We start from the raw sequence: 230,341 nt of genomic DNA, 5'->3' as shown, positions 1-230,341 counted from the left end.
TTTTTTAGCCATAAAAAATCCCCTCCGGTCAACAAGGATAAGTCCATCTTATCGATGTCCTTTTTCTCTTGTCTACCATGAGGGGATAATACCACTATCCCTAGTCGGCTTTTTTCGCGTGCTGCGCTTCGATCTTCCGCAGCCGGTAACAGTTCATCGCCACGACGCCGAGCTCCTCGAGCAGCCCGTAGTTCGCCCACGCGCCCACGGCCGCACCGATGACCGGCACGAGCTGCAGCATCTTGCGGAAGTCGATCGCATCACGGTATTCGCGCTGAAACTGCTCCCAGTCCACATTTTTCAGATACTTCTGCTCCGGCGGAAACCCGGCGGCGACCTGCTCCCAGTTCTTGATCTTGGCCAGCAGTGCGCCGCGCTGGTCAGGGGCGGAAAAGGCGAGCTGGAAAACGTGGAGCAGGAACAGGCGCTCGCGGAAATCTTTCGTGTCATAGCCGTAGACATGCGCCAGTTCGAAGAGGAATTTCATCTTGATCGCGATCAGTGCCGGGAAGTCGGCGAGGCCGAGCATGATGCCGCCTGCGCCCGTTCCCGCTCCTTCGACGGCAGCGATCTTCTGGTAGGTGTTCATCAGCGCTTTTGCTTTCACGTCGCGTTCTTCCAGCGGCAGCCCGGTATGCAGGGGCTGGTTCTTGGGCACGAAGTCAAGGCCAACCAGCACCGATGTTACGATCCCGCGCACCGCGCTCGTGATCGCCGTGTGCACTTTTTCCGGAATCACGTTGTTGATCTTCATCTGCACGCGCTTGGACATGTTTTGGATCAAGCCACTTGGCTTGAGCAGGCTGTGCTCCCAGATGTGTAATTCTCGTTGCAATCTATGTTCATACGTTCCCATGATCTGCGGTCACCTCGTATAGGAATACGGCAGTCAGCAAGATTGGTTGCAGCTGCAGTGGCACATAATGGAAAGGAAAACTGGAAATGCTATCCTGTACCAACCGTAGACGGCTGCAAGTATGGCTCGTGACCCGAGGAGGATGCCCTTTGCCTGTAATCCGTTCTGTCGGCACCGCCGTGCCGGAGCACATCATCACGCAGGAACAGACGCGGGACTTTGCCCGCAACCTGTTTGCCGAGAGCTTTCGCGACATCGACCGGCTGCTGGCCGTGTTCGAGTCGGCCCAAGTCGAGCAGCGCCATTTTTGCACGCCGCTGGAGTGGTTTGCGACGGCGCCCTCTTGGGAGGAGAAGAACCGCCTGTATCTCCAACATGCCGTCCGCCTGAGCTGTGATGCGGCGGCGGCGTGTTTGGAAAAAGCGGGTTTGGCGCCGCACGATGTCGATGCGGTGGTGTTCGTGTCCTCGACGGGCGTGGCGACACCGAGTATCGACGCCTATCTGTTTCACGAGCTGGGGCTGCGCAGCGATATCAAGCGCCTGCCGGTCTGGGGACTGGGCTGCGCAGGCGGTGCTTCAGGGTTGGCCCGCGGCTTCGATCTGGCGAAAGCACACCCGGAGAGCCACGTGCTGGTGATCGCTGCAGAGCTGTGCGGGCTTACCTTTTTAAACGGCGACCGGTCGAAAAGCAACCTGATCGCCACATCGCTGTTTGCAGACGGTGCGGCCGCAGTGCTGATCTCCGGCGATGAGGCAGCCGCACGGTCGGAAGCACAAGGGCCGGAGGTGCTGGCCACGCGTTCGACGATCTGGCCGGATACGCTCGATGTGATGGGCTGGGATGTGCGAACGGACGGTCTGAAAGTGATCTTCTCAAAAGACATCCCGACGATCGTAGAAACGAAGATTCGCCCGGTCACCGCAGCCTTCCTGGAAAACGAGGGTCTCGCGCTCCAAGACGTCCGGCACTATATCGCTCACCCTGGCGGCATGAAAGTGCTGAAAGCGTACGACGAAGCGCTCGATTTGCCCCCTGACGCGCTCCGCCACGCCCGCGACGTCCTGCGTACGCACGGCAACATGTCGTCCTGCACCGTGCTGTTCGTCCTCGCACGCGAACTGCAAGACCCTCACCATGCCGGCGAGCACGGCCTGCTCTTCGCTCTCGGACCGGGCTTCTCGTCGGAGCAGGTGCTGTTGCGCTGGTAGCGCGGACTGTGTCAGGCGCTGCGGGCTACGTTTTGTCTGTATGGGCAGGATCGGGAATTGCGTCTGACGCTTTGCGCTACATGCTGATCTGTATGGACAGCTTCAGTGCGGAACTGGATCGCTATGTGAGGAGAGCCGCTATGCATGTGAGGAGGTGTCTGCCTGATGGTGACTTGGTTTTCTATCGTGTTTGCTTTTGTGATCATGCAGCGCCTGTTCGAGCTCCTCATCGCCAAACGCAATGGGCGGCACATGGTGAAGCTCGGCGGCTTTGAAGTGGGCGGTGCGCATTACAAGTACATCGTGCTCCTGCACGCCGCTTTTTTTGCTGCGCTGTTCCTCGAGGTGTTCGTACGGGGCCATGAGTCGATGACTCCTTACGGTGCGCCGTTCGCCTTGTTTTGTGTAGCGCAGGGCTTGCGCGTGTGGGTGCTCTTGTCGCTCGGGAAGTTTTGGAACACGCGGATCTATGTGCTGCCTGGCAGCGCACCGGTCACCGGCGGGCCGTACCGCTTTATGCGCCATCCGAATTATGTGGTGGTGGCGCTGGAGCTGTTCACGTTGCCGCTGGCGTTTGGCGCCTGGCTGACGGCGCTCTTGTTCACCGCCTTGAACGCGCTGGTGCTGCGCGTGCGCATCCGCGCCGAAGAGCAGGCGCTGATCGAAGTCACCGCCTATGCCGAAGCGATGGGCGGCCGTGAGCGCTTCCTGCCGACATTGAAAAAATGAGCATGCAACATGACGACAGCAAAAGCCGTTCGGCACGCGGCCCGAACGGCTTTTTCTTTGGGTGATGCTTACTGGAATTCGGTTTCCCCTTCGGCCGGCGCCGCGTCCACCGCGATCTGGTACGCGTCGAGCAGGGACTGCGCTTCCTCCGGGTCATCGATGCCGACCAATTCCTGCGCGTCCCCTTCGCCCACGACCTGCATGAGGATCGTGTCCTCTTCGTTGGTCAGGAGCACGTAGTTCCGGTCGTCCATCTCAAACATCCCTTCGATGCCAAACTCCAGCTGTGCGCCTTGATCATCTTCCACGATGATGCGGTCTCTGATCATTTGATCACCCCCATGCATTAGCGTTTCCAATTTGGCGCACGTTAGCCAGAGAGGAAGGAGCGTGCTTTCATGCGCAAATGGCTGCAAGTGATCATCCTGCTGCTCTTTTTTATCGTTCCGTATTTCGATCTCTTCCGCATCGACATTCCAGGCGGCCATTACTATTGGTTCACCCGCCGGCTGCCTTTTTCGCAGGCGATGCCGCTACTTTTGACGGTGCTCTGGCTGGTCTTTCTCGTGCTCGGGCTGTCGTTTTTCAAGCCGCGCCTGTTCTGCTCACACCTGTGCCCGCACAACACGATGTCCAAGTTCCTGCGCGCCTTGCAGCGCTACAAGCTCGACCTGCCGCTGGCGATTCTGCTCACGCCGTTGGTCGCCTTTACCCTGATCGCCTACTTCGTCGATCCGCGCCAGGTCTGGTCGGCGATCACACAGGGCACGTCGGGGATGATCCTGATCTTTTTCCTCTTCTTGTGCCTGTTCATCGGTGCGCTCTTGCTGCGCTTGCGGCACAAGTTCTGCAGCAACGTCTGCCCGTACGGTCATCTCCAACACCTGATCCGCCCCGAGCGCACGACGACGCTCGGCAAAATCGTCACCGCCGCCCTGCTGCTGCTGCTCGGCAGCGCGACCGTGCTGTCCGTCTTTTTCACTTCGGGGCTGGAGATCAACCTCGGCACGATCGCCCGGGTCAACGCCGGGCACAAGATGATCTACACCTATGAGCTGCGCCTCGTCAACAACCGCAAGCAGCCGGAGACGGTCAGCGTCACCTTTCACAAGTTGCAGCCGATCCGCAGTCCCTTTGCTGAGCCGATCCTCGTTCAGCCAGGAGAGGCGATGCAGATTCCGTTCAGCTTCGAAGTGCAGCAGACCGAAGAGGTGGAGTTTGACGTTTGCCCGCAGGAGCAGGCGGACTGCAAGCAGTTCCATTTTTCTCTGTCCGGCACATAACAAGCGGACGTCCTCTCAGGAGGACGTCCGCTTTTTGGTCAGCCAGGCCATGCCGGTCGCCGCCATCGTCACGCCGTAAAACGCGCCGTTGGGGATGGCGAGCGGTGTGAGGTACAGCGCGACCGCCTTCTCCTCCAGAATCATCGCCGCCCCCGTCCAAGACAGCACCGCGATGCCGAGGAACAAGAGAATCGGGTACTTGTGCAGCAGGTGCGAGATCAGGCGGCTGCCCCACAAGATGCAGGGAATCGAGACGAGAATCCCCAGCGCGACCAGCCACCAGTTCCCGTCGGCGATCGCGACGACGGCGAGCACGTTGTCGATCGACACCATCAGGTCGGCGATGACGATCATCTGCACCGCTTTCCAGATGCCGCGCGAACTGCGCATATCCCCTGCTTCCAAGTGCTCCTCCCCGAGCATTTTATACGCGATGTACAAGAGGAACAGACCGCCAACCAGCTTGATGTACGGCAGGTTGATCAGATAGAGCGCCAGCGCCGACAGCACGAGGCGCAGCGCCACCGCGCCAAATGTCCCCCAATAGATCGCCCGCTGACGAATCCCGTTTGGCAGAGTGCGCGTCGCCAAACCGATCACCAAAGCGTTGTCCACCGACAGTATGGCGGAGATCAACAAGATTTCCAAAGCGAGCAGCAGCTCTTGCACGGCACAGACCTCCCCGATAATCCACAACTCTCAAGAAAAGCCTATGACAAAATCCCGCCTAACTTGTCTCCTTCTCCGCCAATCGTCGAAAAACCCCGATCGCAAACTCGCACTTATGAGCCCATCGACTTCTAACTGGGCGACTGACAAGATCGTTTAACTATACAAAACCTATACACAATCTTATTGCTTCATCATGAAGGCGATGATATGATGAAACCGTCTTATGTGAGAATGTACATATTAAATTGTTACGGAGAGGAAGAGTTGGAATGAACTTCTTGACGCGGGTCTCATTGAAAAACCCAGTCGCCATCTTCATTCTTGCGTTCCTGCTGATCTTTGGCGGGACGTATGCGTTTCAGACATTAAAAGTCGACCTGCTGCCGAACATTGAGTTTCCCCAGCTGTCGATTCAAGCGTTTTATCCGGGGGCGTCTCCGGATGACGTGAATGCCCAAGTGACGTCAAAACTGGAGGAACAGTTTAAGAAACTGGACTCCCTCGACAAGATGACCTCGCAGTCGTTCGAAAGCGCATCTCTGATCCAGCTGACGTTCCCGGTCGGCACGAACATGGATGATGTCGAGCAAAAGGTGCAGGACCTGCTGCGCGAAGCCCCCTTGCCCGCGAATGTGGAACCGAGCGTGCAGCGCTTCTCCTTCGGCACCTTCCCGATCCTCAGCGCGGTCGCCTTCGCCAAAGACGGCCAGGATGTGCAAGGTCTGCTCGTCGACGAAGTGAAGCCGGCCCTCGAAAAGATCCCCGGCGTCTCCTCCGTCGCCGTCGGCGGCACGTCCGAGGAGCTCGTCGAGATCGAAGTCAACCAGGCGGAGGCCGCCAAGCACGGCTTAAGCCTGCAGTCGATCCAAGAGCAGATCAAAGGCAAATTCGTCTCGATGCCGGCCGGATCGGTGACCGACGATTCCGTCCTGATCCCGATCCGCATCACCGAAGAGCTCGCCACTGTCAACGACCTGAAAAGTCTCCAACTGAACGTCCCAAGCACATCCGGCGCGAACCAAGGCACCACAGGTTCCCCCGCCCAAGGCGGCTCCGCATCTGATGCTCCGGGCAACGGCCCGGGCGCTGCACCGCAACCGCTCAAGCTGTCCGACATCGCGAAGATCCGCACAATCACGGCCCAGCCGGAGATCACCCGCTTCAATGACCAAGAGAGCATCGCGCTCACCGTCACCAAGAAGCAGGACGCCAACACCGTCGAAATCGCCGAACAAGCGCGCGAAGTCCTCAGCAGCTACAGCGACAAGGTCGCCTACGACATCATCTTCGACCAGTCTGAAGGCATCGAACAGTCGGTCAACTCCCTGATCAAAGAAGGCTTGCTCGGCGCCCTCTTCGCTTCCCTTGCCGTGCTGCTCTTCCTGCGCAACCTGCGTGCGACGATCATCGCCGTGCTGTCGATCCCGCTGTCGCTCGTCGTCTCGACGATCTTCCTCGCCCAGTCGAACATCACGCTGAACATCATGACCCTCGGCGGCATGGCGGTCGCCGTCGGACGCGTCGTCGACGACTCGATCGTCGTCATCGAAAACATCTTCCGCCGCATGAAAAATAACAAAGACAGCCTCGACAAAACGGAACTGACCATCTCCGCCACCAAAGAGATGCTCAAAGCGATCACCTCTTCTACCTTGACCACGGTGGTCGTCTTCCTGCCGCTCGGCTTTGTCGGCGGCGCCACCGGTGAATTTTTCCTGCCTTTTGCCCTGACCATCGTCTACGCGCTGCTCGCCTCGCTCGTCGTCTCGATCACCTTGACGCCGCTCCTGGCCCGCTTCTCGTTCTCGAAGGTCACCCATGAGGAAAAAGATGGCCGCCTGCAGCGCTTCTACGAGCGTGTGCTGCGCTTCTCCCTCCGTAAAAAGTGGGTCGTCTTTGCCATCTGCATCCCGCTCTTGCTCGGATCGCTTGGCCTGACCAGCCAGCTCGGCTTCGTCTTCCTGCCAAACGAAAAAGTCAAGATCGTCTCCGCCACCGTCACCCTCCCGGCTTCGACCGTGCTGGAGAAAACGAACGAAGCATCGCTGAAGATCGAAGAGATGCTGAAAACCCGCCCGGCCGTCCAAGACGTCTTCGTCGGCATCGGCTCCCGCGACTACATGACCGGCCTGAAAAAAGAAAACGCCGCGTCCTATATGATCATGCTCGACGAAACGGCCAACACCGCCGATGAAGTCAAACAGATCGAAGCCAGCATCAGCGACATCGCCAAAGCCATCTCCGACAAGACGGTCGTCTCCGTCCAAGAGATGTCCACCGGCGGTCCGCCGACCAACAACAACCTCGACATCGATCTCTACTCCACCGACCTCGACGCCTTGATGACCGCTTCGAAACAGGTGGAAGATCTGCTGAAACAACGCACCGATCTCAAATACATCAGCAACAACATGAAAGAAAAACAGCGCCAATGGGTCGTCAAGATCAAGCCGGACAAGGCGAGCGAGTACGGCGTGTCCGCCTATACTGTGCTCGGCATCACCGCCGACCGCACCCGTCCCGTCTCCGTCGGCACCTTGGAGCTGGATGGCGAAGAGCGCAGCGTGCAACTGACCTACGACAAGCCGCTCGCTTCGAAAAGCGAACTGGAAGACCTGACCGTCTTCGGCACCAAAGGCCCGGTGCAGCTAAAAACGATCGCCGACATCCAGGAAGTCGAAAGCGTCACCTCGATCCAAAAGCTGGACGGCAAAGTGTTCGCCCGCGTCTCCGGGATCGTCAACGCATCCAACGTCCAGCAGACCGCCTCGGAAGTCAAAACGGAAGTCGGCCAGCTCGACCTGCCAAACGGCGTCTCACTGGAAGCGGGCGGCGGCACCGATGATACGGTCAAAACGTTCCAAGAGCTCGGCATTGCGATGGGCATCGCCGTCGGCCTCGTCTACCTCGTCATGCTGTTTACGTTCGGCCAGGCGCGGATTCCGTTCATCATCCTGTCCTCGCTCCTGTTCGTGCCGACCGGCGCGTTCATCGGTCTGTACCTGCTGAACGAGCCGTTGTCCGTCTCCGCGATGATCGGGATCCTGATGCTGATCGGGATCGTCGTCACCAATGCGATCGTCCTCGTCGACCGTGTGGTGCAGAACCGCGACCGCGGCCTGACGATCCGCGACTCCTTGATCGAAGGCGGCAAGACCCGCCTGCGTCCGATCCTGATGACCGCCTTTGCCACGATCTGCGCCCTGCTGCCGCTGGCCTTCACCACCGCAGAAGGCAGCCTGATCTCCAAAGGCCTTGCCGTCGTCGTCATCGGCGGCCTCACGACCTCGACCTTGCTCACCCTGATCATCGTCCCGGTCCTGTACGAACTGTTCTTCCTGCGCACACACCGTAAAGAACAGAAACAGCTCCTGCACTAAACCCAAAAAGAGCCGTCTCCACCGGAGACGGCTCTTTGATTCGATCAACAACAAAAAACCAGCGTCCCGGATGGAACGCTGGTTTGTATTTAGCATTGACGCAAGCTTACGCCTTGGAAACGTTAGCTGCTTGCGGACCGCGGTTGCCTTCTACGATTTCGAAAGTAACGCGTTGACCTTCTTCGAGGGTCTTGAAGCCATCTTCTTGGATTGCGGAGAAGTGTACGAACACATCGTCGCCGCCTTCAACAGTGATGAAGCCGTAACCCTTTTCTGCGTTGAACCACTTAACAGTACCTTGTTGCATGTGAAAAACCTCCTGATACGTCCGTAAAAGACGAAATATTAGCTACCATTTCGCCCGATTCAAAATGCACCGACTCACCATTGAGCAACGCAAATTCCGGAATCAATAATGGTGCTTTTTGAGACAATACCAGTGTACCACTCTTTGTCAAGAGTGTCAAACCTTTCAGGAATTAAATCCCGTAAATATCCTTGAATTTTTCTTCAAGATAAGCGACCAAATATTCGGAGTTGATCTCCTCTCCGGTCGCTTGCGTCATGATCTGGCCCGGGGTCAGCAGCTTGCCGTGCTTGTATACTTTTTCATTCAGCCACGCCAGCACCTGCGTCACGTCGCCGGCTGCCACCTGCTCGCGGTAGTTCGGAATCTCTTGGCGCAGCGTGTTCTCCAGCTGTGCCGCATAGATGTTGCCGAGCGAATAGGACGAGAAGTAGCCAAAGGCGCCGCCCGACCAGTGGATGTCCTGCAGCACGCCGGTCGCATGGTCTTGCGGACGCACGCCGACATACTCTTCGATCTTATCGGCCCAGATCTCCGGCAGGTCTTTTACTTCAATCTTGCCGTTGATCAGGTCTTTTTCGATCTCATAGCGGAGCATGATGTGCAGGTTGTAAGTCAGCTCATCCGCGTCGACGCGGATCAGGGACGGCTCGGCGTAGTTGATCGCTTTGTAGAAGTCGTCCGCGCTGACGCCGGAGAACTGATGCGGGAAATGGTCCACGATGCCTTGGAAATGATGCTGCCAGAACTCGCGGCTTCTGCCGATCATGTTTTCCCAGAAGCGCGACTGCGATTCATGGATGCCCATCGACGTCCCGGTCGCGAGGAACGTGCCGACCAGATCGTGCGAGACGCTTTGTTCGTAGATCGCATGGCCGAACTCATGGATCGTGCCGAACAGCGACTGGGTGATGTCGTGGTCGAAATAGAAAGTGGTGATGCGCACATCGTTCGGGTTGAGCCCGATCGCGAACGGGTGCGGGCTTTCGTCGAAACGCCCTTTGCTAAAATCAAAGCCGAGCTGCTCCAGCATGTAGCGGGAGTATTTCACCTGCTCCGCTTTCGGGAAATACTGGTGCAGGAAGGAGCGGTTGACCTGTTCTTTCTCGGTTACGCGTTTCAGCAGCTCGATCGTCTTCTCGCGCAAGCCGCCGAAGATGACGTCGAGCTTGGCAACCGTCAGTCCCGGCTCGTATTTGCCGAGCAGCGCGTCGTATTTATTTTCCTCGTAGCCCCAGATCTCGATAAACTGGCGGATGATGCCGACGATCTTCTCCAGATAGGGACGGAACAATTCAAAGTCGTTGTTTTGCTTCGCTTCCGCCCAAGCGCTTTCCGCCGTCTGGGTCAGCACCACATATTCACGGAACAATGCGGGCGGGATGCTCTTCTCGCGCTCGTATTCCACTTTGCGCTCCAACACGGAGGCACGCGTGATCGGATCGAGCAGTTCCAAGGCATCAGGTGCCGCCAGCACGCGGAGATATTCGCCCATCTGATCGGACGTCTGCATCGCGAACAGGTCACCCGACAACATGCCGACCACTTCGGCGCGCTGGGCGACGCCTTGTTTCGGGATCAGGGCGCTCATGTCCCATTGGATGAGCTGGATCGCTTCGTGCAGCTGCTTCATCCGACGCACGTAGTCTTTAAATTCACTCGCTGTCTGTTGAATCAAGTCTGTTGACATCCGTTAACCTCCGTTTCGCGTTTACAACACGTGTTTACAGTTTTAATTTACAGAAAATTTACCCCATTGTCCAGTGCCAAAGCATGAAAAGGCCACGCCGAGGCGTGGCCTTTTCTGCGATGTTGCTTACTTCAGATCGTGGGAAAGCAGGTACTCGATGTTCGAGTTCAGGGTCTCAGCGCCGGAAGCGGAGATGTTGCCCGCTTTCACATACGTGTTGAGAGTTTGCTGCAGCTGTTGCAGATGCTTGATCGCCTGATCGCTGTTGCCAGCTTTCGCTGCGCGCTCAGCCGTATCCAGCTTCGCAAGCAGGGATTGCTTGATGCCGCTGTTTTTCACTTCGCCGTTCTCAGCCAGTTGGTTGACCAGCTTGTCGATCGAAGCGAAGTTGGTTTCCACGAGGAACAGGAAGTTGCCTTCGTAGAGGTTGTCCGCATTGTCGCGAACGCGAACGCGCAGGGTATGAGCGCCGAGGCCGAGGCTTTTCGCGCTCAGTTCTGCGTTCTGGTTGATCAGGTGGTCGTCAAGGTACAGTTCCACCGCTGCCACGCCAGAAGCTGCGTCCGTTGCTTGAACGGAGAAGGAAACGGTCTCATCGAAGTTCACGTTGCGCAGGTCGCCGCCCGATTGGATCACATCGACGGTCGGCATGGTTTTGTCGAGCTTGACGGTAAGGGATTTCTCCGCTTCCACGTTGCCGTTGACGTCAACAGCGCGGTACGCCACGTTGTGGTCGCCGTCGGTGTTGATCGCAAACGGTGCGGTGTATGCGTTCCAGTCGCCGTTGCCGATCTGGTATTCGATGCGAGCTACGCCCGACTTGTCGTCGGTCGCGGTCAAGGTGACCGTCACATCTTGGTTGTACCAGCCGTTAGCGTTCGCCTGGCCGCTGACAGCAGCGGTGGTCACCGGTGCTTGAGTATCAGCCGCAAAGTCGCTCAGCGCGGTCGGCTTCAGTTGGAACGTGCCTTTGAAGATGGAGGAAACGCCAGATACAGTGACGGTTTGGCCGTCTTTGTACGAGAACTTGTCGAGCGTCAGACCGGTGCGGCCGTCAACGCGGATAACGGTCGTGCCGTTGTCGTTAGTTGCGTTAAATTCGAACGAGCCAGCCGGCGTTACGCCGTGCAGGTTGCTGATCTTCACGTTTTCAAGGGTGACGCGCTGACCTTGGTTGGTCGCATCGACTGCGTTTACAACTTTTGCAGCCGGCAGTTCGGCAGTGCCGATCTTTTTGATCGCCATCACTTCGGTCAGTTCGAACTCGGTGTTGTACACTTCGGTTGCTGCGGTGATCTCGACGCGGTCGCCCACGTTAAAGCCGGCTTGAGACTGGAACACGTACACGCCGCCGGTTTCGTCTTGCAGGTAGAAGCCTTGGCCGCCAAAAGCGCCCGGCTGGGTAGTGATCACGCCTTGAACGGTGACGAGTTGGCCAACAGCCTTGTCACGCGCTTCACCGATCGTGATCGTCGTCGGCACCGGCGGTTTGTCTTCCGGCAATTGTTCAGCCGGAACGTTCGCGATGGTGACCGTCTTGGTCGCCAGCGCCGTCGATGCTTGACGGATGCGCAGGCTCGCATCGCCCAGCGCCGTGCCCGGCTTGAGACGGACATTCACAGTCTTCGTCGCGTGGCCGAATGCGTCTGCCGTCATGGAGAACTGCGCCGAGTAGCCATAGCTGGTCGGCCAGGTGCCATCCGGGTTCTGGACTTGAGCCACTTGCGTGCCGCCCGCCAGGTAGATGCCGAGGTTGAAGCCCGACACCGTGGAGTTCGGCAGGAAGTTGTCTCCCACCATGCGGATCTGGAACACTTCGTTCGCCGGCAGCTGTGCCTGATGAACGGTGGAGTAGACCGGAGGGACCGGTGCCGCTTGGACCGAGCCATAGGAGCCCGGCTTGAAGGTGGACGAATCGTACCACAGGTAGCCCGGGTCCGGAGCAGCCCACGGTTCCGGCTGCGGTTCGGTCGTGTTCTGCGGCGTTTCAAACGCAAGCAGCGGAGTGACCGGGTCGAGAGCGATGCCTTTGTTTGCGAAAGAGGTGTAGTTCTCTTTCTTCGCCAGCCAGTTCACCATGTTGACGAGCAGGGTTGCGTCGTCCTGCTCTTTGAAGCCGTCATAGGTGGTCTTTTTCTTGCCGGTGTCTTCACGCAGATATTTCGGGGTCGCGTCTTCAACCGGAGAGGAGTCGCCGATGAAAGCAGCTTTGCCGCCGCCGACCTTAGCGATCGCTGCGTACGGGCCTTCTTCGATGCCGCCGCCGTTGTAGACGCCTTGGTCTACAGCGTTTGCCCAGCGCTCGTTGGTCTTCGGCATGTAGACGAGACCTTTTGCTTTGTTCGGGTCAAGAATTGCCAGCGTTGCACCTGCGTGCATCGCGACAGTTTTCACGCCTTGGGTGATGCCAAACGTGTCGGCCGGCGCAGCGACGTTCGTTGCGGTGATATCTGCCAGCGCGTTGAAGCGGAAGCGGATGCCGAAGTTCTGGCCGAGCCAGTCGGAGGATTGCACGCCTTGCATTTGCGCAGACGCAGCTTCCTGCGCGCTCATGCCTTTTGCCGGGTTTTCCCACGCACCGCGGCGGTAACCGTTGAACACTTCGTTCGCGTCCCAGCGGTTTTTGTTGCGGTCGGCGTTATAGTGGTCGCCGATAAAGAAGATCGAGCCGCCGTTTTGCACAAATTGCAGCATGGCATCCTGCTCGGACTTCTTGTAGGGATTGTTCGCTTCCCCGATGATAAACACGTCGTAGTCTTGAAGATCAGAAAGGGTAATAGGGCTGGTCTTGCGCAGTTCTTTCACATAGTAGCCATTTTCCGCCAGCGCGTTCCCGAAGTCGGAGAATCCGCCGTCGATGACCCAGTCAGCAGCACCTGCCGTCTGGCCGTGTGTGTTGTCAAACAGGACTTTTTTGCCTGCATTCTCGTTGACGACTTTCGCCGGAATCACCGGCGCCGGATCGGTCGGGCCCTCAGCTTGTGCCACGTTGCCATAGGTCAGCGTAGCAGCGGCCGGGAGCGGGAACGCCAGCGTCATCGCGAGAAGCACCTTCATCGCTTTGCTTTTAAAGGTAAACATCCCTGCACCTCCACAATAAGAAGTTGTGCTCATATAGTATCCTAAGCACCCACAGTTATTATTCTAGCACCTCCCTCGCCAGTTTTGGTTAGTTTTTTGTAAATTAGAACATTTCGTTGTGCAGTTTTATTAAAAGTAAATAGCATAAAAGGAAAACGAACCCAACTACAGTCAGGTTCATCAAAATATTACCTTTTTTTGATAACTTGCAGTTCCATACCAGAAATCTTGAACAAAAAAGCCTTCCCTTCGCGAGGAAGGAAAGGCTTTTGTTAAACATTTACACTTACGGCAGCGGTTCAACCGCCACGTTGCCGAGGGTGACCGCTTCGGTATATTTGTTGGTGCTGCCATCACGCAGGCGCAAGCTCGCTGCACCGGTGGTGCCGGCTTTGATGCGCATGTTGAGGATCTTCTCCGCATGGCCGGTGCTGTCGGAGGTCATCGAGAAGTTGGCGCTGTAGCCATAGGTGGTCGGCCAGGTGCCGTTGCTGTTTTGAGTGATCGCAACTTGCGTGCCGCTGGACGTGTACACCCCGATGTTGTAGGTGCTGACCGTCGTGTTCGCCGCCAGACCATCCGCCACGACTTTCACTTGGAAAGTCGAGCCCGAGTTCGGGAGGATCGACTGGTGCACGAAGGAGAAGCCGGTAGCCGGCGGCGTCGTGGAGCCTGCGCCATAGGAACCAGCCTTAAAGGTGGTCGGATCCCACCACTTGTAGCCGGTCGCCGGTGCAGCCCACGGTTCCGGCTGCGGTTCGGTCGAAGTGGACGGCGTTTCCATCGCCAACAGCGCGGTCGGCGTGTCGAGGGTCAGGCCGGACACTTGGTTCAGTGCGGTGTAGCTTTCCTTTTTCGAGAGCCAGTTGATGATGTTGACCATCAGGGTCGCATCGTTTTGCTCCGACCAGCCGGCATAGGTGGTCTTCGACGTGCCGGTTTCTTCGCGCAGGTAGCGCGGAGTCGCGTCTTCTACCGGCGAGGAGTCGCCGATGAACGCTGCTTTGCCGAGGCCGACTTTGGAAACGGCCGCATACGGGCCTTCTGCGACGCCGCCGCCGTTGTAGTTGCCTTGGTCAACGGCGCTTGCCCATTTCGAGGTGGTCGTCGGCAGGTAGACGATGCCTTTCGCCTTGTTCGGGTCGAGGACCGCCAGGGTGGCGCCTGCGTGCATCGCGACGGTGGAGACGCCTGCGGTGATGCCAAACGCCTGCGCGGACGGCACGATGTTGTTCGCCGTGATGTCGCCGAGCGCGTTGTAGCGGAAGCGGATGCCGAAGTTTTGGCCGAGCCAGTCGGAAGAGGTAACGCCTTGCATCGCGGTAGATGCTGCTTCTTCAGCCGACATGCCTTTCGCCGGGTTGGTCCATGCGCCGCGACGGTAGCCGTTGAACACTTCGTTGGCGTCCCAGCGGTTTTTGTTGCGGTCGGCGTTGTAGTGGTCGCCGATAAAGAAGATCGCGCCGCCGTTTTGCACGTATTGCAGCATTGCGGACTGTTCCGTAGCTTTATAAGGGATGTTCGCTTCCCCGATCACAAATACATCATAACCGGAGAGATCGGTCAGTGTAATCGGTGTCGATTTGCGAAGTTCTTTTACATAGAAACCGTCATTCGCCAGCGCATTGCCAAAATCGGAAAAGGCGCCGTTGATGACCCAGTCTGCCGCACCTGCCGTTTGACCGTGCGTGTTGTCGAACAGCACTTTTTTGCCATAGTTGCCGTTCGCCACTTTTGCCGTGATTTCCGGAGCCGGATCGTTCGGACCTTCTGCCTGCACTGCTTGTCCGCCGCCAAACGGCAGCGACAAAGGCAGAGCCAGCGTCATCGCCAGCAAGACTTTGAACGCTTTGCCTTTGAGTTTCAAAATAAGTACACCTCCATAGGGGTTAGGTAAAGATAAGATACGCTCTTATTTTAACACCAAACTGAAGAAATTGGGTGATATTTTCGTAAATAAATGATATTGAATACCGCCTAAAATTTAAGAATTATTTCCCTGTATTGTAAAAAATAAACGCCGCGGTCCATGAAAGGAACGAGGCGTTTAGGGTCTGGGAACTTACATCAAGAAAATCGGCTCACTTCTATACTTTTCGGTACCTGCGCAAGGCGAGGATGTTCAGGGTGAGGAACAGCAGGCAGTAGCCGGCCAGCACCCACAGGGCGACTTGGATGTCGCTGAGACCCTCGCCGCGGATCATCACGCCGCGCAGCGCTTCGGCGGCGTGGGTCAGCGGAAGGGCCTGGGAGAGCGTCATCAGCCAGTCTGGCATGTTGCGCAGATCGAACAGGCCGCTCATGAAGATCTGCGGCACGACGACGAGGGGGATGAACTGCACCATCTGAAACTCGTTGCGCGCATAGGCGGACAAAAGCGTCCCGAGCGACAAGGCGACGGTGGCCAGCAGGATGTTGATCACAAGCACACTGCCGAACGATCCGACCGACTGCACACCGAGCACGTTCAGGGCAAACCATTGCACCAGCGCCGTCTGCAGCACGGCAAACACGCCAAAGCCGAAAAAGTAGCCCAACACGATCTCATACCGCTTGATCGGCGTCGCCAGCACCCGCTCCAGCGTCCCCCCTGTTCGCTCACGCAGGAACGACACCCCGGAGATCAGGAACACGAAAAAGAAAATAAAGAATCCGATCAGCACCGGGGCCAAATAATCCAGCTTCGTCAGACTCTTGCCCCCATGCAGAAACTCCACCTCCATCCCCATCGGAACACCCGCTCCCGATGTAGACGGTGTCCCTGGCACGTTCGTCACTCCCGACGCACCGGCTCCCGTGCTCTTGCCATCGGCAAGTCCTTTCATCGCCTCTTGGACGGCTTGCTGCACCGCACCATTCACCGCAGGATCAGACCCTTCCAGCACAACGCGGACATGGCCCTCCTCCAAAGTCAGGTAGCCGTCCGACTCGCCGTTTTGCAAACGCATTTCAGCGTCCGCCAGCGACACTTCCGTTACGCTCGCATCGGTCTGCTTCAACTGCTCAACCAATACACCGGGCAGATCTACCGCATCGAGATCGGACTGGGTCGTCGACGTGGTCAGCACGATCGACAACAGCCACAAGACGAACAGCGGCGCCAGAAACAGCATCGCCACCGAACGCCGATCCCGGATCACCTGCTTCATCAGCCGCTTGGTCAGCGCCCAGATTCTCATGCCTGCACACCTCCATAGCGCAGAAACGCCGCTTCGATCGTCGCCGTCCCTGTCACTTCTTTCAACCGAGCCGGCGTCCCCTGCGCGATCAGCTTCCCTTCGCGGATCAGCCCCAGGCGGTCGCACTGCTCCGCTTCATCCATCACGTGCGTCGTGATCAGAATCGACACGCCCTGCTCTTTCAAGCGCAGGAACTCCCGCCAGAAGTCTTGGCGCAGCACCGGATCGATCCCCACTGTCGGCTCATCCAGAATCAAGATCTCCGGCTCATGCAGCAGCGCCACCGCCAGCGACAGCCGCCGCTTCATGCCGCCCGAATAGGTCTGCACCGGCCGCTTCGCATGTTCGCTCAACTGCACCAGCTCAAGCATCGCTTCGATCCGCGCTTTCCGCTTCGCCCCGCGCACGCCAAACAGCTCAGCGAAAAACACCAGATTGTCATACCCGGTCAGGTCGTGATACAGCGCATCCGCCTGCGCCATATAGCCGATCCGGGCAATCGTGCCGTAATCGGGCATCTTCCGTCCCAGCACCCGCACTTCACCGCCCGAATACTCGCCGACCGCCGCGATCGTCTTGACCAGCGTTGTTTTGCCCGACCCCGACGGCCCGAGCAGCCCGAGAATCTCTCCCCGCCCGATCGCAAACGACACATCATCGAGCACGACGCGCTTGCCAAACGTTTGCACCAGTCGGCGCACTTCCACCACCGGGTCCTGCGCTCCACCCTGTTTCCGCTCTTGCTCCAACTTGCTCGCCATCTTCTTCGCCTGCCTTTCCCTACTCGCGTTTGTTCAGCACCCCGTGCAGATAGAGATCGAGCAATTTCCGCAGCTCCGTCTCTTCATCCTCGATCTGCAGCGCCTCCGGGGCGATGTTTTTCATCAGCACATACCCGCCCAACAGGCTCATCAGTCCGCGCAGCGCCAGCACCGGGTCGATGTCGCGAAACGTCCCCTTCTCCACTTCTTCCTGAAAAAACTTCGATGCCACTTCGACCAGCTTCGGGGCCAGTTCCTCCCGTACAGGGCGCAGCAGCTCCGGATGAAATGCCGCTTCTGCCGCCACCGTCTTGATCAGCGGCAAGTTCTTCTCCACCAACTGCACACGGTCCCGCATCACGTCGAGCAGCACATCTTCCACCGGCCGCTCCTTGCGCGTTTTGAAAATCTTCTCCACCGACAGCAGGATCAACGGCCGGAAAAAACGGACGACCAGCGGGATCACCATCGAAGTCAGCAAGTCCTTCTTGGTCTTGAAATAATTAAAAATCGTCCCTTCCGACACCCCGGCTTCCTTCGCCACTTCTGACGTCCGCGCCGCACTGAACCCTTTTTCGGAAAAAACTTTCATCGCCGCTTCGAGAATCTGCCAGTGCTTCTCCGTCAGCTCCTCTTCGATCTTGTCAAAATTCAACTTCTCTTCGCTCATGCCAACCTCCATGATTGAGTGCTTACTCAATGAGTGAGTCATTACTCAAAATATACGCCCCGCCTGTCGATTTTGCAACCCAAAAAGACGACAGCACTCTGCTGTCGTCTTTTCCGTGACTCGATCAAGCAACAAACTTAAACCAACTCCGCGATCAACTTCGGCAGCCAGTCGTGCAACTTCGTAAATTCATACCCGGCCGCTTCCGCTTTTTGCAGGCTCATGAAGTAGGAACCGGGTGGTCCAAACGGCGAACGCTCCTCTTTTTCGAACTCCGCGACGATCTTTGCCTGTTGGCCGGTCGCCTGCTCGATCATGCCGATCATCTCGCGCAAGGTGACCGTGCCGCTGGCCGCCGCATTCACTTCGCCTGTGATGTCTGCCGTCGCCGCCCAGCGCAAGAACTGCCCCGCTTCTGCCGAGTGAATAAATCCTTGGCGCGACTCGGGATTCGGCATGCCGATCGGCAAGCCCGCTTTGACGCGGTCGACATGCCAATGCAACCGTTTGGTGTAATCGTCAGTCCCCATCACCACCGGGAATCGTACCGCCACCACCGGGAACGGGGCTTGCTGGAAAAAGACCGCTTCCGCCTGCTGCTTGCCTTCCTGGTAGGTGAACACATCTTTATAGCCCCACTTGATCTCCAGCTCCCGGGCATTAAAATCAGCTTCGTCATGCGCCGTTTCCGACAGATCATACACCGACAATGTCGAGGTGAACACATAGCGCCCGACCTTGCCGGCAAACACTTCCACCGCCGCTTGCGCATCGTTCGACGAATAGCAGATATTATCGAAGACGACATCATAGCTGCGATCGCCGACCGCATCCAGGATCGACTGTTTGTTCTCGCGGTCTACGATCAGGCGCTGCACCCGGTCGCCGTACTCATCGGGCGTCTGACCGCGCGTGGCGATCGTCACGTCCACCCCGTCTGCAAGCAGCCCTTTCACCAAATGCTTGCCGAAAAACTTCGTGCCGCCAAAGACCAATGCCGTTTTCAAGACATCCCCTCATTTCGCATTCTTTTCACAATCTTTTCTCAATTGTACTACAGTTTATTATGTAAGCAAAACAAAACCGTCTCCCGGAAAAGAGACGGTTTTGCTGTTCACGCCGTTGCCGCGTGCATCAAAGTCGGTTGCTTATTGCCACCAAGGCGCTTTGTTGACCACCCAGCCGCTGCCGGTCGTGGTGAAAATGATCGTGCCTTGCTGGTCGGTGCGGAAGATTTTGATGCCTTTTGCTTTCAACTTGTTGATCGTCTCAGCGTGCGGGTGGCCGTACGAGTTGCCGGCGCCGCAGGAGATGACCGCCACAGACGGGTTCACTTTGTTCAGGTACGCATCGGTGGTGGAAGTGCGGGAACCGTGATGCCCGACTTTCAGGATGTTGGCAGACAGGGTCTGGCCGGATGCGACCATATCTGCTTCCGAATTATGTTCCGCGTCACCGGAGAACATGAAGTTGGTGGTACCGTAGGTCAGACGGATGACGCCCGAGTAGTCATTGGTCAGCGAGTAGGAAGTGGCGACCGGCGCGACAAAGTTCGCTTTCAGGGTCAAGGAATTAGCCGTCGTGCTGAGGATCGTCGTATTCGATTTCGCCTGGGTGATCGCGAGGCCTTTCGCTTTCGCCGCGTTGATCACGTCGGTGTAGGTGATGGTGGTCTTCGTGATGTTCGGCATGTACAGCTTGCCGATGGTGAAGTTTTTGATCACGTCATCGAGACCGCCGATGTGGTCTTCGTCCGGATGAGTCCCGATGAGGTAGTCGACGCGGGTGACGCCTTTGCCTTTCAAGTAGTTGACGACGGCGGTGCCGTCCGCGTTGTTGCCGGCGTCGATGACCATGTTCTGGCCGTTCGGCAGCTGCACGAGGAACGAGTCGGCCTGACCGACATCGATGAAATGCACTTGCAGGTTGGTCGCGGCAGACGCTTGGTCGCCAAGCGGTACGTTAACGCCGGCGTAGGCCACCAAAATCAGCGCCACTGCGATCAGAAGGGAGCGTTGCAGCTTACGGAAAAATGTCATTTTCAGTAAAACCTCCGATGAATAAAATAATTACTCATAACAAAACAGCAACGGTTAACGCAATTCTAACACAATGTTCGGAACCTGTTGATCTGGCTAAAGTTAAAAAACGAACATATTTAGTGGATTTTATGTAAAGGGTTCGACTTTCTCACTCAGAGCATGTTATGCTCAATTTCACGGAGGTGTCCGATCATGGACCAGGAACGCAAAGGCCTCTGCATCATCGACCGCTTCGAAGAAGAGTATGCGGTGATCGAATTCGAAGGGCGCATCACGTTCGACCTGCCCCGCTCGCTGCTCCCGGACGGCGCGGCAGAAGGCGACGTGTTGCGTTTTGGCATCACCGTCGACAAAGCGGAGACGGAGCGCCGCAAAGAGCTGGTCGAAGCGATGCTGCGCGAGATGATGGAGACGGAAGACTAGAACAACCCTGCCGGTCTCGGCAGGGTTTTCCATTAGGAGACGGTGGGGCGTACGTTCGTCTTCTTCGTATAGATCAGATACACGATCGCCGTCAGCGCGAGCATCACGCCGGAGAAGGCGAACACCGCCCCGATGCCGAGCGCGCGGCCAAACGCGACGCCGATCATCGGAGCGGCCAGCAGCATCACGCCCTGCATCGCATTGGACACGGAAAACACCCGTCCCATCAGCTCCGGCGGCGTCTCCGACTGCAGCAGGTAGCCAAACGGCACCGATGTGCCGGCGCCAAGCGCGCCGACGACCAGACACACGGCACACCAGAAGACGATGCCGCCGTGCACGATGTTCATGCCGCCAAGCCCGATCACCACCACCATCGCCCCGGCGACCAAGAGCGACCAGCACATCATGACCAGCGGATTGCGCTTCCAGCTTGTCCACTGCCCGGCGAGCAGCGACCCGGCGACCGCCCCGATGCCAAAGGAGCTGACGACCAGCCCGTAGCCGATCTGCCCCAGATTGAGCGCGATCGTCAGCGGCGCGTAGAACGCATCATAGAGGAAGACAAAAAAGAGGTTCAGCGCCGCCAGCGAGATCGCGACGATCAAGATCCGCTTTTTCGAGATGTGCGCGATGCCTTCCTTCAGTTCGCGCCAGAAATTCTTTTCGACCTGCGCTTCTTCGGCAAGCGGCGTCACCTTCGGCAGGCGCAGCAGGAACAGCAGCGCGATGCTGTACAGCACCGCTTCGATCAGAAAGACATACATCGGCGCCGCCACCGCCATCAGCAGGCCGCCGATGGCCGGCCCCAAGATCTTGGTCGCGTTGGCGCAGGTCTGGCTGAGCGCGGTCGCTTCGGCCAGCTCTCCCTCCGGCACGACCTGGCGGAACAAGCCTTGGCGCGCCGGATCGAACATCACGGCAAACACCGTCTTGGCAAACACGAGCGAGAGCAGCACCGGCAAGTTCGGCGCGAAGATAAAGCCGATGACCACGAAGATCCTCATCAGCGTACAGATCAGCATCACCGTTTTGCGCGGCAGGCGGTCGGCCCACACGCCCAAGAGCGGTCCTAAAAACACCCAGGGCACCGCCACCGCCAAGTCGATCGCCGCATTGGCGATGATATCCATCCCCCAGTGGTAGGAGACGAGCAGGTTCAACGCGATGATGTCAAACCAGTTCCCCGTGTCGGAAAACACCTGTGCGGTGAACAGCGTCCGAAACGGCTTTCTGCGCAGCGGGGTGAAAATTGTTTGTTTTTGCATGCCCGGACAATCCTTTCCTCGATTCATCTCTCCATTGTAAGGGAATTTGCTTTATTATTATAGAAGGAATTCAATCAGCAAGCTCTATCGACCGGAAGGGGGATCTTTACATGAAATTCAGCGACATGATCCGCGCGAAAGCAGACGCATCCTGGCAGGCCAGCTTCGACCATCCGTTTGTCACGGGGATCGCAGACGGCACCCTGCCTTTGGAATCTTTCAAATACTACATCTTGAATGACTCGTACTACCTGTCCGTCTTCGCGAAAGTGCAGGCGCTCGGCGCGGCGAAGGCGGCCGACCTCTACACCTCCTCGCGCATGGCGGCGCACGCACAAGGCACTTACGAAGCGGAATTGTCCCTGCACGAGAACTTCTCCAAGCGACTTGGCATCTCGCCGGAAGACCATGCCACGTTCGAACCGTCGCCGACAGCATATGCCTACACCACCCACCTGTTGGCGGTCGGCCACACCGGCACGCTCGGCGAGATCATCGCCGCCCTCCTGCCCTGCTACTGGCTGTACGCAGAGATCGGCCATCGCCTGCAAGGCAGCAAGCCTGCACAGGAGATCTACCAAGAGTGGATCAGCGCATACGGCGGCGATTGGTTCGACACGCTGGTCAGAGAGCAGATCGACCGCCTCGACCGCTTGGCAGAGCAGGCCTCACCGGAAGAACGGCTGCGCATGGAGCGCCACTTCCTGATCTCTTCGCAATACGAGCTGTCCTTCTGGGGCATGGCGTATGCGCTGGAAAAATGGCAGGCGCCGGTGATGGAAGTGCAGTAAGCGAGACGAGACCCGCTAACCGAAGCGGGTTTTTTCATGCTACACTAGAGGGTGTACCGCGAAAAAAGCTCACAAGAAAAGGTTGATATACATGAATCTCGTATCTGTCATCGGACTCACCAAAACGTACGGCGAAAAAGTCTTGTTCCAAGACCTCACCTTCGGCATCGACCACAGCGACCGCATCGGGCTGATCGGCGTCAACGGCACCGGCAAATCGACGCTGCTCAAGGCGATCGCCGGCGTCGAACAGGCCGACTCCGGCCAGATCGTCAGCACGAACGGCGCGACGATCGAGTACCTCCCGCAGAATCCGGCTTTCGACGACAAGCTCACCGTCCTGCAGTCGGTCTTCCAAGGCAGTTCCCCGCTGCTGCGGCTGCTCGGCGATTATGAGCAGTTGCTCGCCGACCTCGCCCAGCGCCCGGAAGACGAAGCGCTGCAAGCCCGCCTCGTCAAACTGTCCCAAGAGATGGACGCCGGCAACGCCTGGGAGCTGGAAGCGAACGCCAAGACGATCCTCAACCGCCTCGGCATCACCGACTACAGCGCCATCGTCGGCAACCTGTCCGGAGGCCAGCGCAAGCGCGTCGCCATGGCCCGCGCCCTGATCCGCCCGTCCGACCTGCTGATCCTCGACGAGCCGACCAACCACATCGACAACGAGACGGTCGAATGGCTGGAGAGCTATCTGGCGAAGAGCAAATCGGCGCTGCTGCTGATCACGCACGACCGCTACTTCCTCGACCGCGTGACCAATCGCATTCTGGAGCTCGACAAAGGCAAGCTCTACTCCTACCAAGGCAATTACCAGACGTTTCTCGAGCACAAAGCGGCGCGCGAAGAGCAGACGCTGGCCAGCGAAGACAAGCGCCAGAACCTGCTCCGCCGCGAGCTGGCCTGGCTCCAGCGCGGCGCGAAAGCCCGCACGACCAAACAAAAGGCCCGCGTCGAGTTCGCCGAGAATCTCCGCGATCAAAAAGTGGAGAAAGCGGCGGCGAAGATGGACATCGCCATCGGCTCGCAGCGCCTCGGCAACAAAGTGTTTGAGCTGGAGCACATCACCAAGTCATACGGCGACCGCACCTTGATCCGCGACTTCTCCTATCTGATCGGCCCGCGCGACCGGATCGGCATCATCGGCAAGAACGGCAGCGGCAAATCGACCTTGATGGACATCATCGCCGGGAACATTGCGCCGGACAGCGGCACGGTCGACACCGGCACTACCGTCAAGCTGGCCTACTACACGCAGGAGAGCATCGAGATGAACGAAGAGCTGCGCGTGATCGAATACATCCGCGAAGCCGCCCCGTACATCCGCACGATCGATGGCGAGACGATCTCCGCCGGACAGATGCTGGAGCGCTTCCTGTTCCCGCCGAGCACGCAGTGGACGCCGATCGCCAAGCTGTCCGGCGGGGAGAAGCGCCGCCTGTACCTCTTGCGCACCTTGATGAGCGAGCCGAACGTGCTCCTGCTCGACGAGCCGACCAACGACCTCGACATCCAGACTTTGACCATCCTCGAAGACTATCTCGATCACTTCGACGGCACGGTGGTCACCGTCTCCCATGACCGCTACTTCCTCGACCGCGTCGTCGACAGGCTGATCTGCTTCGAAGGAAACGCGAACATCAGCACCTACCTCGGCATGTACTCCGAGTACCAGGCGGAGCGCGAACTGCTCGCCCCGGAGCAAGACAAGCCGGCCAAAGCCAAAGAAGCGCCGAAAGCAGCCGCCGCAGAAGCGCCTGCCAAAAAGCTCAAGTTCACCTACAAAGAGCAAAAAGAATTCGAGTCGATCGAACAGCGCATCGCCGAACTCGAAGACGGCATCGCCGCCGTGCAAGCGGAACTCGCCAAAGGCGGCACCGATTACACCCATCTGCAGAAGCTGACCGATCAGGAGCAGCAGCTGCAAAACGAACTCGAATCGGCCGTCGAACGCTGGGCGGAACTGAACGAGCTCGCCGAAGAGATCGCACGACAAAAAGGAGCAGGCCGCTAACGGCCTGCTCTTGCTGTTTTGCCAACGACTGAAACGGCAAAATCGACCGTGCCGCCGCGCAGCAGCGGATGGCGCGCGCAGACACCCGCCCGGCCGTCCCGCGACCACGTGCCGACCAGCGGCACCATGTTCGGTTCTGCCGCCCACGGCCGCAGCACCGCTTCTTCCGGCACGAACCGGCCGCCAGTGCTGCGCGCGATCTGCCAGTCCCCCTGCTCCGGGTTGACGACGAGCAGATCGTCCTTCCCATCCCCGTCAAAGTCCCCGAGCAGAAATTGCCAGCCAGCCCCGACTGCCCATTGTTCCAGCCAAGGTCTGGGCCCGAGCTGCAAGCGCGTGCCGACGTACGCCCCGACGTTCCAGCTTCCTGTCGCCGGATGCCACAGCACCAGCTCCTCCCGCCCGTCGCCGTCCACGTCGCCGAAACCGGCCTTCCAGTCGGTTGCGGTGCGCGCGATCACTCCGTCTGCAGCCAGTGTAAATTTTGCCCCGTCGCCCACCGCCAGATACCAGTCTCCCGTCCGCTTGTTCCAGAGGGCGATGTCCTTGCGCCCATCCCCGTTCCAGTCGGTCAGAAACGCTTCCCAAGCGTCGCCCTGCGCCGCCCCGGTCAGCCAGACGGCAGGCGGCTGCCACGACACACCGTCGCTAAGCGCCACCGACCAAGTGCCCGTCGCCGCGTTCCACAGCACGAGATCATCCCGGCCGTCCCCGTTCACATCGCCGACGAGCGCACGGCCCGGCCCCATCTTCGCACCGATCACCCGCGAGGCAAACGGTGCGCTCTGCCGGCAGGGGAACGTCTCCAGCGAGCCGGACGCCGCCAGCCAGCTGTCCGTGTCCGGCTCGCGCACCAACAGCTCGGAGATCCCGTCGCCGTTCACATCCCCGGTCAGCACCTCCGCCCCCGGAAAAAAGCCGGTCTGGCGCATCGAAGGGACGAGGCTGACCAGCGACAGGAGCGGTACAAACGTGTACTGCTGCTGTTGAAAGCACTTCACCAGCCGCTGCAGGTACGACCCTTCCTCATACACCACCCGCTCTCCCACTTTGCGGATAAACGGGAACTCCAGATAGGGATGATAGAAGAACCCGGCGATCTCCTCTTCCTTGAATCTTTTGATCGCCTTGCACATGCGCTTTATCTCTTTTTCCGGCTTCGACGCGTCCAGATAAAACAAGGGCGTCGGCACATACACCGCCCCGCGATAGAGCGGCGTGTCGGTGTCGTGCACCGTCACATGATGCATCTCGCCGCTGTGCGGATCGTTTTCAAAAAACAGCCCCGTCCAGCCTTCCAGCACGTTTCGCTGATTCGGCGAGGCAGTATAATGCGGCGCTTCAAACCAATCGACCTGCAGCCCGGACGCAAACACGGCCAGAAAGCCCTGCCGCATCCGCTCCGACGCATAGGCGCGCTCGAAAGCGCCCCGCTCTTGCGAAGCGGCCGGATCATCATCGGGCGGACAGTCGGCGGTGCAGTCCGAATAAGCAAATTCAAACCCGTCCCCCGTCACCGCCTGCCCGTATTGATGGCGGTACCCGTGCATGCCCAGCGACCCGCCGCGGTGCTGCAGATGGCGCATCGTGGCGAGGAAGTTCTGCACATACGGGTCGCGACGGTCGCCGATCGAGCGGTCATAGCCGGTCTTGGGGTTCACATACCTCGGGATCATCGCCACATGAAACGGTACGCCGGACGCAGACAAAAAGTCGGCGATCACCCGCAGTTTCCACAGGCTCTCCTCCGACTCATAAAAGCCGCCCGGTCCGACATCTTCCAGGCGCAACAGCGCTTTTCTCATCGAGATCACCTCTTGTGCGTTCACCCCATCAGCCTATGCAGGCAAGGCGGCGGATGCGAGATGTCTACTCGATTTCCAGCGCGGTTTTGATCCATTTTTCTAACGGAGAGGTCATCTGGAGCGGGGTCACGATGTCCGAACGGTGCAAGTAGACATCGCCGTCCGCCTGCACCGTGACGTACATCTCTTGGCACAGTCCCGGCAGCTCGGATGACAGCACGCGCAGCAGGAAGCTTTTGCTTCGCTCGTCCTGGGTCGCGCCGGACTTGGCCGCGCCTGATTGCGCCGTTTTGATCGCTTCAAGAGCCAGCGACGGATCGTCACTCGAAGCGATTTTTTTCTGCAGACCCTGACTGTCCTGCAAAAGCAGCCCGTCCCACTTCACCTGCGCCAAGTCAACCTCCGGCACCTCTTCCGCCCGGTACAGGGTATGCGGGAACATGAAGCCGCTGACGACCACCCAGTCCCGCTGTTCCTGCCCTTCCACTTCCCAGATCCAAAAGCCGTCCTCCGCATGTCCGATCCGCTCTCCGACTTCGACAGGCTGCAGTGCAAGATTGCTCTCGGCCACATACGTCCGGCCCTCGCCAGTCAGCGTCTGCTGGCCGAGCACATATGCGACGCGCAGGTCTGTCCACAGCTCATAGCCCCACCAGCCGCCGAACAGCACAGGCAGCAGGAGCGCGGTCAGCACCCAGTACCGCTTGTTCATTCGTCGTATCTGGCGTCATCTTCGCGCGTGATGCCTTCGACGATCAGCTCCAGTTCCGTCTCAAAGTTCAGCATCAGCGGCCCCGGCAGTTCCTCGTACAGCTCGGCGACCTCCGGCAAGGCGAGCGCTTCATCTGTCGTGCGCGGCTTCTGTTCGCGTGCCTCCAGCCATTCCTTCATCTCATCGACGAACGTGTAAAACGAGGTCTGAAAACGGTCCGCGTCATCGCCTGCGCTGTCCAGATCGCTCGACTGCATCAAGTTCCAATTGGTGATCATCTCGTCATACGCCGCTTTGACTTTGTCCCACATGCGCACTACTCCTTTGCCATCTCTTTAGCGCGGAGGTTGGTCGCCGCCACCGCCTGTTTAAGCAGCGCCGGGAACTCGCGCTCGTCCATCACGCGCAGACCTGCCGCCGTCGCCCCGCCCGGCGTCGTCACCTGATCGCGGAGCACGGCGGGCGCCGGACCTTCTTTTAACATCAGCGCCGAGCCGTAGACCATGCCGACGATCATCCGGTGCGCCTGCTCCGCCGACACGCCGAACTCCTGCGCCGCCTCTTCCAGCACTTCCGCAAAGCGGTACAAAAACGCCGGTGCCGAGCCGGTCACAGCCGTCAGTTGGTGAATCTGCTCCTCCGTGCATTCCTCGTACATGCCGATGCCGTCGAGGATCATCTCCAGCACGGCCCTTTGTTCAGCCTGTACGCTCTTGCCGTATGTATAAAGCGAAACGGACGCGCCAACTTTCGCCGCCGTGTTCGGCATCACCCAAGCGACGGGCGTTCCTGCCGGCAACTGCTCCTCCAGCAGGGCGATGCCGATGCCCGCTGCCACCGTAAACACAAACTGCCCGTCGACGAGCGGTCCCAGCTCGACCAGCGCGTCGCGCACCTGGCCCGGCTTCATGGCGAGCACGATCGTATCTGCGTTCGCCACCTGCGCTTGCCAGTCATGCGTGGCGGTGACGCCGTATGTGCCGCAGAGCTCCTGCAGGCGCTCCGCGTTGGAGCGGTTGGTGACGATGATCTCCTCAATCTGGTCTCGCTTACGTGCCATCAGCCCGGAAAGGATCGCTTCCGCCATCCGTCCCGCGCCTAAAAATAAGATTCGTTGTCTCTTCATCCGTGCACGCCTCCTTTTGCACTATTTTCTTACAAAGCAGGAATGAAAGGCAAGCCTGTACAATACTAGTTCGTAAAGAAACGAGGTGAGATAATTTGTTGGAATTTTTCGACATACATGGCTTGCCAGAGTCGTTTAGGCTGTTTTCCTTTGGGCATCTTCTGTCGTTATTTCTTATTTTCTCGGCAATTCTCTTGCTGTTTTGGTATCGCGAGCGTCTGAAAGAGGCGCGTTTGAACCGTGTGACGCGCTACGGGCTGGCCGGGTTACTTTTGGTTTCCGATCTCGTGCTGAATATCTGGTATCTGCAGGCCGGATCGTGGACGCTCGACTACAATCTGCCGCTGCAGCTGTGTACGATCTCCCTGTATTTGTCGGCGTTTATGCTGATCACGCGCAGTGTGCTGCTCTTCGAGTTCGCCTTTCTGATCGGCATGGGCGGTGCCTTGCAGGCGCTGATCACGCCTGACCTCGGGCATTACGCGTATCCGCACTTTCGCACCTACCAGTTCTTCATCGCCCATGGGGCGATCCTGCTGGCCGGGTTCTACATGGTGTTTGTGGAAGGATTCCGGCCGACCTTGCATTCGATCTGGCGGGCGATCCTGACGCTGAACATCATCGCTGCGCTGGCCGGCCTCGCCAACTGGCTGACCGGAGGCAACTACATGTTCCTCGCCCACAAGCCCGGCGCCGCCTCACTGCTGGACCTGCTCGGGCCGTGGCCGTACTATATCATCTGGCTGGAAGCGGTCGCGCTCGTGTCCGTGCTGATCTTCTACCTGCCATTTGCCCTGCAAGACTATTGGCAGAAGCGGAGCGGGAGAGGGAGCTGATCCCTCGCTTCGTTCGAATCCCGGATGCCTAGATTACCACGACTTGGAAGTTAGCTCAAGGGGTGATATAGTAGATTCGACGGAGGGATGACAGAAGATGACACGACAACATCACACCATCCTCATCACCGCAGGCGGCACCTTGGAAAAATGGGACGAGGTGCGCGGCCACACCAACCTGGCGCGCGGCACGATGGGATGTTATCTGGCAGAACAGGCTTTGGCCGGCGGTGCTCAGGTCGTGTATCTGCACGGATATTTTGCGCAGTTGCCCGCCTCGCATCCCAAGCTGCGGCTCGTGCCGTTCATGGGAATTGCAGACCTCGGCGAGAAGCTGCAGGCTGTGTTGACCACCGAGGAGATTCACGCGGTGATCATGACGGCAGCGGTGTCCGACTGGGTGGTGGACAAGATGTTCGACCAGCAAGGCAACCCCATCACCGACACCGGCAAGATCTCCAGCGACAACCCGCCGGTCGTCCATTTCAAAAAAGCGCCCAAGGTCATTTCCAAGATCAAAGACTGGCGCCCCGACACGTTCCTCGTCGGCTTCAAGCTCGAACACAACGCCGACCCCGACTACCTGCTGCAGCGCTCCCGCCAGCGCATGGAGACATGGCGCGCCGACCTCGTCGTCGCCAATGCGTCCCGTTCGCTCTATTCCGAAGCGACCCCGCACTATCTGGTCCCGCGCTCCGGCGAAGTCGTGGTCTGCCCCGATAAAAAGACAACTGCAGAGCGACTGCTGCAAGCATTGAAAAAGGGAGAGGCCTAGCGCCGCTCCCTTCTTTCTCGTTTCGATCGCAGCAGAAAAGATCGGCCATCCGCGATTCTCCTTGACATTCCCTCCCTAAATGTGGAAGTCTATGAGATACCAAGATTTTCGGGAGGCGATGAGAGAGATGATGTATCACTTTAGCGAAGATCCTTCGATTCGGCATTTTGAACCGCGCCTGCATCCGTCACACCCGGACAAACCGGCGATGGTATGGGCGATCGATGAAGCGCGCGCGCCCATGTATTTCTTCCCGCGCGACTGCCCGCGCGTCGCTTTTTGGGCCAAGCCGGACACGACCGCAGACGATCAAGAGCGCTTTCTGGCTCACACGGCGGCCCGCATGGTGATCGCCGTCGAGAGCCGTTGGTGGCAAGCGTTGCAGAACACCGACCTCTACGTCTATCACCTGCCCGACGAGACGTTCACCTGCATCGACGAAGGGGCGGGCTATTTCACCTCGCTCGAAGCGGTCACGCCGCTTTCTGTAGAGCCGGTCGGCGATCTGCTGGCCCGGCTTGGCGCGGCCAACGTCGAACTGCGCCTGACCCCGTCCCTGTATCCGCTGCACGATGCGCTGAAGGAGACCAGCCTGCATTTCTCGATGATCCGCATGCGCAACGCCATTCGCGAAGAGGAGGAACTCCGCCGATGTTCGACAAAGGCTTGATCCGCGACGATGTCGCCTACAACCTGATCTATGACGAAACGACCGATACCGTATTGATGGTGCACAACGAGACCTACTGGGGACTGCCCGGCGGCAAGCGCGAAGACGGCGAAACGCTGATCGAAGCGGCCAAGCGCGAGGCGAAAGAGGAGACCGGCTACGACGTGGAAGTCGGCGCTCTCCTGCACATCGCCGAACGCCAGATCCGCGATGTGCACGTCCTGTTCATCACCTTCGCGTCCCGCATCACCGGCGGGACGGTCTGCTTCGACGGCGAGGAGATCCTGGCGGTCGAGTGGAAACCGGTCTCGGAAGCGGAAGCCCTCATGCCCTGGCTGGGTGACATCCGCTCGCTCTTGCATCACTCCGCCCGCTACATGATCGAAGACCCGCATCCGGAAGCGGCTGCAACCGGGCTCGAATTTCACCACTCCTACAGCGACGACCCGGCAAAACGAGAAGCCCTGATCGCACTGTTCGAGTCGGCATTCGGCATCCCGCCCGACTTTTTCCATGACCTGCTCGCCAAAGGGTTCTGGGACCCGACCTATCGCCCGCTCTCCTATTTCGCAGGCGAGCAAGCGGTCGCCAATGTCAGCTTGTTCGACTTCCCGCTCACCCTGCAGGGAAAATCGGTCCGTGCTGCCGGCGTGCAATCGGTCATGTCGCATCCCGATTATCGCGGCAAAGGACTGATCCGTCAGCTGATTGCCGAACTGCTGAACCGCTATGAGCAGGAGTACGAGTTGATGTTCCTCTACGCCCGCGAGCATGCGATCTACGAAAAGTTCGGCTTCCGTCTCGTGGCACAAAGTCACTTCGTTTGTGAAAACGTGCCGCGTTCCGCCCGTGCATCCTCCGCCCCGCGCGGTCTCAATGTGAACGTGGAATGGGACAGCCGCCTGCTGAAAGACCTGTTCGCCAACCGCCGCCCCGTCTCCAACGTCATGGGGCCGGAAACGCACATGTCATCCTTCTTCTTCGCGACGCTCGCTGCGCCGGAGATCAAGATCGCCTACCTGCCCGATCACCACGCAGCCGTCGCCTACACCGTTCGGGACGGAACACTCCATCTCTACGATGTGATCGGCGCGCAGATTCCCAGCCTTGCCAACCTGCTCGCCGGCTTGGCGCTCGAGGTGCAGCGGGTCGAAATCTACTTCACCCCCGACCTTCTGGACATCGAATACACGGCACTGGAGCCCACGACCGATGCTAAACTGATGGTGCGGGGCGAGTTGCCGGAGCAGTTGCTGTTTCAACTGCCGCCAACAGCAGAATTTTAAACAAAACCGCTCTCAGCGATCCACGCCGAGAGCGGTTTTCTTCTGCCTATTTGTAATTCTCGTTGATGATCGCCAGCACCTGATGATCTTCCCACTTGCCGTTGATCAGCACGTTTTGCCGTGCGATGCCTTCCTTGACAAACCCAGCCTTCTCCAACACCCGGATCGAGCCGATGTTATGCGGCATCACCCCGGCTTCGATCCGGTGCAGATTGAGCTCTTGGAAGCCGAACTCCGTCGCCATGCGCACCGCTTCGCTCATATAGCCTTTGCCGTTTTGCTGCTCATCGAGGTAGTAGCCGATGAAGCAGCTCTGCAGCGCCCCGCGCAGAATCTCCGCGAGCGTCACGTTCCCGATCAGTTCCCCCGAGTCCTGCAGGAAGATCCCAAACGAGTAGCGCTGCTCCGCTTCCCGTGCGCTCCGCTCGTTTTGGAGGCTGGTCAATTGCCCTTCCAGCGTGTAATACTCCTCCGGCCGCACCGGGATAAACTTTTTGAAAAACGCCCGGTTTCTCACATGCAGGTCCAGCATGCCCTGTGTATCTTCTTCCGTCAGCAGTCTGATCGTAATCATTTTTGTCACCCTCCCTGAAAGTAAAAAACACCACAGGCACCTGCCTGTGGCGTAGATCTCTCCGAAAAGAAAGCAAACCACAGGCTGCAACCTGTGGTGTCATGCTCCACGTCAGTTGCAGTCATATCCGTTTTTGGACAGACTTCCCCCGTGATTGGCAGCACCAAAGAAAACAGCAGTCGAGTACCCGAACCCTTTTGCCAAAGACTTTAGCGATCTTTTCTTCATGTCGAGCACTCTCCTTTCCTGTGTTTTCTGCATCTAGCGTACCACAGTTGGCCGCGATTTCACAACCGCATCGCCACCCCAGAAGATCGCCAGCGCCAAAACGGGATACAAGATCTTGTTGGGAACTTGTGAAGTTCCGATGCGAATCCATTGAAATCCCCCACAATCCGCCGGAGACAGGGTACACTGTGAGGGAGGTGAAGCTACGATGGCCCCGACATTGCTATTAGTGGATGACGAAGAAAAAGTACTGGACTTCATGGCTCCTTTTTTGCGCCAGGAAGGCTTTCAGATCTTGACCGCCCAGACGGGCCAAGCAGCGCTGCGCATCGCAAACGAACAGCAGCCCGCGCTCGTCGTGCTCGACTGGATGCTCCCGGAGATGAGCGGCATCGAAGTCTGCCGGGAACTGCGTAAACATAGCCGCATCGGCATCATCATGGTCACCGCCAAGACGGAAGAGACCGACAAGATCATCGGTCTCGAAGTCGGAGCGGACGATTACATCACCAAACCGTTTTCCCTGCGCGAGCTCGCCGCCCGCATCCGCTCCGTTCTGCGCCGCATGCAAGGCGCGGAAGGACAGGACGCACAGGATGACACCCTCAAGCGCGGCGACCTGACCATCTCCGAAGCCCAGTGCCGCGTCTGGAAGCGCGGCGAGGAGATCGCGCTCACCCCGACTCAGTTCAAACTCCTGCTCAACCTCGCCGCCAGACCTGGCATTGTATACAGCCGCCTGCAACTGCTGCAGGGTGCGCTCGAAGATGATTTTCTCAACGACGAGCGCACGGTGGATGCACACATCAGCCAACTGCGCAAAAAGATCGAAGACGAGCCGTCCAGTCCGGCTTACATCCAGACGGTTTACGGCTTCGGCTACCGCTTCGGAGACCGCAAATGAGCGTGCGGCGCAAACTGTTTCTCACCATCGCCCTGTTTATCGTCGGCATGGGGCTGGTGTTTGCCTTTGCCACCCAAGTGGTGATCCGGGGCATCCTCGACGTGATGATCGAGGCGCCGAAGCGCACGGAGATCGCCGAGATCCTCGCCCACTATGACGCGCCGGAGAGGATCGAACTTCCGGCGGAGACGAGCATCCTTTTCCTGAGCCGTGACAAAAGGGTGCTCTACAAGAGCGGTGCCGCCACCGAGCAAGCGCTCAAAATGTTTGGCATCAAGAGCCCGATCAAGCAAAACGGGCAGACGGTCGCCTTCCTCTACTACCACGATCCCGACGTCGACTACATGTCGAAGCTCAGGATGGGCGTGCTGAATTCGACCCGCTTTTTGCTGTTGGTCGGCACGGTGATTTTTGTGCTGATCTCGCTCGTCGTCGCCTATCTGATGTCCAAACGCCTGACCCGACCGCTCCGGGCGCTGCTGCCGGTGATCGACCGGCTCGGCCAAGGCGAGTTCGGCGTTCAGGCGCCGGTGCTGAGCCGCGACGAGCACGGCAAAGTCGCCGCCGCGTTCAACAAGATGTCCAGCCGGCTGCAGCAGGACGAAGAGGTGCGCCGCAACCTCGTGGCCGATGTGGCCCATGAGCTGCGCACGCCGCTGACGATCATCCGCGGCAAGCTCGACCTCTTTCAGCAGCACGGCGAGCCGATCGAGCCGCAGGAACTGCTGCCCCTGCAAGATGATCTGATCCGCCTGACCCGGCTCGTCGAGGACCTGCACCAGCTCTCCCTCGCCGAAGCCAAACAGCTCCCCCTCGACAAAAAGCCGACCGATCTCTCCGCCCTCCTGCACCGCATCGTCGAGCGCGTCGCGTTCGATGCAGAGAGTAAAGAGATCAAGTTGTCCTACGTGTCCCATGCGCATGACGCGATCACTCAAGTTGACTCGAACCGCATCACCCAAGTCTTCCTCAACCTCTTGATCAATGCGATCCGCTATACACCAGAAGGCGGCCAAGTCTCGGTGGTCCTGGAGGAGCAGCACGGCGCCCTGCGCACCACCATCACCGACACCGGCTTCGGCATCGCCCCCGAGCACCTGCCCTTCCTCTTCAACCGCTTCTACCGCACCGACAGCGCCCGCGACCGCAACAGTGGCGGCATGGGGCTTGGTTTGGCGATCGTCAAAGAGTTCGTGCTGGCACACGACGGCACGATCACGGTGCAGAGCGAACCGGGCCAAGGCACCACTTTCACAGTTGTCCTGCCCTTCATATGATATAATAGAGTGCAGAAACAGGAGTGCATAGCGAGGTGATTCTGATGTCCGACTCGGAGCTCTGTCCGAAATTTGAAAAAGGCATGCAACTGCTCAGCAAACGCTGGAACGGATTTATCATCTATCAGCTGCTGTGCGGCCCGCAGCGTTTTGGCGAGATTCAAAGCGCGCTGCCGATCAGCGGACGCTTGTTGTCCGAACGGCTGAAAGATTTAGAAGAAGAAGGCATCGTCACCCGCGAGGTCTTCCCGGAAGTGCCCGTGCGGGTCGAATACGCCTTGACCGAAAAAGGACGTGCTCTGGAATCGATCATTCGCGGCCTCGAAACATGGTCCGAGGCGTGGGTCGGTCTTGAGCAAAACCAATAAATCGCAGTTCCCCAAACCAATTCCTCCGCGGAATTGGTTTTTTTCTTTCCGCTTGACATATTCCGTTACCCATCGTAATATACTTACATAAAGTAACTAACAAACAAAAAATAATCGTAAAGAGAGGTATTTTCTCATGAACCTTGGACTTTTGATCATCCGTCTTGTCATCGGCCTGCTCTTCATCGGGCATGGCGCACAAAAACTGTTTGGCTGGTTTGGCGGCTACGGCCTGAAAGGCACCGGCGGCTGGCTGGAATCGATCGGTGTCAAACCGGGCGTGCTGGCGGCACTGCTCGCAGGTCTGGCCGAACTGATCGGCGGCGCCCTGTTCGCAGCCGGCGTCTTCACCCCGATCGGCGCTGCGTTGATCGTCATCACCATGCTGGTCGCCATCGTCACCGTTCACGGCAAAAACGGCCTGTGGTCGACTTCGAACGGGATGGAGTACAACCTGGTGCTGATCGCAGCAGCAGTTGGCGTCGCGCTGACCGGACCGGGTGCGTACGTATTGTTCAACTAAAATTGGTGATTCTGTTGAAGAGAAGGAGTGAACTACCATGATCGACATTCGCCCGGCCACATCCAGATATACGGCAGACCACGGCTGGCTGCAGAGCAATTTCAGCTTCTCCTTTGCCGAGTACTACGACCCTGACAACCGCCTGTTTGGCCCGTTGCGCGTCTTCAACGACGATGTGGTGCAGCCCGGAAACGGGTTCGGCGAGCACCCGCATCAGGAGATGGAGATCGTCTCTATCGTCCTGCGCGGCCAGCTGCAGCACCGCGACAGCATGGGCAACACCGAAGTCCTCCGCCCCGGCGAAATCCAGCGCATGACCGCCGGGACCGGCATCGTGCATTCGGAGTTCAACCCGTCCGAGACAGAAGACCTCAGCTTCTTGCAACTCTGGTTTCTCCCGAGCATCCGCGGACTGGAGCCATCTTACGAGCAGCTCGCCTACGATCAGGAAGCGCTGATCAACCAGCTCCTGCCGGTCGTGTCCAGCCAACCGTCCTCCGAACGGGTGGCGCGCATCCATCAGGATCTGACGCTGTACCTGTCCAAGCTGGAAACAGGCAAGTCGCTCAGCTTTGAACAGGAGTCTGGCCGCTACCTCTACGTCTTCGTGATCGAAGGCAGCCTGACCCTGAACGGCGAGACGCTCCACACCCGCGATGCCGCGCGGATCACCGATGTGACCCAATTGGAAATCGCGAGTGACAGCGGCGCACACTTCATGCTGATCGACCTGCCCGCACAGGCGTAAGGACTGAAACAACATGGAAAAAGCCCGTCCGACAAGTGATGAACTTGTCAGACGGGCTTCTTACGTCCTCGGCACCAATGTTTAGAGCGACTAGTCTGCCACGGCAGTCTTTTTGCGCAGCTTACTCCCCGCCCTGCATGGCACCCTCCCGATCATCGATCGGGAAGATCCCTGGGGACGCATCCGGAAGCACAACATGACTCGCGACAATCTTTCCATCTTGCTCAAACAGTACGGCAGTCAGAGGACGGCCTGCACGTTCTTCTTTTAATTCATATCGGAAATCGTGTAGTTCCTGACCGGTATAAGGTGTAAGGTCAACTCCTGCTGCCTTGTAATTTTCCAACACTTCTTTTGAAATGCTGTTTTTCGGGTGTATCGGTAAACTTGTTGCCAAACTTGTATACCTGTTGCCAGCATGGAACTCATGATCAACGACTCTGCTTTTTCAAAACTATCAAAAAATCGATAGGTAATTACATATCTAATTATACAATAATATCCATATGCAGATCATCACGCAAAGTCTTTCACAAACAAAACACCACAGGACATTGGCGCCTGTGGTGTTTTGTTTCCTCATCGATTACGCCTTGCTCTTCTCCGAAACGGCGAAGTAATTCTCCTCACCGTCCGCAAAGTTAAAGACCCGGCTCGGCCCCATCGAGACGATCTCGCCGACTTTGACGTTTTTATTTGTCAGGTCGCGGTGCAAGCCTTCGAGGTCATCCGTGAAAAACATCAGCGACGGCGTGCCGAGGTTCAGCCCCGGCGACATTTTCGCCACGAAATCCTTGTCGTGCAGAACGATGCTCGTTTCCGCGTCCTTGGTGGGCGCGATTTCGATAAATCGCATGTGCCCGTTGTTTACCTCCGAGATGACTTGGAACCCGACTTTTTCTGTCCAAAACTCCACCGCTGCATCCTGATTGTTCACGTACAGCATAATCTGACCGACTTTGTTGATCATTGTCCTGTTCGAAACTCCTCTCGTGGATACCTATGTAACTTACTCTCTCTATCATATCAGATCGAACATCGTCTGATACTCGAAATGAATCCCCATGTTCAACATCAGCTCAACGCCTCGACCCAGCCCTGCACCGCCTCCTCCAACTTCCCAAACACCACAAACCGCGCCTGCCGATGCACCTCTCTGCCTTCCGCAAACAGCAGGATCGTCGGAGCCGTAAATACCAGAAACTCCCCTGCTACAGCAGGCGACTCATCCGCCGATACGACCACGGCGCTCACCTGCGGATACTTCGTCAGCAGTTCTTCCGTTTTCACATACACATCATCGCACACACCGCAGTCTGCCGTTTTGATAAACAACAGGCATAGCGGCTGAAGGCTGATATGCTCTTGTACCTCTACTAAATCGGCCAATTTCTCCACTGCCATCACCCTCATCGAAATATTATTGCCCTTCGCATCGCCTTTCGGTCCGCTCTTCCGTTTACCCTTCCCATTTTTGAGGGCTTCTTCTTATTTTTTGGGATCGCTTTTGGCATCGATATGAACCCTTTACCAACCAGCCACGAAAATGACCATGATCCGCAAGATCATGGTCATTTCTTGTTTATCCGTGCAGCAAAAGTTCTTTCAACTGCTTGATTTGTTTTCTTTCCCCGGCCATGACAAGCGTCATATTGGCTCTCAGCTGATCATCTGGGCCCGGATTAATTTTCTGCTGCCCTTTTTCCACGATGGCGAGGATCGTGGCTCCCGTGCGTTGACGGACTTCCAGTTCCGCGATCGTTTTGTTGATACACTTGAAGGAAGGTTCCACTTTACACCACTCAATGACCAGCTCTTCAAGAGACACCTGGATCGAGTCCAGCGCTTTTGGCTTGTAGGTCATCCCGCCGATGATCGAAGCGATCTGTCTGGCTTCATCGTCCTCCAGCGTCACATGGGAGATCGTTTCGTCTGGATCATCCTTCTCAAAATGGTAGATCTCTCTTCTGCCGTCGTCGTGAATGACAATCACGATTTTATCGCCAGCATCCGTTTCAACCTGATATTTTTTACCGATGCCCGGAAGCTCGGATTCACGAATGGTTCCCATGTTTTCAACCTCCGTTTAGGATTCTGATTGCGCTTTTTCCTTCGGTTTGCTCCATTTAAATATCTTATTCAAGCCGCTGTAGATCAGCTTTGACTCCTTCGCTAACAAAGGCCCAAGGATCGCCAAGATCAAGACGTACAGGGCGGAAAAAGGTTTCAGCATCGGCATCAAACCGGCTGCAATACCCAAATTCGCCACGATGATCGTAAACTCCCCCCGCGCCATCACGGTAAGACCGATGTTTGTCGAAGCCTTATGTGACAAATCTGCGTTGCGCCCGGCGATCATGCCTGCGATCATGTTGGCCAAGATCGTCAGCAAGACGGCTCCAATCGCAATCCAGGCCGCATCGCCAAGCGTTAACGGATCGATGCTCAAGCCAAAGCTGAAGAAAAACACGGCGCCGAAGAAATCTCGAAATGGAACGACGAGATGTTCAATCCGCTTGCTATGCACCGTTTCAGACAAGGCAAGACCGAACAACAGGGCACCGATCGCTTCGGCCACATGCAGTTTTTCGGAGAAGCCTGCGATAAAGAACAACAGTGAAAACACAACGATGATCAAGATCTCATTCGATTTGATGTTAAACAGTTTGTTGAGCAAGGGGGTCGCTGTTCTGGCGATGACGAAGAACAGCAGCATGTATCCCATTGAGATCCCTACCGACAGCAAAATGCCGCCGACCGATGTCGCCCCGCCAAGAAGCAGGCCTGACATGACCGATAGAAACACGGCGAGGAAGAGATCATCAAACAAAATCATACCCAGAATCAGCTCGGTCTCCGAGTTACCTGTACGCCGGAGATCCACCAGCACTTTCGCTACGATGGCGGTGGAAGACACGGACAGCATCCCGGCGATGATCAACGTTTCATACAACGGAAACTTGACCAAAAAACCGTAAGCCAACCCGATGACGAAATTCAACACAACGTACGTGGTGCCTCCAAATACGATGTTCCGTCCTGATTTGACCAACTTGGAAACTGAGAACTCCAAACCGATATAGAACAAGAGAAAGAGAACGCCTATTCTCCCAAGAAATGATATCACTTCTTGACTTTCTATAAAGGTGAAGTCAAAAATGCCGATAATTGGAGCGTGGGGGCCGACCAGCATACCAAGAACCATCAGAAATGGTATGATGGAGAACTTAAGCTTTGCAGCAATCAATGATGCGATCGCAACCAACAATAAAGCAGTTCCGACCTCAAAGATTATGTGATCCATTCAACGATCCTCTCCCCTCCCTTATTTTACACCTTCTATTATATTATTCAATTCCGCTCGGAATTATTGACTCAACCACCTTACTGTGACCATTTTTCAAACTATTTAGATTGATTTACTAAATATTTCTATAAAAATCCGATTTACGAAGCCTCTGATGAGCGAACTTGCCTTTTGTGGCAAACACGGATTACGAAACACATCCGCCTCAACACCGGGGTCTCAATCCCCACACCCAAGTTCTACAGCTTCGAAGATCTCCCCAGTTCACCACGCAGGATCGTTTCATCTGAAGCAGGACGATAAGAAAAAAATGCCTTGGCAGCAAGCCGAGGCATTTTTGTTTCGTAACAACACAACAGATTGTTATTTCATTTCCTTGACTTTCTTGACGAGCTCTTGTTTGCTCTTCCCGGCAAATTGACTTTGCAAAATAAACTTCGCAGGATGTTCCTTGAATTCTTTTGGATCAACGGTGGCAACCAGTTGCTCGCCTTCAGAGATTTTAATTTTCCCTTGAACAACCCCCACAACGTTATATCCGTTTTCAGGGTTGCCACTTTTTCTTAGAAACACAAAATATTGTTGATTCGACTTCATTACAGTCGACCCATCAAGTGCAATCTCGACCAAACCCTTTATCTCAGTTGGCGGATGATTCGGATCGATGCGGGTTTCATTGCCTTTTACTTGTGATGGGTCAAAGATACCACCGTCTTCTGAAATAACAATGGAGGTACCTCTCGCTGACCCCTCTCCTTTGTAAATCTCCTTCAATACCGCATTCGAACGAGTCCCTACCGATGTTTCGCCTAACTTTATGGTTGTCTGATCATTGACTTGGACCACTGCCACCAGATCGGCTTTCTCATACATGGTCTTCAAATCAGGATATGTCATCATATTCCCATGATTGTTAACAATCGGGTACGTATTCTCAGGCTCATAAACGATTGACCTCTGTTCAACATTGCGACTGCTTTCGGCTCCTAGGGTATGTTCAGACGAGGTTTGACATCCCGTAAGTACCATTGCCAAAAGCGCTGTTGCTACGACTTGGATCGTGTTCATTTTATAGTTCATATTTCCATCCTCCAAGTTTTAGTAGAGTTTCCCGTAGATCTTCTGTACGCCTTCGACCTCATCTGAAGTTGGAGCTTTAATTCCATATTTATAAAAGTTGAACGGATTGGGATACATCAAATGATCCAAGTACCCTTTCAAACAGGTCAGGACATACACCCAACCTTCTTTGTTGTCCAACAACTTGCTGATCAGTTCAGGATCGTCTTTGGTGAAACCTTCTTCTTTCACTTCAATGATGGTGGTCGCTGGATCTTGTTCCTCCAACGTAATGGTCACCACCGACCCGCCCCAAGAAAATACAATTTTTCGGTGAGCCTCCACTTCCTGAACGTTGATTTCCACTTCTGCATTGTACTCCTCGTATCGCCAGGTGATCGTCTCGCCTTGAATCAGCCTGCCCGAGCCGGAAAACCAGTAGTTCGACATCTTCTCAGGATCGACAATCGCTTCAAACACGTTCTCAACCGGTGATGCGATCTTCATCTTCGTTAGATTGTACAAGTCGCTCAACTCGTTTCCTCCTCGTGTGCTACCGTCATTTCCTAACATGTAGTGTATCTTTTTCAACAGTCGCTGGGCAAGTCTGGAAATCGCAGAGCCGATGCAGCCGAGAAACGTCTGTGCGAGACGCAAGCCCCAATTTCTATAAAAATAAAAAGCCATCACTCGTTTGGAACAAGTGATGGCTGGGTTATCCTTACATTACGTCGTTGATGCAGTCGCTGACGAGGATCGAGTGGAAGCACCCGCCTGACCAAGCCAAAGGACTTACCTCATCCGACGGAGCGGTCGTTTGTACTTGCACATCGAGATCGAACAATTTTTCCATGGAAAACTACCCCCTAGTGTATTGGTTTGCTCTAGAATGTATGTCTTAGTTCGTAATTTGATTATAACATTCTGACTATTGTAATACCAGATATGTTTAAATAAAAGTTATACCCGAAGAAATACAGTCGTAGTACTTCTATCATTTATCATGTTTTATCACATACTGAACACGCAGAATGTCCTCCAACACTTTTGCCATCATCAAGCGCTCATACTCCATTTTCAAAAAAAGAAAGCCATCACCCGTTTGAAACAAGTGATGGCAGGGTTATTAATACGCCTCTTCTGCGACGCATTCTTTGATGAAGATCGATTTAAAGCACTCGCTCGACCAATCTTCAGGACTTACCCCAGCCGACGGAGCGACCGAGTTCACTTGCACATCGAGATCAAAGAATTTTTCCATGATAAACTACCTCCTATAATATTGGATTGTCCTTGAATGTATGTCCTAGTTGATGATTTGATTATAACATTCTGACGATTTTATTTCTAGATGTTTTTAAGTAAAGATTATATCGATCAATATACAGAGGAAATACCTTTATAATTTATCACGTATTTATCCGGCACTGAATATGCAGAGAAGTACTCATGTACATTCATTAGCAAAAAATCGACCGACCATGATGATCTGGTCGGTCGACTCTTTGTAGCAGCAATGAATAATCACCTTCTCCGCTTCTTCGACCATTTGGCATGGTCCGCATGGTAGCAAAACAAGGACTCCGGATCACGTGTCTCTATTTGAAGATACAAAAGTCCTATTGACTATGAGTAAATAAAATATATACAATTTAAAATAAGTTGTAGTGGTTATACAATAAAACAAACCAACGCAGATGTTTTATTACAAACCTCTACAACAATACGAACTAAGGAGGGTAAAGTAAAGAATGAAAATCAAACATTTGGCAATGACTTCAGTATCAGCTGTATTGTTGTTTTCGTTTTCACTGACAGCTCCAACGTTTGCCCAAGCTAGTGAAAAAGAATCTTACACCATCGGTAGTGAGGCCCTTGCTTTCTTGCAAAATCACAAGGTTGATCTAACTCCGTTTAAGAAGTCCAGTGCATTCAACGATAAGGTCTCCAGTCAGCAAAACCCGTCGGTTAGTCTTTCAAAATCGAGTTTGTATAATGAAGATATCTTGTCACTCAAGCAACAAGCTGCAGCCTACAACTTCACCGATGAGCAGATCCAACAATACGTGCACGGGTTAGTAAACACTACGCCCAACATTATCAACGGCCCCAGCACCAGTGTGAATACTTACAGCGTTACTGCTATGCCCTTGTCCACTCGTACGGATTCCGGTGGTGTTGGCTATGAAGTAAAATCCTCTTCCGGTTGGAATCAAGCGACAGCCTTTGCAACAATCCCCACTGCTTATCGAGCAACCGCTACATCTGGATACATGTTTTATACGGTATCCTCACCCACATCAAATTGGGCGATTGATGTCGGTTTGTGGTATGGATCCGGATACGATGGTACTGGCTGGCGAGGCGTTTACAACAGCAATGATCCTGCCCCCACAGGCGGCCAGCATGCTACAACCGGCGTGCTTAGTGCATTGACGCCAGGAAAAGTAGTATACCTCCAGTCGAAAGTAAGGTCTGATGGGTACCTGGAGACAAAGGTTCTTGACGGCAAAAATTTTAGCATTGTGTATGACAACCAGCTTTACTATGTCGGCAGCCACAACATCTATACCTCGAACGCTATTTTCAACCGACAAATTACGTTGTGCACAGACAATGGTCTCTTTACCAACGGTTCCTATATGCGCAATGCTAAATTTGACAGCGCATACCTGTATTCGGATACCGGCTATGCTCCGGTATCGTCTGCAAACACCGTTTCCAGCCGTCGAGGAGCGTTTGGATCAAACAGTTCGACTGTGAATAAGGTGACTGTGAACAGCTATACTCAGTGGGATTCTGAAGACATTACCATTCAATTCTAATCCTTACTCCGAAGGCCCCTTTCATTTTGAAAGGGGCCTTTCGTGTTCATCTCCACCTCTATGACGTATTGCTGCCTATAATGCAATCCCCCGCTCCTGCAACTTGCCTACCATCGTCACATGAAACCCGCTTAACATCCGCAGCGCCTCCTGATACTCCCCCTTCTGCTCCAACACACCGGCCAACTTCAACGCGACCTCTTCCATCTCAGCAAGTAGATCATGCGTTTGAAAGATGGTCATCGCCTGCTGCAGATACTTCCTGCCCTTCTCCAACTCACCTCGGCCAAACTGTACCATCCCCATCACCCGATACACCTTCCCCACCGCCGGATGATCATGCGGAAGCATCAACCTCGCTTTTTCCGCATAGCTTCCAGTCGCTTCGTCCTGCTCAGACTCAAAACACAGAGCGGCCAGATCCGCGTACCTCTCCCCCGCTTTTACCAGATCATTTCTCTTCTCATACCACTTTGCCATCTCCAACAACTGCTGAACAGAATCGTCCTGGCTGTCCCTCCGCAAAAGGATCAACTGACGCTTCCACTCCATCGCCTGTTCCTGCTCCTTCACTTCCCCCAACAGAACCGAAGCCTTCGTCGCATACTCCTCTGCCAACTCATACCTCTTCTGCCGGTGAGCAGTCAGGGCTGCATGCAGATACAGTTTCCCCTTCTTCTCCAAGTCCTCCCCATCGTCACAAAGCGCCGCCGCTTCCAAATAGTATCGAACCGCCTCCTCCGCCTTCCCCATCTTCTGATAAATTGCAGCCATTTGCGTCACCAGCGAAAGCCGTACAGATCGCATCCCCTCTCCCATTTCCCCAGACGCCTCCAGCGCCCTGCTCGTATGAAACAAAGCAAGCGTACACTCCTTCTCCCGCATCGCTGCGTCCCCTAAAAGCATCAGCACACGGATCAACCGCTCCTGATCCTTCCCAAGCAGCGCTGCTTCTTGCACCTCCTGAAAAATCTCAGTCGCCTGTTTCCCCTGCCCGGTCTCCAAGTAACAGACACCCAGTTCCATCATCAGATCCATCCAAGAAACCTGCCCATTCGCCTGCTCCCGCACCTCCTCCAGCAAAGGAATCGCCGACAAATACTGCCCCGCACACACCATCCCCATGGCCATCTTGTACTTGCTCGTCACTTCCATTTCCAAATGCAAATCCTTCAACAAATACTCCATCGCCACATCCAACCGCTCCGCAATCGCCGCCAACACCCGATACGACGGCCGCGCCCGATCCGCCTCAATCTGCGAGATCATACTAGGTGTGCAAATGCCATTCGACAGTTCAACCTGGGTCATCCCCTTCTTCATCCGAAACTCACGAATTCGCGCGCCGATTGTTGTTGTCACCACTAGTTATTCCTCCCTCTGATTACAAATGCTTCTATTACCATTGTATAGAAGGAGTTAAACTAAGGAAGGTGTTTTTAATAACTCGTATCACATGTTTGATGCAGATTGTTTAGACTGATATTTCTGTGTATTTATAAATGGATTTTCGAATTATGTATAGAAAATCATTTAGGTTTGTATATACATCAGGGTGTTATTTGTTTATCATATAACTACTAGTTTTTACTTTCGACGACCGTTAATAACCTCATCTGAATAAGGAGGGCAGCATGAAGACTTTCGAACCAGATACCCAGAGCTTCGTCATCCCACCCCAACTCGGCCAGCGCATCATGGAGATCATGGAGGAGAAAGGCAAAGCCTTCACCCAACAGGCCCTCGCCAATCGCATTGGGATGAACCGGGTGACGCTTTCCAAAAAGCTGCATGGGGAGCGGGATCTTTACCTGTTTGAATTGAGAAGAATTGCTGATGCCCTACACCTACCCATAGAACGATTGCTTTTAGAGGATACAAAAGAGGATCAAGTTGAATTAGAAGGACTTCTTGAAAAACTTGAAAATTTGCCAAGAGCATTAGAATTAGCTACCAAAATTTCTAGTATCGCCGTAGGTATAACAGAGAGAACAAAATCCCTAAACGATCTTGGCCGCGCATACTACATTCTAGAAAAATATGATGAAGCATTTGAAACATGGCTACTTGCATTCGAGTATGCACAAAAAATAGCAAACAAGAACAATGACACATCAATGCTGTTTAATATCATCGCAAACCTAATGCTGACATATTCTATCCGTAAGGAGTACTCCCACCTTTCCGAAATCATTTCAACTGTCGAACCACACTTTGCAAGTGACCCATTTCGAGCCGGAGTTATTTGTTACTCGTTAGCCAAAATTGCAGAGAACCAAAACAATTATGAAGCAGCTCGAAGACACTATCATAGATCGCTAGATTATTATATAAGCACCCAGCATCAATTGAGCATTGCTCGTGCCACTCACAACACAGCGGCTTTCGAATTCCGCCAGGGCAATTACCAAGTATCTAAAAAGCTCTTTGAGGATGCACTTCCGTATCTGAATGACCATATGTCTAAACTCGTGAGTCTGAAAGAGCTGGTCAAAACTTTACTGATGATGCAAGAGACTGAGCTTGCCAGTACTCATATCAATACAGCTTTCGAGTTGATTAATGGAGTTGTTAGTAGCGGAACCCATTACGCTGTTTTTGAGGCAAAGTTCCACCTCTTAAAATCAATGGTTAGTAACAATCCACACTTTGCAATGAAAGTCTTAGATATGAAGGTTGATGATCGGACAAAGTCTTTTGCAGCAAGGTATTTACTTGATTTCTATGAAGATAATGATGACTCAGCACAAGCAATCAAATATTATAGAATCGTAAGGAATCTTTCAAATAACGTACTCCCTATTCTGGGCGAGGAGGATTTTTAACTTGAGGAAATTAACACTTGTCAGCTTGATATTTTCCTTTTCACTACTGTTGCCCTTATCATCGATTCCCATTGCCGAGGAACTTCCACCGCAAACCTTTGTTCCCACTATGGTTGCGCAAGATCTGCCGCCGTTACCACTTGCTATTATTAAGTACGCACAAGACATTCCGCCTGCTCCACATACGGCTCCTGCTTCGGGTTCGGTTTATGTAGCGCAAGCCCATACTGAACAACTCCTACCTCCAGTACCCACCTTCAACTCCTACCTGGCTGAGAATCAACCGCCTAACCCATTTGGACCGGCTTTGATCTAAGAAACGAAAGTGCGTAGAAAAGGCTCCGTTCAAAAGAACGAAGCCTTTTCTATACCAACTTTCGCATTCACGCCACATCTCTTATGTTTTCTTCCTCACTAAAACCGTCACACTTTCCACATGCGCCGTCTGCGGAAACATATCCACAGGGGTCACTTTCTTGATCTCATACTTCTTCCCCAATTGCCCACAATCTTTCCCCAATGTGGATGGATTGCACGACACATAGACGATCCGCTTCGGGGCAGTTTTCAACAGGGCGTCGATCAGATCCTGATGCAGCCCCGTCCGCGGCGGGTCAACGACCACAACATCGGGACGCAACCCCTGCTTCATCCAGTCCACCAAAATCTTCTCGGCTGCACCCACGACAAAACGGGCGTTATCCACACCTGACAGTTTGGCGTTGCGCTTCGCGTCTGCGATCGCTTCCGGCGTAATATCCATCCCGTGGACTTCTTTCGCCTTCGGAGCCAGCCACAGTCCAATTGTCCCCACGCCGCAGTATGCATCCACAACGACTTCTGTGCCTGTCAGTTCCGCCGCATCTGCCACGAGATTATAAAGCTTCGGCGTCTGCTCCGGGTTCAACTGGAAGAAGGCTCTTGGGGATAACGAGAACTGCACGTCACCCAAGCGCTCCTGGATATCCCCAGTTCCCCACAGGGGGAGCGTTTCATCCCCAAAGATCAGGGACGTCTTCGCCGGGTTCACGTTTTGCATGATCGAGGTGATCTCCGGGATGCGCTCGAGGATCTTTTTCACGAGCTCTTTCTTCTGCGACAACTCCCTTGTTCTTGTCACCAAGGTCAGCTGACATTGCCCTGTTTCAAAACCGACGCGAGCCACCACGGTGCGCAACTCGCCTTTATGTACTTTCTCTTGATACAGCGAGATTCCCAGCTCTTTCGCGATGTCGCGAACTTCCTGCACGATACGGTTGGTCATGGGGTGCTGCACGGCGCAACCGCTGACATCGACGATCTGGTGCGAACCCGCTTGAAACAGCCCCACGACCACTTCGCCTTTGTGTTCCACAATGGGCAGTTGCGCTTTGTTCCGGTACCCCCACGGGTCGGCCATGCCTACGGTGGGCTCTACGGGCGGCTTCTTCAAGCCGGCGTAGCGGGAAAGGGATTCGCGCACCAGTTCGCGCTTCATCTCCAGTTGAGCCGGATAGCTCATGTGCTGGAGCGTGCAGCCGCCGCACTGGTCGTACACGGCGCAGGGCGGCTCGACGCGGTCTTTGCTCTTCTGCTTCACGCGGATCAACTTACCCACAGCATGGCGCGGCTCGACCTTCACAACCTCCGCGACCACCTGCTCACCGGGCAAAGCGCCGGGGACGAAGATCACTTGGCGCTCGGCATAGCCGATGCCTTCGCCGTTGATCCCCATGCGTTTCACTTCAAGATCCACAACCTGCCCGACATTCAGTTTGATCCCCGGCGGCTTGTAATTCTCGTCCCGCGCCTGCACGCGGCCGCCCGGCTTCGCCCCGCCGGCCGCACGAGCCCCGCCTCCTGCGCCAAAGCCTTTTTTCCCGTATCCGCCTTGCTTGTTCCGCTCTTTGCTGCCCTGGTTATTCACAACCTGACCTCCATCCACAAACTATTCCACAAAACGCACAACGTCGACTGGGAACCGTACCTCATTTTTCTCCTGTTTCGATTGAACCGCCTCGGCAAGATCGATACCCAGCGCGCGGCAGAAGCTCAGCATGTAAATCATCACATCGGCCACTTCCATGCGGATCTCGTCGATCTTTTCCGGGCCGAGCAACTCCGGCGTAAAATCTTCGCGGTCGCCCCATTGGAAATGCTCCATGATCTCCGCCGCTTCAATCGCGATCGACATCGCGAGGTTCTTCGGCGAATGCGAACGAGTCCAGTTACGAGCCACCACGAAGTCTTCCACATACTTCTTCAGTTCGCCCACAGTCGTCACCTGATCGGAAAACTTGTTATCCACAGCCATTGTTTAAAACCCCTCTCCCCAATTTGCCAGCATCTGGCGGGCCTGTCTTATATTGTACTCTTTCTCCTCGCGTCGCAAAAGGGCTGCCACCGCCGGTACACAACGGCGGTCGCCGATCTTCTCCAGCGCTTTTAACGCATACTGCCGCACCTGCGGATTGCTGTCCTGCAGCATCGGCAGCAGATACGGGGCAGCTTGCGGCGCACCGATCTTGCCGATGGCGGAACATGCCATCCGCCTTGTCGTCACCGACGGGGATTGGAGCAGTTCGTACAGTCGCGGCAGTTCGTCTAAGTTCTTCTGTTGGCCGACGCGGTACGCTTCTTCGCCCTCCGTCATGGACAGCGACACATTGGTAGCCACTCGCGGGTCGAGCACAGCTTCTGGCAACAGGTCATCCAGAATCTGCTGCCAATCCAGTGCGCCAAGGGTGGCATCGATCAGCGACGGGTTGAGCTTCAGCTCGGCGTTGCACACATCGCAGCAGATCTCGGGACGCACGCGCAGATGCTCGCCAAAGTAGCTCAAGATCCCTTCGCGATGACACACGGGAGCGCGCAGCAGCTCGACCATGCGGTTCAGCTTGCCGAAGCGGCGCAGTTTCAGCCGCTCAATCGCATGCATCACGTCGAGACTGCGGCTGCGAATCCGCTCCAGATCGACGCGGGCGACCACGTTGTCGCCGGTGAAGTCGATCATCTCCAAGCCGCCGCTGTTCTCCCAGTGGTGGACGAGCAGGGACAGCTTGTCATCGTCCAGCCCCGGCCAGCGCAGCATCTCCCGCCATGAGCCGCGGAACAGACCGTCTTCGCCGATGCCTGCGTGGAACATGTGGCAGGCGGTGTCGAATTCCTTCTCGGTCGGAAACTCCCGCTTCATAAAGAAATGGTGAATCGCCCGGTCCTGCTCGTTGTAGATCGTCATGCACAGAGACGGCTTGCCATCGCGCCCGGCACGCCCTGCCTCCTGATAGTAGCCTTCGACGGACGACGGCACGTGCAGATGCAGCACGAAGCGGATGTCCGGCTTGTCGATGCCCATGCCAAATGCGTTGGTCGCCACGACGATGCGAATCCGCCCCTGCATGAACTCGTCCTGCACCTGCTTGCGTTCCTCCGGATACAGGCCGGCGTGGTAAAAGGCGATCGAGTCGTCCGGCAATGCCCGTTGCAGGAAGCGCGCCACCTCTTCGCACTCATTGCGCGAGGAGCTGTAGATGATCCCTGCACCCCGCTGTTTCCGCAAAAACGCCAAAGCTTCGCGGTACTTGTCCTCGCGTGTCGCCTCGCACTGAAAGACAAAGGAGATATTCGGGCGGTCGAATCCGGTCACGAATTGCTGGCAGTTCTGCATCCTCAGGTGGATCAGGATGTCTTCCTGCACCTCCCGCGTCGCCGTCGCGGTCAGCGCGAGCACCGGCACGTTGCCGAGCTTTTCTCTGACCACGCCGATCTGCAGGTAGTCGGTACGGAAGTCATGTCCCCATTCGGAGATGCAGTGCGCTTCGTCGACGACCAAGAGCGAGATCGGAATGTCGAGCAGCAAGTGCAAAAACTCCTGACTGCGCAGGCGTTCGGGGGCGACATAGACGATTTTGTAGCCGCCGACGCGCATGCCCTCCATGCGGTTGCGCACCTCGGACGGGGGCAGTGAGGAGTTGATGAAGGTCGCTTCGAGCATCCCCCGGCGGTGCATCTGGTCGACCTGGTCCTGCATCAGCGCGATCAAAGGCGAGATGACGAGCGTCACGCCGGGCAGAATCATCGCAGGCAACTGATAACAGAGCGATTTGCCCGCCCCGGTCGTCATGATGCCCAGCACGTCTTCCCCGTCCATCAGCGCCTCGATGATCTCCCGCTGCGCCCCGCGAAAATCCTCAAAGCCGAACAGCTGCTGCAGCGTTTCCCGCAAATCAACCATCTGCCGTCTCCTCCTCTCCGTTCATCTCAAGCGTCATCCGTGCGCCGATCAGCGCCACGGCTGCCCGCTCTTCTTCTGAAAAAAGCGACTCGACCTGCTCCTGCTCACTCCGGCCGAAACGATGAAACGCCTGTCGAATGCGCAGCTCCAAACCGGCGCTCACAAACGTGCGCAGGTCAAAATCGGCCTCGGCCCGGGCAGACTTCAGCAATCCTGCAACGGCTTCAGCAGACAGTGCGCTCGGGGAAACTTCCGCTTGGCGCACAGTAGCAAGCGTCACGTCCGACACAAATCGGCCAGCTTCATGCGACCCGCAACCATCCTGACTCACCATAGAATTTTGCAATCCCTCGGCATGATGGCTAGTATCCTGTGTGCTAACTTCTAATGAATCGGTCTGCGCCCCATAGCTCGCTTCCCCGCCTTCGCCAACCCGCGCTTGCAAAAACGCCAACAGCGGCGTCCGCTCTGTCGCGAGCTCGCCAAGCCGGGCATACGCCTGCGCTTCCCACGCGGCGATCTGCACCGCCTCCACGCCGAGACTCCCGGCCAACCGCTGCGCCGAATACCCGCGCCGTGCCGCACCGGGCAATCCGCACAGCAAGGCGGTCGCCAACTGCGGCTCCATGCCGCTGAGCAGGTCCATCAGCTCGGAGCGCAGCTGCAAGCCCAGCTCTTTGCGCCGCTCCCATAGCGGGGCACCTGCATACTGCTCCAGCCACGCCGACACTTGTCCTGCCAAAAATGACTCCGCCTGCCGCTCACCGGCCCCGCGCCGGGTCGCATCCTGCTCAACTGCATCTGCCAGCACCTGCAGCGCTTCAACGGCCACTCGGCCAAACTCCAGTTCCCTGCTCATCCGTTCATCACCTCTGTCTTCCACCTTACCATTACTCGCACTCAATAGAAAAGACCACCAAGCAACTTCCTTGATGGTCTTTTTGCAAAATGTTTTCCAGATCTCTACCCGACCTGTATCAGACGCTCCAGATTCGCAACAAAGCGGTTCAGATCCAGCTCTTTCAGCTTCTCCTTCGCCGACTCCATCTTGAACGACAGCTTGCAGTCTTCCACGCCGTGCACCATCGGCACGTCGGTGACGATCGTCGCCAAACGCTTGCTGAGCATGGCGATCTCCTGATGCTCTTCGATCTTCTCCTTCATCTTGCCTTTCAGCAGATGGCGGTTCTCGATCAGGTTCTCCACCGTGCCGTATTCCAGCAACAGCTTCTTCGCCGTCTTCTCGCCGATGCCCGGCACGCCCGGGATGTTGTCGCTCGTATCGCCCATCAGGCCTTTCAAGTCGATGATCTGCGACGCGGTCAAGCCCCACGTCTCAAACAGGGAGGCCGGCGTATACATCTCCATCTCCGTGATGCCCTTTTTCATGATCGCCACCGTCACGCCGCTTCGGACCAGTTGCAGCGCATCGCGGTCGCCGGTCAGCACCAGCACTTTGTGCCCGGCGTCGGACGCCTGATAGGCCAGGGTGCCGATGATGTCGTCCGCTTCGTACTTCTCATCAAAATGCTGCGGCACGCCGATCGCCGCCAGCACTTCTTTCATCGTTTCAAACTGCGGGTGCAGCTCGTCCGGCAATTCTCCGCGCGTGCCTTTGTACTGCGGGAACAGCTCGCGGCGGAACGTATCGCGCGACACGTCCCAGGCCACGAACAGATGCGTCGGCTGCATCTTCTCCACCGCGCTGAGCATCATGTTCAGAAACCCAAAGACGCCGTTCGTATACACCCCGCTGGACGAACGCATGATGCGCCCGGAAAACGCCGAAGCAAAATACGCCCGCACCAGCATCGAACTGCCATCCACGATCAAAAAGTTCGAGTTTTTCAAAGTGACTCCCTCCGCTCTCCATTATCTTGTCTATTATACCACAGGGCAGCTCCATTCTACTTTTTGACAAAAATTGATCGGGCATGTAACGGCTCCCTGCTCTCCTGCGTCAGATGGTATGCTACGATCAAAGATGACGCATTTGAAGGAAAGGGGGCCCGCCCCGTGGATGAAATTGTAAAACGAGCGCTCTACGACGCCGACGCGATGTCCGACCTGCTCGATGAGCTGGAACCGTTCGTGTTCAAAGTCTCTTTTTCGCTTACCCGCCATCAACAGGACGCCGAAGACCTGGCCCAAGACGTCCTTTATAAAATTTGTACGAAATTATCCAAGTTCCGCGGCGACTCTTCGCTGCAAACGTGGGTCTACAGCTTGATTATGAACGCCTATCGCGATGCGTTGCGCAAGAAGAAGATCCGCCAGACCGAACCGCTGCCCGACCAGACGCCTGTCTCCTCGTTCGAAAAGGCGGCCGATGCCCGGCTGATGCTGGAAGCAGCCTTAAAAGGTCTGCCGGAGACAGACCGCAACATCCTGATCCTCCGCTTTCAAAACGATCTCTCCGTTCGCGAAGTCGCGGAGATCATGAACTTATCCGAATCGAACGTCAAAACGCGGGTCTTCCGCATCAAAGACCGGCTGCGAAGCTTATTCCTTCAAGGAGGTGAAGTGCTGTGAAATGCGAAGACGTGCAAAAAGCGATCTGGTCCTCCCTGCTCACCCCTGATGACAGCGCCCACATTGAAGCTTGCAAGGCCTGCCAAGGAGAACATGCCCTGATGGAAAAAATCGTTCATGACCTGTCCAACATCGACACGCCGCAGCCCTCCAAGTCGCTCAAGCCGAGCCGCGAAGAGATTGAAAAAGCCATCCGCAGCAACAAGCGCCTGCCTTTCGTCCGCTGGACGTCCATCGCAGCCAGCGTGGCAGTCGTGATCACCGCCGGCACCTTGATCGCACAGCAGCTCAGCGCTTCCCCGGCTCAGCTGACCCCGGCGACTCCGCCGCAGCCCGCGCCGGAGCAGCCGGTGACGCCGCCGAAAACAGATCCGGTGGACAAAGCCACATCGACGCAAGACGACAAGGTGGAGATCCAAGTTCAGTTCCAACCGACCGCCGAGAACACCGAGCTGGTCGAAGCGCTGAAAGAGTACATCCAGGCCGAAGCCGACCCGGAGCGCGCCAACCGCTTTGTGATCGTCAACATTGAGCTCACGTCCAAGCCGGGCATCGACAACCGCATCGTCGCCTACGTCAACCTCGAGACACGCCACAGCAGCGGCAAATCGAGCAGCGCCATGCCATTTCCGACCGGGTCGTTTCTCGAAGTCGTTCAGTTCGCCCGCCAAAAAGACGGCAAACTGGTCGTCGACACGTTTGCCGATCACTTCCGCAGCACGAAGATCGAGCAGACGCTCACCTACTTTGCGCAGAGCTTGCATGACCGCAATGCGGTACTGCAGTGGGCGCTGTTAACGCCGGGGCGGCAGAGCGAAGTGCTGCTTGACTACGAGGCGGCGAACTGGACGCTCGCCGAGCAGAATGAGCGTGGCCAATCGGTCAAGAGCTGGGAGATCCTGAACAAGGACCCGAAGATGCCGGATGCCATGCCCGAATACGACGTGCAGCTCTGGTACAACGACGCCAAGACGGAGGGCGAGATCGCCCGCGTGCAGCTGATGCAGGACAGCGGCTATTGGCGCGTGTACAGCTTTCAGACCAGCTTCCCGTCCCCGAATGACAGATCTCCGGCGTCGGGACGCCGCGAAGATGGCATCGTCTTTGAGTCCTCCACCGCTAAGGTCGGGGACAAGATCGGCACGATGACGCTGAAAGGTTTGCAGGTGACCGACCAGGACCAGCTCTACTCTGTGCTGGCTTCGTTTTCCGGCCGCGTGACGATCACCGGCCAGTTCCAGCGTATGCAGCCGGGTCTGGAAGCAGCAGGCGGCCGCCTGTATTTTATCCCCGACCGTGCATCGGCCAAACAGTTCCCGCTGCTCGCCCGCGACGTTCGCGGCGGTCTCAAGCTGCAGTTCCGCAACGAGGACGAAGCCAATCGCTACCTCGGTGACCGCGGTGCCGTCGGCTTTGCGACGATTGAAGTGGAAGACTACACCATTCAGTACATGCCCAAAGATGTGTGGGATCAGGTGACTCTGGTCAAAGTGATCTCCGTCAAATAGCAGCGTTTGAGCCAGGCGGTGTGACATCGTCTGGTTTTCTTTTTGGAACTTTCCATATATACACCTATACAAAGTATGTGTTATAATTTGGATAAAACTTCCCAAGTCAAGGAGTGAGCGCTATGTATCAGGCAGTGCGGTATGACGAGCAGTTGGAGCAATTTTTGGCGAAAATCGAAGCGGGCAGCGGAGAAGACGCGGGGCGAGTGATCGCAGAGTTGCAGGCGGACGGGTTGACCGACAAGCAGATCTACTTGCTGTTTGCGCTGGTCTCGGCGCGCTGGATCGACCATCACGGGCCGTGGATCGGGCACGGTACGCTGAACATGGGACCGATGATCCATGCGTCCGCCTTGATGGATGAGCGGCACAAGCGGCTGGCGATGATTCAAGCGGCGCTGTATGTGTTCGACCTGTTCCATGCGCCCAACTACGGCCCGTACATCCAGCCGCACGTGCAAGGCGTGCAGCGCGCGACGCCGGAGGAGACGCAAGAGGATCTGCTGAAGAACTTTGCGGACGGCACGTATCAGCATCTGACGGAGAACTTGTTTGTCGGCCTCTATCGCCAGACGGGAGGCGATGTGCGCCATGTGTTGCTGCGCATGGGGCTTCAGGAATACGGCGGCAATGAGCACAAACTGCTGATCGCGCTGCGCACGCTCGACCTGCTGGCGGTGGATGATTTCGCAAAGTACGGCGAGCCGTTGCTGCGTCCGGCTGTGCAGTATCTGGCTTCGCTGCCGAAGAAACCTGTCTATTGGGAGCGCGTGCAGGCGGCGATCGCCAAGCATGTCCTGGCCGACCATCCGATGCGCTGGGAAGGCGAAGTCGATGCGGAGCTGGTGGACGCGTTTGCCGCGCAGCTGATCGAGGCGGAGCATGGCACCGAGCCCGATCTGTTTGGCGCCCAACTGGCGGCCGGCGTCAATCTGCCGACGCTGTATGAGACGCTGGCCATCGCTTCCTCGCAGATCTTCTTGCGGAGCGGCTCCTACGATGAACACATCGTGACCGGCATCCACTGCCTGCTGAACATCCTGCGCGACGAGACGGTGCCAGCCGAGCTGAAGCGTCCCGCGCTGCTGACCGCCTTGGAAAGTGCCCGCACGCGGACGTTTAAAGGCGACCGTGCCGCTTGGCTCACGCTGCCGGATGTTGCTGAAGTGCAAGCGCCGAGCGAAGCGGACCTGCTCGCCGCGATCCTTGCCAGCATCTCCCGCGATGCGACAGGTCTCGAAGCGGCATCCCTGACCGGAGCGTACTTGCAGCAAGGGTACGACCTCGACGCCTTGACCCAAGCGCTGATGCACGAAAGCCTGAAAGTCGGCGGCCCGTTCCGCGCCCTGCACATCACCAAAATGATCTGGGGCCTCTGGCTGGAAACCAAATACTCTTCCCACCCCGCCCGCTGGCACCACCTCGCCGCCGCATCAGCCGCCATCGCCCGCGCCTACAACCAGCGCGAACATGCTGAACGCGCGTTGCAACAGTGGTAGCAATCGGAAAAGACTTCCTGTCTTCGACAGGAAGTCTTTTAAAGCAACGCTATTAAATATGAAACTTGGCGCCAGTCTTAGTCAAACAGGTACCTTGAGACGCTATCTCCCTTTGAAAACACCTTGCCGCTTCTCAAACATCGCCTGCATCGCTTCCCGATAATCTTCCGTCTCGGTCGCGATCGCCATATGCGACGACACGAGATCCAGCGCAGTGCGCAGATCGGCATTCACGCTCTGATACGCCGCTCGCTTGATCAGTTGCACCGCAACCGGCGGTTGGGCGGCGATCTTGCGTGCCAGCTTGTAGGTCTCTTCCATCAGCTGCTCCGCCGGCACGACGCGGTTGACCAATCCGATGCGCAGCGCTTCCCCGGCATCGATCAGGTCGCCGGTCAGCAACAGTTCCAGCGCCTTGGGCATCCCGACCAGCCGCGGCAGGAAATACGCTCCGCCGTCGCCCGGCACGATGCCAAGCTTCACGTACGCCTCGGCAAAGCGCGCCGTATCGGCCGCCACGCGCATGTCGCACATTAAGGCCATGTCGCAGCCCGCCCCGATCGCATCGCCGTTCACCGCCGCGATCACCGGCTTGTCGACTTGCTCCAGCGTCAGCGGCACGCGCTGGATCAGCTTCCAGAGCGAATTTTTCCGCGCCAAGCCCGTGCTGTGCGTATCAAGCTCCGACTCGCCCGGCTCCAAAAAGCCCCGCCCTTCGCGCATCGCCTTCACGTCGCCGCCCGCGCAAAACGCCTTTCCGTTCGCCGTCAGCACGACGACGCGGATGTCCTCGCGGTCGCGGCACTCCTCCAGCGCCTTCACCCATGCTTCGATCATCGGAATGGAGAACGCATTCCGCGCCTCCGGTCGATTCAACACGATTGTCGCGATGCCCTCGTTTACTTCAAACAGCAGATGCTCCATGCCGCTCACCTCACTCCAGCTCGTTCTGCACATTCTCTGGCACATAATAGACGGCGATCGGATTGCCCGGCTCCTCCCCGGGAATCCAGTGCCCTTCGATCCCCAGCGCCCGCGTCGCCGCTTTCAGATGCAGCATCGCGATCCCGCAGCAGAGGCGGCTCGAATTCGGCGCGCCCCGATAGACCGGCTTCTTGTCCTTATACTCCTCGATGCTGGAGACTGAGATGCGCCCGTCCTTGTGATAAAACACATGCCACGGCTGCTTGTTGTACGACGACGGCGCCACCTGCACCGCTTCCAGTCCGCGGTCAAACCAGCGCGGCGGCACCACGTCTTCCAGATACGAGATCTGCTCCAGCGGCTTGCGCGCCCCGCGCTTCGTGCCGAACTTGAACAAGCCTTCATACAGCGAGCTCATCCCGTCCTTCTTCGCATAGCCGACCGGCGACACGGCCAGCACCCGCTCGCCTTTGGCCAGACCGATCAATTCGCCCGCCACTTCCGGCCGGAAGAACCCGCCGATCCAGCAGGTGTCAAAACCGAGCCGGGTCGCGTACAGCACACATTGCTCGCCCATGTAGCCGGTCGCTTCATAAAAATACGGGTCTTCCACATTTGCGATCATGCAGATCATCGCCGGAGCGCCCTTCACCGCGCCGTAACTGCCGAGAAAGCCTTTGAAAATCTTCGCTGTCGTCTCCGTGCCTTCGAGCAGCACCGCCCGCGTCCGGGCACCCGGGTACGGCTCCCAGCCGTTTTGCAAAAACTGCAGCAGGTGCTCCCGCTCCGCTTGTGGCAGCGGTTCACCTGTGTACGATCGCAGCGAATGCCGGTGCTCGATCGCTTCATATAATTGAATCGCGGTCTCCCGCGTCATCTGTCCTGTTGTCGTTGTGCCTGCCATTGCCTGCTGAGCTCCTCTCGTGACTTACCCCCTCTCCTTAGCATATCACAAAAAATCCCTAGCCTAAATATTTCGTCGCTTCTGCCGGCGGCAGTTTGAACGCTTGCCAGGCCGGGAGCATCGTCCCGAGCAACGCGATGAGCAGCGTCCCGCCGACATACAGCCCGATCTTGGCATACGGGAACAGCAGCGTGATCGGTTCGTCTTCAGCAAACAGCTCGATCATCACCGCGCCGACGTAGCTTCCGCAAAGCGAACCGATCAAGATGCCCAGCATGCCGATCAGCGCACCTTCGACCATGATGCTCCAATAGATCAGCCCCGGCCGCACGCCGATCGCCCGCAGCATCCCGATCCCCTGACGGCGTTCGCGGATCACCCGCATCATGATGATCGCAAGGCCTCCGATCCCGATCAACGCCGCCAGCAGGCAGAAGCCTTCAAACGTCGTGAACAGCATCCGCACAAACGAGCTGTTCAGATGCAACTCCGCCTGCACATTGCGCATGGGATAGATGCCTTGCTGTGTCAACGCTTTTTCAATCCCTTTCACCGTCTGTGCAGCGGCCTGTTCGTTCTGCAGGCGAATCAACAGTTCGGTGGCGATCCGCTGCGGATCGGTCGCCAGGCGTTCGACTTCGCTTTGTTTGACAAACACGCCCGATGAGGCCAGAAACGAGATGCTCTCCACCTCATACGCCGCCACCCCGATGATGCGCTTCTTAGGCAGTTCAGCCCACTGCATGTCCTGTTCGGAGACGATCATCACGCCAGGATCATTCGCCACCGCCAGCCACGCCTCCCGGTCAGAAGCATACGCCGGGTCGCGCTCGCGCAGCTGCAGCGTGGTCTGCCCGGCAAACGCGGCATCGATCCCGTTGAGATTCGGGTACTCCGTCCGCTCAAAACCGGGATCGTCTTCGCCAAACAAAGCGGTCTGCCACACCGCCGCCACGGCCGCGACACTGCTCGTTTCCACATGCGGCGAATCTTGCAGCTGCTGTTTCAACTGCTCCGTTGTTATTCGTTTTCCTTCCGCCGTCGCCACCAGATCATAGCCGCCGGTGAGCAAACGAACATCCCGCTCGCCAAACTGTGCCGCCATCGTCTCACTGAACACCCCGGACAGCGAGGTCAGAAAAAACACCAGCGCAAACATCAGCACCAAAAGCGTCGTCCGTGTCTTCTCCAACATCGGGTAACGCAGCGCCATCCGCAGCACCGCCACCAGGCGCCCAAAGGGAGCGAGCGTCTTGTCGATCACTCCTGACAACGGCCCAAAAGCGGCGGTCACAAGCATGGCGCAGGACAGCGTCAACGCAAACCCGATCGCAAACAACCACAAAGGAAACGTACCTGAAAACGTCTCCCTGAGCCCCGTCCGAAACGCGTCGGTCAGCGTCAGTAAAAACAGCACGGCCGTCAGCACCGCCGTGACCAGCCGCACCGCGGTGCGCGAGAGGGACAGCTTGCCTTTGCCGATCCGCTCGCGGCGCGTGTCCCCGGCTGCATACAGCGCTTCGACGATCGTGAGGTCGGACGCCCGCTTCGACACCCGCCGCGAGCACAGCAGGATCAAGAGCACCCCGATCGAAAAGCCTTGAAGCAGTGGCTCCGCACCCACCAGCAACTGGTAGTCCACCTGCAGCCCTTCCTCCTGCGCCACAGCACTGGCAAACAAGCCGCCCATCGACAGCATGATCTCATATGCGAGACCCAGCCCGGCCAAGAGTCCAACACCCCCGGAGAGCAGCGCATAAAACTCCCCTTCCAGCCGCAGCAGTGCGCCAAGGTCGACGCGCGTCATGCCCAGCGCTCGCAGTACGCCGAGCTCCTGCCTGCGCTCTTCGGCGATCATGTGGAAGATGTTCAGGATCAGCATCACGCCGATCAGGATCGCCGTCCACGAAGCGATCGTGAAGATCGGCAGCAACTTCCTCGATTTGTCGAGTCTCCACTCCGCTTCGCCGCGCACCGCCCTGTCTTGCAGGCCGAGACCGGTGCCGGATAAAACGGGAATGGTACTGTCCAATCGCCCCGATCCAAACAGATAGGTCGGATACGAGAGCAAAACGTTGGTGTACGCCCCCTCCGGCACCCCGGCCAGCTTGCGCGCAGTGTCCAGACTGACCAGTGCGGTGCCCGCCGCATGCCCGCTGCCGCGATACCCGGTCAGCCCCTGCTCCGGCACCACCGCTTTCACGAGAAACACAGCACTTCCGCTCGCGACCCGGCTGCCCGCCGTCACTTCCAGTTGCTCTGCCACCGGCTCGGACAGCACGATCTCGTCCACCCCGATCTCCGGCACGCCTGCCATCGCCGCTTGATCAAACTGCCGCGCCTGCTCGTGGTCGAATCCGTGCAGATAGACCCCCGGCCGCATCAACAGCGTTGCGCCCGTTGCATCGGTCGTGTGCAGCTCCGACACCAGCGCCGCCGTCGGCAGCACCCCCGTCACGTCGCTCAACTGCCCCTGCTCAACCTGCTCGCGCAGGTCGGCCACCACGCGCTCCGGCACTACGCCGGACCCGGCCTGCGCATCGTACCCGATGCGGCCAAACTGCCGTTCCAGCGCGTGCTCGCCGCTCTGCACCATCGAGTGCTGGAATAGCAGGGCGGAGGTGATCAGCGCTGTTCCGATCATCGCGCCCAAGACGGTCAGCGCAGCCGTGCTCTTGTGCAGCACCAGATTGCGCCACGCCATCCGCCGCAGATGCGGAGCCCGCCTTGCTGTCCGATACAGCTGCCACAACATCCAGAGCAGCGGCAGGCCGAGCAAGAGTGTCACGATCATCGCGGTTCCCTCCTCTCGCGCTTCGTCACCCGCTCTTGCACGATCTGACCGCTGTCCATGTAGATCACCCGGTGCGCCCGTTCCGCCACTTCTGGGTTGTGCGTGACGATGACGAACGAGATGCCGTCCACCCGGTTCAGATGGTCAAACAGATCGAGCACCAGCTCGGTCGTCACCCGATCCAGCGCGCCGGTCGGTTCATCCGCCCAGATCACGTGCGGCCGGTTGACGATCGCCCTCGCCAGCGCCACCCGCTGGTGTTGGCCGCCCGACAGTTCGCTTGGCCGATGGTGCGCCCGCTCCTGCAAGCCGACGCGGGTCAGCGCTTCTTCAGCCCGCTTGCGTGCTATCTTCACCGGCATGCCTTGGGTCAGCAGCGGCAGTTCCACATTTTCCACCGCCGACAGGACAGGAATCAGGTTGTAGGTCTGAAACACGAACCCCATCTGCTCCGCTCGCCAGCGGTCGCGCTGCACCTCGTGCATCATCTGCACATCCTGCCCATCGAACCGCACCGTGCCCGACGTCACCGTATCGATCCCCGACATGCAGTTGAGCAAGGTCGTCTTGCCGCATCCCGACGGGCCCATCACCGCGATCATCTCGCCTGGCGCCACGGTCAGCGACACCTCGCGCAGCGCTTCGACCGCCGTATCGCCTTTTCCGTACACTTTCCAGAGCTTTTGCACTTCGATCATCTGCCTCTACCTCCTTTCCCTACACAGTAGCAAAGCGGTGTGCACAACCTGTCAGGAAGATATCAAGAAGTTGTCAAGACGTCGGAAACAACGGCAGGGTCAGCGTAAACGTCGTCCCTTCGCCCGGCTCGCTTTGCACCCCGAGCGACCCGCCGTGCGCGACGGCGAACTCCTTCGCGATGGCGAGCCCGAGACCCATGCCGCCCGACTGCCGGCTGCGCGATCCTTCCACGCGGTAAAAGCGCTCGAACAGATACGGCAGATTCTCCGGCGGAATCCCCGGTCCGTTGTCGCGGACGGCGACATGGAGTTTCCCTTGGCCGCGGCGCACCTGCACCTCGACCCGGCCGCCATCCGGCGTATAGCGGATCGCATTGCCGATCAGGTTGATCAGCACCTGCTTGATCCGCACCCGGTCGCAGTACACCTCTTCCTCCACATAGCCGCTGACCAGAAGCTCCGTGCCTTTCAGCTCCGCCTCCAGCTCCAGCACGCCGGTGATCTCCTGCAGCAGCTCCGCAAACGGCACCCACGTCCGCAGCAAGGGCAAGGCGCCTGCCTTCGCCAACGACAGCTGCTGCAGGTCCTGTACCAGCCGGGTCAAGCGCGTCGTCTCATCGAGCATCGGCAACAGCTGCTCCGGCACCAGCTCTGCTCTGCCTTCCAGCATCGACTCCAGTTGCCCGCGCAGGATGGCGAGCGGCGTGCGCAGCTCATGCGCCACATCGGCGACCAGTTGGTCCCGCGAGTGCGAGCCCCGCGAGAGTTCCAGCTCCATGTGGTTCAACTTGCCGGTCAGCAGTTCCAGCTCGGCCAGCCCCTGCACCTGCCACGGACCGCGGATTTCCCGCTGCTTTTCCGCCTGCTCTGCCAGCGCTTCCAGCGGGCGGGAGATCCACAGCGCCACCAGATACACAAGGGAGATACCAAGCATCCACAGCACCAAGAGCACAACCGGCAGATCCTGCCCGCCGCCAGTCCTCTCTCCGGCCGCATAGCCGAGCCACACCGCCGCCAAAACACCGGCCGTAAACAAGGCACCGTACGCCCGCATCAACCGTTTGCGCAGTGTCATGTCGGCTCACCGAACTTATAGCCGACGCCAAAGACGGTCACGATCAGCTCCGGCTGCCCCGGGTCGCGCTCCAGCTTTTTGCGCAAGTTGGAGATGTGCGTGTCGATCGACCGCTCGTATCCGGCGTACTCTTCACCCAGGGCGATCTCGAGCAGTTGCAAGCGGCTGTACACCCGCCCCGGCGACGCGGCCAGCGTGACGAGCAGCTTGAACTCGGTCGGCGTCAGCGTCACCGGCACGCCGTCTAAAAGCGCCGCATGCCGGGCCAGATCGACCGTCAGCCGCCCGCGCACCAACTGCTCGTTCTTCTCCGGCAAAGGCACCGCTTCGCCTTGCGCCCTCTGCAGGCGTCTCAGTACCACGCGAATCCGCGCGGCCAGCTCGCGCATCGAAAACGGCTTGGTGATATAGTCATCCGCGCCGAGTTCCAGCCCGAGCAGTTTGTCCAGCTCCTCCGTCTTCGCCGTCAAAAAGATCACCGGCACTTCCGAAAACTCGCGCAGCTTGCGGCAGACCTCGAGCCCGCTCATCCCCGGCATCATCCAGTCGAGCAGCACCAGATCGACCGCCGAGCGGCGCAAGACGGCGAGCGCTCCTGCTCCGTCGTTCGCCTCCAGTACAGCGTACCCTTCCTGCTCCAAGTAATTGCGCACGATCCCGCGCAAGGTCTCTTCATCATCGACTACCAAAATCGTTCCGAGCATCTGCGATCCCTCCTCAGATCAAACTCACGCCGAGATATACCGCGCTGACCAGCATGATCACCGCCGAGACGCGGCTCATCACCGGCAGCAGGCGCGGATTGATCTTGCCGACCACGCGCCCGGCCAGTGCAAGCCCGGCGAACCACAGGCAGGATACCAGCATGCAGGACAGGGTAAACCACACTTTTTCCGCACCGGCGTACTGCAGCGAGCTCGTCCCGATCACCCCGATCGTGTCGAGAATCGCATGCGGGTTGAGCAGCGACACCGATGCGGCAAACACCACCTGCTTCCGCCAGGTCATCGCTGCCCGGTTCGTTCCGTCTTCGGCGAGCGCCGCCTTGTCCGCCCCGCGCCACGTCATCCACGCCATGTAGAGCAGGAACAAGATCCCGGCGACGAGCAAGACATAGCGCACCAGATCGACCTGCAACACCAGCATCGAAACGCCGAGCACCGCCAGCAGGATCAACAGCGCGTCGCACAGCGCGGCCATCACCACCGCCGGCAGCGCCCGCAGGTAACTCCTCTGCACCGCCCCCTGCGTAAAAAGAAACACATTCTGCACCCCAAGCGGCAAAATCAGCCCAAGCGCCAGCAGAAATCCATGCCAAAACGCCATTTAGAAATCCACCCTTTCCCAGCAAAAAGCGACGATTCCTGCATACGATCCCAGAAATTCATCCCAGCAATCCATTCCGGCAAACCTTTACCTTCTCAGCAAAAAAGCCACCGTTTCGGTGGCCTTTCCCAACAGCTTCCATCGTATTCCATACGTAGGCGATTATTCCTGCATTACCTTTTTAATAAACACGGTCGTCTCCTGCGCCAAATCGACTTCTTCGACGTTGTGGGATTCCCATTCGCCGTCCTCTTTCGTGAACACGCGGACGACCGGGCGCGTCGGCAGCCCTTTGTGCTGGGCGACGATGACGCCGACCTGTCCGGTGTCGAGGCGCACCGAGATCCCGGTCGGGAAGACGGCGACGGCGCGCAGGAACTGGATCACCACTTCGCGGTCGAATCTCTTTCCGGCGAGGCTCATCAACAGCTCCGTCGCTTCGTGCGGCAACATCGGCATGCGATCATCATCGCCGGAGATCAGGTTGTCATACTCGTTGGCGACGGCGACGATCTTCGCAAACGGATGAATCTCATCGTCCTTCAGCCCCCGCGGGTAGCCGGTGCCTTCCAGATTCTCGTGGTGCTGCAGCGCGCAGTGCGCCGCCACGATCGAGATGTCATTCTTCTTGCGCAGACGCTTGTAGCCCCGCCACGTGTGCTTCTCGTCGTTCGACAAGCCGGAGGGCAGATCCGCATCCTCCGATTTCTTCACCGACTCCGGCGCTTCGACCTTGCCGATGTCGTGAAACAAGGCACCGATCGCCAAGTCGGCCAGTTGGCTGCGGTTGAACCGCATGCTGATGCCGACGACCAGCGACAGGATGCAGACGTTGAGCGAGTGGACGAACAGACGGTTGTCCAACGTGCGAATGTCGCTCAAGTTAACGAGGACATTCCTGTTCTTGATCAGCTCGTCGATGATCCCGCTGGTCGTCTGCGACATCACTTTGGTATCGAATTCTTTGCCGCCCTGAATGCATTGCACAGCAACGGCCAGATTGCCGAGCGCCTCACGCCTCGTCTCTTCCGACACGACCTCTTCGACCACGACGTCCTGGAAACGCTTGTCCTGTATGTACATCATCGTCACGCCGAGGCGGCGCAAGGTGCTGAGCATTCCCACCGTCAGCTGCACGTCTTTGTTCAAGAGCGGACGTCCGTCAGCTGTATAGATCGATCTTGCGAGCACGTTGCCGGGCTGCACCATATCGATCGGCACATGGCGCATGGAAGTCTCCCCTTTTTTACGTTCCTAAATCATCTTCATAAAACGACATAATTCTACTATCATTAATTTACCACAAACCTTAGCGGCGTGCTACCTTCCCTGCGCCCGCCTGATCGGTCGGTTTGACGATGATCGCGTCGATGTTCACATGCTGCGGACGGGTCGCCGCAAACACCACGCAGTCAGCGATATCTTCCGCCACCAGCGGGGTCATCCCGGCATAGACCGCATCCGCCTTCTCCTGATCGCCGAGGCGCACCATCGAGAAGCCGGTGTTGACGAGGCCCGGATCGACGGTCGTCACGCGGATCGGCTGCCCGAGCAGCTCCTGACGCAGGGCATCGGTGATCGCGCGCACAGCGAATTTCGTCGCGCAGTACACCGCGCCGCCCGCATACGCTTCGCGCCCGGCGATCGAGCCGAGGTTGATCACGTGGCCGTTGCCGCCTTTGATCATATGCGGTACGGTCTCACGGGTCATCAGCAGCAGACCTTTGACGTTGGTGTCGATCATCTGATCCCAATTCTCGGAGTCTGCTTCCTCAATCACCGGGGTCACGCCTTTGGCCAGCCCGGCGTTGTTCAGCAACACGTCGATGCGGCCGTATTGCTCCGCCACCGCCGCGACAAACGCTTTCACGCTGTCCGCTTTGCGCACATCCAGTTCCATCACAAACGGCTGCACACCGGTCTCCGCTTCGATCGCCTGCGCCACAGCTGCCAATTTTTCCGTGCTGCGCGCCCCCAGCGCCACCTGGAACCCTTCCCGTGCCAGCGCAACCGCGCTCGCCGCTCCAATGCCGTTCGACGCTCCGGTGATCACCGCTACCTGTTCTTTGAATCTGCTCATGTCCACGATCTCTCCTTTGCTGCTACCCTCTCTGTTTCCCTCTCTATGATGACCAATTCGCGTCAAAAACTGTGAATCCTTTTTGGCGGCCGCAGCAGTTCTTCGCGCAACAAAAAGAACCTCCGCGCGAAGCGGAGGTTCTTTTCGATGCTTACAGATCTTTCGCCAGCCACTTCACGGTGTTTACCGCGAGCTTGGCATGGCTGTATTGCGGCCAAGAGTTATAGTTTGCCACCGAGGTCAGGCCGGTGCCGTCGTTGTACGGCGAGGAGTCGCCGATCGCCGAGACGCGGCCGCCGGACGGCAGCTGCGAAGCGACCACGTACGGGCCTGCCGCCGTGTCGGTCAGGTAGACAAGGCCTTGCGCGTACGCGGAGTTGGTGATCGTAAACGTCGCGCCGTTCCACGCTGCCACGCTCGTCACGCCGCTGGTGATCGCGTGCTGGCGCACGTCGGTCATCGGCTCTTGCGTGATGTCATTTTCGTTGACGCGGAAACCGAACGATTTGCCGATCCACTCGTTGGTCGCGTTGTACTGGCCTTGCAGGTAGCCGTTGAAGATCTCTACCGAATCCCACCCGTCGTTGTTGCGGTCAGACACGATGTGGTCGGCGATGATATAGACGCCTTTGCCTTTGTTCAGCACAAAGTCGTTGATCGCCGTCTTCTCGGTCGCCGTGAAGTTGGTGTTCGGCTCCGGCAGCACCAGCACGTCCACACCGGTCAGCACGGTCGAAGTGATCGCCGCCGTGTTTTCGCGCACGGTGTAGCCCGCATTGCGCAGCGCCGTGGCAAAATCGGAGTACGCGCCGTTGATCACCCAGTCTGCGTTGCCGCAGGTGTTGCAGTGCGCGTTGTCAAACAGGACGACTTTGCCGGTCGGATCCGGCGGAGGTGTCGTGCCGCCGCCGTCACCGCCGCCCGGAGCGCCATCGGTGCTGATCGAGTTTTTCGCATTCGGCGTGCCGCCGAGCGCGGTCGACTGGCCCCAGGTCGCCTGAGCGGTGGACGTGCCGTCCGCCGATTTGCGCTCCAGCGAATAGCCGTTGCCGTTGCCGCCCCAGGCCGAGGTGAACTCGAAACCGTCGATCTTGTCGGCAGCGGTCCACATGCCGTCGCGGTTGCTGTCGCGCACGAGATGTACGCCGTCGCCGGAGTTAGACAGCGCAGGTCCCGTCGACGTCCACTTCAGCGTGGCCGAAGAGGTGGAAGCGCCGACCGTCAGATACCCGCCGGCCGGAATCGTGGTGCCGGCCGGGAACCAGTATTCGCCTTCTGCGGTGTCGGTGCCTTCGTTGTCGGACAGCAGGAGCCCGGAGATGTCGATCGCCGCAGAGGTCGGGTTGTACAGTTCGACCCATTCGCCGCCGCTGGTCTGGTTCCACATCACTTCATTGATCACGATGTTGCTGGCAGCTTTTGCCGGCGTGCCGCCGATCGGCAGCGCGGCCGTCGTGACCAGCGCGGTGGCCAGCATGGTGATGCCAAATACTTTGTTCATTTTCATGTCAGGGTGCCTCCCGGTGTGTTGGTGTGTTGGTGTGTGGGCTTACAGGTCTTTTGCCAGCCACTTCACGGTGTTCACCGCGAGCTTGGAAATGCTGTAAAGCGGCCAAGAATTATAGTTCGCCACCGAAGTCAAGCCGGTGCCGTCGTTGTACGGCGAAGAGTCGCCGATCGCCGAGACGCGGCCGCCGGATGGCAGCTGCGAAGCGACCACGTACGGAGAAGTATTGTTGGTCAGGTACGCGACGCCTTTCGCGTAGCTGGAGTTCGTGATCGTGAACGTGGCGCCGTTCCAAGCTGCGACCGAAGTGACGCCGGTGGTGATCGCATGCGCGCGGATGTCGGTGATCGGCTCTTGCGTCACATCGACTTCGTTGACGCGGAAACCGAATTTCGCGCCGACCCATTCGTTGGTCGACGAGTACTGGCCCAGCAAATAGCCGTTGAAGATCTCAACCGAGTCCCAACCGTCGTTGTTGCGGTCGGAGTTGGCATGGTCTGCAATCACGTAGAGACCTTTGCCGCTCGTCAAAACAAAATTGTTGATCGCCGTCTTCTCCGTCGCAGTGAAGTTCGTGTTCGGCTCCGGCAGAATCAGCACGTCCACGCCGGTCAGGACGGTGGACGTGATCGGATTTTTGTTCTCCACGACGTTGTAGCCTGCATTGCGCAGCGCTTGCGCAAAGTCGGAGTACGCGCCGTTGATCACCCAGTCTGCGTTGCCGCAGGTGTTGCAATGCGAGTTGTCAAACATGACAGTCTTGCCGGCAGCCTGCACCATGTCCGGTTGCGCCGTTTCAACGCCAGCGAACAACGTCAGCGCCAGAGCGGCAGAAGTTGCGGTGATCAGGAAAGAACGATTCAGTTTCATCTTGGAACAGCCTCCATCTAGTAAAAAGGTATTCGAACCAAGATTTATTATATAGGATGCATGATGAAATATCATTAAGAAATTATTGACGTAATTTATATAAACGGAAGGCCGAACATCTGACGCATATATTAAAAAAGAACTCGCCTAGCGCGAGTTCCCTGCGTCTTCGATCGTTTCCAAGGTGGAGATCATATGCTCCAAGAGCGGCACCACATCCTCGATGTTGTCCTCATCGATCTTGCCTTTAAAATAGAGCGTGATGCGGTAGATGCCCTCTTGCGTCTCTTCCCGGCTCTGCTTTTCCGGATTGGGTTCGAACGGGGCGAGACGCTCATGCACGACATCGGCGACTTCCGCCCAGACCGTTTGAAAATGTTCATCCAGCGCCGCGCTGTTCACGATCATCCGCTCCGGCAGTTCAAAAGTCAAGGTCAGCATCGAGCCCGGCACTTCCTCGGCCAGCCGCATGCGCCGCAGCTCCGAAGCAAAATCGACCAAGGTCGAGGACAGTTCAAGTTTCGCTGCACAGGTGGCGTTTTCCGGCCTTTCCACTTGCATCACAAAGGAGCGCGACATCGTGGCGAGATTGACCAGATCGTCCCGGCCCGTGACCAGGATGCGCCCGGCGCGGTCGAGATCGTACAAGGCCCCTTCAAAGACCACTTTCAGATTATCGTAGATCGTGGGATCGAACACCTTTTGTCCCCTCCTTTTTTCCTGAAAATCCCCTGAGAAATCATGGTACAATAGGGTATCACTTCTACAGAATCTAATTATATCGAGGGGGATATACGTTGAACACTGAAATGCAAAATTTTCTTGATCGCGTGATTCCGAAATACCGTCAGCTGACGATCGACTCGAACCTGGCCTACTGGGCCGCGACCACGACCGGCGATCCGGAAGCGGATGCGCGCTACAGCTCGATCAAAGCGGAGTACATGAAGCTGCTCGCCAACCGCGAAGACTTCGCGGAACTGAAGCGGCTGAAAGAGAGCGGTGCCGTGACCGACCCGCTGCTCGCCCGCCAGCTGCTCATCTTGTACAACCAATACGAGCAGCAGCAGATGGACGATGCCGACATCGAGAAACTGGTCGCGATGGAGACCGAGGTCGAAGGGATCTTCAACACCTTCCGCGCGACGATCGACGGCGAGAAAAAGTCGGACAACGAGATCAGCGACATGATGCGTCTGGAGACCGACAACGCGAAGCGCAAAGCGGTGTGGGAAGGCTCCAAGCAGATCGGCGCCGAGGTGTCCGGCAAGGTGCTGGATGTCATCCGCTTCCGCAACGGCTTGGCGAAGAAGCTCGGCTATGACAACTTCTACACGATGAACCTGACCTTGCAGGAGCTGGATGAGACCGAACTGTTCAACCTGCTCGGCGAGCTGGAGCGCCAGACGCTGGCCCCGTTTGCCGAGATGAAGCAGGAGCTGGATGCGGAACTGTCGCAGCGCTATGGCATCGATCCGTCGCAGATGCGTCCGTGGCATTACTCCGACCCGTTCTTCCAAGAGGTGCCGGTGACCAATGACGTCGATCTGGACAAATATTTCGAAGGTCAGGATGTGGTCGCGCTGACCAAGACGTATTTTGACAGCGTGGGTCTGACCGACATGCAGAAGATCATCGACAACTCCGACCTGTATGAGCGCGAAGGCAAATACCAGCACGCCTACTGCACGAACATCGACCGCGAAGGCGATACGCGCATGCTGTGCAACGTGCGCAACAACGACTACTGGATGTCCACGATGCTGCACGAAGCGGGCCATGCGGTCTATGACTACTACAACGACCCGAGCCTGCCCTACGTGCTGCGCGATGCGGCGCACACGCTGACCACCGAAGCGATCGCGATGCTGTTCGGCCGCCTGACCAAAAATGCGGACTTCCTGATTCAGATCGCCGGCGTGCCGGCAGCAGAAGCGCAAGGGCTGCAAGCAGCGTTTGCCAAGCAGTTGACCCGCACGATGCTGATCTTCGTGCGCTGGAATCTCGTGATGACGCACTTCGAGCGCGACATGTACAAGAACCCGGATCAGGATCTGAACACACTGTGGTGGGACTATGTGGAGCGCTTCCAGCTCGTCAACCGTCCGGAAGACCGCCACCAGCCGGATTGGGCGGCGAAGATCCATCTCGCGGTCGTGCCGGTCTACTACCAGAACTACATGCTGGGCGAGTTGACCGCGTCGCAGCTGCAAGCGTCGATCGAACGCGACCTTGGCGTCGCCTCCATCGTTGGCGACACTCGCATCGGCGAGTGGCTGACCACCAAGTTCTTCAAGCCTGGCGCCCGCTGGTCTTGGAACGAGAAGATCGAAAAGGCAACCGGCGAGAAGCTCACGCCGAACTACTTCGTCAGCCAATTCGTACAGTCATAAGTAAAAGGCTTGGGATCGCTCCCAAGCCTTTTTTGCGGTCTTTTTTACTTCGGCAGCCGGATCGTGATCGTCGTCCCCACGCCTTTTTCCGATTGGACGTCCAGTTGACCGCGGTGCTCTTTGATGATCTTGGAGGAGACGGTCAGTCCGAGGCCGGTGCCTTCCGTTTTCGTGGAATAGAAGGGGCTGCCGAGGTTTTGGATCTCCTCGTCCGTCATGCCGATGCCGGTGTCGATCACCTGCAGCTTCACATATTTGTCTTCTTCTTCCGTGCGCACGGTCAGCGTCCCGCCGACGTTCATCGCCTCGAGCGCGTTCTGCATCAGGTTGAGCACCACTTGCTGGATCGCTTCCTTGTGCATCAGCACCGGAGGCAGTTCGCACAGGTCGGTGTGGACGTGAATGTTGCGCAGGATCGCCTGGTTCTGCACCAGCACCAGCACCCGCTCGATCACCGTGTTCAGCGAGATCGTCTCGCGGATCACATCGCTCGGCTTGGTCATCAGCAGGAAGTCGCGGATGATCTTCTCCATCCGGTCGACCTCTTCGACCATGATCCGCGTGTACTCTTTGATCTCGCCTTCCTGCTCCATCGTCTTTAATCGATGCAGCAGCTGCAGGAAGCCTTTGATCGAGGTCAGCGGATTGCGAATCTCGTGCGCCATCGCAGCCGCCAGTTGGCCGACCACGGCGAGCTTCTCCGACTGGATGATCTCGCGCTGAAACTTCTTCTCCTCCGTCACATCGCGGAAGCACAGCACGCCGCCGACTCTTCCGCCCTGTTCATCAAACAGCTCCGTCCATTCAAAATCGCTCAAGATGCGCTCGCCGACTTTCAGTTCGATCGCAGCCTTATGCATGATCTTGTCCAGCAGATCCTGCGGCAGATCCGGCTGCAGGCGCGTGATCACCTCCAGCATCGTCTTGCCGTACAGCTCCGTCTGTGTCCCTTTCAGCCAGTCGCGTCCCATTTGGTTGATCTCGACCAGCGTCAGGTCAGGCTGGAACAACAGGATCGCCCGCGGGTCCGCTTCAATCACATAATGGTAGCGGGCTTGGAGCAACGCCCCGCCTTGCTCCGCATCGCCCTGTTTTTCCAGTTTCCGTGCTCTATTGTAAAAATACGCCGCTGCTGCCAGACAAACAGCCACTATCGCCCATTGCACACCGGGTACCAAGAAGTTCATCGAATCCCTCCCAGAAGCGGGGCATGCACTCACAAGCAAGAACCACCCCGCATTAAAAGACATTCGTCATATTTTACACGAACTCCTTCGTATTTCTAATTTTTGTATACAATGGATGAACTGTGGGCTCCATTTTTTAAAACATTACATCTCAGCCGGTGCTTCCAGACCTAACAGGCGCAGGCCTTCCTTGAGCACGGTCGCCGTCGCCGCGACCAGTTGCAGGCGCGCCTGCTGCACCGCTTCCTCTTCGGCCAGCACGCGGACGTTTGCGTAAAACTTGTTAAACGCCTGCGCGAGATCGATGACGTATTTGCCCAGCGCCGACGGATCGAACTCAGCTCCGGCGCGCAGCACGACATTCGGGAAGTTCAGGAGCAGCGTGACGACCGCCCAAGCTTCCGGAGCGTCCAGCGCCCCTTCCGGCAGGTTGACGTTCGCGTTTTCCTGATAGCCCGCCTTGCGCAGGATCGAGTTGGCGCGCGCATGCGTGTACTGCACGTAAGGGCCGGTCTCGCCTTCGAAGGTCAGCATCTCTTCCAGCGAGAAGTTGATGTCGTTCAGGCGGAAGTTCTTCAAGTCGTGGAAAATGATCGCGCCCACGCCGACCTGTTCGGCCACCTTGTCCGCATTCTCCAGCGTCGGGTTCTTTTCGGCGATGACTTTTTTCACGTCATCGATCGCGTTTTGCAGCACTTCGTCGAGCAGGATGACTTTGCCTTTTCTGGTCGACATCTTCTTGCCGTCTTTGAGCATCATGCCAAACGGGATGTGGTGCATTTCTTTGGCGAACTCGTAGCCCATCTTCTCCAGCACTTTAAACACCTGGCGGAAGTGCAGACGCTGTTCGCCGCCGACCACGTAGAGTGCTTTGGCGAACTGGTAGGTGTCCTGGCGGTAAAGCGCCGCCGCCAGGTCGCGCGTGGCGTACAAGGTCGCGCCGTCCGACTTTTTGATCAGGCACGGCGGCATGTCATATTCGTCGAGCTTGACGACCATCGCCCCTTCGTCCTCCACGAGCAGCCCTTTTTCCTCCAGCTCGCGGATGACGCGGTCCATCTTGTCGTTGTAGAACGCTTCGCCGTGCAGCGAGTCGAACTTGATGCCCATCAGCTCATACGTCTTGTTAAATTCTTTCAACGACTCGTCGCGGAACCACTGCCAGAGCTGAGCTGCTTCCGCATCGCCGTCCTCCAGCTTTTTGAACCATTCGCGGCCTTGATCTTCCAGCTCCGGATGCTCTTTCGCTTCGTCATGGAACTTGACGTAGAGGCGGAGCAGTTCCGGGATCGGATTCTGGCGGACCGCTTCTTCGCTGCCCCATGTTTTGTAGGCGACGATCAGCTTGCCGAACTGGGTGCCCCAGTCGCCCAAATGGTTGATCCGAATCGGCTGATAGCCCAGCTTTTCCAATAGATTCGCCAGCGCGTTCCCGATGACTGTCGAGCGCAAATGGCCCATCGAGAACGGCTTTGCGATGTTAGGCGACGACAGGTCGATCGTCACGTTCGCGCCACCGCCCAGGTCGTGCTGGCCATACTTGGCTTGCTGCGTCAAGATCGCAGCGATCACATCGGCCGCCACCGCCTGCTGGTCGAGGAAGAAGTTGATGTACGCGCCAACCACCTGCACGTTCGCGACCGGCACACCGGCCGCTTGCAGCGCCGGAGTCAGTTGCTCCGCCACTTCTGCGGCGATCACCGGCGGCGCTTTGCGCAAGGTCTTCGCCAGTTGGAAGCACGGAAACGCGAGGTCGCCCATCTTGGGGTCTTTCGGGGTTTCCAGCATTTTTGTTACAGTTTCCAGATCGAGTTGGACGATCGTTGCCAATTGCTCGGCAATCTTGTGTTTGTACGGCATTGAATTCACTCACCTTATTTATCAGAATAGTCCAAGCAAATAAAAAAGCTCTCGTCTCTTCTTGGAAAAGAGACGAGAGCGTTGCTCCCGCGGTGCCACTCTTGTTGCCCGTCGCTGATACGGGCCAACTTATGCGTCTGCTGTAACGGGCAGACCCGGCACGCCCTACCACTTGCATGTTCAGGCGGCGTCTCCGAGGTGCGCTTCTCCGTCTGCTTCCCCGCCAGGCTTCCACCGTCCCTGGCTCGCTTTGTGTTCGGCAAGCGGATACTCTCCTCATCACAGACCTAATATTGCCTTTTATTATAACGTCAAGAGATGCTTCCTGCAACTCGGACCTGTCAGCCGACGATGCGGTTGCGTTTGACGTAGCGGTTGTACGTTTTGTAAAAGAGCGTTGCCGTGCCGATCAGGCAGGCAAAATCGTCGGTGTAGCCTACGATGAACAGAAAGTCAGGGATCAGGTCGATCGGCGAAATCATGTAGAGCACCCCGCCTGCGAGCAGCAGCTTGTCGCGCGTCGGCGTGTGCTTGTCCTGAAACATGCCTCTTACGTTTTGGAAAAAATTAGGTTTGTTCATCTTCGCACGCCCTCCTTTTTCTGCTACCATTATAACCAAGAGGGGGGAGTGTATGAAAGACCCTGCAGCTTTTTGGAAATTTTTATTCATGATCGGTGTGTTGGTGGTCGGGTTTTTCACCTTCTTCCCGGCCGATGCGGGACATCATGCCGAAGTGGCCGCCCGCTCGCAAAATATCACGCAAATCTCGCTGCAAGACGAGCTGTTCGCCATCAAGCAGCAGTTGCCTCCGGGGCGCTACTATGTGCAGGAGCTTCGCATGGCGTATCGGCCGGACGGAACGATGCGCCATCTCGCGCTGGAACTGATCTCTCAGCCCAACGCAGAAGGCAGACGTGTGAGCGCCCGCATCACTCGACAGACAGATGCATCCTACTATGACGTCAGCTACAGCGAAATCAAAAACGGTAACCAGAACGGCGACCTTGATCTGGAAGACCTGCACAACGTGCTGACACCGTATGTTTTATCCGTCATGATCCCGCAGGAGCCCTGTGCTTATGTATACGTGGAAGGTACACCTGTCCTGACCAAGATCGACTACAAGACGGAGGGGGACTACTACACCGTCCTCGACGTCCCTCATCACACGCGGGGCATGTATCCGATCAAAGCCGGCACCGGCTATCCGTTCACCGTTACGCCGATGCAGCAAGTCAGCGAAGGTCACGAATCAGGGCAACCGTTGCACCGCTTCCTGCTCACTCGCCAACAATAACGAAAAACCTTCTCCCCTGCGCGGGGAGAAGGTTTTTCTATGCTTAAAATACTTTCTCTGCAAAATCGGAGAGCTTGTTCAGGGAAAGGTTGTCGATGTCTGCATGCAGGGAGTTGCCGTGCGAGTCCATGGTGACGATCGCCGCGAAGCCTTCGACTTCGAGGTGCCACATCGCTTCCGGCACGCCGAATTCCATCAGGTCGACGCCTTTGACTTTTTTCACGCAGCGGGCGTAGTACTGCGCCGCGCCGCCGATCGCGTTCAGGTAGACCGCGCCGTGCTCCTGCAGGCCTTTCAGCGTCTTCGGACCCATGCCGCCTTTGCCGATGACGGCGCGCAGGCCGAATTTCTTGATGATGTCAGCCTGGTACGGCTCCTCGCGGGAAGACGTGGTCGGGCCGGCCGCTTTAACATGCCATTCGCCTTTTTGATCTTTCATCATGACCGGGCCGCAGTGGTAGATCACGCCGCCGTTCAGATCGACCGGGGAGGTGTGCTCCGGCTCCATCATGTATTTGTGGAACGCGTCGCGGCCGGTGTGCATCTCGCCGTTGATGATGACAACGTCGCCGACTTTCAGATCGCGCACCTGCGCTTCGGTGATCGGCGCCTGCAGCACGACGGTGCGGGTGCCGTCTTCATCTTCTGCCGGCTCTTGCTTCGAGACGACGATCGGGTCGACCGCTTCTTTGAACTGCCATTCTTTGATCGAGCCGGACGCCGCGTCGAGCACGACGCCGAGGCGACGGAACGCCCAGCAGTTGTACGCCACCGAGACGTAGAAGGAAGCCGGGAGACGGTTCATCACGCCGATCTTGCAACCGAGCAGGGACACTTTGCCGCCAAAGCCCATCGTGCCGACGCCGAGGTGGTTCGCCGTCTCCATGATGTAGTCTTCGAGCTTGGCGAGATCCGGGTTCGGGTTGACATCGTCGGTGCGGCGGAACAGCTGATCTTTGGCCAGCGTGTAGCCGGACGTGCGGTCGCCGCCGATGCTGACGCCGATGAAACCGGCGGAGCAGCCTTGGCCTTGGGCCTGGTAGACTGCGTGCAAGATGCACTTGCGGATGCCGTCGAGGTCACGGCCGGCCTTGCCGAGGCCATCGAGTTCGGTCGGCAGCGAGTATTGGATGTTTTTGTTTTCACAGCCGCCGCCTTTGAGGATCAGCTGCACTTCGACATCATCGCGCTCCCATTGTTCGAAGTGGATCACCGGCGTGCCCGGGCCGAGGTTGTCGCCGGAGTTTTCGCCGGTCAGCGAATCGACCGAGTTCGGGCGGAGTTTGCCAAGCTTGGTCGCTTCGGCGATCGCTTCTTTGATCTGCTGCTTCATGATGATCTGGTTCGCGCCGACCGGCACGTGCAGATGGAACGTCGGCATGCCGGTATCTTGGCAGATCGGCTGCTCTTCTTCCTGCGCCATGACGATGTTTTCGGCGATCGTGTCGAGCGCGAGCGACGAGCGGTTGCCCAGCTCCTCCTCCAGACGCGCCTTCATGACCGCTTTGCGGACGTCAGACGGCAGGTTGGTCGATGTTTCGATGATCAGTTTCAGCATGCTTTCCTTGAACTGTTGCATATATCGAGATCCCCTTTATCAGCGGTTATATAATCGGACATCAATTTCATTATAGAAAAGTTCCTCCAATCTTGCATCCCCTTCCCTGCAATTTCCTAGAAAAAACACCCTTCGCTGCGTCCGAAGGGTGTTGTCTGCGCTAGTTTTGCTGGTTGACGGGCACCTCTTTGACTTCATCCGTCTTGCGGTTGACCAGCAGGCGCCAGTTGTCGCTGCTCCCCGCCTTCAGCTCGATCCAGTCCGCTTGCTGATGCGGTGCGATTCCCGTGGTCGTCAGTTCGAACAGGTGCCGGTCGATGTGCGCCACGTCCGCTTTCGACCACAGCTTGTGCGGAGCTTCCCCGTCCCGCCCGGCTCTCCACAGCTCCAGCGTGCCGTAGCGCATCTTCGAGGAGGTCAGCGGTTCATACGGCTCGTTCTCCTTGTAAACGGAGATCAGATAGGCATAGTCGCTGCTGCCATAGCGGATGATCTGCGGTTCGCCGCCCGTCTGCAAGATCGGGATGGTCTGCCGCTCCCGAATGCTGTAGCGGTAGAACGCACTTTTGTCGAAATAATGAACGAAGTCGCCGTCGATGTCGTACGTTTGCAGCGAACCGTCCTGCGAACGGGCGATCTCGCGCCATTCGCGCCCGGTGTCGCCTTCGACGAGCAGTTCAATCCCATAGCCGTTGTCGATCACAACCGACTGGTAGTAATTGCGCGCGCGGTTGTAATAGCGCTCGCCGGTTTCGAGCAGCACTTCCACCTGACCGGTCTTCCATTCCGCCGCCACGATCTGCTGTTTTTTGCTGTGCGGATCGCGCTGTGCATACAGCAGTTTCGCCGGCAGCACGTTCCATGCCTGCGCCCACATCACCTCGCCGGTCGTGTCGATCTTCTGCGTCGCAAGCGTTTGGGTATTCAAGAGATACAGATCATCCCGATCCTCTCCCTTGGCAGACTTAGCGGACGTGGAGTACAGCGCGATGTACGCTCCGTGCGCGTCCAGATAAGCGACGCGGTCATCGCGGTCGATCTCGAACAGCTTCGTCCGCCTGCCATCCTCAAACGCATATACCGTGCGGTCATCGTAAACGAGGTCAAGGCCGCTCTCCAGATTCACATGCACCACCTCGAAGCCCAGCGAGCGGTAGTGATCGACTTTTTGCTGATAGGCATCCTGCGAGTAGCGGGGAGGCACGGCTCCCGGCTGCCCCTCCGTCTGCCAGTGGCTGACTTGCACCGGGATCAGCACCGCCAGTGCGGCCACCGCCACCCCGGCCAGCCCGGCGATGAACAGCTTCCATCGGTCCAGCCACTGCCCGCGCCGCCCTTTCTGCTGCACCGTCGCCCAGGCAGCGGCCCGCTTGCTGGCCAGCTCGAAGTCGCCCGGTTCGCTTTTCACATGCTCAAACGCCCTTTCTAAGCTTTCAGGCAGTCCGGCTCGATCTTGCATTTCCGTTCTCCTCCCCGCTCCCAGATTTCCCGCAGCTTGATGATCGCGCGATGGGTCAGCACGCGCACCCGCGTGTCGTTGGTGTTCATGATGATCGCCGTGTCGGCGACCGAAAAGTCATGCAGGTAACGCAGCACCATCACTTCCCGATAAGCGTCAGACAGCTGCTCCAGCGCCGCATAGAGCTCGGCGGTCAGCAGACGCTGCTCCCACTCCTCCTCCATCGTGTACGTTTGCGCTGTTAGATCCTGCTCATACTGCTCGGCGATCTGCTTGCGCCGGAAGAACTTGCGCCACATCGAATTGAGCTGGTTGTGGGCGATGGCAAACAGCCAGGTTTTATAGCCGCATTCCCCGCGAAATTTTTCAAAATTGCGATAGGCTTGGATAAAAATATCTTGAACGAGATCTTCGACCTCTTCCTTGCGCTTCACCGATTGCATGACGAAGCGGTACACATCTCCGTAATGCTCGTTGTACAGATCACGGAAGATCCGTTCCGTCTCACCTCTCACGCCCTCGCCCCCTCTCTGTCTATTGGTGGTCGCGACTCCAGCATCCGTTTCACTTGCAGCAAAAAAAAAGAAACCGGAGCGGCCGCCCCGGTTTCATCATCGATAATTGCGTTATGCATGTACGGAAATCAATTGTTCGCCGATCCCGCGAATGTCGCCGGCGCCCATCGTCAGCACAAGGCCGGCCTGGCTGGCGCGCTGTTTGAGAATCCATTCGGTGCCTTCTTCCAGCGTGTTGACCAGATGCACCGTCTTGCCGCGCTCAGCGATCTTCTCGGCGAGCAGGTTGGTCAGCTCTTCCGCCCGGTCGCCCGTTTCGCGCGCCGACTGGTAGACCTTGACCAGCATCACTTCATCCGACAGCATCAAGGCGTCGGCAAATTCATCGAGGAACGCCATCGTCCGCGAAATGGTGTGCGGCTGGAACACGGTGAGCAGGTGATCGTGCGGGAACGAGCGTTTCACCGCTTTCAGCGTCGCTTCGATCTCGCTCGGATGGTGGGCGTAGTCATCGTACACTTCCAGCCCGCCGATGCGGCCGAGGTAGTCGAAGCGGCGGTAGACCCCGCCAAACTCGGCGAACGACTCCTGCACCGCCGCAAACGGAATCTCCAGAATCCGCGACAAGGTGATCGCCGCCAGCACGTTCAAGACGTTGTGCTCGCCGATCGCGCGGACCTTGACTGCGCCGAGCAGCTGCCCGCGCTCCCACGCGAGGAAGCTCAGCGTGCCGCGCTCTTCATTGACGTCCGTCGCATAGATGTCATTCGTATGATTCAAACCGAAATAGTGAACCTTACCTTTGGAGACCAGCTGTCTGCACAGCGCCTGGTCGCCCCACGTGATCAAGGCGCCGTCTGCCGGCACTTTGTCCACGAAAGTCTGGAAGGCTTCGAACACATCGTCGATGCCGGAAAAATAGTCCGGGTGATCGAAGTCGATGTTGTTGATGATCGCAATCTTCGGCGCATAGTTGTGGAAGCTGCGGCGATACTCGCAAGCCTCCGCCACCATGTGGCCGAAGCCGTAGCGGCCATTGGAACCGATGTTGTAGTTCTTGCTGCCGATGATGGCCAGCGGATCGAGCTTGGAAAAAAGCAGCATGTTCGCGATCATCGAAGTGGTGGTCGTCTTTCCGTGCGTTCCGGAGACGGTGATCGCCGATTCTGCGCGCCCATCCATCAGACGGCCGAGCAGCTGCGGATAGGTCAGCACTTCGATGCCGAGTTCCTTTGCTTTTTTGATCTCGATATGATCATCTCCGTAAGCCGGAGAGTGGCAGACGATATCTGCATCTTGCACGTTTTGCTCAGACGGGCCGGTGACCTGCGTGATGCCAGCCTGGCGCAGCAGTTCATCCGTGAAAAAGACCGCGTCTGTGTCCGAACCGGTCACCTCGCAGCCCATGCGTGCGTACACTTGTGCGAGCGCACTGATCCCTGAGCCTTTGATTCCCACGAAGTGAATTTTCTGCACTGGACGTACCTCCCATGATCCTCTCCCAAACGCCGCGACGGGCAAATTGGGGACAACAGTCTTAGTATGGGCAAAACGGGCTGAAATTGCAATTGTAGATTTATTACAATCATGTGACCGGAGGTTTCTGCAGCGGGAATAGGAAGCGGAACCGCACCCCTGCGCCTTGTTTGCCAGTTACCTCCACCTGCGCATAATGATCATGCATCGTGTTGAAGACCATGGTCAGCCCAAGTCCCACACCGCCGTCTTTCCGCGAGAAAAACGGCGTGCCAAGCAGATGCAAAAGCTCCTCCGGAATGCCTTCCCCATTGTCCTCCACTTCGACGACCAGCGTGTCTGCCTCGCGTTTATGGCGCAGGATGATCGTCGGTTCCTCCGCATCCTTCACCGCTTCGACGGCGTTTTTGATCACGTTGAAAAAGGCCTGCTTCAGCGTCTCTGCGCTGCCTTCGATCAGCACGTCCTCATCTGCCACTTCCAGCACGAACTTCTTGTCATACAGGCTGTCGGCAAACAGCTCCGCCACCGAGGTCAGCACATAATGCAACGAGACGGGCCGCTTCGGCGCCTGGGGTTTGTTCGGCTTGGCGACATCGAGCATCGTGTTGATCGTCATGATCCCGCGGTCGAGCTCCTGCATCGCCAAAGTCAAAAAGTGGTGCGGCTGCGTCTCCATCAACAGCTGCAGGAAGCCGCGCGTCGAGGTCAGCGGGTTGCGCACCTCATGGGCGACACCGGCCGCCATCTGGCCGATCGAGGCCAGCCGTTCCGTGTCGAGGCGGCGCTTCTGCTCGCTGAAGTAGCGCTCTTTGATCGCCATGTAATGGGTCATGTAGTTTTGCAGCGCCAGTTCGCATTGATTGTTGAACGCTTCCGCCAGTTCGAGGCTCTCGCGGCTGGGCAGATGCTCCCGCTCCGCATAGTCGATGAAGTAGGTGAGCAATGTATGCCGGAACATCCGAAACCGTTCCACCGCTTCATCGACCGGCACCCCTTGCATCGCCCGTTTTAAGGAGCAGGCTTTGGCCCATTCGATCATGTTCGCCGTGTTGTTTCCGGAAAACGACTGAAAGACGATGTTCAGAAGCTCCTCCGCTTCTTGTCGCAACACCGTCTCGTAAAACTTGTCATCCATATGATAAAAGAAATTCTGATTCTCCTCGTGGCGGTCGTTCCACCAGCGGTAGGTAAATTCTTGGCTATGCAGCATCATATATGCACGGAACTTCTCAATCGTTACCATGGCAAGCTACCCCTTGTAGTTACATTTCGTCATCCGATATGATTCATTACTTTATAGTATAAACGATTTCGACAAATAGATGCTTGATTCGACAAAATTTGTGGTTGGCGAAAAAAAGAGGACACCCCTAAGGGTGCCCTTTGCCGGCCGATTTAGCCACCGGTTCCACATGAATGTGCACATATTCGATCTGTTCTTTATCAAATAAGAGCTGCTCGATCTGCTCGGTGATATCGTGAGACTCGCCTACGGTAAGCTCAGCATCGACACCGATCACAGCGTCGACATATACGTTGCTGCCGTACGTGCGCGCTTTGATGTCGATGATCGAATGCACCTGCGGCACGTCTAAAATCATGTCTTCCAGCACTTTCAGATGCGCTTCATCGTACCCGTCGGTCAGCGCGTGCGCCGCTTCCCGGAAAATCTCATAAGCAGTTTTCAAAATGATCACCGCGACGAACAGAGCTGCGATCGGGTCGAGCCAGTGCAGCCCGAACTGTGCGCCCAAGATGCCGACGAACGCCCCGATCGACACGAACGCGTCGGAGCGGTTATCCGCTGCGGCCGCCAGCACGGCAGACGATTTGATGCGCTTGCCCAGCCGCAGATTGTATTGCGCGACGATCAGCATCACGCCGGCTGAGAACAGCGCCACCCACATCGAAATGGGATTCGGCACTTCAAAATTGCGGTTCACCATGCTCTGGATCGCATCCCACAGCACGTTGATGCCAACGCCCGCCATGATCAGCGCGGCGATGAATGTCGCCACCGTCTCCGCGCGGTAATGGCCGTACTTATGATCTTCATCGGGCGGCTTGCGGGCGATGCGCAGTCCGACCAGCACAGCGACAGACGCCACGATGTCGGTCGAGTTGTTCAGACCGTCGGCAAACAGCGCCTTCGAGTCGGAAACGTATCCGACGAACAATTTGAGTGCAGACAGTACCAGATACGCTACGATGCTGATCCAGGCGCCGCGTTCGCCCTGCTTCATCATCGCTTGTTTGTCATCCATCATCTCCGCTCCCATCTCATTTGACTCTGCATGTAAGATGGTACCCTCTGCACCCCGTTTTAGTCTACGGAAACGTTGTTGGACACGGGCAACAATGTCCTCCTCCCCCCGTCCCTGCACGCTCAATGAATGTCACCGCCCGTCAGCTCCGGCCCTCCGTCATGTTTGCCGACGCCGTCCCGCTCCATCTTGTCGCGCAGCTGTTCGACCATATAGCGGCCGAGCATCTCGTACAATTCCTGGCGGCTCATCTCGCCAATGATCTCCATCAGGTGGTCTTTTTCCAGCTCTTCTAAGATGCCGGAGACGATGATCACCACATCTTCCTCATCGCCGACCAGTTGCTCCCGGTAGTGGTTGTAGAGATCGTTTACGAACTTCATCGTCATCCGCCCCACGCTCCTTTTGCGAAAAGCTGTGCTTGACGTAGTGTCCCCGTTTTTCCTGAAAAAATTTCTTACATATCTTTCTGTAGGTTTTTATAAAGATGACGTAGTTTTCAGTCTAGTATGAATAGTGCCAGGGGGTGTCCTCATGATTCAATTCCATCAGATCAACAAACATTACGGTTCTTTCCATGTGCTCAAAGACATCGACCTGCACGTCAAAGCGGGCGAAGTGGTCGTGATCATCGGCCCGTCCGGCTCCGGCAAAAGCACGCTGCTGCGCTGCATCAACCGTCTGGAGACGGTGACCAGCGGCGAACTGCTCGTAAGCGGCATGAAGGTGAACGAGAAGTCCACCAACATCAACAAGTTGCGTCAGGACATCGGGATGGTCTTTCAGCACTTCAATCTCTATCCGCACATGAGCGTCTTGAAAAACATCACGCTCGCCCCGATCAAAGTGCTGGGCGTCTCCGAAAAAGAGGCGCTGGACACGGCGATGCACTATTTGCAGAAAGTCGGCATCCCCGAGAAAGCCAACGCTTTCCCGTCTCAGCTGTCCGGCGGCCAGCAGCAGCGTGTAGCGATCGCCCGCGGCTTGGCGATGAAGCCGAAGATCATGCTGTTTGACGAGCCGACCTCGGCGCTCGACCCGGAGATGGTCGGCGAAGTGCTCGACGTGATGAAAAGCCTGGCCCGTGAAGGCATGACGATGGCGGTGGTCACGCACGAGATGGGTTTTGCCCGCGAAGTGGCCGACCGCGTCGTGTTTATGGACCAGGGGCAGATCGTCGAAGAGGCGGCGCCCGATGAATTTTTCGCCAATCCGCGCGAAGAGCGGGCGCGCCAGTTTTTAAGCCGTTTGATGAACCACTAAAGGAGGTAACTCAGTATGACCAAATGGAAAAAGATCTTCTCCACCGTGTTCGTCTCGTCGCTCACCGCCGCCTTGCTGGTCGGCTGCGGCTCCGATTCGTCCGCTCCGAAAGACAATGGCGGTGACACGCCGTCCGCATCTGCCACGCTTACAGCGATCAAAGACCGCGACAAGCTGGTCGCCGGCGTCAAATACGACACCAACCTGTTTGGCCTAAAAGACCCGGCGAGCGGCAAGGTCGCAGGCTTCGACATCGACATCGCCAAAGCGCTGGCCAAGGAACTGACGGGCGACGAAAACAAGATCGAATTCAAGGAAGTCACCTCTTCGACCCGCATCCCGATGCTGAACAAAGGCGACATCGACATCATCATCGCCACAATGACGATCACCGAAAAGCGCAGAGAAGAAGTCAACTTCTCCGATGTCTACTTCCAGGCCGGGCAATCGCTGCTCGTGAAAAAAGGCTCTGACATCACCGGCGTCGACAAGCTGGACGGCAAGACGGTGCTCGCCGTCAAAGGTGCCACCTCCGGCAAAAACGTCAAAGAAAAAGCGCCGGGCGTGAAAGTGCTGGAGTTCGCCAACTACGCCGAAGCGTTCACCGCGTTGAAATCGGGCAAAGGCGACGCGCTGACCACCGACAACTCGATTCTGCTCGGCATGGCTGCCCAAGACCCCAACTACGTGCTGGCTGGCGACCCGTTCTCCGATGAGCCGTACGGCATCGCCTCCAAGAAAGGCGACGACGAGTTCACCAAGACTTTGAACGATTTCCTCAAGGGGCTGAAAGACTCCGGCGAATACAACAAGATCTACAAGAAATGGTTCAAAGAAGACCCGAAGTAAGAAATGGAGCTTGGAAGCAAGCAATCTTGAAAGCAAGGAGCTTCGGCTCCTTCTTTTTGTAAAAGCGAGGTGACCGCTATGGAGTTTTTTGATCCTGCGATCTTGACTGAGTACTTTTCGGATTACTTTTTGATCGGCTATAAAAATACGCTCTTGGCGTCGTTTTACGCCTTGATCGGCTCTTTTCTCCTCGGCGTCATCATCGCCGTGTTCCGCATCGCGCCGGTCAGGCTGCTGAACTGGCTTGGCGCGGCCTATGTGGAAGTGATCCGCAACATTCCGATCCTGATTCTCGTCTATGTCTTTTACTCCGGCCTGCCCGCCTTGAACATCGACCTCGACGGCTTTGCGGCCGGGACGATCGGTCTCGCCATCTACACCTCGGCGTTTATCGCCGAAGCGGTGCGCGCCGGCATCCAGGCGGTCCCGCGAGGCCAGAGCGAAGCGGCGCGCTCCTCGGGGCTGTCCTACCTGCAGACGATGCGTTACATCGTGCTCCCCCAGGCGATCAAGATCGTCATCCCGCCGCTGGGCAACCAGTTTCTCAACCTGGTCAAAAACTCTTCGGTGCTCGGCATCGTGGCCGGGCTCGACCTGATGTACAACGCTGACCTCGTGATCAGCGACTCGTTCGACACCTTCTCGCCGTACATCATCGTCGCCCTGCTCTACCTGACCATGACCATTCCGCTTTCCATCTTCGTCAACTACCTCGAACGCCGCATGGCGCGGTCGAACTAGAAGGAGGGATTGAACGATGGACTTTGCCGGAACGTACCAATCTGAATTTGTCAGCTTTATGCTCAAAGGCTTCCTGCTCACGCTGGAAGTGGCTGCGATCTCGATCGTGCTGTCTTTCGCGGTTGCCATCCTGATCGCCATACTGCGCTACATGAAGATCCCCGTGCTTTCACAAGCGCTGTTCCTGTGGGTGGAAGCGATCCGCAATCTGCCGCTCTTGTTGATCATCGTCTTCATGTACTTCGGCCTCGAGCCGTTCCAGATCTCCCTGACGCCGAAAGTCGCCGTGATCTGGGCCTTGGTCATCTTCGAATCGGCGATGATCTCGGAGATCGTGCGCAGCGGACTCAACTCGATCGACAAAGGTCAGACCGAAGCGGCGCGCTCCTCCGGCCTGACCTACGTGCAGACCATGCGCTACATCCTGCTCCCGCAGGCGTTGCGCCGGATGATCCCGCCGACGGTGTCGCAGTTCATCTCGCTGCTCAAAGACACGTCGCTCGCCACCGTGATCGCCTTGCCGGAGCTGTTGCACAGCACGTCGATCGTCTACGCCCAGCACGTCTCCTACGTGTTTCCGGCGATACTCTTTGCCGCCTTCCTCTATTTTGCGGTCAACTACCCGCTTTCGCTGGTGGCGCGCCGTCTGGAAAAACGGCTCAGCACCTGAACGCAACGCCATTCCCATGATAAACTGATGGGAATCGGCGTTTTTTTCTGAACATACATTCTGATGAGACGCGCTGTACCAGAAAGGGGTGTCCCGATGACGATCATGAATCGTCTGCTCCTGCTCGTCCTGATCATGGCGGCGACCGCCTTTTTTGGCGAGCTGAAGATGAACCCGTTCGGTTCGCAGTTCCGCTTTTCGCTGGGCACCTGCGTCTATTTCTTCGGCTTGATCTGGTTTCGCCAGCTCCGGCCGTTTCAGACCGGGGTGGCCGTCGGGCTGTTTTTGCTCCTCTTCCGCTCGCTGCTCGACGTCACCCAGCATGGCGGCACGTTCTGGAGCTACCTGCCCGACCATCTGCCCTCCACCGTCTACTACCTGCTGTTCGCTTCGTTTCTCGCCGTGACCAACCTGCGCAAACGGCTGGACAACCCTTTGCTCGTCGGCATCACCGGGACGCTGGGCGACCTGCTCGGGAACATCGGCGAGCTGTTGACCCGCAATGCGCTGGGCGCCGACCATTCGCTCGGTCCGCACATCTTGCTCGTACTCCTGCTGTTCGGCGCGCTCCGCTCCTTTTTTGTCGTCGGCTTGTACAACATGCTGATGATCCGCCAAGTGCGGGCGCTCGGCCAGCAGCAGCAACAGCAGATCGACCGCCTGCTGCTGATCAATTCCTCCTTATATGAAGAAGGCTTCTATCTGCAAAAATCGATGCTGCACATCGAGGAGATCACGCGCAGCTCCTATGGGCTGTACAAACAGCTGATGGAACTGGAGAAAAAAGGGCAGCTCGCCCCCGCCTTCTCCCACCGCGCGCTGTTCATCGCCGAAGAGGTGCATGAGCTGAAAAAAGACTCCCAGCGCATCCTCGCCGGGCTCGACAAGCTGATCAAGCAGGAGTCGCTGCGCGACCGCATGCCGCTCATGCAGTTGAACGAGCTGGTGATCGGCGCCAACGCCAAATACGCCGAAATGCTCGGCAAAGAGATCGAGTTCAGCACGCACACCGACATCAACCTCGGCACGACGCGCATCTACCCCCTGCTCTCGATCCTGAACAACCTCACCGCCAACGCCGTAGAAGCGATCCCGCACAAGGGGCGGGTGGGGCTGGAGGTACTGCTGCACGATTGCAGCATCGAATGGCACGTGTGGGACGACGGACCCGGAATATCGGCAGAAGACTCCGAATATATATATCAGCCTGGCTACACCACCAAGTATGATTCCTTGGGCAACCCCTCGACCGGCATCGGGCTGTCGCACTGCCAGGACTTGGCGGCGATGCTCGGCGGGTCGCTGACCCTCGTGCAAGAAGACGGTCTGACACGCTTCATCATGCGCATGCCGACCTATGCACTGCTGATCAAAGAGAAAGGAAGGTAACTCGCGATGCGCTATTTTCTGATCGAAGATGATGCGGCGACAAGGCGCATGCTGGAGAGGATCGTCACCAGTGAAGAGCTGGGCGTGATCATCGGAGTCGCCGCCTGCGGCTCCCAAGTCACGATCGGCGATGTGGCAGAGGCGGACATCGTGTTGATCGACCTGCTGATGCCCGGCCGCGACGGGATTGAAACGATCCGCGCCCTGCGTGAACAGGGCTATGCCGGACGGTTTGTGATGATCTCGCAGGTCGAAAACAAAGAAATGGTCGCCGAAGCCTACCTGAGCGGCGTCGACACGTTTATCCACAAGCCGGTCAACCGCTTTGAAGTCTTGTCCGTCCTGCGCCGTGTCGCCGAACACCGCCAGTTGGAACAGTCCCTGACCTCGATTCGCCGCTCGCTGTCCGCCCTCGACGCCGCACAGCCGGCCGTCGCCATGCAGACCACCGTCCGCACGTTCGACGCCTGCGCCAGCGACCTGCTCTCCCGGCTCGGCATCTCCGGCGAAGCGGGCGCGTCCGACCTCGCGCGCATCTTACACTATCTGCGCCGCCAGGAGTCGCTCGGACATCAACTCGCCCACGACCTGCCGACACTCAAAGAGCTGTACCAGTCGGTCCTGCAAAGCGACAGCCCAACGACGTGCGCCGAACAGCTGCAGCGCGAGATCAAAGCGATGGAGCAACGGCTGCGGCGAACGATCTTGCAAGCGCTCGGGCATATCGCGTCGATCGGGCTGACCGATTACGCCAACCCGACGTTTGAACACTATGCGCCGCGCCTGTTCGAGTTTCAGGAAGTCAGGCTGCGGATGACGGAGCTCGAAGAAGGCGAGCGGACGACGAAATGCCGCCTGAACATCAAAAAATTTATCTCCGCGCTGTATGCGGAGACGAAAGCACAGCTCGAAGCCTGACAGACAAAAAGGCGACAGGGATCCTACTCGTCAACGAGTTGCGGACATTCCCTGTCGCCTCTTCAGCTGGCATTCAATTGTCGGCTCCATCACTTCGGCTGTTTACCTCCAGAGATTTTTTGTGGAAATACTTCGTACATGATCAGTTCGCGCCGCAGTTCTTCGAGACGTGCTTTCACGCGGCCGATCTCCTCGTGATTCTGCGCGCTCATCGCGTCTTGCAGCGAGACCAGCTCGTAGTCCAGCTCCAGCCGCAACACCGGAATCCGCTCGGCGATCGCCCGGCTTTTGAACGCTTGCATCACATCTTCGCTCGTCACATGAATCGGCTTCTCGTACACAACTTTTTTGCGTGGTCCGTTGAGTTCCATAATCGATTGCGCCTCCCCGTTTTTAATTTTGGAAATCAGGATCGGGCCTTCGGTGAAATGTTTGATCACCGCACACCCTTTGGCTCGGATCAAGGTGAATTGAAACGCGTGGATCAGCCCGGCGTCCTGCAGGTGATACGTGCCGGTCAAGATGAAGGTGCCGGCCTTTTGCGCGAAGCAGAACTCCTGCCGCTGCACCGGGGTGGCAACGGTGAGGATCACTCCGTCCCGTCCGTCCCGCCAATGCATCGAGGCGCCGCTCTGCGCCAGCTTCCCCATGAACTGCTCGAGGTCTGCCCGCTTCAATTCCAAGTTGACATCGCAGTATTCGGCTTCCCGGATCTTCTCCGTCAACAGCATCCCCCTCCTTTGCTTTTATTATACTCAATTTTCTGAATTTTTGCTATCATGCATTGCTGCGTATTATCGGATTCGCAGGAAGAAATGGCCTTTTGGCGGTCAGGTGCAAAAAGAGGCGGCCGCCCATGACGACCGCCGCAGTTGCTAGCGTGTGCTGATGCTCAGATCTCCGCTCGACGTTGCGATGCGCACTTCCGGCCCGCTGTCGCCGATCTCCGCCACCAGTTGGTGATCGTCGCGCGCTTTGACCGTCATCGGAAAATCGACTGCCGCCGAGCCGGACGACGTGTTGAAGCGCAGTTTGAAATAGGCGCTGTCCGGCAAAGCGAGCCGCACATCGCCCGAATCTGTCCGCAGGTCGAGCCCTTCTTGCAGCGCGGTCATCGCGAGGCGGATATCGCCCGACGAAGCATGAGCGCGCACTGGGCCCGACATGTCAAGCAAGCTCAGGTTGCCGGAGCTCGCCTTCGCAACCGCTTGGCTGCCCGACCAGGTGCGCAGACCAATATCGCCCGACGCGCTCTCCAGCACCAGCTCCCCGGACAGATTTTGCAGCACCTGGTCGCCAGAGGAACTGATGAATTGCATCTTCTGCCCTTTCAAGTCTTTCGCTTGAATGTCGCCAGAGGAGCTTTGCACCGTCATTTGTTCCGCGCGCAGACCGGCGAGCTGCAAATCGGCCGAAGCTGCGGTGACCGCCAGCTGTGCATAGAGTTTTTCCGGCAGGCGGACCTCGAAACGCACGTTGCGCGCGTCATAGATGCCGATCTGGAACTTGCCTTCCCGCCGCAGTTCCACCTTCAGCACATCACCTTCCAAGCCGGCAACCAATTGGTAATCATGGTCGCCGAAGCCGCCTTGGATCACTTTGCCTGTAAAGTCGATATGTACGCTGTCATCATTTGAGGGCAGCAGATGCAGGTCAGCGCTGTCGGTCTGCACCTGCACCGAGCCGACCTTCTCTCCCGCGAACGTTTTATGCTCATCATACTGGCGCGTTTCACGGTTGATCCAGGTGTAGGCGCTGATTGAAGCCGATAGGATCAGCAGACCGAGGATCACCGCCGCCGTGATTTTCAATGCTTTCATGGTCACTCCCCCTCCCCCTAATTAGACGCAGATGTTGGCAAAATTACTTCATTCTTGATTAAACAAAAAGCACCTCTTCGCCCATGCGGGGAAGAGGTGCCAGTATCTGACTTGCAGATCGCTTACAGGGTGACCGCTTTGTATGCGTTGACGCGGCCGTTGATCCAGTAGGAACCGGTGCCGGTGATCTTGTCAGCCGTGCTGTTGATCTTGTTGACGATGGTCGCCGGGGAAGCGGAAGTGCCGTAGCGTGCCCAGACCAGACCTGCCACGCCTGCCACGACCGGAGTCGCCATCGAAGTACCGGACATGGTGGTCATGCCGCCGCCACGAGCGGTGGAGTAGATGGCGTTGCCCGGTGCTGCGATGTCTACCCAAGTGCCGTACGTGGAGAAGGAAGCTTTTGCGTCGGTGCTGGTGGTCGCAGCGACAGACAGCACGTTCGAGTAGTTCGCCGGGTATTGAACGGCGGTGTTGCCGTTGTTGCCGGCAGCAGCTACGATCACAGCGCCTTTGCTCCATGCGTAGTTGATGGCCGTTTGGAAGGTGGAGGAGAAAGCGCCGCCGCCAAGAGACATCGAGATGACGTTCGCGCCGTGGTCAGCTGCCCAGTAGACGCCGTCGATGATGTCAGAGGTATAGCCAGAACCGGCGGAGTTCAGAACCTTCACCGGCATGATGCGAGCGTTCCAGTCCACGCCAGCACCGTTTTTGCTGTTGTTGGTGGAAGCGGTCGCGATCCCTGCGCAGTGCGTGCCGTGACCTTGGTCATCGTTCGCGTTGGTGTTGCCGCTGACGAAGTTGTAACCCGCAATGATTTTGCCGGACAGGTCCGGATGCGTGAGGTCAACACCGGTGTCTACGATCGCGATTTTTACCGCGGTGGAACCTTTTTGGTAGTCCCAAGCTTGCGGAGCTTGGATCTTCGGCAGGTGGTATTGGGAAGCGTAGGACGGATCATTCGGCGTTACGTTGATCGACATGACATGGTCGATCTCAGCGTATTCCACGTTCGGGTCAGCTTGCAGTTTTGCCAGCGCTTCCGAAGCTTTGCCGTTTTTCACTTTCAGGACTTTGTCGCCGTTCTTCAGGGATTTCTTCACGTTTGCGCCAGCGTTCGATGCAACCGCTGCCGATACGTCCGATTTGCCCGCTTTGAACTTGACGATGATCTGGTCGGAGAGACCTGCCACCGCTTGCGGTTGTACTTCCGGTTTTGCTTCCGGTTGTGCAGCCGATACACCAGCTGCCGGCAGCAGAGCTGCGCCCATTGCAATCGCCAGGATTGCGCCGGATACTTTGTTCAGTTTCGCCATTTTTATGGCCCCCTTTATTTGTTTTCGCGGAATTCGTGTTCCGCTTACAAGTTGAGTATAGAGTGAAAGTGACAGTGAAAACAAATCACCAGAAGTCCGATATAAGAAAGTAATCACACTTTTCCGCCCGTTTTTACCAAAAATCTAATTTTTTCATATATTTTTTTAAAATTATCGAATTCGTTTATAAAAAGAAGAGGCCCCCTGAAATTCAGGGAGCCTCTTGCTGTAATAGTATCGGAGATTACATCGTAACCGCTTTGTAAGCGTTGACGCGGCCGTAGATCCAGTAGGAACCGGTGCCCGCGATCGCATCAGCAGTCGATGTGATCTTGTTGACGATGGTCGCCGGGGAAGCGGAAGTGCCGAAACGATTCCAGACCAGACCTGCAACACCTGCTACAACCGGAGTCGCCATCGAGGTGCCGGACATGGTGGTCATGCCGCCGCCTTTAGCGGTGGAGTAGATAGCGTTGCCCGGTGCCGCGATGTCTACCCAAGTGCCGTAGGTGGAGAAGGAAGCTTTCGCGTCAGTGCTGGTGGTAGCAGCAACGGACAGTACGTCGTTGTAGTTCGCCGGGTATTGAACGGTGGTGTTGCCGTTGTTACCAGCAGCAGCTACGATGACAGCGCCTTTGCCCCATGCGTAGGTGATTGCCGATTGGAAGGTGGAGGAGTAAGCGCCGCCGCCCAGGGACATGGAGATAACTTTCGCGCCGTTATCAGCAGCCCAGCGCACGCCAGCTTCGATGTCGGAAGTGTAGCCGGAACCAGCGGAGTTCAGAACCTTCACCGGCATGATGCGAGCGTTCCAGTCAACGCCAGCGCCGTTGGTGCTGTTGTTGGTGGAAGCGGTCGCGATCCCTGCACAGTGCGTGCCGTGACCGTGGTCGTCGTTCGCGTTGGTGGTGCCGCTTACGAAGTTGTAACCAGCAACGATTTTGCTGGACAGGTCCGGATGCGAGAGGTCAACACCGGTGTCTACGATTGCGATTTTAACCGCGGTAGAACCTTGGTTGTAGTCCCAAGCTTGCGGAGCTTGGATCTTCGGCAGGTGGTATTGGGAACCGTAGGACGGGTCGTTCGGCGTATAGTCGATGGTGTAGATGTGGTCGAGTTCTGCGAACTCAACGCTTGCGTCAGCTTGCAGCTGAGCCAGCACGTCTTCCGCTTTTTTGCCTTTTACTTTCAGAACTTTTGCGCCGGTGGAGAGGGTCTTCTTCACGTCAGCGCCGTGTGCTGCAGCAACTGCTTGAGCAACGTCAGATTTGCCAGCGGCAAACTTAACGATGATCTGGTCAGTGCCGGTCACGTTTTCGATCTTTTTCGCCGGTTTTACGTCCGCTTGTGCAGCGGATACGCTTGCTGCCGGCAGCAGGGATACGGTCAGAGCTACTGCTACGAACGCACCAGAAAGCTTGTTGAACTTCGCCATTTTTAATGGCCCCCTTTATTTATATTGTGTGAAGGTTTTGTCACCTTCTGGTTTCATTGTATTCGTTGTTATTTACTAATACAAATGCCGAGTTATTCAAATACCTATGCCATTGAAGCCGTTTTCTTCGCAAATCGCTTGTTTTCAACGTTTTTCGTTCTTATCTAAGAATTTTATTATTTATTTATCTATAAAACGACAATTTTTGTTAGTAGATTCTTCCGAATCCCATAATTTTATGTTTAATTTTTAAAATACTAAAAAACACAATAAAAAAACACCCCTGGAACAAGGGGTGTTTGTCAGATCTTGCGATTTATCGCACCCGACGCAGCGGTTAGATCAGGTTGAGACGCCCGTATTCCCAATAGGTGCCGGTGTACGGGATCGGGATGGCCAGTTCGATCAGCTTGTTACGCACTTGCAGGTTGCTCATGTTGCCTTGCCAGAGCAGCGAGGCCGCGCCTGCCGTCACCGCTGCGGCCTGTTCCGTTCCAGTTTTGTGCTCCATGCCACCGCCAAGCCTTGTCGAGTAGATGTACGTGCCGGGCGCTGCGAGGTCCACCCACAGCCCGCGGTTGCTGCGGTACCAGATCTTGTCGTCCGGGTCGGTCGCAGCCACGGAGAAGACGTTGGCATAGGCGGCCGGATAGCGCGGCGTCGAGCTGCTGTTGTTGCCGGCGTTGGCGACGAGGAAGCTGCCCTTTTGCCAGGCGTAGTTGACGGCCGACTCCATGGAGGACGTGCGCCCGGTCGTCGTGCCCGGCGTGATGCTGATCACATGCGCCCCGTGATTTGCCGCCCAATAGATCGCCTCGGTGATCGTCGACGTATAGGTGGACCCGTCCTTGTCCAACACTTTCAGCGGCATGATGTAGGCGCTGGCATCGACCCCTTTGCCGCCGGTAAAGTTGTGCGCGGCGGCTGCGATCCCCGCGACGTGCGTGCCGCTGCCCAACTCGTCGTCGGCGATCGTGTCGCGGTTGACAAAGTCGTACCCCGGTATGATTCTGCTCCTCAGGTCGGCGTGGCTGTAGTCCACCCCGCTGTCGATAAAGGCGATCGTGCGATACGTATGGTCGTATTTCCAGAGCTTGTCGGCGCCGATAAACTCCTGGTGCCATTGATATTTATATTCCGGGTCGGGATACAACAATTTCGGGAAGATCTTGATGTCGCGCTCGATCAGCTTGATGTACTTGGCGTCGCGAAGCTTGTCCAGCCAGTAATCAACTTCCCCCGGCTTTACATAGAAGATGTGCCAGTTCTCCACGCCTTCCCCGAGCGGCTGCACCGTTTCGATGCCGTACTCGGCCGCCACCTCTTTTGGATTGATACCATCTTCGATCTGTACGATCAAGCGGTCATCCGCATAGATGACTTTCTCCTCTTCCTCCGCCTGCACCGGAGCCGTCGTAAAGACGGCTGCTGACGACAACACCGCCAGCGCAAGCAACGTTTGGGTCATTTTGTTTTTCAACATCTTCGCTCTCCTCCTGGTTCAGTTTAGAATCCGTATACCGTTTTGAATGCGTTGACACGGCCAAACGCAGCGCCTGCGATCGGGTCGACCTGGGTCAGGACGCGGTTTTGCACGGTCGTGTTGCTGTAGGAGAGGTTGCACGACCAGCCGAGCGTCATCACGCCGGAGACGATCGCGGCCGAGTAGGAAGCGCCAGAATAGGTCGCGATCCCGCCGCCCATCTTGGTCGTGGTGATGTTGATGCCCGGCGCGCCGATGTCGATGTAGCTGGCGTTGATCGACGGAACGTCTGTGGACGAGGTCGCCGTCACGCCAACCACGTTGGCATACCCGGCCGGATACGACGGGTTGGCATAGTCGTCCGCCGCCGCGACAATGATCGCGCCTGCGTTATAGGCATAGTTGATTGCCGCTTGCATCGCCGACGAATAGCTGCCGCCGGCCAGCGACAGGTTGATCACGTTCGCTCCCTGATCGGCCGCGTAGTAGATGCCGTTGATGATGTTCGACGTGGTGCCGGAGCCGGATGCGTTCAGCACTTTGACCGGCAAGATCTTCGCGTTCCAGTCCACGCCGGCCGTACCGATACTGTTGTTGCCGTACGCAGCCGCCACACCGGCCACCGCCGTGCCATGCCCTTGGTCGTCATCCGCATTGGTGTCGCCGTTGACAAAGTCATAGCCGGTCAGGACCTTCCCGATCAGATCGGGATGATCCACGTCCACTCCGGTGTCGAGGATCGCGATCTTGCGCATCGACGAGCCCTGCGTGAAGTCCCACGCCTGCGGGGCTTGAATTTTATTGAGATACCACTGGCTGCTAAAATTCGGGTCGTTCGGCGTCGTCGTCAGGATGCTCACTTCCTGATCGGCTTCCACCAGTTCCACATCTCCGTTTTGCTTCAGCTTGTCCAGCCAGAACGAGAGCTTGCCCGCCGGTACTTGAAAGACGTGCCAGTCGCTCTTGCCGAGCCGCTTGCCTTTTTGCACGCCCGCTTTGGCTGCGATCTGGTCCGCATTTTTGCCATGCTTCACTTTGACCAGAATGCTGTCTTTGCCTTGCTCGACATAGGTGACAGACGCAGCCTGCACCGGTGCCGCTGCAGACAGCGCCAATCCGAGCGCAAGCGTTGCACCCAGCGCTCCGTACCATTGTTTTTTCATTTGACTTCCTCCCTTTTTGTTTAATTTGTTACAATTCAATTATACATAAAATGAATGAAAAAGCACCCTGCTTCATCAGCAAGGCGCTTTTTCTTCGGACGATCACCAGTTTTGCATGTTAGGGCTTCCCATCTCTCTCTGTTTATGTAGTCGCTGTGACGACTTACAGGATTCAATATATGGCCGATTTAAGGATATATGCTATTCCTGCATCAATAAAAAGGCTGCAGGGAGTTGTATGCATTCACACGTCCGTACCAAAAACTTGAACCAGCCCCTGCGACCTGCTCCGCTCCGGAGAACAAGCGGTCGCGCAGCTCTTCATTGGACGCGTCCGGATAGGCCGCCCGGATCAGTGTCGCCAGCCCGGCCACCTCGGCAGCAGCCATCGACGTGCCGGACATGGTGGTCATCCCGCCGCCCCGCCGGGTCGAATAGATCGACGCGCCGGGCGCCGCCAGATCGACCCACGTGCCGCGGTTGGAAAAATAGGAGAGGGCATCGCTGCCGTCCGTCGAGGCGACCGAGATCACATTGCTGTACGCGGCAGGATAGGCGTACTGATAGGAGCTCCGATTGCCAGCCGCCGCCACCACCAGCCGATCGCTGCTCCACGCGTAGTTGACCGCATCTTGAAACGCCAGCTGGTAGCCGCCGCCGTCAAACGCCAGGTTTAAGACGTCCGCCCCTGCATCGACAGCAAAATACATCCCGTCGAGGATGTCTGACGTATAGCCCTGCCCGTGCGCATCCAGCACTTTCACCGGCATGATCTTCGCTTGCGGGTTCACCCCGGTGCCCAGCACCCCGTTGTTGCCGATCGCCGCCGCGATTCCGGCGCAGTGTGTGCCGTGCCCTTGGTCATCGTCAGCCTGCCAGTCGTCGTTGACCGCATCATACCCGCTGACGATCTGCGCCGCCAAGTCGGGATGCAGCAGGTCGACGCCGGTGTCGAGGATCGCCACCGTCTGCGCGGTCACGTCTTGACCTGCACTTTTACGTAACCCCCATGCCCGCTCCAACTGCAGGCTTTGCAAATGGTACTGGCTATCGTACGACGGGTCGTTCGGTGCCTCGCTCATCCGCATCACATAGTCCGGTTCGGCCGCCAGCACGTCTCTGTCCTTCGTCAGCTTCGCCGCGTAGACGAGCGCCTCCCCGTCCGGCACAGCGACCAGCTTCCAGTCGGAGCGCCCGATTTTCTTTTTCAAGGTCAGCCCGTACTTCGCCAGCACCTTGTGCGTTTTGTCGGCGCGCACTTTGAGCAAGAACCGGTCAGGATGAACTTCCTGCTCCACCGGCTCCTCCCCATCGTGGATCAAAAACTGGCTTTGCAACTCTGCAGCCGAATGCGCCGGAAGCAGCACTCCCGCCAGCACCAGCACGGCGAAAAGCTTTGCAGTTCGCTTCGCATCGGCCATCTGGAACAAGCCCCCTTTTCTTTTACCATATTATTATCTATTTTAAAACATTTTCCCGAAATAAAAAATACCCCTCTAGTTGGAGGGGTATTCCGGGCGTTTCGGATAAGGTCTCGCTTCCAAGCGGTAGATCGGCATGCCCTGCGAGGAGAACTTCTCTTCGTACTCCGTCATCACGTTGCCTTCCATCCACGGGCTGTTGTGCAGGTCGAGCGTGATCGCCGACAGCTTCCAGTCGTCTTCGGCGAACTCGTTCAAGGAGAACTCGTACAGATCGCGGTTGTCCGTCTTAAAATGCACCGCACCGTCTGCGCGCAGCACCGTGCGGTACGACTGCAGGAAGTCGCGGTAGGTCAAGCGGCGCTTGGCGTGGCGCGACTTCGGCCACGGGTCGGAGAAGTTGAGGTAGATGCGGTTCACTTCCCCCGGTTCGAAAAATTCGACCAGGCGCGCCGCATCGGCCGGGGTCAGGAGCAGGTTCTTGCCGACCTCCAGCTCTTCCGCCTTTTTGCCGACTTTGCCGAGCAGTTCATGCTCCAGCTCGATGCCGACATAGTTGATGTCCGGATTCTGCGCCGCCAGCGTCGAGATGAAGCGGCCCCGTCCGGTGCCGATCTCAATATACAGCGGATTGTCGTTGCCAAACAGCTCCCGCCATTTGCCTTTATGGTTGCTCGCCATCTCGACAATCCGTCCTGCTTCTTTATGCATTTGGTATTGCTGGATGAGCTTGTCACGTCCCCGAATGCGCATGTTCTCGATCTCACCTTTGTCTCTTTTTCTGGTTTCTTCTGAATTATAGTGTGTAGGTCTAGTCTTCGCAAGGAAGAGTCTTCTATTCAGAAGAACTTTTGGCAATCCTAGGGCAGTGGAGGTGTGTTGCTGAGATGATGACAGGTTGGATCGGCTGGCCGCTGGAGCGGATTGTGATGCTGCTCTTGGGCCTGATGTTTTTCATGATCTTCATACAGGTGACGTTGTTCCACTATCGGCAAAATTTCCGGCACTGGTCGATGTGGATTCCGGTGCTCGCCACGCCGGTCGACGGACTGGCTTTGGTGACGCTGGCCTTTTACAATGCCGACTGGCTGCGCGTGGCGCTTGCGGTGCTGATGGGCGCCTCGCTCGTCGCCGGCGCATTCGGCTCCTACATGCACGTGCGCGGCGTCGGCGAGCGCGTCGGCGGCTATGAAGTGCGCAACTTTCTTGTCGGCCCGCCGGCCGCTTTGCCCGGGCTGATCACGATTGCCAGTCTGCTCGGACTGATTTTGCTCTATTGGTCGTAAGCGGAAGACATCAGGAGGCGGACAGATGGAACGCAGAACGCATTATCCGAACTATAACGTACTGAACGAACAGGAGCACTGGGACGACCATACGCGGGAGATCGTGCAAAAACGGCTGGAGGTCCCAGGGAATTTTCAAAAGCTGACCGGGGAGCAGGCCGAGATGATCCGCGCGATGGCCGCCCTGTTTGTCGATGACAGCCGCCGCGAACTGCTCGATGCGGTCGTCAAACACTTCGACAGTAAGCTGGGCAGCGACATCGGCGAGGCGCAGCGCAAAGCGGGCGTGCCTCCGTTTGCGCAGCTGGTCAAACAGGGCCTCGCCGCGCTGGACAAGCTGGCGCAGGCGGAACATGGCTGTGCGTTTGCCAAGCTGCGACCGGAGCAGCAGACGGCGCTGTTGGTCGGGCTGGAACATGCCACCTTGAGCTTGCCGGAAACGGACGGGATGCAGGTGCCGGGCCAGCCGTTTTTTCAAAAGATGCTGTCGGAGTCGGTCAGCGCTTATTACTCGCACCCGACCGTCTGGTCGGAGATCGGCTATGGCGGCCCGGCCTATCCGCGCGGGTATGTGCGCAGCGAGCTGGGGTTGACCGACCCGTGGGAGGCGAGAAAAGATGCGTAGCCACGACCCCATCCATCATAACGTCTGCCATTATGAAGGGCATCGCTTCGATGACCTCGACCACCGCAAATATCCGGACGAAGCGGATGTGGTCATCGTCGGCGCGGGCGCGGCCGGCGGTGTGCTGGCCTATGAGCTGAGCCGGGCCGGACTGCGCGTCGTGGTGATTGAAGCCGGGCCGTTCTGGAACCCGCAGTCCGACTTCGCCTCCGACGAACTGGCGATGGGGCATCTCGGCTGGCAGGACACGCGCATCGTCGACGGGCAGAACCCGCTTCGCATGGGGCACAACAACTCCGGGCGCGGGGTCGGCGGTGGCACGACGCATTTTACGGGCGTGTTTTTGCGGTTTCATGAAAGCGACTTTGAGACGATGACGCGGGATGGGGTCGGCGCGGACTGGCCGATCTCGTATCGCGATCTGGCGCCCTATTACGACTACATCGAGCGTTCGATCGGCGTGTCCGGGCCGAAGAAGTTTCCGTGGGGGCCGTTCAACGGGCCGTACCCGATGCCGGAGCGGGAGCCGTTGTCGGCCAATGCGGAGATGTTTCGGATCGGCTGTGCAGAGCTGGGGATGAAAAGCGTGGTCGCGCCGCTGGCGATCAACTCCGCGCCGTTCGACGGGCGTCCGCCCTGCATCAATCGGGGCTTCTGCAACCAAGGCTGCATGCCGAACGCCAAATACTCCGGCCTCGTGCATCACATCCCGAAAGCGATCGCCGCCGGGGCGGAGATCTTGACCGACTGCATGGTGACGCAGGTCGAGCTCGATGAGACGGGCAAAGCGCAGAGCATCATCTTCCAGCATGACGGCGTGGACTACCGCCAGCGCGGGAAAGTGATCATCCTCGCCTCCTTTGTGGTCGAGACACCCCGCCTGTTGCTCGCTTCGGCGACCAAAGGCCACCCGGACGGGCTGGCCAACTCCAGCGGCACGGTCGGACGCTTCATCATGCCGCACTCCTCGCACGACGTGTACGGGCGATTCGAGCAGGAGATCCGGCTGTACAAAGGCACGCCGGTGCTGGCGACGACGCAGGAACTGTACGAGACGCGGCTCGACCGGGGCTTTCGGCGCGGCTATACCTTGCATGCGCACGGTTCGCGCCCGGTGGCGATGAGCAAAGGGCTGGCGACGCAGGCGGGCATCTGGGGCAAACGGCTGCGCGAAACGATGATCGACTACAACCACTACGGCCGGGTGACGCTGGTCGGCGAGGTGTTGCCCCATCCTGACAATCGGGTCACCTTGACCGATGAGAAAGACGAGTACGGGCTGCCGCTGCCCAAGGTGACATTTTCCTACGGCGAGAATGACCGCAAGCTGATCGACCATGCGGTCTACATGATGCAAGAGATCATCAAAGCGGCCAACGGGACGCCGGAGTTCGTCGTCGAGGACACCGCCCACCTGATGGGCGGCTGCCGCATGGGGCGCGATCCGCAGACGTCTGTCACCAACGAGTGGTGCCAGACGCATGACATCCCCAACCTCTACATCTGCTCCGCCGCTTCCTTCGTCACCTCCGGCGGCGCCAACCCGACCAACACCGTCATGGCCCTCGCCGCCCGAACGGCCGCCTACATCCAAGAGCAGTTCCGCACGCGCGAGCATTAATTCTTGGCATTCAGGCCGCGATGCAGACAGGAAAAAGGCAGAGCTCCGCATGCGGAGCTCTGCCTTTTCTTTACCGGTTCAGCAAAATCGTTTCGCCAGCTTACTCAATCTTCGCCCACAGCTCCGGCGGATTCAGCGTGTACACCCCGTTCTCACGGTACATGTAATGGTTCATCACAAACTCCCGGCGAATCGTGCAATGATCCTCATGGAAACGATTGATGTACTCGTCAATTTCTTTTTCGGTGTAAGGATGCCCGATTTCCAGCCCTTGCAGCAGATGCTCAAACACAAACAATTTTTTCTTCCGCTGTGACGGGATGTTCTTCAGCTTCCCGTCCGCATCAAAGAAGTTTTGCACCACTTTCTCCCGTTCGCTGCTGCTCGTTCGCTTCACTTGTTCCACCCTCCTCATGATCGACTGCAACTTGGTCTGCAGTTCTTTCTCCAACAGTTCAAAATAGATCGTGTTCTTCTCCCGCACCCCTTTGACGACCATCGCGTTGCGCAACAGGTTCATATGATGCGTCACCGTCGCCGGGGTCAGCCCCAGCTTCTCGGCGATCTCCTGCCCGCTCAGCGATCCCGCCGCCAGCAGCATGACGATCTTCAGCCGGTTGGCATCGGCCAGCGCCTTGTGAAACTCCAGCATTTTGTCCAGCTGCATCTTCACACAACTCCTTCGATATACTTCTAATTAGATCATATTCAAATTGCGTAGCTCTTGTCAACAAAAAAAGCCCGGCTCCATCAGGAGCCGGACGGTTGCAATTCCGGGTTGTTGTTGTTTTCCGGACCCGCAGGTTCCGGATCTTTGTTCGAAGTGCGCAGCGGGATCTCCTTCAGGAAGAAGGTGATCAGCAGCGCCGCAAGCGAGATGACAAACCCGACGAGGAACACTTCGTCGAGGCCGGCGACCAGCGCCGTTTTCAGCGCGGTGATCAGCTGATCGAAGATCGGCTGGGCCTGTTCCGGCAGCGCGTGGCGGATCTGTGCCAACTGCGCCGGAGCGACCAGCAGCTGCGGGTTGGTCAAGTCTTTCGCATGCTCAGCCATCTGCGGAGCGGCAAGGAATTGCTTGACCTGATCCGGCAGAATTTTGCTGAGCTCATCTTGAATCCGGTGGTTCATCAAGGTGCCCATGATCGCGACGCCGACCGTACCGCCGATCTGACGGAACAGCTGCACCGCAGAAGACGTGACACCGATCAGGCTCTGTGACGTTGCGTTCTGCACCGCCAGCATCAGGATCGGCATCGAGAAGCCGAGGCCTGCGCCGACGACGATCATGTCGATCGAAGCCACCAGGTTGGTCGTTTCGGTGGACATGCGCGTGAGCAGGAACATCCCCAGTGCCAGCACCACGGAACCGATCAGCGCCATGAACTTGTATTTGCCCGTTCTGGACGTGATCTGCCCGGACAGCGCCGAACAAGCCACCATCGAGACCATCATCGGCATCGTGACGAGCCCGGAAGCGGTCGCCGACGTGCCGACTACGCCTTGCACAAACAACGGAATGTACATGATCGAGCCGAACATCGCCACACCGCTCAGGAAGCCGATCAGGTTGACGACGTTGAAGATGCCGTTCTTAAAGAGCGCGAGCGGCAACACCGGCTGCTCGGCGCGGCTTTCCGCCCAGATGAACAGCAGCAGGGAGACGAACGCGCCGAAAAACAGCCCGATGATCATCCCGGAGCCCCATTCGTACTTCGAGCCGCCCCACGAGAACGCCAGCAGCAGCGGCACGAGGAAGCCGGTGGCAAAAATAGCGCCGGCATAGTCGACGCGACCTTCCACCTTGCCCGCCTTCTTCGGGAACAGGCGCAGGATCAGCAGGAAGGCGATCACGCCGATCGGCAGGTTGACCCAGAACACCCATTTCCAGTCGGTGTTGTCGACAATCCAGCCGCCGAGGAACGGCCCGATGACAGCCGACATGCCGAACACGGCCCCCATCAGCCCTTGCCATTTCCCGCGTTCACGCGGCGGGAACAAGTCGCCGACCGCCGAGAATGCGGTCGACATGATAAAGCCGCCGCCAAAGCCCTGCAAACCGCGGTATAAGATCATTTGAATGATATCTTGAGAGGTGCCCGTCAAAAACGCGCCGAGCATAAACAGCCCGAGACCGACCAGGATGAACGGCTTGCGTCCGTACATGTCGGACAGCTTGCCGACCAGCAGGCCGGTAACGCTCGACGTCAGCATGTAGATCGTAAAGACCCACGAATAATATTCCATCCCGCCGAGCTCGGCGATGATGCGCGGCAACGCGGTGCCGACGATCGTCTGGTTGAGCGATGCGAACAGCATGCTCGCCATGATCGCGATCATGATCATGATCTTTGTCCTTCTATCGAGTTCCTCCATGATTCCCCTCCTCAAACTGCTCTGTGATTTTGGTCAACACCCGAATGAGATCAGCAGTGTCCTCTTCCGATAGGATGCCAAAATACTTCGTAAACAACCGCTTTCGAATCACTTTAGCCTGATCCAGCAGCTCGCGTCCCGGTTCGGTAATCGCCAGCATCACCACACGGCGGTCCTTTTCCGAACGCTCCCGAGTCAGATAGCCGCCTTTGTTCAGGCGGTCGGCCAACAGCGTGATCGCGCCGACCGTCACATAGAGCCGCTCTGCGAGATCGGATACTTTCAGCGGTCCGTTCCGATCGAGCGCTTCCAAGACCTGCACTTGCGGGCCGGACAGATCGCGGTTGAGTTCATGGCGATATTCGGCGCTCAGTTTGCGAAACAACCTGAGTAATTGTTCTTCGACAGTATTGCGCACGCAGTATCGCCTCCCCTTGGATTATGATATAGCCCGTAAATGTTTTAGTCAATCAAATATTTGAGTCCAGAAACAATGCAACCGCTTACATATCAACCATCCCTCACATCATCCCCCGCCCGCTGTGTTAAAATGTAGAGGAAGCTGTTTTCGAAAGGAGCTTTCTATGTTGGACAATCCGCAAAAGACCATCTATGAAATGATCGGCGGAGGCGAGACGATCCGTCGTCTGGTCGATGCTTTCTACAAACGGGTCGGCGAGCACCCCGGCCTGAAAGACATGTTCCCGGCCGACCTGACCGAGACGGCCGACAAGCAGTACCTGTTCCTGACCCAATTCTTCGGCGGCCCGCAGCTGTATTCCGACAAGTACGGCCACCCGATGCTCCGTGCCCGCCACATGCCGTTTGCCGTCACGCCCGAGCGGGCAAAATTCTGGCTCGGCTGCATGCGCGAAGCGATGGATGAGATCGGCCTTGAAGGCCCGGTCGCCGACTATATCTACGACCGCTTCATCCAGACCGCCCACCACATGGTGAACACTGCCGAATAACAAAAGGGAACTGATCATGACGATCAGTTCCCTTCTTCTTTTAAGCGGCCCGCTTTCTTGACCGCTTCCCGCAACAGGTATTCCACATGGCTGTTCACACTGCGAAACTCGTCGTTCGCCCAGCGTTCCAGCGCCTCATAGAGCTTGGGGTCGAGGCGCAGCGGGAACTGCTTTTTTTTGGTCATCGCGCCGGACCTAGTAGATAGACCCCGCGTTGACGATCGGCTGGGACGGTTTCTCGGAGACGATCGCCACCATCAGGTTGTTGATCATCGCCGCTTTGCGCTCTTCATCAAGATCGATGACCCCGTCCGCCTTCAGCTTGTCGATTGCCATCTGCACCATGCCGACCGCGCCTTCCACGATCTTCTCGCGCGCCGCGACGATCGCCGCCGCCTGTTGCCGCTGCAGCATCGCCCCGGCGATCTCCGGCGAATAGGCGAGATGGGTCAAACGCGCTTCCATCACTTCCACGCCGGCCACCGCCAGGCGTGCCTGCAGGTCGTTCTGCAGTTCCACCGCGATCTCATCGGTGTTGCCGCGAAGCGTCGTGCCGCCCGAGTCATAGTTGTCGTACGGATGCAGGGACGCGATGTGGCGCAACGCCGTCTCGCTCTGAATCTCCACGAACTCCATATAGTTATCCACTTCAAACAGCGCCTTGGCCGAATCGGTCACTTTAAACACGATGACCGCTGCGATCTCGATCGGGTTGCCGACCACATCGTTGACTTTCAGCTGCTTCGAGTTGAAGTTGCGCACTTTCAGCGACACGTTAGGCTTCGAGGTAAACGGGATCGTCCAGAAAAAGCCCGGTTCGCGCACCGACCCTTTGTAGTTCCCGAAAAACACCATCGCACGCGCCTGATTCGGCTGCACGATGAACAGACCGGTCCACACCACCAGCGCCGCAATCGCCGCCAGCACGCACACGATAAAACCGCCCGGCGTCGCGCTGATCAGCCCGATGCCGCTCACGACGAACAGCAGCACCATGATCAACAGCCCCAAAAAGCCGTTCCATGCCATCGTCTTCTTCTCTTGCATGAAGAGGTACCCCCTTTGAATTGTCTAAACTTTATATACATATGATATCACTTTGATGCCAACCCTGTCTAGCCATCCCAACAAAAAACACACCTCCGTCGCCGGAAGTGTGCTTTCGATGTAGGTTATTTATTCTTGTTCTTGCGCTTTTTCACCAGGTTGATGCCCAACTCAATCAGGCAGGCCACTGGGAACATCCACAAGAGCCAAATGTACAGGATGCCGTAAATTTCGCCAAACGTATCCGGCTTTTCAGCGGCAGCCAGGTAGCTGACCAAAAAGAAGACAACAGCCAAGCCCAGCCAACTGGCAATAAAACGTTTTACCACAAGGACAACCCCTTCCTCTATGCTTGCGTCAAACCTGCGAGCTGTTCGCGCACCCCGCTCAATTGTACCACATCGACCTGCGCCGAAAGCGCTTCAAACAGACCGGCAAAATATTCTTCCACCTGTGCCCCGATCTCCGCCTGCAGCTTGCCGACCAAAGCGTTCAGCTCCTTGCCGTACTCCGTTTTGAAACGGTCGCCTGCGCCGTCCAGATAAGCTTGCACCGGCGCCTGCATCGCTTTTTCCAAAGCGTCCTGCATCGCCTGGCGCCCGTTCTTTTCAAAGAAGTCCTTGGCGCTCTTGAACAACCCCAGCTCCTTGCCATAATCGGCCGGGTTGTACTGCGACAAGGTATCGCCAAATTCCAGCGTGTCGAACGCGCGCGCCTCGTACGCTTCGAACAGCGTCTTCGCGCCCGCCTCGACCACACCGGCGCGCAGTCGTTCATGGATGCGCTTGCCGTTTTGGTTGAGGAACTTTTCGACGCGCAGCGCTGTCGCCCGCATCTCCTGCCCAAGATCGAAGCCGATGAAGCGCGCCAGTTCGTCGAGCGAGCTGCGCAGCGCCGCTTTCAGATCGCGCCCGTCGTCTTGCAGCACAGCCGGGTTGAACGACTCTTTGAACAGGTTGCCGAAGCGGAAGAACAGCCGCTGGCGGACATAATAGACCAGCTCGTCGACTTCCTTCAGCAGCGCCGTCTGCTCAGAAGACGCATCGAGCGCCTGGATCGCCGCCTGCGCTTGCGCCTTCGCCGTCTCGGCGGCCTGCAGCTTCTCGCTTCGCACCGACTCGTCTTCGGTCGCCGAAGCGATCAGCTCTTCCAGCGCGCTGAGCGCGCGCTTGATCTCCGCTTCCGCCGAGCCGACGGCGATCTGCGTGAGCTCGGAGATCGTGAAGGACAGGAAGTCTTTTTCAAACGCGGTGATCCCGGACAGCTGCAGCGCCGCTGCGGCCGCCATCAGCTCGCCGTCGCCGGACGCGGTGCGCTGGCGATACACTTTTTCCGCCGAGCCTTTCAGCTCGCCTTTTTCGTGCAGGCGGGCCAAGAGGGCGGTCTGCGAGGAGACCGGATAGATGCGCGGCATGGAGATCCCGCAGGAGACGAGGTTCTTGCGAACGTGCTGCACGACGCCGTGCAGCTCTTCCTCGTCTTTCGCCAAGTCGGAGGCGTTGACGACGAAAAACATCTTGTCCATCTCAAAGGTGTCTTTCACGCGGCCGAGTTGGATCAGGAACTCGCGGTCCGCGTTGGAGAACGCATGGTTGTAATAGGTGACGAACAGCACCGCATCGGCATTCTTGATGTAGTTAAACGCCACGCCGGTATGGCGCGCGTTGATCGAGTCCGCTCCCGGCGTGTCGACCAGCGTGATGCCTTGACGGGTCAGCGGGCAGTCGTAGTAGAGCTCGATCCACTCGACGAAGCACGCTTTCTCCTCCTTGGCGACAAACGACTTGAACTCCTTGAGATCGACGATCACTTCGTTGCCGAGATGCTCTTCGATCGGCGCGAGGCCTTTCGCCACCGCCTTCAGGAACGAAAAATGCGGCTTGGCGTTCGGCTGCACCTGCGTCGGATCGAGCGAAGCGATCACGTCGAGCGAGCCGTGCAGATCGGGTGCGGACAGCCCAAACACAGCCAGCGACTGCTGCACGTCGGCGGTGATGTCTGCTGCCGACTTGATCTTCACGCGCACTGCGCCGTGCGGATAGCTCTCGGTCGGCGGCAGGATCTTGTTGATCGCTGCCGTCGTCGGATTCGGTGACACGGGCAAGACCATCTCGCCCATCAAGGCGTTGGCAAACGAGGATTTGCCCGCCGAAAACGCGCCGAACAGCGCGACGGTAAACAGGTTTTTCTCCAGGCGCTCCGCCCGCTGATTCATCCCGGCGGCGATGCCTTTAAAGCCGGTGATCTGCTGTACAGCATCTGCGGCGCTGCGCAGTCGGATCGCCGTAGCGCCCAATTTTGATCTGAAGTCTTCCATTTCCTTACGCTTCCTTCCCTGACAAAATGCCGATCAAGGCCTGCATGTCGCCTTGCTCCGCCTGTTCCAGCTCGTCGATTTCTTTTTGCGCCGCCAAGATCTGCTGCCCTTTGGCGATCACGTCGCGATGCACCGCGCCGTCCGCTTCCAAGCGGGAGTTGGCGAGCGCGACGCCCATCTCGATGAAGCGCTGCGCTTCGAGGCGGTACAGCGTCTTGATCTCCGCCGCGATGTCTTTCGCGTACTGGTACATGTATTCTTCGGAGGACAAGCCGCCTTCTTTGACTGCGTTCGCGAGCAGCTCCGGTTGGAATGCAACCTGAAACTCGTTGGTCACCGCATTGTTGTACGCTTCGTCGTGCAGGTTGTACTGCTCGACTTCCTTGATCAAGATCCCGCGAATGTGCCAGTCGATGTTCGTCTGCACCTGCTCTTTGAGATCGGCGTACAGCGCCTGCAGACGTTGCTCGATCTCGTCCTGCGTCTTCTTGGCCGTGCCGAAGAGGAAGCCGACTTTGAAGCCCGGACGGCGGGAGGCGATGTACGCGCCCGCTTTCTCGGTGGTCTGGAACGGCGTGATCTTGGCGTTGTCGAGCAAGGTGCCGATCGCCTTTTTCATGTCGTCTTCGAGGTTGGCCGGCGCGGTGCGCCATGCTTCGTACTCCAATTCCAGCACCGACGCCTCAGCGATGATCTGCTCATAGTCGCCGAAGCTCTCCAAGAACTCGCGCAGTTCACCCTTGCGTTCGGCGTGATTGGCAGCCTGCACTTTGGCGTGTTCTTCGATCAGGTAAAGGCCGGATGCGACCACGCTGTTCGTGAGCAGGTCGCCTTTATCCGCAAACAGCTCGCGGAGCTTGTCCTGCAGCTGATCGAACATGTTCTCGTCATGGTCTTCTTCCATCAGCGAGGTGAAGAACAGCCCGTCCGGCTCGATGCCCCAGGTGGCAAAGCCTTCGATGACGCTGTCCCGGTACTCATCAAAATCAAGCTCGAAGTCCATGTGCTTGTCGATCTGGTTGACGACGAGATAGACCGGCTTGCCGCGGTCTTTCAGCGTCTTGGTGAACGAAAAGTTCAGTTCGGACTGGACGTGGTTGTAGTCCATGACATAAAAAATCACATCGGCCAGATGCAGCGCCGACTCGGTAGATACTTTATGCGCATCGTCGGTCGAGTCGATCCCCGGCGTGTCCATCACCGAGACGTGCTCGCCGAGCAGTTCGCTCGGGTGGGTGATCTCGATCTTCACCACTTTGTTGCCGTCGGCCGCGTAGTTCTTGATCTGCTCCAGCTCTGTGTCGAGGTCGAATTCGATCGCGTCGCCATCGGTGAGGTAGGCGAGCGCTTTCTTTTCCGCCCCGCCTTTGATCTCGACGATGTTCGCCGAGGTCGGAATCGGCGAGGACGGCAAGATGTCCGCGCCGAGCAGTTTATTGATCATGCTCGATTTCCCGGCGGAAAAGTGCCCGCAGAAGGCGATCGCAAACGCGCCCTGCTCCCATTTCTCCGACAGCTCGGCCATTTTCGCCGCGTTTTTCGCATCGCCTGTCGCCGCCATCCGCTCGCGGAGGACCGCCAAAGCGCGCGGCATCTCTTCCTGCTGCGCTTGTGCCTGTACTTGTTCTATTTGATCGATCGTCAATGTCGTCATTCACTATCTCCCGTTCTCTATCAGGAATCAACGCTATAAATTCTATCATTCCTGATACAAGAAAAAAAGCGACCCTTTTTGGAAAAGGCCGCTTTTCGTTAAGCTGAACTTAAAAAACTAGCAAACTTGGATTTCCGGAGCGATACCTTCGTCTTTAGCCGGAGCCAGGGAACACTTGATGGTCGCGCCGATGGTGCCGATGGTGTCCGGTTCAATTGCGCCGCCGATGCTGGTTACAGTCAGGTCGAGTTCGAACAGATCTTTTTTCATTGATAGTCCCTCCGTTTACTTTCTAGTAATTTAACTTCTTGTCTTTATAGTATCACTTTTCTGATATTAAACAAGTCCCAATCATCATATAGGCATTGTTACCTATACCGATTTTGCATTTATAATTACCTAGCGAATCAAAAACGCAGTGTCCCAATCGGTGCTCGTTTCCCCGAGCGTGCCGAGCAGCACCAGCGCAATGCCGGCCGCGCCGTTCAAGAGTCCTGCTTCCTCGCCGTAGCCAAACACAGAGTCCGGAGCGTACTTGTCCAGCACCCACTCCCGCAACCGGTCGGCCTGTGCCGCCAGATCCCCGGCGCCGCTGTCGGCAGCCATCGCGGCGGTCAAATGCAGCAGCCCGGCCCGCCCGTGGCAAAAATTCGGCTTGGGCGCATCCCACAGCGCTTCCGGACGGCGGAACGTCTCGCGATACGACTCCACCGCCAGTTCCTGCCACGCGCTTCTCCCCACCGCCCGACCGGCCAGCCACAGCGTGCGCGCCACGCCGGGAGCGCCGTAGCACCAGCCTTCGCGGTAATGCGGTTTCAGCACGCGTCCGGCGTGGAGATCTTCCCATGTGACATGCGTCGGCCAAAAGCTGCCCGTCTCATCGGTCTGCCGCCATGCGATCAGCCAGTCGGCGATGCGGTCGATCGCCTCGCGCTGGCCGGGCACTTCGATCCCCGCCTCCAGCGCCAGCGCCAGCAAGCCGAGCACGCCGGGGATGCCGTGCGACAGGCCGAGATTCAAGTGCCCTTGCGGCGACAGATGCCGTTCTGCCGGCGTCGCCAATTGATCAAAGCGAATGTACCAGCCCGGCACTTCGACTCCCTCGACCTCGACCGGCTTCGTCAGTGCGACCAGATAGTCCAGCACGCCCAGTAGCGCCGCTTTCATCTCCGGCCGCTCCGCCGACAAGAGCAGATAGCGGCCGACGCCGCTCATCCCGAGCACCAGTTCAAAATCGGCCGCCTGCACGCTGTGCCCAAGGCGCCCGCGCTGCTCCTGAAGTTGTGCATCCAGCGAGCGCAGCAACAAGCCATGCAGCTGATCCGTAAACTGCACATACCGCGTTCCGCCGCGCGACAAGCTCCTCACGGCCATCGCCACCCCGGCCGCGCCTAGCCACAGCGACAGCGATGGCAGTTGGCGCTCTGCCATCTCTTTTTGCATCGCCTGCAGCAGCTCATGCCCCAACTCATCCCATCCTGCCTCCGGTTCCAAGCGATCCAGCTCGCCGAGCAGCGGACAGATGCCCGCCCAGCCGTTGGCGAAGTCATAGCCGATCCAGAACGGCCGCGACCGGATCGCTTCGAACCGCTGCAGGTCAGAGGCGCGACGTCCGATGTCGCGCACGATGTTCAGTATCTTCTCCCGCATCATCCAGCCTCCTTAGGAAACAGAAAGGCACCAGCGGCCGCAGCCTATGGTGCCTCATCGGTTAGCAAACTTGTGCTTCCGGACCTACTTCGTCTTTCGCCGGAGCCCAGGAGCAGTTGACAGATGCCGGCCACGGGTACGCGGTGGTGTTGGTGCCCTCCGGTGCTACGATGCTGTCTACCGTCAGATCCAGATCAAACAAATCCTTCTTCGCCATTAATAGTAACCTCCTTAATTTTCGAATAATTCAACTACCTCACCTTTATATTATCTGAATTCTATAATTTTACAAGACCTATTTTTTGAACCGTCTTTCATTCCTAGGGTCTCTCCGTTATGTTATGATGGAACATGTACTCTGAAAACGGGAGTGAGACAGGCATGGCTGATGTTGAGATGAAAGACTTGGAACTGAAAGACTTGAGCGTAGAAGAAGAAGCGCAAGCAACGCGCAAGCTTCAATTAGAAGATAAGATCCTCCGATATTTCCAAAACAAAGAGATCGAAAAAGAGCGCAAAGAAGAAAACAAGCTCCTGTTCGAAGAGATCGAGCAGTTTTTCGAAGACTCGGAAGAAGATGACATGGTGCTGCCGCTGCCAAACGGCGAGTTCGCAGTGCTTTCCAAAAAAGCGTATGTCAAAGACAACTTTGACAAAGACGCGCTGGCCCAAGAGCTTTTGATCGCCAAAGACGAGCTGAAAACGCCGTTTGACTATTCGATCCTCACCGCGCAAGGCAAGCTGACTCCGGACATGATCTCCAAGCATACCTTGACCGAAACGATCGTCAGAGTCCGCCTCGCCAAGCGCAAGACCAAGCCGCGCAAGAAAAAAGAAACGCTGTAGGGGCAGGAGATTGGCCCCGTAAATGGAAATCCTCCCCTTAACGAATCACAAAGGGGAGGATTTTTTGCATACGCTCAGCAAACAGGAGGTTCAGCGCCTGGCTTTGCACAAGCAAGGCTTGTACCACACACCCACCGCTTCCACGCCGGAAGCAGCGCTGCAGATTTTCGAACAGTTGGGCTGTGTGCAGCTCGACACGCTCAACGTCGTCACCCGCAGCCAGCATCTGATCTTCTGGTCGCGGATGGCGGAGTTTCAGATCTCATGGTTCCAACAGTTCTATGAGCAAAAGCAGCTGTTCGAGCACTACCTGCACGCGCTGTCCGTACTGCCGATGCAGGAGCATGCCTACATGCAACCGTTCCTGCGCCGCTTCCGGGAGACCCGCGTCGAGCGCACGCCGCTGCACGACCAACTGCTCGCAGCGATCGAGCAGCACGGCACGATGACCGGGCAGCAGGCGGCCGGCTTGTTGGAGCTGCCGAAAACGCAAAAAGCCACCTGGGAGCTCAGCCCGGTGCGCCGGGCCCTCGACCAGCTGTGGCGCGGCGGCGAGATCGGCGTGCTGCGCGACGCCAAGTTCCACAAAGTCTATTGCCGTATAGAGGAGCAAGTGCCGGAGGACCTGCTGCACCAGCACATCACCAGTGCCGACACCGTGCGCCGTTATGTGCAGTTGGCCGTCTCCGCGATGGGAGCCGCCACCGAGCGGGACATCGCCGACTACTTCCGCTTCAAGCGCGAGACGGTGCGCCCCTATCTGAGCGAGTTCCTGCAAGTGGCCGTCGAAGGAGACAGCGAACCCTACTACATGCGCCACGAAGATGCCGCGCTGCTCCCCTTCGCCGAAGCGCCGACGCACAGCACCTTCCTCTCCCCCTTCGACAACCTGATCTGGCACCGCCCTCGCCTCGAAAAAATCTTCGACACCTACTTCCGCCTCGAAAGCTACGTTCCCGAGGCCCAGCGCCAATTCGGCTATTTCGCGCTCCCGATCCTGATCCGAGGCGCGATCATCGGCACGATCGACCTGAAGGCCGACCGCAAGAAGAAAACGCTCCACATCAACAAACTCGTGCTCTTCGACCCGTCCCAAGAACGAGAGCACCAGCCAACCATCGACAGCATCCTGCACCGGCTGACCCAGTTCCTCAATCTCACTCACTAGATCCTAATATCTTTTCCTCCACCAGCCTCCCGACCACCCAGCCCCCATCAAAAAGAGCCGTGCGCCTCACCCTCGCGCCCGGCTCTCCCTCTATCTTCGAAACCCAAATGCCATCACATGCTCATTCAACTGGATCGCCTTGCGGTACAACTCGACCGCCCGCCCATCCTTCCGCTCATAAAGCGCATCGGCCAGCTCGACGGCCAGCTCGTACGCTTCTCCGACCACGGAGTGCTGCTCATAGATCGCCAGCACCTCACCGACCTGTTCCGCGTATGGCTCAAAATTCCCGGCGTCCCGCTCGACCCAGCTGCGGATCTGCAAGGCACGGGCGCGTTCCATATAGAACGTCCCGCCCGAGCGCTCCACGATCTCCATCACTTTCGTCAGATGGCGGAGACACTTCGCCACATCCTGCAGCGTCAGTGCGATCTCCGCCAAGTTCAGATACGGGTCGCACAGACACTGCTCCTGATTCAACAGCTCATACACCTGCAGGGCCCGCTGAAAATGCGCATTCGCCTGCCCATACTCCCCGGCCGCCTTGTACAGGCATCCCAGGTTGTTGTTGATCGTCGCCACATCGAACAGCAGCTGATTGTCCTGCGCCTCTTTCAGCGTGCTGAGAAACAGCGCCTTCGCCTTCTCCGCCTGCCCCATCTTCCGCAAGATCGTCGCTTTGTAATACGTGCAGCGAATCCGCGTCAGATGCATCGACAGCTCCTGTGACAACTGTTCCGCCTTCTCCATATACCGAAGCGCGGTGCGATAGTTCTGCATATAAAAATGGCAGTCCGCCAATTCATAATAAGTCCGCAGATGCGATTCATTCTTGCCGTCGACGTGTTCAAACTCCTCATCTGCCCGGCAGTAGCAGTCATGCGCCATCATCATGTTGCCGCTCAGCCGGTGCGCTTTGCCAAGCTCGATCAGCAGCTCGACCCGCTGCTTCTGCTCCTCGCAGCCGTTCGTCTCCGCCAGCACTTCGGTGATCATCTCGACCACCTGCGCACAGCCGTTCAAGCGGTTCAGCAGCCGGCATTCACCCAATACCGCCTCGATCAGGATCTGGCGATACCCATGCTCCCTTGCTGTCCCAATCACCTGTCGAAAATACCCGAACGCCCGCTCATCATGCCCGGCCAGCGTCGCCGCCTTGGCCAGCTCCAGCGTTTCGGTCAGCTCATCATGCAGCGAGTCGGCCGACTCCAACTGCTCCATCGTCACCCCGAGCCGCTCCGCCAAGATCTTCAACAAAGAGGGCTTGAGATGCGTCTTCCCGTTTTCCACCTTGCTCAGCTGCGAAATGCTGCACAGCCCTTCCGCCGCTTCATCCTGCGTAAATCCGCGCAAGAGCCGGTAGCGGCGCAAGTTTTCCCCGATAATACGGTTTCTGGCTTCCCCATCAAGCGCCAGCACCCTCTTCACCTCAATTCCGTAAATCGCACATACCACTATTATAACGAAACTAGGATAGATAAAAAGGTCTAACGTGTAGTACAATCAAGTCACAATCACAGTTAACTTCTGTATCAATGAGCGTGCCATCGAAACTTACCTCACCGTCCAGCAGGCCTTGACGCGGCTGACCGGAAAATAAAAGAGCCATCCCTCATGGGATGGCTCTTCTCTGTTCTAGATCGGCAGCGATTTCTGCTCCGTCTCCACTTCCTGATCGAAATCGATCTCGTAGAACCCGGCTTCCATCACGCTCTCCGGACGGCGTTCGGTCGACTGAATGATCGAACGGCCCAAGGCCGGCACCAGCTTCAGCGAATACACCACTTCGAACAGGTCATAGATCGACTGCTTGTTGTGGTCTGACAGACAGATCATCTGCACCTTGTTCGCCTGGGCCAGCTTGAAGATCACCTGCAGCAAGTGCGGCGACGAAACGACGCCAAACGGGTTGTCGGCCAGCAGCACCTTGGAGGCGTTCTCGATCCCCGACATCTTCGCCCGCAAGTAGGACAGCACGGCGATAAACATCGCGAAACAGCCGGTGTACTGTTCACCGCCCGACCACTTCATGATCTCCGACCAGTGGTCATAACGGACTTTCTCGCCCGGCACCTGCTGCGGCTTGAACACTTTGATCCGCGCTTCGCCGATCGGGGCGGTGACGTTGAGCAGATGCTTCGAAGACAGCTTGATCCCGAGCCACTTCTCAATGTCGTCCTCATCTTCGCCTTTCGCCACTTTCGCCTGCAGCTCTTCGGTCAGCGCATGCAGGTACGAGCTCATCAAGCGCAGCCCTTCCGGCTCCTCCCACTTCTCTTTGAGCTGGATGTCGATCGCCTGCACCTTTTTGCCGCGGTAGTCGATCTTCGTGTACTGCGCGATGCTTTTCAGGTTGTCATAGACCCGGTCGGCATGCTGCAGGCAGCGGTGCACCAGCTCTTCCTTCGCCTCTTCCAGCTCCTGACGCTCCAGATGCGCTTTTTCGATGTAGAGGTTCATCATCTCAAAGCACTTCTCGAACACCGGGCGCACCTGCTCGATGTCGTTCATGTCGCCTTCCGACTTCGAGTCGATGACCGAGCGGATGAACTTCTGCACGATCTTCGACTCATACTTGTCGATCGAGCGTTCAAAGCGATAGAACTCGTCGTCCAGATCGCGGCGGCGCTCCTCCGTCTGCTTCGCGGTCTTCTGCAGTGTCTTGTCGAGCTCCGTGACCACGGCGGTCGGCTCATGCGTCAGTTTTTTCGCGCGCTCCTCCGACAGCTCCAGCGGTTCGCATTCGATCGAGTAGGCAGACAGCAGCGTCTCCGCCTTTTGGAGCAAAGTTTTCACTTCCGCCAACGACTTCTTCGTCTCCTCCAGCGCGCTTTCGTTCGCCTTGCGCTGCGTCCAGAGGTCGCTGAGCAGCAGCTTCAGGCGCTCTTTTTCTGCGCCGAGATCGACGTCGTCACCGTATTGGTAAGCCGGGCGGTCGTAGTCCTTTTTGACCTTCTTCTCTTCCGTCTCGATCATGCCTTCGAGCTTCTTCTGCTCAGCCTGCAGCGCGGCGCGGTCTTGTTCGGCCTGCTTCTGCTCTTTCTGCGCCTCTTTCAGGCGGCTTTCCCAATAGGTCAGCTCCGATGCCGGCGGCGCGCTTTGGAAGGCGGCGAGCTCCGCTGCGGTCACCTGCTGCTCTTCGATGTAGGCCTGGTTCTGGCGGATCGACTCCTCGTGGTTCTGGATCAGGCGCACCAGCTCCTCGCGCCCGACCGACTTTTGAGCGAGCAGATCTTCCAGCGAGTCGAGCTTGCCCTGCACCTTGTCATACGTCAAGCCCGCTTCTGCCGGCAGCGCTTCGACTTCGGCCGAGCCGAGGTACTTCTCGCGCTCCTTCTGCATAGCTGCCGTGTCGTTCTCCAGCGTAAACAGCGCGGGCATCAGCCGGTCTTCGTTCTCGCGGGCTTCCTGGCGCTTCTTCACCACGTCACGCTGCTCCGCCTTGAACGCGGCCTCCTTGTCCTTCTGCCCGCTCTTCTCAGCTTCCTTGTCCTTGCGTTCAGCGGCGAGTCCGGCGAACGGGTCGAGCAGGCGCAACTTGTCGCGCAACTGCTCCAGCTGTTCCCCCTGCTCTTTGATGCGCTTCTTCGCTTCCGCAACTTTGGCGCGTAGCTCCGCGTTTGCCTGCGTTTGCCCGTCGATCCTTTCCTCCTGATTGGCCGCTTTCAGCACCATGGAGTCCCGCTTGGTCTGCCAGCCGTTCAGCGGATCTTTGCCGTACGTCTCGAAAAAGCGGCTCAGGTCGTCGCCGACCTGCTCGATGTGGCGGCGCGACTTTTCCACGACGTCCATCTTGCCGATCAAGTCCAGCTCTTCCGCTTCCAACGCGGCGCGGCGCTTGTTCAGCGAATCGGCCGACAGGAACGGCGAATACCCGCCGTGCAGCGAAATGAATCCGCCCGCCCCGAGTTGCAGCACTTGCCCTTCTGTCACCGTCGCCGTCTCCGTCACCGAGGAGAGGGCGAACAGCGGCACCAGACTTTCCACGCGCACGCCTTCCCAGTCGAGGCGCGGGTCGTGCAGCTTGTTGATCTCCCCGTCGCCGAGCAGGAGCGCGTAAGGCAGCATCGGGTTGGCCCGCACATACGACTCGCGCAGCGCCTCCTCCTGCTCCTGCAGCCACTGCGATCCGAGCACCGCTTTGATGCCCCAGTCGCCGAGCACCTGCTGGAAATAGAGCAGGTCTTGGCTCGGGATGTAATGGTCGCTCTGCAAGAGCTCGATCTTCTCTTCCACCGCGCCTTTTTTCGCAGCCAGCTTGGCGTATTCGCGCGCGTAGCCTTCGCGTTTTTGCGTCAGGGCGTGTTCCAAGTCGGCCTTCGACCCGTGCAGGTCGGCGCGGGCCAGATCGAGCAGTTCCAAGCGGCCGAGTACCTGACGCTTGCGCTCTTCATACTCGGCGATCTTCGCTTCCGTCTTCTCCTGATCGCGCTTGGCGGCGCGCAGCTCATCCTTCGCCGCTTCGATCGCCGCCTGCCCCGCTTCGATCCCTGCCTCCGACGATTCGATCTCCGCTTCCAGCTCGCGGACAAGGTTCGTCCACTCGATCTCCTTCCAGCGCAGATCGTCGCGGTGCGTGACCGGCTCTTCGGCGATCTCCTCGCCGAGCGACTCGATGACGGCTTGCTTCTGCTTCTCATACTGCTTGAACCAGACTTCGATCTCACCACTGCTCTTGGACAGCTCGTTCAAAGCGTCGGCCAGCTTCACCAGCTGTTCATCCGCCTCCCGCTCGACGTCTTTCCACTTCTGGCTCTCTTCCTGCTTGGCGAGCAGTTCCGCCTGCAACGACTCGACGCGAGCTTGCCACAAGGTCAAAAATTGCCCGCGATACGTCGACAGTTCGGAGAGCAGATCTTCATTTTGCATATCCAGCCCGGACAGCGTCTCCTGATCGCGGGCCAACCGCTTCTCGAACTCCTTGATCTGCAGGAACTTCGGCACCGCGCGGTGCAGACGCACCTGCTGCTCCGCCTCCGTCTGCGCCCCTTCGAGCTCGTCCAGACGCTGCGTGAACTCCTGCACGGCGAGCTCCGCCTTGCGGAACTGCTCCTGAAGCGCATTCACGTCGAGCGACGCCTGCTTGAACTCCTCTTCGCGGATCTGCTCCTTCAGGCCGGTCACGACCAACTCCAGCGCTTCCGCCTCTTCCGTCCGTTCGCCGGCCATCTCTTCCAGACGTCCGCGGACGGCGGTGAGCTGCCCTTCCAGTTCGCGCTTCAGCTTGCCAGACTCCGAATAGCGCTCGACCTTGTCCAGCACGGTGCGCCCTGCCTCTTCGATCACGCGGAACTCTTCGAGGTTCTTCTCGATCTGCGGGATGCGCAAGAGCTTGTCCTTGTAGCGCAAAAAGGAGTTAGCCAGATCCTGCGCCTCGTCCTCGTCTTGGAACAGCGCCTGATCGACCGTCGGGATCAGCAGGTTCTCCAGCAGCGACTGCTCCGTCTTCGAGCGGGCGAAGAATCCGTCCATCCCGCCTTCCGATCCGTTGGTGGTGCGGATCGCCAGCCACTCTTTTTCATAGATGTTGTACTGCGCGAGCTGGTTGATGTACTTGCGGCGGTCATGCTGCGAAAACGTCTGCAGCCTGCGCCCGCCGCCCGTGCCTTCCTTGCGCAGCAGGTTGTAGAAGTCCCCGTAGGAGATCACCCGTCCCTCGTTCACCAGCGGCATCTTCACGATCCCGAATTCATCGGCGATCTTATACTGATGGGTGTAGGTAAAGAACTTCAGTTCGCCCTCCTCATCGGAAGACTTGGTAAAACAGAACCCGGTCAGCAAAAACTCGCGCTCCGCAAAGCTGTCCAGCTTCCACTCGACCAAAATGTGCCCGGTGTAGCGCTCATGGGCCAGGAGGTCGACCATCCGCCGCGATCCGTACATCGCGCCGGGCAGCGCCGCTTGGGTGACGAGCTGCAGCCAGAGCGTCTTCCCGCCGCCGTTGGCGAGGTTGAACAGCGTGTTTTTGCCGTGCAGCTTAAACAGCTCGTCGGCGTACTGTTTGCCGCCTTTGTCATATTGGATGTTGACCAGTCGAATCCGATTGATGCTAGGCATAGAAGATCTCCTTTTGCGAAATCAGCGACAAGAGGTCGTTTTTCCGCTTCTGATGCGAGTAGTACTTGCGCACCATGTGGTCGAGCTTGTCGGTCGGATGCAGCTCCGAGTCCATCGCCACTTTCGCCAAGCCTTCCTCTTCGAGGAACGACCACACTTTCAGCAGGTACGAGACCCGCGAGTTGCGCCCCATCCGCTGATTGGTCAACGTCTCGTCAAACGCCGGCATGTTCTGCCAGTACTCGGCGACCTGCTGGAAGTTGAACTCGTACTCCTGCGACAGGTAGGTGCCGTATTCGCCCGTCCCGACCATGTGCAGCTTCTCCGTCACGTACGCTTCCAGCTCTTCGATCGGCACGTACTGGCGGACTTTGGTGTTCAGGTCGTCCGAGTTGTAGAACATGGCCAGCGTCGCCAGGATGATGAAATACGCCACGTACAGCTTCAAGCCCATCGCCACGCTGTCGGAGCGCAAGCCGAGCTTCACGCGCAGCTCTTCGTTGGTGTAACCGAACACTTTATTGTCAATCGCCGGCGTGACATACAGCTTGTCCCCGACGCCAAGAATCTTGATGCCCGCTTCTTTCTCGATCATCTGCGCGACGATCTCCTGCGCCGCAGGGTCTTCCTTATAGGCAAACACGAGGTCGCGGTCCTTCTCGTCCGTCTCGCCCTTTTCCAGCAGCAGCACAAACAGCTTGATCGCCCGCTCTACGCTCTCTTTGCTATACATACAACCCCTCCTTGTAAAAACGGAAATTGGACACCGTCCACTCCTCTTCTGCCAGGCGCAGCCCCTCGTCTTCCGCCGACACGAGCACCGTGCCGAGCAGTTCGTAATCGGGCTCTTCATTCAGCAGTTGAATCAGCAGATACGGCACGTTCGTCTCGTCTCCGTCCAGAATTTTCGCTTTCGTCTCCGCATCGAGCCGGAAGTTGATCGGACTCATCTGGTGCAGCTGCACCAAAAACGGATAAAAATCGCGCGAGTTGACCACATCATACAGCCGGTCCGCAGCCAATTCACGCATAATGTCCTGCAGGGACAGGGACTGCTCCTGCAGCAGCGGCTCGAAGATCATCTTCAGGTAGCCTTTGTACCGCTCGTCCCGGATCGCTTTCAGTTTGGCTTTCGGGTCGTCGGCCGTGACGGAAGCCTCCTCCTGAATGTCCGGCTCTTTCTCTTTGACCTCATCGACCGGCTTCGGCACCGGCTGAGGAGCAAACGCCTTGTGAATGTTGAAGCGCTTTTTCACGTTCAGCGACAGCATCGGCTCGATCAGCCGCTTCACATTTTCCAGCGATGTGCCCGCGCGCAGGACAGGATCGAGAAACTCGCGCTCAAAGTTGACTTTCGAACGGAAGCCCTGCACGATCCCTTCCTCCAGCGCTTCCAAGACCAGCCCCTGCAGATCGAGCTTGTCGGTGAGCAGCTTGTTGTGCAGGTTCATCACCTGGTTCAATCGCTGCGAGATCTCGACCAGTTGGTTCAGCGTGCGCTCATCGCCGTCCGTGCCGCGCTGCTCGTAGTTGGAACGCGTGTCGCGCAGCAGGTTGTTCAGGTCGTCGAACATCTGCTTTTCCTTCTGAAACTGTTCGCGGATCGCCGAGAGCATCGCCTCGTAGGCGGGCAGGGAGAACTGCGACACGTCGCGCTTGATCGCCATCTTCATCCGCTCCAGCTCTTCGCGCAGCTGGCGCACATCGAGCCCCAGCGAGGAGACGGTGCGGATCGCGTCTTCGAAGACGCCTTTCTCGATCTGTTGACGCAGCAAAATCTGCGAGATCGTGATCCGCAGTTCTTTGTACATCTCGCGCGTTTTAAACAGCAGGTCGAGCCCGGCGTCCGACAGCTTGAAGCGGATCTGTCCGCTCGCCACGTGGTAAGTGCCGTTTTCGATCAGGTGAAACACATGCTTGTCCTCTTGTCCCGCCTCCAGGTTGCGGTACGTAAATTCAAACGGGCGTCCGTCGTTGCGCAGGTTGGCGAGCAGGTAGGTGGCCAAGTCGCGGCTTTCCTCTTCGGTCAGTTGCTTGCCGTACGATTCTGCGATCACCCCGCGCAAGAAGCGCGCCACGTCGTGATGGTCCGATTCCAGCCGGCCGATCAGCATGTGCTCGAGGATGAGCAGCATCACGCCGACGCCTAAAGCCAGCAGGTCATATTCCTGATATTTGCGCAGTTCGCGCAGCCGAAACAGCGGATAGAACTCCGCCACGTTTCTCATCCGGTCATGAAAATTCTGCAAAGCACCGTGCAAAAGGAGTCCCTCCTTATCTATCACTCTACCGATTCTACTCCATTTCGACAAAAAAAACTGCCCTTTTTGGGCAGTTTGGTGAGATGTGAACTTTTTACAGGACCTCGATTTTTGCAACCAGCGCCAGCAGGACTTGCACCAGCACCTGGATGTTCGCCGCGACGTCGGTGTCGGTGGTGACGACTTCGACATTGCGGGAGTTTTCGATGACCGTACGCTGTTTGTTAACCTGCTTCACTTGCACTTTTTGCAGAAGTTCTTGCGTGATCGCCTCTGCTCTATTGCCGTCCGCGATCGTCAGGCTCAGCACGACGGCGATTGCCAGTTGCAGTGCAACTTGCAGGTTGACAGCAGCTTTCGTGTCGGTCGTTCTCACATCAACACCGAAGGAATCGCGGATGATGATGACCTCATCCGACTTTTGCAGAGTTCTCGAAATTTGTGCTGCTTCTTGTACGATTTCCTCTTCTCTGCACAGCGGGTGTCTCGAATTCGAATCAAGCGCAGACCAATTCGCCAATTTAAACTGCCTCCTTCCGATAGGGTTCCTTTCGTCTCACAACGGGCTTGCCGTTTGCTTACATCATATGGGGGCGCGTCTCATTTGGTATGGACAAAAGCACATGGCAGTCGCACATTTTTTCATGGAAACGCCCCTGTCGAAACAGGGGCAGCTACCAGTACGCCTTCTTACAGCACATCGATCTTCGCAACCAGAGCGAGCAGAACTTGCACCAGTACTTGGATGTTGACAGAAGCGTCCGTATCGGTGGTGGTGACTCGTACGCACTTGGAGTTGTCGACCAGCAGCTTTTGACGGTTCTCCTGACGTACTTGGACGCGCTGCAGCAGGTCCTGTGCAATGACTTCCGCACGGTTGCTGTCCGCGATGGAGATCGACAGAACGAGCGCGATCGCCAGTTGCAGCGCTGCTTGCAGGTTGACAGAAGCTTGCGTGTCGGTCGATCTGACGAAAACATCGCAGGAATCCTTGATGAAGATAGATTCGCCGGAGAATTGATCGGTCTCAGAAAGTTGGTCTGCTTCTTGCTCTACGACATCGTCGTTGAAGAACGCGCGATCACGATCACGGTCGCGTTCGCGTTCGCGTCCGCGGCCGCCGGTGTGCTCCATTTCGGTGTCAAGGGCGGACCAGCGTGGTTCTGCGTTTTCGCTCATGACGATTCCCTCCTCGGCCGAGAAGCTGGCTGCGGGCACATCTTCCCAGCGTTTTTTTGCTTTTTTCGGGAAAGCGGTAACCCCGGAACGTTTGCGTGCATTCGGTTTCAATGTGAACCCTCCTTTTTGCTATACACTATGTAAGGAAGGTCAAATGCGTATGGACATCCAACCTGATTCACTCGCCCAAATTTAAAGCCGTGATGGCGGACCATCACGGCTTGGGAGGAAGCATCTTTATTTGTCTTTGTCTTTGCGCAGCACCATGCGGCGCTTGCGCTTGGGGGCGGCCGCTTCGTTACTCAGAGTCGGCGCAGGCGAAGAAGACGGCTCGGCGAAGGCGCGGCCCGGAAGCGGCGCTTTCGGCTCGAGCTGGACGTTTTTCTCCACGAGGCCTTGTTTCATGAACGCATCGACCTGACGCTGCAGGTCCTGCACGAGGTCAAGGATCTCCTGCTTCTGCTCCGCCGTCATCTGGCGGCGGTGCTCCGGCGTGATGCCATGCTTGTTGAACATATCGGCAACGAGCAGCTCGCTCATCCCTTTGGAGATGTGACCCAATTGCTGTTGCGGTTCCTGCGCTTGGTCCGCTTTCTTATCCGGCTCGCTCATCTGCAACCCCTCCTCACAGCATCGTTCCTTACAACGTATGCGAAGTGATCAGCGGCGGGAATTGCAGCGAGTGCCCAATTGCTTGCGGCGTGCTCGCGTTTTATTTGCGCTTGCCTTTGTTGGGGTTGCTCTTGCCTTTTTTCGGCCCGGCAGCTTTAGCAGGTTTGGGAGCAGCACCCGGACGGCGCGTGACGATCTTGCCTTGCTCGAGGCCTTTGGAGAAGATGCGCAGGTTGAGCGCTTTTTCGAACTTTTTCACGATGAACTTCTCATCGGGCGTCAGGATCGAGACCGACACGCCAGACTGGGTGCCGCGGCCGGTGCGGCCGGCGCGGTGGACGTAGTGTTCGGCGTCGATCGCCGGGTCATAATGGAACACGTGCGTCACCCCTTCCACGTCCAGCCCGCGCGCACCGACATCGGTAGTGATCAACAGCTGGAACTTGCCGTCACGGAAACCGCTCATCGCCTGCTCGCGCTGGATCTTCGCCGCTTCCCCGGACAGCCCTTCGGCGGTCAGGCCGAGCTTGCGCATCTCGGAGACCAGCCACATCAGCCCTTTGTTTTCATTGACGAACACCATCGCCCGGTTCACGTTGTACGCCCGCACCAGTCGGCGCAGTGTGTCCGGCTTGTCCGGCTTGCCGGTCGAGAACCAGACGTGTTCAATCTTCCCGATCATCGAACCCGCTTCCGTCTCCAAAAAGACCGGATCGCGCATCCAGTCCTTGGCAATCTTCTTCGCTTCGTCTGAGACGGTCGCCGAGAAGAAGAGCAGTTGACGGTCGCGCATCGTGCTTTTCACGATCTCACCGACCTCTTTCAAAGAGCCCAGCTCCAGCATCTGATCCACTTCGTCGATCGTGATCGACTTCACTTCGTGGACTTTCATCTTCTTGCGGCCGAGGATCTCTTTGATCCGGCCCGGCGTGCCGACGACGATGTGCGGCTTTTCTTTCAGCTTGTCGATCTGGCGGTCGATGTTCCCACCGCCGACCAGCGCCAAAGAGCGGATCTCCGTGCCTTCCGTATATTGCTTGATCGCGCCTTCGATCTGCATGGTCAACTCGCGCGTCGGCGCCAGGATCAGCACCTGCAAGGCACGCTTGTCCGCTTCGATCTTCGCCAGCTGAGGGAGCAGATAGGCGAGCGTCTTGCCTGTGCCGGTGCGGGACTTGCCGACCACGTCTTGGCCGGCCAGGATCAGCGGAATCGCCGCCTCCTGAATCGGCGACGGGGCCGTGATGCCCGCTTTTTCCAGCGCTTGCAGCTGATAGCCGGGCAGTTCATATGTATGAAAAGATGTTGTCATCGAAATTTCCCCTTTCTTGCCACTCTTTGCTATCATACCCGAAACGGGGCGAAACAAAAAGACACGAGAGTTGAACTCCCGTGTCCTTACTGATACGTGACCGCCTGCTTGCCCATCATCTCCCACGAACGGCGAAAGAGCTCCCGGCTGACCGTTTTGCGCTTGCCGTCGAGCGGATCGTTGATCAGCACCGACGCTTGGTTGAACCCCACGACCAGCACCGCGTGTTCATGGAACGTCGCAGCGACTTGTCCGCGCGGGCCGCTCCAGTAGACCCACTCCCGGGTCGTGTCAAAAAAGCTGGTCGTCCACGCCACGACAGGGCGACCCGAGGAGACGCTCTCCAGCACTTTGTCAAACGGCTTGCCGGAAAGGTCCTGCGCTTGGCCCGGCAGATGGCGGTCGAGCAGTTGGGCCAGCGGTCCGTGATAGACGCCGTATCCTTTCTGCCGGCCGGTGATGTCGCCGACAAATCCCGCGTTCGGGTCGCCCCAAGCGACGATGCGCCCCGCTGCGTCCGTCTGCAGCGGTGTCAGGTCTTTGGCGATTTCCTCCGCCAGTTGAAAGCGGCTGACCGGCTTGCCCGCGTGCTGCAACAGCATCGAGAGGCTGACGACTTCACAGCCGTTGTTCAGTTCCGGCATCTGACATTGGATCGGCACCGTCAGCTGCACCTGATCGGCCACCGGAGGCCAGACCGGCCAAAACGGCGGCGCGACGGCCACCGCTGCGGCGAGCGCGAAAGCACCCCACATGCCCATCTCCCCCTTCGAGATTACCGTTCCCTTCCACAGGCAGAAAAAAACCGGTCCTCTACCCGAGGACCGGTTCGCTCACCCATTTTTACTCAGTAGGTACTCCGCCCACAACTGTCGGCGTCGGTGGGACTTGGTCTGCCCGTTTCACCGCGCCGTTCCCTGCCGTGATCGTCACAAGGAACATCAAAACCGTACCAACCAATACCCATTTTTTCACTAGATGTCATCTCCTCATACCAATTTGCTGACTTTTCGCATTGAAATCGACAGCCTTTCGATAGAGGTCTACTGCCCGCGGATCCTGTTGTTCATAGAGTTTGTCGGCGATCTCGACGGCCACTTCGTACGCTTCCCGCACCAGCTGGTGCTGTTCGTAGATCGCCAGCACTTCTTCCAGCTTGGCGATGTACGCATCGAACTGGCCCTGATCGTCCAACACCCTGGCGATTAATCGCGTAGCCAACCCTTTTTCTCGATAAACATTTGTTTGAACTTTATCGACCATCGAAAGTACTTGGTTACAAAGTTCGACAGCTCCAGCTAAATCCCCTTCTAAACGGTAGATTGCCGCTACGTTAACGAGCGTTTCACAAAGGTACGCTTCTTCGTTAAGGATCTCATAAATTTTACGAGCTCGCTGGTAATGAGACAACGCTTGGGAGTTCTCGCCGTGGTCTTTGTAGAGATTGCCCAAGTTGTTGTTGATCAGACCGACGTCGAGCAGGAAGGAGTTCTCCTGCGCCTCGCTCAGGCAGGCCAAGTAGGTTTCCTTGGCCTTCTCGATCTCGCCGAGCTTGCGCAGCGGCGTTGCTTTCATATAGGAGATGCGCAGGCGAAACAGATGCTTGGAGTAGGCGCTGGCCAACTGCTCCGCTTTTTCAGCATAGCGGAGCGCGCTGCGGTAGTTCTGCATGATGATGTGGCAGCGCACGAGGTTGAACAGGACGCTCAGGCGCACATCGTCTTTGCCTTCGACAAATTGGAACTCTTCATCCGCCCGCAGGTAATAATCGAAGGCCGCGACCATGTTGCCGCTCAGTTCGTAAGCATGACCCAACTCGTACATCAGGAGCAGCTTGTGCGCAGAATCCTGAGGTAGCCCTTGATCGAAGACGTGCTGCACTTTGTCGATGACCTCGTGATGCTGTTTCGTGCGGTTGAGCAGTTTGCATTCGACGAGCAACGCTTCGAGGAACAAGGTGCGGTACCCCATGTCTTCGCTCTGCGCCAGCACTTCGCGGACGTACTGAAACGCTTTGTCTAAGTTGTTCGCCGTGTTGGCGTCTTTGGCCAGCTGCAGCGTTTCGGTCAGCTCTTCCTGCATCGCATCGAGCGTCTCGATGCGCTCCACCGTCACCCCGAGGCGCTCGGCCATCAGTCTGAGGAGGGTGCGTTTGATATAGGTCTTTCCGTTCTCGGCCTTGCTCAATTGACTCACACTACAAATTCCCTCTGCCAATTCGTCCTGAGTCAGCCCTTTGAGCAATCTGTATTTGCGCAAGTTCTCCCCGATGATCCGATTGCGATCGTCCACATCTATTTCCAGTGACACCCTATTCACCTCAATTCCGTTTATCAATTATGCAACAATTATAACAAAGTATGAAAAGAGTTGCCTATCCCCTGATGAAGTAAACGAATGGATACGGATGAAGAACATTACTATTCTGCTGGCAGGAATTTGATCTACAGGGCTGGTAGATATAGTAAAGGATATTGAAATGGGGGTATAAGTTTAATGGAGGTCGTGATTCGCAGAGCGGTTGCGGAAGATTTTGCCGAGCTGAATCGGGTGGCGCGGCAGGGGCAGGATGAGCACGCCGACTCATTGCCGCACATTTTTGCAAGGTGTGAGCATCCGTTCGGGCGGGAGTTTTTTGATTCGTTGTTTGCGTCAGAGCAGTTTGAGCTGCTGGTGGCCGTGCAGGGAGAGCGCTTGGTGGGGTTCTCGCTCTTGGAGGCGTTGACAGATCCCGGGCTTTATTCGCTGGTACCGCGGAAGTATGCGTATGTGCGGGATTTTGGCGTGGACACGGAAGTGCAGCGACAAGGGATCGGACGCAAGTTGATGGCGGCAAGCGTGGACTGGGCCAAAGAACAAGGGGCGGAGCAGTTAGACTTGAAGGTCTGGGAATTTAATGAGCAGGCGATCCGGTTTTATGAGTCCTTGGGGATGAAGACGATCGCGCGGACGATGTCCGTTACGTTGTAGTTGTAGGCGTCCTATGTGGCAGGCAGACTGATTCTGTCCGGCTACAAGTACGAGAAATTCTTCCACCAGCCGGACAGTTTCCCCGTGCTGACTCGCTCAACGCGGGTCGTTTTTCCGTACGTGCGGATACGGACACCGCAGCAGCCGGATCTGCTCTCGGAGCTCCGCATATTTCATCCACTCTTCCCTCGGCACCACCGGCTGTCTGGGGGACACGGGACGGATCTCGCGCTCAGGAGATGATGTCTTCTGCAGCCCTTGTTCCGGCTCGGGCGCCTTTTGCACCTGCATGGGCAGCCCGTACCAGCCGGCCAGCCGCGTGATTCGATCGATCATGGACACTCCCTCCCTTTGCCAAATAGCTATGCAAAGGGACTTGAAATTATTATAATAATTTCCAATTACCCGATTCCGCTAGAATCGAAAGGTGAAAGGTGGAGTGAAGATGAAAATCGGACTGGTCCGGCACTTTCGCGTGAAAAAGGACTTCCCGACCAAGCTGGTCACGCCAAGCGAAGTGACGCAATGGCTGGACGAGTATGAGCACACCGACGTGGAGATCGCGACGACCGACCTCGGCGGCATCGACTGGAAGCGCTGCTTCGCCAGCGACTTGCCCCGCGCCGCCAAGACGGCGGAGACGATCTACGACGGCCCGATCACCCAACTGCAGGAGCTGCGTGAAGTGCGCCCGCAACCGATCACCAACCGCAACATCAAACTGCCGTTCATCCTGTGGGGAATGCTCGTGCGCGTTGCGTGGTTTCTCAACCACAAGTCCCAGCCCGAGCCGCCCAAGGAGATCGAAGCACGCCTCGCTGCCGTGCTCGACAACATCCTCGCCCAAGGGGAGGAAGATGTTCTGATCGTCAGCCATGCCGCCTGCATGATGTTCATGCAAAAAGAACTCCGCAAGCGCGGCTTCCACGGCCCCAAGCTGGGGACGCCGGTGAATGGGAAGCTGTATGTGTTTGAAAGGTAAAAACGACCCGAGTACCTGTTTGTCGGCACCCGAGTCGGTTTTTATTTAGTAAAAGGTAAGCACTTTCGATCCATCTACATATAGGGATACTCGTACATCCGCAGCGGTGCGTGTTGCCAAAATCTCTAGCATGTCAGTTTCGTACGTATTCGAATAGAAGCCGATGAGTCGCACGAGATACAGCGAGTATACCGGACCCGACTCCCGCATCTCAAAAGAGTTCGCATGTAACTGATCGGTGCCCAGATACTTCATCGTTTGCCCGGACAGCTCCGCCCGAATCTCCATCCGGTTCATCGTGGCAGACTCTGTCAGCCTTCTCGGCAGTTGGATCTCGACTTGATACTCGATTCCCTGCATTTTGTCCCCGTTCGTATCCGTGATCTCCGACACCCGCGCCGATTTGCCTCGGAGATGCACATCCGATGTAAAATCAGTCTCCACCTTCGGTTGCTCCGGCTCCTTCGGAACTGGAACCGGCCTCGAATTCGACACGGGTTCTGTAACCGAGTCCGAAGTCGGAGCCTGATCCCCGCTAAACGCATCGCCCAGCAGCAACGACAAACCCAACACCACGACGACACCTACGACCGTCAACCATTTTTGATCCACCGCTGGTCACCCCAACTTCGTATAATTCTCTAAGTCACGCACCAACCAATTGAGCGACTGCTGCCAGAACGCCTCGTCGGTCAGATCGACTCCGAGATGCTTCCAAATCCAGCTCCTGCAGGTAGTAAAAGTCCACACAGAGGGACTCCGGTGCTAGCAGTTCATGTTGGCACCCGAGTCGTTTTTGCAGGTTAGAGCTCCTTGACCTTTTTTCCGTCCGCATAGAACGAGATACGCAGATCCTCAATGACGTGTGTCGCCAGCTCATCGAGTTTGTCTGTGTCAAACGTATGTGAGGCATAAGTAATTAAGTGTACCTGGTATACAAGATACTGCTGATTAGTCTCTCGCAATTGAAACACATTCGCATGAAACTGGTTCGTGCCAAGAAAATTCATCGTCTCCCCAGAGACGGCGGCCCGCACTTCCAGCCTGTTGTTCGCGCTATACATCTCAAGCCGTCTGGGCAGCTCGAGCTCTACCATATATTCGATCCCCGGCAGCTCCGTGCCATCCGAGTCAGTCATCATCGCCGTCCGGGCCGTCATGCCGCGCAAATGCACACCCGTTACAAAATCAGTCTCCACCTTCGGCCGCTCCGGCTCCTTCGTGACCGGCTTCGCATTCGACACAGGTTCTGCAACCGAGTCCGAAGTCGGAGATCGATCCCCGCTAAACGTATCGCCCAGCAGCAACGACAATCCCAAGACCACGACGACGCCAACGACCGTCAACCATTTTTGATTCACCGCTGGTCACCCCAACTTCATATAGTTCTCCACTTTCCACGTTTACTTCATATTTAGTACACGGAATTTCTAAGGTTCAAATAAATACAAGTCTAACAGAAAGTTCCAAACAGTCAATCTGCGACACATCTTTTAAAGGAGTAGGCATCCTCCGGCTTGTCGTGTCGCTCAGGGTACGCCCGTAGAGGTCGCTTTGCATGTTAACGCTGTGTCCTTGGAGCCGGTGGCGAAGTGATTGTATTACCTTAAAGCACCCTACTAACTAACAAAAGAAAACCGAGCTGCAAAGAGCTCGGCTTTCTTTCTATACCTCTATTCATTTACGGACGCTCCAAGCGACGCACCCGGCGTTCCAGCTCATTGATCTCCCGCTGTTGGCGTTCCACCTGACGCTCCAGCCGCTCCACGCGCTGCGGCAGCAGCCCGCCTACACCTAATCCCGGTGGTGGATACCCTGGGCCAGGTGCCGGAACGGGTCCACCTTGCCCGACCGGGATGAAAAGCGTCTGTCCTGCGAAAAGTAGCAGCGGATTGATGATGTTATTGGCCGCCATGATCGTCTGCACAGGCACGCCAAAACGCGCTGCGATCGCGTACAGATTGTCGCCCGGTCTCACTGTATATTGCATCTTTCGCAATACCTCCCAAGGTCAAATGTCCTTGTAGTGTATGTGCGGAGGGATGCTTGGGTGTTTGTACGTCTCACAGGAATGAGACTATTCTTGAGAGAGTTTGTTAGTATAGTAAGCTGCACTTCCACGCTGAGAAAGAGAACGCTCGAATGCTTGTTCCGGTGTGTCGTTGATCAGGTCATCCAAGAACTGCTCCATAAGCTCCGTCGAGTTGGGCAGAAATGGCAGCGCGCCGATGTTCACCTTCTTGATGCTCTTGTAAAAATGGTGTTCGGCAAATTCAGCTTCGTTATGGTACGGAAACAGTACATAGGCACCGAACATGCTTCGCTCAAAACTTCCGCCTTCTTCACTCAGGATCGCATCCCGATAGCGGTGCATGGTGTTGATGTCCTCTTCCTCCGGCCCCGGCGTTTTGTACCAGCTTTGATAATCGGTGCCGCTGTAGGCTGGGTTGAGACGGTACTTTGCATCGAAAACGTATTTGTATTCGATAGGGGAGTTGTGCTTTTTGAGTGCAAAGACGTTGTCCGGCTTTTGGGACAAGGTCGGGTGGTTTCGTGAGATGTCCCCTTTGGGCAAGGCATTATAGAACAGCGTGAATCTTTCCCCGTTCTGCGGATTGCGGAAGGTGACGCTGGCGCTTCGCTTTTTGTCCAGACGTACAAATACACCTTTGCGATCCACACGGAGGATGTTTTGTGAAACCAGATCGTATTTTGCTTTCAACAGCTCATGGATCTTCAGGAAGCACCAGTATTCATAAAGCTGAGCCACGTCTTTGAGCGACATCTGGTAGAAATCGCCTTGCAGAGAGAGCCCTTTTGTCAACAACAAGTAAAGACGATACACGTCGCGATATCCCGGTGCCATTTGCAGGACGAGCGTGAGCGACATGTGACGCATCTCTCCGACCTCTTGTAAGAAGTCGAGCCGAAGCAGGCGGTCTACTTGCTTCTGATAGCGATCAATGAGCCCTAACTTGTCCTTTTGAGCGGGTGACAGTCCATTACGCCGATTGTAGCTCTTGCCCGAGACTCCATTGCGGAGTGATTTGAGACGATCCAATATTCGGGTGAGTGCCCAGCGCACAAAACGGTTTTCAGCCGTATCATAACTGGTTCGCCGTTTGGTCTCGATCAACTTGGCAGGATGGTACCGCTCTGCTCCGATTTTGATGACTCCTTGATCATGTTTGGCGAGCAGATGCGGTCGTTTCGAGAGGTAGGAGATATTCTCCTTGCCTGCTCGTTTGACTTTGTCTGCGGACACTACGCGGTTGTCCTTCTCTAACCGGTGGTGCGGCATCTTCTCGATTCGTTCCACCGCTCGGACCAGTTCATCAAAATGCGGCCTGAGCAGTGAGAAGAACTCGGTCAGACTTTGGCTTTGTGTGTTGCGTACACCGGCGGTACTGTAAGTCTTTCGCATGAAGTCAAACGCGAGGTTATGCACTTGCCGGTTCACATCGTCGCGGATGGCTTCGTAGTCTTTTTTGTAGTCCATTTTGGAGGGGAAAATTTCGAGTTGGACTTTTAGGACAGACTCCCCTGCAAGACGTATTTCAAAGTCGGTGTACCCTACTTCATTTCGAAAATTGAGCACGCCCGAGAGTGTATATCTCCCACGCGGCTTAATAGTTTGGCGTAACGCATGGTCTTGGTGATAGAACTCTAGTTGTACATCCGTATTCTTTTCAATCAAGACCTCGTACCCTTGGTGCTCATAGAAACAGGGTAATGCTCGATGAGAGTCTAGATCCTCAAGCTGTCCCGTCATCGGTGAAAAGAGTTGCTTCTTCTCAATCTCGACCCGTCCGGAGACAGGTACAACGGAGATGGCTGCATCCACCCAGGCATCTTCATCCCGGTGGAGTTGAAGGGCTTCGACAGTTGGGTGAAACGGTTTGCCTATTAAATAGAGATTGAACAAGTTCGTTTCGACCAACAGCAACGTTTCATCATGATTCCTACGCGAGCCAGAACGAGGTGAATCCATCCTCTTCTAACCTCCGGAGCATGAATGCAATTTTTTGTGAACTCTGCTTGTAGGCAAAGCTGTCAAAGCGAGTTTCATCCGTTCCGAAGACGAGGTTGTACAGTTCGGAGTCTTCTTCCATGAGATGGTCAGCTTTGTATTTCCTAACGTCTTTCGTTGTGAAGTTGAGGAGTTCGACCAGAGTGTTTCTCACACTTTGACTGCTCCCCTGAATCCGAGGAAGAATCTTCTGACACAGTTGGATGTCAAATGCATCCGATTCATCGAGAAGCCCGAATCGCTTGTTGTAAGTTAAATAGAAGCAAATCGCGTCGCGAATCCGGTAGCCCACATGGGCATTGATTTGCTCAAGTATTTTGTTGACTTTGGCGAGTCTCTCAACGCTTGCTTTCAGATATGGATGATACTCCTGAGCATCTTTGATGTTGAGATAGTCGCTTCGAAGGAAGGATTGGTGGACTTGACAGACTTCGGCATCGCCCTCAATTCCAGTCGTGTTGTCGTATAGATCCATTAACTCAATATGATTGAACTCAATTGTATTCGCGCGGTCGAGTACCTTTTTGCTAAACGGATGTGTCGTCTCATCCATGTTGACGGTGCCGATGATGTAGACGTTTTCCGGGATGCAAAGGTCTACGTCCCCTTCCTCGCATTTCAGGGTGACTACTTTTCCTGTCGTGATGCGTTTGGTATCGTTTTCGTCTTCGACCCACTCTTGCGTTTCCATCAAGCTGAGGAGATCGCTGAAATAATGCTCGACGCGGGCGAGGTTCATTTCATCCAGACAGATAAAATAAGTTTTTGCTTGGTTCTCTGGGTTTGAAGCTCGTTCCAATACTTCAGTCAGGCGCCCTTTCACAAACTCCCCCGCTATGTCGCGATAGCCGATTAGATCAGACGGGTCGCTCCAGTCCGGTCGCACAGGAATTAACTCGAATTGGGCGTTATCTCTCGTCGCACCTACTGCTTCTGCGAACAGCTTCACTAGCTTCGTCTTCCCTGTTCCGGATATCCCTGCAAGGATCACGAACGGCTTAGATTTCAAAGAAAGATAAAAGTTCTCGATCAGTAAGTCAGGATAGGAAAACCCTTGCTGCTTAATATATTGCTTGATGTTGCTGAGGGTCTTCATTACATTTTTGTCTTCAATTTTTTGAAGCTGCTGTGATTGCGGTCTGTCTGCCACTCCAACCTCCTGATCTACCAGTTCTTTATAAGCTGTCACGAGTTCGAAAAGGTCACGTTTGATCTGCTGCTCTTCGGGAACAGCTCCCTTATCGTAGCTTTTGTGAGCGATGACCCAATTCCTATAATCGGACTCAGAATACTTCTCATCTTCATCGACCAGATCCGTTTTTTCAAACCCCTCAAGGTGGAGCTTGTTTCGAAGATTTTTCACGATTACTTTCAAATGTGCTCGACCATCAGCTTTGAAATCTTTGACTGGTTGATCACTGTGTTTCAGCGTGAGATGGATTCGATCCTTAGAAAAGAGATAGCAAATGTAGTACCCTTGCATTGTCGTATCCGTTATTCGAGTGTCTAGTATCGCTACCCAAGGCAGAACGGCCATGTTAGGTCGACCTGCCGAACCCTTAATCTTATAGGAATTAAATCTGAAGAAATTGAGATCTGCAAGTTTCCCAGGAATCTGCTTCTCAATCACATCTACAACAATCGTATGATCTATTCTCTTGGCCGGTGTTGCCCTTGGATACTCCCGCAACACTTTCTCCAACAGATCATGCAGCACAGACGATTCCATTTTGTTAATCTCTTGCTCAAGTTCTTGTTCCGCTTCTTGTCGAAGATATCCAATCACGTTGATGTTCATTTCCATCCATGCCTCTGTCCGAAAGCGGATAATATCCGCTCCCTTGTCAACCTCGATTACACGCTTTAAGGCATGGATTGGAGACTCAAGCACGTCATTTAGTTGACCGAGAGTTGCTTCCCCCCAGCTCAACATCTCTTTCAATGGTTCCTCTACAGGAAGCCCCTGCTCTTCCCTACTTCTATAAAATGACGCAAAGCTTTCTCGTACCTTTGAATAACGCGCTACCCCCGTTGCAGAATCCATATGATCAAGCAGAGACAAGATAAGCACCATTTTGTATGTTTTGTTACGCAGTTTGAATAGATCTTTCAGGACAATTGGCAGGCTCATCACCTTATTCTTCAACCCTCTCTAAAAACAGTCGCTTTTCAAAACCTCCGCGTTCCTCTGCTTTTTTCGCACGGACAGCCAGTAAGTCTGATTCGGATGCTCCGTGTACTTTTCCTAAAGCAAAGATGATCTCTAAAAGATCGGCAAGTTCTTCTACGCTGTCTGTTGACTCTTCGGCTGTAAGGTATTCCTGCAACTCTTCTTGAAGTTTGATGCGAAGCTGGCTTTTGTAACCTTCGTCATCTAATACATGATGTTTCGGGGTGCGACCACTCGTTTCAATGATTTCGATGATACGGTCACGTACAAGTTTATTATAAGTGGGCATTCCTACTACTCCTTTATCTCTTGCTTACTATTAGATTTAGTATAACAAAAAGTCTGACAGGTTTTGTCACTCAGAAACGTGTATGCTTTATTTATCTGAACTTGAGGATATTTCAAATTGGAAGATTGATTGTTCTCTTCCTGAGCAATCTACTACGGACATGAAGAAAGCCTGACAGTTAGAGTGTCAGGCTTTCATTTCGTTTATAACGCAATGCCCCGTTTCAACATCGCTTGTCTCGTATACCCTCGGATTTCTTGCATGACGCCCACCGCGGTTTTCAGATCCCCTTCGTTTTTATACAACTCCGCAAGCTCGCTCATCGTATCGCCCCACTCGCCTAACTCATCCGTATGTTTGAAGCGGTCGGCCGACTTTTGGAAGCGGCGGATGGCTTCTTCGCGGTGTCCGTTCTGGACGGCGATGCGGCCGTACAGACGATGGACGCGGGCTTGGTAGATGTGGAGTTCGGGGAGGAGTTTGCGGGCTTGGTAGCAGGCTTCTTCGGCGGCGTGGAGGTCATTTTGCTGGAGCAACAGGGTCGCCAGCTCCACTGATGTCATGCCCGCCTCTTCTTGCTTGCCGAGGGTGAGGAGATTGGTGACGGCACCCTGCAGCATGGAGATCGCTTCGGCTTCCCGGCCGCTCTGGCCGTAGAGGACGGCGCAGGTGGCTTGGAGTTTGACCGTCATGACGATGTTGTTGAGGCTTTCGTAGATGTGGACGGCTTTTTCGGAGTATTCGGCTGCTTTTTCGAGGTCGTTGAGTTTGTGGTAGGAGATCCCGAGGTTGAGGTAGACGTTGCCCATCTCTTGCAGGCTGTCCATTTTGTCGTAGAGGGCGGAGGATCTGCCGTAGTAGTCGAGTGCGTCATGGAGTTTGCCTGATTTGAAATAAGCAGTGCCAAGATCGTAGAGTATTCGCGCTTGCAGGTAAATGTCGGGCTCTTCCATTTTGTTGGACTCGTCGTAGGCTTTGTGCCAATGATAGGCGGCGAGTTGGTAGCGTTTGTTGTTTAGTTCAAGACGCCCTAGACTGCTGTAGACGCGGGCGGATAAATGGCTGTCGTTTTTGAGGAACGCCATTTCAAGGATGTGGCTGAGGATGTTGTCGGCGTCGGCATGGCGGTGCGTATGGATGTAGCATTCGGCCAGGTCAAAAAGGATGTCGGTCTCCGGGATCTGGGCTTGGGTTGTGTCTTTCAACCGTTCGAGGAAAGGGATGGCGGCTGTGTAGTCTTGGGCGGAGACCATGGCTTTGGCCATTTTATATGTGCTGATGAACTCTTGGTTCAGGTCTACGTCCGTTAGGAGATGCTCGAGCGGCACTTCGAGTCGGTCGGCGAGGCCGTATAAGATTTTATAGGACGGGCGGGCGCGGTCGGATTCGATCTGGGAGATCATGCTGGGGGTGCAGAGCTGTTTGGCGAGCTCGATCTGGGTCATGCGTTTTTGCAGGCGCAGGTGTTTGATCTTTTGACCAAGTGAATACATGTTATTTCACTCCTGACGGGTAGATTTATAAGTTTTATCTATTTGTTCGCTTGGAAGCTTTTACTAAAGTCAGTATAGAAAATTGATTTCCTTGGACACAAGAATTAATCGACTGTACTTTGGAAATGGTAGTTATGAAATTTATTCGATGTTTGTGAGAGGTTGTTTAGTTTTTGTATCCACTTTGTTTACAACGTGGTATATACTAGATTTATTGCAAGTGGAGAAACGGAGGTTAGATGCTGTGGAAACCGGGATGGTCGAGACGATTGGTCAGAAGATTAAACGCCTTCGCTTGGAGAAAGGGATGACGCAGGGCGAGGTTGCGGACGGGTTTGTAACGATCTCGATGATCAGCCAGTTGGAGCGGGATCGGAATACGGCGTCGGTGGAGTTGCTGCAGCATTTGGCGCGGAAGTTGCAAGTGCCTTTGCATGAGCTGGTGGAAGATGAAGTGGAGCAGATGGAGAAGGCTTGTCTGCAGAAGCTGGTGAAGGTGTATTTAGAGACGAAGCAGCCGACAGAAGCGGAACCTCTTTTGGTGAAGCTTCGCGGGAGGTCGGATCTGTCGCAGGCGGAGACGATTGAGCTGACGGTGGAGATGGGCGAGTGTTTGTACCAGCAATCTCGGTATGATGAAGCCCTGGGGGAGTTGTTGCCACTGGCGGAGGAGCTGGAGGCGGTGAATTACGATGATGCGCATGTGCTGGCGTTGGTGCGGTATACTGTGGGGAATGTGTATAACCAGATGCAGAATTTTAGCAACGCCAACTATAACTATCGGAAAGCGTTTGACTATACGAATCGCTTCCCTACGATTAATGCTTTGACTGCAAAGATCGCTTATAATGTTGGTTTGACATTGCGGAAGGTCGGACTGGCTCATCAAGCGATGCCTTATTTGAGAACATCACATGATTATTTTAGACAGACTGGTGAACTCTCGAAACTCGCTATCACAATCTATGAGCAAGGCATCACTTATAAGGAAGCGCATGATTTCCAGCATGCAGTCGAGTGTTTCGATCACGCCAAGATTATTTTTCATAGCCTGAATCTGAAAAACTATTCTTTTATCGTGCAACGCACGATTGCTTCAACTGTTACTGCCATAGAAGATCCTGAACTGGCAATCAAACAACTCGAAGATTGTATTGAGCCTTTTGAAGAAGAGATGAATTATTCGAATCTCATTCTCGTATATTCAAGAATCGCATCTGTACACCTCAAATCAGACCGCTTTGACGAAGCACATGATGCTCTTCAAAAGGCAATGTCGTTAGTTGAAATTCATGGATACCAGAACTCGCCTGAATCTGCAGACTGCCTGCAGACGTTAGCCAATTGCCTCCACAAACAAGAAAAATATGATGAAGCAATTCCCTGCTCTTTAAAGTCAGCTAATATCTTTGGTACAATTGGATTGATATCTGAACAGATCGATTCTCTTCAAATCGCAGTCGATTCATACCAAGGTCTTGAGGAATACAAGCGAGCACTGGAACTGGAAAGAGAGTGTAACAATTTGTTCAGACAGTTACATAACAAGGAGCGATGAAAACGATGAGAAAGAAACTGTCGATCTTGTTACTCGCCTTTGCCTTCGTCGGAACTATTTTCGTGGCTGCGCCACAGCAACATGCACAATATGAACCGGGGATTCCAATGGGTGTTACCGTTTCACAGTATGAGCCTGGAATTCCTATGATTATCGCCGTTTAATCCAAAACCACCTACCCCAGTGGAGTAGGTGGTTTCTCGTTTCTAATAGCTATAGACATGTTGAAAATCCTATTACTGTCAAACACGCCATTATTTCAATTGTTCACCTGTCACGGGGTTCAAATAGGCCACTTGTTGATCTTCAAACTTCACATACCACAAAGGTTGATTCCTGTCCTTTCCCTGCACACGATCATTCGGTGCTAGGAACATCTCTTCAACTTCACCCTGATCCTTCATTAAGTCACGGATTTTCGACTCTGCGAGGAGGGACTCTGTAAATGTTTCTGTTATCACTCGAATTCCCGTAGAGGAGCTACCGCTGAGCCAAATGAGCTTTTCTCGACCTTCGGCATCCACCCCTCGCACCATCAAATATTGGGGGCCATATTCCAGAAACCGTGTGTACACGATTTCCGTTTCTTTTACGCTAGTGACTAACTTCTCATTGATGGCAAATTTACGCCCTTCTTCTGCTGATGGAACCACTGGCCCTGTCACCTGTTCCTGATGTTTTGGAACATCAGCTTCTGATGATACACAACCACTAGCGAACCAAGGAAGCAGCATCAATGAAACACAAATCCCAATTTTGCGATTCATCGTGGTCATCGCACCTCCTCCATTTCGACTCGTCAATTCTCTTCCCTTCGCCAATCGTACTTCTCTTTCCTCACATCCAGTTTGTGCCCGTTAATGATCACTGTATGGTCGTCAGTCCAGACAGCTTTTACATTCTCGGTACGATACTCCCAATAGATATTATCGCGGTCTTGCGTTTCAGCGTTTACTAGTTCTCCTCGGATGCTATAATCAGTTGTCGCTCCACCGTTGACCAAGTAAAACTCGATTGTATACGTCTTGTTCGGGGAAGTTGTTTGGCTCAAGTACTCTCCCTCGGGCAACCGGTTCATCGAATAAAAGAAGTAATAGACAGTAAAGACGAATGCTCCCGCAACCAAAATCAAAAAGGCTCCACAACCCACTAGCAACTTCTTCTTCAAGCCCTCTCCCCCTTCTCCCTATATGTCTAGAATAAAAAAACGCCGACATCACGTCGACGTTTTTCTTTCACACAGCAAACTGCACCTGATTCCTTCCCGAATGCTTCGCCTGATACAGCGCGTCGTCCGCCTGCTTGATCAACTGTTCCGTGGAGTGACCTGTCCCCTGCAACTGGGAGACGCCGATGGAGACGGTGATGTTGATGCGGGTGCCGTCTGGCAGGATGAACGGACGCTCCTGCACGGTGCGGCGGATGCGTTCGGCGATCTGGGAGGTCAGGCTGTGGTCGCATCCGGGGAGGATGACGCTGAACTCTTCGCCGCCGTTGCGGGAGATGATGTCAACAGCGCGGCAGCTTTCGGCGAGGACTTGTCCGAGTTGGGCGAGTACGGCATCTCCGGCCGGGTGGCCGTAGGTGTCGTTGGTGCGCTTGAAGAAGTCGATGTCGATCAACAGAAGCGCCAGCGGTTTGCGTTGCTCGGTCGCTTTGGCCACGGCGGCATTGATCGCTTTGTCAAAGGACCGGGCGTTGTTCAACCCGGTGAGAAAGTCGATATTCGCCGTCTCTTCCAGAACGGCGAAGGAGGCTCCGACGCGGCGCAGGAACAGGATCAGCATGCCGGAGGTGAGCAAGGCGGTCCATGACGCGATCCAGAAGCCGGGCATGATCACCGTCCAATACAGGGTGTGGTTGAGCACGAACATGTAAAAATGCACCGATATATAAAGGGCTCCGAACAGGTTCGCCAAGAGCGCCTTTTGAATCATCGTCAGTGTGGTTCTGCGGATCAGGAAGGTGAAGAGGATCATGATAAACAGTCCCGCACACGCCCACAGCGAGGACTCTGTGACGGGATACAGCGTCAGACGGAAAAAGGTCACGATCACGGCGGCGACAAGCGCTGTCGGCAAGCGGCCGATCAAGGCGGCCAGAATGACCGGGATGTAACGCAGGTCGACGATGACCGGCGGGATTTTAACGGAATACGCCATGAGCAGCACTCCGATCCCACCGATGACGACGCCTGCGAGGATTTGGCTGAGCAGGCCGGCGTCAGGGGCAAACGGCTTATACCTGCGCGCCATCGTTGCGGAGCCTGCCAGGAAAATCATCGAGATCAAGATGCAGATGTTGACGAACAGACTGCTGATAAACGTGTAAGCCAAGGGTCGCCCGCTCCCCTCTCCAATCATTTTTTTAGTCTGATTTGATTGTACGATAAATCGTAATAAAAAACACCACCGATTCTCAGAACCGGTGGTGTTTTCTAGTAGGATGCAAGACTGATGTTGGTCGCTTCAATTACGCGGGCGATGATGCTTTTGTTCAGAGCTGCATCATGGGCGAATTCTCGTTCCATCGCCAGTTCGGACAGGTAGTCGTCGGCGAACTTGGGATGCACCGTCGGCAGCCCTGACATCCCTTGCAAGGCGCGCAGGAGCGCAGCCGAGTCTTTTGCATCGAGCGCAGCTTCTACTCTCGTCAGCGCAGCAGCCAGCTCGGCCGGGTCGTTGGCTGAGGGGACTTCACCGATGAGAGCCGCGTTTACGGCGTCGATGATCTGCTGGATCTCTGTGCGTGTCAGGTCACGGCCTGCTGCCGTTTGTTTGTTGTGCAGTTGGTTCAGGTAGGCGTCCCGCGTCGCTGCAACAGAACTGACGTGCAGGAACCCCTCCTCTTGCAAGGTGGCCGGCAGCAGATCGGACTTGGAGTCGCGGATCACGCCATTCAGCACGGAGAGCTCGCCTGCTTCCCCGGCGGCGGGCTGGGTGGAACTGGGATCGGTTCCCGGTTCTGGCTGCGGTGTAGTCGGGTCTTCGGGCTTCGGAGCCGATGCTTCGACCAGCGCGGTAAAGTTGGCAGCCATCACGGCGACTTCTTGGCGAGTCGCTTGGCTTTGCGGATTGAAGTTGGTGCCGTCGCCGCGCATGAGCTTTTTTTCAATCGCGGTTTGAACGTACGCTTTGGCCCATGCGGAGATCTTGTTGTGGTCGGCTACCGTCAGAGTGTTTGCGGCGGAGGGGTCGATGCCTGCTGCTTTGACGAGCAGGACGGCGAGCTCTTCACGGGTGATTTTGTCGTATGGTCGGAACTGAGCCCCGTCGCCGAGCATCACGCCCGCTTTTTTGACCGCTTCGATCTGTTTCCATCCCCAGTCGGTCGCTTTCACGTCGCGGAAAGTGATCTGGGTGGACGCGGGGGTATCCAGCTTGAGCAGTTGGACGAGGATCGCCGCCGTTTCCTGACGGGTGATGGCGTCGAGTGGGCGGAAGTGGTTGTCGGTGCCGCCTTGCATGATGCCACTGTTGCGGGCTTGCAGCACCGCATCGTACGCCCACGGGGCGATCTTGCCGGTGTCGAAGAAGTTGGCAGATGCTGTTGTTGCAGTGATCCCGGCGATGGTGGTCGCGAGGAGTACGGATGTTAGTACTTTCGAAAAGGTTCCCATGTAGAAGCCTCCAAGAGTTGAAAGTAGAAAAGGAAAAAGTTGTATACTCTCATCATATTCCCAGTTAGCAAAAAAAGGCAAGGGTATAAAAGTTCGCTTAATAACAAGCCACCTGACGCTCAAACGCGCAGGTGGCTTGTTTCCTAAGTCAATCAGGTACCGATCGTTCCGCCCGGATCACCTGCCGGAGTGTCTGCAGCTTCTGCTGCGGAATTGGCAGAATGAATGATCTGTTGAATTTTCGTGCGCATCATAATACCATCGAGTGCTGTTTGCTGGTCGAGCAATTGCTGAACATAAAGATCTGCAAGCTCACTGTTGAGGTCTGTGAAGCCCAGCTCGGTGAGCTTCTCAAAAACTTCAGTCGCAGTCCCTTGTGCGATCAAGTCATGAAGCTCTTCCATCACCGGCAATTCGTTCATATCCAGCACAAACGCCTGAATGGTAGGAAGCGAGAGCAGGAAAACAGCTGCGTTCTGCTTGGCTTGTACGAAACTCGACTGATACAAGGCAGCATTTTCGGCGATCAATCCCGTGATCTCATTCGCCTCTAATGCGGCGTACGTTTCATCCGCATCACCGGCATCGATTGCGGTGTTGATTTCAAGCATCGCCTCGATCTTGTCAGGTGAAACGAATACCTTCCACAACAAGTCAGCAATCTCCTCATAGTTGAGCCCTGCTCCCTTGTATTCTTTCGCATAGCTGAGAATGGCTTGATATTGGTTGGCGTAGTCCTCTTGCACAGGCATGAATCTCACGTTCTGCAAGGCTTGGATAAGTTCCGTGGCATCTCCGGCATCGATCTGCTCATTGACTGCAAGCGTTGCGGCGGAAAGACCTGCTGTTCCTTCCGGAATGTTGACTGTCACAATCGGGCTCTCTGCCCCGTGGCCAGCTTCATTTCGGACGTAGAAGGAAACGAACAACTCTGTGTCCTGTGTAGTCGGGAGTCCATAGACCGGGATGGTGACAGAACCGGTTGCACCGCTCATATTGGAAGCGCCGCCTGTCAACTGAGAGCCATCTGCCCCTTTGATCGTCACGTAGGCGCCGTCCGGCACGTCGTCGACTACGACTTCGATCAGATCATTCAGGTAGTGATTCACATGGATGTTCTCTGCAAGAGGAGCATTGGGAGCCATCGGCACTTCCAGTGCTGTGCGGGCACCTTCTGCATGACCATTTCCAGTAATGGTGACATATACGGTGGACATGCCGTCAAATCCATCTTCGAGCACGATTTGTTCGAATCCATACTCACCGATGACGACTTCCTTGAGCTGACTTCCTCCCGTTGCGGCGTCATAAATCCGAACGGTATATCCTTGCGGCCCGCTGACCAGGATTTTGTCAGCACCGGTGAAATGATTTTCCAAGGAAACGGCTTTTGCAACGTCAACTTTCACTTCCACCGGCACAAGAGCCGTTTCTGCACCGTTGATGAAGTACGATACATACACCGTATCCAGATGGGCGGGCAGGTTAAAGTTTACAGTCACCGTTTCAGTCGAGCCTGCCGGTTGGCTATTTGCAGACAGGATTTCGACAGCGTCCGCAGAGCTGTAGACGAAAACTTCGGTTAAGCCCGGTACGTTTTGAGCCTGTAGTTGGTATAAACCAAACGATAAGGTCGCTGTTAAGTCGCGAACGTCAGGGGTCAACTCAGGTGCAACGACCGGTACCGATGCTTCTACTTTCGCACTTTCTTCCTGACCGTCCGTTTGTGCAGTGACGTATACCTTCGTCAAGTCACCGAAACCGCCTTCGATCTCAACTCTTGCGCTTTCGTAGTTCGGCACACCGTCAAGATCATAGTCAACCGCAACCGAAACTCCCTGCCCGATCTTCGTATACTCGCCGTTTTCGAGCTTGTACACACGGATGGTCGTGCCTGCCGGAGCCGCTGCGCTCACCACGTCGGCAGCGTTGGTGTAATTGCTGAGATAAATGCTCGTCGGTTCCGGTGTTGCCGGCGTATTGTCTTCCACCGCAACTGCCACGCGCGCGCTTTCCGCATGGGCGGTTTGGAAGGCGATGTGGAATTGGGTCACAGCGACCGGGAACGGTTCGTTTACGGTGATCGTTTGCGGGCCCGGCACATCGTTGACGTTAACACCGGACGTGTAGAGCGGTTGCGAGGCAGTCGCAGCGTCGTACACCACTACTTTTTGACCGCCCGGCACATTGTTGACGACGATCTGGCTGTAGCCGTCAAACTCGTAGATTTTGATGTCGGATGCTTGCGGTGCGGCCGGGTTCGCCTCGACGGTCACCGGGGTCTTGGCGCTGGTGACTTTGTTCGGTTCTTTGATCGAGACTTGTGCGCCTTCCAGGGAGACGCCATTTTCGACGGTGAGCACCACAAAAGCAGGGCTGTCTTCAACCGATTGGGCATATCCAGAGGTGATCTTTGCTCCGTCAGCATCGTACAGCGTGACGAGCGAGCCAAGCGGGGCTTGGACGACAACGCTGTCTGCGATGGCAGCGTAGTTCATGACGTAGATGTCCTCTGCAGTCGGAGCATCCGATACCACTGCGCCCGGGACGGATTTGGTGACCAAGCTGCTGATCGCTTTCGAACGCAGCTCATCGTTCTGAATGACGTACGCAACATGAACTTCTGCCAGATCGTCCAAGCCATCCGGGATCGGCACCACGAGGTCTGCCGTCTCCGCGCTGTCGTTGGTTGCAAGCCCAATCGTGGCGTTCAACAGGTCCTCTGTCGATCTAAACACCTCGACCTTCGTATGAGCCGGTACGTTCTGGATGACCAGCTGATCTTGCTCCTCGCCGTTTTGCACCTCGATCTGTTCTGCGGTCGGCGCATCCGGGACGTTCACGTAGCTGATCGCCTGTCTTGCGCTTTCACGTTTGCCCGGCTCGGTGTAGGTGACGTATGCCTTGTTGGAACCGCTCGGGAAGCCGTTTGTCAGGTGGACTTGGAAAATCACATGATCGGACGGAATCGCCGAGGGCACGCGAGACGGTGTTACTGTGCTGCCCAGTACAGTGCCGCCGGTCGCAGCATCATAGACTTTGATCGTCGTGCCTGGTTTCGCAATCCCTTCGACAATGTCAGCGCCTTCCGCAAAATTGACTGTGCCCGGTACTTCGGACGGGATCACCGTCACAGGCAGCGGAGCCGGGGGCGTGGAGTTCGAGTTGCCCGGGGTTGTCGGCGTCGGGTCGACCGGTTTGTTGCCGATGAAGATTTCTTTCAGCAGGTCTTTGATCTTCTCATAGTTCTTCACAAGGTCGGCGATCTTCGCGCCATCGGGGAGGACGACTTTGTTGATCGGTTTCTTAACATCCAGCTTGGCGGTGGAGTTCAGCACGTTCAAAGTGCCGACGGGCGCGTCGATCTCTACATTTTTGGCACCTGTGCCGACCGTCAGTTTCGGAATGGTCACGCCATTGTCCGCTTGGATCGTCGCGTCGGTGGTGACGGTCAGCTCGCCGAGGGTGGACTTGCCTGTCGCTTCCAGACGCACGTTCCGCTTGTTGACATCGACCGCGCCAAGGGTGGCGTTGTGGAAGACGACCGTGTTGGTGTCACCGCCGTTGACCACCGTTTTGCCTTTGACAGTCAGGCCGTTGGAGTAGAAATCGTTTTGCAGTTTCTCGCTGATGATGAGGTCGCCTTCGATGGTCAGATTCTGCAAGGTGATGTAGTTGCCGCCGACTTCCAGCGAGCCTTTGACCGCTGCCCCTGCGCCGTCGAGGACGAGGTTGCCGCTGAACTCCGCTGCACCTTCCGCCGCCGGTTGGCCGCTTGCGGTGATCTCCAGCGCGTTCACTTCGGTCAGCGTCGTGCCTTCTGCGCGGAACTTGATCTTGGCACCGGTCAGGATGGCTTTGTTCTTGACCGCGAACAGACCTTTCACCGCATCGCCAAGCTGATAGCTCGTCCCATTGATCGTCACCGAGCTTTCGGTGACGTTCTGCACGGTCGACAGCAGGGCTTGCGAGAAGTTGACCGCTACGACGGCCAGCTCCTGACGGGTGGTCGTCGCTTGCGGGCTGAATTTGTTGTCTGCGCCCACCATCAGTCCCTGTTCAAATGCCGCACCGACCGCATCAAGCGCCCACGGGGAGATGCTGGCTTTGTCGGCAAACTTCACGGTGCTGCCTTGGCCGGTCGCATCGATGCCGGCCGCTTTGACCAAAATGACGGCCAGCTCTTCACGAGTCAGCGCAGCGTTCGGACGGAACTTGCCGCCTTCGCCGATCATCACGCCTGCTTTTTTCACCGCTTCGATCGAACCGAGTCCCCACAGTCCGGACGGGACGTCGGAGAAGGAGCTGCTCTTGTAGCCGGTCGTATCCAGCTTCAACAGGCGCGCCAGAATCGACGCCGCTTCCTGACGGGTCACTTTGCTGAGGGGGTTGAAGTTGCCGTTCGGGTCACCCGAGACGAGGCCGAGCTCTTTGGCTTTGACAATGCCTGCCTGTGCCCAAGCGTCTGCTCTCTTCAGGTCAGCAAACGAAGATCCATTGGCCGATGCCGCAAGCGGGCTGGTGATGCTGGTCAGCAAGAAGGCTGCCGCTACCAGCAGTTTGGTAAATTTGCGCACGCGATGATTCCTCCAATTATAGAAAGTTGTTAACAAGAATATAAACATATGATTTGCGGCAGAGTAAATAGCCCGCTTACATATGATATTACTACATCTTCCAGTTTGGCAAGAAAAAGTTTCCATAAAAGGTAAATTATTTTCCAGGGATTCTATTGCAATCCTATTGACAAAACAAGGAAATCCTGCTGCTAGTAGCGCAACAGGATTTCCTTGTTTTGCATCTGCCTCGCCGCCAGCAGAACGGACGGGATGTTCGGCTCGTACAGCCGCAGGTAGAACAGGCCAACTCCAGCGTCACCGAGCAACAGCCCCGGCGTCCTGCCCCCGCTGGTGGTGCCGCCCGGCCATGGCAGACCCCGCTTGGCATAGCGCTCGAGACCCGATGTTGCCACCCGCTCGGCGACGCGGGCTCCGGTGAACACGTCCCGGCCCAGCACACGTTCGCCGAGCACCAGCACTTCCGCATTGCCGGAGAGGCCGTGGCAGAGCGAATAGTTGCCCGTCCCTTCCTGCAGCTGGCGTTCGACATGCTGCCGGGTCGTATGCAAGGCGGTCAGCGCCTGCTCCTGATAGAGTGCCCAGCCGGTCACTTCATAGGCGTGCAGACGGCTCAGCGCGATGCCCGGCGCGCCGTGGCACCAGTAGGAGACGCAGGAATGCGGCTCCCCGTGCCTGTCCACACCGGTCACGCCGCGATAATCGGGCCAGTTCTTCCGCTCGGGCAGAAAGCAGCGCTCCTCATAACGGAGCGCGCCTTCCGCCGCGTGCAAGTACCGCGCTTCCCCCGTCGCCCGATACAGCTCCAAGAGCGCATACGCCGCCCCGGCCGCGCCGTGGGAAAATCCGGTCAGGTGCCGCTGCTCAAGATGGCGCGGGTCCGGCCAGGAGTACATGTCGCCCTTGCGCTCGGCCGCCTTCAGCAACCGCTCGCCAAGCAGCACGGCGAGATCGAGGTGCGCAGGCTCCGCTAAGAGTTCCCCGAGGGACAAGACTGCAGCTGCCGCACCCGCAGCGCCTGAGATGATGTCAAATTCCCTTTTGTCAGCCGGATGGCGTGCCGTTCGTGCCAGCAGTTCCCTCGCTTGTGTCAGCAGTTCCTCATCTCTGCAGAGCAGACCGCCTCGCGCGGCTGCATACGCGATGCCCGTCCAGCCCGTGTACAAGCCGGTGCGCAGGTCTGGCGCGATCTCTTTCCGTTTCGCCAACGCTTGGCGAATTGCGCCGAGCGCTGCTACCCGCAGTTCTTCATCGCCTGTCTGCCCATACAGCTCAGCAAGGAACAGCCCGATGCCGCTGGTGCCGTTGTACAGGTCGCCGCCCAGCGTACGATAGCTCGATCCCTGTCCCAACGTCGCCTCGCCGCCGTCGCCCATCCATGTCCACCGCCCACCGGCGCGGAACGCCTGCTCCAGCAGTTGTGCGGCGATGTCCTGCGCGGCAGACAGAAGCTCTTGGCGTGTCAAGGGCTCCTCGTGCTGAATCGTTTCCCCTCTCCACTCCGACGCTTCCACCTGCAGCAGGCTCTGCATGCTGTAGATGTCACCCGAGCCCGGATTGAGATACGGAGCTTCGAGCAGGATTCCGTCCTGCAGGAAGCGCTCCCGAACGGTCTGCATCCGTTCGTCAACGGTGCGCTTCCCCTGCTCATAAGCCAGCAACAGCCCTTCGGCGAGCAAGCGGCAGCGATTCATGCCGAAGCTCTCCTGATCGCCCGGGTCTTCCGAGCAGCCGAGGCCGTTTGCTACTTTTTTCGTAAAGGCAGGCACAGACGATTTTAGATACGGTGCGACCTCACCATAGAGACGGCCCACTCTCGCCATCACAGCGGCAAAATCCCTTTTGTCGACATAGAGCACTCCGGCGTCGCAGCGGTCGTACTGCTGCGGCCGATTCAGCACTTTCAGGCGAAACGGGATCTCCGCTGCATTGAGCGCGGAGGTGACCGCCCGCATCAGCCGGGCCGCACCTTGCGGAACCAGATTCCAGTACAGGCGCACCACCTGCTCCGGTGCATGGTCGAACAGATCGCGGTCGCCCACCGCCATGTAAAATCCGGGCGAAAGGCTGCGAAACTCTTTTGGAAAACGCAGTTTGATGCGCTGTCCGGCCTGCAGGCCGTCGCTTGGCAGGGCTTGCTCCGGGCGGGCATGCACGCGCAGCCCGTGCTGTTCGACGACGATGCGCCCTTCCGCATCTCGCGTCTGTCGCACCGTCCAGCCCTCCTCCCAGAACCCTTTGCCGGTGTTGGCGGCAGACAGCGCTTCTTCAAATGCTGCCGAGCTTTCCGCCTCGACGGTGGCGCCGCGTTCCGCCTGCAGCGATCCTGGGCAATACAAGCGTGCATAGAGCCGATTTTTTAATTGGTAAACGAGATAATCCCGTGCTGATTTCGACGTGAGCTCCTGCCGAATGCGTTTGGCAAGCGGTGCGGAGGATTGGCCTTGCAAGGTAAATCGGGTCGCAGTCACAACGGTGGCTTCCACCGCCTCGCGAATCTGCTGTTCATAGCGGTTCATCACATCTCCCCCGCTTTCAAGGGAATGCCCAGCACCTGCACCGCCGCCAGTTCCGGGCGTTGCAGAATGTTGGCGCTCATCTGCAGGAAGCAGATCATGTTGCCGGTCGGTTCGATCGAGGACTGCATCGCCTCATAGGCGGCGAGCACCAGTCGGGCCGCCGCATAGCGCACGGAGCGGATCAGCTTGCGGTCGCGCTCAGCGCCCGTCAGCCCCGTTCGGTTGCAGTACGCCTGCCAAAACGCGCGCAGAGCCGGGTGCATCGTATGAATCGGATGTTTGGCCAACTGCAGCGCCCGCTCCGGCGGAGTGTCTCCCGTGATCGGGATCGAATGCAGCCAGGCGCTTAGAAAGGTGTTGAACATCGAGCCGACATCCCAGCAGGCGTCGCCGAGCGCGGCCAACTCCCAGTCGATCAGGCGCAGACCGGGACGCTTGTTCGAATCTGTATCGTCAGGCACAACGAGGAAATTGTCCCATTTCACGTCATGATGAATCAGCACATCGGTCGTCCACTCCCGATGCAGCAGCTCCAGCGCTTCGCAAAAGGCGGGAAAGCGCTGCATGATCTTCACCAGCCGCAGATTGGCCGAGCTGATGCCATGGTAGATGCTCTGCGCCGGTCGATGCAGTCTCAAGATCCAAGGAGGTTCGCTTGATGGGAAGGATTCGAGCCCGCTGTTACACAGGTGCAGGCGGCCCAACGCATCGCCAGCCTGCCGGGCCAGATGCACCGGAAAACGGCCTTTCTTGCGATAGAAATAGTCGTGGAGACTGGTCGCCCCGCGCAGCAGTTCGATGACCAAAATGCCGTCCTGCTGATCATAGCGGTAGAAGCGTGGCAGATATTTCACCATGCCGCTGCCCTGCCCCGCCCCCTGTTGAAAATAGCGGTAGGCGGACGCTTCTTGGGCGGTCAGCTTTTGTTCCTCCGCAGACTTGCCCGCTTTGAGCAGATAGGAGCGGCCTTGCGTGCTGATCACTTGAAAATTGAGATTGCGCCGCGTCACGTCCAGCACGGAGAGGTTCCCGTTCACAATCTGTTGTTCCTCCAGCAGTCGGTGGGTCAGGAGGTGTTGAATCGACGTTTGTCTGTTCAGCATGAAACAGCCTCCGTTTGCTTGGATGATGCAGAGGAGGAGCCTTTGGCCCCTCCGCTGCCAAGGTGGAGCTGGAATTACGGACAACCTCTTTCTGTCGGGCAGGCCCGCGTGCAGTTATCTTTTTCGGTCGGGCAGCGTTCCGTCGGACAGAAGGACTCACTGATGCAAAGCGGCGTCGGCGGCGGGCAAGCTCTGACCGTCGGACATCTGGTGACCGACACCATTACCGTTTGGCAGATGACGGTGGACTCGATATGTGGTCCTTCACCCGCGAGGTTGTGCGTGTGCGACGTGCTGTCAAGGAAGCCAGACATGATGTCGCCCGACAAGAATTCGGCCTGCACTTGCTGCACAGAAGTCTGTGTGCGCTCCAGCGCGGCATCCGGCTTGACCCACAGGGTCGCAGCGCTCTGCTCTTCCTCCGGCATGATGGCATACAGAATGTCCTCCGCCTGGATCTCCAGAAAATCGTTGAGCTCCGGTGTCAGATAGAGCCGCCACTGGCCGTCTTTGGGACTATGGCCCAAGAATCCGGTCAGCACGACCGCATCTTCCGGAAGTTTGGCATTCGGATCAAATTCGGTCATCGTTTTCTCCTCCCTTTTCTTTTTATTTTTTAATTATTTTGATTCTTTAGACCTATTCAACAGGTTAGGATCTTTTTCCTTCCCAAGAAAAAACTGACGCCTGTACAGGACAGGCGTCAGTTGAGATGAGTCGAAAGTCTTATTGGAATTTCGGGATGACGCTTTTGGCGAAGCGCTCCATCTCCTCGAGCTGCGGGGAGAACTGCAGGAGCAGCAGGTCGACGCCTGCGTCTTCGTATTCACGGACGCGTGCGGCGATCTGCTCCGGGGTGCCGACGAGGTTCGGGCGCAGGCCGCGGTTGGAGACGCTGTAGTCTTGCAGGGTCAGCTTCTGCTCCAACTGGGACTTGTTGACGAAGTCGCCAAAGCCCGCGTAGCCTTTCATCGCGTCTTCGCTGACCGTGGTGATGCGCGCAAGCTCCGCCTGCGCTTCTTCTTCCGTATCGCGGCAGATGACGTACGCCGCCATGCCGAAGGACCGGAACGGCTCAAGGCCCGTTGCGGCGCGGCGCGCTTTCATGTCGTCGATCTTGATCTTCACTTCTTCCGGTGTGCCGCCGTGCATCACGTACGCGTCGCAGTGCTCGGCGATCAGCTTCTTGCCGCGCTCGCTCTCCCCGCCCGCGTAGAGGATCGGATTGGGACGCTGCACCGGCTTCGGCGACAGTTTGGCATCTTCGATGTTGTAATAGCGGCCGTTGTAGGTGAACGACTCCTCCGTCCACATCCCTTTCAGCACGTCGACGAACTCCTGTGTGCGCTCATAGCGCTCGTCGTGCTCGGCAAAATGGCCGCCGTACTGGCGCGCCTCTTCCGCCCACCAGGCGGAGACGATGTTCAAGGTGAAGCGCCCGCCGGAGATCCGGTCGATGTTCGCCGCCATCTTCGCCGCCACCGCCGGATTGTGGTAGCCGGGGCGGATCGCCGTCATGATCTCGATCTTGTCGGTCACCGCCGCCAGCGCCGCCGCCGTGCTCCACGCTTCCAGCACGTCCTGGTCCACGCCTTTGATGTCGTTCAAATACAGCTCGGCGATCAAGGTGGTGCTGTAGCCCCACCGTTCGGCCGATTGAATCACCGTTTTTGCATAGTCGTACGTGGACGGCATGTTTTCGTTCTCCACATTGCGCAGCCACCCGCCGAAGATCGGCAGCCAAAATCCAAATTTCATTCTGTTCATCTCCCCAGATCGCTTAGAAAGTGCTTGCCCGGCCGGTCACCTGGGTGATCGCGCGGACATGTTTGGTCAGTTCGACCGTCATTTCGAAATAGTTGAACGGCGTGATCAAATAGATGCCGTTATAGTGTTTGACCGCTTCATCGAGCAGCTCTTTGCACATCTCGACGCCTTCCGCTCGGGCGGCCGCGCCTTCGAAGCGCTTGATCCGCTCGCGGGACTTTTGCGAGATCTTGATGCCCGGCACCTCGTTGTGCAGAAATTCGGCGTTGCGCGTCGAAGTCAGCGGCATGATGCCGATGAAGATCGGGACTTTGATGTGCGCCGTTGCTTCTTTGATCGCCAGCATCGTCTCCAGATCGTACACCGGCTGGGTCATGATGTAGTCGGCGCCCGCTTCGACCTTGCGCTCGAGGCGCGCCACCGCCGCTTCGAGGTTGCGCACGTGCGGATTGAACGCTGCGCCGCAGACGAAGCGGGCTTGATTTTTCATCGGCCGGCCGGAGAAGGCGACGCCCTGGTTGAGTTGTTTGACCATGCGGATCAGATCGAACGAACTCATGTCGAACACGGTGCTCGCCCCCGGCAGATCGCCGACGCGCGCCGGGTCACCGGTGATGACGAGGATCTGGTTGATGCCGAGCGCATGCAGCCCCATCAGGTGCGACTGCTGGCCGATCAGGTTGCGGTCGCGGCAGGCGACATGCACGACCGGCTCGATGCCGAGCTCCCGCTTGATGATCGAGCCGAGCGCCATGTTGCTCATCCGCGTCGTCGCCAGCGAGTTGTCGGCGATGGTGATCGCGTCCGCCCCCGCCTTGTACAGCTCGTGGGAGCCTTCGACGTAGCGCTCCACATCGAGGTCGCGCGGCGAGTCGAACTCGACGATCACCGTGTGGCGCTTCTCAACGAGGTCGATGATCGTCGGCATTTCGCTCTGCTGGAAGCGCACCACTTCGCGCTCGAACACCTCGATGCGCGGCGCATTTTCCGGATTGACGCGCGGCAGGCGCTTCATGCCGGACACGGCACCTGCGATCGCCTGAATGTGCTCCGGCGTCGTGCCGCAGCAGCCGCCGATCAGCGAGACGCCTTGCTCCCAGAGCTTGACCGCACTATCTCCAAAATACTGATAATTCGGCTTATATGCAAACTCTCCGTCGACGATCGCCGGGCGGCCGGCGTTCGGGAACGCCGACAAGCCGAGCCCTTCCGGCACGACCGCCCGCTCCAGCGCCCGCAGGATCTCCGCCGGGCCGAGGCGGCAGTTCAAGCCGACCATGTCGGCGCCCGCCTCTTGCAATTTATGATAAGCATCGCTGAGCAGGTAGCCGTCCCGCGTGCGCTCGACGTCGAGCAGGGAGCATTGGGCGATAATCGGCACGCCGGACGAAGCGACGAGCGGACGCACCACGTCGAGCGCCAGCAGCAGCTCTTCCAGATCAAAGAAGGTCTCCAGCACGAGGCCGTCCACGCCTTCGTGAAGCAACGCCACCGCCTGTTCCTCAAACGTGTCGCGGAACTCTTCCACGTTCGCCGTCATCACGCGGGCCGCTGCGATCGAACCGATGCTGCCGACGACAAACGCCTCCGCTTCGGCGAGCTCGACCGCCTGGCGCGCGATCTGCACGGCCGCCCGGTTGATCCGCGTCGTCTTGCGTTCCAAGCCGTAGCGGGCCAGCGCTTCGCGGTTCGCCGCGTAGGAGTTGGTTTCGATCACCTGCGCCCCGGCGTGCAAATACGCCATGTGAGCTTCCCGCACCCACTCTTGATTCTTCAAACACAACTCCTCCGTCGAAGAGCCTGCTGCATGACCCTGCTGATACAGCCACGTCGCCATCGCGCCGTCGCCGATCAGCACGTCGCTGCCCAGCTTTTGCCGAAACAATTCATGCCGACTGCTCACCTTGCATCCTCCTTCTCTCTGTCGTAGTGCTTCGATAACGGAATAAAGTCCAAATATAACAAAAAACGCCTCTTCTTAGCATGTAGAAGAGGCGTGAATACGCATAGAAAAACTGCGAACCTCTCTTATCTGCCAAGCCGCCTTATGCGGTCTTGCTGGAATTGGCACCTAATCGCAGCTAGTTGCTACCGGTTGCCGAGGCTTCAAAGGGCCAGTCCCTCCACCTCTCTGGATAAGAGCTTGCTTACTATGTGATTGTGGTTAGAATATCACCAGTTTCCCCAACCTGTCAATACTGCCCGCGAATCTGCAGAAAGCGTTCATACCGTTCGAGGATGAGTTGAAACTGGCTGCGTGGAGCCAGCACGGGGCGCTGTTCTCTCGCTTTTTCCAGCGCTGTGCGCCACGGCAGCCGGTACAGGCGCATCAGGATCGCCGTGAGCAGGAATCCAAGCCTGTTTTTGCCCGCCACGTCGTGGACATAGACGATTCTGCCCTCCGCAAGCCACGACACGACCGTCTCGACCGCCTGCACCAGCTCCTGCAGCGGCGGGCTGCTTTTGTTTTCGAGCGGGAATTGATAGACGGCCAGCGGGTATGGATAGCTGCCCGGCACGTCCTCCTCCCGTTCCCGCACGTTGAGGATCGCGGTGACGCCTAGCTGCGCCAGCCGGCGCCACCCTTCCCCGTCGATTTGCGTGCCACCGTACAGTCGTCCCGGAATGAACTCCGCAATCTGCATCGCTTAGTTGTAGTTCAGCCAGATGCTCTTGATCTGCGTGTAGTTCTCCAGCGCGTATTCGCCCATCTCGCGCCCGATGCCCGACTGTTTGAAGCCGCCGAACGGCGATGCAGCGTCGAACATGTTGTAGCAGTTGATCCAGACGGAGCCGGCTTTTAACTTGTGCGCGACGTTGAACGCGGTGTTCATGCTCTGCGTCCAGACGCCGGCAGCGAGCCCGTAGGCGGACAGGTTGGCCCGCTTGATCACATCGTCGATGTCGTCGAACGGCATCGCCGCCACGACCGGCCCGAAGATCTCTTCCTGCGCGATCGTCATCTCGTCCTGCACGTCGTAAAACACGGTCGGCCGGACAAAATAGCCGTTCGCAAGGTCGCCGTCGGCTCGCGTGCCGCCCGTAGCCACTTTTGCCCCCTGCTCGATGCCTTTTTCGATGTAGGAAGTGACGCGGTTAAGCTGCTCGCCGGTCACCAGCGGCCCCATCGTCGTCTTCGGGTCGAGGCCGTGGCCTTGACGCACCTTTTTGTCGGCGTAGGAGACCATGTCGGACAAGGCGTTGTCATAGACGCTCTTGTGAATGTACAGGCGGGAACCTGCCGAGCAGACCTGGCCTTGGTTGAAGAAGATCGCCTGCATCGCGCCCGGCACGGCGCGGGAGAAATCAGCATCCGGGAACACGATGTTCGGGCTCTTGCCGCCGAGCTCCAGCGAGACGCGCTTCAGGTTGTCGGCCGCGTAGCCCATGATCAGCTTGCCGACTTCGGTCGAGCCGGTAAACGCCACTTTGTCGACGTCGCGGTGGGTCGCCAGCGCTTTGCCCGCCGTTTCGCCGAAGCCCGGGATGACGTTGACGACGCCCGGCGGGAAGCCTGCTTCCTGGATCAATTTTGCCAAATAGAGCGCCGAAAGCGGTGTCTGCTCCGCGGGCTTCAAGACGACCGTGCAGCCGGTCGCCAGTGCGGCGCCGAGCTTCCAGGCGGCCATCAGCAGCGGGAAGTTCCACGGGATGATCTGGCCGACGACGCCGATCGGCTCGCGGCGCACATAGTTGTGCATGTTCGGCACGTTGACCGGAATCACGTCACCTGAGATCTTGGTCGCCCAGCCTGCATAATAGCGGAAATGCTCGACGGTAAGCGGCACATCCACGTGCTTGGCTTCCCGGATCGGCTTGCCGTTGTCGAGCGTTTCGATCTCGGCAAAGATCTCGGCGTCGCGCTCGATCAGGTCGGCCAGCGTATAGATGAGGCGGGCTCGCTCCTGCGGCTGCATCCGCGTCCACGGGCCGTCTTCAAATGCGTCGCGGGCGGCTGCGACCGCGCGGTTGATGTCTTCCTGATCCCCTTCCGAAATATAGGCCAAAATTTCACCTGTGGCCGGGTTGTACGTCGGGAAGGTCTTGCCGCTGGCAGCTTCTACAAATTGGCCGCCGATGAACAGTTTTTTGATCGTCTTCGATTTGACAAAATCCGTTGTGCGCGGATTGAGCTGAAATGCGGTGATTTCCATTGATGCGCCTCCTCAGTCGGGTATGTAGGGGAATGTCCCCCTCTCAACCTTATGAGGAGCCTGGCACCAGTATGTTTAGTCGATGTCGATTCCCATGAAAATCGCGTCGTAAAATGTCCCCTCGAGGTACGACGCCTTGCGATGAACGCCTTCCTGCACGAAGCCGAGCTTTTTGTAGAGATGGATCGCCGCGTGGTTGTCTTCCCGCGTCAACAGGTTGATCTTGCGGACGATCCCGGTCGCTTTCGCCCAGTCGATCAGCAGGGTCAGCATGTGTGTGGCGATGCCGAGGCCCCAGAAGCTTTCGCGCACCGTGATGCCGAACTCGCCGACATGGCGGGAGCGCTGGCGCTGTCCGCCGACGAAGTTGGTCACCGATGCGATCTCGCCGTCGATCAGGCCGATCAGAAAAATTTTGTTGTCCGTTTGGAAGTGGTCTTCGATGATCCCTACCTCCTGTTCCGGCGTGGTGGTGAACTCGCCGGGGCCGAAGCCGAGGAACGGGCTTTCGCAGGCGACCTGCTGCATATAGGCGACGAGCATAGCGGCGTCTGCCGGCGCTGCTTCGCGGATGGTGAGGGTGCGTCCGTCTTTCAAGAGGTGGGTGCGGGTGGTCTCCATGATCTGTCTCCTTTTGTCATGTTTTATCCACCATTATAACGCGGCTGTAGGGTAAAATGAGAGCAGATCGCGAAGTCTCGGCGCAACAAAAAACGACCCGGCCGGAACGCGGGTCGTTTCGTCTGTCTGCTATTGCTCAAAACGCTCGGAGATCACCAGCTCCGACAGCGGCAGGCGCACGGAAGCGTGGCCCTGTTCGGTGCCTTTGCCCAAGGTGATCATCATCGTCGGGAAGAAGCGGGACGGGATGTTCAGCTCGGCGATCAGCTGGTCGCGGTTGAAGCCGGCCATCGGGCAGGTCGCGTAGCCGAGAGCGGTCGCCGCCAGCATCAGCTGCATCGCCGCGAAGGACGAGTTGATCAGCGCCGAATCGTGGCCGAACTGCGGCGGGTTGTTCGCGTAAGCCGGCTTGATCTGGCCGACCATCATGTCGGCGATGTCGCGGGTCATCGTGCCCGCTTCCACCGCTTGGTTGAAGATCATGTCGGCAGCCTTGTCCGCTTCTTTGTCGGCCAGGATGATGATCACCGCCGGAGCGTCCACCACTTGCTGCTGGTTGTACGCGATCGGCAGCAACTTCTGCTTGTTCTCTTGGTTGGTCACAACGAGGAAACGCCAGTGCTGCAGGTTCCACGCCGACGGAGCGGTCGCAGCCAGTTCGAGGATTTGTTTCAGGTCCTCCTGCGGCATGGTCGGCTCGTATTTGCGTACCGAATGACGGGCACGCATCGCTTCTTGCGCAGTCATTTGCTGTTGCGTCATCGAAAACACCTCTTGTCCTGTTTATGTACTCGGCTTATCATTACAAAGTATACAAAAATGAGGTGACACATGGCAAACTACATTGAAGACCTGCGCAAGCTGGTCGGTAATACAAAAGTCATTCTGGTCGGCTGCGGCGTGCTCGTCTTGGACGCCGAGGACCGCCTGCTTTTACACCGCCGCACCGACAACGGCAAGTGGGGCATCCCCAGCGGCTTCATGGAGCTCGGCGAACAGGTCGAGCAGACGGCCCGCCGCGAAGTCTATGAAGAAACCGGGCTCAGCTTAGGCCGACTGGACTTCTTCGGCATCTACTCCGGCAAGGAGCGCGAAGTGACCTTGCCCAACGGCCACGAGCTGATGGCCGTCAAGATCGCCTTCACCTGCCGCGAGTATCAGGGCGAGCCGCGCGTCAACGATCACGAGTCGCATGAAGTGCGTTTTTTTGCGCTCGACGAGTTGCCGACCGACTTTAACCCGACACAGCTTCATTACATTGAAGACCTGTTGTCGGGCGCTGCGCCGCCTTTTATTAAATAATTGTCAGATGCACGATTTTCGAGCCTTCCGACCAGCGCAGGAAGGTTTTTTTGTGCGAATCTTATAAAGAGGTATTTTTCATCTCACCTTGAAGTAATCTAGGCTTTGCTTACATTCGCTCACATTCTTGAATGGAGGACCGATGTAGATTTGCATAAATTGCTCAACAAACAGTTTCCTGCCATTTGTATTCTAGGCTCGATCGGAACCATCTACGCATGGACCCGAGCCGATTTTTCGCATCCGGACTATTTAATCATATTCAATCTGTTCCTGTTCATCATTGAAGCACTTCCATTCCGTATCAAGCGGTTGAACATCACGTTTTCGTTTCCGCTGCTCTACGCGATGGTCTTGAACACCGGTTTCGAAGCGACCGCCTTGTGCTCGGCCGCCATTCTGCTCGTCGTCAACACGCTGCGGCGCCGCCCGTGGAAGGCGCGGCTGACCTCGGTGTTCGGACGCGTGGCAGCCATCCTTGGCGCCGGCATGACGGTCAATCTGCTCTGGCCATTGCTCCCGGGCGAACCTGCGGAACTGCTCTTTGAAGAAGTGCGGATGACCCTCATGCTCGTGGTGTTTCTCTTCTTGTCGTTTGCGGTCTTCGTGTGGAACACCGATTTCCGGGCCTTGCAGCAACCGTTCCGCCCGCTGATCCTCAAGCTGGTCCTGCTCGATCTGGTGGTCAGCTTTCTCTATACGGGGCTGATGATGTATCTCGGCATCAAAATGCCGGTCACCAACCTCGGGATGCTTGGCTTTCTCTTTTATTTCCTGCCGCTGGCCGCGGCCTGTTTCCTGCTCTACCTGTTCAACAACCTCAACCGCGCCAAGCAGGGGCTCGTCACTTTGTTTGAAGTTTCGCGCACGATCTCCCAACAGCACAGCCTGCCCACCGTGCTGGAGCAGGTGATCGACCGGGCTGCCGATCTGGTCGGCGGGCACTGCGGCGTGCTCTATCTGCTGGAGGACGGCGAACTGCGCAGCAAAGTCTGCACCTGCTCGAGCGACCAAAGTCCGCAAAAACTGCCCAAAGGCATCTCGATCGCCTGGGCGGTCGCTTCGAGCGGCAAGGCCGAACTGGTGCATGACGTGGAGCGCGACACTCGCTTCTGGCCTGGCGAAACGCAGTATGGCACTCGCACGCTGCTCGTCGTGCCGATCATCATCGCAGACAAGGTGGCAGGCGTCATCTCGCTCGGGCGCAACGAGCCGCATTCGTTTCTCGCCGCCGAGCTGCAACTGATGGAGATCTTCGCGTCGCACGCCGCCGTCGCGATGAAAAATGCCCTGTACATCGTGGAGCGGGAGAAGCGCCTGCTCGTCGAGGAGCGCAACCGGCTGGCCCGCGAGATTCACGACGGGATCGCCCAAGATCTCGCCTCGGCCGTCTTTCAACTGGAGATGCTGCGGCGCGGCGCGGCCGACGAAGCGGCGAATGAACAGATGCGCAAATTGCAGGACATGCTCCGCCAGACGGCGACGACCCTGCGCAACTCGATCTTCTCGCTGCGCCCCGCCCCCTACACGCACGCCGGGCTGCGGCTGGCGATGAAGGTCCATCTGGATGAGATGGAAAAAGCGCACGGGCTGCCGTTCGAATTCGACGCGCCGGAGCAATTGCTGCAGCTGGCACCCGACGTGATGAGCGTCGTCTATCAGGTGTTTGCGGAAAGCGTGCAAAACGCGCTCAAGCATGCGGCTGCGACCCGGCTGCAGGTCAAACTGCTCGTCGATGAGGATTGCCTGCAGCTGACGGTACGGGATAATGGGAAGGGGTTTCATTTTGGACGAGCGATGCTGGAAGCGGTCAACCGCCATTCATTTGGCATCGAGAACTTGCACCTGCTCGCCGATCAGGCGGGCGGCACGCTGGAATATCACACTGCGCCCGGCAAAGGAACGGAGATAGTGCTGGAGATCCCGCTGAAGGAGGATGGAACGGATGACGGTACGCGTGGTGCTTTGCGATGATCATACGATTTTGCGCGATGGTCTGCGCAACCTGCTCAACTCAGAAGATGATTTGGAAGTGGTGGGAGAAGCTGCCGACGGCAAGCAGGCGATCGAACTGGTCGAACGGCTGCAGCCGGACGTGGTGATCATGGACATCAACATGCCGTGCCTGGGCGGCGTGGAAGCGGTGGAGCGCCTGACCGCCAACGACCCGAACTTGCGCATCCTGATCTTGACGATGTTCAATCAGGATGAATATCTGTTCCGAACGATGCAGGCGGGCGCCTGCGGGTATCTGCTCAAAGACTCGCCGATCTCCGAGGTGATCGACGCGATCCGCACGGTGATGCAAGGCGGTTCGGTGCTGCACCCCGACCAGACGCGCAAGCTGCTCGCCTCCTACCGCGAGAAGGACAAGCCGGACGGAGAAAAGCTCTCCCCGCGCGAGCACGAAGTGCTGATCACGCTGGTCAAAGGGCTGTCCAACAAAGAGATCGCCGAGCAGCTGTTCATCTCCGAGACCACCGTCAAGCTGCACATCTCGAACATCTACCGCAAACTCGGCGTCAAAAGCCGTTCCCAGGCGATCATGTACGCCGTCAAAGAAAAGCTGGTCGTTATTTAACGAAAAACCGCACCCCTTTCGGGATGCGGTTTTTTCTCGGGTTATGCCGTCGCCTTTGGCTGCGCAGTTGCCCGCCGGCACAAGTGGCGGGCGCCTCGGGGACGGCTTATCTCACGGACGTTGTCCTGTCTTTATCGTACTGCAGGAGCCGGACGAGCGGTAGTAGACAAAGGTATAGAAAAGATACTACTTGCGGCTAGTTGACATCGGTGGTCACTTTGTGGCAACGTCCACCCCGAGCACCCAGCCTTCGAGTTCTGCACGCCGCCGCTCTTCCCCGGTGAGCCGGGGATCAAAATAGCCGCCCAGCCTCCCCGCCTCATCCTCACGCTGCAGCCAGCGAGTGCAGGCCAGGGCGTCTTCCGTATCGCCGCGCTCGCCATGGTTGAACAGGGTCGGATACATTTCGACCAGCACATGCCCCGTCTCCGGCAGCACCCAGCCGTCGAACGGCCAGGCGAACAGCGGGATGCCCTGCTCGCGGCAAAAGCGGCGCAGGCGCGTCAGATAAGCGATCCCGCAGATCGCCTGCAGCCCGACCGAGCCGGCCCCGCCCACCTGATAGATCGGCTTCATCTTGCGGCAGCGCTCTTCGACGAGCCGCCGTTCGCTCATCCCGAGCGCCGCGTACGGAAACGGCGGGCGTTTGCTCTGCAGCTGGAAGTTCGGCCCCCAAAACGGACCGCCTACCGCCACGCCGTGCCGGGTTTGAAACAGCCCGTTGATCCGCGCCGCCCAGCCTCGCCCGTCCGCTTCCGCTCCGGTGAGCAGCGCGGTCACCTCGTCCCAGCTCACTGGAGACGACCCGGTCACCTTTTCAAAAAAGCCCTGCGGAAAGCTGTAGGAGTGGTCGAAGCCGAGCACGACGCGCTCCCCGGCGGCGGTCGCCTCGGCCAGCAGATCACAGACGCGCAGATAGAGCTCTTCGCGGGTAAAATGCTCCGGCTCTGCACCCGACACGGCGAGCACGATGTGTTTTTTCTGCAGGCGCAGCGAAGAACTGCCGCTGTAATCGGCAAAGGCGTAACGGTCGAATGTGCTCATGCTTTCGACCGCTCCATCTCGGCGATCACTCGCATCCGCTCCGCCAGATTGGAGGTGTGAAACTCCCACTCCACGCCGTCCGGGTCGAGGAAGTTCACCGTTTTGCCCACGCCGCGCGCGACCGGCCCGCGCACGATCGGCACGTTGTGGTCGCGCAAGTGCTGCACCGCTTGTTCAAAATCGGCATCGTCCACCGTCAGCGCCAAATGCAACTGCTCCAGTCGCGAAGGACGTGCCTGTCCGATCTCCTCTCCGGAGAGGCAGATCCACGTCGCTCCGCTTTCCAAATACGCGTAATGACCGCCCTGATGCACGACCCTCATCCGTAAAATCTCTTTGTAAAAATATAGTGTACGATCAAAATTTTCTACAAAGATCGTGATGTGATTAAGTCCCTTCGTTTCAAACATCGTCTCGCCTCCACTTTAACATGATAAGACAATAGGTAATTCTAAACAATTGGGAGAATGTGAAAATGAAACCCAAATGCAGAGAGCCTCAAGGCGGGCAAGGGCCGGCTCTGCGTCACCTTGCGTACGGAACAAGAAAAAGCCGTCATCGAGAATCGCGATAACGGCAAAGGCATGAAGGAGCAGACGCTGCGCAAGCTGTTCGACCCGTTTTTCACCACGAAAGCGACCGGCACGGGCCACGGGCTAGCCGTCTGCAAGCGCATCATCATCAACCATGGCGGCACGCTGTTTCGCATCGCCTTACCGGCGAACGCTTAATTGATACACCACCCACCAGATCAACGCAAAGCCGACCGCCTGCGTCACTGTCAGTCCTTTGTCAAGGAACAGCCAGTTCAGCAGGACGCCCGTCGCAGGAAAGGCCAGCTCGGCCAGCGTCGCAGAGGACGCCGGCGTGCTGGACAGTCCGCGGTAGTAGAACAGGATGCCGAGCAGTCCCGGCAGCAGGGCGAGCAGCAGAAACATGCTCAGATGCACTGCCTTTAGCGCTTCACCGCCCATGGCGGAAAGGCTGCTTCCCGACAGCACCGCCAGTCCGAACAAGAGCGGCACGGCGAACAGAAAGCGCGCCCCGGTCAGCGTTTCGAAGCTCATATTGGTGCGCGTCAGCAGGTAGCGGCCCATCACCGTTGAGCCGCCCCAGAGCACCGCCGCCCCGATCGACAAAAGCGACCCGGTCAGCTGTCCGCCCGTCGCGCCGAGAAACGGAGCCTGCAGACCGAACGTCAGCAGATAGGTGCCGCCAAGCGCGACCAGCAGGTACAGGCTGAAGCCGCGGGGCAGCCGTTCGTTCAACAGCAACTTCGCCGCCAGAACTACAAACAGCGGTTGCAATTTCTGCAGCAGCAGCACGACGCTCGGATGCCCGTACTGAAAGCCCATCGTGAACAGGACGGTCGCCAGTCCCGACCCGCCCCAAGAGAGGAACAGGATCGCGCCAAAATGCCGGAGCGACAAGCTTTGGAACTGTCGGCGGCCGATCCAGACCGCAGGCACGGCGAATAGCAGCAGCAGCAGATGCTCGATCAGCACGATCTCCGTCGAGGTAAACGCCCCCATCAAAGGAACGCGCAGCAGCGAATCCAGACCCCACAGCGCCGCGCCCAGCGCGACCAGCCAGACACCGCCTTGCCGGAAGGTAACGGGCGGTGCGGCAGTCCGTTTCAGCTCCGGGGTATGCGTTCGATTCAACATCGCCATCTGCCTCTCACACCTTCAGGGAGCTGCTTTTCACCAGCTCTTCGAGCAGCAGCGCCGCACGGTCGACCACGGCGGGGTGAATGCTTTTGACCCCTTTGAAACTGCGGTTTTCTTCCACTTCCAGCTTGCCGAAACCGTCCATGTCATACGCGACCATCATCTGTTTCATCGTGGGTGCCTGCACGACGAGGAACCATTCGCGGGTCAGCTTGTGGCCGGGCGGAAGCGCGACGTACGCCACGCCATCGTGTTTCGGCAGCGCTTTGTCCTGCTCTCCAAAGATCGTGACCCCTTCACAGAACTCCGCCATCTGGAAAAAGCGCTCCAGCACCGGGTCCACCGCCCGGGACAATTTTTGAAACCCGGCATAGATGCGGGCACGCGGCTTTTTGGTCAACACCATGTTCTCCATGATCAGGCACATGTACTCCAACTGCGGCACCCGCGTTTCGTATTTTAGTGACGGCACGTCCAGCGCCGCGCGGGACAGCATTCCGCTCAACTTCTCCGTCTTGCCCTCTACCGTTTGAAACAGCTCTTCGAACAGCGACAACTCTTTCACCTTTGATCTCCCCCATTGCTCATCTGTTTGTTCGATTCCGATACGAACCCTTTAGGATCAGAATGCTTGGAACGGACGAACCCACTGCGTCTGTTTCGGGTCGAGACCGGCCTCGGTTAAACGCTCGCCCAGTGTTCCCGACACATTGCGCAGCACGTCGAGCGAGCTTTCCAGCTCCAGGATCGACATCAACTGCATCTCTGATGTCATGCGGCTGTTTTGGACCTGTCCTTCGATCTCCTGCGACAACGCCCTCAGCTTCTGGACGCTGGCCAACAGCCGTTCATACTCCTGTTCGACTTCGTCGGCCGTCTTGTGGATCTTGCGGTCTTCCGCCGTCAGATCGCGGGCGCTCTCGGCGATGCCTTGGATGATCTCGGCGATCACCGCAGAAGATTCGGCGCTTTTTTCGATCTCGCGGCGCTGTTCCGAAAACTGGCGCATCAGCAGCTGTGAACCTTCAAGTATCCGGCTGAGCAGTTCGGCCGTCTGTTTGACGCTCTCCTGCGCCTGCATCGACAGATCGCGGACCGATTGTGCCACGATGCCAAACGTTCGACCGGCCTCACCCGCATGCGCCGCTTCGATCGTGGCGTTCAACGAGAGCAGTTGGGTCTGGTTGGCGATGTCTTGGATCGTCGCCGAGAACGAATGGATATTGTGCAATTGCTCTCGAAACGCCTGTACCCCCAGTTCCGATTCGCGAGCGAGCACGTCGATCTTCTGCATCTCTTCCATCAGCTCACGGATGCGTGCCGTACCTGCTTCAATGCGCTGTACGATGCCTTGCGCCTGCTCTTCGCGGCGCAGGACGGACGACTGCACGGTGCCGAGCTGCTCGCGGACCACCTGCGACTGCGCCGAAGCGCGGTCAACCTCGGCGACCGCATCCTGGATCTGGCCGGAGATCAGCTCCGCCCCGTGGGCGTTGGCATGCGCCTGAGTGGAGATCTCTTCGCCTGCCATCTCGATCGCGCTGACCGCCGTCTCCACGTGGCGCGTGATCTGGGCGACCGTTTCCAAAGTCCCTTGCAGAGGAGATTCTGCTTGCTCAGTTTGTTTGGTTTGTTGTATAGGTTTTGTACGTTTAACCCACCAGTTCAGCATACCGAAACCTCCTATCCAAAATAATTGTATATGTTTTGTACAACTTTTGGCAAGAAAAAAACTTCTCTCTTGTTGAGAGAAGCTATTTTAATTCCATCTGCAGATTGCGAGTTCGGAAGCCCAGCGCTTCGTATAGTTTTTGCGCCGGGTTGCCGGAAAATACGTTCAGTCGGATCTCCTGATAGCCCTGTTCGCGCAGCTCTTGGATGCCGCGCTCCATCAGTTGGCGCCCCAGCCCGCGCCCGCGGTGTTCCCCGAGCACGTAGAGCTCATAGAGGAACCCGACCTCGTCGCCGGAAAAAGGGTCTTTGGCGGTGCCGATCGTGATCCAGCCCAGCACCTGCTCCGCTTCTTTGGCGACCAGCGGATACGCGCCCCGCTCCCACAGCGCGTTCAGCAGTTCCTGTACCCGCTGCTCATTGCCCTGCGTTTGAAACGTGCCTCTGGTGCCTTCGTGCAGCGAATGGGCCCCATGTTCATTGACGAACTCAAAATCTGCTCCGACCGCGCGAATGATTTCCATTGCTCATCACTTCCTTTTTTAGACTTGACAGAGTCTTGCAACCCGTTTACTGTTACTGGAAAACAATGCAAAAGGAGACTTCCACATGAAACCCGTAAAATTCCTGCAAGGCCAAAAAGTCTACCTGCGCCCCTTTACCGCAGAAGATGCCGACATCTTCTACCGCTCCTTCTATGAGCCGACGGGACGCTACTATACCGGCACCCAAGAGATGTTCACCGACAAGCAGATCGCAGATGCACTGGATCGCTTCGCTGCTGCCACCAACCGCGTCGATCTGCTGATCTGCTCGCAGGAAACGAACGAGCCGGTCGGCGACATCTCGCTGAACAGCATGGACAGCAACAACCGCAGCGGCAGTCTGCGCCTCGCCGTGTTCGAGCCGGAGAACTACTCCAAAGGCTACGGCACGGAAGCGCTGATCCTGATGCTCGACTATGGATTTGGCATCCGCAACCTGCACCGCATCGAACTGCACGTCTACTCCTACAACGAGCGGGCGATCCATACCTACGAAAAAGTCGGCTTCAAGCGGGAAGGCGTGATGCGCGACGCCTGGTATTACGACCACAAATGGGTGGACGTGATCATCATGTCGATCCTCGAAGACGAGTTCCGCGCCAAATACAAAAGGAAGTAAACGAAAACGACCCGTTGCCCGGGTCGTTTTGTTGTCAGGCCGTGAAGCGCTGGATGAAGCCGACGTATCCGTTCGGTTCATCGACCGGCGTTTCTGCGTAGTTGCCGTTGGTGTATTCGCTGATCACGCGGCGCCAGAAAGCGATCGCCGATGTGTTTTTGTGGAATTCATAGACGACCCAGCGACCGGGGAACTGGCTGAACACCTGGTTCGCAACCGCCTGTCCGAGCCCGTTGCGGCGGTATTTAGCCATGATGAAAAACTCCTCGATGCGCATCGCCGGAGCTCCTTCGTCTTCGATCTTGTCGAGCAGCACGAACCCGGCCAGCTTGCCTTCCACGCGGACGAAATACGCATAGCGCCCTTCCGCTTCGGCGTCAACGAAGTCCAGCACCGGCATGAAATCCCAGCGCCCATTTTCCTTGAGGTCGATGTCTTTCAGCTCGGAAAAATGATAGATGTAGAATTCGGACATGTTCAGCAGCGCTTCTTTTTGCTCTGCTTTGACCGTTTCCAATTCAAAACTCAAGATGATTGCCTCCTTCTCGTGAAACTCAAATAAATGGATCGTACGGGTCGTAGTTCCCGGCACCGCCTCCGTTGCCACCCGATCCGTAGTACCAACAGAACGGCGAGTCGCAGCCATAACTGCCACCGTCACCCGCAGGGTAGCGGCGCTGATACATCGCCGCCATCAGGTCGGACAGTTCGCCGTATGCTCTGAACAACATGCCTCTCGTCTCCGTGCTGTCATTCCCGACGGCAAATAAAAACACGTTGAGCACTTGGTCGTAGCGCTCCAGCAGGAATTGCAAGTCCTGATCATACGCTTCCAGCGCTTTGAAATAGCTGTACTCGGCATCCGCTTCCTGAAATTTGTCCAAGAGCCGCTGGCGGATCACGCCTGACGGCACATAGTCGGGCGTGCCCGGCGTGGACTGATCTACGGCCCAATCGCTGTACATCGCGTGCGCCTCACGCAGGTTGAACTCCAGCTCCCCGTAGCGGGTCCAGAAATCGTCCGTCTTCATCAAGTCGCGCATATAGCCGCCCTCGGCCATCGAATGCGCGCTTTTGATCGTCACCGTCGACGTCGCTTCATTCCACGACACCTGCGCCCCGAGCGCTTCGCCGACAAAGCGGATCGCCACCATCGTCCGGCCTTTGACCAACTGGGCCGGCACATCCAGCGCGATCGCCCGATCGTTCAGAAATGCCCACTTCGAATCGATCGTCAGCTTCAGGTCGTCGCTCATCGTATAGCCGCGCACGGTGCGCGTCTTATCATCCCACTCGATGATCATGCCGAGCTGCTCAAAGATCGGCCGCATCGGCACCAGCGTGCGTCCCTTGACGACGACCGGAGCCGGGTCATACGTTTGCCTCACCCCGTCGATCAGCACGGAGATCGGCTTCGCCGCCTCAGCAGGCATGCCCACCGACGGCAAGGCGATCGTTGCTGCCAACGCGACCGCTAGCATCGCCCGAAACAGCCGCTTCATACCATTCCCTCTCTCGCATTTATTTGTAGTCAAATTGTACTAAAATTAGCAAACGATGACTAGAGAGGAATGTTCAAACAACGCATAAACTCATTCAAACAGATTGATCTGCCCCGGCGCCTCCCCGCGATATTCCACGCCCAGCAGCCGCATCAGTTCCTTGGCGTTGGGAGCCGCATCCTTGCCTGAGTTGTTGTTAAAGATCACGCAGATCTCTTGGGTCGACTTCTGCAGTTCCAGCAGGCGTTCTTTCCACTCCAGCAGCTCCTCCGTGCTGTAGCGGTAGAGATAGCGCACATCGCGCCACGACTCGTCCTCCTTGCCCTGCCCCGACCAGCCGCTCGCATTGCGCCCGTGAAAACGCACCAGCGTCAGTTCGGGATGGGTGGCGTGCAGCACCGTCGGCACCGAGCCGCTCCCGGCCTGCGGTTCGTCGCAGATCGAGTGAATCCACCCTTCCCGTTCCATAAACTGCAGCGTCTTGTCGCGCATCCCCGGCAGGAACCAGCTCTGGTGGCGAAACTCCAAGGCCACCGGCAGGCGGCCCATCTTTTCCTTCGTATAGCGCAGCGCATCCACATTCCGCCGGTTGCATTCGAACCACGGCGGGTATTGAAACAGCACCATCTTCAAACGGTTCGCTTCGATCACCGGAACCAGCGAGCCGAGAAATGCGTCAAACATGGCAGACGCGTTCTCGAACGGGTTGTTCCCGCGCAGATGCCCGGTCATGCCTTGATACGCCTTGATCACAAAACCAAAGTCGGGCGGCGTCTCCCGGACCCATTTTTCATAATTGCGCCGGGGCTGGACGGCATAAAACGAGCTTTCCGATTCCACGATCGGAAAATGCACCGCATACTCGCTCAGCTTGTCCCCGCCGACCACAGCCGCATGATGTTTCCACCCGGACAATCCAAACCGGAACACACGCACTCTTCCTTTCATTACAAGATACGGAGTGATGCTCATGAAAAAGGTATTTTTTCTGCTGCTCGCGTCCTTTGCCTTCTGCCTGACCCTCGCAGTCCCGGCCGAAGCCACGATCAAGTCTGACGCGCCGCAAAACGTCATCGACTTTGCAGCCGCCCAGTTGCCGCAGGTCAAACAGAATTTTTACGAAGACCCGGTCGCCTGGGGATTTCGGGATGCTGCCGAAATCGACCGTGCCACGCTCGGGCTGGGCATGCAGGTTCATTACTGGCAAGGCGAAGAATTGAGGGAGGAGCCGAGCTGGGAATTTGTCATCGAAGCGGACGGTAAGCCCCGCACGTTTCTCACCGTGAGCGATCTGGACGGCAGCCTCAAAATCATCGCTGCCGGCGGTCACGCCGAGACGTTTCAGTACACCATCACTGCCTTCCAGCGCATGGCGCCAAACGCCGCTGCCGTGCTGGTCAAAGACAAGAACAACCGCCATCTGCTCGGCACCGTCGACGGCAAGCAAGTCCTCTTCCCGCACCGGGACCCATCCGCGACGGGCGGCGGCGCAACACCGCTGTATGTGATGAAGCACCCCGCGCCAACCGCCTATGTGCTGGCCGACACCGCCGTTCTTGCCCTCTGCGGCAGCCTGTTCATACTGCGCCTCACGAAGCGCCGCTTAAAAAAATAAGGCGACACAGCGAAAAGGTTGCCCTTGACAGGCAACCTTTTCTTCAAAATTCCACGCCGCGCACTTTCGCAAACACCATCGTGTCGCGCAGGACGCCTTGCATGTCGAAGCGGTCTTTGCGCAACACACCTTCCAGCGTGAAGCCGAGGCGTTCGGCGACTTTGATGCTCCTGAGATTCTCCGGGTGCGTGCGGATCTCGATGCGGTTCGCATCCAGCTTCTTGATGGCGAACTCCGTGATCCCGGCCACCGCTTCTGTCATCAGCCCTTGCCCGGCGCGGGAGGCGCGAATCCAGTACCCGATTTCAAATTTGCGCAGCTTCCAATCCAAACGGTGCAGCCCGCTGCAGCCGACCAGTTCCCCCGTCTCCTTGTCGAACAGATGCAGGCGCAGATCCTCCCGGTCGAAAAACTGCTGCCGCGCCTTGCGAATGTTCGCCTGCGTCTCCGCCAAGATCGGCTTCTGCTGCGCCCACGGCATCCAGGGTTTCAAATGCTCATAGCTCTCGCAGATCGCATCGAACAACGGTTGTGCATCCGCATCTTTCGGCGCCCGGATCAACAGCCGCTTCGTCTCAAACTTTTCCGGCACATAAATCTCCACACTTCCACCCGCTTTCCCGATTCCATTTCCGCTACAGACCTTCTACGACATTCACCTGTGTAAAACCTGCTTGCCAAAAATTGGTAAATTCATTATAATTCGGGATGTTTATACAGCGAAGTGTTCTCTGCTGCTGCATCCATTTCATTTTATGGCCTCTTCCAAAATCTTGCGCTGATTTTCCCCGGTTGACTTTTAGTAGTTTTACGCATTGACACGCCAACAGCGACATTCTGCACACCTAGAAGATGAACGAAGGGCAGTTGTCCGCATTCTGCCATCTCTACAGAATAACGCAGCGAGTCTAAAAGACATGACGGATGGAAACGACTACGACCATTTCTAGATCGAAAAAAGGATAGTGCCCCATGGCTCTATCCTTTTTGCTTTGATCAGGTTGTCGGGATGCCTGTTAACTATTTGGCGTACAGCGACCATTTGAGGCCGCTTGCGTCGCCAAAGCAGTGCTAATGACTCGTCACATTGCCAATTAATTCGGTGGTCTGGATCGAATGCATCCCCTCCGGCTTGGGGTTGGTGAGCTTGCGTCCTGCATTCGAGATTGTGCACTTTGTCACAACATAAGTAGTATCTCCAAGGCATAATTACAGCGCCATATGCGACCTATGCCTAATGCCACAGGAGCGGTCGTGCTTGATGGTTCCTTCATCATAGCGTAGTGGGTCGGTACTTGCCTGATTGAAAGCGAAGTAGTGATCGTTCGCCAAAAAAACTTCCCTGAGCCGAGCCGATTGCCCGCTGCGTCCAGTTTGGAGTTCACCAGCTCGACTTTTCCCCATGAGATGAACTGAAAAGAAAGCACAACCTGCAATTGGAAGTTGCTAGATCTTCTCCGCACTTCCTTTAAGTATTTTCAATTTGTTGTTTTCAAACCCGATCTGATAGATCACCTGATACTGGCTGAACTTCGTTTCATTTTTTTCCGTGCGCTCTTCCGCTTGGATGATAGCGGTCACACGTACTTGATCATCCCCGCTCATCGAAGAGGTCATATCGTTCACTTTAACCCAAGAGGTATAAAGATAGCCATTGCGAAACGTTTCATATGCCATCTGTCCTTGCCATTCACTGCCTAACAACGCATACGCGCCAACAAAATCTTGCGAATTGAGGCTATCATAAAAATATCCAACGAGATACTGAGCTGTTGCTCGGAACGTGCCATCGTCCCTGATGAGATCGGAGACTAAAGCGGCGGAGTCGGAATGTGTGGCAACTGCGACTGCCGTGGTCGGATGTTTTGTCCAATTTTCCACGATGGGCAACACTTCAGTGATCGGAATGCTAAATCCGATGTTCCCTTGATTAGTTCCTGCCGAATTTATGCCGATTACCGCTCCCGTTTTTTTGTCAACTAAAGGACCACCACTGTTTCCTGGAGCAATTGGCGCAGAAATTTGATAGACTCCTTTGTAGCGATAGGGTTCTAGATCAAAATCACGGTCAATCCCAGAAATAATACCTGTCGTTACGGTGTTCTCAAGACCCAAAGGGCTGCCAAACGCGATTACCTCGTCACCGATCTCGCTTTTGCCTTCACGAGCGAGCACCATCGGTGCTTTGCCTACCAAGTCAGGCACTCTGACCAAGGCAACATCGATGTCTTGACTAATTCCAATGACGCTCCCTTTATATATGGTCGAGTCCGCCATTTTGACCGTTACCTCTGTCGCTCCTTCCACCACGTGAGCGTTGGTGATGATGTCGCCTTGGTCATTATAGAGAAATCCTGATCCCAGTGAGTCGCCGTATTCCGATTTTACTTGCAGCAGCACGACCAGTTTTTGATTTTCAAAAATAACGCTCTTTAAGTCTTTATCCTGGACTTGCTGCGTACTTGCAGTTTGCTCAATGTTTCCCAACTGGGAAGCAGCCACAATCGTCTGATTGCTATAAAAGAAGTGCACATACCATGAGCCAACACCGCCAATCATCAAAATGAAGACGGTTAGCAGGATCAACCACCAATTTCTCGAGAAGAATGCTCCTGTTTGATTCATACGGATCCCCTTACTCCAAATACCAGGTAATATTTGTGATTTTAAACGACTTGCCATCCTCATTGCCATAGACTGTACTTTCAAACATACCAGTTTCCCCAGGTTCTAAATAATAGGGGTAGACAAAAGTGCTGCCTTGATCCATTTCTTGCCCCGATATGTCATAAACCGAATAGTAAACTTCAATCATGGAAATATTCCGTGTCGCAATGTTTCTCACTTCACCCTTGACGGTGAATCCCCCCCACTCTGACAACGAACCGTTCGTTGTCAACACTTCCACAGCGTTGGTTCGATTCTTCTCATCCTCTTTCGCTGCAGCAAGCATTGCTTGTTCAATTCGAGTTTGCTGCTGCTGTTCAAACTCTACTTGCTGCTTTGCAATGTCCTTTTTGTAAGCAAGCAACTTACTGTTCTCTGCGACATAGGATAACGCTTGGTCAACGGTTGATAGAGCGGATGAAAATTGCTTATTTTTCAGATAATCATGCGCCTGTGCTAGTGTAATTTCCACAAGCTTTGTTTGAACTTCCGATGCAGCCTCTTTGGCTTCCGGACTCTCAATAGGTTCCAGTTTCAAAAGAAGTGGTGCTACTTCTTCAATCGTTTTTTTGTTTGCCATCTCGTGTTTAACCTGTGCTATTGTCAGAGCATTTTTTTGGTGGGTAACTTTTTTGTGAATTACATCTCCCAAAGGAGCGTGGAACACGCCTGCGTCTTTGGTTGCTGCTTCAATCAATGCTTGTGCTTTCCCATACTGCTTCTGCTTCAATTGTTCATTTGCTTTCGATAACTGATCGACGATCTTCTGGCCTTGCTTCGCCCACGAAAGATCTGCTTTGATCGTCTCATGTTTTGGCCGCAAGGAGAGCCCTTGTTCGAAGACAGGTATTGCCTCTTGAAACTTCCCTTCCAGCGCAAGAGCCTCTCCTTTCTGCAGATAAGTTGCAACAGACGAATTCACCTTTTTTTCATAGAGATTCATGCCGCCAATCGCAAGTACTGCAACGAAGGTTGCCGCTATCGGCATCCACCATACTTTTCGCTTTTGTAGTTTGGCAACCACGAGTTCTGTAGGATCAAGCTGTTCTGATTTTACATTTGCAGTGCTGACCTGCTGACCACAATGAGTACAATATCGGTCGCCTTCAGAAATTTCCCCGCCACAATGGTTACAAAACACGACTCAATTCCCTCCAATTACCTCTAAAATGTTTATAAATGTTTGTTCATGATCCAATTCTATCTCGTTGGGAGAATTTACACAAACTAATCCTCCACTCCACTTTTACTCCAGAGAAATTCGGGTATAATAGGTAGTGAAATTTTAATAGAGGAGATGTTTGGAAATGGCTACGAAATTGATTCCGTACCTCGTACTCGACGGCACCACAAAAGAAGCGATTGAATTTTATCAAAAAGCGCTCGACGCACAACTTCTGTTCAGCCAAGCGTTCGGCGATTCGCCGGAAGATCCGGACCATCCGCTGCCGGCTGAAATGAAAGACCGCATCATGCATGCGACGATCAAGATCGGCGACTCGGAAGTGATGTTCTCCGACACCTTCCCGGGCCAGCCGCATGCGGTCGGCGCGCAGGTGACGATCTGCATCACCACAGACAGCGCGGAAACGGCACAGCGCTACTTCGACGGCCTCGCAGACGGCGGCCAAGTCGGCATGCCGATGCAGGAGACTTTCTTCTCCCCGCTCTACGGCAATGTGACCGATAAGTTCGGCATCCCGTTCCAGATCTTCACTGAAGGTAAGGAATAATGTCCGACCGCCCGTCCGATCACGGCGTAGCGGTGCGCGTAACGCGTCGATTCGCGGTTGCGCCCGAGACGATTTTTGATGCGTGGCTGACTCCCGAGCTCATCGGACGCTGGATGTTCGGACCGGCGCTGCGAGAGGAAGAAGTGCTGCGCATCGAGACGGACGCCCGCGTCGGCGGCACGTTTTCCTTCGTCGTGCGCCGGGGTGATCTGGAGATCGACCACATCGGGCGGTATCTCGAACTCGACCGTCCCCGCCGCCTCGTCTTCACGTGGGCGGTGGCGCCGGACCCGATCGACAGCTCCCGCGTGCAGATCGACATCGTTCCGCTGGAAACAGGCTGCGAACTCACGCTGACGCATGAACTGGCGGCAGAGTGGGCCGATTATGCAGACCGCACCAAGGGATCGTGGAGCAGAATGCTGGACGCACTTGCCAAAGAAAGCGAAAAGTCCCCTCAATAGGGGACTTTTCGCTTTCTGCTTTCTGCTGCTTCTTACGGGGTCTCGTACGCTTGCTTCAAAGCGGCAATGTCGAGCTTCTCCATCTGCAGCATCGCCTGCATCACCCGTGCCGACCGCTCCGGGTCCGGGCTGTGCATCAGCTCGCTGAGCACGGCGGGGATGATCTGCCACGACACGCCAAACTTGTCGGTCAGCCAGCCGCATTTCATGATCTCGCCGCCTGCGGAGAGCTTCTCCCACAGTTCGTCCACTTCTTCCTGTGAGTCACAGTTCACGTACAGGGAGAACGCCGGCGTTAACTGGTAGTGCGGGCCGCCGTTCAGGGCCATAAACGTCTGCCCCTCCAATTCGAACGTCCCGGAGAAGATCGCCTCGTCATCGCCGAGACGCTGCAAGGAAGTGATCTTGGAGTTTTTGAAGATCGAGGTGTAATAGTTCATCGCCTCTTCTGCGTTGCCGTCGAACCAGAGGAACGGGGTGATTTTCTGCATGTACATGGCTCCTTCACTTTACGTTGGGGGTCCGATGTCCGGCAGCCCCACGCATCGGTTTATTTACAAGGATCTTGCCAAACGAAAGCCGAGATCATCAATGCGAAACGTCGGGTGGCTCCGGCGGCGGCAGGTCGCACCGCAGCCTCGTTCCTCTTCCGCCCAACTGCCGCCGCGGAAGATGCGGTAAGAGCCGTAGACTTCCTCATCGTAGACGTCCCAGCACCATTCCCAGACGTTTCCAACCATGTCGGAGAGTCCCCATGCGTTGGGTTGTTTCTCCCCGACCGGATGCACCGTGCCCGCCGAGTTCTGCCGATACCAGGCGATGTCATCCAGTTCGCCGTAGCGGTATCCGGTCGTTCCGGCCTTGCAGGCGTATTGCCATTCCGCTTCGGTAGGGAGACGGTAGCCGTTCGCTTCCCTGTTCCAGACGACAGTTTCGCCATCATCACAGACTGTGTAACAGCTCTGCAACTCCTCGTGCTCAGACAGCAGATTACAGAAGGCAATCGCCTCCAGCCATGAGACTTCGACCACCGGCGCCTGCGGATCTGCTTCAGGCCCGAGCGATTTTTGCATGATCGCTGCATACAAGGCGTTGGTCACAGGCACCGGGGCCAGCAAAAAAGCGTCCAGTTCGACCGACCACGTTTTCTTGATCCGATCGTCTCGCAGGTCCGCTTGGCCGGCCGGTAACGTGATCATGGGGTAGTTCCCATCGTTTCGCAGTGCGTTCAACTCCGTACTCCCTCCTTCTCGTCAGTCTGCCCCTTACTTTGGACGATTTTTCGCAATCTGTCAATCATTTCCTTCCCTTCTCATCTGCCGGTGCTCAATCGCGATTCTCCACGCCGTCCGCCACGACGAGCACATCGACGAATTGCGTGTCTTTCATGATCTTGTTGATGATCGACCCTTTGCTGATTTCCTCCCAGCGCGTGCGGGCCGATTGCCCGAGAATGACTTGCGTGATGCGATGCCGTTTGATAAAGGAAACCATGACATCGACCGGCTTCTTCCCTTCGGTCGGGCAAAAGTGGAACACCGCGCCCAAATCACGCGCCAGCTGTTCCATCACCTGAAGTTTTTTCCGCTCCTGCGCCGCCAATTCCGGCAACGGCCGCACGGAAACATTCAGGATGTGCAGATCACACTTGAGCCGATTGGCGATCCGCCAGCCCCTTCGAATCAGCCGCTCCGCATTCGGCCGGTATTGCACGCAGACCAGTATCTTTTCATGCGCGCCGGTCATGCCTTCGATGCCGTGCTCCTGCTGGTAATGCTGAAGCCTCTCTTCCACATCATCGGCGATCTCGCGCAGGGCAAGCTCGCGCAAAACATTCAAATTGCCAAGGCGAAAGAAGTGCTTCAAGGCCTGTTCAATTTTGTCCGGCCTGTAGATCAGCCCGTTTCGCATGCGCTCGCGCAGCTGTTCAGGCGGCGTGTCGATCAACTGGATTTCATGCGCCCGGTTCAAGACCCGGTCCGGCACGCGCTCCCGCACTTTGACGCCGGTCAGCCGTTCCACCGTATCGTTCAGGCTTTCGACATGCTGGATGTTCATCGCGGCCAGCACATGGATGCCCGCCTGCAGCAATTCTTCCACGTCTTCATAGCGCTTGCGATGCTTGCTCCCGGGGACGTTGGTATGCGCCAACTCGTCGACGATCACCGTGTGCGGGCGTCTGTCCAAGATCGCTTGCAGATCCAGCTCCTGCAGCACGCGCCCTTTGTATTCGATCTCTTTCAACGGCAGCAGCGGCAAGGCTCCGATCTGCTTCCGGGTCTCTTCCCGCCCGTGCGTCTCGACAAATCCGATGACAAGATCGCAGCCTTTTTGCAAGAGTTCATTCCCTTCCCGCAGCATCGTATACGTCTTGCCCGCTCCGGGAGCCGCCCCGATGAACAGCTTGAGCCGGCCCCGCTCTTCCCGTCTGATCTGCTCCAGCACCTCGTCCGGATGTTTGCGTTTGTGAACGTTGGCCATGTTACGATTCCCGTTGCTTGTTCACGGCGAGGTTGAGCAGGAGGACATTTACACCCGGCTCTCCAAAGATCCCCCACAGCGGCCGGTCGGTATTGGCGTCGATCAGGCGTTTCAGTTCCGCTTCATCGAGGCCGGTCTGCTGGCTGACTCGGGGAACCTGCGCCAAGGCAGCCGCAGGGCTGATATGCGGGTCAAGGCCGGAGCCGGAGTTGGTGACCAGATCGGCTGGGAGCCGGTCAACAGGCACCTCAGGATTGTCTTCCTTCCATTGAGACACCGCTGCTTCCGTACGCCGGATCAGCTCCGGATTGGACGGTGCATAGTTGGGCGAACCGGAAGCGGCTGCATCATAGCCAATGCTGGAGATGCGGCCATGGAAATACTGCGGTGAGGCAAACGTTTGTCCGATCAGTTTCGATCCGATGACTTCCTGCTGATCATTGTAGACCAAGCTGCCTTTTGCCTGATCGGGTAGCAGCGTTTGGGCAACGCCTGTGACAGACAACGGATACAGCAAGCCGCACACGATCATCAGCACCGAGCTCAAGCGGAACATGATAGTGATCCCTTTCATCTCATACCCCTCCTACACGAACAAGCTGAGTAAGCTGTCGATGATTTTGATGCCTGCAAACGGGACGATCACGCCCCCCAGACCGTAGACCAACAGATTGCGGCGCAACAGGGCGGCCGAACTCAGAGGTCTGTAGGCCACACCTTTCATCGCCAGCGGGATCAAGAGCGGAATGATCACCGCGTTGAAGATCAGCGCGGAGAGGATGGCCGATACGGGCGACCCGAGCGCCATCACGTTCAACGCTTTCATCTGCGGAATCGCCAGCATAAACATGGCCGGGATGATCGCAAAGTATTTCGCAATGTCGTTGGCGATCGAAAAAGTGGTCAGTGCGCCGCGCGTCATCAGGAGCTGTTTTCCGATGGCGACCACCTCGATGATCTTCGTCGGGTCGGAGTCGAGGTCGATCATGTTCGCCGCTTCTTTGGCGGCCGCAGTGCCGGAATTCATCGCCAGCCCGACGTCCGCTTGCGCAAGCGCGGGCGCGTCGTTGGTGCCGTCCCCGGTCATCGCCACCAGTTTGCCTTCCGCCTGTTCGCGCCGGATGACCGCCATTTTCTCTTCCGGTTTGCTCTCGGCGATAAAATCATCGACGCCCGCTTCCCGGGCGATTGTGGCGGCGGTCAACGGATTGTCGCCTGTGCACATGATCGACTTGATGCCCATCTCGCGCAAGTGTTGGAACCGTTCGCGCATACCCGGCTTCACCGTATCTTTCAGATAGAGCAAGCCATAGATCGCGCCATCGACCGCCACAGCCAAGGGCGTGCCGCCTTCACTGGCGATGCGGTCGCTACTCCGGTCGAGATCTTCCGGCAGTGCTCCGCCTTGTGACAACACCCATTTTTTCACGGAGTCGACCGCTCCTTTACGCACTTGACGACCGTCCGGCAGATCGACGCCGCTCATGCGGGTCTCCGCTCGAAATTCGATCCATTCGCCCCCTTCGCCGAGCGAGCGATCATAAGACCAGCCCCATTTGCCCATCAAGTCGAGGACAGAGCGCCCTTCCGGTGTCTCGTCCTTGACGGAAGAAACGGCTGCCCACTGCGCGACCGTCTCCACAGTCGCGTTTCCGACCGGGACAAATTCGCTCGCCATGCGATTGCCGAACGTGATCGTCCCCGTCTTGTCGAGGATAATCGTGTTGATGTCGCCGGCAGCTTCCACCGCTTTGCCCGACATCGCCAGCACATTGAACTGCGTCACGCGGTCCATGCCCGCGATGCCGATCGCCGAGAGCAGACCGCCGATCGTGGTCGGGATCAGGCAGACCAGCAACGCGATCAGCACGGAGATGTCCAGTTGAAAACCGAGATAGCGGGTGAAAAACGGCAAGGTGAGCACGACAAGCAGAAAGATGACCGTCAGCGAGATGAGCAGCGTGTTCAATGCGATCTCATTGGGCGTCTTCTGCCGCTCTGCCCCTTCCACCAGCGCGATCATGCGGTCGAGAAACGATTCGCCCGGGTCGCTGGTGATGCGAATGCGGATCTCATCGCTGACGACACGTGTGCCGCCGGTGACCGAGCTGAAGTCGCCGCCCGCTTCTTTGATCACCGCTGCCGATTCCCCGGTGATCGCCGATTCGTCCACCGAGGCCAGCCCGGCGACCACCTCCCCGTCACCGGGGATCATCTCGCCTGCCGCCACGACGACGATGTCCCCTTTGCGCAGCGTGGCAGACGATACGCTCTGCAGGCTGCCGTCGCTTTTCAGCTTGCGGGCCGGGATGTCTTGTTTCGTCTGCTTCAGCGAATCTGCCTGCGCTTTGCCTCTCCCTTCGGCCAGCGCTTCCGCAAAATTGGCAAACCAGATCGTCACGAACAAGATCACAGCGACGGCCGCATTGAACCAACTGCCAACAGTAGCCGACCCGAACGCCTGCGGAAAGAAGGCCGCAGCTAGGGCGATCAACATCCCGATTTCGACTAAAAACATGATCGGGTTGCGCACCATCACGCGCGGATCGAATTTCAGCAAAGCGGAGCGGCTCGCCTGCTTGACGATGTCGCCGCTGATCATGGAGGTGCGGTCTTTTGATTTTCGATCTTTGGAAGTGTGTTCTTTGGATGTGCTCTCTATCGATATGCGATTCATGGACGTGTCCCCCTATAGCGTCAGAGATTCAGCAATCGGCCCTAAGACCAGTGCCGGTAAATAGGTCAGCGCGCCGACGATCAGGATCGTGCCGAGCCACACGCCCGCAAACAGCATGTTGTCGGTGCGAAACGTGCCGCCCGTCTCCGGTACGGTCCGCTTGGCCGCGAGGGAAGCGGCGACCGCCAGCAACGCGATGCACGAGACATAGCGCCCCAGGTACATGACGATGCCTGTAGAGAGGTTCCAGAAAACAGTGGCGTCGCCCAGCCCTTCATATCCCGACCCGTTGTTAGCCGCCGATGACGTGTACTCATACAGGACTTGTGTCAGACCGTGATAGCCCGGTTGGGAGATCGCATCCGTTCCCAGCGAGGTAGCCAGCGCCAAGGCGGTCGGCGCGAGGATCAGGAACGGCTGGATCAGCAAGGTGATCGCAATCAGTTTCATCTCCTTGCCTTCCAGCTTCTTGCCGAGGAATTCGGGCGTTCTTCCCACCATCAGCCCGGAGAGGAAAACAGCGATCATCGCATACAGCAGAACGTTCATGAACCCGGCGCCAACACCGCCAAACACCGTGTTGAACAGCATGTTGAGCAGCGCGCTCATCCCGCCGCCCGGCGTCAGCGTGTCATGCATCGTGTTGACCGCGCCCGTTTCGGACGCGGTGGTGACCACTGCATACAGCGCCGAGAGTCCGGTGCCAAATCGAACTTCCTTGCCTTCCATGCTGCCATGCGATTGATCGATGCCCAGAGCGCTCAGCGCCGGATTGCCCGCAGCTTCGGAGGTCAGCGCAACGCCGAGCAGCAGCACGAACATCATCAGCATCGAGACGAACAGCACCCGCCCCTGCTTCCGATTCCCGACCATTTGCCCGTAGGCGAACGGCAGCGCGGTCGGCAGGAGCAGCATCAGCAACATTTGCAGGAAATTGGTGAAGCCGTTCGGATTCTCAAACGGGTGTGCCGAGTTGACGCCGAAATAGCCGCCACCGTTATTGCCCAGTTCCTTGATCGCCACAAACGACCCGACCGGTCCGACGGCGAGGGTCTGCCCGGCGCCTTCCAGCGTCTTCGCCGCAACGCTCGCCTCCAGCATCTGCGGCACGCCCGAAGCCACGAAGAGCAACGCGGCCGCCAGGGAGAGCGGCAGCAGCACGCGCGTGATGCTGCGCACCAGATCGACATAAAAGTTGCCGAACGGTCGCCCGCTCAATCCGCGGATGAACGCGAACGCTGCCGCCAGCGCCGTCGCCGGCGCGGTGAACATCAGGAAGGTGATACCGATCAATTGGGAGAACGCGGACAGCCCGGTTTCCCCGCTGTAATGTTGCAGATTGGTATTGGTCATAAACGAGATCGCCGTATGCATCGCCAGCGTAGGCTCCATCGAGGGAATGCCCGCCGGATTGAGCGGCAGCACGCCTTGGAAGCGGAAGACCAGATAGACGAGCAGCAGCATCACCGCATTGACCAGCACCATCGAACAGGCATACTTCTGCCAAGACTGCGCTTGCTGCTGCACACCGCCCAACCGAAACAACACCTTTTCCAAAGGTCCGTAAAAACGGTTCAAGCGCTGCGAGCGGTCATCCAGCGCCGCCGCCAGATACAGTCCGGCCGGCTTGGCGAACAGCACCGCGAGCAGCACGGTGACGGCGATCGAGATCAGGGTGAGACCGCTCATGTCCGCTCACTCCCTTCCTGCACGACGCCATCCGCAAAGCGCACCAGCCAAAGCATCATCCCGGTCAGCACCAGCACGCCACCGATCATCAACAGATCCAACATGTTGTTCTCCTCCTCGTCTCCTGGGAAAAACAAAACGCCTGCGGATTCCCGAACAACTTCCGTGCTGCTCTTCATGCAGAAGAGCACCGAAGTTCCTCCAGAACCCGCAGGCGTATGCGATACCCGGCTTCCTGTATCCAGACAGGACCCCTTGTATTCCATCAACCTGTGCGGTTGGCATTAGTCTTGTTTTTCGCGCAGTTGCTTTTCAAGATCACGGTCCAGAATAAAGATTTCGACCCGCTCGCCGAGCTTGGTCGAGATGTCGCTGTGCGAGCCCAGCACCGTGCAGCCGGTGATGCGGGAGATGATCTCCTCCAGCTCCGCGCTGTAATTTTCGCGGAGGGTCTGGCGCATCTCTTTGACCAGACGCCTCCCTCGGTCCGTTTTCGCCAGGTGCTTCTCCTCGTGGGTGAGCACACCTTTGAGCCGGATGATCACCATGTCATTCAAAATGTACGTTTTTGTCTCCTGCGGGCCACGGCCTAAGATCTCACGCTGAAATTTGATATAGGCCTCGCTGATGTCCGACTCCTGTTTGCTTTTGGCGTTCTGCGCCATGTTGCAATCCCCGCTTTCTCGGGTCGGTCCACGCAAAAAAGACCGATGCCCTAACTTTAACCTCATCAAATGATTGAAGGTCAAAGTCTACATCGGTCTACGTCATGCCGGAGCCGTTGCGGCGGCGCCTGCATGTTGTCTACCCAAGAGACTTGCTGGACGAAACCGCTAGTTCGAAAGCCTTTCTGCATAACAAAAAGACCATTCCAACTAGAAGGTCTCTGACCTTCCCTGCTTAGCCGACGAAGTTAGCTGACGGGTAGGATGGCAAGGAAGAAAAATGTCCTCATCCCTCTCGCAAACTCGCGAGATTAACCCCAAAAGATTGGTTCCTCCGCTCTTGGTATTCCCAAGATTAGGCAGTGATTCATTTGTTGTATTCATCTTACTCCCATTTGCTTGAAGATGCACGAGCGTTTTTGGCGACGTTTTGGACTGCTAAGAATAAAAAATGCACAAGAATGCAAGTTAGCACCCTCTCCCTCAGCCAATCGGATATTTACTCATGATTTCGTGCCATCACAAAAAGGGCTGCCCTTCCGCTTGGAAAGGCAGCCCTTGTACAATGCGAATCCTCGATTACCGCTCCAAGCGTTCCATGATCCGGCGTTTGCCATACAGCATCAACGCCGTTTCCGCCACCTCATCGATCGTCTTTCGATTGAGGTAGGCCCCGAACAGAATGCCCGCCACCGGGACCAGCTGGAACAGTTTCTTCCAGCCAAAGTTCTCCGTCTGCATCAGCAGCACTTCCCGCCACCCTTGCAGCTGCGAGAACATCTGGCGGTTGCGCTCCGGGAGGTGCATCGAGGACAACTCCTCCAGAATCGCCTTTTTCCCCACGATATCCGAGGAGGTGAATTGCAGGCATTTGATGATAAACACGCGCTCCGACTTCTCCAGCGGGTCGTAGCCGTAACACATGCCGACATCCTGGATCGTCTTCAGCGACATCCCGAGCAAAAAAGGAATGTCGATCGCCAGCGTGAACACGCCGCCCAATCCGGCGACTGCGCCCTGCGCGGTCGCGAAGTTCTGGCGAGACTTGCGCAGGTCGAGCGCACTCTGCTTCATCAGCGTGATCGGCAAGGCGCGCACCTCGTCCAACGAAGCGACCGGGTGGTGGGTCACCGCTGCGATCCGTTTGAAGACCGCTTGCTCATCGGCCATGTACTTGCCGCCCGTCTCCACATACGAGACCAGCTCGTCGACCGCTTGCCCTGCTTTCTCCTGCAAAAATTTCGGCGTTACTTTATCCAGCAGCATGAAGGGCAGTCGGCCGAGCTTTTCCCAGAACCACAGGTCTTTTTGGTCCTGTTCCCACTCCTCGATCAGCTGCAGTTCGTGCAACAACGTCTCGCGATTGTCCATATGAACCTCCCGATTTCTAGATGGTTACATTTCCTGAGGAACCCAGTTTTTCACGCCATCGTCCTCCAAGATGCCCATCGTCACATCGGAGACGTTCGGATCTGCCAAGATCAGATCGCGGACGCGGTACTTGATGTCGTCAGCATCTGCGAGCGTCAGGCCCGGCCGCAGCTCGATATAAGCTTCCACGTGGTAGGTGCGCCCTTCCTGCACAATGCGCATCTTGTTGATGTCGGTCACGTCGGGATCGGAGAAAATGATGGCAGCCACGCGCTCTTCCACCTCACGAGGCGCTGCGACCCCGATCAGTCCCACCATATTGTCATACCCGATCTTGAACGCCACGAAAAGCATCATCACGCCGATCATGATCGTCACCGATCCGTCAAAGAGCTTGTTGTCTGTGAAGCGGGTAACGAGAACTGCCGTCAGCGCAAGCGCTGCCCCGAGCGTGGCCACAAGATCTTCGTAGAAAACAAGACGGGTCGGCGGAGCTGCATGCTTGGCATTGCGAAACGAAGCGGAAATGATCCCAAATCCTTTTGCCTCCACTCGCGCCTCGCGCACAATCTCCTGCATCGCCTTAATCAGTACGAATCCGTCCACGAGAATGGCCGCACTCAGCGCGATCACATCCCAGGTGATCGTGGTCACGCTGGCCGGGTGTTGCAGGAGATGGATACCTTCGCGGATCGTCTCATACGCCATCATGGTGACCACGATGACCGCAATCATACAGAACAGATTGATCACCCGGCCAAAACCGGTCGGAAAGCGCCGGGTCGGCTTGCGCTCCGCCAGCACGCTGCCGACAAAGACAAACCCTTGGTTCACCGCATCCGCCACCGAGTGCATCGTCGAAGCAAACATCGCCCCGCTGCCGCTGATCATCGCCGCAATCCCCTTCAAAATCGCCAGTGCTGTGTTGCCGACAGCAGCTGCCGCAGACGACATATTACCTTTTTTCACTAACTCCCATAAAGAACTCAAACTTGTCCCTCCAAGTTTCTCTTAAAAATCGTCTCCGCCGTCAAAACCGCCAAAATCATCAAATCCGTCGAACAGCCCGCCATCGGCAGACTCCTCGCCGCCAGCCAGCGCCTCCATGCCTTCCTCCATCAGCGCACCGATGACCATGCCGCCGACCATCCCGGCTACGAAGCCGCCCATCGCCCCGCCAAGTCCCGAGCCGCGATGCCCGCGGCCAGGCATAGCATGACCATGTGTGCGGTAACGCGACGCCGGGTACGCATGCGGGTTTTGAAGCATCTCCTGAATCACCGCTTCCAAATGATGGCTCAACGCCCGGGCATCGGCCAACTGCTCATTGCTCAGGAAAATCTCTTGGCGCAGTTCCTTCTCGCCAAAGCCAAAGAACTGGTACATATCGACCTCGAGCAGCAAGCGGATTCCGTCAGCTTCAATCGCCGCTTCAAACTCCACTTCTTGCACCTGTCCTTTGAAGGCACCGGTCGGGTAAAACTCAAACTCTTGCGAATAGCCGTTAAATTTGCCGGAATCATGCTTTTCCTGGAATCCCAGCAAATCCAGCGCGCGGATGATCGAGTTGAAGCGTTCCGGCGGGCAGATCTGCACAGGATCGCGGTCGGAGCCGTCCACGCCGCCGGCGATGTCCAAACGAGTTGCGAAGTGATACGTGACCCCGGTTCGCGAGATCGGCATGTTGAGCGGAAGCGTAAAGCGCAGCGGCAGTTCCTTCTGCTCCTCAGGGCGAATGACGAAGGACGAACTGACCGGAATCGAAGTCACCGGATGCGAGATGACGCGGTCGCGAACACGGATCGTTACCAACAAGTCGGCCGTGATCCGATTGATCTGCTGTTCAACAGAACCGCCTTGAATCCGAAACACCCCCTCGATCTCCTCTCCCAGTTCATAGTGCTGCTTGTTCAGCACCAAGTCCACTTTTGAAGCGCCAACGCCTAATTTGGCCATGAATTTTTTCAACATGAGTAACTCTCCCTTTACACAAATGGATTGACTTGGAATAAGATTGCGAGAAGATTGAACAGGGTGGTGCCTTTTCGAGCCGCGCTTTGCGTGAGCGCTTTCCATTGCTTTTCATCAAGCGTTGCCAGAAACGGCTTCAACTCCAGAAGGTGTTCTTCCAGCTTGCACATCAACGCTTGGATCTCCTGAACTTTTTCGGTGGCTTGCTGCGTATCGTTCGTCGTTTGACTTTCGAACTGAAGCCGCTCTCGAATCTCTTCCAGAGTCAGATGCTCCTGTTTATAAAGTTCCACCAATTTCAACCGAACGGTATCCTCTTCCGTATAGTAACGATATCCGCTGGCCGATCGTTGCGGGTTCAACAGTCCCAACTGCGTGTAATAATCGATCGTACGCCGCGAGACGTTGGCCAGCCTGGCAAGTTCGCCTATTTTATGTAACTTCCCATTTTCACAACCTCCCTTTGGTCGTGCTTCCATCCGGCTTTGCTTCCATCATACTTATCTATACGTGTCACAAACCATACAGTTTCACGTGATAGTTTGAACATTTTGTGGAGAGAGTACGTTTTGGTTGAATGGATCGGAAGTTTATTGAGGCAGGAGTATGTGTATGATTGTAGAAAGTTCAAAAGTTACAAACGAAAAAGTTACAAACGAATGGAATTGAGAAGCAGGAGGGAACCATATGGAAGTTTTTGCAGAATTTTTATCGCAGATTGAGAATCCGCAGCATCGGGCCGGAACGGAAGAAGTTTTGACGTGGGTAACTAAGAAATTTCCGAATCTACTGCCTAAAATCGCGTGGAATCAGCCGATGTTTACCGACCACGGCACCTTTATTATTGGCTTTAGCGTATCGAAACAACATTTGGCCGTGTCCCCCGAAAAGGCAGGGATTGCACATTTTTCAGAAGCTATTTTGCAAGCTGGCTATGATCACACTCAGCAGTTGATGCGTATCAAGTGGGATCGTCCGGTTGATTTCTCCTTACTTGAGAAAATGATCGAGTTTAATAGATTGGACAAGGCAGACTGTTCAACTTTTTGGCGGAAATAACGATTCATGGGCTGACGAACCAAATAAAAAAGACTCCCCTTTATGGAAGGAGGTCTTTTTTGTTTGGCTACTTACTACTGCATCCACAGCCACCTGTAGATTGGGTCGTTTCTGCTGCACTCACTGTGACGGAACAGCACTCTGACTGCTCGTTTTGTTCAACAGCTGGCGTCACACAGCATACCGATTCATCACCTGAAACTCGTGCGGACTCAAACTCCGAATCTTCTTTCGTATAGAAGACCTCCCAAGCGTTTCCTTCCGGATCATGCACCCAGATCTTATCTTGCACAGCATAGCAACAAGTGGTGTTCATTTCGTCAAGTGCCACAAGACCAGTTGCTTGAAGACGGGATTTCATTTGAAGTACCGCCTCGGTGTTTTCCACTTGGAAGCCCATGTGATTCAACACACCGCGCGTCTCATAGGGCCGCACATTGAGCGAAAAGTGAAGCTGAGGATCTTCCAGTTCGAACTTCGCGTAGTTCTCTCTCACCTTAGTCGGCTCTGCCCCGAAGAAGGCCTTGTAAAACGCGAGGCTTGATTCCAGCTCAGTTACATTGATCGCGACGTGCATACGCATTGTCATCAACTTCCTTCCGTTGTTTCTGATTAAATCAAATTTTTTTGATGTGAGGATCAAAAAAATTAGCAACAACCTGGTGTGTTCAGTCGGAACAAACAGCAGAGTTCTTCAGAAAGCACGTGGTTTACTTCTTTTTGATTGAGCTGATAATAGTTCCACTTGCCGTGCGTCTCCACCAGTATCAATTGTTGCTCCAGCAGGATTTTGAGGTGGTACGAGAGTTTGGACTGCGGCATGTTTACCATTTCAGCCAGGTCGCACACACAGACCTTGCCATGTCGAACAAGCAGGTTCATAATCCGCAATCGCTTCGCATCTGCAAGCGCTTTGAACTTGGCTTCGTACTTTTCAAACTCTGCATCCGGTGTGTTGTCGATCATCGGTAGCTCGTGCTGCATCGTTCTCACCTTCACATCAAATTTTCTTGATTCATCTCTCTGACACCATCATATGGCATTTGGTTCCAAAATGCAACACTTCACATCAAAAAATTTTGATGAATTATACATGGTAAAAATGTCGCATTTCTAGCAATCATCCTGTATCGTGATGAGTAAGGAGTGATCTTGATGACCCTGATTCGTCATGCAACGCCATCAGATCTTGAAAACATATTGCTGATCTATAACCAAGGTATTGAAGATCGTATCGCAACTCTTGAGACTGAGACAAAATCACTTGACGAGATGCGGAGGTGGTTGGAGAACCGAACAGAACGTTATTTTGTCCTGGTAGCTGTTGTCGATGAAGGAGTCGCTGGCTGGGCTTCCGTTAATCCTTACAATGGGCGTAATGCGTACCGCGGAGTTGGAGATCTCTCCATCTATATTGACCGTGCGTATAGAGGTCGCGGGATCGGACAACAGCTTCTGGCCGAACTAGAAGCTCGTGCGGCAAAAGCCCAGTTCCACAAGCTCGTCCTCTTCACCTTCCCGTTCAACGCGCTAGGACAAGGCTTGTACCGCAAAGCAGGATTTCGTGAAGTAGGGATATTTCATAATCAAGGTAAGCTCGATGGCAAATTTGTCGATGTGATGGCGATGGAGAAAATTCTGAGCGATCAGGTGTGATATGATAAGTAGAGAATCTTGAAGGAGATCGCTACATGGACTTTCAAAAACTTGCAGAGATGATGAAAGCACTTGGCGACCCCACCCGGCTGAAAGTGCTTGCCCTTCTTAACGTTCGGGATTGCTGTGTCTGTGAATTGGTTCCGCTGTTCGGGATCTCACAACCTGCGATTTCAAAACATATGTCCCGCTTGAAAACGGCAGGTCTCGTCACCGAAAAACGCCGCGGCCAATGGGTCTTTTATTCCCTCAACCGCGAGAACTTGGAAGCTGTCGGATTTGCAGTAACACATCTGCCAGATCAGACCGCTTCGATTCAAGAGCTTGAAGAACGAGGACTGCTGGTAACCTGTTGCGAATAAGAAAGCCCTCCAGTCAAGTCTGGAGGGCTTTTTGCCGCTTCTAGTTCCCTTCCGTTGCAAAACGCTGGATGCGCGCCTCGATGTCGTCACGAACTCGCTGAAAGACTGTCCACTTCTCTTCTTCCGTGCCGGTTGCCTTCGCCGGGTCATCGAATCCCCAGTGGAATCGCTCCACATGCGGTGGTGTGATCGGGCAGCGATCGTTCGCATCTCCACAAAGCGTGACTACCAAGTCGGCTTTGGTCAGGATCTCCTGATTGATGATTTCAGACTTCTGGCTGGAGATATCGACCCCTATCTCCGCCATCGCTTTGACAGCGTTTGGATTGAGGCCATGTGCTTCGATCCCGGCGCTGTATACGTCGAAACGATCTCCCAGATGTTTCTTGGCAAACCCCTCTGCCATCTGACTGCGACAGGAGTTCCCCGTACAGAGGAAATAGATCAACTTTTTGTTTTCAGACATGAGAGTGCCTCCTTTTAATGAATCAACGTCAGCCATAGATACAGACCCAAGAGGGTAATCAACAGAGTGGGAATGGTCAATACGATTCCCGTGCGAAAATATTGTCCCCATGTGATCGTGACTCCCTTCTTTGACAACACGTGAAGCCAAAGCAAGGTGGCAAGCGATCCAATCGGCGTGATTTTGGGCCCGAGGTCGGAACCGATGACGTTGGCATACACCAATCCTTCGCGGACAATCTCTGTCCCCGTGGTTGCTTGAATCGCCAAGGCATCAATCATAACGGTGGGCATGTTATTCATGATGGAGGAAAGAATGGCGGAGAGGAAGCCCATTCCCATGACTGCGCTCAAGAGTCCCTGGTCTGCAGCTCTTTGAATGAATTGACCGAGCAAATCGGTCAGCCCAACATTTCGCAGTCCATATACAACGACATACATGCCAATCGAAAACACAACAACTGTCCAAGGCGCTTCCTTGATGATTTTCTTCGTATCAACGCCATGACTCTTGCGTGCAGCAAACAGAAACACGATTGCAGCCAGACCCGCTACTAGGGATACCCGTATGCCGACCATCTCACTGAACAGGTACCCTGCCAGCAACACCGCTAAGATCACCCATGACAGACGAAACAGTCCCGCATCCTTGATTGCTTCCCGAGGTTGCTTCAGTTGACCGAGATCGTACGTTTTCGGTATCTTCTTGTGAAAGTAGAAATAAAGAACGCCCAGACTTGCCGCCACCGAGAACAAGTTCGGCACCATCATACGACTCGCGTATTCAAGAAAACCGATGTCGAAGTAATCGGCCGATACGATGTTGACGAGGTTGCTCACCACCAACGGGAGGGAGGCTGTATCTGCAATGAATCCGCTGGCGATCACAAAGGGCAGGATCATGGTATCCGGGAATTTTAACGCCCTTACTTGAGCCAGTACGATCGGTGTAAGGATCAGAGCAGCACCGTCATTTGCGAAAAGAGCTGCCACTGCCGCCCCTAACAAAATCACGTACACAAACATCAAGCGTCCATTCCCTCGGGCCAGACGCGCCATGTGCAGTGCTGACCACTCAAAGAAACCAATTTCATCTAAAAGCAAAGAGATCAGGATGATTGCCACAAAAGCCAACGTCGCATTCCAAACAATGCCCGTAACCGTCCAAACATCGCCCAAACTAACGACTCCACAAACGAGTGCAAGTAAGGCACCCGCCGATGCAGACCAACCGATGGAAAGACCTCTCGGCTGCCAGATTACAAACGCCAAGGTCAAAACAAAAATAAGTAAGGCTAACCAAACCATCGCCTTCGCCCCTACTCTCTCTAAATGTTTCGAAACTGCATGATGCACAACACCATATAACCATGTGGTTATATGGATTGTCAAACGAGGTCATCCGATTTTACATAAGTTTTACCTTGTGCCATTTTTCATGCTTCGAACAGCAAAAAGTCCCCCTTCACAGGAGGACTTTCCATTCAAACTTCTGAGTAACAATACTTACATATCCTTCCTTACGTTCGGTAGTCCCCGTCTCCACATCCATCTAAAAGTCGTACAAATCCCATCTTTTTTACGCGATGAACCTGTAGCGCAGCGACTTCTGATTTCAAGACTGGACTTCCTTCTGTTCTTCTTTAAAAAACCGACATGCTGGTTCGCATGCCGGCCTATTGCTTGACCGTTAGAAACAGAGGGAGTAGCTTCCCCTTTTAGTTTCCAATGATCGGGTCAACGGTGGTGATAGTGCTACCGCTGAACAGCGGGTTGGAACTAAAGTAGGCAACTTGGTCGATCGAATAACCCCATGCATTGACGTACAGGTCACTGATCAGTTGCGCGGAGATCTTGTCGCCGTCTACAATCACCCAGAACGAACCTAACGTGCCGGATAAGTTGTGGATCACACTACCGTTTTTGTCTTTGATCGTCACGAAGTCGTAGCCTTGCTCCGTGTCAAAGTAGGAGAAATGCAGAGCGACTTGGGTAGCGCCGATCTTGGTGTAAGTGGACGGAGCGTAGGTCGCGTAGTTCGCATACGGATGCGGGGTGCTGGACATCATCGATTCATAGTACCATTGGCCGACAGATGAGGAGGAAGTCGGGTAGGTTGCTTTCAGCGCATACGCGGTCGATGTGTTCATAGCGCCGTTGTGGCCGTTAACTTTAACGTAGTAGGTACCGGTTGCAGTCGCAGAGTAGGAAATCGATTCAGAAGTAGTGTTGGTGTTCTCAGATTTCGCCACTTCGGTGCCAGCGGAGTTGTAAAGGTACAGGTCATAGTCGTTCGGCAAGTTGTTCAAGGTCACAGAGATCGTTCCGGTCGTGTTGATATTGAACTTGAACCAGTCTTGGTCGGTCGCAGTGGAAATTTTGCCGTTGTAGACCGTTCCAGAAGTGATCGGACCGTACGCGGCACTCATCGATTCATTCGGCTCATACGAGTCGTTGGTGTTGCCAGCAGATGATCCTACGCCAACGTTGCTCCATGCGTTCGTAACCGCAGTCACCTCTGCCGAGCTTGCGCCGAACAGATCAGTTGCAGCTTGGATGGTCGCGTTTCTCGCATCCATGAACTGCGAATTGGAGGTCATGTACTGCGTCAATGCACGGTACCAGACTTTCCCTGCGTTATCACGGGTGATGCCGCTCGTGGTAACAAAGTTGTAGAACGCTTTGTTCGGAATCCCGGAGTTGGTGTGAACGCCGCCGTTGTCGGAAGATGTGTTCACGTAGTCATTCATATGTGCCGGATTGCCGTTCAGCCCCGGGTTGGACATCGAGCGCATCGCGTCGTTTGGAGTGTTCGGCGTGTAGATGTCTTCGCCGACCTGCCAGAGATCGTCAGCTTTGTTTTCGATCAGGTTGCCGAGCGCGTCGGACCAGGATTCATTCAGTGCGCCAGACTGATAAGAGTACGTGAGGTTCGCTGTGCGCTCCGTCACGGCGTGAGTGATCTCATGTCCGACGACGTCGAGACCTGCGGATAAAGCGGTGAAGGTACTGCCATCGCCATCCCCGTATACCATCTGCGTGCCATTCCAGAACGCGTTGGCATAGTTTCGATCGTAGTGAACGGTCGATTTCAACGTTGCGCCATTACCATCAAACGAGTTGCGGTTGTGCTTGTTTTTGTAGTAGTCGTACACGATTCCGCTGTGGTAGTGCGCATCGACTGCAGCTGGATCGTTCCAGTTGTTATCCGAATCGGTCATCAGCGTGCCCGGCAAAGTTTGGGTGTAATTGGCGGAGTAGGTTTCGATCTTGCCGCCGGTCGAGTACATCGGCTTGGTGATATCTCTCAGGTAGTAGCCGCCGGTGTAGGAGTCGGTGTTCAAAGAGCGCGTAGCGCCGAGAACGCCCTTGCCGGATCCAACCGCATGTGCATCGTAGACTTTGTTGAGCTTGTCGACGATTTTGCCGTTTTGAGCGTCTACAAATACATCCCAGTATGCCGGTTCTGCACCTTCAAGCGTGGACAGTGTGACAAGGTACACGAGATGGTAGGCGCCGTTTTTCGATTGGTAGAAGTACTTGTCGCTTTTCGCGATGTCGAAGTGTTCGATGTTGGCGAGGCCCGTGTCCGCTTTCGCAGCTGCGATTGCTTCATCGGCGGTCAACTTTACTTTCGTTTTCAGACCCGAGCGTTTCACTTCCGGATCATAGTAACCGTTGATCGAGGAAGCAACACCGTTCTTGTCAGCGTGCACGATCACTTCATTGCCGAAGACCGGAATGCCTTGATAGGTTTGTTGGAACTTGAACATCTTCATTCCGAGCTCATCGACAGACTCATCCATCAGGTTCACTTCGTTACTAGCAGATTCCATGTCGAACAGCGCTTTGTTCTCTTCCAGAATCGCTACAGCGTCGTTCGTGTTCCGAAGCTTTTTGTCAGACATTTTGCCCTGTACAAAGTTCGGAACACCTTTTTTCTCATTCCAGGTAATTTTCTCAGTGCCTTTGGAATCTTTTGAAATTTTTGACATCACTGCAACTTGCTTTACTTTCTTGTCGATACCTTTGTCTTTGCCGACCGGAGCTGCCGAAGCATTGCCAACCGACAGTGCCAGCACCATGCTGGACAGGACAGCGAATGCTGTCACCTTGTTCATTCGGGACATTTTAATGACCCCCCACTTTTTTTTGTTTGAGAGAATTTTCTCTCTAGCGATATATTACAGGAAGATTAAGAATGTGTAAATATGCAAAATGGTGAATTTTTTCTCATCCATTTGATATACCTATACTTATAACCACGGAAATCGAAAGGCTATAAAATATTTGCTTATTAAAATAGAGTTTATCTATTTTATGAAGATTGAGATGACTTGCTGTCGCTAGGATAGAGTTTGTATGGACTAGAAAAAGCTCGCAAACTGGCTATGGAAATCCGGGAGAAAGCGGCGAAGAGGTCTCCGTTTTCTCTTCAATTTGCTACAGAAAACCGCAAACGCCCTTCTTGTCGAAAGACAAAAAGGGCGTCTGTCTGCAATCTGCCCCCCCTTTCCGAGGGGGTTTACATCAAAGATTAAACCTATCTTTTCATTCCCAACTTTCGAACTCGCGCTACATCTCCGATTTTTCCTTCCTCACGAGTAGTGAATCGCACTCCACATGTGCTGAATATACAGTGAGAACAAAGATCAGGCATAACATTTGCTCACTGACGAGCGGCTAAGCTAAAGCCATCGTTTGCTTGTACCATCCCCTCAGCGTAGAGGATTGACCTACCCTTTTCGCTGCTGGCGAAACATGCTCCCACTGAAGTTGTATCAGCGTTTTTCCACTAGAAATCGCAACACCGTTTTCATCTTCTCCGGTTTCGTCTTTCGAGGGTCCGACAGATAGATCTCCCGATGAATTTTGCTGTTACGGAGAAAACCATTCTCTGCGCAAAACGCTTCCATTCGAGCAAAGCTTTTCGGCTCTTCGTCAAAACTTCCAAGATGCATCATTTGACAGCACAGTCCTTCTTCCGCGTGCTCAAACCGGACTTCCTCAAGGAACGAGTTCGACTTTTTCCTTTTCGTCTGTTCCAGAAACCGTTGGAACAACGCCTCAGTCAAAAAATCAGGTTGGCGTATCATCATCGTGTACTTCAAATTGCTTTTGTCTGTCACAGGCTTCGTCCGATCAATCAAGTCCCACACACCCTCAAGCGGAAAAACCGTATATTCGTAGTAACCAGCCGGCACATCATCACTTTTGTAAGACATCCTCACGGCATAACTCAAACTGTACAAAGCTTCTACTGCCTCGGCAAATACCGCGCCGTTAGGGTCTCCAGCACCACTGACCATCAAAAACTGCATGTTCGGGACTTCCACAATTTCTGGTACCGTTTTTGGCAGATAGAGTTGTTTAAAATCTTTCTTGTAATCGATCTTATTCAACAAAGGTTCTCTCTCCTTATGCACCATTTAAAACAGTATAACACTTTTATATTTCAACGTGACGTTGTGATCAATATACTGGTCTATGATCTGGACCTCCAACCATGAACCAGCCGAATCGTTTCCATGCTACCTTTCAATGCCAAAAGTACAGTCATCATCTTCAGCCAAACGATTACGTCCGGTTGATAGATGGTTGCAATCTGCCATACCGGCACAATTTGAGTCATACTTAACGTCAGGACAAGCAACAGACCTGCAAAGTGCAGAACAATTTTTGAGATAACCTTGATCGATATTTTAGAATGGAGGGAATTGTAAGAACCCCTCGGCTCAAAGCAGCGCTTCACAGTTCGAGCGGTCGTGTATAGTAACCATGCGCTGAGCATGATAATGAATCCATTTACAAGTAAGTATTTCTGCGAAATGCTGAGACCAGATTCTCCAATCGGTTGTTCGTTCAGTATGTTGATGACCCCGGAGGCGATGTGGGTCGTAGTAATGATGTGTGTGTTTGGAAAAGCGGCATCGATCGCGTCAAGTACGTTAGCGAATACGATAACTCCCAGTTGTTGATCCGGAATCAGATACGTTTGGGCTTGGAAGCCGATCGAGCCACCCGGCTGACCAAGAACCGTTAACCCGTCAATGTGACCTGTCATCCAACCCATGGCGTACGTTCCCGGAACAGGTTCGGTCTGCATAAGTTGAATGCCTTCCGCAGAGAGCACGGAAGCATCTTCAAATTGTCCGCCGTTCATTTGGGCAATCAAGTAATGGCTCATGTCCTTCGCACTGGTATAGAGATAGCCCGCAGGTGCATCCCCTGGAATATAAATGTAGGGGCCATCGTAGGCAACGTTGTATCCAAATATCCGACGGTAGGGCGTCGCGAGCCCGTGTGCAGCTGCTTCATCTAGCGTCATGAAGCTGTCATGCATAGACAGCGGGCTGAAAATATGTGCCTTCACATAGTCGCCATAGGACTGGCCGGACACCTGTTGCACAAGATAGCCGAGCAGTACATAATTTGCGTTCGAATACCTGTAGGGATGTTCGGTATTATTGGCTTGCTTTAAAAACTTTTCCGCATACGCCATGGCGTTTTTCTCCAGAGCATCTTGATCTTGTTCGTTGATGCTTGACAGCGTGTTGCTAAAGGTTGAGATTTGGGTGAATCCGCTCGTTTGGTTGAGCAACTGACGTACAGTGATGAACTCTGCACCGTTATACTTGGCGGGGAGATAGCGCTGTATCGGCGCATCCAAGTCAATTTCCCCCCTTTCGGCAAGCTGCAGAACGGCCATCGCAGTCATCGACTTGCCGATCGAACCTAATCCGAATGGTGTTTCAGGTGTTACCGGACGACCTGATGAATCGGCTCGCCCATACCCCTTCAGGTAAAGAATGCGATCCCCCTGCACAATCCCGAGGGCCAGTCCCGGAAGACGTTGTCGTTTCATTTCACGTTCGATATACGCATCCACTTCGGAGAAGACTGTACTTCCAGTTCGCTCTGCTTGCCTGCTCCCGTCACTTTGCGCTGAAATGAGGAGGGGGAAGATGAACAGTCCACACAAGATGATTGCCACAATTCGCATTCTCATTTTCATTTCCCCCTCGTCATGGTTCATCTTCGCTGACTTTCGTTATTCTTTTGGAGAGCATTGGTCTTCCGCATGAGGGAAACAGATCCAAAAAACAGCATCAGAGCCAGTACTGGATGAAGAGCAGATACATATCCAATTCCAGACGGTAATTTGGCGCTGACCACGATCAAAATGAGGATGCCGCACAAAGCCGCACTCCGCATACGAAGAGCAAGCGGCAGCCGAGCGATAAAAGAAAGCACGAGTATCAGGATTGAAACTATGAACAGCATACTGGCAAAGCCTTTATGGGTGGCCCATTGGGCCGGGTTCCAAAACAGTGCAAGACCGGCAAAAAACACTTGAACCATAATGCAAATCGCAAAGATCATCACCATTGCCTGGAACACCAAACGCGTGCGAACCACGAAAGGTGAAAGTTGGGTGGTTTCCACCGCGTGATCCCCGACTTCATTTTCACTGCGGTTTACAGATAGGTTGCTCATCTTAGAATCCTCGCTTTCGTTAAAATAAGATCGACATGGCACACAATTCAGCTCATTTCTTCCACGATTCATCGTACGTTTTCATGAAAACACGCCTCCCTGCTCCTTTCTTGTTCTTCGCGGCGATTGCTCTCGTGTCACCGTCAGTTTATGAAATAAATGTCGAGAACTTATGCAGATCTGCCTCTTTTTGTGTGGATTTCCTTCAAGAACATGTAAGATGACGGTATAATTTCCGGTAAGTGGTGTGTTCTCGCACTGGAAGCAAACGAAACGGGAAAGGTGAGATGGGAATGGAACCGAAATTGTTGCTTGTGGACGACGAACCGGGCATGCTTGAGGAGATGCACACCTATCTGCAACGTGAAGGGTTTCGGGTATTGACCGCCTCTACCGGTACGGAAGCGCTCACGCTTGCCCGGTCTGAACGGCCTGATCTCGTCGTGCTTGATTGGATGCTCCCCGGGAAGAGCGGCATCGACGTATGCCGCGAAATCAGGCAAACCTCACATTGCGGCATTATTATGGTCACGGCCCGCTCGGATGAATCGGATAAAATCGTCGGTCTGGAGATCGGTGCTGACGACTATTTGACAAAGCCGTTCAGCTTGCGCGAACTCTCTTCGCGCATCCGGGCTTTACTTCGCCGCATACGCGGCCCTGAAGACAAGTTGATGTTGTTGGAAAGAGACAACCTGATCATTTCCGAGGCCAAATGTCAGGTATTCAAAGACGGCCAGGAGATTCAATTGACACCGACAGAATTCAAAATTTTGCACACGTTGGCTGCGCGTCCCGGCATGGTGTTCAGCCGCCTGCAATTATTAAAAGCCGCACTCGCGGACGAATATATGGGGTACGAAAGAACGATGGATTCCCATATCCGGAATCTTCGCCGCAAGTTGGGAGATGATCCGGCCAATCCTCGTTATATTCAAACGGTCTACGGGTTCGGTTACCGATTCGGTGAACAATGACGAAGCTGACCGTACGCCAAAAAATATTTGTCTACATGGGATTGATCATACTGATTGTCGGCGGCGCTCATGCCGTAACCAAGCAGGTATACATGGAGTCTTTGTTTGATCAATTTCAGAAGGAAGAGATCAGCGCAACTTATTTGCACGCATCGTCTGAGGAGCAGATCGAGATCTTGAAGATTTACGTTTCAGGTAAGATGCAGACATTTTTGCTTGGAAATTGGGTATTTTTCATCGGCATCGGCCTCTTTGTCAGTTTCTTGTTATCGGGGGTGCTGACGCTCCCGCTGCGAAAGCTCGTTGCTGCTATCGAACGCGTTGCGCAGGGGGATTTTGACGTGATCGTTCCTGTACAATCAAAAGACGAATACGGGAAAGTCATACAGACATTCAACGAGATGACGCTTCGCCTCCGGGAAGCGGAGGACGCCCGCAGGCGGTTGGTAGCGGATGTCGCTCATGAGCTTCGAACTCCGCTGTCGATCATGCAGCTAAAATTAGAAAATGCGCAACAGACCGGTCAAGACGTCCCTCCGGAAATGCTGCTCAGACTCCATGACGAAGTGATCCGCCTGGGTCTGCTTGTGGAAGATCTTCATGTCCTGTCGCTGGCTGAGGCGGGTCGATTGTCCTTAGATTGCAAACCGCTCGATCTGTCGGCCAGACTTGAACAAATCGTTGACGATGTGAACATGGAGGCTGAAGAGAACGGACTGGACATGCACTTCCATTCGAACACGAAGCCGATCACGGTGATGGCCGACACGAGACGGATCACGCAGGTGTTCATCAATTTGTTGACGAATGCAATCCGCTACACACCGGAAGGCGGACAGATATCAGTTGTCATGGAAGACAAGGTCCTGGATCGGAATGCTGTCTATACGCGTGTCTCCGTGATCGACACCGGCATCGGGATTCCAGCTGAAGAGCTGGCCCACCTGTTCGATCGTTTTTATCGCGTGGAAAAGGCCCGTTCGCGGCATACAGGCGGAACGGGGCTCGGATTATCGATCGCCCATCATCTTGTCAAAGCCCACGGCGGATTCATCCGCGTCGTGAGTGAGCCTGATCAAGGTACTATATTTGCTGTGTATTTGCCGTCGGGAAACTGATAAACTGATCGCTGCGCGAATAGCAGGAGCGCAGCGATCAACGTAAAAAAGGCTCCTTTCGTATGAAAGGAGCCTTTTCCATAGTGCTGGCATTCAATCCTTATACCATTATGGAGCAGTGCAACCGACCATGCCGTGCTCCCGTTGTGGTCGGTTTCTTAGCCCCAAGCCTGCGCCGCAAATCAAAACGGCTGCCCTTTCACGGCAACCGCTTTGATTTCCAATGTCAGACCCGCTGGTCCGACGTAATAAATTTAATTTCCAACATTGTTTATTCGGAGCGGTATAGCTGCCCACATGCCGCGTTAATGTCCGATCCGAATTGAGTTCGGACCGTGATGCTGATCCCCTTTGACTTCAAGATCCGAACAAACGCTTTCAGCCGATTCGTATCAGATTGACGATAGCTGTCTGGCATCACTTCGGTCGAATTGAAGGGAATCAGGTTCACGTGGTAGAGATGTTCCCCAGGTCCCCTTCCCCTTAATAGCTCGGCAACCGCTTCCGCATGCTCCGTTGAGTCGTTGACTCCTTGAAGCAGAGTATACGCAATATACACCTTTCTCCCTGTATGCCGAATGTGCCGATCCAATGCCTCCAACACGTCGCGGACTGGGAATCGGTCGTTAATCGGCATCAGCTCGCTTCGCTGATCGTCGAACGGCGAATGCAGCGAGTAGGTGAGATTGACCTGGGGAAACTCCCGTGTCAGCTTGTCGATCCCCGGCAGCAGGCCAATGGTGGAAATCGTAATTCGCCGATGTCCTAAACCAAAGAGCTGCGGGTCGGTCAAAATCGTCATCGCCTCAAAAATATTCGGGTTGGCGAGCGCTTCCCCCATGCCCATGAAGGAGACGCTGTCCAAGGCGTGGCCGTTCAAGCGAAAGTGCAGCAATTGATCGGTAATTTCGTCCGCGGTCAGATTTCGTTTCAGGCCGATAGTACCGGTGGCGCAAAACCTGCACCCGAATCCGCAGCCGCACTGCGTGGAAATACAATACGATTTCCACCCCCGCTCATACGTAAGACGTACAGCCTCCACGCGTTCGTCGCCCGCAATGGCAAACAGCACCTTGCTGACCTGTTGCGACGTGAGTTCTTTTACCGGAACGATGCTGCAGACGTTCGGACCAAGCATCCGGGTCAACTCGTCGCGCAAAAATTTGGGCAGTAAGGTCATCCGTTCGTATTCGCCGACGTTTTGTTTGAATATCGCGTTCATCATCTGAGCATACCGATACGCGGGCTGCTTGAAATCGGACAACATGCGCCGAATCATTTCATATTTCGAGGTTGGTCTCATGTCTTCTCCTTACCGCCGGAGAACACGTAAAAAAGCAACCGTCAGTTGGCGCTTTGACACGTCAAACCAACTATACAGAAAAAGGCAAACGTTTGCAGACAGACCGCTACGTGCACCTGTCGATAGATTGGTAAATCTCCGGCAACCAAAATGTTTTTTCGTGAACCGCTTCAGCGAACAGGAAACGGTTCACCCAATCATCTACAACCTCAACCATCACCGTTTTCATCTCCTAAAATCGATTAGTCTTTCAGTTCCACAATCTTGGTCGCGATCTGCTTGCAAAACTCGCTGTCATGCTCCACAAAAAGGATGGTCGGAGAATGCTCCAGCAGCAGCTCTTCGATTTGCATCCGGGAAATAACGTCGACAAAATTGAGCGGTTCGTCCCAAACATGCAAATGTACCCGCTCGGAGAGGCTTTTCGCGATCAGCACCTTTTTCTTCTGACCGCCGCTAAAAGAAGCGATGTCCTTTTCGAATTGCACGCGCGAAAAATCGAGTTTACTCAAATTCGCTTTGAACAGGCTTTCGTCAATCCCGCAGTTTCTGGCGAAGTCCGACAAATTGCCCCGCAAGTGTGAGGTGTCCTGCGAAACGTATGATATTTTCAACTGGCTCCCTATGCGCAACGTGCCGGAATAAGGAATTTCCTCGCCGCAAATCAGTTTGAGCAAGCTGGATTTACCTGAACCGTTCGAACCAGACAGCACAATGCGATCTCCTTGCTCCACCGAAAAGCTGACGTCGCGGCAAACCTCCCTCTCACCGTACTGAATCGAAACGCGGTCAAACTCGACCAATTGCTGTTTGTGATACGAGATTTGAGAGATTTTCAGGCTTTCCGAGCTTTCAACGTTTTTAAGCAATTGGGATCTTTCCTCAATCGCCGATTGTTGTCTTTTCTCGATCGATTTGGACCTCTTCATCATTTTGGCAGCCTTGTGACCGATGTACCCTTTATCGACCTTGGAGCCGGAGTTGCGGGTGCCGTTTTTCGTTTTTTCCACTTCGTGCGACCAACCGCTCGTCCGCTTGGACGCTTCGGACAGCCGCTTGATGTCCTTCCTCAGCTTGTCGTTCTCGGCCATCTCAAAGTTGTCCTGTCGTTCTTTGTTCTCCCACCAGTCGGAAAAATTCCCCTTCTGGATTTCGATATTCGTCTTGTTGATCGAAAGAACGTGATCCACACAGTTGTCGAGAAACGCCCGGTCGTGCGACACCAAAATAAACCCGCTCTTTTGGTTCAAATAATCGCTGACCAGCTTCCGAGCGTGCAGATCCAGATGGTTGGTCGGCTCGTCAATGAGCAAAAAACGGTTTTCCTTCAAAAACAGGGCGGCCAGCATCACCTTCGTTTGTTCTCCGTTGGACAACGATTCGAACGGTCGGTATAACACGTCCTCCGACACATGCAGCAGCGAAAGCTCGCGTAGAAGCTGCCAATGCTCAAAGTCCGGATCGATGTCGGCAACGACGTCGATCGTATGGTTCTCTTTGTGTTCAACGTGGAAAGGGAAGTACTCGAAGCTGACGGTGGCCGAAATCGTTCCGCTGTATTCGTACTTCCCCAGCAGCAGATTGAGAAACGTGGTCTTGCCCCGGCCGTTTCTCCCCGTAAAGCCCAACTTCCAGTCGGTATCAATTTGAAAGCTAACATTCTCAAAGATGTTGTCGTAACTGCCGTCATGAGCAAACGTCAGGTTTGTTACCTTGATCAATGACATGTGTCTTCAACCTCCTTTGGCAAAATAAAAAGAGCTACAAGAAAGTTACCTTTCTTGTAGCTCAAAAAATACAGCACATCCCACCCAGTACAGGGTAGGAAAAGGGTATATTTTTTGAGTGAAAAGAATCAGGTAACTTTCTTGCCTATGAAGAATAGAACAAATTCTGCTATATTCTTCAAAAAAATGGCAAGAAAAATTACATAATCCTCTTCACTCCAATCGTTTTAGGGTTAGAACGATCTTAGCATACCCGCTTCTGGATTGCAACATGACGATGGGTTACCTTCTCGATCGAGCACTGACGCTATTCCATGCTGAAACGTCTCCATTTCAGCAAGTTCAACCATCGTCGCCCCAAGCTCCCGTTCCAGCTTGTCACGCTTAGCTTTTAGTTCTGCTACTTCCTGCCCATGCCTTGTACACAAGCCATCTATATTTAGCGAACCTGCCACATCTCATTTTCGAGCCATCCATACGACCGCCTCCACATGGAACGTATGCGGGAACATATCCACCGGCGTCACTTCCACTGTCTTATACCCGTTGTCCTCCAGATAGCGCAGGTCACGTGCCAGCGTACCGGGGTTGCAGCTCACATACACCACACGCTCCGGCTTCATGTCCGCGATGGTTGCCAGCAATTGCTCGTCGCAGCCTTTGCGCGGCGGGTCGACGACCAGCACGTCGGCCCGTACACCGTCGCGGTACCACTTCGGAATCACCGTCTCTGCCTCGCCCACAGCGAAGTGGGCATTCGAAATGTCATTCAGCGCAGCGTTTTTCTTCGCATCCTCAATCGCTTCCGGCACGATCTCCACGCCGTAGACTTGCTTCGCCTTCTTCGCCAGGAACAGAGAAATAGTTCCAATGCCACAATAGGCGTCGATCACGGTCTCGGTGCCGGTCAGGTTGGCGTACTCCAGCGCTTTTCCGTACAGCACTTCGGTCTGCACCGGGTTGACTTGGAAGAAAGATCGCGCGGAAATGTCGAACTTGATGTCCCCGATCGTATCGGTAATCGTGTCTTTCCCCCACAGTGTCAGCGTCTCTTTGCCGAAGATGACGTTGGTCTTCTCCATGTTGATATTCTGCACGATGCTCACCAGATGCGGAATCCGGGCGCGCAGGCGGTCGATCAGCACGTCCCGATTGGGGATCTTCCGGCCGTTCGTCACCAGCACGAGCATGGTCTCCCCGGTATGGAAGCCTGCCCGTCCAATGATATGGCGCACCAAGCCGCGACCCGTTTCTTCTTCGTAGTGCGGGATCGCCAGCTCCTGCAGAATTTCTTTTGTCGTATGTACAATCTCATCATTATAGGCATGCTGAATATCGCAGCTCTGCATCTCGATGATGTCGTGCGTCCGCGGCGCGTAAAAGCCTACAGCCAGACGACCGTCGATCTCCCCGAGCGGCACTTGCGCCTTGTTCCGATACTGCCAAGGTTTGTCCATGCCCAGGGTCTCGTGCACGGTCACGCCTTCCAGCTTGCCGATGCGGGTCAAGGCGTCGACGACCGTCTGGCGCTTGTGCTTCAACTGCGCCTCGTAGGTCATGTGCTGCAGATGGCAGCCGCCGCAGCGGTGGAAGATCGGGCAGGGCGGCTCGGTGCGGCTGTCGGTGCCTTGGAGTACGTCGATCAGCCGCCCGTTGGCGTAGGTCTTCTGCACGCGGATCACTTTCGCCTTTACGCGTTCGCCCGGCAAGGCGCGCGGCACGAAAACGGTAAAGCCTTCGTACTTTCCGACGCCTTCGCCTTCGTGGCCGAGGCCGGTGATGTCGAGCTCGATGTATTGGTTTTTCTCTACAGGTACCTGCAGTTTCGGTTTCGCCATTGGGACAAGTCTCCTTACGTGGTGCGCGACAAGATGCTGTCGCGGAGTTCGGCCGCTTCGGTGCGCCAGCGCTCGATGCGGGCCATCAGTTCGTCATCCGCGCCGCCTGCGAGGCGGATGTTGGCGTAGCAGATCTCGGTGATGCCCATCACCCCGGCGTGGGCGAGATACGCGATCACGCGCACATCGCTGTGCAGCGCAATCCCTACCATCGGGGCCAGCTCGTTGCCGAGCCGCAGCACTTTGACGATCGTACCCGCGATCTTCGCCGGGCTGCCCACGTCTTTGCGCACGCAGGCGTTGCGCTCGCCTTGGATGATCTTCTGCGCTTCATACACGTCACCTTCGCCGTAGTCGAGCAGGCGGACGCGCAGCGCTGCCGCTTCTGTCAGCAGCTCGTCCACGCGCTCCGTTCTCTCGCCCTTTTTATCCAAGCGGTTTTTCGTCACGCGCAAGATCAGCTCGGCCAACGATGCCGCAAGCGCGCTGCAAGCCGCCACGACCGTGCCGCCCGCGGGACTTGGCACGTCGGGGTGCGCGACCCAGTCGCAGAGGTTGGGGAACGGCTCATCGACAAAACGCCCGGTTCGCGTCCTCGTCATGGCAGCAACAGCCTCCCGTTGTCTGCCGGCGGCGCGACCAGCACTTTTAAATGGTGCTTCAAGCAGCGGAATGTCTGCGGCAGATGGCCGCCGAATTCGCCGTCGAGGTTCAGTTCGACCAGCTCCGGCGAGGAGATGGTCAGCGAGTCGGTCTGGAAGTATATCACGCGGTCGCTGTTCGTATGATCGCCTTTCATCGCCATCCGCGCCAAGGTGATCAGCTCGGGCAGGGAGACCTGCTTGATCAGGATCACATCGAACAGTCCGTCGTTCAGTTTGGCGTTCGGGGCGAGTTTTTCAAACCCGCCGACCGAGTTGGAGTTGGCGATCAGACAGAGCATCGCTTTGCCTTCGTACGCAAAATCGGGCGAGTCGATCTCCAGATGGATCGTTTTCAGCCCCGGCAGTTTTTCCAGCCCTTTGACGTAGTAGGCCAGCTGCCCGAGGTGCGTTTTCAGCTTGCTCGGCACTTCATAGGTCAGCTCGGTCAGCCGCCCGCAGCCGGCGATGTTGATAAAATAGCCGTCGTCGCCGATCTGGCCGACGTCCATCTCCATCGCGTGGCGATGGACGATGATCTCGCAGGCTTTTTTCAGATCGCGGGGAATGCCGAGCGCCCGTCCCAAATCGTTGGTCGTGCCCGCCGGCAAGATGCCGAGCGTCGGGCGGTAGTCGAGCGTCGACAGGCCGTTGACGACTTCGTTGATCGTGCCGTCCCCGCCCGCTGCGATCACATAATCGAAATGCTCGGCCGAAGCCTGGCGCGCCGCGAGGATCGCGTCGTTCGCGCCGTGCGTCATCGCGCAGGAAACTTCTAAGCCGCCTTGTTCTAAAATATCTAACACATCCGGCAAGTGGTTGCGCAGCGCTTCCTTGCCGGCGCTGGGGTTATAGATCAGCCTTGCACGCGGTCGCCGCATCGCGCGACACCTCCTGATAAAGACATGCTGTGAAAAACCCCAAGCCGTTCACCGCTTGGGGTTCTCCTCTAGTAAAGAGTACGAGTCTGACTACGCATTGATGCGCTCCAAAATGAGTTTGTTCACGAGCCCCGGGTTGGCCTGGCCTTTGGTCGCTTTCATCACCTGGCCGACCAAGGCGCCGAGGGCGCGCTCTTTCCCCGCTTTATAGTCTTCCACAGATTGCGGATTGTTAGCAAGAACTTCCTCGATGATCCCGCCCAGCGCTCCTTCGTCGGAGATCTGCACGAGGCCTTTTTCCTCAACGATCTGCTCCGGGTCGCGACCCGTCTCCAACATGTCTTTCAAGACATCTTTGGCGATCTTGAGGGAAATCTTGCCTGTGCCGATCATGTGGATCATCGCGCCGAGCTGTGCCGGCCGCACTTTCGCCTCGGTGATCTCCAAGCCGTGCTGGTTGAGGTAGCGCAGGAAGTCGCCCATGATCCAGTTCGAGACCGCCTTCGGATCGGCCCCGCCCGCCACGGTCGCTTCAAAAAAGTCGGCGACCGGCTTCGACGCGGTCAGCACGTCCGCATCGTAGGACGGCAGGCTGAGCTCGGCAATGTAGCGGGCCTTCTTCTCGGTCGGCAGCTCGGGGATCGTAGCGCGGATGCTTTCGATCCACGCGTCGTCGATCGCGAGCTGCACGAGGTCCGGCTCCGGGAAGTAGCGGTAGTCATGCGCATCTTCTTTGGTGCGCATGGTGATCGTCTTCTTCGCTGCATCGTCCCAGCGCAAGGTGCTCTGCAGGATCTCGATGCCCTGCCCGATCAGCTCCGCTTGGGCGGCCTGTTCATATTCGAGCGCTTTCTGCACGTTGGAGAAGGAGTTCATGTTTTTCAACTCGCGCTTGGTGCCGAACTCCGCTTGCCCCCACGGGCGCAGCGAGATGTTGGCGTCGCAGCGCAACGACCCCTCTTCCATCTTGCAGTCGGAGATGTCGCAGTACTGCATGATCGCTTTGATCTTCTCCAGATAGGCTTTCGCTTCTTCCGGTGTGCGAATGTCCGCCTCGGAGACGATCTCGATCAACGGCACGCCGACACGGTTGAAGTCGATCAGGGTGGACGAGCCGTCTTCGGCGTGGGTCAGCTTGCCCGCATCTTCCTCCAGATGCACGCGGTTGATGCGGATCTGCTTCGTTTCGCCGCCCACTTCGATCTCCAGCCAGCCGTGCTCGCCGATCGGTTTGTCGTACTGCGAGATCTGATACGCTTTCGGCGAGTCGGGGTAAAAGTAGTTCTTGCGGTCAAATTTGCTCTCGGTGTTGATCCGGCAGTTCAGCGCCAAGGCCGCCTTCATCGCTTTGTTCAACGCTTCACGGTTCAGCACCGGCAATACGCCCGGGTGGCCGAGGCAGATCGGGCAGACGTTGCTGTTCGGAGGCGCGCCGAATTCGGTCGAGCAGCCGCAGAAGATCTTCGAATTCGTGCTCATCTCGACGTGGATTTCCAGACCGATGATCGTTTCGTACTGAGACTGTGACTGGGTCGCGGTCATCTTCGCTCTCCTCCTTACAGCGCCGGCCGCGCCGTGAATCCTGCCGCCTGTTCAAAGGCGTGCGCGGCGCGCAGCAATGTCGATTCGTCAAACGCCTTCCCGATCAATTGCAGGCCGACCGGCAGTCCGTTCGCCAAGCCACACGGCACGGAGATCGCCGGAATGCCTGCGAGGTTGACCGGGATGGTGTAGATGTCGTTCAAGTACATCGTCAGCGGATCATCCACGTTCTCCCCGAACTTGAACGCCGTCGTCGGCGCGGTCGGGGACAGGATCAGGTCAAAATCGGCAAAAGCGCTGTCAAAATCCTGCTTGATCAGCGTCCGCACTTTCTGCGCGCGCAGGTAATAGGCATCGTAATAGCCGGACGACAGCGCGTACGTGCCGAGCATGATCCGGCGCTTCACTTCGTCGCCAAACCCTTCGCCGCGCGTCTTCTTGTACATCTCGATCAGGTTGTCCGCTTCGGCCCGCACGCCGTAGCGCACGCCGTCAAAACGCGCCAGGTTGGACGACGCTTCGGCCGGGGCGAGCAGGTAGTAGGTCGCCACCGCGTATTTCGTGTGCGGCAGCGTGACCTCGCCAAACGTCGCGCCGAGCCCTTCCAGCGTCTCTATCGCCCGCTCGATCTGCCCGCGCACGGCCGGGTCGAGCCCCGCTTCGAAATACTCCTTGGGCAGCCCGATGCGCAGGCCTTTGATGTCTCCGGTCAACGCTTCCAGATAGCTCGGAAGCTCCACGTTCGCCGAGGTGGAATCGAGCGGATCGTGCCCGGCGATCGCCTGCAGCACGATGGCGCTGTCTTCCACGGTACGGGTGAACGGGCCGATCTGATCGAGCGAGGAAGCAAACGCGACCAGACCAAAGCGAGACACAAGGCCATAAGTCGGCTTAAGCCCGACCGTCCCGGTGTAGGCGGCAGGCTGGCGGATCGAGCCGCCCGTATCGGAACCGAGCGCAAAGAGCACTTGTCCCGCCGCCACCGCCGCTGCGGAGCCGGAAGAGGAACCGCCCGGCACGCGCTCCAGATCCCACGGATTGCGCGTCGGGAAGAAGCCGGAGTTCTCGCCGGAGGAACCCATCGCGAACTCGTCCATGTTCGTTTTGCCGACCGAGATACCGCCGGCCGCCTGCAACTTAGCGACCGCGGTGCCGTCATACGCCGACACGTAGTTCGCGAGGAGCTTCGAAGCGCAGGTAGTTGGCAACCCTTTCGTGTTCATGTTGTCTTTGATCGCGCCCGGAATGCAGAACAAAAGGCCTGCATCTGCCGGCATCGCTTCGTCCATCTTCCGCGCGGCGGCCAGCGCCTGCTCGCCGTTAACGTGCAGGAACGCTTTCACCTTGTCATCCGTCGCGCGGATCCGCTCGAGGGAGGCGCTGACCAGTTCGGACGGCTTGAGCTCTTTGCGGGTGATCTTGGTATGCAGTTCGCGTATCGACGCGTCTAACAGCGACATGTTGGTTATCCCTCCATCACCGCAGGCACACGAAATTGTCCGTTCGCTTGATCGGGTGCATGCGACAGCGCTTCGTCTTGGGTCAGCCACGGGCGGGCTGCGTCTTCGCGCAGCACGTTTTGCAGCGGCATCGAGTGGGTGGTCGGGGCGACATCTGTCACGTCCAGCGCTTGCAGCTCGCCTGCGAAGTCGAGGATTTTGCCGAGCGTTTCGGCCATCTTGACTTTTTCCTCCTCTGTCAACGTCAGGCGCGACAGGTTGGCGATATGTTCAACATCTTGCCGTGTGATGCTCATCACAGCGCACCTCCAAAGCCGTTCTATACTGGAAACCATTTAGAAATTATAGCATACACCCAATTTTTCCAGCAACTTGTCCACAGCTTGATCAAAAAAGAGTCCACGGCGCTATCTGCCATGAACTCTCCGTTGGATGCTCTTGATCTTCCACTCGCTGACCGCATCGGGCTGGCGGACCAGATCGAACGCCAGAACGTGCTCCTCATCGTAATAGCCCGGCTCGATCCAATGATACACCATGGCGGACAGATTCCCGCCGTTCACGCGGTCGATCTCATGGGCGTAAAAATTCAGCTCGGGCAACGGCGTCCCTTTTGTCAGGTATAACATCGCCCCTTTGCGGTCACCCGCTTCGAACGACGAGAGGAACGCTTCCAACGTTTCCCCCTCCACGTCGGCGCGCTGCAAAGTGCGGTCTTCAGTGCGCACCAGTTTGAACTGCGGCGACTCGTGCGGCACGGGCTGGAAGCGATACAGCTCCACCCATTCCCGAAACGGCGTCTGCACCTTTTTTTCCAACAACGTCTCCGCCCGAGCGGTACGCCGGATGCCGGTGAAGCCTGCAAACGTGCTGATCGAGCCGTCCGCACCGTCCCAGAGCTGCAGCAACGGCTCATCCAGCGCCCCGCGCCAGAAGATCAGCAGATCGGGCCGGCCATCCCGGTTCAGATCGGCCGCCGCGATGTGCAACTCGTTGTCCGGGTAGACTTCCTGCAGCAAAATCCGCCCGGTCGCCGACCGCACCCGCACATGTCCGCGCAGATTGGTCGCAAACGTCTCCGCCACATCGAGCCGCCCGTCATGGTCGAAGTCGGCCGACTCCGTCTGTTTGGGCACCAGCAGCGTCTCCAGCCCCTGCCCCAGCACTTCCACCTTCGGATAGACGAAATGCAGTTCATGGCCCTGCGCCGTCTTCCGCACATGCAGCGCCCCGTCCGGCTCCACCTCCGGCGGCACGATCGCACCGTCCTTGATCTTGATGACCCGCGCAAACGGCACGGCGGTCACATCGCCCGTCGGGTCGCTCTGCAGCGGCGACACTTCCACCAGCAGCGTAAACGCCTTGACGTCTCCGATCCGGAACTTCACCGGGCGCTCCTCGACGATCCCAAGCCACTTCCCGTTCACCCGCACCGACGCGCCATAGAGATAATCCGGTATCACCGCAAACTCCATGCCTCTCCCCCTCCATTCACCTCATGATATGCAGGCGGAGAGGCGGTTGCCTACCTGTGCTTATTCAAACCACTTGATCTCTTCCCGCAAATTCACCACATCGCCGACCAGGATGATCGACGGGTTGGAAATCTGCTCCTGGCGGGCGATCTCCACAATCGTTTCCAAGTTGCCGACGACCGTTTTCTGCTCGGCCATCGTGCCCCAGTGGATGATGGCGACCGGCGTTTTCGGGTCGCGTCCGTGCGTGATCAGCTGCTCGCAGATTAAAGGGAGGTTTTTGACGCCAAGATAAAATGCAAGGGTGTCGACAGCGGTGGCGATTTTGTCCCAGCGGATGCTGGACTGCTCTTTGATCGGGCACTCATGGCCCGCGACGACCGCAAAAGAGGACGACACGTAGCGCTGCGTGACCGGGATGCCCGCGTAGGCCGGCGCGGCGATGCCGGCGGTGATGCCGGGCACGACCTCATAGGGGATGCCGTGCTTCTTCAGTTCCAGCGCCTCTTCCCCCCCGCGGCCGAAGACGAACGGATCGCCGCCTTTCAGGCGCGTCACCACTTTGCCTTCCTGCGCCTTGGCGATGAGCAGTGCGTTGATCTCCTCCTGCGGCAGGGAATGGCGGTCCGGCAGCTTGCCGACATAGATCAGTTCAGCGCCCGCCTTGGCATAGTCGAGCAGCACCGGATTGGCGAGGCGGTCATAGGCGATCACGTCCGCCTGCTGAATGCATTCCACCCCTCGCACCGTGATCAGCTTGGGGTCCCCCGGACCCGCACCTACCAAATAGACAATTCCAGCCATCCCGATCTCTCCCTTCAACCTTAACCCAAGTTTTCCACCCATTATACTTGGTAAAAGAGAAATTGTCAGCACCGTCTTCCGCGCAATATAGTAAACTTGAAAGCACGACCAAGGCAGCAACTCAAACGGAGGTGCCATTCCGATGAACTTTACCGACATGCAGCGCGACGCGGTCTATGAAGCGATCCACAACCGCCGCGACATTCGCAAATTCCTGCCCGCCCCGATCGACGAGGAGAAGATCCGCCGCATCCTGCTGGCCGGACATCATGCCCCGTCGGTCGGCTTCATGCAGCCGTGGGACTTCATCCTCGTCACCGCGCCCGAGGTGAAACACCAGCTCGCCGAAGCGGCCGACAAAGAGCGCCGCGCCCTCGCGATCCATTTTGCCGCCGAAGGGCGCGATGACAAGTTTCTCGCGATCAAAGTCGAAGGGCTCCGCGAAGCCCCGCTCACCGTCTGCATCACCTGCGACCCGACGCGAGGCGGCGACCATGTGCTCGGGCGCAATTCGATCCCGGAGACGGACATTCTGTCGGTCGCCTGTGCGATCCAAAACATGTGGCTCGCGGCGTACGCGGAAGGGATCGCCATGGGCTGGGTCTCTTTTTACAAAAAGTCGGACGTGCGCCGCATCCTGAACATCCCGCCGCACATCGACGCGACCGCCCTGCTCTCGTTCGGCTATACTGACGAGTATCCCGACCAGCCAATCTTGGAAAAATCGGGCTGGGCTAAACGCCAAAGCTTCGAGAACCTGCTGCACTACAACTCGTGGCAGAACAAAGAGAAAGAAGGCTCCCGCTAAGGTGAGCCTTCTTTTTTCAAACGGCTTCATTCAAACGACGTTTCTTAACGACGGATCGAGCAGATTTTCTTTCCCGATCTTCAGATGCAGTTCGGCAAACAGATCGTACAAGGGTTTGACCACGCTGTGATCGCCGGCAGACAATCGCGCCAGCATGGCGATCGGCACGGCGCGGTCCGCTTCGTCGACATGCTTTTTCAGGTAGCCCCAAATGTGGGTCAGCAGGTTGACCATGTTTGACGGCAGCAGTTCGGAGCGCATGGCGTCAACATAGATGCGAAAGACGTTTTGCTTGGCGATCGCAAACGAGATCGCGCCGGCGCGGTGGCTGTTAAGCAGCGTGCGGATGCGAAAGTACCCGCTCGGGTCGCCTTCGAGCACGACAAATTTCATCTTGTGCCACAAGGTCTCCAACTGCTGCCCGTCGGTCACGGCCAGTTCGAGCACCTGCAGTTCGAGCAACAGGCGTTCGCGGCGCTCTTGGATCAACTGCTCCAGTTCTTGGCTCATCATTTCCATGAAGGTCCTCCTCACTTGCTTGCTCGCTTAGCGGCTGATGCGGTCTGCCACAATCCAGCCGGACAGGGCGGTGCCAAGCGTTCCTGCACCCGGAAACACCGTGTCCCCGCACAGCCACATGCCTTCCAGTCCCGACAGCGGCGAATAGGAGCTCATCCAGCTGAATTTGCCAGACGGAATGTACCCGCCGACTTTGCCCCGCTCGCGGAGCACATAGCGCTGGAACGTCACCGGTGTCGCAGGCAGGCTCATATCCACCGCCGCGCGCACCTGCGGAAACTTGCGCTCCAGCGAGGTCATGATCCGCTCGGTGTATGACGCTTTCAGCTCGTCGTACCTGCTGCGCTCCCACCAGCGGTCGAGCGCGGTGTGCGTGGAGATCGTCAGCGCCCGCTTGCCCTCCGCCGCCCGCAGCCGGTCGTCCGTTGCTGACAGCGAGACGAGAAACTGATTGCCTTCGGTCAGCGGTGCCTCATACTGTTCGATAAACTGATGAAACAGCGCCTCCGAAGCAAACACGTCTCTGCAGCCGAGATAGAGGGCGTACGCGCCCCAGGCAGGGCGGGATCTTTCCTCATCTTCACGCACGCGCAGTTTGCGCCCAAGATCGGCGTCAAACAGGCCGTGCAGGTTGTGGATCGAGTTGTTCAGCACGACTTGTTTCGCGTGATAGCGCTGCCCCTTGGCGGTCGTCACTTCCCATCCATCGCCGCGCTTGGCGATCTGCTGCACGCGGCTGCGCAACTGCACGGTGCCACCATGTGTGCGGATCGATCCGGCGAGGTCTTCCGCCACCGTCGCCAAGCCCCCGTAGATGTAAAACGCACCGCGGTGAAACACGTTCAGCGCGATGTAGCCGAGAAACGCCGGGCAGCCTGCAACGGTCGTCTGCACCGCATCGATCAGCTGGCCGTTCAAAAAGGCGACAAACTGCCGGTGCTCCGCCAAGCCGTATTTTTTCAAGCGGTCCTGTACCGTCTGGAGCATGTAGGGCATGAGCTTGGCATTTTCCAGATTGGCCATGCCGAGCACTTGTTTGTAGCCCCGCCAGTCGACCGGCGGGAACATCGGTTTGCGGGCGATGATCTTTTGAAACTGCTCCGCGACCGCAATCAGCTCTTCGTAAAAGAGGATCATCTGCTGATGCTCCTGCGGGAACTGGCGCTCCAATTCCTCGTACCAGCGGACTTTCGCCTGATAGTAGCGAATGTCGAGGTCGGGCAGGTGCACATCCATGATGATCGGCAGCAGCTTCATCTGCGGCAAGGGCAGCCCGAGCTCCTGATACAGCTCCGCCAGCGTGCCTCCTGCTTCAAATCCCATCCCAAGCGTCGCCCCGACGGCAAAGCGGTAGCCGCCGCGGTCGAATTTCCCCGCGCAGCCGCCGAGTTCGTTCGAGCTCTCCAGCAGCAGCACATCCAGCCCTCGCTTGGCGAGCAAGGCGCCGGCCGACAAGCCGCCGAATCCGGCTCCGACGACGATCACATCGCGCACGTTCATCTCGTCTCCTCCGTTCACTCCGCCGCCAACTCGCGGCGGAACCACTTCGTCCACTCGTCCATTCCGCCGTCCAGCCGCATCGGCTGCCAGCGTTCCGCCACGTCTTGAAAACCGGAGCCGCCAAGCACGACTCGCAGGTGCGGAAAGCGCGCCGTCAGCCGGTCGAGCAGCACTTCCGTGTCGGGCAGCAGGCGCGAATCGGTCAGCGACAGAGCCAGCACGCGAATCCCGTTCTTTTCGATGACGAGTTCCAAGCCTTCAAGCGGGGTATCCGAGCCGAGGTAGATCACTTCGGTGTTGTTGCGGCGCAAAAACAGCATGAACAGCAGGAGCCCAATCTGATGCTGCTCCCCCTGCGGGCAGCAGGCCAGCACTTTCGGCAGGCGCGGGCTGGTCTGAAAGATTTGGAAAAACTGATGGAAGCGCTGCAAGATGATGTTGCTCGTAAAATGCTCCTGGGCGACGCTGACCACGCCGCGCTCCCAGTCATCGCCGATCTGCTGCAGGAGCGGGGCGAGCACGTGATGAAACATTTTTTCAAAATGGAACATGGCAAATCCCATGTTGATCAGCTCGGTTACTTTTTCCAAATCAAAGGACAAGCATGCTTCATATAACAAATTGCGCAATTGTTCTGCGTTTTGTACGGGTTCATCCACAGGCAAATTCAGTTTTGGCTGTTCAGCTTCCAGTGCGCGGTCGGCGCGGATCTGCTCCAGCATTTTGACCGCTTGCGAGATGTTGACGCCTTTTTCCTCCGTCTGGACTTTCAGCCAGCGGAGATCTTCGATGTCCTGCTCGCTGTACAATCGGTGTCCCGACTCGGAGCGCACCGGGTTGACCACCTGATACCGGCGCTCCCACGCTCGAATCGTCACCGCCGGCATGTTGAGCAGTTGGGCGACCGACTTGATGTTGTACATGGATTCGACTCACATCCTATATGTTATACAATTATTATACAGTTCTGGTGCGCCGTTTTCCACTTCTCCTCCGTCAGATTTTGTCTCCTTGTAGCCGAAAGCCTACGTGCTGAATAGGCTGGAAAGCAGTGAACGAAAGGAGATGACATCCAATGTCTAAGCGTAAGAAAAAACGCTATGACGCAGCGTTTGAATACAGAGTATTCCCTGCTATGTATGGGTACGATCCGCGATTCTTCCCGGGTGGCACATCAGGTTTCCCGGGCACTCCGGGCGGTTTTCCGGGCACTCCGGGCGGTTTCCCCGGCACTCCAGGCGGTTTCCCCGGCACTCCGGGAGGTTTCCCCGGCACTCCAGGCGGCTTTCCGGGCAGTCCCGGCGGTGTGCCCGGTGGTCCTGCCATGGCTCCGACCACGCCGCCGCCGAACTTTGTGCCGCAAAAGCCGGTGACGGCAGCGGGCTTCCCGCAGCAGTTGGCGGTCAGCGCACCGTCGCTGCGCCCGTGCCTGTACCGCTTTACGTACGTCTGGCTGCGTGGCGGCGGCTCGTTCTGGTTCTACCCGGTCTTCCTCGACCGCCGCACGGTCGCCGGATTCCGCTGGAACGGATTCAGCTGGTCCTATCTCGGTCTCAATCTGAACCGCATCGAATACTTCCAATGCACATAACGCCAAAAGCGCCGGATCGCTCCGGCGCTTTTTCGCGCTTGCATTATCGAAACCTGAGCGTTCTGACCAGATGGCGAATGTGCTCTTCATCCGCCCACAGCACAAGATAGCGGTACTTCTGTCTGTCGATCTCGACCGGGGCGGGATATTCGACGATGAACGCCGACTGTGCTTTCATCTCCTTTGGCTGATCTTCACCCGGAAACACGTAGCAGGCGTCCCGCCCGAAATGGCGCGCCGCTTTGATTTTGGGCTTGGTGCCGTACGGTTTGAACTTATGGTAAGCCTCGCGCTGGCACACCGCTTCCAATCCGTCGTCACCGGCCGCTGCTGCGACCTGGAACCAGCCGTCGCGGCCCTGATAGCGCTCCTCTTCGATCCGAATCCAGTTCTGCGGATACTCAAAGGTCACCTGAAACTTCGCGCTCGAAAAGCGTTTCCAGCGTTTGCGCGAGAGGCTGCTCAACATCCAGCCGATATAGTTTCGCATCGGAATCGACTCCTTCTGGGAAAAACGTGGTGCAGTCATCGTCAGGATATGTATCGGGAGCCCAGTTGGTTCTGCTATAATAGAAATTACCAAACAATGTAAACCACTGGAGGTCGTCCCCCTATGTCCCCGCGTTCCGCTTATCTGTACCAGCTGCGCCCGTCCCGCCCCGATCTGCCCGAAACGCTTACGCCCGCAGAGCAGGCGGTGATCGGTGATCATTTTGCCTACCTGCAGCGGCTGCTCGCTGCGGACCAGCTCGTGATCGCCGGCCGCACGCAAGATTACGATCCGCTCGGCCTGTGCATCTTTTATGCCGATTCGCCGGAACAGGCGCAGGAGATCGCGAACAACGACCCGGCCGTCGTCAAAGGCGTGATGACCGTCACGGTGCGCCCGTACGGCATCGCCCTGCTGAAAGGAAGAGACTGATCATCCCCCATCATTCCTGAGGAGGCATGACCATGGAAGCAAATCGACTGCACGAAACACAGCCGGCCCGTCCGGCGATCATCCCGCAAGAACCGCTGAATGAAGACCTCGCCTTGATGCAGCGCGTCATGGGTGAGCCGATGAAGGAGGTCAACTTGCGGCTCCTGCCGCGCTGGCTGCAACTGTTCGGCTATGCGATGGGCGGCTGCCTGCTGATGATCGGCGCATTTGCGCTGTATTTGACGATCACCGCCTAGCCTCGTTGAGGGAAAGCTGCACGTGAAAGGAAAAAGCATCGGAGCGCCTCCGATGCTTTTTGTGTCGCTATTCGGTTCGCAGCTGCGGGCTGCGCTTCTTCAGCTCGGCGAGAAACTCCGCCTCCCGCTCCGGCGAGATCAGCACCGAGTCGTAAGTGGAGCGGATCTCCATCCGGTCGAGCGACAAGGCCGGGCCGGAGATGATGCTTCTCGTCTTACGCACCGACCGGATCTGCTGGTACGGAATCCGCCAGCGGAAGGGGCCGCCTTTGATGTACAGCTCGTTTTCACGGAATTCATAATAGGTGTTAAAGAGCCAGAGTATGAGCGCCATCGTCGCCACTACGATCACGATGGCCGGCCACTCGCGGTCGAGGATCGCAATGCCGGCCACGACCAGCAGGAACAGCAGCGTTCCGCCGAAGAACAGATAGATAAATGGTCCTTTTTTACTGGGATATCTCATGGTTTCTCCTGCCTTCTCCTGCAAGCACTTACAGTGTTTTCCGCATTACAACGCGGTCTTCGCAATCTTCTGCCACTTCAAAACCATTTTCCTCATACATCGAAAAGGGGCCGTGGTAATGATCCTGCACCGTCTCGCCCCGCTTGTTCGGATAGCCTTCGACATATTGATAGCCTTCCGCCTTAAAACCTGCACACGCCGCGCGCAAAAGCGCCGTGGCGATGCCTTTCCCGCGCTGGTCCGGTGCGACGATGAAACAGACAAACACGCCCGTCTTCGCCTCGGGCTCCCGCATGACATCCGCGCTTTTGACCACGTTTTGCGCATCGTTGGCATGGCACCACCCGACCGGTTCGCCGTCGGCGAAGGCCAGATAGCCGTTCAGCCCGTTGGCCTTGATCCACTGTACGGCAGCTTCCCGATTTTCCTCGGCGCTGCGCCCGTCCCATTCCCCGTCCGCCCACTCACGGCGGTAAAAATAGCAGTAGCAGGACGCCCAGCGCTCATTGTCCTGAAACGCCACATGATCAAAAAAGTGCAAAAACGACTCCGCCAGATCAGGAGTCAGCTTCTTTACCTCAACGTTCAACTTGGCACCTCCAGCTGTTTTTTCCATTTTATCACATCGCCAAGCGCCCACGAAGCACTTTTTCGTCCCATGTCACCGGGCCGGATGGGAGCTTCTCCAGATCGAAAACGGGGGTCAACTCCTCCGCCCGCAGCGCGCAAAAAGACCTGGCCAACGTTGTCGCCAACTTGCCAAGCCTCGTGCAGGAACGGTGCCGGCAGCCTACCTCCCGCCCGTCTGTCCGGTGACCTTTTGCAAAAACGCGAAATACTCCGGCGTCACAAATCCGTCCGCCCCGCGCAGAATCTCCGTCACATAATGCGCGGGCGGCGGGATGTCGGCCGGCGCCTTGTGCACGACGAGGAAAGTCAAGGCTTCGTGCAGCTCGCCGTTCATCTCCACCGTGATGAACGCCGGGCGGTACTCCGCAGTCAACACGCCTTCCCGCACCCAGAGATAGTCGCGCGCTTCCTGCCCGATCCGATACACCTTGCCTTCCACCGCTCCGCCTTCCTCGACCACATCGGCCCGCCCCGCGCCGTCTCCGGCGAGGTACGTAAAGCGCAGCGCATACCCGTGCAGCACGCCGAGCCCCGCGATGTCCGCAAAGTGCCCGTCGACGCCCGCTAACTGAAAGCGCTCCGTATCGAGACAGGACGCGTAGGCGAAGTACAGCAAAGGCAGGCTGTTCATCTTGCGGTGCACGTGCCAGTCGCCCAGCTCGATTTTTGCAAAACTGTCCGGTATCTCCTCCGCTAGCTGGACAAATGCCAACGCTGCAACAGCTCCGCGATCCGTCTCCGCCTGTACCGTTTGGCGGGACAGTCCGCGCTGCCCGGCCAGCGCCTCCCACTGCGCCAACTCCGCTGGCTCCAGCTCATACAGCGAACCGTACACGCGCTGGCCGCCCGTACCGAGGCTGGCTGCCGGGTACCCTTTCCCCGTATCCCACAGTGTGCCTTCGATCCAGCTCTGCTCCGCAACGCGCACGCCCGCCTGCTCGAAGTCTCCATACACAAAAACCGTCTCTGCCATGCCGCTTCGCCTCCCCTGCTTTTCTTTCTTCTATTGTAGCATGTGCGACTTTAGATTTCGGCAGGAGATCCGCTTCTTGTGCATAGGAACGAGGCTTACTGCACATACCGTCCGTGCTTCGGAATCGCCAGCGTGTCGAACTCCCGGGCCAGTTTTTCCAAGCCCTGCTGCAGTTGCGCACCTGCCAGCGGCAGTCCGTGCCCGGTCACGGCATACTGCGGCTTAAGCGCCGCCAGCCGCTGCACCGAGTCCCACGCCGCCGCCCAGTCCGGGGTAAAATACGCGGGCGGCCCGTGCACGTCCAGCTCCTGCAAGATCACCGCCAGCGCCGACTCCTGCCGGGTGGTGATGAACGCGTCGCCGGCGATCAGCGCCCGGTCCTGCTCACGGAACAACGAGACGTGGCCGACCGTGTGTCCCGGCGTGTGGACCCACTGCCAGCCCGGCATGCCCGGCACGCTGTGATCGGCGGGCAATGCCTGCACGCGATCCCCCAAGTCGATGCCTTCGTTCGGGTACAGAAACGACATCCGCGCCATCAGCCCGCCGCCGACCGTCGGGTCGGGCTCAACATAGTTGTCCTGCCCGGTCAAATACGGCAGTTCTAGCTCATGCGCGTAGACCGGCACATCCCAGCGCTCGATCAGCTCTTGAAGCGACCCGACATGATCGAAATGCCCGTGGGTCAACACGATCGCTTGCGGCGGTCTCCGAAACAGCTCTTCGGCCGTCTCGGCGATCCGCCCTCCGAAAAAATGCACCCCGGCGTCGACCAGCACCCAATCTGCCCGGCCCGGCTCCCCGACCAGACAGACGTTGGCAATCGCCGTGCGCAGCATCACCAGATCGGGCAGCACTTCATGCACCGACGCGATCGGATTGAGATTGGCTAACTGCTGCAAGTACCGATTTTCCTGCATCTCCATAACTACGCCTCCTGACCAGCGGTTGATAGGAGTAGCGTTCGCCATCGATCTATCCTCCATACACCAGCTGTGGTATAATTTTCTATCCATTTGTGCGTTTGGAGTGCTTGTGGTGCCTCTGGAAACGCAACTGTGAAAGAAAACAAGGAGGTGCAACTGGATGCTTCAGAAAATCATCACCGCACTGCTATCCACCATCCTTTTATGCACAGTGTTGGCCATTCCGGGTTCGTTGGAGCCGCAATCGGAGGCGAATTCGTATACGTGGTCTTTTTCCAGTCTGTTTCTGCTCGGCATTCCGCTATCTCTGCTGATCGACCGGATTGCTTCCCAAAGACATGTCACGTCACCGCTTGCCAGCTACTTCTTCCAGTTGTCCTGTACGTGCTGGCAGCCGTTCCTGCTATTGTTATCTTCATGCTGGTGGTGGCTTGGGAGGCGCCTTGGGGAGAACGGCTGGAAGGATTCGGATTTTTTCTCTTGTATGGCGCGGCAGGCTCGCTGCTCTTTTATCACGTCTCCCTGCTCACTCTTGCCGGTGCCAAATTATTCAGTCGGCCGCGCTTGTAACAGCGGCACCAGCAGCATCGCCCCGATCACCAGCAGGCTGGCGCTGATCGCATAGACCGCTTCCAACGAAATCAGATCTTTCAAATACCCGGCAAACGACATCCCGAGCACCATCATGCCCATGAAGATCGGGGTGATCGCACCGCCGACGCGGCCCATCATGGCGGCTTCGGTATTTTGCATGAGCAGGGTCTGGATGCCGACTTGGATGCACGGGTACACCAAGCCGCCGATGATCTGCAACGCAAAGCTCAGCGGCAGGAGCGTGGAAGTCCCCGCTCCGATCGTGCAGACCGCGCTGACCAGCAGTCCGGTCATCAGCAGCGCTTGCGGCTTGACCTTGCGCGCGAAGGTCATGATCAGCGCGCCGCCGACCAGCATGGCAGCTCCGTTGGCCATCATCAGCCATTGCAGGAACTGCTTATCCTGCCCGAGCTTCTCCATCGTCACGAACAGCAAGAGCGGCGTGATCAGCCCGGCCGCCAGCCCGGACACCGAAAACGTGGCGCCGAGCGCCCGCAGCGCGCGGTTCCGGCCGATGTAGCGAATGCCTTCCGCCATCTCGGCCAAAAAGCCCGCCCTCGCCTGCCCCTGCCGCTCCTCCACGTCGCGCGGCAGGAACATCAAGATCACGCCCGAGCCCACGAACAACAGACAGGTCAAGAGAAGCGACGTCTCAATGCCATACTCCAGATACAGAAACGTCCCGATGACCGGCCCGATCACCATAAAGATCGCGATCAACGACTGAAACATCGCCATCACGCCTTGCAACTGCTCTGCCGGCACATTCATTTTGAACAGCTTGGTCGCCGACGGCTGGGAAAATTGGGACAGGCTCGCTGAGACGAACGTACCCAAGAGCAGCGCCAGCCAAACCCCCTGCTGCAGCACGAGCAGCACCACCGCCACCGAAACGGCCGACAGCAGGTCGCTCCAGACCATCGTTCGCTTCGGCTGCCAGCGGTCGGCAAACGTGCCGGCGATGATCGCAAACAGGAAGATCGGCGCGTATTCCACGACCGAGATCATCGAAACATAAAACGCATCGTTCTGCGTCACATCGGTGATATACAGCAAAATGGCAAAATTCCTTATCCATATCCCGAGCTGCAGCAGCACTCTGGATAACACGACCGTACGAACATACCGATTGGCAAACATCTCCGCTTTCTCCCCATTCTGTTCTCCTTAGTAACCCATCTCTTTCAAAATGCTCGACAGCATGCGCAAACGCTCCCCGTTCAACTCATCATCTTCGCTGAGCGCCTGGCTGAACAGCTTGATGTCTTCCCGAATCCGCTCGTTGTCGGTGCAGACTTCCACCGTCATCGCTGCGCCTTGCAGACCCACGCGGTCGATGACCGGATTTTGGGGATCATACAGGTGTTCATAGCGATACGCCTCGCGGAAATGCTGCATCGTTCGGCAGACCAGAATCGCCAGATCCAGCACGCGATGCAAGGGCAACTCCTCCGACTGCCGGGACCATTTTCCGCTGGTGTGCCGCCAGACTTTGGCCGAGATCTCCACCTTGCCGCGGTCATTCCACTGCGCCAAACCGACCGACAGACCCTTGGCATCCGACACCGGTGCATAGCGCCCGTCCACTCGTTGATAGTCCTCCGCGACCACGACCGGCTTATGCTTGAGCGTGGTCGGGATCGGCATTTTCTCGTTGTTGGTTTCCATCTTTTTCTCCTCCGTCACATTCAGTAAATTACTGATTTAGTGAATTACTGATGTCAGTATATCCAGCCTCCCGCACTTTTGTCAAATCCCTCGCGCCTGTTGCATAATAAAGGAAAGGAATCTCGAGCCTGCCCGATCTCGATTAGAAGAGCAAGATCGAGGACGATTTTCGTCTGTCACCCTTGATATAGTGAGGGCATCACATTTCAGGGGGCAGAAAACATGAACAACATACAGCGATTTCACGACCTGCATACAGGCAGCGATCTTCTTTTTTTAGGCAACGCTTGGGACTTGCTGTCCGCTTTGGCATTGGAGAAAGCCGGCTTTCCGGCGATCGGGACGACCAGTTGGGGCATCGCGAACAGCCTGGGCCGGCAAGACAGCGAACAGATCCGTTTTGCAGACAATCTTGCTGTCGTCAAACAAATTGTGGAGCATGTGAAAATTCCGGTCACCGCTGACCTCGAAGCCGGCTATTCGGAAGACCCGCAAGAGATCGTCGCCAACGTGCTCCAAGCCGCAGAGGCAGGAGTTGCCGGCATCAATTTAGAAGACTCTTGGAAACAGGAACCGGGGCTGCGCGAGATCACCGCGCACAGTGCCCTTTTGCACAACATCCGCACGGCGCTGGATCAAAACGGCTATTTCGGCTTCTACCTGAACGCCCGGATCGACACCTATTTGCAAAAGCCTGATCCGCTCGCCGAGACGATCCTCCGCGCACAAGCGTATGCGGCAGCCGGAGCGAGCGGGGTCTTCGTGCCCGGCTTGCAGGACGAGGATGACATCCGCGCGGTCGCAGCGGCTGTCGATGTGCCGCTGAATCTGCTTTCGCTGCCGGAGTTGACCGATTGCCAGCGCCTGCAGGAGCTCGGTGTCAAACGCTTGAGCTTCGGCAATGCGTTCTCCGACAAGGTGATCCTGTACATGGAAGCGTGCTCTTCCGCCCTCTTCGAGAGCCGGAACACCGCGCTGCTCTATCGCTAAATCGGGAGGTGCAGCAGGAAGATGAAAACGCTCAGCTTGTCCTTTGCAGAGATGTGGGAGAAGATCATCGCGTGTGACAGCCGCTATGACGGCCTGTTCTTTACAGCTGTGAAAACGACCAGGATCTTTTGCCGCCCTTCCTGCAAAGCCCGCAAACCCAAACCGGAAAACGTGCAGTTTTACTACACCGTGCCCGACGTCGAAGCAGCCGGGTACCGCCCCTGCAAACGCTGCCAGCCGACCCGCGACCAGACCCCGCAGATGGCGCTGATCACCAGCGCCATGGCCTTTCTGGTCGATCACTACAAACAAAAGCTGGTCCTGCAGGACATCGCAGCACATGTCGGAGCCAGTCCCTACTATCTGGAGCGGCTGTTCAAACGGCTGACTTCCGAAACGCCCCGCGCCTATTTGGAAAAATACCGCGTGGACAAAGCGGCCTTCCTGATCGCCACCACCGGCCTCACCAATCTGGAAATCTGCTACGAAGTCGGCTTCCAGAGCCCGTCCAACTTTTACAAAGTCTTTCGCCGGATCAAGCACTGCTCGCCCAGCGAATACCGAAAGGAGCATCGCGTGCCATGACGCCCGTTGAACAGTTCATGCAGCAGCTCAACCACCCGCTCAAACCGGAGATCGAAGCGGTGCGGCAGATCATTCTCCGCACCGATTCCCGGATCACCGAACAGATCAAATGGAACGCGCCCAGCTTCTGTTTTCAACAGGAAGACCGGGTCACGTTCAACCTGCAAGGGAAAGGCTTCTTCCGCCTGATCTTCCACTGCGGAGCCAAAGCAAAACAACCGCCGCTTCAAGCACCGTTGATCGAAGACACCACCGGGCTGCTCGAATGGGCTGCGAACGACCGCGCGATCTTGAAATTGACCAGCATGGAGGACGTGCAGGCCAAGGAAGAGCAGATCGCTGAACTGGTAAGGAGATGGATCGAAGCGGCACAATAAAAGGAATCTCCGGTCGCTCTCAAGAATCGAGTACGGGACGGAGCTTGCTACATGATCCCCTCCTGACATGGAAAAGATAGTAAGCAGCAGAAATGAAAAGGAGATCAGATAACGATGGGAACTTCCAAGACCGGCTGGAACCTCGAAAACAGCTACACACAGCTGCCTGAGGTCTTTTACTCCCGCCAGAATCCCAACCCTGTCCCCGCCCCCAAACTGGTTCTGTTCAACAACGCTCTGGCAGCATCGCTCGGGCTGCACGCAGAGGAACTGCAGAGCGAGGAAGGCGTGCAAGTGCTCGCCGGCAACCTCGTTCCGGATGGCGCCGCGCCGTTGGCACAAGCGTACGCGGGACATCAGTTTGGGCATTTTACGCGGCTTGGCGACGGGCGGGCGGTGCTGATCGGCGAACAGATCACGCCAACTGGCGAACGGTTTGACATTCAGCTGAAAGGCCCGGGACGCACCCCTTACTCGCGCGGCGGCGACGGGCGGGCGGCGCTCGGGCCGATGTTGCGTGAATACATCATCAGCGAAGCGATGCATGGCCTGGGCATTCCGACCACCCGCAGCCTCGCGGTGGCGGCGACCGGTGAGACGGTCTACCGGGAGAATCCTTTGCCCGGCGCGATCTTGACCCGCGTTGCCTCCAGCCACTTGCGCGTCGGCACGTTCCAATATGCCGCCCAATGGGGCAGTGCAGACGACCTCCGCGCGCTCGCCGACTATGCGATCCAGCGCCATTACCCGGAGGCGGCCGACGCGGAGAATCGGTATCTCGCCCTGCTGCAAGCGGTGATCGACCGCCAGGCGGCACTGATCGCCAAATGGATGCTGGTCGGCTTCATTCATGGCGTGATGAATACTGACAACATGACGATCAGCGGTGAGACGATCGACTACGGACCGTGCGCCTTCATGGATACCTACAAACTGGCGACCGTGTTCAGCTCCATCGACGTCCAAGGCCGCTATGCGTATGGCAACCAGCCGTACATCGGCGGCTGGAATCTGGCGCGGTTCGCAGAGACGCTGATCCCGCTCCTGCACGAAAACGAGGAGCAGGCGCTCCAAATGGCCCAAGATGCCATCGCGCAGTACACCGACATCTACCGCACGCACTGGCTCGCCGGCATGCGCGCCAAATTGGGCCTGTTCAACGCAGAAGCGGAAGACAAGGACCTGATCGACATCCTGCTCGGCCTGATGGAGCAGCATCAAGCCGACTACACCAACACCTTCCGCGCGTTGACTTTTGACAAGCTCGAAGCGACGGAGCTGTTCGGCATCGCTGAATTTGCCGAGTGGCTCAAACTGTGGAACGGCAGACAGGACCGCCAGCCAGAGTCGCGGGAAGCATCTCAGCAATTGATGCGCGACAGCAACCCGGCCGTTATCCCCCGCAACCATCGGGTGGAAGCGGCGCTGGAGTATGCCGGCCAAGGCGACTTCAGCGTGCTGGAGCGGCTCTTGTCTGTCCTCGCCACCCCGTACGCGCACTCGCCCGAACAAGAAGAGTACGCTGCCGCCCCCGGCGCTTCGGCCGTACCGTACCGGACGTTCTGCGGCACCTGATAAAACGAAAAGAGACAGCCATCCCCCCGGATGCTGTCTCTTTTTCTCTATCTGATTCTCTCTATCATTCTCTCTATCATTCTCTCTATGGCACAATGGCCTCCCCTATTTATAACAAAACGTTTTGCCGCTCTGCAGCAGCGCGTCGATCTCCGGTGCCGGCAGCGGACGGCTGAAATGGTAGCCTTGCATGGAGGTACAGCCCTGCGCCGCGAGATAGCGCAGGTGCTCTTCCGTTTCCACGCCTTCCGCCACCACTTGCAGATTCAAGCTGTGCGCCAAAGCGATGACCGACGTGGCGATCGCAGCGTCGTCCGCATCGGTGGTGATGTCGCGGACGAACGTCTGGTCGATCTTCAGCGTATGGATCGGGAAATGCTTGAGGTAGCTCAAGGACGAATAGCCCGTGCCGAAATCGTCCAGCGAGATGCGAATCCCAAGATTCGTGAGCTCATGCAAGATCACGATCGCCCGCTCCACATTGTGCATGGTGACGCTCTCCGTGATCTCCAGCTCCAGAAACTGCGGTTCGACGCCCGTCTCCTCCAGCACGCGCTCGACCATCTCGACGAGGTCTTCCTGCTGGAACTGCCGGGCCGACAAGTTCACCGCCACCGTCAGCTGCGGGTAGCCGGCCGCATGCCAGCGTTTGACCTGCGCGCAGGCCGTCTTCAGCACCCACTCGCCGATCGGCACGATCAGGCCGGTCTCTTCGGCGAGCGGAATAAAAGTGGCCGGCGAGACCATGCCCAAGATCGGGTGCTTCCAGCGCAGAAGCGCTTCGACACCGAAGATCTCTCCGCTCTGCACGTTCACTTGCGGCTGGTAGAACAGCACGAACTCGTCCAAGCCCAGCGCCTTGCGCAAATAGCGCTCCAAAGACAGCTTCTGCATCGCGTCTTCGTTCATCGACGTGGTGTACAGCTGGTAGCTGTTCCGCCCCCGCTCCTTGGCGCGGTACATCGCCGACTCCGCATTTTTCATCAACGCCTGCAGGTCGGTGCCGTCGTCCGGGAAAAAGGAGATCCCGATGCTGCAGGTCGCATACAGCTCCGTCTGCGCGATCACAAACGGCGCCGTCATCTTCTGCAAAATCATCTGTGCCACCGCCACCGCAGCTTGCGGTGACCTGAGGTCGGGCAGGATCAGCGTGAACTCGTCCCCGCCGATGCGCGAGACGGTGTCCCCTTCGCGGACACAGGTCTGCAGCCGCTCGGCGACAGCGCGGATCAATTCATCCCCGAGGCCATGACCCAGCGTGTCGTTGATGTATTTGAAGCGGTCAATATCGAGCAGCAGGACGGCCAGCTTCTGCGAGTGGCGCCGCGAGCGCGCCATCTCCAAGTGCAGGCGGTCTTCGAACAACGTGCGGTTGGGCAAGCTGGTCAGCACATCGTAGTAGGCGATGTGCTCCAGGCGCTCCTCCGCCAGTTTGCGTGCCGTGATGTCGACCATGATGCCCCGGCAGCCGGTGACGACCCCGTTTTCCTGCACCACCGTGACATAGTCTTTCAGCCAGACGGTGCGTCCGTCGGCGGCGATCATGCGATACTCGATCTCATGGTTGCGGCCGGCTGCCACTTCCTGCTTGCAGTACGACATCATCATCTCGAAATCGTCCGGGTGGACTTTGCTCTGCCAAAACGCGTGATCGCTGATCAATTTCTCCGGCGTGTACCCGAGGATTTTCAGCGACTGCGGCGAGATGAACAGATACTGGAACGTCTCCGGATTCCCTTCCCAGACGACCGCTTCGATCGTCTCCAGCAGGTCCTGATACTTTTGCGTGGACAAGCTCCGCTCACGCTCGGCCGCCTTCTGGGCGGTGATGTTTTTCGCAATTCCGAAGATGCCGGCGACTTCCCCGTCCGCATAGATCGGCACGTTGGTGACCAGCACCTCCATTTGGTGCCCGGCTTTATGAAGCACCGTCAATTCAAACGTCTGAGGATTGCCGTTCACCGCTTGAACAAAATGGCGCCTGGCGCGGTCCACATCCTCCGGGACCACCGTCTGAAAGATGGTGCCGCTTGCCAGCTCTTGCTCCGCATAGCCCATCATGGTCAGACAGGCCGGATTGGAAGCCAGCACACGGCCATTGAGATCCAAGGTGTAGACTGCGTCCGGATTGTGCTCATAGAGCGATCGGAAGGCCTGCTCTTCTTTGAACAGCCGGTTGCGAGTCGTCAGCTGCTCATTCAGAGCGCCGCCCAAAAAGAAGATCGCCAGCAACATGGTGCCGCTCGCCACCAGCCAATAGAAGTCGGTGCTTCCCCGTGCGATCACCCATTCCCGGGAGGAATGCTGCACCAGCAGAAACACCTGATATCCCGAAAGGATCGTAAGCATGGCGGTCAACAAGCTAATTCTCCAGTCCTTGATCCTCCTCAGCAGGAACACGGCCCATGCCAGAGTGAAAAGTCGCAGGATGGTAGCGATTATGTAGGTCAGACTCATGCGAAGCTCCCCTCATGCAGAGGTTTTTGATGGTTGGATGAGTCATTATTCGACATGATTCGTCATATTCCTGTTTTGCCTTTCCGCTGAAAAAGAATCGCCCATCTAGCAAAAGGAGGGATGAGTTCCCTCTTTTTTTCATAGTATGCAAGTAGTATCAGAGGAGGGGTCCGATGTCCTTTTGGCGCTTCTTGTATGAGATGATCATCCTGCTGGCGGTCATCACCTATGCCATTTTGATTTTTGCGGATCCGGCCGACCATCCCTATCTGACCGAAGCGTTGATCAAGCGCGTGGATCTCGGCCTGATTCTGTTTTTTGGCACCGAATATCTGATTCGTTTGTATCTGGCGCGGGACAAGCAGAAGTTTGTTCGGGAGAACTGGTTTGACATCATCGCGATGATCCCTTTCGACCTGCTTTTCCCGCTGGCCAGGCTGATGCGAGTGCTCCGCGTCGTGCGGCTGCTGAAAGCCTCCCCCCTCTTGTGGAACGTGCTGAAGTCGAACCAGATGCGCAAGATCTTCGCCTTTCTGGCCGTGATTCTGCTCTGGAGTGCCTCAGCGGTATATCTGCTGGAGCAAGGCAACAACGATTCGTTTCAAACGTGGGGAGATGCGTTGTGGTGGTCGATCGTCACAACGACGACCGTCGGCTATGGAGATATTTCGCCGGTGACAGAAGGCGGGCGGATCATCGCGGCGTTTTTGATGATCTCGGGGATCGGCTTGATCGGTACGTTTACGGCCAACCTCGCCAACCACTGGATGACCTTTTTTGAAACGCCGACCGATGAAGAGAGCCTGCTGAAGATGATCGAAGAAGAACTGCCGCACGAGGATGACCGCCTGCAGCAGCAGATGAAGCACCATGCGATGCAGTGGGTGCACCACATTGGAGAGTTGAGCGATGCTGAATACAGAACGCTTCTGCGGACGCTGGAGATGCTGCGCGACTATGAATCGCGAAAGTAAACGTCAAAAGCGGCTGGGAGGCAGATGCTCCGAAGCCGCTTTTGCAGGATTGATGCAGATGCGATTAGAAGGATTTCGCGAGTTCTTTCGCTTTGGAAATCCCGTTTTCTTTGATCTGGCTCGCTTGATCCGGCTGTGCTGCCTGGCCTTCGATCGCGAGGGTGTTCACATCGGTGATGCCGACAAAGCCGAGGACGGTGCGCAAGAAACGGTCGCCCAGTTCCACTTCTGCTGCCGGACCTTCGGAGTAGAAGCCGCCGCGCGCTTGGATGTGCAGCGCCTTTTTGCCGCCGAGAAGACCGACCGGGCCGTTCTCGGTGTAGCGGAAGGTCTTGCCTGCTACGCAGATCGCGTCGATGTAAGCTTTCACAACCGGCGGGAAGGAGAAGTTCCACATCGGGGTGACGAACACATATTTGTCAGCCGCGACGAACTGGTCGACCAATTCGCCCAGACGGCCTACTTTTGCCTGCTCATCTGCGGACAGTGCGTCAAATGCAGCGCCGGTTTGCAGTTTGCCCCAGCCGGCAAATACGTCCGGGTCGATCTGCGGGATGTTCGCTTGGAAGAGGTCGAGTTCGATCACTTCATCGTTCTGGTTCGCTTCACGGTACTCGTTTACAAACGCGCGGCCTGCGGACAAGGAGAACGACTGATCCTCCGGTTTCGGGTTGGCCGTGATATACAATACTGTTGCCATTGCTATCATTCCTCTCTGGTGGTGTAATCACAGAACTAGGGTGTGATGCCGAAGCGGAAAACATGCGAATCGTTTGTTTTCCAATAAAGAACTTTGTTCTGTATTAGGCTACTACGAAGATACACCTCGCAGGGATGGCACGTCAATCCTGTTTTTGTTACTATGTAATCTAGGTCACTTTACTGCAGGGGGAGGCAACAAGTATGGATATCGGTGCGATGATTCGAGAGATCCGCAAACGGAAAAACATCACGATTCCTCAGCTCTGCGAAGGAACCGGATTGTCGAAAGGCTTCGTCTCCAATGTGGAAAACAATAAAACATCGCCGTCGATCGCGACCTTGCAAAGCATTGCGAACTATTTGCAGGTGCCGCTGGCTTATTTTTTGTTAGAGAAAGAGCATCGTATGCATGTGGTGCGCAAAGCGGAGCGGGAGATCTCGATGTCCGGCAAAGCGCAGCTGAAAGTGGAAAAGCTGGCCGCCAGCGGCGGTTTCGGCTTGAAGCTCCTCGAACTGCCGCCGGGCGGCGCGACGAGCGATCAACTGCACTCGCAGGCAGGCGAGGAGTCGTACCTCGTGCTGCGCGGCCGGCTGCTGGCCATCCAAGGCGAAGACCGCGTCGAGCTGACGGAGGGAGATTCGTTTTGCTGGAAGTCCTGCGTTCCGCACCGCGTGGTGAACATCGGAGCGGAACCGGCGCTGCTCTTGATCGCCGAAAACAAGCCTGAATAAGCAAAACCGCCGGAGACAGCTCCGGCGGTTTTTCGATTGGCGCTACCGTCTTGTCTGCAGCGTTTGTCTCGTCTGCTCGATCAGACGGGACATCAGTTCGGCAGCCGTTTCTTGCCGGGTGAGCCTCGAACCCTGCCCGGCCCACAGCGACAGAAAATCGGGATTGTTCTGCTTGGCCGCCGCCTGGCGAATGTCGCGGGTGAGGGCATTTTGGATCGGGTAATCGGGCAGCGCATGCTGGTGGGGCTCCATCTCGCGCAGGAAGCGGTTCTGCAAGCCGCGGGCCGGCTTGCCGGAGAACGCCTTGGTCAGGCTGGTGCTCTCTTCGGTGGAGGTCAGCAAGGCTGCTTTGTATGCCGGATGAATGCCGCACTCGGCGGTGGTCAGGAACGCCGTCCCGAGTTGGACGGCTTCCGCTCCGAGCATCAGGGCGGCGGCGATGCCGCGCCCGTCCATGATGCCGCCCGCCGCGATCACCGGCAGCGTCACCCCGTCGACGATCTGCGGCACCAGCGCCATCGTGCCGACCAGCGCATCTTCTGGCCGGCCGAGGAACGTTCCGCGATGCCCGCCCGCTTCCCCGCCCTGCGCGTGGATCAGGTCGATCCCGCTCTGCTCCAGCAGCACCGCTTCCCGCACCGTAGTCGCCGTCCCGATCGTCGTGATGCCCTGCTCTCGAAGCTGTTGCAGGACTTCTGCTGACGGGATGCCGAACGTAAAGGAAAAGACCGGCACCCGTTCCTCCAACACCACAGCGATCTGTTCCGCGAACGGTTCAGCATACGCCGCGACCGAAGGTTCCTCCGGCAAGCCGAGCTCTGCCCGGTACGGACGCATCAGCCCGTTGGCCGCTGCGCTGCGCACGGCATCTTCCCGCGGCGACTCCGGAACGAACAGGTTGACGGCGAACGGCTGGTCCGTCAGTTCGCGAATTCGGCGGATCGCCTCACGCATCGCGGCGGCCGACAGATACCCCGCGCCAAGCGAACCCAGCCCGCCCGCGTTCGAGACGGCCGCCATTAGCTCCGGCGTCGTCGCGCCGCCCGCCATCGGCGCTTGCAGGATCGGAACGCGAATGCCGAGCTTTTCTGTGACTCTGGTCGTGGTCCACACCTCAATCTCCCCCTCTCTTGCTCCCATTCAAGGACTGCAGCACTACAAACAAAATGCAACTTATCAACCATATAAAATAAATATCGTCTCTAGTATGATTAACGCAGACAACTCTTAGTCCAGCATGTTTTAAGGGAAGTCCCCCATCATGGAAAGGCCGCCTTCCGACACAAGGCGGCCTATTTTTATGCCGTCCGATTCGCTGCGCGATGGCATTCCTTAGTAGTACGCCAAAACGTGGGAAAAGTTTCAACCAACAAAAAGCTCCTTGCCCGCGAAACCGGGCAAGGAGTGATCCGTACGTTTTTATTTGTAGTTGACGAGCAATACGACGATTGACAGCAAAGAGAAGCAAATGCCGAGCAAATACATAAACGATACGGTCTGCACTTGGCTCATACCGCTGCGCAACAAGCTGTGATGCGTGTGCGATTTGTCAGCCTGGTGCAGCGGACGGCGTTCTTTGATCCGCTTGAACAGCACGAACAGCGTGTCGAAGATCGGGACGCCCAGCGCCAGCACCGGAACGATCAAGGAGACAAACGTCGCCGATTTGAACGCGCCGTCGACCGCCAGAGCGGCCAGGGCAAAGCCGAGGAACGTCGCCCCTGCGTCGCCCATGAAGATGCGCGCCGGGTGGAAGTTGTGCTTGAGGAATGCCAGCGAAACACCGATCAGCGCGACTGCATAAAACGCGACCGGTCCGTTGCCGGAGAGGATCGCGATGAACAACAGGGTGATCGCCGAGATCGACGAGATGCCCGCTGCCAGGCCGTCTACGCCGTCCAGGAAGTTCAGCATGTTCGTCAGCGCCACCACCCAAAGCACGGTCGCCACGATCGAGATCCAGCCCATGCCGTGGTCGGCGAAAGAGTAGTACGGCAGGTCGATCCACGGGATCGTGACCGCTTCAACCCGGACATCAAAGCCGACCAGCACAAACGCTGCGGCGATGTGCGTCAACAGTTTCGGCCACGCCGGGAAATCCTTGCCGCGCGTCTTGTAGTAGTCGTCGATCACCCCGACGACGAACAGGAGCAGGCCGCCGAGCGCGATGCCGTAAAACGTGTCATCCACTTTCCCAAAGATCAACTGAATCAATAAGGTCGAGACGATAAAGCCGAAATAAATCGCCGCCCCGCCGAGTACCGGAATCGGCTCTTTGTGCAGTTTCCGAGGGTTCGGCATGTCTACGAACCCTGTCTTCAACGCCACCTTGCGCAGATACGGCACCATGAAGAACACCAGCGCAAACGAGACGATCAAAGTCAAGGTCAGCATTTGTGGGGATTGCATCTTCGTTCGTAAGCCTCCCTCTGCGCCACATTTTATTGCAGGTAGTGTGCGCAAAATTCCACTTTTATTTCCAAAAAGGTTGGATGCTGTGCCAAAAGATTCGAGCGCCGCTAGACAGGCGCCCGTGAAACGTACTTATTATACCAGAGATGTCCGCGAAAACGAA

The 230,341-nt window shown here is 56.6% G+C and carries 225 protein-coding genes, 1 pseudogene, 2 riboswitches and 1 other annotated feature; of the genes and pseudogenes, 64 read left to right on the top strand and 162 right to left on the bottom strand.

The genetic code is table 11. The annotated features are described in order from the left end of the window. Positions 1-100 precede the first annotated feature (100 nt). Positions 101-856 carry an EcsC family protein gene (locus EV586_RS08170; protein WP_132944569.1) on the bottom strand — a complete coding sequence of 252 codons (756 nt, stop codon included), beginning with the start codon at positions 854-856 and terminating at the stop codon, positions 101-103. Positions 857-1,005: 149 nt separating this feature from the next. Here EV586_RS08170 and EV586_RS08165 point away from each other — a divergent pair, with 149 nt between their 5' ends. Together EV586_RS08165 and EV586_RS08160 are read left to right on the top strand one after the other, a co-directional pair. Further along, positions 1,006-2,067 (top strand): type III polyketide synthase, encoded by a 1,062-nt coding sequence (locus tag EV586_RS08165; protein ID WP_132944568.1) that lies wholly within the window; start codon positions 1,006-1,008, stop codon positions 2,065-2,067. Positions 2,068-2,232: 165 nt separating this feature from the next. Continuing rightward, positions 2,233-2,796, top strand: a complete 564-nt coding sequence (locus EV586_RS08160; RefSeq protein ID WP_132944567.1) for an isoprenylcysteine carboxyl methyltransferase family protein — start codon at positions 2,233-2,235, stop codon at positions 2,794-2,796. A 68-nt stretch (positions 2,797-2,864) separates the two neighbouring features. On the opposite strand, the gene EV586_RS08155 is transcribed toward EV586_RS08160, so the two are convergent. Beyond that, the gene (locus EV586_RS08155) at positions 2,865-3,125 is read right to left on the bottom strand and encodes a DUF1292 domain-containing protein (protein WP_132944566.1); all 261 of its coding nucleotides are present in this window, start codon (positions 3,123-3,125) and stop codon (positions 2,865-2,867) included. Positions 3,126-3,194: 69 nt separating this feature from the next. Between EV586_RS08155 and EV586_RS08150 the strand changes: the two genes are divergently transcribed. Beyond that, positions 3,195-4,079, top strand: coding sequence for a 4Fe-4S binding protein (locus EV586_RS08150; RefSeq protein WP_132944565.1), 885 nt, complete (start codon positions 3,195-3,197; stop codon positions 4,077-4,079). A gap of 15 nt (positions 4,080-4,094) precedes the next feature. Here EV586_RS08150 and EV586_RS08145 read toward each other — a convergent pair whose 3' ends face one another. After that, complete coding sequence (locus tag EV586_RS08145) at positions 4,095-4,748, bottom strand: TerC family protein (RefSeq protein ID WP_165898429.1); 654 nt, start codon at positions 4,746-4,748, stop codon at positions 4,095-4,097. 272 nt (positions 4,749-5,020) lie between these two features. On the opposite strand from EV586_RS08145, the gene EV586_RS08140 reads away from it, so the two are divergent. Further along, complete coding sequence (locus EV586_RS08140; RefSeq protein ID WP_132944563.1) at positions 5,021-8,131, top strand: efflux RND transporter permease subunit; 3,111 nt, start codon at positions 5,021-5,023, stop codon at positions 8,129-8,131. 106 nt (positions 8,132-8,237) lie between these two features. On the opposite strand, the gene EV586_RS08135 is transcribed toward EV586_RS08140, so the two are convergent. From EV586_RS08135 to EV586_RS08095, 9 genes are all read right to left on the bottom strand, one after another. Continuing rightward, complete coding sequence (locus EV586_RS08135) at positions 8,238-8,438, bottom strand: cold-shock protein (protein ID WP_132944562.1); 201 nt, start codon at positions 8,436-8,438, stop codon at positions 8,238-8,240. A 172-nt stretch (positions 8,439-8,610) separates the two neighbouring features. Beyond that, on the bottom strand, positions 8,611-10,128 hold the full coding sequence (locus EV586_RS08130; protein WP_132944561.1) for a carboxypeptidase M32: 1,518 nt from the start codon (positions 10,126-10,128) through the stop codon (positions 8,611-8,613). A 126-nt stretch (positions 10,129-10,254) separates the two neighbouring features. After that, complete coding sequence (locus EV586_RS08125; RefSeq protein WP_132944560.1) at positions 10,255-13,209, bottom strand: OmpL47-type beta-barrel domain-containing protein; 2,955 nt, start codon at positions 13,207-13,209, stop codon at positions 10,255-10,257. 286 nt (positions 13,210-13,495) lie between these two features. Further along, positions 13,496-15,037: a DNA-binding protein gene (locus EV586_RS08120; RefSeq protein WP_132944616.1), complete on the bottom strand. Its 1,542-nt coding sequence runs from the start codon at positions 15,035-15,037 to the stop codon at positions 13,496-13,498. 259 nt (positions 15,038-15,296) lie between these two features. After that, entirely contained in the window at positions 15,297-16,388 is a 1,092-nt protein-coding gene (locus EV586_RS08115) for an ABC transporter permease (RefSeq protein WP_132944559.1), read from the bottom strand. After that, on the bottom strand, positions 16,385-17,149 hold the full coding sequence (locus tag EV586_RS08110; protein ID WP_132944558.1) for an ABC transporter ATP-binding protein: 765 nt from the start codon (positions 17,147-17,149) through the stop codon (positions 16,385-16,387). Before EV586_RS08110 ends, EV586_RS08115 begins: the two co-directional genes overlap by 4 nt. Positions 17,150-17,168: 19 nt before the next feature. Next, complete coding sequence (locus tag EV586_RS08105) at positions 17,169-17,819, bottom strand: TetR/AcrR family transcriptional regulator (RefSeq protein ID WP_243652968.1); 651 nt, start codon at positions 17,817-17,819, stop codon at positions 17,169-17,171. Between the two features lie 137 nt (positions 17,820-17,956). Next, on the bottom strand, positions 17,957-18,826 hold the full coding sequence (locus EV586_RS08100; RefSeq protein ID WP_132944556.1) for an NAD-dependent epimerase/dehydratase family protein: 870 nt from the start codon (positions 18,824-18,826) through the stop codon (positions 17,957-17,959). A 141-nt stretch (positions 18,827-18,967) separates the two neighbouring features. Continuing rightward, a complete protein-coding gene (locus tag EV586_RS08095) occupies positions 18,968-19,858 on the bottom strand; it encodes a ComEC/Rec2 family competence protein (RefSeq protein WP_132944555.1) in 891 nt (296 codons plus the stop codon). Between the two features lie 195 nt (positions 19,859-20,053). On the opposite strand from EV586_RS08095, the gene EV586_RS08090 reads away from it, so the two are divergent. Next, complete coding sequence (locus EV586_RS08090) at positions 20,054-20,284, top strand: DUF3006 domain-containing protein (RefSeq protein WP_132944554.1); 231 nt, start codon at positions 20,054-20,056, stop codon at positions 20,282-20,284. 32 nt (positions 20,285-20,316) lie between these two features. On the opposite strand, the gene EV586_RS08085 is transcribed toward EV586_RS08090, so the two are convergent. Next, positions 20,317-21,552: an MFS transporter gene (locus EV586_RS08085; protein WP_165898427.1), complete on the bottom strand. Its 1,236-nt coding sequence runs from the start codon at positions 21,550-21,552 to the stop codon at positions 20,317-20,319. Between the two features lie 110 nt (positions 21,553-21,662). Between EV586_RS08085 and tenA the strand changes: the two genes are divergently transcribed. Together tenA and EV586_RS08075 are read left to right on the top strand one after the other, a co-directional pair. Next, the gene (gene tenA, locus EV586_RS08080) at positions 21,663-22,343 is read left to right on the top strand and encodes a thiaminase II (RefSeq protein ID WP_132944552.1); all 681 of its coding nucleotides are present in this window, start codon (positions 21,663-21,665) and stop codon (positions 22,341-22,343) included. Positions 22,344-22,434: 91 nt separating this feature from the next. After that, entirely contained in the window at positions 22,435-24,354 is a 1,920-nt protein-coding gene (locus EV586_RS08075; RefSeq protein WP_132944551.1) for an ABC-F family ATP-binding cassette domain-containing protein, read from the top strand. On the opposite strand, the gene EV586_RS08070 is transcribed toward EV586_RS08075, so the two are convergent. From EV586_RS08070 to proC, 4 genes are all read right to left on the bottom strand, one after another. Beyond that, a complete protein-coding gene (locus EV586_RS08070) occupies positions 24,351-26,159 on the bottom strand; it encodes a DUF2334 domain-containing protein (RefSeq protein WP_132944550.1) in 1,809 nt (602 codons plus the stop codon). The genes EV586_RS08075 and EV586_RS08070 overlap by 4 nt on opposite strands. Positions 26,160-26,223: 64 nt before the next feature. Beyond that, positions 26,224-26,871 (bottom strand): hypothetical protein, encoded by a 648-nt coding sequence (locus EV586_RS08065; RefSeq protein WP_132944549.1) that lies wholly within the window; start codon positions 26,869-26,871, stop codon positions 26,224-26,226. Continuing rightward, complete coding sequence (locus EV586_RS08060) at positions 26,868-27,182, bottom strand: hypothetical protein (RefSeq protein ID WP_132944548.1); 315 nt, start codon at positions 27,180-27,182, stop codon at positions 26,868-26,870. The genes EV586_RS08065 and EV586_RS08060 overlap by 4 nt, the downstream gene beginning before the upstream one ends. A gap of 5 nt (positions 27,183-27,187) precedes the next feature. After that, positions 27,188-27,997, bottom strand: coding sequence for a pyrroline-5-carboxylate reductase (gene proC, locus EV586_RS08055; protein WP_132944547.1), 810 nt, complete (start codon positions 27,995-27,997; stop codon positions 27,188-27,190). 95 nt (positions 27,998-28,092) lie between these two features. Here proC and EV586_RS08050 point away from each other — a divergent pair, with 95 nt between their 5' ends. From EV586_RS08050 to EV586_RS08035, 4 genes are all read left to right on the top strand, one after another. Beyond that, complete coding sequence (locus EV586_RS08050; RefSeq protein ID WP_347812672.1) at positions 28,093-28,833, top strand: YwaF family protein; 741 nt, start codon at positions 28,093-28,095, stop codon at positions 28,831-28,833. Positions 28,834-28,930: 97 nt separating this feature from the next. Beyond that, a complete protein-coding gene (locus tag EV586_RS08045) occupies positions 28,931-29,608 on the top strand; it encodes a phosphopantothenoylcysteine decarboxylase domain-containing protein (RefSeq protein ID WP_132944546.1) in 678 nt (225 codons plus the stop codon). Between the two features lie 127 nt (positions 29,609-29,735). Continuing rightward, a complete protein-coding gene (locus EV586_RS08040; RefSeq protein WP_207893867.1) occupies positions 29,736-30,278 on the top strand; it encodes a DUF6886 family protein in 543 nt (180 codons plus the stop codon). Then, a complete protein-coding gene (locus EV586_RS08035; protein WP_132944544.1) occupies positions 30,260-31,564 on the top strand; it encodes a GNAT family N-acetyltransferase in 1,305 nt (434 codons plus the stop codon). The genes EV586_RS08040 and EV586_RS08035 overlap by 19 nt, the downstream gene beginning before the upstream one ends. Positions 31,565-31,610: 46 nt before the next feature. Here EV586_RS08035 and EV586_RS08030 read toward each other — a convergent pair whose 3' ends face one another. Further along, positions 31,611-32,138, bottom strand: a complete 528-nt coding sequence (locus EV586_RS08030) for a GNAT family N-acetyltransferase (RefSeq protein WP_132944543.1) — start codon at positions 32,136-32,138, stop codon at positions 31,611-31,613. A gap of 436 nt (positions 32,139-32,574) precedes the next feature. Here EV586_RS08030 and EV586_RS08025 point away from each other — a divergent pair, with 436 nt between their 5' ends. From EV586_RS08025 to EV586_RS08005, 5 genes are all read left to right on the top strand, one after another. Beyond that, the gene (locus tag EV586_RS08025) at positions 32,575-33,270 is read left to right on the top strand and encodes a response regulator (RefSeq protein ID WP_132944542.1); all 696 of its coding nucleotides are present in this window, start codon (positions 32,575-32,577) and stop codon (positions 33,268-33,270) included. After that, complete coding sequence (locus tag EV586_RS08020; protein ID WP_132944541.1) at positions 33,267-34,547, top strand: sensor histidine kinase; 1,281 nt, start codon at positions 33,267-33,269, stop codon at positions 34,545-34,547. Before EV586_RS08025 ends, EV586_RS08020 begins: the two co-directional genes overlap by 4 nt. A gap of 44 nt (positions 34,548-34,591) precedes the next feature. Beyond that, positions 34,592-34,915 (top strand): winged helix-turn-helix transcriptional regulator, encoded by a 324-nt coding sequence (locus tag EV586_RS08015; RefSeq protein ID WP_132944614.1) that lies wholly within the window; start codon positions 34,592-34,594, stop codon positions 34,913-34,915. 136 nt (positions 34,916-35,051) lie between these two features. Further along, positions 35,052-35,438, top strand: a complete 387-nt coding sequence (locus EV586_RS08010; RefSeq protein ID WP_132944540.1) for a DoxX family protein — start codon at positions 35,052-35,054, stop codon at positions 35,436-35,438. 37 nt (positions 35,439-35,475) lie between these two features. Next, positions 35,476-36,186 carry a pirin family protein gene (locus tag EV586_RS08005; protein ID WP_132944539.1) on the top strand — a complete coding sequence of 237 codons (711 nt, stop codon included), beginning with the start codon at positions 35,476-35,478 and terminating at the stop codon, positions 36,184-36,186. Between the two features lie 121 nt (positions 36,187-36,307). On the opposite strand, the gene EV586_RS08000 is transcribed toward EV586_RS08005, so the two are convergent. The 9 genes from EV586_RS08000 to EV586_RS21290 all read right to left on the bottom strand — a co-directional run bounded on the left by EV586_RS08000 (position 36,308) and on the right by EV586_RS21290 (position 41,813). Further along, complete coding sequence (locus EV586_RS08000) at positions 36,308-36,583, bottom strand: DUF4830 domain-containing protein (protein WP_132944538.1); 276 nt, start codon at positions 36,581-36,583, stop codon at positions 36,308-36,310. A gap of 189 nt (positions 36,584-36,772) precedes the next feature. Beyond that, positions 36,773-37,156 (bottom strand): VOC family protein, encoded by a 384-nt coding sequence (locus tag EV586_RS07995; RefSeq protein ID WP_132944537.1) that lies wholly within the window; start codon positions 37,154-37,156, stop codon positions 36,773-36,775. Positions 37,157-37,260: 104 nt separating this feature from the next. After that, a complete protein-coding gene (locus tag EV586_RS07990; RefSeq protein WP_243652967.1) occupies positions 37,261-37,584 on the bottom strand; it encodes a thioredoxin family protein in 324 nt (107 codons plus the stop codon). A 184-nt stretch (positions 37,585-37,768) separates the two neighbouring features. Next, positions 37,769-38,257, bottom strand: coding sequence for a cation:proton antiporter regulatory subunit (locus EV586_RS07985; protein WP_132944535.1), 489 nt, complete (start codon positions 38,255-38,257; stop codon positions 37,769-37,771). Positions 38,258-38,272: 15 nt separating this feature from the next. Next, the gene (locus EV586_RS07980; RefSeq protein ID WP_132944534.1) at positions 38,273-39,490 is read right to left on the bottom strand and encodes a cation:proton antiporter; all 1,218 of its coding nucleotides are present in this window, start codon (positions 39,488-39,490) and stop codon (positions 38,273-38,275) included. 366 nt (positions 39,491-39,856) lie between these two features. Beyond that, entirely contained in the window at positions 39,857-40,573 is a 717-nt protein-coding gene (locus EV586_RS07975; RefSeq protein ID WP_132944533.1) for a hypothetical protein, read from the bottom strand. Between the two features lie 18 nt (positions 40,574-40,591). Beyond that, positions 40,592-41,086: an SRPBCC family protein gene (locus tag EV586_RS07970; RefSeq protein WP_347812671.1), complete on the bottom strand. Its 495-nt coding sequence runs from the start codon at positions 41,084-41,086 to the stop codon at positions 40,592-40,594. Between the two features lie 187 nt (positions 41,087-41,273). Then, positions 41,274-41,405, bottom strand: a complete 132-nt coding sequence (locus EV586_RS21295; protein WP_207893866.1) for an FDLD family class I lanthipeptide — start codon at positions 41,403-41,405, stop codon at positions 41,274-41,276. 273 nt (positions 41,406-41,678) lie between these two features. Next, positions 41,679-41,813, bottom strand: a complete 135-nt coding sequence (locus EV586_RS21290) for an FDLD family class I lanthipeptide (RefSeq protein ID WP_207893865.1) — start codon at positions 41,811-41,813, stop codon at positions 41,679-41,681. A 490-nt stretch (positions 41,814-42,303) separates the two neighbouring features. Between EV586_RS21290 and EV586_RS07965 the strand changes: the two genes are divergently transcribed. Further along, a complete protein-coding gene (locus EV586_RS07965) occupies positions 42,304-43,377 on the top strand; it encodes a hypothetical protein (protein WP_132944532.1) in 1,074 nt (357 codons plus the stop codon). A 75-nt stretch (positions 43,378-43,452) separates the two neighbouring features. Here the strand turns inward: EV586_RS07965 and EV586_RS07960 are convergent, their stop codons facing one another. Then, positions 43,453-44,742, bottom strand: a complete 1,290-nt coding sequence (locus EV586_RS07960; RefSeq protein ID WP_132944531.1) for a helix-turn-helix domain-containing protein — start codon at positions 44,740-44,742, stop codon at positions 43,453-43,455. Positions 44,743-45,011: 269 nt separating this feature from the next. Here EV586_RS07960 and EV586_RS07955 point away from each other — a divergent pair, with 269 nt between their 5' ends. Together EV586_RS07955 and EV586_RS07950 are read left to right on the top strand one after the other, a co-directional pair. Then, a complete protein-coding gene (locus tag EV586_RS07955) occupies positions 45,012-46,202 on the top strand; it encodes a helix-turn-helix domain-containing protein (protein WP_132944530.1) in 1,191 nt (396 codons plus the stop codon). A gap of 1 nt (position 46,203) precedes the next feature. Then, on the top strand, positions 46,204-46,518 hold the full coding sequence (locus EV586_RS07950; protein ID WP_132944529.1) for a hypothetical protein: 315 nt from the start codon (positions 46,204-46,206) through the stop codon (positions 46,516-46,518). Positions 46,519-46,599: 81 nt separating this feature from the next. On the opposite strand, the gene rlmD (EV586_RS07945) is transcribed toward EV586_RS07950, so the two are convergent. The 5 genes from rlmD (EV586_RS07945) to EV586_RS07925 all read right to left on the bottom strand — a co-directional run bounded on the left by rlmD (EV586_RS07945) (position 46,600) and on the right by EV586_RS07925 (position 52,266). After that, positions 46,600-48,108 carry a 23S rRNA (uracil(1939)-C(5))-methyltransferase RlmD gene (gene rlmD, locus EV586_RS07945; RefSeq protein ID WP_132944528.1) on the bottom strand — a complete coding sequence of 503 codons (1,509 nt, stop codon included), beginning with the start codon at positions 48,106-48,108 and terminating at the stop codon, positions 46,600-46,602. A 21-nt stretch (positions 48,109-48,129) separates the two neighbouring features. After that, positions 48,130-48,495 (bottom strand): nucleotide pyrophosphohydrolase, encoded by a 366-nt coding sequence (locus EV586_RS07940; RefSeq protein WP_132944527.1) that lies wholly within the window; start codon positions 48,493-48,495, stop codon positions 48,130-48,132. Positions 48,496-48,498: 3 nt separating this feature from the next. Further along, the gene (locus EV586_RS07935; protein WP_132944526.1) at positions 48,499-50,415 is read right to left on the bottom strand and encodes a RecQ family ATP-dependent DNA helicase; all 1,917 of its coding nucleotides are present in this window, start codon (positions 50,413-50,415) and stop codon (positions 48,499-48,501) included. Continuing rightward, a complete protein-coding gene (locus EV586_RS07930) occupies positions 50,408-51,274 on the bottom strand; it encodes a hypothetical protein (RefSeq protein ID WP_132944525.1) in 867 nt (288 codons plus the stop codon). Before EV586_RS07930 ends, EV586_RS07935 begins: the two co-directional genes overlap by 8 nt. Before the next feature lie 104 nt (positions 51,275-51,378). Next, a complete protein-coding gene (locus EV586_RS07925) occupies positions 51,379-52,266 on the bottom strand; it encodes a 5'-3' exonuclease (RefSeq protein ID WP_132944524.1) in 888 nt (295 codons plus the stop codon). Positions 52,267-52,431: 165 nt separating this feature from the next. On the opposite strand from EV586_RS07925, the gene EV586_RS07920 reads away from it, so the two are divergent. The 3 genes from EV586_RS07920 to EV586_RS07910 all read left to right on the top strand — a co-directional run bounded on the left by EV586_RS07920 (position 52,432) and on the right by EV586_RS07910 (position 55,954). Continuing rightward, the gene (locus EV586_RS07920) at positions 52,432-52,947 is read left to right on the top strand and encodes an RNA polymerase sigma factor (protein ID WP_132944523.1); all 516 of its coding nucleotides are present in this window, start codon (positions 52,432-52,434) and stop codon (positions 52,945-52,947) included. Next, positions 52,944-54,455, top strand: coding sequence for an anti-sigma factor (locus EV586_RS07915; RefSeq protein ID WP_132944522.1), 1,512 nt, complete (start codon positions 52,944-52,946; stop codon positions 54,453-54,455). Before EV586_RS07920 ends, EV586_RS07915 begins: the two co-directional genes overlap by 4 nt. A gap of 122 nt (positions 54,456-54,577) precedes the next feature. Continuing rightward, complete coding sequence (locus EV586_RS07910; protein WP_132944521.1) at positions 54,578-55,954, top strand: hypothetical protein; 1,377 nt, start codon at positions 54,578-54,580, stop codon at positions 55,952-55,954. A 102-nt stretch (positions 55,955-56,056) separates the two neighbouring features. Here EV586_RS07910 and EV586_RS07905 read toward each other — a convergent pair whose 3' ends face one another. The 12 genes from EV586_RS07905 to EV586_RS07850 all read right to left on the bottom strand — a co-directional run bounded on the left by EV586_RS07905 (position 56,057) and on the right by EV586_RS07850 (position 68,831). Then, positions 56,057-56,878 carry an enoyl-CoA hydratase-related protein gene (locus tag EV586_RS07905; protein WP_132944520.1) on the bottom strand — a complete coding sequence of 274 codons (822 nt, stop codon included), beginning with the start codon at positions 56,876-56,878 and terminating at the stop codon, positions 56,057-56,059. A 10-nt stretch (positions 56,879-56,888) separates the two neighbouring features. Beyond that, positions 56,889-57,782 carry a nitroreductase family protein gene (locus EV586_RS07900; RefSeq protein WP_132944519.1) on the bottom strand — a complete coding sequence of 298 codons (894 nt, stop codon included), beginning with the start codon at positions 57,780-57,782 and terminating at the stop codon, positions 56,889-56,891. A 58-nt stretch (positions 57,783-57,840) separates the two neighbouring features. Then, complete coding sequence (locus EV586_RS07895) at positions 57,841-60,576, bottom strand: ABC transporter permease (protein ID WP_132944518.1); 2,736 nt, start codon at positions 60,574-60,576, stop codon at positions 57,841-57,843. Then, the gene (locus EV586_RS07890; protein WP_132944517.1) at positions 60,573-61,274 is read right to left on the bottom strand and encodes an ABC transporter ATP-binding protein; all 702 of its coding nucleotides are present in this window, start codon (positions 61,272-61,274) and stop codon (positions 60,573-60,575) included. The genes EV586_RS07895 and EV586_RS07890 overlap by 4 nt, the downstream gene beginning before the upstream one ends. A gap of 73 nt (positions 61,275-61,347) precedes the next feature. Beyond that, positions 61,348-62,349, bottom strand: coding sequence for a sensor histidine kinase (locus tag EV586_RS07885; protein ID WP_132944516.1), 1,002 nt, complete (start codon positions 62,347-62,349; stop codon positions 61,348-61,350). Continuing rightward, positions 62,346-63,053 (bottom strand): response regulator transcription factor, encoded by a 708-nt coding sequence (locus EV586_RS07880; RefSeq protein WP_132944515.1) that lies wholly within the window; start codon positions 63,051-63,053, stop codon positions 62,346-62,348. Before EV586_RS07880 ends, EV586_RS07885 begins: the two co-directional genes overlap by 4 nt. A gap of 13 nt (positions 63,054-63,066) precedes the next feature. Next, positions 63,067-63,675 carry a LysE/ArgO family amino acid transporter gene (locus tag EV586_RS07875; RefSeq protein ID WP_132944514.1) on the bottom strand — a complete coding sequence of 203 codons (609 nt, stop codon included), beginning with the start codon at positions 63,673-63,675 and terminating at the stop codon, positions 63,067-63,069. A 162-nt stretch (positions 63,676-63,837) separates the two neighbouring features. After that, entirely contained in the window at positions 63,838-64,905 is a 1,068-nt protein-coding gene (locus EV586_RS07870; RefSeq protein ID WP_132944513.1) for an HD-GYP domain-containing protein, read from the bottom strand. A 79-nt stretch (positions 64,906-64,984) separates the two neighbouring features. Then, positions 64,985-65,755 (bottom strand): SDR family NAD(P)-dependent oxidoreductase, encoded by a 771-nt coding sequence (locus EV586_RS07865; RefSeq protein ID WP_132944512.1) that lies wholly within the window; start codon positions 65,753-65,755, stop codon positions 64,985-64,987. 151 nt (positions 65,756-65,906) lie between these two features. Then, positions 65,907-67,262, bottom strand: coding sequence for a lamin tail domain-containing protein (locus EV586_RS07860; RefSeq protein WP_132944511.1), 1,356 nt, complete (start codon positions 67,260-67,262; stop codon positions 65,907-65,909). A 42-nt stretch (positions 67,263-67,304) separates the two neighbouring features. Further along, positions 67,305-68,132: a motility-associated ABC transporter substrate-binding family protein gene (locus tag EV586_RS07855; protein ID WP_132944510.1), complete on the bottom strand. Its 828-nt coding sequence runs from the start codon at positions 68,130-68,132 to the stop codon at positions 67,305-67,307. 147 nt (positions 68,133-68,279) lie between these two features. After that, positions 68,280-68,831, bottom strand: a complete 552-nt coding sequence (locus EV586_RS07850; RefSeq protein ID WP_132944509.1) for a hypothetical protein — start codon at positions 68,829-68,831, stop codon at positions 68,280-68,282. Between the two features lie 98 nt (positions 68,832-68,929). On the opposite strand from EV586_RS07850, the gene EV586_RS07845 reads away from it, so the two are divergent. Beyond that, positions 68,930-70,525 carry a M2 family metallopeptidase gene (locus EV586_RS07845; RefSeq protein WP_132944508.1) on the top strand — a complete coding sequence of 532 codons (1,596 nt, stop codon included), beginning with the start codon at positions 68,930-68,932 and terminating at the stop codon, positions 70,523-70,525. Between the two features lie 44 nt (positions 70,526-70,569). Here EV586_RS07845 and EV586_RS07840 read toward each other — a convergent pair whose 3' ends face one another. The 3 genes from EV586_RS07840 to EV586_RS07830 form a co-directional block, all read right to left on the bottom strand. Further along, positions 70,570-71,712, bottom strand: coding sequence for a two-component system sensor histidine kinase NtrB (locus EV586_RS07840; RefSeq protein WP_165898425.1), 1,143 nt, complete (start codon positions 71,710-71,712; stop codon positions 70,570-70,572). A gap of 144 nt (positions 71,713-71,856) precedes the next feature. Further along, on the bottom strand, positions 71,857-73,572 hold the full coding sequence (gene argS / locus EV586_RS07835) for an arginine--tRNA ligase (RefSeq protein WP_132944506.1): 1,716 nt from the start codon (positions 73,570-73,572) through the stop codon (positions 71,857-71,859). Between the two features lie 65 nt (positions 73,573-73,637). Beyond that, positions 73,638-73,864, bottom strand: a binding site (T-box leader). Positions 73,865-73,913: 49 nt separating this feature from the next. Further along, a complete protein-coding gene (locus EV586_RS07830; protein WP_165898422.1) occupies positions 73,914-74,153 on the bottom strand; it encodes a YkvA family protein in 240 nt (79 codons plus the stop codon). Positions 74,154-74,205: 52 nt separating this feature from the next. Here EV586_RS07830 and EV586_RS07825 point away from each other — a divergent pair, with 52 nt between their 5' ends. After that, positions 74,206-74,871: a hypothetical protein gene (locus tag EV586_RS07825; RefSeq protein ID WP_165898420.1), complete on the top strand. Its 666-nt coding sequence runs from the start codon at positions 74,206-74,208 to the stop codon at positions 74,869-74,871. A 43-nt stretch (positions 74,872-74,914) separates the two neighbouring features. On the opposite strand, the gene EV586_RS07820 is transcribed toward EV586_RS07825, so the two are convergent. From EV586_RS07820 to EV586_RS07790, 7 genes are all read right to left on the bottom strand, one after another. Next, positions 74,915-76,450: a fumarate hydratase gene (locus EV586_RS07820; RefSeq protein WP_132944503.1), complete on the bottom strand. Its 1,536-nt coding sequence runs from the start codon at positions 76,448-76,450 to the stop codon at positions 74,915-74,917. Between the two features lie 139 nt (positions 76,451-76,589). Next, positions 76,590-77,888 (bottom strand): hypothetical protein, encoded by a 1,299-nt coding sequence (locus EV586_RS07815; RefSeq protein WP_132944502.1) that lies wholly within the window; start codon positions 77,886-77,888, stop codon positions 76,590-76,592. Continuing rightward, positions 77,855-78,403: an RNA polymerase sigma factor gene (locus EV586_RS07810; protein WP_132944501.1), complete on the bottom strand. Its 549-nt coding sequence runs from the start codon at positions 78,401-78,403 to the stop codon at positions 77,855-77,857. Before EV586_RS07810 ends, EV586_RS07815 begins: the two co-directional genes overlap by 34 nt. A 111-nt stretch (positions 78,404-78,514) precedes the next feature. Then, positions 78,515-79,879, bottom strand: a complete 1,365-nt coding sequence (gene murC, locus EV586_RS07805) for a UDP-N-acetylmuramate--L-alanine ligase (RefSeq protein ID WP_165898418.1) — start codon at positions 79,877-79,879, stop codon at positions 78,515-78,517. 109 nt (positions 79,880-79,988) lie between these two features. Beyond that, complete coding sequence (locus tag EV586_RS07800; RefSeq protein ID WP_132944499.1) at positions 79,989-81,125, bottom strand: two-component system sensor histidine kinase NtrB; 1,137 nt, start codon at positions 81,123-81,125, stop codon at positions 79,989-79,991. A gap of 127 nt (positions 81,126-81,252) precedes the next feature. Further along, a complete protein-coding gene (locus EV586_RS07795; protein WP_481937755.1) occupies positions 81,253-82,146 on the bottom strand; it encodes a cation diffusion facilitator family transporter in 894 nt (297 codons plus the stop codon). A 122-nt stretch (positions 82,147-82,268) separates the two neighbouring features. Then, positions 82,269-82,535 (bottom strand): DUF6154 family protein, encoded by a 267-nt coding sequence (locus tag EV586_RS07790; RefSeq protein WP_243652966.1) that lies wholly within the window; start codon positions 82,533-82,535, stop codon positions 82,269-82,271. 145 nt (positions 82,536-82,680) lie between these two features. Between EV586_RS07790 and EV586_RS07785 the strand changes: the two genes are divergently transcribed. From EV586_RS07785 to EV586_RS07760, 6 genes are all read left to right on the top strand, one after another. Beyond that, on the top strand, positions 82,681-83,409 hold the full coding sequence (locus tag EV586_RS07785) for an amino acid ABC transporter ATP-binding protein (RefSeq protein WP_132944497.1): 729 nt from the start codon (positions 82,681-82,683) through the stop codon (positions 83,407-83,409). A 15-nt stretch (positions 83,410-83,424) separates the two neighbouring features. After that, complete coding sequence (locus tag EV586_RS07780) at positions 83,425-84,258, top strand: transporter substrate-binding domain-containing protein (RefSeq protein WP_132944496.1); 834 nt, start codon at positions 83,425-83,427, stop codon at positions 84,256-84,258. Positions 84,259-84,336: 78 nt separating this feature from the next. Then, complete coding sequence (locus EV586_RS07775) at positions 84,337-84,999, top strand: amino acid ABC transporter permease (RefSeq protein ID WP_132944495.1); 663 nt, start codon at positions 84,337-84,339, stop codon at positions 84,997-84,999. A gap of 16 nt (positions 85,000-85,015) precedes the next feature. Further along, complete coding sequence (locus tag EV586_RS07770; RefSeq protein WP_132944494.1) at positions 85,016-85,669, top strand: amino acid ABC transporter permease; 654 nt, start codon at positions 85,016-85,018, stop codon at positions 85,667-85,669. A gap of 96 nt (positions 85,670-85,765) precedes the next feature. Continuing rightward, a complete protein-coding gene (locus EV586_RS07765) occupies positions 85,766-87,058 on the top strand; it encodes a sensor histidine kinase (RefSeq protein WP_347812670.1) in 1,293 nt (430 codons plus the stop codon). A 6-nt stretch (positions 87,059-87,064) separates the two neighbouring features. Further along, on the top strand, positions 87,065-87,976 hold the full coding sequence (locus EV586_RS07760; RefSeq protein WP_132944493.1) for a response regulator: 912 nt from the start codon (positions 87,065-87,067) through the stop codon (positions 87,974-87,976). Between the two features lie 89 nt (positions 87,977-88,065). Here the strand turns inward: EV586_RS07760 and EV586_RS07755 are convergent, their stop codons facing one another. The 8 genes from EV586_RS07755 to trmB form a co-directional block, all read right to left on the bottom strand. Then, positions 88,066-88,701, bottom strand: a complete 636-nt coding sequence (locus EV586_RS07755) for a hypothetical protein (protein WP_132944492.1) — start codon at positions 88,699-88,701, stop codon at positions 88,066-88,068. A 150-nt stretch (positions 88,702-88,851) separates the two neighbouring features. Next, entirely contained in the window at positions 88,852-89,796 is a 945-nt protein-coding gene (locus EV586_RS07750; RefSeq protein WP_132944491.1) for a DUF4097 family beta strand repeat-containing protein, read from the bottom strand. 122 nt (positions 89,797-89,918) lie between these two features. Beyond that, positions 89,919-91,112 carry a S8 family peptidase gene (locus tag EV586_RS07745; protein WP_132944490.1) on the bottom strand — a complete coding sequence of 398 codons (1,194 nt, stop codon included), beginning with the start codon at positions 91,110-91,112 and terminating at the stop codon, positions 89,919-89,921. 244 nt (positions 91,113-91,356) lie between these two features. Further along, positions 91,357-92,547 carry a S8 family peptidase gene (locus EV586_RS07740; protein ID WP_132944489.1) on the bottom strand — a complete coding sequence of 397 codons (1,191 nt, stop codon included), beginning with the start codon at positions 92,545-92,547 and terminating at the stop codon, positions 91,357-91,359. A gap of 337 nt (positions 92,548-92,884) precedes the next feature. Beyond that, positions 92,885-94,030: a S8 family serine peptidase gene (locus EV586_RS07735; RefSeq protein WP_132944488.1), complete on the bottom strand. Its 1,146-nt coding sequence runs from the start codon at positions 94,028-94,030 to the stop codon at positions 92,885-92,887. Positions 94,031-94,053: 23 nt separating this feature from the next. Further along, positions 94,054-95,193, bottom strand: coding sequence for a S8 family serine peptidase (locus EV586_RS07730; RefSeq protein ID WP_132944487.1), 1,140 nt, complete (start codon positions 95,191-95,193; stop codon positions 94,054-94,056). 212 nt (positions 95,194-95,405) lie between these two features. Further along, complete coding sequence (locus EV586_RS07725; protein ID WP_132944486.1) at positions 95,406-96,614, bottom strand: S8 family peptidase; 1,209 nt, start codon at positions 96,612-96,614, stop codon at positions 95,406-95,408. Between the two features lie 75 nt (positions 96,615-96,689). Beyond that, on the bottom strand, positions 96,690-97,361 hold the full coding sequence (gene trmB, locus EV586_RS07720; RefSeq protein ID WP_481937758.1) for a tRNA (guanosine(46)-N7)-methyltransferase TrmB: 672 nt from the start codon (positions 97,359-97,361) through the stop codon (positions 96,690-96,692). A 140-nt stretch (positions 97,362-97,501) separates the two neighbouring features. Here trmB and EV586_RS07715 point away from each other — a divergent pair, with 140 nt between their 5' ends. Genes EV586_RS07715 through EV586_RS07705 form a run of 3 tightly spaced genes read left to right on the top strand, consistent with a single transcriptional unit; the run spans position 97,502 to position 100,146 of the window. After that, positions 97,502-97,900 (top strand): hypothetical protein, encoded by a 399-nt coding sequence (locus EV586_RS07715; protein ID WP_243652965.1) that lies wholly within the window; start codon positions 97,502-97,504, stop codon positions 97,898-97,900. 25 nt (positions 97,901-97,925) lie between these two features. Next, complete coding sequence (locus tag EV586_RS07710; protein ID WP_132944484.1) at positions 97,926-98,525, top strand: gluconate 2-dehydrogenase subunit 3 family protein; 600 nt, start codon at positions 97,926-97,928, stop codon at positions 98,523-98,525. Next, positions 98,518-100,146 (top strand): GMC family oxidoreductase, encoded by a 1,629-nt coding sequence (locus EV586_RS07705; protein WP_132944483.1) that lies wholly within the window; start codon positions 98,518-98,520, stop codon positions 100,144-100,146. The genes EV586_RS07710 and EV586_RS07705 overlap by 8 nt, the downstream gene beginning before the upstream one ends. A 100-nt stretch (positions 100,147-100,246) precedes the next feature. Here EV586_RS07705 and EV586_RS07700 read toward each other — a convergent pair whose 3' ends face one another. The 3 genes from EV586_RS07700 to EV586_RS07690 all read right to left on the bottom strand — a co-directional run bounded on the left by EV586_RS07700 (position 100,247) and on the right by EV586_RS07690 (position 102,940). Continuing rightward, entirely contained in the window at positions 100,247-100,813 is a 567-nt protein-coding gene (locus tag EV586_RS07700; RefSeq protein ID WP_132944482.1) for a DUF2087 domain-containing protein, read from the bottom strand. A gap of 83 nt (positions 100,814-100,896) precedes the next feature. After that, positions 100,897-102,522 (bottom strand): MDR family MFS transporter, encoded by a 1,626-nt coding sequence (locus EV586_RS07695; protein ID WP_132944481.1) that lies wholly within the window; start codon positions 102,520-102,522, stop codon positions 100,897-100,899. Then, positions 102,506-102,940 carry a MarR family winged helix-turn-helix transcriptional regulator gene (locus EV586_RS07690; RefSeq protein WP_132944480.1) on the bottom strand — a complete coding sequence of 145 codons (435 nt, stop codon included), beginning with the start codon at positions 102,938-102,940 and terminating at the stop codon, positions 102,506-102,508. The genes EV586_RS07695 and EV586_RS07690 overlap by 17 nt, the downstream gene beginning before the upstream one ends. A 199-nt stretch (positions 102,941-103,139) precedes the next feature. Between EV586_RS07690 and EV586_RS07685 the strand changes: the two genes are divergently transcribed. Then, positions 103,140-103,493 (top strand): globin domain-containing protein, encoded by a 354-nt coding sequence (locus EV586_RS07685; RefSeq protein ID WP_243652980.1) that lies wholly within the window; start codon positions 103,140-103,142, stop codon positions 103,491-103,493. A 23-nt stretch (positions 103,494-103,516) separates the two neighbouring features. Here the strand turns inward: EV586_RS07685 and EV586_RS07680 are convergent, their stop codons facing one another. From EV586_RS07680 to EV586_RS21070, 8 genes are all read right to left on the bottom strand, one after another. Next, a complete protein-coding gene (locus EV586_RS07680) occupies positions 103,517-103,678 on the bottom strand; it encodes a type II toxin-antitoxin system antitoxin (RefSeq protein ID WP_132944478.1) in 162 nt (53 codons plus the stop codon). A gap of 10 nt (positions 103,679-103,688) precedes the next feature. After that, the gene (locus EV586_RS07675; protein ID WP_132944477.1) at positions 103,689-104,540 is read right to left on the bottom strand and encodes an SPFH domain-containing protein; all 852 of its coding nucleotides are present in this window, start codon (positions 104,538-104,540) and stop codon (positions 103,689-103,691) included. A 125-nt stretch (positions 104,541-104,665) separates the two neighbouring features. Continuing rightward, complete coding sequence (locus tag EV586_RS07670; protein ID WP_132944476.1) at positions 104,666-104,869, bottom strand: hypothetical protein; 204 nt, start codon at positions 104,867-104,869, stop codon at positions 104,666-104,668. 17 nt (positions 104,870-104,886) lie between these two features. Then, entirely contained in the window at positions 104,887-106,857 is a 1,971-nt protein-coding gene (locus EV586_RS07665; protein ID WP_132944475.1) for a dynamin family protein, read from the bottom strand. Between the two features lie 4 nt (positions 106,858-106,861). Then, positions 106,862-108,511, bottom strand: coding sequence for a dynamin family protein (locus tag EV586_RS07660; RefSeq protein WP_132944474.1), 1,650 nt, complete (start codon positions 108,509-108,511; stop codon positions 106,862-106,864). A 117-nt stretch (positions 108,512-108,628) separates the two neighbouring features. Then, a complete protein-coding gene (locus EV586_RS21075) occupies positions 108,629-108,781 on the bottom strand; it encodes a hypothetical protein (RefSeq protein WP_165898415.1) in 153 nt (50 codons plus the stop codon). Between the two features lie 129 nt (positions 108,782-108,910). Continuing rightward, entirely contained in the window at positions 108,911-110,161 is a 1,251-nt protein-coding gene (locus EV586_RS07655; protein ID WP_165898413.1) for a lanthionine synthetase C family protein, read from the bottom strand. Between the two features lie 61 nt (positions 110,162-110,222). After that, the gene (locus EV586_RS21070; protein ID WP_165898411.1) at positions 110,223-110,378 is read right to left on the bottom strand and encodes a hypothetical protein; all 156 of its coding nucleotides are present in this window, start codon (positions 110,376-110,378) and stop codon (positions 110,223-110,225) included. Between the two features lie 164 nt (positions 110,379-110,542). On the opposite strand from EV586_RS21070, the gene EV586_RS07650 reads away from it, so the two are divergent. Next, positions 110,543-111,007 (top strand): hypothetical protein, encoded by a 465-nt coding sequence (locus EV586_RS07650; protein WP_132944472.1) that lies wholly within the window; start codon positions 110,543-110,545, stop codon positions 111,005-111,007. Positions 111,008-111,071: 64 nt separating this feature from the next. Continuing rightward, positions 111,072-112,175, top strand: coding sequence for a DNA glycosylase AlkZ-like family protein (locus tag EV586_RS07645; protein ID WP_165898409.1), 1,104 nt, complete (start codon positions 111,072-111,074; stop codon positions 112,173-112,175). Positions 112,176-112,265: 90 nt separating this feature from the next. Here EV586_RS07645 and EV586_RS07640 read toward each other — a convergent pair whose 3' ends face one another. From EV586_RS07640 to EV586_RS07595, 10 genes are all read right to left on the bottom strand, one after another. Next, positions 112,266-113,594 (bottom strand): helix-turn-helix transcriptional regulator, encoded by a 1,329-nt coding sequence (locus EV586_RS07640; RefSeq protein WP_165898407.1) that lies wholly within the window; start codon positions 113,592-113,594, stop codon positions 112,266-112,268. A gap of 216 nt (positions 113,595-113,810) precedes the next feature. Beyond that, positions 113,811-118,232 (bottom strand): coiled-coil domain-containing protein, encoded by a 4,422-nt coding sequence (locus tag EV586_RS07635; protein WP_132944469.1) that lies wholly within the window; start codon positions 118,230-118,232, stop codon positions 113,811-113,813. After that, positions 118,225-118,965 carry a DUF6063 family protein gene (locus tag EV586_RS07630; RefSeq protein WP_132944468.1) on the bottom strand — a complete coding sequence of 247 codons (741 nt, stop codon included), beginning with the start codon at positions 118,963-118,965 and terminating at the stop codon, positions 118,225-118,227. Before EV586_RS07630 ends, EV586_RS07635 begins: the two co-directional genes overlap by 8 nt. Next, on the bottom strand, positions 118,958-120,493 hold the full coding sequence (locus EV586_RS07625; RefSeq protein WP_132944467.1) for a hypothetical protein: 1,536 nt from the start codon (positions 120,491-120,493) through the stop codon (positions 118,958-118,960). Before EV586_RS07625 ends, EV586_RS07630 begins: the two co-directional genes overlap by 8 nt. A gap of 94 nt (positions 120,494-120,587) precedes the next feature. After that, the gene (locus tag EV586_RS07620; RefSeq protein ID WP_243652964.1) at positions 120,588-121,013 is read right to left on the bottom strand and encodes a spore coat protein; all 426 of its coding nucleotides are present in this window, start codon (positions 121,011-121,013) and stop codon (positions 120,588-120,590) included. A 170-nt stretch (positions 121,014-121,183) separates the two neighbouring features. Next, positions 121,184-121,783, bottom strand: coding sequence for a spore coat protein (locus EV586_RS07615; protein WP_243652963.1), 600 nt, complete (start codon positions 121,781-121,783; stop codon positions 121,184-121,186). Between the two features lie 126 nt (positions 121,784-121,909). Next, the gene (locus tag EV586_RS07610) at positions 121,910-122,284 is read right to left on the bottom strand and encodes a hypothetical protein (protein ID WP_132944465.1); all 375 of its coding nucleotides are present in this window, start codon (positions 122,282-122,284) and stop codon (positions 121,910-121,912) included. A 100-nt stretch (positions 122,285-122,384) separates the two neighbouring features. Continuing rightward, positions 122,385-123,596 (bottom strand): DEAD/DEAH box helicase, encoded by a 1,212-nt coding sequence (locus EV586_RS07605; RefSeq protein WP_165898405.1) that lies wholly within the window; start codon positions 123,594-123,596, stop codon positions 122,385-122,387. Between the two features lie 86 nt (positions 123,597-123,682). After that, on the bottom strand, positions 123,683-124,351 hold the full coding sequence (locus EV586_RS07600) for a C39 family peptidase (protein WP_165898403.1): 669 nt from the start codon (positions 124,349-124,351) through the stop codon (positions 123,683-123,685). 226 nt (positions 124,352-124,577) lie between these two features. Continuing rightward, a complete protein-coding gene (locus EV586_RS07595; RefSeq protein WP_165898400.1) occupies positions 124,578-125,906 on the bottom strand; it encodes a helix-turn-helix domain-containing protein in 1,329 nt (442 codons plus the stop codon). A gap of 186 nt (positions 125,907-126,092) precedes the next feature. Between EV586_RS07595 and EV586_RS07590 the strand changes: the two genes are divergently transcribed. Then, positions 126,093-126,566 carry a GNAT family N-acetyltransferase gene (locus EV586_RS07590; protein WP_132944461.1) on the top strand — a complete coding sequence of 158 codons (474 nt, stop codon included), beginning with the start codon at positions 126,093-126,095 and terminating at the stop codon, positions 126,564-126,566. A 96-nt stretch (positions 126,567-126,662) separates the two neighbouring features. On the opposite strand, the gene EV586_RS07585 is transcribed toward EV586_RS07590, so the two are convergent. Beyond that, on the bottom strand, positions 126,663-126,902 hold the full coding sequence (locus EV586_RS07585) for a hypothetical protein (RefSeq protein WP_132944460.1): 240 nt from the start codon (positions 126,900-126,902) through the stop codon (positions 126,663-126,665). Positions 126,903-127,011: 109 nt separating this feature from the next. On the opposite strand from EV586_RS07585, the gene EV586_RS07580 reads away from it, so the two are divergent. Beyond that, on the top strand, positions 127,012-127,548 hold the full coding sequence (locus EV586_RS07580) for a histidine phosphatase family protein (RefSeq protein WP_132944459.1): 537 nt from the start codon (positions 127,012-127,014) through the stop codon (positions 127,546-127,548). A gap of 45 nt (positions 127,549-127,593) precedes the next feature. On the opposite strand, the gene EV586_RS07575 is transcribed toward EV586_RS07580, so the two are convergent. From EV586_RS07575 to EV586_RS07545, 7 genes are all read right to left on the bottom strand, one after another. Beyond that, complete coding sequence (locus EV586_RS07575; protein ID WP_132944458.1) at positions 127,594-128,160, bottom strand: hypothetical protein; 567 nt, start codon at positions 128,158-128,160, stop codon at positions 127,594-127,596. A gap of 191 nt (positions 128,161-128,351) precedes the next feature. After that, positions 128,352-128,909 carry a hypothetical protein gene (locus EV586_RS07570; protein ID WP_132944457.1) on the bottom strand — a complete coding sequence of 186 codons (558 nt, stop codon included), beginning with the start codon at positions 128,907-128,909 and terminating at the stop codon, positions 128,352-128,354. A 320-nt stretch (positions 128,910-129,229) separates the two neighbouring features. Continuing rightward, entirely contained in the window at positions 129,230-129,538 is a 309-nt protein-coding gene (locus tag EV586_RS07565; RefSeq protein ID WP_132944456.1) for a LysM peptidoglycan-binding domain-containing protein, read from the bottom strand. An 87-nt stretch (positions 129,539-129,625) separates the two neighbouring features. Continuing rightward, positions 129,626-131,539 carry a restriction endonuclease-like protein gene (locus EV586_RS07560; RefSeq protein WP_132944455.1) on the bottom strand — a complete coding sequence of 638 codons (1,914 nt, stop codon included), beginning with the start codon at positions 131,537-131,539 and terminating at the stop codon, positions 129,626-129,628. Beyond that, on the bottom strand, positions 131,511-133,709 hold the full coding sequence (locus EV586_RS07555) for an MrcB family domain-containing protein (RefSeq protein WP_132944454.1): 2,199 nt from the start codon (positions 133,707-133,709) through the stop codon (positions 131,511-131,513). The genes EV586_RS07560 and EV586_RS07555 overlap by 29 nt, the downstream gene beginning before the upstream one ends. 4 nt (positions 133,710-133,713) lie before the next feature. Next, the gene (locus EV586_RS07550) at positions 133,714-134,037 is read right to left on the bottom strand and encodes a nucleoside triphosphate pyrophosphohydrolase (RefSeq protein WP_132944453.1); all 324 of its coding nucleotides are present in this window, start codon (positions 134,035-134,037) and stop codon (positions 133,714-133,716) included. Between the two features lie 203 nt (positions 134,038-134,240). Then, complete coding sequence (locus EV586_RS07545; RefSeq protein ID WP_132944452.1) at positions 134,241-135,530, bottom strand: helix-turn-helix transcriptional regulator; 1,290 nt, start codon at positions 135,528-135,530, stop codon at positions 134,241-134,243. Between the two features lie 244 nt (positions 135,531-135,774). Between EV586_RS07545 and EV586_RS07540 the strand changes: the two genes are divergently transcribed. Beyond that, positions 135,775-137,088 (top strand): helix-turn-helix transcriptional regulator, encoded by a 1,314-nt coding sequence (locus EV586_RS07540; RefSeq protein WP_165898397.1) that lies wholly within the window; start codon positions 135,775-135,777, stop codon positions 137,086-137,088. A gap of 5 nt (positions 137,089-137,093) precedes the next feature. Beyond that, positions 137,094-137,252, top strand: a complete 159-nt coding sequence (locus EV586_RS21065; protein WP_165898395.1) for a hypothetical protein — start codon at positions 137,094-137,096, stop codon at positions 137,250-137,252. Positions 137,253-137,342: 90 nt separating this feature from the next. On the opposite strand, the gene EV586_RS07535 is transcribed toward EV586_RS21065, so the two are convergent. The 14 genes from EV586_RS07535 to EV586_RS07470 form a co-directional block, all read right to left on the bottom strand. Then, entirely contained in the window at positions 137,343-137,864 is a 522-nt protein-coding gene (locus EV586_RS07535; RefSeq protein WP_132944450.1) for an RNA-binding protein, read from the bottom strand. Between the two features lie 23 nt (positions 137,865-137,887). Next, on the bottom strand, positions 137,888-138,256 hold the full coding sequence (locus tag EV586_RS07530) for a DUF5412 domain-containing protein (protein ID WP_132944449.1): 369 nt from the start codon (positions 138,254-138,256) through the stop codon (positions 137,888-137,890). Between the two features lie 67 nt (positions 138,257-138,323). Further along, positions 138,324-139,424, bottom strand: a complete 1,101-nt coding sequence (locus EV586_RS07525) for a diguanylate cyclase (RefSeq protein ID WP_165898392.1) — start codon at positions 139,422-139,424, stop codon at positions 138,324-138,326. A gap of 101 nt (positions 139,425-139,525) precedes the next feature. Continuing rightward, on the bottom strand, positions 139,526-140,707 hold the full coding sequence (locus EV586_RS07520) for an S-layer homology domain-containing protein (RefSeq protein WP_132944447.1): 1,182 nt from the start codon (positions 140,705-140,707) through the stop codon (positions 139,526-139,528). A 152-nt stretch (positions 140,708-140,859) separates the two neighbouring features. Then, entirely contained in the window at positions 140,860-145,284 is a 4,425-nt protein-coding gene (locus EV586_RS07515) for an S-layer homology domain-containing protein (protein WP_165898390.1), read from the bottom strand. Positions 145,285-145,475: 191 nt separating this feature from the next. After that, the gene (locus EV586_RS07510) at positions 145,476-147,803 is read right to left on the bottom strand and encodes a lanthionine synthetase LanC family protein (RefSeq protein ID WP_132944445.1); all 2,328 of its coding nucleotides are present in this window, start codon (positions 147,801-147,803) and stop codon (positions 145,476-145,478) included. Continuing rightward, positions 147,803-148,906 carry a phosphotransferase family protein gene (locus EV586_RS07505; protein ID WP_132944444.1) on the bottom strand — a complete coding sequence of 368 codons (1,104 nt, stop codon included), beginning with the start codon at positions 148,904-148,906 and terminating at the stop codon, positions 147,803-147,805. The genes EV586_RS07510 and EV586_RS07505 overlap by 1 nt, the downstream gene beginning before the upstream one ends. Positions 148,907-148,980: 74 nt before the next feature. Next, entirely contained in the window at positions 148,981-149,493 is a 513-nt protein-coding gene (locus EV586_RS07500) for a hypothetical protein (protein ID WP_132944443.1), read from the bottom strand. Between the two features lie 139 nt (positions 149,494-149,632). Beyond that, positions 149,633-150,664, bottom strand: coding sequence for an LLM class flavin-dependent oxidoreductase (locus tag EV586_RS07495; RefSeq protein WP_132944442.1), 1,032 nt, complete (start codon positions 150,662-150,664; stop codon positions 149,633-149,635). 22 nt (positions 150,665-150,686) lie between these two features. Beyond that, positions 150,687-152,576 carry a bifunctional homocysteine S-methyltransferase/methylenetetrahydrofolate reductase gene (locus tag EV586_RS07490; protein WP_279388282.1) on the bottom strand — a complete coding sequence of 630 codons (1,890 nt, stop codon included), beginning with the start codon at positions 152,574-152,576 and terminating at the stop codon, positions 150,687-150,689. Between the two features lie 122 nt (positions 152,577-152,698). Then, positions 152,699-152,815: riboswitch (SAM riboswitch) on the bottom strand. Positions 152,816-152,865: 50 nt separating this feature from the next. Then, positions 152,866-153,318 carry a protein-tyrosine phosphatase family protein gene (locus EV586_RS07485; protein ID WP_132944441.1) on the bottom strand — a complete coding sequence of 151 codons (453 nt, stop codon included), beginning with the start codon at positions 153,316-153,318 and terminating at the stop codon, positions 152,866-152,868. Between the two features lie 3 nt (positions 153,319-153,321). After that, on the bottom strand, positions 153,322-154,827 hold the full coding sequence (locus tag EV586_RS07480; RefSeq protein WP_132944440.1) for an aldehyde dehydrogenase family protein: 1,506 nt from the start codon (positions 154,825-154,827) through the stop codon (positions 153,322-153,324). 75 nt (positions 154,828-154,902) lie between these two features. Further along, positions 154,903-155,448: a GNAT family N-acetyltransferase gene (locus EV586_RS07475; protein ID WP_132944439.1), complete on the bottom strand. Its 546-nt coding sequence runs from the start codon at positions 155,446-155,448 to the stop codon at positions 154,903-154,905. A 129-nt stretch (positions 155,449-155,577) separates the two neighbouring features. Then, positions 155,578-156,210, bottom strand: coding sequence for a nitroreductase family protein (locus EV586_RS07470; RefSeq protein ID WP_132944438.1), 633 nt, complete (start codon positions 156,208-156,210; stop codon positions 155,578-155,580). Between the two features lie 69 nt (positions 156,211-156,279). Between EV586_RS07470 and EV586_RS07465 the strand changes: the two genes are divergently transcribed. The 3 genes from EV586_RS07465 to EV586_RS07455 all read left to right on the top strand — a co-directional run bounded on the left by EV586_RS07465 (position 156,280) and on the right by EV586_RS07455 (position 159,331). Next, the gene (locus EV586_RS07465; protein ID WP_132944437.1) at positions 156,280-156,750 is read left to right on the top strand and encodes an NUDIX hydrolase; all 471 of its coding nucleotides are present in this window, start codon (positions 156,280-156,282) and stop codon (positions 156,748-156,750) included. 312 nt (positions 156,751-157,062) lie between these two features. Next, positions 157,063-158,724 (top strand): GAF domain-containing sensor histidine kinase, encoded by a 1,662-nt coding sequence (locus EV586_RS07460; RefSeq protein ID WP_132944436.1) that lies wholly within the window; start codon positions 157,063-157,065, stop codon positions 158,722-158,724. Continuing rightward, on the top strand, positions 158,696-159,331 hold the full coding sequence (locus EV586_RS07455) for a response regulator (protein WP_132944435.1): 636 nt from the start codon (positions 158,696-158,698) through the stop codon (positions 159,329-159,331). Before EV586_RS07460 ends, EV586_RS07455 begins: the two co-directional genes overlap by 29 nt. A gap of 213 nt (positions 159,332-159,544) precedes the next feature. On the opposite strand, the gene EV586_RS07450 is transcribed toward EV586_RS07455, so the two are convergent. After that, positions 159,545-160,375, bottom strand: a complete 831-nt coding sequence (locus EV586_RS07450) for a hypothetical protein (RefSeq protein WP_132944434.1) — start codon at positions 160,373-160,375, stop codon at positions 159,545-159,547. After that, the gene (locus tag EV586_RS07445) at positions 160,372-160,785 is read right to left on the bottom strand and encodes a VOC family protein (protein ID WP_132944433.1); all 414 of its coding nucleotides are present in this window, start codon (positions 160,783-160,785) and stop codon (positions 160,372-160,374) included. Before EV586_RS07445 ends, EV586_RS07450 begins: the two co-directional genes overlap by 4 nt. Before the next feature lie 102 nt (positions 160,786-160,887). Between EV586_RS07445 and EV586_RS07440 the strand changes: the two are divergent. After that, positions 160,888-161,106 (top strand): annotated as a pseudogene (locus EV586_RS07440) (ATP-binding protein); the annotation flags it as partial. Here EV586_RS07440 and EV586_RS07435 read toward each other — a convergent pair. The 4 genes from EV586_RS07435 to EV586_RS07420 all read right to left on the bottom strand — a co-directional run bounded on the left by EV586_RS07435 (position 161,089) and on the right by EV586_RS07420 (position 164,240). Then, positions 161,089-162,048, bottom strand: a complete 960-nt coding sequence (locus EV586_RS07435; protein WP_243652962.1) for a DMT family transporter — start codon at positions 162,046-162,048, stop codon at positions 161,089-161,091. The pseudogene EV586_RS07440 and the gene EV586_RS07435 sit on opposite strands and share 18 nt — an antisense overlap. Before the next feature lie 7 nt (positions 162,049-162,055). Then, positions 162,056-162,610: a DICT sensory domain-containing protein gene (locus EV586_RS07430; protein ID WP_243652961.1), complete on the bottom strand. Its 555-nt coding sequence runs from the start codon at positions 162,608-162,610 to the stop codon at positions 162,056-162,058. Between the two features lie 57 nt (positions 162,611-162,667). Continuing rightward, on the bottom strand, positions 162,668-163,717 hold the full coding sequence (locus EV586_RS07425) for a methyl-accepting chemotaxis protein (protein WP_132944431.1): 1,050 nt from the start codon (positions 163,715-163,717) through the stop codon (positions 162,668-162,670). Between the two features lie 82 nt (positions 163,718-163,799). Beyond that, a complete protein-coding gene (locus tag EV586_RS07420) occupies positions 163,800-164,240 on the bottom strand; it encodes a GNAT family N-acetyltransferase (protein WP_132944430.1) in 441 nt (146 codons plus the stop codon). A gap of 85 nt (positions 164,241-164,325) precedes the next feature. On the opposite strand from EV586_RS07420, the gene EV586_RS07415 reads away from it, so the two are divergent. Continuing rightward, complete coding sequence (locus tag EV586_RS07415) at positions 164,326-164,880, top strand: GNAT family N-acetyltransferase (protein ID WP_132944429.1); 555 nt, start codon at positions 164,326-164,328, stop codon at positions 164,878-164,880. A 34-nt stretch (positions 164,881-164,914) separates the two neighbouring features. Here the strand turns inward: EV586_RS07415 and EV586_RS07410 are convergent, their stop codons facing one another. The 3 genes from EV586_RS07410 to EV586_RS07400 form a co-directional block, all read right to left on the bottom strand. After that, a complete protein-coding gene (locus tag EV586_RS07410) occupies positions 164,915-165,409 on the bottom strand; it encodes a GNAT family N-acetyltransferase (protein ID WP_165898388.1) in 495 nt (164 codons plus the stop codon). 25 nt (positions 165,410-165,434) lie between these two features. Then, complete coding sequence (locus EV586_RS07405) at positions 165,435-166,382, bottom strand: copper amine oxidase N-terminal domain-containing protein (protein WP_132944427.1); 948 nt, start codon at positions 166,380-166,382, stop codon at positions 165,435-165,437. A gap of 90 nt (positions 166,383-166,472) precedes the next feature. After that, complete coding sequence (locus EV586_RS07400; protein WP_243652960.1) at positions 166,473-167,312, bottom strand: DUF72 domain-containing protein; 840 nt, start codon at positions 167,310-167,312, stop codon at positions 166,473-166,475. Between the two features lie 40 nt (positions 167,313-167,352). Here EV586_RS07400 and EV586_RS07395 point away from each other — a divergent pair, with 40 nt between their 5' ends. Beyond that, on the top strand, positions 167,353-167,997 hold the full coding sequence (locus tag EV586_RS07395; RefSeq protein WP_132944426.1) for a hypothetical protein: 645 nt from the start codon (positions 167,353-167,355) through the stop codon (positions 167,995-167,997). A 43-nt stretch (positions 167,998-168,040) separates the two neighbouring features. Here the strand turns inward: EV586_RS07395 and EV586_RS07390 are convergent, their stop codons facing one another. The 3 genes from EV586_RS07390 to EV586_RS07380 form a co-directional block, all read right to left on the bottom strand. Further along, positions 168,041-168,601 (bottom strand): GNAT family N-acetyltransferase, encoded by a 561-nt coding sequence (locus EV586_RS07390; protein WP_243652959.1) that lies wholly within the window; start codon positions 168,599-168,601, stop codon positions 168,041-168,043. 842 nt (positions 168,602-169,443) lie between these two features. Further along, complete coding sequence (locus EV586_RS07385; protein WP_132944424.1) at positions 169,444-170,622, bottom strand: S1C family serine protease; 1,179 nt, start codon at positions 170,620-170,622, stop codon at positions 169,444-169,446. Between the two features lie 10 nt (positions 170,623-170,632). Further along, positions 170,633-171,805, bottom strand: coding sequence for an FxLYD domain-containing protein (locus EV586_RS07380; protein WP_132944423.1), 1,173 nt, complete (start codon positions 171,803-171,805; stop codon positions 170,633-170,635). 166 nt (positions 171,806-171,971) lie between these two features. On the opposite strand from EV586_RS07380, the gene EV586_RS07375 reads away from it, so the two are divergent. Together EV586_RS07375 and EV586_RS07370 are read left to right on the top strand one after the other, a co-directional pair. Continuing rightward, the gene (locus EV586_RS07375) at positions 171,972-172,397 is read left to right on the top strand and encodes a VOC family protein (RefSeq protein ID WP_132944422.1); all 426 of its coding nucleotides are present in this window, start codon (positions 171,972-171,974) and stop codon (positions 172,395-172,397) included. Beyond that, the gene (locus EV586_RS07370; protein WP_132944421.1) at positions 172,397-172,861 is read left to right on the top strand and encodes an SRPBCC family protein; all 465 of its coding nucleotides are present in this window, start codon (positions 172,397-172,399) and stop codon (positions 172,859-172,861) included. The genes EV586_RS07375 and EV586_RS07370 overlap by 1 nt, the downstream gene beginning before the upstream one ends. A 32-nt stretch (positions 172,862-172,893) precedes the next feature. On the opposite strand, the gene EV586_RS07365 is transcribed toward EV586_RS07370, so the two are convergent. The 11 genes from EV586_RS07365 to EV586_RS07315 all read right to left on the bottom strand — a co-directional run bounded on the left by EV586_RS07365 (position 172,894) and on the right by EV586_RS07315 (position 184,194). Beyond that, a complete protein-coding gene (locus EV586_RS07365) occupies positions 172,894-173,352 on the bottom strand; it encodes a VOC family protein (RefSeq protein WP_132944420.1) in 459 nt (152 codons plus the stop codon). 63 nt (positions 173,353-173,415) lie between these two features. Continuing rightward, positions 173,416-174,060 carry a formylglycine-generating enzyme family protein gene (locus EV586_RS07360; protein ID WP_132944604.1) on the bottom strand — a complete coding sequence of 215 codons (645 nt, stop codon included), beginning with the start codon at positions 174,058-174,060 and terminating at the stop codon, positions 173,416-173,418. Positions 174,061-174,187: 127 nt separating this feature from the next. Further along, a complete protein-coding gene (locus tag EV586_RS07355) occupies positions 174,188-175,342 on the bottom strand; it encodes a universal stress protein (RefSeq protein WP_132944419.1) in 1,155 nt (384 codons plus the stop codon). 1 nt (position 175,343) lies between these two features. Then, positions 175,344-175,916 carry a potassium-transporting ATPase subunit KdpC gene (gene kdpC / locus EV586_RS07350; protein WP_132944418.1) on the bottom strand — a complete coding sequence of 191 codons (573 nt, stop codon included), beginning with the start codon at positions 175,914-175,916 and terminating at the stop codon, positions 175,344-175,346. A 12-nt stretch (positions 175,917-175,928) separates the two neighbouring features. Continuing rightward, complete coding sequence (gene kdpB / locus EV586_RS07345) at positions 175,929-177,944, bottom strand: potassium-transporting ATPase subunit KdpB (RefSeq protein ID WP_243652979.1); 2,016 nt, start codon at positions 177,942-177,944, stop codon at positions 175,929-175,931. A gap of 87 nt (positions 177,945-178,031) precedes the next feature. Then, the gene (gene kdpA, locus EV586_RS07340; protein ID WP_132944416.1) at positions 178,032-179,708 is read right to left on the bottom strand and encodes a potassium-transporting ATPase subunit KdpA; all 1,677 of its coding nucleotides are present in this window, start codon (positions 179,706-179,708) and stop codon (positions 178,032-178,034) included. A 284-nt stretch (positions 179,709-179,992) separates the two neighbouring features. Further along, on the bottom strand, positions 179,993-180,373 hold the full coding sequence (locus EV586_RS07335) for a Na-translocating system protein MpsC family protein (protein ID WP_132944415.1): 381 nt from the start codon (positions 180,371-180,373) through the stop codon (positions 179,993-179,995). Between the two features lie 222 nt (positions 180,374-180,595). Continuing rightward, positions 180,596-180,745, bottom strand: a riboswitch (cyclic di-AMP (ydaO/yuaA leader). A 207-nt stretch (positions 180,746-180,952) separates the two neighbouring features. Further along, the gene (locus tag EV586_RS07330; protein WP_132944414.1) at positions 180,953-181,744 is read right to left on the bottom strand and encodes an EcsC family protein; all 792 of its coding nucleotides are present in this window, start codon (positions 181,742-181,744) and stop codon (positions 180,953-180,955) included. Positions 181,745-181,768: 24 nt separating this feature from the next. Next, positions 181,769-182,734: a cation diffusion facilitator family transporter gene (locus tag EV586_RS07325; RefSeq protein ID WP_481937754.1), complete on the bottom strand. Its 966-nt coding sequence runs from the start codon at positions 182,732-182,734 to the stop codon at positions 181,769-181,771. Between the two features lie 21 nt (positions 182,735-182,755). After that, a complete protein-coding gene (locus EV586_RS07320) occupies positions 182,756-183,715 on the bottom strand; it encodes a sporulation protein (protein WP_165898386.1) in 960 nt (319 codons plus the stop codon). A gap of 14 nt (positions 183,716-183,729) precedes the next feature. After that, on the bottom strand, positions 183,730-184,194 hold the full coding sequence (locus EV586_RS07315; RefSeq protein ID WP_132944412.1) for a MerR family transcriptional regulator: 465 nt from the start codon (positions 184,192-184,194) through the stop codon (positions 183,730-183,732). A 208-nt stretch (positions 184,195-184,402) separates the two neighbouring features. Here EV586_RS07315 and EV586_RS07310 point away from each other — a divergent pair, with 208 nt between their 5' ends. Beyond that, complete coding sequence (locus tag EV586_RS07310) at positions 184,403-184,774, top strand: iron chaperone (protein ID WP_132944411.1); 372 nt, start codon at positions 184,403-184,405, stop codon at positions 184,772-184,774. Positions 184,775-184,841: 67 nt separating this feature from the next. On the opposite strand, the gene EV586_RS07305 is transcribed toward EV586_RS07310, so the two are convergent. Continuing rightward, entirely contained in the window at positions 184,842-185,363 is a 522-nt protein-coding gene (locus EV586_RS07305) for an ArsI/CadI family heavy metal resistance metalloenzyme (protein WP_243652958.1), read from the bottom strand. Between the two features lie 59 nt (positions 185,364-185,422). After that, entirely contained in the window at positions 185,423-185,758 is a 336-nt protein-coding gene (locus EV586_RS07300; RefSeq protein ID WP_132944409.1) for an ArsR/SmtB family transcription factor, read from the bottom strand. A 171-nt stretch (positions 185,759-185,929) separates the two neighbouring features. On the opposite strand from EV586_RS07300, the gene EV586_RS07295 reads away from it, so the two are divergent. Together EV586_RS07295 and EV586_RS07290 are read left to right on the top strand one after the other, a co-directional pair. After that, positions 185,930-186,430, top strand: a complete 501-nt coding sequence (locus EV586_RS07295; RefSeq protein ID WP_132944408.1) for an arsinothricin resistance N-acetyltransferase ArsN1 family A — start codon at positions 185,930-185,932, stop codon at positions 186,428-186,430. A 35-nt stretch (positions 186,431-186,465) separates the two neighbouring features. Next, positions 186,466-186,792, top strand: coding sequence for an ArsR/SmtB family transcription factor (locus tag EV586_RS07290; RefSeq protein WP_132944407.1), 327 nt, complete (start codon positions 186,466-186,468; stop codon positions 186,790-186,792). A 40-nt stretch (positions 186,793-186,832) separates the two neighbouring features. Here the strand turns inward: EV586_RS07290 and arsC are convergent, their stop codons facing one another. The 6 genes from arsC to EV586_RS07260 all read right to left on the bottom strand — a co-directional run bounded on the left by arsC (position 186,833) and on the right by EV586_RS07260 (position 194,754). Then, the gene (arsC, locus tag EV586_RS07285; protein ID WP_132944406.1) at positions 186,833-187,258 is read right to left on the bottom strand and encodes an arsenate reductase (thioredoxin); all 426 of its coding nucleotides are present in this window, start codon (positions 187,256-187,258) and stop codon (positions 186,833-186,835) included. 14 nt (positions 187,259-187,272) lie between these two features. Beyond that, complete coding sequence (locus EV586_RS07280) at positions 187,273-188,565, bottom strand: arsenic transporter (RefSeq protein ID WP_132944405.1); 1,293 nt, start codon at positions 188,563-188,565, stop codon at positions 187,273-187,275. A 410-nt stretch (positions 188,566-188,975) separates the two neighbouring features. Then, positions 188,976-191,387 carry a M4 family metallopeptidase gene (locus EV586_RS07275; protein ID WP_165898384.1) on the bottom strand — a complete coding sequence of 804 codons (2,412 nt, stop codon included), beginning with the start codon at positions 191,385-191,387 and terminating at the stop codon, positions 188,976-188,978. Positions 191,388-192,038: 651 nt separating this feature from the next. Continuing rightward, positions 192,039-192,659 carry a GyrI-like domain-containing protein gene (locus EV586_RS07270; protein ID WP_132944404.1) on the bottom strand — a complete coding sequence of 207 codons (621 nt, stop codon included), beginning with the start codon at positions 192,657-192,659 and terminating at the stop codon, positions 192,039-192,041. An 83-nt stretch (positions 192,660-192,742) separates the two neighbouring features. Beyond that, on the bottom strand, positions 192,743-194,266 hold the full coding sequence (locus EV586_RS07265) for a serine hydrolase domain-containing protein (protein WP_165898381.1): 1,524 nt from the start codon (positions 194,264-194,266) through the stop codon (positions 192,743-192,745). A 23-nt stretch (positions 194,267-194,289) separates the two neighbouring features. Continuing rightward, on the bottom strand, positions 194,290-194,754 hold the full coding sequence (locus EV586_RS07260) for a DUF6220 domain-containing protein (protein ID WP_132944402.1): 465 nt from the start codon (positions 194,752-194,754) through the stop codon (positions 194,290-194,292). Positions 194,755-195,047: 293 nt separating this feature from the next. Here EV586_RS07260 and EV586_RS07255 point away from each other — a divergent pair, with 293 nt between their 5' ends. Next, positions 195,048-195,731 carry a response regulator transcription factor gene (locus EV586_RS07255; protein WP_132944401.1) on the top strand — a complete coding sequence of 228 codons (684 nt, stop codon included), beginning with the start codon at positions 195,048-195,050 and terminating at the stop codon, positions 195,729-195,731. Beyond that, positions 195,728-196,849, top strand: coding sequence for a sensor histidine kinase (locus EV586_RS07250; protein ID WP_132944400.1), 1,122 nt, complete (start codon positions 195,728-195,730; stop codon positions 196,847-196,849). Before EV586_RS07255 ends, EV586_RS07250 begins: the two co-directional genes overlap by 4 nt. A 271-nt stretch (positions 196,850-197,120) precedes the next feature. Here EV586_RS07250 and EV586_RS07245 read toward each other — a convergent pair whose 3' ends face one another. From EV586_RS07245 to cobA, 10 genes are all read right to left on the bottom strand, one after another. Next, positions 197,121-198,152, bottom strand: coding sequence for a Cfr family 23S rRNA (adenine(2503)-C(8))-methyltransferase (locus tag EV586_RS07245; RefSeq protein ID WP_132944399.1), 1,032 nt, complete (start codon positions 198,150-198,152; stop codon positions 197,121-197,123). A gap of 242 nt (positions 198,153-198,394) precedes the next feature. Next, positions 198,395-199,879 (bottom strand): Lsa family ABC-F type ribosomal protection protein, encoded by a 1,485-nt coding sequence (locus EV586_RS07240; RefSeq protein ID WP_132944398.1) that lies wholly within the window; start codon positions 199,877-199,879, stop codon positions 198,395-198,397. A 458-nt stretch (positions 199,880-200,337) separates the two neighbouring features. Further along, on the bottom strand, positions 200,338-201,717 hold the full coding sequence (rlmD, locus tag EV586_RS07235; RefSeq protein WP_132944397.1) for a 23S rRNA (uracil(1939)-C(5))-methyltransferase RlmD: 1,380 nt from the start codon (positions 201,715-201,717) through the stop codon (positions 200,338-200,340). A gap of 14 nt (positions 201,718-201,731) precedes the next feature. After that, the gene (locus EV586_RS07230) at positions 201,732-202,319 is read right to left on the bottom strand and encodes a cyclodeaminase/cyclohydrolase family protein (protein WP_132944396.1); all 588 of its coding nucleotides are present in this window, start codon (positions 202,317-202,319) and stop codon (positions 201,732-201,734) included. Beyond that, entirely contained in the window at positions 202,316-203,239 is a 924-nt protein-coding gene (locus EV586_RS07225) for a diacylglycerol kinase (RefSeq protein WP_132944395.1), read from the bottom strand. The genes EV586_RS07230 and EV586_RS07225 overlap by 4 nt, the downstream gene beginning before the upstream one ends. A gap of 90 nt (positions 203,240-203,329) precedes the next feature. Beyond that, positions 203,330-204,781 (bottom strand): Asp-tRNA(Asn)/Glu-tRNA(Gln) amidotransferase subunit GatB, encoded by a 1,452-nt coding sequence (gene gatB / locus EV586_RS07220; protein WP_132944394.1) that lies wholly within the window; start codon positions 204,779-204,781, stop codon positions 203,330-203,332. Positions 204,782-204,795: 14 nt separating this feature from the next. After that, complete coding sequence (gene gatA, locus EV586_RS07215; protein ID WP_132944393.1) at positions 204,796-206,241, bottom strand: Asp-tRNA(Asn)/Glu-tRNA(Gln) amidotransferase subunit GatA; 1,446 nt, start codon at positions 206,239-206,241, stop codon at positions 204,796-204,798. Positions 206,242-206,246: 5 nt separating this feature from the next. Further along, complete coding sequence (gene gatC, locus EV586_RS07210; RefSeq protein ID WP_207893863.1) at positions 206,247-206,537, bottom strand: Asp-tRNA(Asn)/Glu-tRNA(Gln) amidotransferase subunit GatC; 291 nt, start codon at positions 206,535-206,537, stop codon at positions 206,247-206,249. A 111-nt stretch (positions 206,538-206,648) separates the two neighbouring features. Continuing rightward, positions 206,649-207,716, bottom strand: a complete 1,068-nt coding sequence (locus EV586_RS07205; RefSeq protein ID WP_132944391.1) for an FG-GAP repeat domain-containing protein — start codon at positions 207,714-207,716, stop codon at positions 206,649-206,651. Between the two features lie 60 nt (positions 207,717-207,776). Further along, positions 207,777-208,520 (bottom strand): uroporphyrinogen-III C-methyltransferase, encoded by a 744-nt coding sequence (gene cobA / locus EV586_RS07200; RefSeq protein WP_132944390.1) that lies wholly within the window; start codon positions 208,518-208,520, stop codon positions 207,777-207,779. A 142-nt stretch (positions 208,521-208,662) separates the two neighbouring features. Here cobA and bluB point away from each other — a divergent pair, with 142 nt between their 5' ends. Beyond that, the gene (gene bluB, locus EV586_RS07195; RefSeq protein ID WP_132944389.1) at positions 208,663-209,328 is read left to right on the top strand and encodes a 5,6-dimethylbenzimidazole synthase; all 666 of its coding nucleotides are present in this window, start codon (positions 208,663-208,665) and stop codon (positions 209,326-209,328) included. 30 nt (positions 209,329-209,358) lie between these two features. On the opposite strand, the gene EV586_RS07190 is transcribed toward bluB, so the two are convergent. Genes EV586_RS07190 through EV586_RS07180 form a run of 3 tightly spaced genes read right to left on the bottom strand, consistent with a single transcriptional unit; the run spans position 209,359 to position 212,270 of the window. Further along, the gene (locus EV586_RS07190) at positions 209,359-209,847 is read right to left on the bottom strand and encodes a DUF1722 domain-containing protein (protein WP_132944388.1); all 489 of its coding nucleotides are present in this window, start codon (positions 209,845-209,847) and stop codon (positions 209,359-209,361) included. A 27-nt stretch (positions 209,848-209,874) separates the two neighbouring features. Further along, positions 209,875-211,347 (bottom strand): phytoene desaturase family protein, encoded by a 1,473-nt coding sequence (locus tag EV586_RS07185; protein ID WP_132944387.1) that lies wholly within the window; start codon positions 211,345-211,347, stop codon positions 209,875-209,877. 14 nt (positions 211,348-211,361) lie between these two features. Further along, positions 211,362-212,270 (bottom strand): MerR family transcriptional regulator, encoded by a 909-nt coding sequence (locus EV586_RS07180; RefSeq protein WP_132944386.1) that lies wholly within the window; start codon positions 212,268-212,270, stop codon positions 211,362-211,364. A 152-nt stretch (positions 212,271-212,422) separates the two neighbouring features. On the opposite strand from EV586_RS07180, the gene EV586_RS21060 reads away from it, so the two are divergent. Continuing rightward, positions 212,423-212,938, top strand: a complete 516-nt coding sequence (locus EV586_RS21060) for a collagen-like protein (protein WP_165898379.1) — start codon at positions 212,423-212,425, stop codon at positions 212,936-212,938. Between the two features lie 43 nt (positions 212,939-212,981). Here the strand turns inward: EV586_RS21060 and EV586_RS07165 are convergent, their stop codons facing one another. After that, positions 212,982-213,428 (bottom strand): hypothetical protein, encoded by a 447-nt coding sequence (locus tag EV586_RS07165; protein WP_132944383.1) that lies wholly within the window; start codon positions 213,426-213,428, stop codon positions 212,982-212,984. A 123-nt stretch (positions 213,429-213,551) separates the two neighbouring features. Between EV586_RS07165 and EV586_RS07160 the strand changes: the two genes are divergently transcribed. Further along, positions 213,552-213,860, top strand: coding sequence for a YciI family protein (locus EV586_RS07160; RefSeq protein WP_132944382.1), 309 nt, complete (start codon positions 213,552-213,554; stop codon positions 213,858-213,860). A gap of 32 nt (positions 213,861-213,892) precedes the next feature. Continuing rightward, positions 213,893-214,117, top strand: a complete 225-nt coding sequence (locus EV586_RS07155; protein WP_132944381.1) for a hypothetical protein — start codon at positions 213,893-213,895, stop codon at positions 214,115-214,117. 67 nt (positions 214,118-214,184) lie between these two features. Here EV586_RS07155 and EV586_RS07150 read toward each other — a convergent pair whose 3' ends face one another. From EV586_RS07150 to EV586_RS07135, 5 genes are all read right to left on the bottom strand, one after another. After that, positions 214,185-214,583 (bottom strand): PH domain-containing protein, encoded by a 399-nt coding sequence (locus EV586_RS07150; protein ID WP_132944380.1) that lies wholly within the window; start codon positions 214,581-214,583, stop codon positions 214,185-214,187. 28 nt (positions 214,584-214,611) lie between these two features. Continuing rightward, positions 214,612-215,172, bottom strand: a complete 561-nt coding sequence (locus EV586_RS07145) for a GNAT family N-acetyltransferase (RefSeq protein WP_165898377.1) — start codon at positions 215,170-215,172, stop codon at positions 214,612-214,614. Between the two features lie 31 nt (positions 215,173-215,203). Then, complete coding sequence (locus EV586_RS21585) at positions 215,204-215,338, bottom strand: hypothetical protein (protein WP_279388280.1); 135 nt, start codon at positions 215,336-215,338, stop codon at positions 215,204-215,206. A gap of 35 nt (positions 215,339-215,373) precedes the next feature. Beyond that, positions 215,374-216,186: a gamma-glutamylcyclotransferase family protein gene (locus tag EV586_RS07140; protein ID WP_132944378.1), complete on the bottom strand. Its 813-nt coding sequence runs from the start codon at positions 216,184-216,186 to the stop codon at positions 215,374-215,376. Positions 216,187-216,281: 95 nt separating this feature from the next. Further along, positions 216,282-217,106, bottom strand: a complete 825-nt coding sequence (locus EV586_RS07135; RefSeq protein WP_132944602.1) for an MBL fold metallo-hydrolase — start codon at positions 217,104-217,106, stop codon at positions 216,282-216,284. A 138-nt stretch (positions 217,107-217,244) separates the two neighbouring features. Here EV586_RS07135 and EV586_RS07130 point away from each other — a divergent pair, with 138 nt between their 5' ends. After that, positions 217,245-217,682: a hypothetical protein gene (locus EV586_RS07130; RefSeq protein WP_132944377.1), complete on the top strand. Its 438-nt coding sequence runs from the start codon at positions 217,245-217,247 to the stop codon at positions 217,680-217,682. Here the strand turns inward: EV586_RS07130 and EV586_RS07125 are convergent. Together EV586_RS07125 and EV586_RS07120 are read right to left on the bottom strand one after the other, a co-directional pair. After that, positions 217,659-218,846: an MFS transporter gene (locus EV586_RS07125; RefSeq protein ID WP_132944376.1), complete on the bottom strand. Its 1,188-nt coding sequence runs from the start codon at positions 218,844-218,846 to the stop codon at positions 217,659-217,661. The genes EV586_RS07130 and EV586_RS07125 overlap by 24 nt on opposite strands. Before the next feature lie 27 nt (positions 218,847-218,873). After that, positions 218,874-219,353 carry a DUF6530 family protein gene (locus EV586_RS07120; RefSeq protein ID WP_132944601.1) on the bottom strand — a complete coding sequence of 160 codons (480 nt, stop codon included), beginning with the start codon at positions 219,351-219,353 and terminating at the stop codon, positions 218,874-218,876. Positions 219,354-219,596: 243 nt separating this feature from the next. On the opposite strand from EV586_RS07120, the gene EV586_RS07115 reads away from it, so the two are divergent. The 4 genes from EV586_RS07115 (at position 219,597) to EV586_RS07100 (ending at position 222,901) form a co-directional block, all read left to right on the top strand. After that, the gene (locus EV586_RS07115; RefSeq protein ID WP_132944375.1) at positions 219,597-220,364 is read left to right on the top strand and encodes an isocitrate lyase/PEP mutase family protein; all 768 of its coding nucleotides are present in this window, start codon (positions 219,597-219,599) and stop codon (positions 220,362-220,364) included. A 21-nt stretch (positions 220,365-220,385) separates the two neighbouring features. Further along, complete coding sequence (locus tag EV586_RS07110; protein ID WP_132944374.1) at positions 220,386-220,949, top strand: bifunctional transcriptional activator/DNA repair enzyme AdaA; 564 nt, start codon at positions 220,386-220,388, stop codon at positions 220,947-220,949. Continuing rightward, a complete protein-coding gene (locus EV586_RS07105) occupies positions 220,946-221,326 on the top strand; it encodes a DUF1801 domain-containing protein (RefSeq protein ID WP_207893862.1) in 381 nt (126 codons plus the stop codon). Before EV586_RS07110 ends, EV586_RS07105 begins: the two co-directional genes overlap by 4 nt. Before the next feature lie 114 nt (positions 221,327-221,440). Continuing rightward, positions 221,441-222,901: a protein adenylyltransferase SelO gene (locus tag EV586_RS07100; RefSeq protein ID WP_132944373.1), complete on the top strand. Its 1,461-nt coding sequence runs from the start codon at positions 221,441-221,443 to the stop codon at positions 222,899-222,901. A gap of 105 nt (positions 222,902-223,006) precedes the next feature. On the opposite strand, the gene EV586_RS07095 is transcribed toward EV586_RS07100, so the two are convergent. Next, a complete protein-coding gene (locus EV586_RS07095) occupies positions 223,007-225,250 on the bottom strand; it encodes a putative bifunctional diguanylate cyclase/phosphodiesterase (RefSeq protein WP_243652978.1) in 2,244 nt (747 codons plus the stop codon). Positions 225,251-225,531: 281 nt separating this feature from the next. Between EV586_RS07095 and EV586_RS07090 the strand changes: the two genes are divergently transcribed. Further along, a complete protein-coding gene (locus tag EV586_RS07090; RefSeq protein ID WP_132944371.1) occupies positions 225,532-226,332 on the top strand; it encodes an ion transporter in 801 nt (266 codons plus the stop codon). 64 nt (positions 226,333-226,396) lie between these two features. Here EV586_RS07090 and EV586_RS07085 read toward each other — a convergent pair whose 3' ends face one another. Then, entirely contained in the window at positions 226,397-227,032 is a 636-nt protein-coding gene (locus tag EV586_RS07085; RefSeq protein WP_132944370.1) for an FMN-dependent NADH-azoreductase, read from the bottom strand. Positions 227,033-227,235: 203 nt separating this feature from the next. Here EV586_RS07085 and EV586_RS07080 point away from each other — a divergent pair, with 203 nt between their 5' ends. Beyond that, positions 227,236-227,766, top strand: coding sequence for a helix-turn-helix domain-containing protein (locus EV586_RS07080; RefSeq protein WP_132944369.1), 531 nt, complete (start codon positions 227,236-227,238; stop codon positions 227,764-227,766). 42 nt (positions 227,767-227,808) lie between these two features. Here EV586_RS07080 and EV586_RS07075 read toward each other — a convergent pair whose 3' ends face one another. Further along, positions 227,809-228,879, bottom strand: a complete 1,071-nt coding sequence (locus tag EV586_RS07075; RefSeq protein ID WP_243652957.1) for an NAD(P)H-dependent flavin oxidoreductase — start codon at positions 228,877-228,879, stop codon at positions 227,809-227,811. Positions 228,880-229,185: 306 nt separating this feature from the next. Next, a complete protein-coding gene (locus EV586_RS07070; protein ID WP_243652956.1) occupies positions 229,186-230,175 on the bottom strand; it encodes an MraY family glycosyltransferase in 990 nt (329 codons plus the stop codon). Positions 230,176-230,341: the final 166 nt, after the last annotated feature.

Origin of the sequence: Tumebacillus sp. BK434 (assembly GCF_004340785.1) — a bacterium.
GTDB lineage: Bacteria > Bacillota > Bacilli > Tumebacillales > Tumebacillaceae > Tumebacillus_A.
Note: the sequence above shows the minus strand (reverse complement) of the source record. Positions and strands in the feature narration are given on the sequence as shown.

Coding starts and splice junctions, on each gene's coding strand:
- EV586_RS08015 (WP_132944614.1), top strand. CDS start 34,592: ATGTCCGACTCGGAGCTCTGTCCGAAATTTGAAAAAGGCATGCAACTG.
- EV586_RS07095 (WP_243652978.1), bottom strand. CDS start 225,250: ATGCTTACGATCCTTTCGGGATATCAGGTGTTTCTGCTGGTGCAGCAT.
- EV586_RS07655 (WP_165898413.1), bottom strand. CDS start 110,161: ATGCGGGAGAAGATACTGAACATCGTGCGCGACATCGGACGTCGCGCC.
- EV586_RS08035 (WP_132944544.1), top strand. CDS start 30,260: ATGTTCGACAAAGGCTTGATCCGCGACGATGTCGCCTACAACCTGATC.
- EV586_RS07510 (WP_132944445.1), bottom strand. CDS start 147,803: ATGAACCGCTATGAACAGCAGATTCGCGAGGCGGTGGAAGCCACCGTT.
- EV586_RS07295 (WP_132944408.1), top strand. CDS start 185,930: ATGACCCTGATTCGTCATGCAACGCCATCAGATCTTGAAAACATATTG.
- gatA (WP_132944393.1), bottom strand. CDS start 206,241: ATGTCGCTGTTAGACGCGTCGATACGCGAACTGCATACCAAGATCACC.
- EV586_RS07495 (WP_132944442.1), bottom strand. CDS start 150,664: ATGAAATTTGGATTTTGGCTGCCGATCTTCGGCGGGTGGCTGCGCAAT.
- EV586_RS07830 (WP_165898422.1), bottom strand. CDS start 74,153: ATGAACAAACCTAATTTTTTCCAAAACGTAAGAGGCATGTTTCAGGAC.
- EV586_RS07685 (WP_243652980.1), top strand. CDS start 103,140: ATGATCGGCGGAGGCGAGACGATCCGTCGTCTGGTCGATGCTTTCTAC.
- EV586_RS07090 (WP_132944371.1), top strand. CDS start 225,532: ATGTCCTTTTGGCGCTTCTTGTATGAGATGATCATCCTGCTGGCGGTC.
- EV586_RS07260 (WP_132944402.1), bottom strand. CDS start 194,754: ATGAGCAACCTATCTGTAAACCGCAGTGAAAATGAAGTCGGGGATCAC.
- EV586_RS07660 (WP_132944474.1), bottom strand. CDS start 108,511: ATGACGACATTGACGATCGATCAAATAGAACAAGTACAGGCACAAGCG.
- EV586_RS07185 (WP_132944387.1), bottom strand. CDS start 211,347: ATGAACGTGCGCGATGTGATCGTCGTCGGAGCCGGATTCGGCGGCTTG.
- EV586_RS07740 (WP_132944489.1), bottom strand. CDS start 92,547: ATGGCGAAGTTCAACAAGCTTTCTGGTGCGTTCGTAGCAGTAGCTCTG.
- EV586_RS07310 (WP_132944411.1), top strand. CDS start 184,403: ATGGAAGTTTTTGCAGAATTTTTATCGCAGATTGAGAATCCGCAGCAT.
- proC (WP_132944547.1), bottom strand. CDS start 27,997: ATGAAGAGACAACGAATCTTATTTTTAGGCGCGGGACGGATGGCGGAA.
- EV586_RS07405 (WP_132944427.1), bottom strand. CDS start 166,382: ATGAAGCGGCTGTTTCGGGCGATGCTAGCGGTCGCGTTGGCAGCAACG.
- EV586_RS08040 (WP_207893867.1), top strand. CDS start 29,736: ATGATGTATCACTTTAGCGAAGATCCTTCGATTCGGCATTTTGAACCG.
- EV586_RS07895 (WP_132944518.1), bottom strand. CDS start 60,576: ATGATCGTGACACTCTTGCTCGGCCTGCCGCTGCTCTGGATGTTGTGG.
- EV586_RS07250 (WP_132944400.1), top strand. CDS start 195,728: ATGACGAAGCTGACCGTACGCCAAAAAATATTTGTCTACATGGGATTG.
- EV586_RS07560 (WP_132944455.1), bottom strand. CDS start 131,539: ATGGATTCACCTCGTTCTGGCTCGCGTAGGAATCATGATGAAACGTTG.
- EV586_RS07080 (WP_132944369.1), top strand. CDS start 227,236: ATGGATATCGGTGCGATGATTCGAGAGATCCGCAAACGGAAAAACATC.
- EV586_RS07940 (WP_132944527.1), bottom strand. CDS start 48,495: ATGGCTGTGGATAACAAGTTTTCCGATCAGGTGACGACTGTGGGCGAA.
- EV586_RS07415 (WP_132944429.1), top strand. CDS start 164,326: ATGAAACCCGTAAAATTCCTGCAAGGCCAAAAAGTCTACCTGCGCCCC.
- EV586_RS07770 (WP_132944494.1), top strand. CDS start 85,016: ATGGACTTTGCCGGAACGTACCAATCTGAATTTGTCAGCTTTATGCTC.
- EV586_RS08110 (WP_132944558.1), bottom strand. CDS start 17,149: ATGGCGAGCAAGTTGGAGCAAGAGCGGAAACAGGGTGGAGCGCAGGAC.
- EV586_RS07150 (WP_132944380.1), bottom strand. CDS start 214,583: ATGAGATATCCCAGTAAAAAAGGACCATTTATCTATCTGTTCTTCGGC.
- EV586_RS07820 (WP_132944503.1), bottom strand. CDS start 76,450: ATGCAACAGTTCAAGGAAAGCATGCTGAAACTGATCATCGAAACATCG.
- EV586_RS07120 (WP_132944601.1), bottom strand. CDS start 219,353: ATGCCGATCCCGACCACGCTCAAGCATAAGCCGGTCGTGGTCGCGGAG.
- EV586_RS07860 (WP_132944511.1), bottom strand. CDS start 67,262: ATGAAAATGAACAAAGTATTTGGCATCACCATGCTGGCCACCGCGCTG.
- EV586_RS07135 (WP_132944602.1), bottom strand. CDS start 217,106: ATGCAGGAAAATCGGTACTTGCAGCAGTTAGCCAATCTCAATCCGATC.
- EV586_RS07965 (WP_132944532.1), top strand. CDS start 42,304: ATGAAAATCAAACATTTGGCAATGACTTCAGTATCAGCTGTATTGTTG.
- EV586_RS07975 (WP_132944533.1), bottom strand. CDS start 40,573: ATGAACTATAAAATGAACACGATCCAAGTCGTAGCAACAGCGCTTTTG.
- EV586_RS07505 (WP_132944444.1), bottom strand. CDS start 148,906: ATGCTGAACAGACAAACGTCGATTCAACACCTCCTGACCCACCGACTG.
- EV586_RS07115 (WP_132944375.1), top strand. CDS start 219,597: ATGAACAACATACAGCGATTTCACGACCTGCATACAGGCAGCGATCTT.
- EV586_RS07205 (WP_132944391.1), bottom strand. CDS start 207,716: ATGGAGTTTGCGGTGATACCGGATTATCTCTATGGCGCGTCGGTGCGG.
- EV586_RS07695 (WP_132944481.1), bottom strand. CDS start 102,522: ATGGAGGAACTCGATAGAAGGACAAAGATCATGATCATGATCGCGATC.
- EV586_RS07765 (WP_347812670.1), top strand. CDS start 85,766: ATGACGATCATGAATCGTCTGCTCCTGCTCGTCCTGATCATGGCGGCG.
- EV586_RS07555 (WP_132944454.1), bottom strand. CDS start 133,709: ATGAGCCTGCCAATTGTCCTGAAAGATCTATTCAAACTGCGTAACAAA.
- EV586_RS07885 (WP_132944516.1), bottom strand. CDS start 62,349: ATGACACTGCGCAAACGGTTGATGCGGGCGTACGGTGCCTTGTTTACG.
- EV586_RS21070 (WP_165898411.1), bottom strand. CDS start 110,378: ATGGCGAAGAAGGATTTGTTTGATCTGGATCTGACGGTAGACAGCATC.
- EV586_RS08070 (WP_132944550.1), bottom strand. CDS start 26,159: ATGAGAAAAGCGCTGTTGCGCCTGGAAGATGTCGGACCGGGCGGCTTT.
- EV586_RS08065 (WP_132944549.1), bottom strand. CDS start 26,871: ATGAACAAGCGGTACTGGGTGCTGACCGCGCTCCTGCTGCCTGTGCTG.
- EV586_RS07910 (WP_132944521.1), top strand. CDS start 54,578: ATGTATCAGGCAGTGCGGTATGACGAGCAGTTGGAGCAATTTTTGGCG.
- EV586_RS07085 (WP_132944370.1), bottom strand. CDS start 227,032: ATGGCAACAGTATTGTATATCACGGCCAACCCGAAACCGGAGGATCAG.
- EV586_RS07355 (WP_132944419.1), bottom strand. CDS start 175,342: ATGGCCAACGTTCACAAACGCAAACATCCGGACGAGGTGCTGGAGCAG.
- EV586_RS08020 (WP_132944541.1), top strand. CDS start 33,267: ATGAGCGTGCGGCGCAAACTGTTTCTCACCATCGCCCTGTTTATCGTC.
- EV586_RS07985 (WP_132944535.1), bottom strand. CDS start 38,257: ATGGGAACCATTCGTGAATCCGAGCTTCCGGGCATCGGTAAAAAATAT.
- EV586_RS07520 (WP_132944447.1), bottom strand. CDS start 140,707: ATGGGAACCTTTTCGAAAGTACTAACATCCGTACTCCTCGCGACCACC.
- EV586_RS07750 (WP_132944491.1), bottom strand. CDS start 89,796: ATGAAAGCATTGAAAATCACGGCGGCGGTGATCCTCGGTCTGCTGATC.
- EV586_RS07790 (WP_243652966.1), bottom strand. CDS start 82,535: ATGACGATGAAGTTCGTAAACGATCTCTACAACCACTACCGGGAGCAA.
- argS (WP_132944506.1), bottom strand. CDS start 73,572: ATGCCGTACAAACACAAGATTGCCGAGCAATTGGCAACGATCGTCCAA.
- EV586_RS21290 (WP_207893865.1), bottom strand. CDS start 41,813: ATGGAAAAATTCTTTGATCTCGATGTGCAAGTGAACTCGGTCGCTCCG.
- EV586_RS08025 (WP_132944542.1), top strand. CDS start 32,575: ATGGCCCCGACATTGCTATTAGTGGATGACGAAGAAAAAGTACTGGAC.
- kdpC (WP_132944418.1), bottom strand. CDS start 175,916: ATGAAAGGGATCACTATCATGTTCCGCTTGAGCTCGGTGCTGATGATC.
- EV586_RS08030 (WP_132944543.1), bottom strand. CDS start 32,138: ATGATTACGATCAGACTGCTGACGGAAGAAGATACACAGGGCATGCTG.
- EV586_RS07855 (WP_132944510.1), bottom strand. CDS start 68,132: ATGAAACTGAATCGTTCTTTCCTGATCACCGCAACTTCTGCCGCTCTG.
- EV586_RS07070 (WP_243652956.1), bottom strand. CDS start 230,175: ATGCAATCCCCACAAATGCTGACCTTGACTTTGATCGTCTCGTTTGCG.
- EV586_RS07315 (WP_132944412.1), bottom strand. CDS start 184,194: ATGGAAGCACGACCAAAGGGAGGTTGTGAAAATGGGAAGTTACATAAA.
- EV586_RS07680 (WP_132944478.1), bottom strand. CDS start 103,678: ATGACCAAAAAAAAGCAGTTCCCGCTGCGCCTCGACCCCAAGCTCTAT.
- EV586_RS08120 (WP_132944616.1), bottom strand. CDS start 15,037: ATGACGCTGGCTCTGCCTTTGTCGCTGCCGTTTGGCGGCGGACAAGCA.
- EV586_RS07760 (WP_132944493.1), top strand. CDS start 87,065: ATGCGCTATTTTCTGATCGAAGATGATGCGGCGACAAGGCGCATGCTG.
- EV586_RS21075 (WP_165898415.1), bottom strand. CDS start 108,781: ATGAAAAAAGATCTGTTCGAACTCGACCTGACTGTAACCAGCATCGGC.
- EV586_RS07815 (WP_132944502.1), bottom strand. CDS start 77,888: ATGCAAGATCGAGCCGGACTGCCTGAAAGCTTAGAAAGGGCGTTTGAG.
- EV586_RS07795 (WP_481937755.1), bottom strand. CDS start 82,146: ATGGATGACAAACAAGCGATGATGAAGCAGGGCGAACGCGGCGCCTGG.
- EV586_RS07905 (WP_132944520.1), bottom strand. CDS start 56,878: ATGGAGCATCTGCTGTTTGAAGTAAACGAGGGCATCGCGACAATCGTG.
- EV586_RS07590 (WP_132944461.1), top strand. CDS start 126,093: ATGGAGGTCGTGATTCGCAGAGCGGTTGCGGAAGATTTTGCCGAGCTG.
- EV586_RS07955 (WP_132944530.1), top strand. CDS start 45,012: ATGAAGACTTTCGAACCAGATACCCAGAGCTTCGTCATCCCACCCCAA.
- EV586_RS08095 (WP_132944555.1), bottom strand. CDS start 19,858: ATGACATTTTTCCGTAAGCTGCAACGCTCCCTTCTGATCGCAGTGGCG.
- EV586_RS07375 (WP_132944422.1), top strand. CDS start 171,972: ATGGCTACGAAATTGATTCCGTACCTCGTACTCGACGGCACCACAAAA.
- EV586_RS07470 (WP_132944438.1), bottom strand. CDS start 156,210: ATGACGCAACAGCAAATGACTGCGCAAGAAGCGATGCGTGCCCGTCAT.
- EV586_RS07300 (WP_132944409.1), bottom strand. CDS start 185,758: ATGCAGCACGAGCTACCGATGATCGACAACACACCGGATGCAGAGTTT.
- EV586_RS07635 (WP_132944469.1), bottom strand. CDS start 118,232: ATGCCTAGCATCAATCGGATTCGACTGGTCAACATCCAATATGACAAA.
- EV586_RS07710 (WP_132944484.1), top strand. CDS start 97,926: ATGGAACGCAGAACGCATTATCCGAACTATAACGTACTGAACGAACAG.
- EV586_RS07840 (WP_165898425.1), bottom strand. CDS start 71,712: ATGAACTTCTTGGTACCCGGTGTGCAATGGGCGATAGTGGCTGTTTGT.
- EV586_RS07330 (WP_132944414.1), bottom strand. CDS start 181,744: ATGGACAATCGCGAGACGTTGTTGCACGAACTGCAGCTGATCGAGGAG.
- EV586_RS07875 (WP_132944514.1), bottom strand. CDS start 63,675: ATGGCGTTTTGGCATGGATTTCTGCTGGCGCTTGGGCTGATTTTGCCG.
- EV586_RS07700 (WP_132944482.1), bottom strand. CDS start 100,813: ATGCAGCTGGACAAAATGCTGGAGTTTCACAAGGCGCTGGCCGATGCC.
- EV586_RS07995 (WP_132944537.1), bottom strand. CDS start 37,156: ATGATCAACAAAGTCGGTCAGATTATGCTGTACGTGAACAATCAGGAT.
- EV586_RS07165 (WP_132944383.1), bottom strand. CDS start 213,428: ATGCGAAACTATATCGGCTGGATGTTGAGCAGCCTCTCGCGCAAACGC.
- EV586_RS07785 (WP_132944497.1), top strand. CDS start 82,681: ATGATTCAATTCCATCAGATCAACAAACATTACGGTTCTTTCCATGTG.
- EV586_RS07675 (WP_132944477.1), bottom strand. CDS start 104,540: ATGCAAGAGAAGAAGACGATGGCATGGAACGGCTTTTTGGGGCTGTTG.
- EV586_RS08130 (WP_132944561.1), bottom strand. CDS start 10,128: ATGTCAACAGACTTGATTCAACAGACAGCGAGTGAATTTAAAGACTAC.
- EV586_RS07100 (WP_132944373.1), top strand. CDS start 221,441: ATGGGAACTTCCAAGACCGGCTGGAACCTCGAAAACAGCTACACACAG.
- EV586_RS07930 (WP_132944525.1), bottom strand. CDS start 51,274: ATGAGCAGGGAACTGGAGTTTGGCCGAGTGGCCGTTGAAGCGCTGCAG.
- EV586_RS07110 (WP_132944374.1), top strand. CDS start 220,386: ATGAAAACGCTCAGCTTGTCCTTTGCAGAGATGTGGGAGAAGATCATC.
- EV586_RS07225 (WP_132944395.1), bottom strand. CDS start 203,239: ATGCGGCGACCGCGTGCAAGGCTGATCTATAACCCCAGCGCCGGCAAG.
- EV586_RS08010 (WP_132944540.1), top strand. CDS start 35,052: ATGAACCTTGGACTTTTGATCATCCGTCTTGTCATCGGCCTGCTCTTC.
- EV586_RS07935 (WP_132944526.1), bottom strand. CDS start 50,415: ATGGTTGATTTGCGGGAAACGCTGCAGCAGCTGTTCGGCTTTGAGGAT.
- EV586_RS07890 (WP_132944517.1), bottom strand. CDS start 61,274: ATGATCGAAGTGCAAAAGCTCTGGAAAGTGTACGGAAAAGGCGATACG.
- EV586_RS07780 (WP_132944496.1), top strand. CDS start 83,425: ATGACCAAATGGAAAAAGATCTTCTCCACCGTGTTCGTCTCGTCGCTC.
- EV586_RS08150 (WP_132944565.1), top strand. CDS start 3,195: ATGCGCAAATGGCTGCAAGTGATCATCCTGCTGCTCTTTTTTATCGTT.
- EV586_RS08170 (WP_132944569.1), bottom strand. CDS start 856: ATGGGAACGTATGAACATAGATTGCAACGAGAATTACACATCTGGGAG.
- EV586_RS07190 (WP_132944388.1), bottom strand. CDS start 209,847: ATGGAAATGATGAGCCAAGAACTGGAGCAGTTGATCCAAGAGCGCCGC.
- EV586_RS07420 (WP_132944430.1), bottom strand. CDS start 164,240: ATGGAAATCATTCGCGCGGTCGGAGCAGATTTTGAGTTCGTCAATGAA.
- EV586_RS07880 (WP_132944515.1), bottom strand. CDS start 63,053: ATGCTCGGAACGATTTTGGTAGTCGATGATGAAGAGACCTTGCGCGGG.
- EV586_RS08075 (WP_132944551.1), top strand. CDS start 22,435: ATGAATCTCGTATCTGTCATCGGACTCACCAAAACGTACGGCGAAAAA.
- EV586_RS07480 (WP_132944440.1), bottom strand. CDS start 154,827: ATGGAAATCACCGCATTTCAGCTCAATCCGCGCACAACGGATTTTGTC.
- gatB (WP_132944394.1), bottom strand. CDS start 204,781: ATGACCGCGACCCAGTCACAGTCTCAGTACGAAACGATCATCGGTCTG.
- EV586_RS07485 (WP_132944441.1), bottom strand. CDS start 153,318: ATGCAGATTGCGGAGTTCATTCCGGGACGACTGTACGGTGGCACGCAA.
- EV586_RS07500 (WP_132944443.1), bottom strand. CDS start 149,493: ATGACCGAATTTGATCCGAATGCCAAACTTCCGGAAGATGCGGTCGTG.
- EV586_RS07160 (WP_132944382.1), top strand. CDS start 213,552: ATGTCCCCGCGTTCCGCTTATCTGTACCAGCTGCGCCCGTCCCGCCCC.
- EV586_RS07105 (WP_207893862.1), top strand. CDS start 220,946: ATGACGCCCGTTGAACAGTTCATGCAGCAGCTCAACCACCCGCTCAAA.
- EV586_RS08060 (WP_132944548.1), bottom strand. CDS start 27,182: ATGTGGGACAAAGTCAAAGCGGCGTATGACGAGATGATCACCAATTGG.
- EV586_RS07265 (WP_165898381.1), bottom strand. CDS start 194,266: ATGAGAATGCGAATTGTGGCAATCATCTTGTGTGGACTGTTCATCTTC.
- EV586_RS21295 (WP_207893866.1), bottom strand. CDS start 41,405: ATGGAAAAATTGTTCGATCTCGATGTGCAAGTACAAACGACCGCTCCG.
- EV586_RS07305 (WP_243652958.1), bottom strand. CDS start 185,363: ATGACAATGCGTATGCACGTCGCGATCAATGTAACTGAGCTGGAATCA.
- EV586_RS07395 (WP_132944426.1), top strand. CDS start 167,353: ATGAAAAAGGTATTTTTTCTGCTGCTCGCGTCCTTTGCCTTCTGCCTG.
- EV586_RS07535 (WP_132944450.1), bottom strand. CDS start 137,864: ATGACCACGATGAATCGCAAAATTGGGATTTGTGTTTCATTGATGCTG.
- EV586_RS07705 (WP_132944483.1), top strand. CDS start 98,518: ATGCGTAGCCACGACCCCATCCATCATAACGTCTGCCATTATGAAGGG.
- EV586_RS07980 (WP_132944534.1), bottom strand. CDS start 39,490: ATGGATCACATAATCTTTGAGGTCGGAACTGCTTTATTGTTGGTTGCG.
- EV586_RS07385 (WP_132944424.1), bottom strand. CDS start 170,622: ATGAATCAAACAGGAGCATTCTTCTCGAGAAATTGGTGGTTGATCCTG.
- EV586_RS07650 (WP_132944472.1), top strand. CDS start 110,543: ATGGCTGATGTTGAGATGAAAGACTTGGAACTGAAAGACTTGAGCGTA.
- kdpA (WP_132944416.1), bottom strand. CDS start 179,708: ATGAGCGGTCTCACCCTGATCTCGATCGCCGTCACCGTGCTGCTCGCG.
- cobA (WP_132944390.1), bottom strand. CDS start 208,520: ATGGCTGGAATTGTCTATTTGGTAGGTGCGGGTCCGGGGGACCCCAAG.
- EV586_RS07435 (WP_243652962.1), bottom strand. CDS start 162,048: ATGGCGATGTTGAATCGAACGCATACCCCGGAGCTGAAACGGACTGCC.
- EV586_RS07865 (WP_132944512.1), bottom strand. CDS start 65,755: ATGAGCAGATTCAAAGAACAGGTAGCGGTGATCACCGGAGCGTCGAAC.
- EV586_RS21060 (WP_165898379.1), top strand. CDS start 212,423: ATGTCTAAGCGTAAGAAAAAACGCTATGACGCAGCGTTTGAATACAGA.
- tenA (WP_132944552.1), top strand. CDS start 21,663: ATGAAATTCAGCGACATGATCCGCGCGAAAGCAGACGCATCCTGGCAG.
- EV586_RS07730 (WP_132944487.1), bottom strand. CDS start 95,193: ATGAAAAAACAATGGTACGGAGCGCTGGGTGCAACGCTTGCGCTCGGA.
- EV586_RS07475 (WP_132944439.1), bottom strand. CDS start 155,448: ATGGAGACCACCCGCACCCACCTCTTGAAAGACGGACGCACCCTCACC.
- EV586_RS08085 (WP_165898427.1), bottom strand. CDS start 21,552: ATGCAAAAACAAACAATTTTCACCCCGCTGCGCAGAAAGCCGTTTCGG.
- EV586_RS07275 (WP_165898384.1), bottom strand. CDS start 191,387: ATGTCCCGAATGAACAAGGTGACAGCATTCGCTGTCCTGTCCAGCATG.
- EV586_RS07545 (WP_132944452.1), bottom strand. CDS start 135,530: ATGTATTCACTTGGTCAAAAGATCAAACACCTGCGCCTGCAAAAACGC.
- EV586_RS08115 (WP_132944559.1), bottom strand. CDS start 16,388: ATGAGAATCTGGGCGCTGACCAAGCGGCTGATGAAGCAGGTGATCCGG.
- EV586_RS07335 (WP_132944415.1), bottom strand. CDS start 180,373: ATGGCGCAGAACGCCAAAAGCAAACAGGAGTCGGACATCAGCGAGGCC.
- EV586_RS07360 (WP_132944604.1), bottom strand. CDS start 174,060: ATGATCACGTTACCGGCCGGCCAAGCGGACCTGCGAGACGATCGGATC.
- EV586_RS07580 (WP_132944459.1), top strand. CDS start 127,012: ATGAAAATCGGACTGGTCCGGCACTTTCGCGTGAAAAAGGACTTCCCG.
- EV586_RS08105 (WP_243652968.1), bottom strand. CDS start 17,819: ATGAGCGAAGAGAAGTTGAATTTTGACAAGATCGAAGAGGAGCTGACG.
- bluB (WP_132944389.1), top strand. CDS start 208,663: ATGAACTTTACCGACATGCAGCGCGACGCGGTCTATGAAGCGATCCAC.
- EV586_RS07365 (WP_132944420.1), bottom strand. CDS start 173,352: ATGCAGAAAATCACCCCGTTCCTCTGGTTCGACGGCAACGCAGAAGAG.
- EV586_RS07735 (WP_132944488.1), bottom strand. CDS start 94,030: ATGTTGAAAAACAAAATGACCCAAACGTTGCTTGCGCTGGCGGTGTTG.
- EV586_RS07465 (WP_132944437.1), top strand. CDS start 156,280: ATGGCAAACTACATTGAAGACCTGCGCAAGCTGGTCGGTAATACAAAA.
- EV586_RS07290 (WP_132944407.1), top strand. CDS start 186,466: ATGGACTTTCAAAAACTTGCAGAGATGATGAAAGCACTTGGCGACCCC.
- EV586_RS07610 (WP_132944465.1), bottom strand. CDS start 122,284: ATGAGCGAGCCGGATAAGAAAGCGGACCAAGCGCAGGAACCGCAACAG.
- EV586_RS08155 (WP_132944566.1), bottom strand. CDS start 3,125: ATGATCAGAGACCGCATCATCGTGGAAGATGATCAAGGCGCACAGCTG.
- EV586_RS07605 (WP_165898405.1), bottom strand. CDS start 123,596: ATGACAACATCTTTTCATACATATGAACTGCCCGGCTATCAGCTGCAA.
- EV586_RS07255 (WP_132944401.1), top strand. CDS start 195,048: ATGGAACCGAAATTGTTGCTTGTGGACGACGAACCGGGCATGCTTGAG.
- EV586_RS07725 (WP_132944486.1), bottom strand. CDS start 96,614: ATGGCCGATGCGAAGCGAACTGCAAAGCTTTTCGCCGTGCTGGTGCTG.
- EV586_RS07775 (WP_132944495.1), top strand. CDS start 84,337: ATGGAGTTTTTTGATCCTGCGATCTTGACTGAGTACTTTTCGGATTAC.
- EV586_RS07900 (WP_132944519.1), bottom strand. CDS start 57,782: ATGGCAGGCACAACGACAACAGGACAGATGACGCGGGAGACCGCGATT.
- EV586_RS07715 (WP_243652965.1), top strand. CDS start 97,502: ATGATGACAGGTTGGATCGGCTGGCCGCTGGAGCGGATTGTGATGCTG.
- EV586_RS07180 (WP_132944386.1), bottom strand. CDS start 212,270: ATGTACAACATCAAGTCGGTCGCCCAACTGCTCAACATGCCGGCGGTG.
- EV586_RS07585 (WP_132944460.1), bottom strand. CDS start 126,902: ATGATCGATCGAATCACGCGGCTGGCCGGCTGGTACGGGCTGCCCATG.
- EV586_RS07450 (WP_132944434.1), bottom strand. CDS start 160,375: ATGAGCACATTCGACCGTTACGCCTTTGCCGATTACAGCGGCAGTTCT.
- EV586_RS08045 (WP_132944546.1), top strand. CDS start 28,931: ATGACACGACAACATCACACCATCCTCATCACCGCAGGCGGCACCTTG.
- EV586_RS07125 (WP_132944376.1), bottom strand. CDS start 218,846: ATGTTTGCCAATCGGTATGTTCGTACGGTCGTGTTATCCAGAGTGCTG.
- rlmD (WP_132944397.1), bottom strand. CDS start 201,717: ATGGCGAAACCGAAACTGCAGGTACCTGTAGAGAAAAACCAATACATC.
- arsC (WP_132944406.1), bottom strand. CDS start 187,258: ATGTCTGAAAACAAAAAGTTGATCTATTTCCTCTGTACGGGGAACTCC.
- EV586_RS07230 (WP_132944396.1), bottom strand. CDS start 202,319: ATGACGAGGACGCGAACCGGGCGTTTTGTCGATGAGCCGTTCCCCAAC.
- gatC (WP_207893863.1), bottom strand. CDS start 206,537: ATGAGCATCACACGGCAAGATGTTGAACATATCGCCAACCTGTCGCGC.
- EV586_RS07665 (WP_132944475.1), bottom strand. CDS start 106,857: ATGGAAGACTTCAGATCAAAATTGGGCGCTACGGCGATCCGACTGCGC.
- EV586_RS07630 (WP_132944468.1), bottom strand. CDS start 118,965: ATGTATAGCAAAGAGAGCGTAGAGCGGGCGATCAAGCTGTTTGTGCTG.
- EV586_RS08135 (WP_132944562.1), bottom strand. CDS start 8,438: ATGCAACAAGGTACTGTTAAGTGGTTCAACGCAGAAAAGGGTTACGGC.
- EV586_RS21065 (WP_165898395.1), top strand. CDS start 137,094: ATGAGAAAGAAACTGTCGATCTTGTTACTCGCCTTTGCCTTCGTCGGA.
- EV586_RS07565 (WP_132944456.1), bottom strand. CDS start 129,538: ATGCAATATACAGTGAGACCGGGCGACAATCTGTACGCGATCGCAGCG.
- EV586_RS07455 (WP_132944435.1), top strand. CDS start 158,696: ATGACGGTACGCGTGGTGCTTTGCGATGATCATACGATTTTGCGCGAT.
- EV586_RS07320 (WP_165898386.1), bottom strand. CDS start 183,715: ATGTTGAAAAAATTCATGGCCAAATTAGGCGTTGGCGCTTCAAAAGTG.
- EV586_RS08125 (WP_132944560.1), bottom strand. CDS start 13,209: ATGTTTACCTTTAAAAGCAAAGCGATGAAGGTGCTTCTCGCGATGACG.
- EV586_RS08160 (WP_132944567.1), top strand. CDS start 2,233: ATGGTGACTTGGTTTTCTATCGTGTTTGCTTTTGTGATCATGCAGCGC.
- EV586_RS07870 (WP_132944513.1), bottom strand. CDS start 64,905: ATGCGCCATGTGCCGATCGATATGGTGCAGCCCGGCAACGTGCTCGCA.
- EV586_RS07600 (WP_165898403.1), bottom strand. CDS start 124,351: ATGTGGGGTGCTTTCGCGCTCGCCGCAGCGGTGGCCGTCGCGCCGCCG.
- EV586_RS07425 (WP_132944431.1), bottom strand. CDS start 163,717: ATGCTGAACTGGTGGGTTAAACGTACAAAACCTATACAACAAACCAAA.
- EV586_RS07825 (WP_165898420.1), top strand. CDS start 74,206: ATGAAAGACCCTGCAGCTTTTTGGAAATTTTTATTCATGATCGGTGTG.
- EV586_RS07800 (WP_132944499.1), bottom strand. CDS start 81,125: ATGGTAACGATTGAGAAGTTCCGTGCATATATGATGCTGCATAGCCAA.
- EV586_RS07550 (WP_132944453.1), bottom strand. CDS start 134,037: ATGCCCACTTATAATAAACTTGTACGTGACCGTATCATCGAAATCATT.
- EV586_RS07245 (WP_132944399.1), bottom strand. CDS start 198,152: ATGAGACCAACCTCGAAATATGAAATGATTCGGCGCATGTTGTCCGAT.
- EV586_RS07280 (WP_132944405.1), bottom strand. CDS start 188,565: ATGGTTTGGTTAGCCTTACTTATTTTTGTTTTGACCTTGGCGTTTGTA.
- EV586_RS07240 (WP_132944398.1), bottom strand. CDS start 199,879: ATGTCATTGATCAAGGTAACAAACCTGACGTTTGCTCATGACGGCAGT.
- EV586_RS08005 (WP_132944539.1), top strand. CDS start 35,476: ATGATCGACATTCGCCCGGCCACATCCAGATATACGGCAGACCACGGC.
- EV586_RS07155 (WP_132944381.1), top strand. CDS start 213,893: ATGGAAGCAAATCGACTGCACGAAACACAGCCGGCCCGTCCGGCGATC.
- EV586_RS07140 (WP_132944378.1), bottom strand. CDS start 216,186: ATGGCAGAGACGGTTTTTGTGTATGGAGACTTCGAGCAGGCGGGCGTG.
- EV586_RS07745 (WP_132944490.1), bottom strand. CDS start 91,112: ATGGCGAAACTGAACAAAGTATCCGGCGCAATCCTGGCGATTGCAATG.
- kdpB (WP_243652979.1), bottom strand. CDS start 177,944: ATGATCAGCGGCGACATCGTCAAGCAGGCGAGCCGCTCCGCTTTGCTG.
- EV586_RS08140 (WP_132944563.1), top strand. CDS start 5,021: ATGAACTTCTTGACGCGGGTCTCATTGAAAAACCCAGTCGCCATCTTC.
- EV586_RS07445 (WP_132944433.1), bottom strand. CDS start 160,785: ATGTTTGAAACGAAGGGACTTAATCACATCACGATCTTTGTAGAAAAT.
- EV586_RS07370 (WP_132944421.1), top strand. CDS start 172,397: ATGTCCGACCGCCCGTCCGATCACGGCGTAGCGGTGCGCGTAACGCGT.
- EV586_RS08090 (WP_132944554.1), top strand. CDS start 20,054: ATGGACCAGGAACGCAAAGGCCTCTGCATCATCGACCGCTTCGAAGAA.